This is a genomic window from Abiotrophia defectiva ATCC 49176, from assembly GCF_037041345.1.
GTDB lineage: Bacteria > Bacillota > Bacilli > Lactobacillales > Aerococcaceae > Abiotrophia.
In genome coordinates this window covers 1-230,686 of record NZ_CP146287.1, presented here as the reverse complement: position 1 = coordinate 230,686, position 230,686 = coordinate 1, and the positions used below count along the sequence as shown (strand labels likewise).

Sequence of the window (230,686 nt, the reverse complement as noted above, 5' to 3'; positions counted from 1 at the left end):
AGGACAGTCCTGTTATTTGATTTTTTTCTAACACATTTAACTCATCATTCAATCGTGACAAGTGCATTTGTGCTAACTCAATACGTCCAACTTTATCCGCAACATCAATTTTCATCATTGAATTACTATTGCTAATGTTATAGTAATAAGCATTTGGAGTTGCTTCGGTACGACATTGTTTTAATTCGCTAAGTACTAAGGTATTAAATAAAGTATCTTCACCTAGAGAGACATCTTGACAAGATTCTAATCTCCCAAGAATTTTCTTGACTAAGCTAGCCTTATAAAGTTTATTCCAGCGAGAAACGAAAATTCGATTTGAGATTTTAGTTTTCTCGACATCCATTACGAATTCCCGTAGATCGCTTGCTTTCCAAGTAAAAGTTTTTTCTAAGTAATAAGGACTATGCTTGCCTGATTGGTCAAAATAAAAACCCATCGCTACCATATCATCTTCATCTGACATGATATGTAAAAAATTCTCAATGTAGTGTCTACCAATAAAATCATCTGGATCTACAAAAGCAATGAAATCTCCACTAGCATGACGAATCCCTGTTATAATTGCACCTGCCAACCCTCTGTTTTCTTGGCTAACGACTTTAAGGCGGGAATCTTTAGCACTGTATTGCTCAATAATTGCTAAACTAGTATCTGTCGAGCCATCGTTGACGACAACCACTTCAATCTCTTGGTAGGTTTGTGCTAAGATGCTAGACAACGACCTATGTAAATAGTGTTCCTGATTATAAACAGGTACGATAATCGACACTAGCTTCATCTTACTTACTTCCTTTACCATGGTTTTATTGTTCTAATTATGTTCATAAATGAAGGTACTCTAAGATACATCAACACTTTAATCCACAGATAGTGACTCAGGGGGGAAATCTTATGCAATTTATCTAAAAATTGCACCATCGCTGGTTTCAACTGAGGAAACTTCAATTTACGCAGTACTCTCCAGTCCCCTTTTTTGGCAAATCCAATAGTGTTCTCTCCATGGATACGATATTCAATCAGTGGGATATTAACAAAAAATAAGCGTCCTAACTTAGCAGCAATTAGAAGAAGCTGATGATCATGATAGACACCAAAATCTTTAATTTGGCCATATATTTGTTGCACTTCTTTGGTGATGCAATAAGTTGCCCCCTGAAGAATATTACCTAACACTAAGTAATCAAAATCTACGGGTATTAGTACATCCTTATTCCCTTTAATTTTAGTGAAAAATCGATTTCTAACATAGTTCCCTTCTTCGGATAAAGGCATTCCATCGGCATCTATGAGCTTGAAATCTGAACAGAGAGCCAATGCCCGGTTTTCTTGCATATACCCAAGCATTTTTTCTACTTTGTTGAAGTGCCAACGGTCATCTTGATCGGCAAGGAAAATATAATCTCCCTTGCAAGCCATTATTGCTTGATAAAAATTCCGAATATAACCTTGATTAGTAGAATTTACTGTTAAGTTAATACGTCTATCTTGATAAGACTTAATAATTTCAACCGTCTCGTCAGTAGAGCAATCATCCATAATCACAATCTCATCCACAGGTACACTCTGGTTCAATATGGAATCAAGTTGTTCCTTAATATAACGTGCACCGTTATAGGTTGTCATCGCAACTGATATCATTTCATCACTCCTTAAGTCATGTACTTTTTGTACATTCCCAAACACAAGACTAGACTTCTACTTACGTTTTTCACTCTCTTGCCCCAATCGATATGGTGCTTGCTAATCTGCTTGATTGCATAGATACCTCCCCTATCAAGGATAGTCTCTACAGTCTTTAGTAATTTCATTTGTCCATCAGCTAAAGGCAGAAGTTTCATGCGTTCTAATGTTGCTCTCGTTTGACGATAGGTTAAAGCATGATCTTTCGCCAACTCTTCTAAGGCAGTCAATCGCTTTAAAATTCTCTTAAGCTTAAAATCATAAGCATGTTGGCTCGTTACATTTGTTCCATAACGTCGATAACTCATCATTGGTCTCGGTAGGTAGTAAACTTGACCTAATAGAGCAGCAAACTTCGTATAGTAATTATCGTGTGATACATATTTAGCTTCTGGCTCTTCCGGTGACAAGGGCAGAGCCAATTCAAATAAGCAACGATTGAAGAAGCTATTGCATCCATGTACCTTATGAGCGAAGAAGGTTGAGATAGCATTAGTATAGGCAATGCCTAAATTAGCCTCAAGACTGTTAGATGTTACCTGTCCATCACCATCAATAATTCTCATATCCCCATAAACAAGCAGCGGTTCGTTTAATCCCTTGTCTGAACAAAAGTCCATATAAACTTCTAACTTATCTTTATCCCACACATCGTCTTGGTCAGCAAACATATAATAATCATAAGCCTTGAGTTGCTTGCAATAAGCTACTAGCCCCCAAAAATTAGGATACGCGCCATGATAGTCGGTCTGGTTCTGAACAACTTGAATACGAGCATCTTTTTCTGCATAGGCATTAAGAATAGCTAAAGTTTGATCACTTGAACCATCATCTCTTACCACTAATTGCCAATTACTATAACTTTGTTGGCAAATACTCTCTATCTGCTGAATCAAAAATTCTTCCCCGTTATAAGTTGTCATCATGATAAGAATAGTCGGATTAGCGATTGCCATCAATATAGCTCCTTCAATTGGTTAATGGTATGTTCTAGGCCAACTTGCGGACTTAAAAGACATCTCCAACCTAAATCCATTAGTTTCTGACCGTCTAAAGTCGAATTCTGCATAGGGTTAGCTACTTTACAATCAAGGTTATTAGGTAACTCAAATACTAACTCAACACCCGTCTTTTGAGTAATTAAGCTTGTAAATTCCCTAATAGACAAATTAGCATCACTATGCGCAATATTATAAGCTTCATTGGCGTGACCATTTATAAGCACTGTCAACATAGCAGCGGAACAATCCAAGGCATGGCAATAAGACCGTAGTTGACTTCCATCGCTCTTCATCACAATATCCTTTCCTTTCAAAGCTTCAAAGATGAAAGATGACGAGATACGAGCATCATTAGGTCGCGCACTCGGACCGTATATATAGCCAGGGCGAACAATGTTTATTTCTAACCCATATTGCTGTCCGTAAGAAATACACAAAGTTTCTGTCGCACGCTTAGAAGAGGCATAGGAAGAACGCACATTCAGTAAATCCACAAAACCATAGTCATCCTCAGCAATCGCTCGATTTCCTTTTACTTGACCGTATACCTCACTCGATGAGACATAGAGAAGACGCTTGGTTCCTACTTCTCTCGCAAATTCTAAGAGTTGGTGCATGCCCTCAAAGTTAGCCAACATGGTATCAACAGGAGCTTCTACATAGAGTCTAGGATTAGCATTACTAGCAGCGTGAATAATATAATCTACCGGTTCATGAAAACCTAGTGTTTGAGTAGCATCATATGAGACGAAATTAACCATAGAATGATCTAAATAATGGCCAAATCGTCGCTTAAGCGTGGCTTCATGTCGCCCAGCCAAATAAAGAGTCATGCCAAAATCATCCTGCTCATTTAAATAGAGAAGATGATCTACTAGGGCAGAAGCAATCAAACCACTTGCCCCTGTAATTAATAGCGTCTTGCTCTTAAGTAGCTCTAGATTAGCAATTCCTTTTAATGTCAGAGCTAAATCTTCGCGATAAGATATATTATCCAATAAAATCATGGGTTATCCTTTCAGCCAGTCATCGGCTTTTGACTTAAGTAAGGCTTTGAAAATCTCTAAATCCTCCAGGGTAGTAATCTTTAAGTTTTTCTCAGACCCTAATGAAAAATAAGTCGGATTCCCAAACAATTGCATGAGTTGACAAGAAGCCGCCACCTCAGAAATCCCTTTCTCTAAGGCTTGATTGTGTAAATCCAAAATAGCATCTAAGTCATAGACATGTGGTGTCTGTGTCCGTCTTAAAACATCCCGGTTAAGAGATTCAGTAGACTGTGTTCCCTCTACTGATTCGAGAACAAAAACAACTTCTGTACATGGAATAGCAGCAACGGCATTACCATATTCTTTATAGGTTACTAGCGCATCGCTTATTATCTCATTACTTACAAGCGGACGGTTACCGTCATGAATTACTACAGTAACTGCTTGATTCGGACGTTGCTTTTTAATCTCATTCAATCCATTGTAGATTGATAACTGCCCAGAAGCTCCTCCGTTGACTATGTACTTGAGCTTTGTAATATTAAACTGACGAGCATAGGAGCGTAGCATCTCCTCCCAACCTTTAAGGATGACCACACAAATCTCATCAATCTCAGGATGATATTGGAATTTCTCTAGTGTATGAATGATGATTGGCTTGTTATCTACATGAATAAATTGCTTAGGTATATCTTGCTTGATACGGCTCCCTACACCAGAGGCCGTTAATAAGGCGATATTCATCACTTTACTCCTTTAATCGTGATATTTTAATTCTAAGAATAAATGCTTTTCTCTCTGATTAACCGGGGGTAGTTCCAAGTAATTTTCGCCATAAAAAAGGCGCAGATAAGCCTCTGCCCAAATTGGCACCTTGAAGCTCGTATCTTCAAAAGCTTGATCTTTAAACACACACATGTTTTCGCGTAGATAAATTTCCCCAGTAAAATGTTTGCGTCCTGTTGGGATGGCTACATACTTACTCTTGTCATTTCGACACCAGGCATTAACTTTAGTAGCCCATTTTATCCAATATTGATTCGGAATGAGCTTGAAGAAACGCCCCACAGCTAGCTTAAGTCCCGAGTAATTAAGTGGCCGGCCTTCTAATTCGAAAATTTCCTTAGGCAATTCCTGCATTTGAATTTCTCTGATAGATGATAAGGCAAAAGATAGTGCCAAACTCATGTATTTTTGAATAAAACGTAAGACGGGATTATTAAAGGTATTTTCTATGATATAGAGATCTATCGAAATTCCACAGTCTTCTGAATTCCAATCATATTTTCGCCGCGCTACAGTATGCTTTTTCCGGATTTGCGTTACAAGCAAGCCTAACTCAGGGTGCATAGTTGGAGTCTGTAAGTAGTACTTGTCTCCCAGAGCTTGATCAAAAACGTCAAGCAACTTGTCATAGCTTGCTCGTGGAATGTTCAGGTCGATATCGTCATCCCAAGGGATGAAACCCTGATGTCGGATAGCACCTAGAATACTCCCTCCACTTAAGGAATACTCAATCCCGTAATTCTCAAAAGCCTCTGCCACATCCTTACCGATCTTAAGCAATTCTGCCTGATACCGTTGCAGTTGCTGGTCGTCTAGAATAATAATATCCTCTTTACGAAACTGATACTGACTCATACTTATTGTCCTCTCAATAATAGGCTTTCATAACGATCCACAATATAATCCCAGGTAAAACTTGTTGTCACTCGTTGTTTGGCCTTATCAGCTAGCTGATTAATGTCTTCTGGAGACAATTCTTCTGCTTCTTGAATGACCTCTTGTAAGTTATCTTTTGGCCAGTATAAAGCACCTTCTTCAGCTACTTCACGGTTAAACCCAACATCTAACAATAAGTTTAGATGGGTCGAACCGAGCGCCTCTAATAGAGATGGATTTGTACCGCCTACTTCATGGCCGTGGAAATAGGCAAAAGCTTGTTCTCGAATATACTTTAATAATTCCTGATCATAAACCGTACCAACAAATTTAACGCGTGGGTCTCGGTCAAACCCTGTTTGAGCCTTTAGTTGCTCATAAAACTTATTAGTTTCAACATTAGTAATTAACACAAAGTCTTTTTTAGACCTTGACTGCATAAAACCACGTAGCATCGCTTCGTAGTTGTTCTCTGGAACAAAACGTCCCACTACTAAGTAGTAGTTCTTTTCTTTAATTCCTTTAGCTTGGTACCAGTCTCTCACCTGTTGATCGTGTTCCTTTAATTGTGATGGCGTCAGATCAGTACCATAAGCAATGTAGGTGGTTTTTGGGTGAAATGCTTGGTAGTCTTTCTCAATATAGGACTGGATATTCAAACTATCACATACCAATAAATCCGCATGTTTAACCATCAGTTTTTCCGAAAATTTCCAATATTTGCGGACCGGCAAGCTCCATTTCTTTCTTAGCCATTCATGGCCATCAGGATTTACATAGAGCAAGCCACCGAGAGCATGAATTTTCTTTTTTAGTCTTCCAATAAAAGGTCCGATTCTGCAAGCTAGGACATAAAAAACAGGTCGCTCATAACCTTTATTTTTGGCTATTTTAATAGCCATCTCCAAGGCCTTGACATCATAATAGATAGCTCGAGCCGGTCCAATATTTGGGACTTTAACATTAAAACAATGGGCATCATTATGTTCAAATTCTGCTGCATCAATGTCTGATTTCTGAGAATTTTCTTCCATACAGGCCACGTGGTATATGAGCTCTTTACTCTTTCTATTTTCAGTCAGTTTTTCCACAAAAGTCTCGAAACCACCATATTTGGCTGGGATTCCTTTTGACCCGATAATAAATACATGTTGTTCAGCAGCCATTATTCTGTCCCCCCATTTACACACTAAGAAAGAGATTCACCCTCTCTTTGAGAATCTGAATCCCTTCCCGGATAGCGCTGATTATTTGGTTTTGTTTAGATAAAATCATAGGGATTCACTCTCCCTCTTAAATACCGAACACAATAGCCAACCTATCCTAGCTTACTTACTCTGCCTTCTTACCATAGTTGCCATAGTTCCCATAAGAACCATAGGCACCATAGTGACTAGCCTTAAGGTCTACCTTGTTGAGGACGACCCCTAAGAATTTAGCTCCAGTATGTTCTAGGAGTTCCTGAATCTTCTTCACGGCACGACGTTTAATAGCGCCAGCTTCAACTACCAAGATGCTAGCATCACACTGATGGGCCACAATAGAGGCATCTGTAACCAAGCCCAATGGTGGCGTATCAACAATCACATAGTCGTAGTGATGACGGCAGACATCGATTAACTCTTGGAAGGACTCGCCTTGCAAGAGAGCCGTTGGGTTAGGTGGCACTGGGCCAGATAGAATCATGTGTAGGTTAGGTTCTGTGGTCCCGAAGACAATTTCCTTAACGGTAGCATCTCCTGCCAAGTAGTGGGTCAAGCCCACCACCTTGGAGCGGATTTTCATCCGGCCGACGAAGACAGAGTTACGGGTATCCGCATCAATCAAGAGGGTGCGTTTGCCTAGCGCAGCCAGGGAAGCTGCAATGTTCATAGCAACCGTGGACTTACCTTCGTTGTCCTTGGTAGAGGTTACCGCGATGACCTTGAGGTCCTTACCAGAGAAGAGGATGTTAGTCCGGATGGCGTTGTAATATTCTTCGGTTTCTGGGGAAATGAGTTTTTTATTTAATTTTGGTTCAACTTGTTCCATAGGATGCACGCCTTTCTACTTGTGGTTGGCTTGAGGGACAACCCCCAAGAGCACGAGGCCTAAGCCGTCTTCCACGTCTTCCGCATAACGCACGCGGTCGTCTAAGAGTTCTCGCACAACAATATATCCTGCTGATAAGAGGAAGCCGAGGGCTGCCGCTAAGAGGGTGTTACGACGAGTTTTTGGTGAAGATTTAATGTTGGTTGGTTTGGCTTCTTCCAAGGTAGTCACATCGTTCACCTTGGTGACGCGTTTAATTTGTTCAGAAGCCACTTCACGGACACGGTTAGCCAGGTTGCTGGCCTTTTGTGGGTCACGGTCAGAGACTGAGATGGATAGAATCCGCGTATCGCGAGGAGAGTCTACCTTAACCACACGTTTGAGTTGGCTAGGTGTCATGCTGAGGTTCTCAGAGTTGATGACTTCTGACATAACGGTGTCAGATAGGATGATTTCCTTATAGTCCTTAACCAGGAAGTTCCCTAACTGCAAGTCTTGAGTGGTGACGGCCTTGTCTTCGGTCTGGTTAACCACGTAGACGCGGGTAGTCGATTCGAAGGTTGGTCGAATGACTACTAGGTTAACTAATAAGGTCGCAACTGCTAGCACAACCGTAACAAAGACAATAATAAACTTAGCCGCCCAGAGCTTGCGCAAGAGGGCCATTGGATCAATTTCAACAAATTCTTGGTTTTTAGTTTCCATGGGGGTGTGAACTTCCTTTTCCTATTATTTTTTCAGGCTTGCTGACAAAGAGTTGGTGGGCATAGTCGGCTCCATATTTTTTGGCTACAAAGGCATAGGCTTCAGCCATATGATAAGGACGGCTTTCTACGTGATGAGCATCACTGGCAATGATGTCGATTAAGTCGGCATCTAAGAGTTGGCGTGCTCGCTTCTTGAGCACCTTGTAACGGTCAAAGAGCCCCATTGGCAAGAGACTAGCCGCATTAACCTGGATGAGACAGCCTAGTCTTCTCATTTCTTGCACTCGTTCCGGATGCTTGTGGAAGGCGTCGTAACGCTCAATGTGCGCAATAACCACATCATAAGCCAAGCCTTGAATGGCTCGAATGGCACGTACAATTTCCCGGTAAGGGAGCCCATAATCGAATTCCACCAAGACATAATCACTGCCGGCTAGAGTCAAGATTTGCCCCTGCTCCAACCGGTCCAGCATACTATTAGAATAGAAGACTTCTGTTCCTAAATGCACAGTCAGATCTGGCGCTACTTCTCGGGCAATGGTTTGAAGGTCCTGGAAATGCTTGTCAATAGTGGAGCGACTAGCCTCGAAGCGCCCTTTGCGTTGGTGAGGTGTCGCGATGAGGGTCTTAATACCTTGGCCATAAGCTTGACGCAAAAGTGCCCGCGTCTCATCCAAGGACTGAGCCCCGTCATCCACGCCATAGAGCACATGGGAATGTATATCTATCATGCTTATGCCACCTTATCCTCTCACTCAATATCACTGGCGCCCTTGGGTGCCAAATTTGTCCAACCTATTGTAACATAGCCGCTATTAAAAGTATATAGACCTGTAAAAGTTAATCGGTTTCTTCTATACATTTTGCTCAATTATGTTAAAACTGAAAGTTAATTCGCTAATTGCTCTCCCTTATACTTCTACTAAAAGAGTTGATAAATTAGCGATTCAGCCACTTTCAATTAGTATAAGAACTTCTTCTAGCTTCTATAAGCTAGCTTTAAATTTTTTTGTCTCCTCTGATATTAATCCTCTATATAATCAGATTCTGATGACGACTTTTGTGTCACCACCACGCTCTTAACTAAGTTGCTTGTACTAAGGCCTAGCAGTCAACATACAAATTACCTAGTCGACTCTAGCTCCCGGAAGTTCCCTTGTTAAGCTAGCACACAAACAAAGCAAAAGGCAGGGGATAGACCCCTACCTTTTAAGTTTACTTTATGCTATTGTGCCTCGCGTTCTTTCTTCAAGCCTAAGCCGACCATGAGGCTACCTAAGCCGGCCATGACCGCTGCCCAGAGACTGAGTGGGGCTTGGCTCTCACCGGTTGCAGGCAGTTGGCCTGCTGGTGCTTGAGCGACATCGCCACCAAAACCACCAAAACCGGCACGCGCCACAGACAGAGGATCAATTCGGTCTGGCGCTTGATTTTCTTGATCAGGGGCAGGCTGAGGCGCTTGATCTGGCTTGGCCTTGATCCGCAAGATCGTCGCCGTTAATGGTTGCAAGGTGACCGATTCTGCATCATAGGCTACCCCTACTAGATCCGTCAAGGCCTGGGTCCCGGCACGAGCCCCGTCCACCAAGGCTTCTGCCTTATCCAAACCAGGGAAGCGGTCAGGGTTGAAGCGTAGCTTGCGAACCTTATTATCTGCATTGACTACCACCACATAGCGGTCGCCATTAGAGTCCACCGCCTGATAGGCAATGACATTATCGTTATCCGCAATATCTGGCGACGTCATCATGGTCACTTGGTCGGCGATTTCCTTAGCCGTTCCTTTGCGGAAAGCATCGGTAGACTTACGTAAGGCAATCAAGCCGCGAGTGTAGGCTAGCGTGGCTTGGTTGTGAGGATATCGGCCATCTTCGGCAACCTTACTCCAGTCAAAGCGGTTAATGATATCGGAAGAATCATAGGAATCGTGAACAAAGTATGGATAGTCGAATGGTTTGCCCTGCTCATCGACTAAGAGATGGGTCTTATAAGGCGCCTTGTCGTCATCCACCTTATTCTTGTAGGCAGGGTCCAACAATTGCTTGGTCCGCCCCATTTCCTGACCGGAATGGATAAATGGTGTCCCTTGGGAAGTCAGAATCATGAGGTTACCCAAACGAATGCGTTGATGAATCTCAGCCGCATGGGTCTTAGGGTCCTTCTTAATGGATTGAGCGATAATATCATGCAAGGTCAAGTTGTCGTGAGCAGCAATGTATTGAATCACATCACCCGGTGCATCCGCAATAAAGTTACTTGGATTGGCAATAATATTATTGAAGATTTGGTAGACATTGCGTGGCGCACCCGTTAAGAAGCGCGGTTGCCCTTCAGATGGGTAGCCGGACTTGAGCTCGTTACAAATCTCATCGGAGAAGACCGCTACACCGTCAGTCGACCGCATCCAATCTTGGTCGGCCGCTTGAACAGGATCCCCTTCGTCCCCGACAAAGGTCCGCCAACCTTCCCCAAGCATGAAGACCTTAGGATTGAGGGCGCTGGCTGCCCGGTAAGCTTGGGCAATGGCTTCAGCATCATGGTCCCCCATCATGTCGAAACGGAAGCCGTCCACCTTGAAGGTGTCGGTCCAGTATTTAATGGAATCCACCAGGACCCGACGCGCCATCTTATGGGTAGTCCCTAGACGCCCGCCACCGAAGCTTTCACGCGGACTACCATCAGCATTCATGAAATGGTAGTAACCTGGCTCAATGTCTTCAAAGATATGGGTCTTAGCCGTGTGGTTGTAGACCACGTCCATGATAACCCCCATGCCTTGGTCATGGATAGCCTTGATTAATTGTTTGAATTCTTCAATGCGGGCTTGTGGCTTGCTTGGGTCGCTAGCATACATACCGCTGAGACTGAAGTAGGATTGCGGGTCATAGCCCCAGTTGTAGTTATTGTTTTGGGTGCTTGGTTGGAGCTCACGCTGAGCACGAGCACTCTCATTAGCAAAGTAGTAACTCATGACTGGCAAGAGTTGGATATGGGTCACACCCAGTTGTTTGAGATAGCTGAGACGTTCCGCAAAGGCTGAGAAGGTCCCAAATGGCGACTTGAGCTGACCTTCTAACTTAGGATCAGAAGTGAAGTCGCGGACATGGGCTTCATAGATGACCGCATCTTCACGTTTCTTAAAGCCAGGAATATTAGCATAGGATAATTTTGGTCCAATCTTATTTGGATCCACGATGGCAGCCTTGGCTACTTTTTCCTTGGCAGTGGCTTGGTCCCATTTGGCTAAGGACTTAGCATAAGGGTCTAAGATCAGAACCGACTGACCGCCACGCTCCACTTGGTAGTGGTAGAAGTAACCGTCCAGATTCTTGGCTGGCGTGTTTTTGCCATCCAAGGTCACCGTCCACAGGCCCGTGCTAGCGTCCTTAGTCAAAGGCACGCGCGCTACCACTTGGTCCGGATTATCCTTGTCATAGAGGACAGCGGTCACGGCGTCCGCGCTTGGCGCCCAGAGACGCATCAGAGCAGAACCGTCTGCCTGTAAGGTAGAGCCTAACTCGCCCTGATAATTATAGAGAGAGTCCGTTAGCTTCCAACCGGTCTGGCTATTGACGGTCTCGTCATGATAGGTCAGCTTAAGCGGCGTCCGGCTGACATCCTCTTCAGTTGTCAGAATCAGACGCTTGTTAGCTGCGTCGACTTCAATCTTAGTGACTTTGACCGGCTGACCGGTATTCGTGCTAACCGCCAAATCTTGTTGGACTTTGGCTAGGTCCAACTGATCCACTGCCGTAAAGTTGGCTAAGACTTGGTGCGGCGCCGTCACTTCGGCACGGGTAATACGTTCAGATAAGGTCTTAAATGGCGTCGTGTAGACCGTGTCTTCCTCATCATGCAGGTAGACTTGCTCATGGTTGGCGCGGTCGCTGAAGCTCATGTCTTTGGTTTGTTTTGAAGTTGCTTTGTTCACGAGTAAGAAATGAATGTCCTTTCCAAGTTCTGTAATAGGTAAGTCTAAGTAGCGACCAAAAGGCCCGCTCTGATTGAATTCTAGGGCGCCCTTAGGCCAGTCGCTAGAGGGGTGCTCCACATCCTTACCCCAGACCCAGAGACCCCAGTTGTCATACTGGCCGTCAGCCCGGTGATAGTGGACGCGCAGGCGATTCTTGTTGGCTGGAATTGGCTCTTCCACGCTAGCTTGGTAGTTTTCGTCCAACCAGGCTTGTTTCATTTGCGGGTTGGTGATGGCCAGGCTTAGGTCCTCGGTAAACTTCTTACTGCCATCGTTGACGTTGTTGAGCAAGTAGTTGATGGCGGTCGCCTGCGGTGTCACCGGCACATCTAGGTAGTAACCATAGGCCGTCTTCTTGTCTTCCGAGAAGCGCATCGCCCCAGTCGGCCAATTGTTGGACGGCGCTTGGACCCCGTTACCCCATACCCAGGCGCCAATCTCGCTAATATTATCGCTTGGCAACTTAGCAAAATGCATACGGAAATGCCCCGCCGGAATCTCCGGCGCTTGGTTGGCTGGCGCCACCTGCGGCGCCGCTGCCGGGGTAGCAGTAGGGCTGGCGCCTGACTCAGGGGTAACAGCTGGGGTGGCAGTGTCGGCTGGGGTGGCGCTGTCAGTTGGCTTGGTGCTGTCCGCTGGGTTAGTGCCATCACTTGGCTTGGTGCTGCCATTTGGGCTGCTGTCGGCCGGGCTGGCATCACTTGCTTGAGCGCCCTCCGCCGCCTGGCTGGCATCAGCTGGTTTCTTGCCGTCAGCTTGGCCGGCTGAAGTGTCTTGGTCAGCTGGCTTGGCGCCATCAGCCTGCCCAGCGTCTGCTTGACCCGCTGGCGCTGGTGTCACCTGGTTGCCTGCGTCAGCCGCTAACTGGCTGCTAGATGCCTCTTCATTAGCCTGACTAGCCGCTAAGACTTGAGCACTGCCCGGCAGGAAGTATAGGGTAGTTGCTACTAGGACAGAAGCCACTCCCACACTGAGTTTCTTAATGCCATAACGCTCTTGGCGTCGGACTTGAGTTGATCGCATATCTTTCATAGTTCAGATATCCCTTCTATATTATAATGCGCTTTCATTATTTTATTATAGCACGCTCTCCCCTTCTTTGCTCCTAGCCTAGGTCATTTTGTTAACGCTAACAAACTTTCTTTCAGCCAAAGAGGACTCCGCCAGTCCATTGTTCTGCCTATCAATGGACTGGCCTCACAAAAAACACCCCTAAACGCCCTTTTTGATAGAAAAAGCTCGCAGCTAGTCCATCGTTCCTCCTATCAATGGACTGGCTCATGCCTCCCTCCTGATTCGGGCCATTTTGATAGGTTCCTAGCCGAGCCAGTGGTCCACTCTCCAAAGTGGTCCACTCTCAAAAGTGGGCCACTAGCTCAGGGATTCTGCCTTGTATGTCACCTTTCCCCCATACCAAAAAGCCCCTGTCCTCAGGACAGGGGCTATACCATCTAAGCTTCTGGCGCTAGGTGGGATTTGATGACCATGAGTTCGCTATCTTCGACGGCTTCCAGGGAGTGTACTTCGTGAGGAGCCATGCGAATGATAACGCCGGGATAGATTTCGGCTGTCTCCTTCTCATCAGAGAAAAGGATTCGCCCTTTGACTGGGACGACGACCACCGTATAAGGGACGTGGTGCTGACCAATAGCTTGCCCGGCAGGTAGGACCAGGTGGGTGACTGTCTGGCTAGGTGTCTCCACCAAATGCTCAAAACGCTCAATGTCTGTGCGACCGTGATAAACTTTCATACTTCAAACTCCTCTCTAATTCATAATTCTATTATAGCACAGTTCCTATCGATAAAAGCCATTAAACAGCTTGCCCCAACATTATCTCTATGCAAAAACCGCACCCCTTGCATCGTGGCAAGCAGGTGCGGTTCATGTCAATGCTTAATTTTGTCCAGCAGCTTATTCTCCCTCACTTGTAAAAATAAGCCTACCCCAGCCCAAGAGTCCCTAATCTCTCGAGCCAAGCCTCCTCAAGCGCAGAGCCCTCGCTCTGCACGCGCACCTGATACTGATGACAAAAATCTAGCATCTCCTTGTATATATGACGATCCGTTGAAAAAACGCCTTAAGCGTCTTAGTAGCCCTATCTATAAATAGCAACTACCTGACCATGGATGGGTGAAAATCCATTCAGCCATCGAATCCTTGACTTGAGGCACTTGAGCAAGCCTCTTCGTCATCCCTCTTACTTAGAAGGAAATCCTATGAAACTATATATTCGACAAGGAATCAGTACCCCCATACTCGACTTCCTTGTTGAGGAGTTTTATCAGGTTGCAAAGGCATTATAGCATGTCTTAAGTCGCTTGAAAAGAGTATAGACTCATTTTTTGTAGAATTATGCACTTTTTTTGATAATCGACGATTTCACTAAAGTTTTGGATATTTTTTTCGGAACAAATTAGGACAGAATTATCAGTCATATAATCCACCTATATTACTTGTAAAATAAAGATTATCATATTTTCGAACCACCGCTCTAGTCAGGCTAACATACTTAACAATATTGAAAATCTCTTTTCACCATTCAATATTCGAAATTTGTATATATACACAGACATTTGTATAGACTTTAATCCGATTTGTCGCGAAGTTTCACTCACGGCTCTCAATCGTGTCCGAACGCAAAAAAGAGACCTGGCTACCGCCCGGCCCCTTTGTCTTCAAGTTTGTCTTTAACGCCCGCTACCATGCTACGACCAAAGCCCTTAATATGAGCTAGAAGGCCTAATAGACTGTCCCAATAAGTATCATCACCGCGCACCGCCAACATGACGGTCTCGCTCCCCATGTAAGCAGCCAGGAAAATCAAGAGGCTATAAACCAGATTGAGGACTTGCACACCTGTTCCTACCTCATGCTGCCAGTAACCCCAGACTTCTTGAACGGCATAAAGAGCTAGGATCAAAAGCAAATACCAAACTGCCTTCTGCCATTCAGGCGTGAAACGTGATTTGCGGCGCAACAAAAGATAGCCCGCTACACCCGTTAAGATAATATTTACAGTCACTAGTAAGAAGTTCAGCATCTTACTCCCTCCTCGCATCATATCTTTCTCTACTTCTAGTATAGAAAGTTTAGGCTTCCTAGGCAAGGAAAACTTTGGGCCAAGGCCAAAAATCAGTCTCTAGACCGAGCTTTTGTCCAGTTTAAAACTACTTGTAGTTTTTTTCATAATCTCCCCCTATTTTGATGCGTGCTAGTTGCCTTTTTATGCAAAATTGCTATAATGATGATAGTATACTTGCGCACAAGGAGCAACAACATGAAACAGGCAAAACTCTTCGCCCATATTATTCTTATTCTATTAGCTATCGGGACAGTAGATGTCCTAGCCAACTTCAGTGGCTTAGATCTCTTGAACCATCTCGATTCCTGGGTAGGTCGGCGCCCCGATCATATTTCGGCGCCTAATGACTCTAGCCGCGAGTCGTCTAAGGACTCCTCCTCTAGCGATAACTCCAAAGAATCCTCTGAATCCAAATCGGAAAGTTCCTCCTCTAGCTCTTCGTCTTCCTCTAGTTCGTCCTCATCTGAGTCTTCATCATCCAGTCAATCCTCCGAATCCCGGCCAGGAACCCAAGACAACGATGACCAAGACGCCCCAACCAGTCCAAATACCCGTCAAAATGACGACTACACAGCGCCAGCCACACCGACTACCCCAGCGCCAAGCCCAGACCCAGTCACTCCGCCAACACCGGCGGATCCAGTGGTCGAACCCCAACCAGACCCAACACCTGACCCAGCCCCACCAGCCGATGGTGGCGGCGGCGTTGATGGTGCGGGGGAATAAGGTTATAAAAACAGCCCAATCCATTTGATTGGGCTGTTTTGTTGTCTTTATAATTCTTGAGCGAAAGTGATTTGGTTATTATCTGGGTCCAGAACATCGAAGACATAGACGACTTCGTAGTCAACTAGCTCGCCTGTCTCAATATGATGCTGCTCTAAGACTTGCTTACACTCTTTGGCATCTTCTACGCCTAGGATTAAGCTTGAACTTGTCACTTCTTCCGCTTGCGAAAGTTGCAACCATGTCCCTGGGCTGAGTTCATACTCTGCCACGCCTTCCATAGGCAGACTATCAGGCTCACCTAACCATTGCTTATACCAGTTAATTGACTGCTCAATATCCTTTACCAAAAAGACTGTCACAGCACTCTTGATTTGAACCAATTTCATCTTGCTTGCTCCTCCTTATCCGTCTTGGCTTAATTCCTCACCTAATTTTTAGCCTTCTCCTTATAGTCTTTGACAGCTTTCTGGTAGAATTCTAAATCTCTCATGACTAGAATATTGAAGCGGAGATTCTTGCTCTCCTTATCGCCAAAAGTTCTGATTGCCACGCCGACCTTATCATTCTGGATGAGAACAAAACTGTCTTTTCCTACTTGAGGATCAGCCAACAGTTTCTTAAGCTCGCTCGTCTCTTCAAGCTTGAGCACTTTTAGGTAGGCAAGTAAGGCTTCCTTAGTTCCTAAGGTTAGGCTATAGCCAAGCGTCTTGCCATCCGGACTCGCAATAATACCTTCCTGATCTTCGCTAATCTTATAGTACTTGACAGATCTACCGTCTTCTAATGTCTTCTCTTCGGCACCTTGGAGATGTGTGTTCTTAATTAAGTCCATATAATTCTTATAAGAAGCTTCCGCATCATCGTTAATCAAGCTCTCTACCTTAGTAAAGTGGTCAGTATATAAGTTAACTAGCAAATCTAAGTTTTGACTTGCTTGCTCTGGGTCAGCTGGCTGACTCACCTTTACAAAAAAGGCTAAATCACGATAAATCCGGATACCAAACCGACCTTCGTAGGCAAATACTTGGACGATTGCCTTCTTATTCTTAAGGATTAGAACCTGACCTTGGAAGTTGTCAGGATTTGCCAACATCGACTCTAACTCACTGGTTGGCTCAAGCCCTAAAGCTGCTAAATAGCCTTTAATAGCCTCGGCAGGAAGTTGATCAAAAGCATACCCAAGTGTTTGCCCCGTGGTGCTACCAAAAAAGGCAGCCTTATTATCCTCATTATCTCCTGTTCGATATAACAGATAGCCAACCTGAGATGACCAGGTTTCTTTTTTAGCCGGAATGCGCTCCGTGGCCTTGATAAAGTCCATGTATTGATTATAAGACTTCTCCACATCCTCGGTGATTAAGCCCTCTACTTGCGTAAAGTAATCCTTGTATTCCTCAGCTGTTTGAGGCCCTGACTCCGCGCTGACAAGGCTAGGCATCATGAGCATGAGGGCGAATATGGCGAGTAGTAGTTTTTTCATTGGGTCACTTCCTTTGTGAGGCTTCTTTTTCTATTATAGCACGAAAATACTAGGAACGAATAACCTACTTTTCACAGGCACTTTCGAATAGCCTGCGCCAGCCCCTCAGGATTTTCCCAAGCCATTGAGTGGCCTGCATTCGGCACTACTTCAATTTTCACACCCTGCTCTTGCAACTTCTCAAAATCAGGGTCAGGTAGTGTTTGTTCGCCGAAAATAAAATACTTTGGAAAGTCAAATTGATACAAGAGCTGTCTCCAAGAGACTTGACCACCTTGAACCGCATTTCGAGATATTTCGAATGCCGCCTTTGGCAGCCAATTTCTTAAAGTTGCGAGCCAAGTTGTATAACCTGCTTGTTGGTAGTAGACCAGCTTCTTGGCGAATTCCTGCTCCAAGTTGGTCTGATCCAGACTCGCAATATCAAAACTGGCTGCCCCATCTGAACTTGGGTCTAGATTCGATTCAGTCAGTATCAGCTTCTTGACGCGCTTGCTAATCAAATTACATAATTCGATAGCGACAGCGCCGCCTAGACTATGGCCGAAAACAATCACTTGATCTAGCTTCAAATCTTCCACAAACTCACTTAAATATTGAGCATGAGCCCTAACACTATATTCAAAACCCAAGGGCTTATCGCTGTAACCCGCGCCCAACAAATCAATCAGAATGATTCGCTGGCTAGTCCCCAGCATGGCGGCTACCTCAATATAGTCAAAAGAACTGGCACAGCCTAAACCATGTATGAATAGAAGCGGTGTCCCCTTGCCATAAAAATTATGGTAACGAATGGTGTATTCAGTCTCCCTAATTCTGTACTCTCTCATTTCTAGTTCCCCCATTCTAAATGATGTATGACTTGACACTAAAGCCTCCCATCAAAATGATAGAAGGCTTTTTGTATCATTCAGTTAAATTACTTTGCTTGCGATTATACCCGCTCAATATGAGACTTGAAATATTTCTCTTGAAATCTAACAGCTTCTTCAATTTCTTCCACTGTATATTTTGTTCCTATTGGAGCGACAACCCATTTTTCTTCAACGTCATCGTCCCTTTTGATAACTGCAATTAATTCTCCCTCATATTCATCTACTGCTTTATCAACGCCAAGTACATACACATCTTGTTCTTCTCCATCAGGAGCGATTATTCCTTCAACATAACCATAATTGATTGGATAAATATGTTCCGGATAATCAGGGTGAGAACTCCCTAGTGGACGATCTATTTTAACTTTTATAACTTTGCCAATCATATTATCTCCTCCACAAATTCAGGTTTGTCACCCACTATTTCCACAAAAACCTCCCACCAAAATGATGGAAGGATTTCTTAAAATTCACCTAAATTCCACAACTTCCTTTTGAACCTACTTTTGGGGCTTTTTAGTATCAAAATAGTATCACTAAAGCAGTATTCACGCTTTCAAATCTCTAAAACAAAGTATTTTCAAACGCTTCATAACAGTAACATATTTGCTTCTGTTACTCCCATTCAATGGTCGCTGGTGGTTTACTTGTAATATCATAGACCACGCGGTTAACATGGGCTACTTCGTTAACAATACGGGCGCTGATGACTTGCAGCACTTCCCACGGTAGGCGGGCGAAATCGCTGGTCATCCCGTCGATAGAGGTGACGGCACGAATCCCAACGGTATAGTCGTAGGTCCGGCCATCCCCCATAACCCCAACAGACTTGAAGCCTGGGAGTACGGTGAAGTATTGCCATACGTCACGGTCTAGGCCATGGTTGGCAATCTCTTCGCGCAGAATGGCATCTGATTCACGGACGATTTCGAGTTTTTCTTCGGTGATTTCACCGATAACCCGAATACCGAGACCTGGGCCTGGGAATGGTTGGCGCCATACTAGGCTGTCTGGCATTCCGAGCGCTGTCCCCAAGGCACGTACTTCGTCCTTGAAGAGGGTGTTGAGAGGCTCAATCAACTCGAACTGCATGTCTTCTGGCAGACCACCCACGTTGTGGTGAGACTTGATGGTCTCTGCTGTCTTGGTCCCAGACTCGATAATGTCGGTGTAAAGGGTCCCTTGGGCTAGGAAGTCTACCCCTTCCAACTTAGCTGCTTCGTCATCGAAGACATAGACGAATTCGTTGCCGATGATTTTACGTTTTTGTTCAGGGTCGCTCACGCCAGCTAACTTGGACAAGAAGCGATCCTTGGCGTTAACCCGAATGATGTTAAGACCGAATTTACCAGCTAGGCTATCCATAACTTGGTCGCCCTCGCCTTTACGCAAGAGGCCGTGATCGACGAAGATACAGGTTAATTGGTCGCCAATGGCTTTCTGCAAGAGCACCCCTACGACGCTGGAGTCTACCCCACCGGACAAGCCAAGCAAGACCTTGCGGTCACCGACTTGTTGACGAATTTTGGCTACTTCAATTTCGATGAAGTCTTCCATGGACCAGTCGCCTTTGGCCCCACAGATATTGAAAGTGAAGTTGCGGAGCAAGTCATTCCCGTGCTCAGAGTGACGCACTTCTGGGTGGAACTGGACGCCGTAGATTTGACGGGCTGGGTTCTCGAAGGCCGCCACCGGGCAGTGATCGTTAGACGCCGTCACGCTGAATCCTTCAGGCACTTGCACGATTAAGTCACCATGGCTCATCCAAACCTTCTCATGGCTATCCAAGCCAGCAAAGAGGCCTGTTTCACGTTGATGAACATCTAACATGGAGCGACCATATTCACGCTTGTTAGCAGATTCGACTTTACCGCCCAAGAGATGGGTGGTCAACTGCATGCCATAGCAAATCCCTAAGATTGGAATCCCTAATTCGAAGATGGCAGGGTCAATGGTGAAGGCACCCTCAGCATAGACGCTATGTGGTCCCCCTGAGAAGATAATCCCCTTGACATTGCCTTCGGCTTGAATGTCGGCAGCACTGGTATCATTGGGTAATAATTCACTGAAGACTCCAAATTCCCGAATGCGGCGGGTAATCAACTGGTTATACTGACTCCCAAAATCCAACACAATAATTTTCTCTAACGATGCCTGTGTTTTCATGCTTTGCTCCTTTACTTCATCTTATTATTGCCTATTGTATCAAAACCCTGTCCCGATGTCATTAAATGTCGATGAGAGTTAGAATGTCTAGCCTCAACCCTATATATAACAAAAAAAGGAGGGTTGCCCCTCCTCGGTGATGCGGCCAAGAAGACTCGAACTTCCACGGGGATACCCCCACTGCCCCCTCAAGACAGCGCGTCTGCCATTCCGCCATGACCGCAAAATCACTACTCGACTATTATAGCATCCTGGACTAAGCATGGCAAGCAATTTTTTTCATAATTTTATTGCTGGTCTCCTTGCCCTAAATAGAAAAGAGGCCGAGACAAAAGTCTCAACCTCTCTTATCTAAACTAGGCTTGATCTTCAGTGCGTTTGGTTGCAACGAGGCCTAATCCGGCTAGTAAGGATAGGGCAGCTGCGCTGAAGAGTAAGGTTTGATCACTTTCACCAGTAGCTGGCAATTGTCCCTTGCCCTCACTTGGAGTTACTTGAGCAGCCTGAGCCACCAATGGTCCGCCAGCTTGTTGACTTGGATTGGCTGGTTGACTTGGGATGGATGGCTGACTTGGAGGCGTTGGTTGACTTGGAGTTTCCTGACGCTTACCGAAACTTACCGCATAGAGCGAGAAGTGGTTAACCGTCAAGGCCACGCGTCCATCATCCATCATCTCAAAAGGCACTTCATTGACGATTTCCTTGGTGTCGCTGGTCAAGTAGTAAGCCTTAGTCACAGCCTTATCCACTGGGAAGATGACCTTAGCATCACCTTTGACAGGGACTTCCTTGCCGTCCTTGTTGAGGAAGCTGATTTCATAGGCTTGATGTTCGTCTTCGCCTAGGGCTGCCAACTTCTCTTTGAGCGGCACTACAGATACTGCCACGATGCTTGGATCCAAGTGTTTGGTTGGAATCTTAACCGAAACGCGGGTATCGCCGTCATTATCCTCGAAAGTCGCTTCGGTCTTGTCCGCATTGAGGGTCACCTTAACCCCTTGGGTCTCATAGAGTGGCAACTTGGTGCCTGGTTGACTTGGCTGATCCGGCTGACCTGGCTGACCTGGTTGACTCGGTTGACCTGGCTGGCCTGGTTGGCCTGGCTGACTTGGCTGGCCTGGTTGGCCTGGCTGACTTGGCTGGCCTGGTTGACCTGGTTGATCCGGCTGACCTGGTTGACCTGGCTGGCCTGGTTGACCTGGCTGACTTGGTTGACTTGGCTCGGGCGCCTTGATTTGCTTGAGGTAATCAACTAGACGATCCAAGGCCGCCTTAGTTATCAGATTATCTTGGCTCAAGCCTTGATAATATGCTTCTACAGCAGTGGCTGCTTGACGAGCTGCCTCACTATCAATGCCTTTAACGCGTGCAAGTTCCGCTTGATAAGCTGTCATATCCAATGGCGTATCCACTACTTCTGGCAAGACAAAGCGCAATTCAGCCGCTGATTGGAAGGCTCCGCCATCCCCATAGGATTCCGTCCCAGTAATGGTAGCTTTCTTAATCTTGATTGGTTTATCGAACGGAATAACCTTGGTTGTGGCATCATTTGCCCAACCGTCAAATTCAAAACGGTGTTCCTTACCCGTCTCGTCTACCAAGACCAGGTTCCCTTTTTTGAGGCGACCGTTAGCACCATCTTGACGTGGGACATACTCAAATCGAGTCACTTCCAGTGGTTGCTTAAAGGTTACCGTCCCAGACTCGCCGATAGCACGTCGATCCCATGGTGTATGCCATAATGTCCCCGTATCCCCGTCAAAGGCATACCAGAACTCTTCCCCTTCGTGGGCTGGTGCTTCCACTGATTCGATATCATCCCATCCTGGGCTAGTCCGTTTGACTTGTAAAGCTTCCTTAGCAGCTTGCACGGCAGCTACCAGTTTGTTTGCATCTTCAACACTAATGTCATCTTCTGCTTCGGTCAAGGCTAAAACGGCATTCTTGTAGGCTTCTAGGCTAGCAGGAGTGTAGTTGCCATTGGCCACCGGCGTATTTTCCTTGTAGGCTTCATCCACAATTAACTTACCGGTTAAGTTTACTTCTTCAATCTGAAGATTATCCATCATGAAGTCCTTATAACCGCGGAAATCCACGGCGCTACCGGTCTCACCCTTATTATCGGAGGCTTTGTTGGTAGAATAGATCCCGATCCAAGTATTGCCAGAATCAGAGGCTTGTACAATAAAGCTAGCCTTACCTGGCTTATCGGATCCTTCCCAGGTATTACGCAAAGCATGCATCTTAAGCTTGCTGCGACGAGTATATTCGCCATCCCCTTCAACAAAAGCATAAGCATCATGAGACCCTGCTTCATAGTCGAAGGTGACACGATAGGTCTTGCCAGCCTCGAAGCGGAAGTTTTGTGGAATAGTTTGATAGACAAGTCGATCCCGTCCAGTTAACCCATTAGTCTTGAGGGACCAGTTACCCTCAATAACATCGTTAATTTTCTTGCCGTTCCAGCCCCGTTGGGTATATGGATCGTGGCGCTCTGACAAGTGAGTACGGTTATCAGAAACACCCTCTACGTTCCCCACAACAAATGGGAAAATTCCCTGTGGTACTTCTTCAAAATCTTGTTTGAAGGTGCCCGGAGTCGTATTATGACCACCACTATACATATTGGACTGATTCTCGAAGATTCGAATTTCATCGAAGTAGGTAGCATCCTGATCAGCATCACGACCTAAGGTCAGAGTCACATTGCTGACATCGGATCCTGTTGTAAAGAAGACATACATATTTTGGAAGTAACTGCTATTGTCCACCGTCGCATTCTTAGCTGAGGTGTTATGGGCATGTGCTTGGACGTAGTTCTTAGCAATAGATTTATAGGTATAGTTACTGATGGTCTGATTACCGGATTTAATGGCGATATCCGCCTTAGCATTACTACGGTTATCCACCCCGACATAGACGGCATAACGGGTGTTTGGCTTCAAGTCAGTTAATTTCTGAGTTAAGGTCACACGTTCCTTGTTGCCTGCAATACGTAGCATTTCATTAGCGCCTTGGGACTTAACGATTTGAGCATTTTGGCTATCCCCTGTCTTGGTCCAGTGATCTAAGGTGCCACTGTTGAAACCTTGGTCATAGAGATGCATGCCTTCACTCCAGGTCATAGTACGTTTGCCTTGAGCTACCTTGTAGAGAACATAAGGTTGATTAGCGAGCGCATCAATGGTGATGCGACCTTGGCTATCAACGGCTAGTTCTACTTGTTCCTGTTTACCTTGGTCGGTCAACTTGTAGAGATAGACCTTGTCGCCACGCCATGCTTCTGGTAGGGTCCAGGTAGTTTGCCCAGCTGTCTTGGAGAAGAAGTACATTTTCTCTTTGTCACCGGTCAAGGCTTTACCGTTAGCATCCCAGTTCCATGGGGTCAGGTAGGCACCGGCATTTTCAATCACACGACCGTTGAGGGTGACCGTACGTTGACGGTAGCCGGCTTCATTTGGATCGTTAGATAGACGCTTGATGACGATTTGGTCACCGGCTTCATTAGCCAAATGCACTTCTATTTCTGGAACCCAATTGTAGGTTTGACCATTATCTGTCATTTGGACAGGGTGGCCGTTGACCCATTTGGTTACCTTGTAGTGTTGGAAGAATTTGGTCATGACATCGTGTTCGAAGAGGTTGGTAATATAACCTTCATAGTCGCTCCGGCCTTGCCAACCCTCGAAGTCCTTCATGTCGTAACCACCCAGGAGTGGATAGTTGGCTGCCCCGCCATACCGTGGATAATCCCCTACCCAGGCATCTTTCTGGTGGTTGCGGATGAAACGAGCAATATTGGAGTTAATCCCCTTGTTGGTATAACCACCATAGGTTAGGTCAGCTGCCCAGTGTTGGAAGGTGGAATCATATTCGCCCCCGTGGCCCCACTCAATGGTGAAGCGCCAACCTTGGCTGTTGATTTCCTTAGCAATCACGTGGGTAGCCCAAGCACCGTTGTCCCCGGACTGGCCATTACCCCATACGTCTAGGTAAATAAAGTCGAGGCCTTCACCCAAGGTTTCTTTGAGGTCTTTCCACCGTTTGAGACGGTTATGAGCTAAATCGTAAGCCGCATCAATGTTAATCCCTTGGTCTAGCCAGTTCCAACCATAGCTATAAGTCCCGTCTTCGCGTTTGCGCAAGATTGCTTCGCTAAAGTATTTAGATTCTGGATAAGTTTCAGAAGCATTGACGTGAATCCCTAATTTTGCCCCGTATTGCTTGGATTTTTCAATCAGGGTCTTGAAGTCTTTGACGCCCCCAATACGACGGCCAATATCGGCATAGTTGAGGTGGCCAGAGTCGTGCCCTTCACTCCCGTACCCCTTAAGCAAGACAGATTGGCCTAGGCCATCCGTATGCAGATTGACCTTCTTAATCCCGTCTAGGGTCATGAGGAATGGGTTTTGCGCATGAGAACCGAAGTTCATAGCAATCCGGTAAGCTACCAGGTCCGGAACATTTTCGGCCCCTTTAGGGTTGTTCATTATATTTCGATAGGCGATGGCCCCATCCTGCCAGTCTACTTGTTTGTCCTTATTAAGGTCTTGGGCAAAGACCACCTTGCTACTTGGCAATTCGAGGGTATATTCAGGATAAACCAGTTTGCCATAGGCCCGTTGATAATAATAAGGCGAGCTTTGAATCCCAATATAGTTAACGCCTGCTACGCGTTGCTTGAAGGCGGTCAGACGCGTAAAGTCCTCAGAGCCACCGCCGTAGCTAAATTGAGAGTTGCTCCAAACCCCGGCTGCGACTTTATCAGAAGAGACAAAGCCATACATAAAGCCATAGGCGAAATCATCCATCTTACCTGGCACTAAGTCCACATGGCTATCACCTGCCCGGTGGGTATTATTGGACATCCAAGAACCATCGAACTTAGCTCCAGTTTGATTAGATCCGACAGAAACTAGGGTGTTACCTGGGAATTCAATCGTCGAAATCAATTTACGAGGATTGTCGATTTCTTTGCCCATGGTCACCAAGTTCTTGTTTTCCACCTTGGTCACATCAAAGTGCAGTTCATTGCCCACCACCTTGAGTTGCACAGTAATAACCGCATCGATAAAGGCTTCAGGATTCTTAACCGTCAGCGTGTACTCGGCAGTCGCTTGGTCCACCTTGCGATAAGACACTTGAGGCTTAACATCAGTCCCGTTAATGCTGAGCTTATCTAGTTTTTGTACTTGCCCGGTCATGGTATGGCCGCCGAATTGATAGTGCTTGATGCGTGGGAAGAGGGTATCAATTTCAGCATCTAAGACGTCTGAGCGAATGTGGTCGTAGACGACATCTTGGTCGTTTGCTGCTAGGCCTGGATCTACTGCTCCATTATCTGGTTGACTTGGCTTGAGGTTAGACTGGTCGTCTGCCTGCACAGCCACACTAGTCCGTTCATTGCCCCAAGTTGCCGCCTTGAGGTAAATCTTATTATGTCCTTCTAAGGCCGTCTTCACTTCTTCAGGTACTAGCAAGGTATCAAAGAGGCTCTTCCCATTGTTAGTGGCATTGAGCTGGCCATCCTTCTTGTATGTGATGGAGAGATTGTTGACCTCTCCTGCTTTAGGGGCTGCTACCCGGCCTTTTTGATACCAGGTGCTAGCCTTAGGCGATTTATATTCCCAGAACCAACCATCGCGGTCGTAGCCGACGAAGATATGGTTGGCAGGGTCCTTATACTTGAGAAAAACCCCGAAGCGGGATTGTTTTTCTGTTGATAGGTCCTTGAAGGTCAAGTTAACACTGGCATTGCCATCCTGATCCACTTCCAGTCCCTTTTTCTCAAAGAGGGCAGGGTTCTGGCCGTTATCATTCTGAGCAGTAGAAGCCAGTTTATTATAACGTACGCCACCTTCTTCCACGACTTCAACGGTCCCCTTACGGCTACCGGTCGCAGTCCAGTCTGGTGCTACTGCCTTGTCTTCAGTCGCCGCAGGACTCGGATTAGGGCTTGCCTCCTCAGTGGCAGCAGGACTCGGATTAGGGCTTGCCTCCTTAGTGGCAGCAGGACTTGGGGTCTCTGTCGCTGCTGGGGTAGCTGTTGCTGTAGGGGTAGCTTCCGCACTTGCAGCTGGCTCAACCACATCAACGGCTCCCGCCGGAACAGGCTCTACCTCACTGGTGGCTGGGGTGTCGGAGACAGCTTCTTGGGCCGATACACTTGGGCTTTGGCCTAAGAGAAAGGCCCCGATAATGACGGAGCAAGTCCCAACACTGAGCTTACGAATGGAAAAACGACACTTCTTATCAAACAAGTTCTGAATCGAATTTCGCATGATAATCCTCCTTATAAAATATAATAGTTTCTTACCTCTCTATTATATTGTATCCCCTTACAAAATGAATTATAAATTCTTGCTGAATCATTTAGCTTTCTTGCGATATTTGTCTTTTAATTACGTTCCTTATGGCGGTAAAGCTTGTTGTCTAGCAATCCCCATAATTCCTTAAATTTCTCTGTCTATACAGACTTCGGGCACAAAAAAGAGGCTGATTAATCAGCCTCTTGAAGATTAATGATGTCTGCGTGCTAAGTCTTGGAAAGGCAAGCCCCGGTCTTGGGCCCAGTTACGCAAGTCTCCTGTCAGAATCAAGTCAGTAGCCTGAAGTTCTTGCCAGTCACGCGCACCTAGAAGCAGATAGAGTTGGCGCAATTGCTCTTGCCAAGCTCTGACCCCTTCAATGGTCGCTTCAAGTCCCTTATTTTCCAGATAGTGCAGGAAGTAACCGGCTAGGCCTACAGCTCTAGCCCCCATGGCGAGGGATTTGATAATATCAACGGGTTGATGAATACCGCCACTAGCCAAAATCTCCAACTCGACAGGTGCTACTCGTGCTTCTAGGAGCGACTCTGCCGTCGTCTGGCCATATTGGTAGAGGGCTTGGAATTGAGGCGTCTCGTGCCGTTGATCTTCGATCTGGATGAAATTAGTTCCACCTCGACCGCTGACGTCCACTGTCTTCACGCCTACTTCAGCCAAGCATCTTAAGGTTTGTTGACTCATACCGAATCCTACTTCCTTAATAATAACTGGGCAATCCAGGCCATTAACTAAGCGCTCAATTTGCTTTAACCATTGGCTGAAGTCGCGGTCCCCCTCGGGCATGACCACTTCTTGGGGCCGGTTGAGGTGGATTTGCAAGGCATTAGCCCCCATAGCCTCCAAGACACGCTGAGCCGACTCTAGGCTGTGATGGGCCCCCAGATTAGCTAGGATAAATCCATCTGGATTGACCCGGCGCATCACTTGATAGCTAGTCGCCACTGTCGGATCCTTGACCATGGCACTAGCCGAACCAGCCGCTAGCGCTAGCCCCGTCTCCCGCGCCACGATAGCGAGTTGCTCATTGTATTGGCCGGTTAACTTGGAACCACCCGTCATGGCATTGATGTAAAAAGGAAAGGCATGAGTATGCCCTGCCCACTGAGTAGTCAGGTCAATCTCATCTTGAGACAGGAGCGCCAAGGGATGGTGGACAAAGCGTAGTTGATCGAAGCAACTAGCAGTTTGAACCCCAGCCTGTTGGGCCAAGGCTAAGTGAAGATGGTCGGCCTTACGATGGGCCACTAAGTTTTCTTCTTGCATTAATTTCCTGCCTCCTCAGAGGGCCTTTGAGGCGCCCCTATCTCTAGTTCGACTAAGGTGATGCCGGCTGCCTGCCAAGCTGCCGCCAACTCTTTCTTGAGTCCTTGGCCTTGGCCGACCGCAATCCCGCAGTCTCCCCCTCCAGCCCCCGAGGATTTGGCCTCGAATTGATAGGCTTGAGCAATAGTCACCAGCTCTCGTAAGGCTGGTGTCTCAATAGAGAGGGTATTGTGTTTTTCAATTTGTCGTAGTAAATGTCGGTAGTCAGCCAGGCGCGATTGGATGGCTAAGCTATCGCCAGTCTCAAAAGCCTCCTTGATTGCTTGGACCGTCTCCTTGGCCGAGCTTAGAAAGGCCTGATAGGCGGTACCGGACCGGTCCTGCCACTGGTCAATTAAGTTGTCGGTAGAAGCTGGCACGCCAGTCCATCCTACTAAGACCTCTAAATCCGCTGGCGCAAACACAGGCTGGATGACCAGGCTAGGCCAGTCTTGACTCAGCAGGGATAAGATAGAAGGATTTGCTAGGGCTTCTTGTAGCCAAACCCGATCCGGGGCCACATAGTAGAGCCAACCGCCATAGGCATTGACCGCTAAATCAGCCAGACTCCCCTTAGAACCTAGGCGCATCATGGCCATAGCAGCCAACTTATAGTGCATGAGCGGCGACTTAGCCACCAAGCCATAGAAAGCCAACAAAGCTTGAATAACCGCTACCGTCACTGCCCCACTAGAGCCAAAGCCGTATTTACGACCATTGTCTGCTAGCAGCTGACTGTCTATACTTAGGCGATAGTCTTGTAAAGGGCGCCCCACTTCCTCTACTAAGTCTTCCACTATTTGCATAGCGGCTAGAACATAGCGCCACTGAGCCGAATCGGCCTCATAGAGATTTGCCCGCTCATAGTGCCAATCTTCCAAGCCTGGTAGATTAGATTGCAGTAAACCCCGACCGGGCCAGGGACTGATGCCCACTTGGCAATGCAAATACTGGCTAACTGCGAAGAGAAGAGCCGGTTGGTCTGGGGCCAAAACAGCATACTCGCCCGCCAGAAAGAGCTTGCCGGGTGCCCAGCCCTGATTAGTCCCAAAATTCAGTTCAGGTGCCAAATCAAAAAGCTCTAAAAGCTGGTCCATTGCTTCCATGGGCTGCCTCCTTCTTAGTCATTAATTGGATAAGGTGCGGGGCCAGGGTAGGCCACCGCCAATTGCTTGGAATCAAATTCGGTCATAAAACGATCGCGAATAGTCTCTGCTTGACTTGCTGGACAGAGAACCTTGACATTAGGCCCAGCGTCCATGGTGAAATAGGCGGTGAATCCTTCTTGCCGTAGTTGTCGCACCAAGTCCATGGCCTTGAGCGAATCCGCCTCCCAATAGCTAAAGCTTGGGTTGGCCGCAATCATGGTCGCATGCATCTTCATGGCATTGTGTTCAGCAATTTGGCCTACACTGGCTAAGTCATGGGCTAGTATGGCAGGTTGAATAGCAGCTAAATCCTTGGCGACTTCATCAGGCCACAAGGCATAAAAAGGCGATGTCTCCATGGTCAGGGCCATGCCTTGGCGGCTAGAAATCTTCTTGGTTCCTTTGTTGACCATAACGACTAGCATGGCCAAATCCCAGTCAGCTGCCTCAAAAGGTTCAGCATAAGAAGAGTCGCTGTCCTCTCCCTGGCCCGCATGCCAAATAACGAAGCCACCAAAGAGACTACGGCTAGCAGAACCTGAACCCTGACGGGCTAAAATGGATAGTTGACGTTGGGATAAATCCAAACCTAAGGCGGCATTGGTTGCACAGGCCAAGGCTGCGTAGGCAGAGGCCGATGAAGCCAAGCCAGCTGCCGTCGGCACATGATTGGTGCTGGTCACCAGGGCCCGGCAATCGGTCTGGGCAAGCGCCCGAAAATGGTCTAGGAAGGCCGAGACTTTGGCTACTTGGCTAGCTTCTTGCTCCCGACCATCGAGAATAAAACGGTCATGGGCTAGCTGGGCATCAAAAGTCACTTGGGTATCGGTGTAGAAGGCATCTAAGGTCAGTGACAGCGAACTTGTCACTGGTAAGAAGAGGGCCTGGTCGCGTTTGCCCCAATACTTAATCAGGGCGATATTGGTATGGGCGCGATAGGTCGCGCTCCCTTTTAGCTCAATCATAGGGCTCCTCCTCCTTTTAAATGGCCATGGTCCAGGTGCGGCCGGCGCCTGCCTGACGCATGGCCTGGCTGATGGCCTCGGCCTGCTGGGCCTGGCTGGCTAGGGCAATGACACAGCCGCCCAAGCCCCCACCCGTTAACTTAGCACCTAAAGCGCCAGCTAACCAGGCGGATTTGACAATATTATCCAGCTCAGGGGTCGAAACCTTGAGCTGGTTGAGATAATAGTGGTTGTATGTCATTAGACGACCCAAGGCCACCAAATCTCCTTGGCGGATGGCCTGTTGGGCTTGAATGGTGCATTCCCCAATAGCTGCCATGGTCTTCATGACCTGGTCAGGTCGGTCTTGCGCTAGCTGAGCTACTTGAGCGACAGCAAGCTTGGTTTGGCCTGCCTGGCCACTATCGGCAATCACCAGATAGCCTCCTAAGTTCATTTGGAAGGCTTGTGGTGTTAGGCCCTTACGATAGAGGGCGGGCTGTGTGGTCGAGGTCATCAAGGTATCCAGGCCACTTGGCGCACCGTGAGCCAAGACTTCAGCCTTGTTGACCATGTAGTGCAGCACTTCCTGATTCAGACTGACCCCATAGTAATCGGCCAAAGCTCGAACCAAGGCAACCGCCACAGCGGCTGACGACCCCATGCCTCTTTCCTGAGGTATGTCGCTATCAATACGGATATGGATGGCCGAGTCCTGATTTTTAGGCGCGCAATGCTCCTGAGCCAAACCAATAGCAGCCTGAACATTTTGCAACTCTTGTGGCGCATCTGCCAAAGGCCCCTTGTAGTAGCGGCAGGACAGGTAGTCTGCCTGGTGTTGGGTGGGTGTTACCCGGACACGGATGGCCACAGCCGGTACCGGCAAGGCAATGGCTGGGTAATCGTAGACAACGGCATGCTCCCCCATAAGGATGACTTTACCGTGGGCTGCCCCCATACCTACTGGGCTGTCCGATACTTGGCTTTTTATATTTAATTCTTTATGTTGATTTTCTAGCATTTTTTTAGGCACAAAAAGGTCCCCTTTACGAGTCAATTCGTCATGTTCTATTGTAGCGCATCCCAGGAAAAAGTGGGATTTTTAGGGAAAGTTTTAAGCAATCTTAAACTTTCTTAGATTCTGTGGTAAAATAAGCCTAAGCATCCCCGTCAGGAGGTATCTCATGTCATTGGAAATGTTCACGCGCTACGCACCCCAAGAGTGGCAAAAGCTCCACCAAGAGGGCCAACCTATACCCCAGGTCCATGAATTGGCTCGACTGGTCTCACTTAATGACCGCCTGTCTCAGGCAGACGTGTCCACCATCTATGCCCCTATGATTCATTATTTGGATATGATGATGACCTATCAACAAGCCTATCAGTCCGCCAAATATCAATTTCTGCAGGGCCAAAACCATCCCTCGCTCCAATCCCACCAGCCTTTTGTCATTGGGATTTCAGGGAGTGTCGCGGTCGGCAAGAGTACGACGGCCCGGGTCTTACATGAGCTACTGAGCCGGACCTATCCAGAGCGTAAAGTCGCCCTGATGACAACTGACGGCTTTCTCTATCCTAACGCTGAATTAATTCGACGTGGCATCCTAGGCCGCAAGGGTTTCCCAGATTCCTATGATATGCCTCGCCTCCTAGACTTCATGCAGCGTATTAAGACGCGTAAAGAGCCAGTTAGCTACCCTGTTTATTCCCACCAGGTCTATGATGTCTTAGTCGGCCAAGAAGCCGTTATGGAAGATCCCGACATCCTGATTGTGGAAGGTATTAATGTCTTGCAACTGCCACAGAACCAGAAACTATATGTCAGTGACTTCTTCGATGTCTCGATCTATATCGACGCTAATCCTGTCCATATTCAACGTTGGTACATGGAACGTTTCGAGCTCTTGCTGGACTTGGCCAAACAAGATCCTCATAACTACTACTTCGAGCTGTCCCAAAAACCACGCGAACAAGCCCGGCAGTATGCTAACGAGGCTTGGCAGACCATTAACCTAGTTAACTTGATTCAAAATATCGCCCCTACCCGTGAACGGGCGGACCTTATTCTGCATAAGGCCTCCAACCATTTGGTAGATAGTATTTATGTCCGGAATTACTAGAACTTCAACTAAACAAAAAAGTCGCCACAAGTTAAACTTATGGCGACTTTTTATTTAAGTAATAGAGTTAGAAATCTGCCGGCAACTTAGGCACAATCCCTAAGCCCTTGGTGCCATCACCCGTATGGGTACCAATGACAGGACCAATATTGGTATAGCTAAGGGGCATACCAGGATAAGCATCCTTCATCATTTCATCTAATACCTTCAAATCTTCTGGTGCACCCGCTTGGCCAATGCCAACATGCACACCCTGAGGGTAGCGTGTTTGCCATTCTGCCACTAGCTCCACCATGCGACGGTAAACCTTCTTGGTCGTGCGGATTTTCTCAGAAACGGCAATCTTACCTTCTTCAAAATGTAGCAGGGGACGAATCTGTAAGATATTACCCAAGATGGCGCTGGAAGCCGACAGGCGGCCACCCTTAACCAAGTTATTGAGATCTCCTACCATGAGATAGACATCCGAATGACGAGCTGACCATTCTAGGCGACGCCCCACTTCCTCTGCTGACAAACCTTGGTCAATCCAGCCTAAGGTTTCCTTGACTAAGATTTCCATGACCATGCAGGATGAGCCAGAGTCTACCGCATAAGCGTCTAATTTATCCTCATACTCGCTCAAGAGCATATGGGCAGTTTGATAGGTTCCGCTGATTTCACTGGAGAGGTGAATAGCATAAACCGTATCATAGCCAGTAGCCACTAATTGGTCCAAGAGGGCCAAGTAATCCCCTGGTTGGGGCTGAGAAGTTGTCGGTAATTGGCTTTCAGACTTGAGGCGGGTGTAAAATTCATTTAATAATTGCAGGTCAGAAGTATCCTTCATAACTAAGCCATCACTGAAATTAACCGACAAGGCAACTTGATAGACGTCTGGATGTTGGGCTAAGGCCTCTGATAAGTAGGCAGTAGAGTCAACAATCACAGCTGCTTTCATCAACATTCCTCCTTAATTCAAAAATACGCTCCAGAGGGATTATATCAAATATCGCGCCAAATGTCTTGCTATGTGGTAGAATAATGTGGAAAGGAGGCGCCCCAATGAACTATCTGACCATTGATCAAGCCAGTGTCCACGAAATCGAAATCAAGAAGTCCCGCTTCCTCTGCTATCTCTACCCTCTACAGGATGCAGCCGACTTTCCACCAATCCTTGCCGCCTTGCGTAAGGAACATTACAAGGCTGCGCATCATTGTAGCGCCTATATTATTGGCCCTGATTCCCTGACCCAGAAAATGAGTGATGATGGAGAACCTGCAGGCACAGCCGGGGTTCCCATGCTGGAAGTGCTTAAACAACGTCAGTTGACTAATCTGGCCGCCGTGGTAGTCCGCTACTTTGGCGGGATTAAGCTAGGAGCTGGGGGCCTCATTCGTGCCTATTCCAGTGCAGTCAGTGAAGCCTTGAATCAGGCTACGATTGTCGCTAATGTCAACCAGTTGCTAATTGCTTTAGAGCTGGGCTATAACCAGGTCGATTCCTTCCAGTATTTTTTGGACCATAGTGACTTGGATGTCACGGTTATGGACACCGAGTATGCCGGCCAAGTCACCTATACTTTGGCTATCTATCAAGACCAAGCTGCGACCCTAGAAGCCCAACTACGCGACCGTTTCAATGGCCAAATAGGCTGGCTAGAACTAGGCGAGGAAACCGTCAATGTCCCCGTTAAACAAGCAGCCGACCAAGACTAAGATATATACAAAAGACCCGAGACAAGTGTCTCGGGTCTTTGTTTTCTCTAAAATTTTTCGAAGAAGCTCTGCAACCAGTTAACAAAGGCACCTTGCTTGAGATTGTCAGGCAAGACCTGGTTCACAACCGCCACATGCTGTTCAAAAGAGCGGTTCATAATTTTCTGGATTTCTCTCAGGCGCATATCGCGTCCTTGGCATTCTGCCGTGGCAATCTGCTTGAGGACCTCGATATAACTGTAGGCCAGACTCAAAGTCAAACCAGAAGCAATGGCCCCCGTCACAGCGCCACCCGTTACTGTCCCTAAACCAGGCAGAATCTTGAAGACAGATGATACCAAGAGTTTACCCACCAAAGTCGTGCCACCGGTCCCACCTAAACCCATGACCAGGCTAATTAACTGAGATTTCTCTAACGACACCCCGAAGATGGCCGATAGATGGGCCAACATGGTAATTTGCATGGGAACTAGGAGCGTCGCGTCAGCTACCGGAATTGGCACAAAACCAACCCCAAATGCAGTCGTCACATAGGTTTGAGCCCAACGCCTAGCCTCTTTGACCTTTCTTGCCAAATCGACCTGTTGGGCGTTGATAAAAGCCCGGTGAACTGACTCCGGCACTAAATTTAGACTCAATTCCAGGAGCTCATTCAAACCATGAGGCGGAACTAGGGCCTGTTTAGGCAGGCTATAAGCCTTGGCCAGAATGGGCACAATCCCCTTAACTGGCAGCGCCATTGCCTGTAACTGATTAAGAAATTCCTGGTTACCTGGATCCAGTTGTTGGGTCAAGACCAGAATAACCGGCACATACTGGGCCAAGGTCTTGATGATTTCGATTTCCATGGCTTCAATTCTAGCCATGGTCGAATTCAAGCAGTAGTAGACCACGTGAATTTTATCGCGCGGGTCGCCTTGACGTTTTTCAATCAGGAGATCCGACAAACTAGCTAAGACCTCCCGCTGGGATTCAGCTGTCAACTCCAGCCCTTTGGTATCATAGAGGGTCAGAGGCACGCCTTCCTTGGTAATGCGCACTAGCTGTTGAGTAATGGGTAGCCCGGCGCCTGTGCTTGCCAGATTTTCCCGGAAAAGGGCATTAATGAGCGTGGATTTACCACTCCCAGTTTTACCCGCTACTAGGACATTGAGGGGCTGCATCTTGTCAACTTCAGTCTGGGTTTTATTAAGTAACTCATCCACCAGCTGGGTGTTGACCCGACGCTTGAAAAGTTGATTTAGTTGGCGCATAGGCCACCTCCTGGACTGACATTAGTCGTTGTTGCGACTAGATAGAATAATCAAACGGAGCAACTGTAAGGCTGTAGCACTGGCTGCCGCCACATAGGTTAAGGCTGCTGCATTAAGCACCTTGCGGGCAGCCGGCATTTCTTCTGGGGCCAAAAGTTGGTTTTGTTCCAAAATTTTAAGTGCCCGCGCACTCGCATCGAATTCCACTGGCAGGGTCACCACTTGGAAGACTAGGACTAGGGAGAAGAGAATAATCCCGAATTGGACCAAGCCCATCATTTGGAAAATAAAGCCGGCAATAATAACTGGCATGGCCGCTGCTGAACCAATTTGGGTCACAGGCACTAAGGCATTACGCAAACGGAGCGGGAAGTAGTTCTCAGCGTCTTGAACTGCGTGACCACATTCGTGAGCAGCAACCGCAACGGCTGCAACCGAAGTTTCCATATCGGTCGCATCAGACAGCCGCAAGACCTTGTGACGGGAGTCATAGTGGTCAGTCAAATCACCTGAAACATGTTCGACTTGAACATTGTTAATTAGAGTTTGTTGCAGAATAGCTTGCGCCACTTGGCGACCAGTCGTGCCCTTGCTAGTTTCCCATTCACTGTATTTACTGAAGGTAGATTTTACTTTCCATTGGGCATAACCAGCAAAAGCCATCCCGATAATGATCAAGAAGTAAGTTGGGTCAAATAAATATCTCATGGATATCCCTCCATTATTTTCAAGTTATACCTTATTATATCAAGTTTAACGACCCTTGGCATCTTTTAGGCTGAGCCCTTTGGGAAAACTTAAGAAATCTACCATCCACCAAGTCATGACAAATGTCACATCATGTCATGACAGGCGCTACTACTAGCCTCCGATTTCTTGGCCTATAATAAAACCATCAACAGCAAGGAGGGAACTATTATGAGTCTCATTAATGTAAAAGGTGCCGGCAAGACAATCAAGGGCCGCCCCATCTTACAAGATATCAACTTCTCGATTGAGGCTGGCGAATGCATCGCCCTCATTGGTCCTAACGGGGCCGGCAAGACTACTTTGATTGAACTCTTACTTCATGACAAAATCCTCAGCCAAGGGAGCATCACCATTAAAGGTCTAGCAGTGGGTAACCGCAAACTCAAGAGCACTATCGGCCTCCTACCTCAAACTAACGAACTCCCTAAAAACCTCAAGGTCAAGGAATTAATCAGCTTCTTCCAATCCATCTATGACTACCCTTTGACGCAGGAAGAAATCCAAGATATTTTGCGTTTCAGTCCAAGCCAATACAATCAGATGACCCAATCCTTATCCGGTGGTCAACGCCGCCTGCTAAGCTTCGCCTTAACCTTGATTGGACGTCCTTCCGTTCTCATACTAGACGAACCAACAGCTGCCATGGATACTTCGACACGCCAACAGTTCTGGGAAATTATCCATCGGATCAAAGAAACCGGGACCACCATTCTCTACTCTTCCCACTACATTGAAGAAGTCGAACACACAGCCGAACGTATTCTAGTGCTCCACCAAGGCAAGCTCATTCGTGACACAACACCACACCGTATGCGGTCAGAAGAATTAACCCAGTTCTTTACCGTCCCTGTGCGCTTCCAAGAAGTATTGGCTAAGCGCCAAGACATTATGGAACTGACTGAAAACAGTGATAACCTGACCTTCCATACTAAGAATGGTGCTGAAGTCTGGGCTGCCCTTAGTCAAGCAGGTTGCGCCTTCAGTGAATTAGAAGTCGCTCGCCGCACCTTACTCAATAGCATTTTCGAAACTACCCGAGACGACCAAGAAAGCGAGGTAAAATAAAATGAAAAACTTACGCGCCCTCATCAAGGTAGAGACCTACTTTACATTACGCAATTGGCAGAGTTTAGTCATGGCCATCGGCATGCCCTTGGCTTTCTACCTCCTCTTCTCTGGTATCTATCAAGCGGAGATGCCTTATAGCTACAGAGTCTTCATGATGATTTCCATGACGGCCTCTTCTCTTCTAAGCTTCAACGTTTTCGCCCTACCCTATAATTTAACTGCAGATAAGCATAACAATTGGCGACGTTTTCTTCACCATTCACCGGTGTCTGTGGTACAATATTACTTAGTAAAAGCCTTACGCTTTGTCTTGCTCTATTCCCTCGCCATCGGCGTGGTCTTCAGCTTTGGTGGCTTAGTTCGTCAAATTACCCTACCGGCTGGTGACTATTTCATGGTCATTCTTATTCTCTTGGTCGGGATGATTCCATTCTCATTTATTGGGGCTCTCATTTCCTACTTGCCAAGCGAAGAAACCATCTCCATGGTTGGGAACATCGCCTTTATGGCTATGTCACTCTTAGGTGGCCTCTGGATGCCTCTGATGTTTTTCCCTCAATGGATGCAAAACCTAGCCAAATGGATTCCTAGCTACCACCTAATGCAAATCATCCAAAACTGGTATACTAACCGAATCTGGGCATGGGATTCTATTTTCGCACTGGTAGCCTATGGAATCTGCTTCTTAATCCTGATTGCCTTAGTGCAACGTAAAGTTGAAGTAAAATAAGTCCTTTAGAAGGAGGGACTATCATGTTCCAACGCCTGAAAATTGCGATGAAACAGACTCACATCATGTTCTATATCAGTCTGGTCTTCATTCTATTCCCCGTTATTGAATCCATCAATCAGTCCCCCATTAATTGGGGGCTTTTGGGCTTTACCTTTATCTTTTTAGTTTCCTATCTCTCCCTCTTATGGAGCCAAGACCAACGAATTGTCACCTTGAGTTGGATTTATGCGGCAGGCTATATCTCTTACTGTGCCCTTTCCCTCAATCCTAACTTTATTTGGTTTCTCTTTTATTTGGGCAATGTCATGGCTTATTGTTTTCCTCGTTCTTCCCTCTTGTCCTGGCGTTGGTTAAGTATTTATGGTATTGCCCTAGGAATCTATCTCTATCACACTTGGCGGGGCTTGGATTCCATTGAGTTATTCTATCTGGGCCTGCTAATTGGCTTCATCATCCTCTTTTCCATCGGCCAGCGCTTTGGTCGCTTGCGAGAGCTCATGCAGGAAAGAGAAGAAGCTAAAAATAAGCAAATCAACTTACTTTTAGCTGAAAATGAACGTCATCGAATCCGGCGTGACCTCCACGATAACCTAGGCCATCTCTTCGCCACCTTAGCTGTTAAGAGTGAATTAGCCACTAGCCTGATGGCACGTCAAAAATATGAGGCTGCCCAAGAACACGTCAAGGATATTCACAACCTGACTCAGGAAGCTATGCACCAAGTGCGAGCTATCATCAACGACTTAGATCACCACGACTTGGCTAACGAACTCATCCGGCTGCAAGAAATGTTAGAAATATCTGGCATCCAGGTGGTCATTGACAACCAACTAGGTACCCTGTCCTTGACTCAGGACCAATCCTCCACCCTAGCCTTGAGTTTGCTAGAAGCCTGCAACAACATCATCAAGCACGCCCAAGCCAAGCATGTGCTAATCCGTCTCTGGCGGAACGACAATTTCCTCTACGCCTTTGTAGAAGACGACGGACAAGGTTTTGGCCCCGTGCAGGAAGGTGAACTCCACACCATCTTGGACCGCCTGCAAATTCAAGGCGGACAGCTCAACATCCTCAGTCGTCGCCAACCTACCCAAGTCCAACTTAAAATGCCCTACGAGAAAGGATAGGTGATTCCATGCGCCTCTTAATTGCAGAAGACCAAGCCATGCTTCGAGATGCCCTCTGTCAACTCCTAGAGCTAGAAGACCAAGTAGAAAGCGTCCACCCAGCCAAAAATGGCCAGGAAGCCATGGAGATTATAGGTAGCCAGACCATCGATATCGCCCTCTTAGACATTGAAATGCCCTACGCCAGTGGCTTAGATGTGCTAGAATGGTCTAAGGCCCATCACCCTGAGGTTAAGGTCCTCATCTTCACCACCTTCAAGCGTCCCGGCTACTTCGAGCGCGCCCTCAAAGCCGATGTCGATGCCTTCGTCCTCAAGGAGCGACCTGTCCATGCCCTCATGGAAACCCTGGAAAACATCCTAGCGGGTAAGAAAGAATATGCGCCTGAGCTCGTTGATCGCCTTTTCACTCATCACAACCCCTTGACCCCACAAGAGCGCCAGCTCATGGCAGGCGTTAGAGAGGGGCTCTCCAACAAGGAGTTAGCCCAGGAGCTCCATCTATCAGAAGGTACCGTCCGCAACTACATGTCTACCGTTCTGCAAAAACTAAGCGCTAAAAACCGGGCGGATGCCATCCGTATCTGCCAAGAAAATGGTTGGTATTAAAAATTTCGCCAAAGAAAAAAGACTGAGAAGTTGATGCTTCTCAGTCTTTTACTTTGTCTTAGTCTTCTAAGTCCACGTTGTGGTAAACGCGTTGAACGTCGTCATTGTCTTCTAAGACTTCAATCAAACGCTCGAATCTAGCTAAGTCGTCACCTGTTAAGGTCACTTCGTTTTGTGGCAAGAGGTCTAATTCTGCCACTTCAAACTCGCTAATCCCCATGGACTCCAAAGCTGATTGAATGGCATGGAAGTCGTTAGGTTCGCCGTAAACGACAACAGACTCACCTTCTTGCGTTACTTCACGGACATCTACATCAGCTTCTAATAAGCCCATCATGATTTCGTCAGCATCTTGGCCAGCGATAACGAAAACAGCTGTCGCGTCGAAGAGGTAGCTAACAGACCCGCTGACACCCATGTTCCCGCCGTTCTTACCATAGGCCGCCCGCACATCACTGGCAGTCCGGTTTACGTTGTTAGTCAAGGCATCCACGATAATCATGGAACCGTTTGGCCCGAAACCTTCGTAGCGGAGCTCTTGGAAGCTTTCATCACCGCCACCTTTGGCTTTTTCGATAGCGCGGTCAATGACATGCTTAGGCACATTATAGGTCTTAGCACGGTCAATGACAAATTTCAATTTTTGGTTACTATGGGGATCTGGATCGCCTTGTTTAGCTGCTACGTAAATTTCAATCCCGAATTTTGCGTAGACCTTACTGTTATTGGCGTCCAACTTGGCTTTTTTTTCTTTGATGTTGGCCCATTTACGTCCCATTCTTTCACATCACTTTCTCTTAAGATATTACTATTATAAGGCTAAGCCCCCGCTATGGCAAGGTCTGACACTCATTTGCCTTGCCAGTGGGCAAGTAGGCTTTTAGTAGCCCCCGACCTTGCGAATGACTTTATAAACCTGGTTGGAAACCCAACGTCCTACTCTCGTATTCGCTGTCGTTAAGCGGCCAAAGAAAGCATAACGCAAGACTTTGAAGGCCTCAGGGTTACGTTCTTGTAGGAAGTTCCAAAGGTCTTGGCGCTTAGCTATCGCTTCTGGTGTCCCAATACGATTGAGCAAGGCGCTAGAAATGCTAGTGACAATCTCCAAATGTTTAAGCAAATACTGGCGAATGCTAGGGTGTAGCGGCTGACTAAAGTCAACTGCTTCAATTAAAATTCGGTTAACTTTGAGTTGCTGGTCAATCCGCCCCATCATAACTCGTTCATTGACCGACTGGTCATCGCGGCCAATCAGATAACGATAGAAGTCGACATCCAGATAATAGAGGCGCTGAACATGCTGAATCGGTTGATAGACAAAGACATTATCTACATAGAAGGTGTGTTCTGGCAAGATAAGACCACAATCTCTCAACAGTTGGGTCCGATATATCAATGAATGCATCATGAGATACTCGCCTACTGAGAAAGGCTTGACTTCATCCCAGCCAAAGAACTGATTAATAGGCAAATTACGCTCGTAGCGAACCGTTCGCTTGGCGCCTTCCTCTCCCTGCTCATAAACATAATTGGTCAAGAGAACATCCACCTGGGTATTCTCTGCTTCAAAGCGCTCAAGGGTTGCCATAACCGCCGCCAAAGCCGACTCATCCACCCAGTCATCAGAGTCCACTACCTTGAAATATTGGCCAGTCGCATGGGCTAGACCAGTATTGACAGCCCCACCATGCCCCTTGTTAGCCTGATGAATAGCCTTGACCTGGTCTGGATAGCGACGCTGATAGTCTTGAGCAATGGTCAAGGTTTCATCCTTAGAGCCATCATCAATGACCAAGATTTCAATCTGGTCGCCTGCCGGCAAGAGGGACTCAATAGCCCGTCCCATATAATCTGCGGAATTATATGAGGGGATTGCCACAGTTAGTAATTTCATTAAATATTCTACCTTTCTAGTCGAAACATTGAAGTCAATGGCTCCTAGCCTTGGGCAGGCTTCTTGAAGAGGCGCTTGAGGCCAATACGGCCTTTTTTCTTATCTAAGACAGTGACTTCAACTTCCAAGATATCCCCCACAGCTACCGCTTCTGAAGGATGCTTGATGAATTTCTTGGATAGTTTGGAAATATGAATCAGGCCATCTTGCTTGACCCCGATATCCACAAAGGCACCGAAGTCGACCACGTTGCGGACCACGCCTTGTAGTTGCATCCCAACTTCGAGATCGTCTAAGGACATGACATCTTCACGTAAAATCGGTGCTGGACCAGCATCCCGGATATCGTGTAGGGGATGCTTGAGGCCCTCAATAATATCTACAATGGTTGCCTGGCCTACTTCTAGCTCCTGAGCAAGTTGGGCTGGCCTAAGGGCACCTAAGGCCTCCACAGCATGATCAGAGCCAATCGCGTCTAGAGCTATACCTGCACGATCCAGAATCATACGCGCTACCGCGTAACTCTCTGGGTGAATGCCGGTCTGATCAAGTGGATTCTTACCTCCGACAATCCGGAGGAAGCCAATGGCTTGCTCATAGGTTTTAGGGCCTAGGCGCTTAACATCCTTAATTTGACGGCGGTCTTCAAAGCGACCTAACTCGTCACGAAGACTAATCAAGTTCTTGGCCGTAGTCGCGGTCAAACCAGACACGTGTTGCAAGAGGGAAACACTGGCTGTATTCACATCCACACCTACTCGGTTAACAGTGGTATTGACCACAAAGTCTAGTTCCTCGGTCAATTGCTTTTGAGCCACATCGTGCTGATACTGACCCACACCAATGGACTTAGGATCAATCTTAATCAATTCAGCCAAAGGGTCTTGCAGACGGCGAGCAATGGAAACCGCGCTCCGCTCTTCTACCTGATAATCCGGAAATTCTTGACGGGCTAGTTCACTAGCTGAATAGACAGAAGCCCCCGCCTCATTAACAATCATATATTTAACCGGTTGGTCCAAGGTCTTGATGACTTGAGCTACGAACTGCTCAGATTCCCGACTGGCGGTCCCATTCCCAATAGCAATGACTTCGACCCCGTGTGCTTTAATCAAATCTGCCAATTGGCCACTAGCCGCTTGACGTTGGCGTTCACCTGCTGGTTTATGAGGGTAAATAACCCCTTTATCCAAGACCTTACCGGTTTGGTTAACGACCGCTAGCTTACAGCCCGTACGGTAGGCAGGGTCTAAGCCCAGCACTGTCCGCCCCTTAAGAGGTGGCGTCAAGAGCAAATGCTTGAGGTTGTCCCCAAAGACTTGGATGGCTTGCTTATCTGCCCGCTCAGTCGCTTCATTGCGAAGTTCCCGCTCAATGGCTGGAAAGATGAAACGTTTGTATGCATCTCGAATAGCCGCCTGCCCTAAGACACGCTTAGCTTCTGGAAGATTCTCAGATAAGACATGACGCTCCAAATAATTGAAAATCGGCGCCTCATCCACCTCAATAGACACGCTGATAACCTCTTCCTTCTCAGCTCGGTTGAGGGCTAAGGTCCGGTGTGCAGGTAGGTCACTAAGTTTATTTTCGAAGTCATAGTACATAGCGTAGACTTGGTTAGGATCCGCCTCTTCCTTCTTGAGCTTGGTCTTGAGGATGGCATTATAACGCATGTATTTGCGGATAAATTCGCGGTAGGCAGCATTGTCTGACACCCATTGGGCCAGAATTTCATGGGCACCCGCTAGGGCAGCTGCCACATCCGAAACTTCTTCGTTAAGATAGCCAGCAGCAGTCTCTTCGACGTCCCCTGCCTGCTCATTCAACAACCATTGAGCCAAAGGTTCCAAGCCTTGTTCAATAGCCACCATGGCCTTAGTCCGACGCTTCTGCTTATAAGGTCGATAGAGATCTTCCACTTGTTGCAAGGTGCTAGCCGCTTCGATTTGCCCAGCTAATTCTGGAGTCAGTTTTTCTTGCTCATCAATCAGACGCTTAACTTCTTCCTTACGCTCGGCCAATTGCGTGACATAGCGATAGCGGGTCTCAATCTCATGGATTTGGACTTCATCTAGGGCTCCTGTTTTTTCCTTACGATAGCGCGCAATAAAAGGAATGGTGTTGCCTTCGGCCAAGAGCTCTAAGACGACACTGACCTTATCAACCGGCAACTTAAGTTCCTTAGCTACCTCTTGTACTTCATGTGTTAATGTTACTGTCATGATTTAATCGTCCACCTTTGGTGCGTCCGAAGGAACGCAGAATGTTTCGAGAAGGGTCTCGTGATTGATTCGGACAGCCAATAGATGGCCACCGTATACTGCACCGCCATCAATGCCAATCAAATCACCCTCACGATGCCAAACATGATGAGTCTGGCCATCGTCATTGAGCCGACCAATCGGGGTATGGCCGAAGATAATTGGCCGCCCAGTCTTATTAGGCAGCGTATGGAAGGGTTCGCGAATCCAGACAAAATCGCGACGCGAAGAATCTTGCCACTGGTCGACTTCCGGATTAACCCCAGCATGTGCAATGATGAAGTTGCCAAATTCTGTATAGAGGGGCAGGCCCTCCAACCAGGCTTGCAGCCACGGCTGAGTCTCCTTCAAGCAGTCAGACAGCAACTGGCCCGATTGGTCTTCTAGCCTACTAGGCGTCGTCTCTAAAAATTCTGAGATGGTGGTCAAACCACCGTTACGCTTATAGCGACCAAAGTAGTTTTCTGGGTCCGTCAAGGTCTCCAATAACATATCCTCATGGTTACCACAGAGACAGATAGCGCCATGACTGGCTTGAAGCTCCCTTACTTTTTCAACCGTGGCCTTCGAATTCGGTCCTCGATCAATCAAGTCTCCCACAAAGATTAGTTGTTGATCTTCTGGGCGCCAATGGGTCAATAGTTCTTCCAAAAGATGGTACATACCATGGATATCCCCAATAACAAATGCTTCCTGCTTAGTCAAGGCTATCGACTCCTTCTCATTCAATCCTCTTCATTATAGCATAAAAGCCTTTAAAACACGATATCTAGCCCTAAAGCTCCTCGTTTATCAGACATTTTGTTACGAATTCTACACATTTTCATTCCGCCTATCCTTGCAGTGTTCAAAAACACGAACATTTAATTTTTTTTGAAGACAAATCCTCTTAGAACTAGTTCTATCTGCCACTGTCTATGCTATACTCAATTCTGTTCTATTAATCCAAACATTAGGAGGCTATTATTTTGGAACGTTTTTTCAAATTACGTGACCATGGAACGACCGTGGTAACTGAATTTATTGCAGGGATTACGACCTTCCTTGCCATGGCATATATTGTCTTTGTCAACCCGTCAATTCTGTCTCAAACCGGTATGCCTAGCCAGGCTGTCTTTCTAGCTACACTTTTTGCGGCAGCTAGCTCGACACTGGTAATGGGACTTTTCGCTAATGTCCCATACGCTTTGGCTCCAGGTATGGGCCTTAATGCCTTTTTCACCTTCACCGTCTGCTTCGGTCTAGGTTTCACTTGGCAAGAAGCCTTAGCCATGGTTTTCCTGTGCGGTATCTTCAACATCCTGATTACCGTCACTAAAATCCGCAAGCTCTTGATTGTTTCCATCCCAGAATCCCTACAACATGCTATTTCTGCTGGGATTGGGGTCTTCATCGCCTACATCGGGGTGAAGAATGCAGGCTTCTTAAACTTTACAGCCTCTGGTTCTAGCATTCTTTCCGTTAATGGCGGTCCAGCTAGCGCTACCCAATATGCTGGCGGGGTTACCAATGTCGTAGCTGATTCCGGTATCGTTCCAGCCTTGGTCAACTTCACTCAGCCATCTGCAATTCTCGCTTTGATTGGCTTAGCTATCACCATTATCCTCATGGTCCGTCAAGTCAAAGGTGCCCTTCTCTTAGGGATTGTCATCACTACCGCCTTAGCCTTTCCAATGGGCCTAATTGACCTATCAAGTGCCAACCTAGCACAAAATTCTCTTGGCAATGCCTTTGGGGAACTTGGCCAAACTTTCTTAGTCATCTTCCGTCCAGAAGGTCTTCCGGCCCTCTTCGCAGACTGGAGTCGCCTTCCTTTAGTGCTGATGACCATCTTCGCCTTCAGTCTTTCTGATGTCTTCGACACCATCGGGACCTTCGTCGGAACTGGTCGCCGGACTGGCATCTTCTCCGCTGAAGACGAATTAGCCCTACAAAACAGCTCGGGTTTCAGCTCCAAAATGGACAAGGCCCTCTTTGGAGATTCAATCGGGACTCTGATTGGCGCCCTCTTCGGGACATCTAACACCACCACCTATGTGGAATCTGCCGCAGGGATTGGCGTTGGGGGCCGAACTGGTCTTACTTCTGTCGTCACTGCCTTGCTATTCCTAGCAACCATGTTTATTGCACCTTTTGTCAGCCTAGTTCCATCTGTGGCAACTGCACCAGCCCTCATCATTGTCGGTGTTCTCATGATGGCCTCCTTCAGTGACCTCAACTGGACTGATTTCGCCGAAGCAGTGCCTGCCTTCTTCTCTTCCATTTTCATGGGCTTCTCCTACTCTATCTCTTACGGGATTGCAGCTGGTTTTATTACCTACGCTATCGTGAAAGTAACACAAGGCAAGGCCAAGGAAATCCACGCCCTCTTGTGGGTCTCCATCGCACTCTTCGTCCTTAACTTCATCATTCTAGCTGTTATCTAATGACATCTAATCACTAGCAGAGACTCTGTCTCTGCTTTTTTTGCTATAAAAAAACTGAGACCTATGGTCTCAGTTGCTTATGCTTATTGTAACCAGTTAAAGTGCTGGTAATGGTTATTGATTTGCTCCCAATCTTCAGGGCCAAAATGAGCAAGGGCCTCTTTCATCAAAGTGGCTAAATCAGTCTTCGACAAGGTCTTCATTTGGTCGCTTGAAAACATATGATAGTCGCCCCCGCCGCAGGCACGGTATTGGGTTAGAGCTAGGGTATAAGTGGCGTCTAAGTCCAACTCTTGCCCCTTACGTTCATCCACGATACTTACCACACGTTGCCCTACCGGCTGAGTCAAATCTACTGTGGTCATCAAGCCACTGAAGACATCAAAGTTATAATGCTTAGGCTTAGGCGCAATGTAACTTGGATTAATGGACTTACGCCCATCCTGATCCAGCACCAGATAGTTGAGATCGAACTCCAAGGCATCCTTGATTGTCTGACCACTTACCTCAACAGTCGCAATTAAATTATAGTAGGGATAGCTAGCCAGCAGAATTTCATTGGTAATAGGCCCATGGAAATCTTTAAAGGCCTCATTAACTAAGGCAATGGCGCTAAAATCGGCGCCTGTTTCCCGCAATTGCAATTGGTTAAGGAACTCAATATAAGGATGCCCGTAGATACGCGCTTCAAAAGCATCCTGAGTAACAGATAAAAGAGGTGCCTCTCCTAGGACTTGATTCAACCAAGCCGCCCCTTGGCTAAGCTCTGGTTCCATGACCTCGCGCACAGCCTGGCTTGGACTCGTTTGGCTGGTTTCGTGCAAGCTCGCTTGGCCAGAAATAACCCCATGGTCTTGATCCAAGTCTAAAGTCACTTCCGCTACATACTGGCCAGCAAAGCCTGGTTGCACTACCCAAGTCTGTCCTACTTGTTGGCAAATCACACGGTGTTGGTGCCCTGTTAAAAGCACATCTAGGCCTGGAATCCCTTGCAGCATCTCAGCCCCGCGGTTTTCGCCCGTTAAAGCTTCAAGGGGTTCAAAACTATTCAAATCCCGTTCAAAACCACCATGATAAGCCAAGATTAAGACGTCCACCTGAGGTCTGATTTGCTCAGCATATTTCTTGGCCACTTGATAGGCATCGAGGAAGGCTAGCCCTTCATAATGCGCTGGTAACTCCCAATGGGGAATATACTCGGTTGTCACCCCAATAATCCCAATCCGGATGCCTTCACGTTCGGTAATGACATAAGGTTGGCCGAGTGCTGGTTGACCCGTTTCCTGCCAGACAATGTTGGCACACAAAATCGGTGCCTCTAGCTGATTCAAAATATTATCACGATAGTCTTGGCCGAAATTGAACTCATGATTACCAATTACTTGATAATCGTATCCGATTTTATTCATAGCCCGAGCAAAAACACTACCATCGCCCGCTTCCTGCTTGCAGTAAGTGGCGAAGGAAGAACCTTGTATAAAGTCTCCTAAATCAATGGTTAAGACAGGATGATTAGCTTTTTCTTTCAATTTTTCAATCGTTGCTGCTGTGTTGAGCAATGAGCGCTCAGCATTTTCTGGTGCTTTGAGCCAGAAACCATGTGTATCACTGGTCATCAAGATGGATAATTGCTGCATAGTACGCCTCCTTAGTCTTAGCCTTCCTATTATACAGCATCCCGCCAAGCCTCTCAAGTAGCCTAATAAAGTCAAAATAAAAAAGGAAAAGACCAAGAGGTCTCCAGCCCCTCAAGGTCTTTTCCCAAGTCAGTCAAGAAAACGAGCGATGCCTTACCCCCACGTAAGGTCGCACCATTTTCCGGCAGTGCACTCCTTGCATTGCCTAAGTCTATCATACATCACTTGATTGGCAATGAAAAGGCTTATAGGCGGTCTGTAGATGAAGCTTAACACTTCTGACATCTGCCCTTTATTTGATTGCAAATATTACGCTCTTGTAACATTTGCCTAGACCAATCCTAGGCAAGAGCTTCTATTTGATCTAATAAATGATCGACGTAGCCGATTGCTGAACGTAAGGCGCCAGCATCCGCCATAGATACACCAGCATGTTCTGCTAAGGCTAACGGTCCCATGGTGCCTCCAGCTTTAAGAACTTCTAGCCACTTATCAATAGTGGTTTGGTCGCCTGCTGCAATTTTCTGCCCTACAGCCGTCCCAATGGTTAACCCTGCTGAGTAGGTGTAAGGATAGAGGGCCATGAAGTAGTGCGGCTGACGCATCCAAGTCAATTCGGCACCTGGATTAATTTCCAGGGCATCGCCCCAGAATTCCTTAAGGGTTTCTAAGAAGAATTGGTTAAGACTGTCGGTATTGAGGAATTCATCACGGTCTACCGCTTCTAGCACCTTACGTTGGAAGTGTGCTTCCAAGAGGTGGGTGACCATGTTGTGGAAGTAGGTCCGAGCAATAAACTCAGCAATCAAGGTCCGTTTTTGCGCGGCTTCTAAAGGTTGGCTGAGCAAATATTGACACATAATCACTTCATTAGCCGTTGAAGGCGCCTCGATAAAGTAAAGGCTGGCTTCTGGTGTAATAGGCGATACATGCTGGTTGGTTAACTGGAAGTGCCCCGCATGCCCCAATTCATGAGCCAGAACAAGCACTTCGCTGAGTAAGCCTGTCCAGTTGAGCAGAATATAGGATGGACCATCGGCTACCGTCGCACAGAAGCCGCCGGTTGATTTAGTCTGGTTCATTGGATAGTCAATCCAACGCTCATCGAAGGCACGACGCACAATTTCTTGATAGTCAGGGCCAAGGACCTTGAAGGTATCTTCTACCATGGCACGGGATGCCTCTATGCTGATGGTCTCAGCAGGCTCCTTAGAGAATGGCATCTTAATATCTGCCAAAGACACTTTGTCCAAGCCCTGTTCAGCTGCTAGTAAGCGCGCATAACGACGCATCACCGGCGCAAACTCTGACATAATGACATCAATTTGGCGATTATAGGCTTCACGACTCACATCTTGTTTAAAGAGTTCGTAATCAATGATTGAGTCAAAACCTCGCAACTTAGCTTCCTTCTTGCTCGTTTGCACATAGTTGAGGTAGTTGGCTGCTGCCGTGTGTTGATAGCGCGCCAAGCCATCGTGGAAAGACTTCCATGAAGCATGACGCAATTCATAGTCGCTAGCCCCTTCGTAGTCTCCCTCGAATTTGACGAAACTATTTGGATAGGTCTTACCCGCCACTTGGAAATCGCCGAAGGTCAAGTCCTGGAACTTGAGGGTTCCATAGAGAGAATATTGGTTGTAGAGCGAGCTCTGGAAACTAGATAAGAGCTCTTCAACCTCCTTAGAAAGGACGCTAGGCTTTAAGCGCAAGACTTCATTGAGATAGCCAGCATAGCGCTTGCCCTTGTCAGATTGACTAAACTCTCTCAGGTAGGCTTCATCCAAGGCTGATAACTCTGGTGCTAGAAAGGCAAGCTTAGCCCCGACTAATTCGAAGAGTTGATCCAACCCCACTGCATTGGCTTCATTCTGAGCATCTAGTTTGTCGGTCTCATAGGCTAGTGAACCATAATGAGAGACCCAGGAAATAGCCACTTGAATAGCCTCGTAGTCGGCTAAGGCCTTTTCTAATTGTTGCGCTTGGCCCAGAGTGCCCGCATAGTTAGCTTCAAATTCCGTCACCTGTTTCTTCAAGCCCTCCACGGCCGCTTCATAGGCCGCCTGGTCTTGATACAAGAGACTTAAATCCCAGGTCTCTGCTAATGGCAGTTCCTGTCTTAAAGGTAATGACATCTTACTTTCCTCCTTGTTCTGCACGTAATTCAGTGATAAAGCGTTCAATGCGTTCGAAAGCTTGCTTCAATTCTTCGATCGAGTAGGCATAAGATACCCGTACGAAGCCTTCGCCTGACTGACCGAAGGCAGAGCCCGGCACAACCGCCACCTTGTGCTCCCGAATCAGACGGGTAGCAAACTCTTCTGAACTTAAGCCAAATTGACTAATATTCGGGAAGATGTAGAAGGCGCCAAAAGGCTCAAAGCATGGAATGCCTAAGCGTTCGAGCTCCGCCATCAAATAACGTCGACGTTGATTATAGCTGTCACGCATCATTTCCACATCGCTAGCCCCATTCTTAAGAGCCATGGTACCGGCATACTGACTCATAGTTGGCGCAGCCATAATAGCAAACTGGTGAATTTTCACCATCTGAGCCAGAATTTCTTCTGGTCCACAGCAATAGCCCAGGCGCCAACCGGTCATGGCATAAGCCTTAGAGAAACCATTGATATAGATAGTCCGTTCAACCATACCTGGCAAATCAATGAGCGAATAGTGCTTCTTGCCGGTATAAGAAAGTTCACTATAAATTTCATCTGTAATAACCAAGAGATCATGGCGCACAATGACCTCAGCGATGGCTTCTAAGTCTTCTTTGGTCATAACCGCACCGGTTGGGTTATTGGGGAAGGATAAAATTAAGGCCTTGGACTTAGGCGTAATCGCCGCTTCTAACTCTTCCGCCGTCAGCCGAAAATCATTGGCTTCCTTAAGTGGAATAGGCACCGGAACGCCATCCGCCAGGGTAATACATGGCAAATATGAAACATAGCAAGGTTCATGATAAATCACTTCATCTCCAGGTTCTAGACAGGCTCGCAAGGCTAGGTCGATGGCCTCTGACCCCCCGATTGTGACTAAAACCTGAGTGGCAGGATTGTATTGAACCGCATGATTGCGCGCGATGTAATTAGAAATCTCGGTTCGTAATTCCATCAGCCCACGGTTAGCTGTATAGAAAGTCCGACCTTTCTGAAGGGTGTAAATCCCCTCTTCACGCACATGCCAAGGGGTATCAAAATCGGGTTCCCCCACCCCTAGCGAAATAACATCTTCAATTTCATTGGCGATATCGAAAAATTTTCGGATACCAGAAGGTTGGATAGATTGCACCTTCTGGTTGATAAAACGATGACTCATGGAGTAACCACCATCCGTTTGTGTTTGTCATCTTTTACGAACATGGTGCCGTGGTCTTTGTATTTCGTTAAGATAATATGAGTTGCTGTTGACTGAACTTCTTCAATCACAGACAAACGGCTAGAAACAAAGAGGGCAATTTCCTTCATGGGTGCCTTCTTAAGCTCGACTAGGAAGTCAAAGCCCCCAGACATAAGGTAGAGGGAGTCTACTTCTGGGAAGAGATAAATTTTTTCTGCAATACGGTCAAAGCCTTGCCCACGTTGAGGGTTGACCTTCAATTCGATAATGGCAGAAACACTTTGATCATCGGTTTTATCCCAGTTAATTAGGGTATGATAACCGACAATAATACGGTCGGCTTCAAGTTCTGCAATGGTTTTGATTACTTCTTCTTCACTATAACCTAGACGAACAGCTAATTCAGCTGGTGAAATTCTACTGTTACTTTCTAATACTTTTAAAATCGCTTGGCGTTGATTCATGGTGAAACCTCCTACTAGACTTGTGGCCAGTCTCTGCTGACGCACCTTATTCCTATTATAGCACAAAGCAAGGCTAAGGCGAAAGACTGGAGGTCAGCGCCAAGCAAGTCGAATCTGCGCTAGAATAAAAAAAGCCGAGCGACCTCTTAAGGCTACTCAGCAAGTCATATTCAGAGAATCAATCCCCAACTTTGATTCGGTCGGTAAGATCTCCTGATTGACTGAAGTCAATCGGATAATCTAAGCTAGGCTGCGGCATCTGGTAGCCCAGATAGGTCACAGCAAAGTCCTTAAGCCGGGCGCCCACTTCACGGAATTCACGCTTGAATCGGGTGGATTCTGTCTCTTCAGCCGCAAATCCGACGGCTTCTAGGCCCAGGCCACGCGCCAACATAAGAGCACGGGATAAATGATAGCCTTGGGTAACGATAATCACTCGGTTCTGACCCAGAACATGTTTGAGCCGATAAAGGCTATCATAAGTCGAGTAGCCCGCATGATCTAAATAAATCCGTTCACTGGCTACCCCATGCTGAACTAGATAGTCCTTCATGACTGCCACTTCATTATAATATTGATTGGTGTGGTCACCACTCATAATGAGAGCCTTATTTGGAAATGTTTGGGCTAGCGCAAGGGCCGAATTTAGCCTCCCTGCCAGGACCTTACTTGGCTCCTTATTGTCGATAATTCCAGCCCCTAGCACCAAAATAGGCACCTGGTCACTAGCCCAATCAGAGGCTTGAATCTGTTGAGGAGTCTTGGTTTGGAATTGGGCGCTAACAATCACCCAAAGATTAATGGCTAGGATTAGCAAGAGCCCTAAGCATGCTAGGCCAATGATTGCTTTAAAAATTGATAGAATCATTCTCACGCGCCTCCCTCCTTCTCAAATGTCTCAGCTTTTATAGTATAACAGTATCCTGAAGAGAAGTCTAAAATTGTCAGTCCTGTTGCGAAATTTAACTCAGCTGTTATCCGTTTGTCACGGACTCTGCCACTTATCTATGGTAGACTATAGAAGATTACCCCGAGGGCTCCAGTCCCCACCTATCAAATATCCCATAGAAAGAGGAAACCCCATGAAATTACGCCATATCTTTTTATTTTTGCTGGCCATTGTCTTAGGTGCCGGCGCCACGATTCTCTATCTCAAACTCCAAGAACCTGCGCGCAAGAACAATCAGACTCAAGAATCTAGTTCTAGCCAGTTAATCAGCCAATCTTCTTCTAGTAAGCCTGAATCTAGCAGTAGCGCCTCTTCCTCTTCGGAGCCACCACAGTCTTTCCTGAATGAAAGTATTCCAGAAGACGCTAGCTACAAGAAGACGGTCTTGCCTGCCGAAATGGACGGTAACGAACTCAACAAGAAAATCAACGAATTCTACCAAGCCAACTACTCAGCAGAAGAGAAGGCTGCTAGCCAACAAGCACTTAGCCAACAAGAATTAGCAGATTTGCAAAACTACTTGGATCAAGCCGGCAATGTCAGCGGTTTGGAAACTAAGGTCGACCAAATCGCGGTTAAGTTAGGCAACCAAACCAGTTACGTCGTTCGTTTAGTTGTGCCAATGACTCGCCAAGAAGCCAACAGTCGCGTCAAGGACAGCGATATCGAACTCATGAACCAAGCCTTGTCCTATGTCGGCAATCGCCTAGTCTTGGTAGCCTACTATGATCAAGCTAAGCAAGCGGTGGTGCCTGTCAGCCTATCTAACAGCTCCCGCCCCGCTCTCTTCTACTACAACGTACAACCTTAAAGTAAATCGAAGGCCACCTATCACTTAGGATAGGTGGCTTTATTTACTTGGGAAAGGCTAATTTTCAGCTGAGTCTCGAACCGTGTCAATGCCTAAAACTACTGCCAAAACTAATACCGGATGAATAGTCTCATCATAGATTTCAATCTCGAAGGTATCGGACCAGGTCATAATCTTGCTCCGAATGGTCGCGATAATTTCTCCATCTACATCATAAAGACTACAGCCCTTAAGCCAAGAAATACCATCCACTGTCCAACCTAGACCTTGAATCGATAAACGGGTACTTAAGATACTGAAGCGCTCTTGAATGGTCGCCACTGCTTGGCCGCCAATACTAATCGTTAGCCGTTGAAAGAAGAGCCGCCACATGGCCTGAGTCACTGTCGCCAACTCGGTGCCGCTCTTAGCATCTAGGATGGTCATCTTGCGACGAAGCCAGGGCATACGGCCTCGAACTTGATAGACTACATTCCCTGCTTCATCATAAATCTCAAAGTTTTGGCGAATAGACATAAAATGTTGTTCCATATAGAATTTCATCATATTTTCTCCTTACTTGTGATAGGCATGCCCCTTCATAATCCGAAAAGCCCGATAAATCTGCTCGACTAGGACTAGGCGCATGAGTTGATGAGGCAAGGTAATTCGCCCAAAGCTGACCCGCCACTGAGCTTTTTGCTTGAGTCGCTCCGCTAGGCCTAGGGAACCACCGATAATAAAGCTTACCTTACTTTGCCCATGTAGGGCCATGCGATCCAAACGCTGGGCTAAATCTTCAGAAGAGATGAGATCTCCTTCAATGGCGAGGACAATGACCTGACGGCCAGCATCTAATCGAGCCTCTATGCGGTCTGCTTCCTTATCTAAAACTTGTTCGATTTCGAGGGGGGACATTTTCTCTGCGGTCGCTTCATCGGCCACTTCAACGATAGAAAGGTTGGCATAGGCGCCAAGTCGCTTGGTGTATTCAGCAATCCCTTGTTTGAGATATTTCTCCTTGAGTTTGCCGACACAGATAATTTCAATTTGCATCCTGATTCCTCCTACCATTATCATAGCATTTTTTGATGATTTTTTGTATGATAATAAGGAATTGAATTAGAATCGAGGTTCTCGCTATGCAAGATCTATTCTCTCCGAGCAAATGGACCGCAACCCAGAAGCTAACTGTTAGCTTTCTAGTGGTTATTTTGACCGGGAGCTTTCTCCTCTGGTTGCCTATTTCCAACCAGCCAGGAACACATCAATCTTATTTAGACCATCTTTTCACCGCCGTCTCTATGGTTTGTGTGACGGGTTTGACCGTCCTATCCATTAAGGACACCTATACGGTCTTTGGCCAAATTGTCGGTATTGTCCTGATGCAGATTGGGGGCTTAGGGCTCATCACCCTGATTTCTGTCAGTCTCTTCTACCTGAAGCGACGCATTTCACTCAAGGACCAAACTACCTTGCAGATGGCCCTTAACCGTAATACCAACGACAATTACAAGGACTTTCTCTTTAATGCCTATCGCTTCACCTTCGCAGTAGAAGCCATTGGTGCCCTAGTTCTGATGACGGACTTCATCCCACGCTACGGTTGGGCAAAAGGCGCCTTCAATGCAGTCTTTGTCGCAGTTTCTGCTTTCTGTAATGCTGGTTTTGACAACTTAGGTAGCAATAGTCTCCAAGACTTCGTCCTCAATCCGACAGTTAACTTTACGGTTGCCCTACTCATTATTGCGGGAGGGATTGGTTTCACCGTCTGGGCCGAGCTGAGCGAAAGGCTGAATCACTACTTCCATTCTCGTCCGCGACTCTTACGTTTGAGTTTCCGCCGCTTGAGTTCCCACTCCCGCCTGGCACTGATTGCGACTGCTGCCTTGCTTTTAGGTGGGGCCCTTATTACCTGGTTATCAGAGCTAAGACATGGCTCAACCATCGGGAACTATAATATCTTCCAGCAGTGGATGATTTCTTTCTTCCAGTCCACCGCCTTCCGTACGGCAGGCTTCTCGACTTTGAACTATGAAGCGACCCATCCCTTCACTAACCTAGTTTATATGATTCTCATGCTGATTGGGGGAGCACCTGGCGGTACAGCCGGTGGGATTAAGGTTACCACGGCTGCCATCATGTTCTTACTCTTCCGTTCCGAGCTCAAGGGCCACACTGAAGTAACTTTCCATAAACGGGTTATTCCAGCCAGTGCCGTTAAGCAGGCTATGACCATCATTCTCTTTTTCTTCACGGTCTTAATGATTGGCTATTCGCTCTTACTCTTGGAGCATCCAGATTTGAATCCTTACCATCTCCTCTTCGAGGCCATTTCTGCTATGGCCACTGTGGGTTCTTCAGCAGGGATTACCTCGCAACTTACAACTTGGGGACGCATCATTATTATGGGGATGATGTTCTTGGGCCGGGTAGGTCCCTTTACCGTCTTTCTCAGCTTGCTCCAACGTGACCGCAAAGAAATTCACTATGCCGATACTGATGTATTAATCGGCTAATCAGAAAGGATCTGTACACTTATGAAACCAAAACTTAATACTCGGATTATTGGCGTCTTAGGTCTGGGGGTCTTTGGCCGTACCGTCGCTAAAGAACTTAGCAAATACGATGTAGACGTTATCGCCATTGACAACCGACAAGCCAATGTCCAAGACGTGGCAGACTATGTTACTAAGGCGGCTGTCGGCGACATTACCGATTACGACTTCTTGAAAAATATCGGTGTTAAGGAATGCGACATTGTCATTATCGCGACCGGTACTAACTTGGAAAGCTCTGTACTAGCGGCTATGCACTGTAAAAAACTAGGTGTCCCTCGAATCGTGGGTAAGGCTCGTAGCTTAACCTTTGAAGAGGTCCTCTATGAAGTGGGCGTCCATGTAGTGGTCTCTCCTGAACGTGACTCCGGTGTACGTTTAGCATCTAAGATTCTCCGTAATAAGATTGACGAAGTGCTACGTCTAGACGATGATACCTCGATTGTCGAATTTACGGCGCCTGACGCATGGGTCGGTAAGACTGTCTTAGAATTAGACTTACGACGCAAGTATGAACTCAACCTAATTGGTATGCGGGAAGAAAAAGGCGAGAAGTTGAATTCTTCTATTGCCATCAACCACCCGATTGAAGCCAACACCATTTTGGTCGCGATGGCTAATTCTCATGTTTTCGAGAAATATGACTATTTAGGTTACTTTAATGACTAAACTTACTATCAGAAAAAGCCATGGTTTGAAACCATGGCTTTTTTGCTAGTGCATTAAATTTAGAAACGGCGACGACGCATGAGGATGAGGCCAATCGCTGCAATGACTAGTAGAGCACCCACTAACAAGAATGGTAGGCGGTCCACCTCACCAGTGTTTGGCAGGCCCTTCTTATTTTCTCTTTTGCTTTCTTTCTTGACCTCTACCTTACTACTTGAGCTTTGACTTTCTTTTGATTCAGATTTAGACTCAGAAGGCTTAGATTCGCTAGGTTTTGAAGACTCGTTGAGCTTAGATTCACTTAGCTTAGAAACTGAGGATTGAGAAGACTCAGCTGGTTTGGATTCAGCTGGCTTAGAGGCTGTGGATTGAGAAGATTCAGCTGGTTTAGATTCAGTTGGCTTAGATTCTGAAGCTTGTGATGTCTCAACTGGCTTGGATTCACTTGGCTTAGATTCTGAAGCTTGTGATGTCTCAACTGGCTTGGATTCACTTGGCTTAGATTCTGAAGCTTGTGACGTCTCTGCTGGCTTGGATTCACTTGGCTTAGATTCTGAAGCTTGCGAGCTCTCTGCTGGCTTTTGTTCAGGCTTAGGTGCTGGCAATGAAATAACAGGTAGCACTTGTTTATCCGCTTCATCTTCCAGAGGCAACTGCGCTAAGTAGCTATCGAATTTTTTCTTGAGCGCCGCAAAATTTTGAATGGTTTGACTAGCATCATATACGCTAGCGGTCACCAAACCTTCAGACGTTTCGCGTTCTTTGGCTGGTTTATATTCCTTAACACCCGCCATACCATCTTTTTCAAGACCTTGTTCTACTAGCCACTTATGAGCCGCAGAGACAGCTTGATCACGATTACCCTCTACCAAGAAGTAGAAAACAAGCCCTTCTGTATTATCTTGGGCATTAACTAGAACATAGCGCACAATACTGTGTTCCTTAGCTTGCGCTACTTGGCTGGCCTCCGCCTCATTATTTGATGCAGTGGCTTGTGCTGCAACTGGATAGCTACCCAAAACACTGGCAACTAAACCCAAAACTAAGATTCCTTTCGACCACTTTTTCATGGTGAATCGCTTCCTTTCCTTTTGTTACACTTATTGTAACTCTGTTACAGAAAGATTACAAGTGAATCTTTGTTTTTTATTATTTATTTCCCGAATAATTCATAAATTCGCAACATTCCGCTTATTACCGGTCCAAATCGACAACGCAGATTATTACGTAGATGTTACAAAAATAAAAAGAGCCCCTGTTTTCACAGGAGCTCCAAGCTTCAATTTAACCTTGGGTCAAACGTTTGCGGATGTAACTAGAGCTATACTCGACAATCAAGATAAAAGCAATTAGACCAATTAATATGGCACCCACTTCATCCCATTTGTAGCCGTTAATCGCAAAAGTCAATGGTGCCCCAATCCCGCCGGCGCCAACAACCCCTAGAATCGTAGCGTCACGTAGGTTCATATCGAAACGGAAAATCAGGGTAGAGATCAAACTAGACCAAAGTTGCGGAATAATCCCGCAGCGAATTTTCTGGAAGGTAGAACACCCCGCCGCATCAAGCGCCTCAAGTATTGAATCATCTAAATCATCAATGGTTTCTGAGAAGAGCTTAGAAATCATCCCAATCGAAGTAACTGATAGGGTCATGACCCCAGCGAAAGCACCCGGACCGGTTACGCGGATAAACATGAGCCCGTAAACAAAACTTGGGATGGTCCGAACTGCCATTACGAAGAGGCGTGTAATGACGGTAATGGGCATTGGCATGACCTTACCTGAAGCGAGAAAAGCCAAAGGAATAGAGAATACAGCCCCTACAATGGTTCCCATGAAAGCAATAGCTGCCGTTTCTAGGAGCAAGTGGAGTACGCCGCTCTCACCTAAACCAAGTAAGGTTTCCAAGTTAGGGTGGAAAATCCCGCTAATAATATTGAAGGCAATGGTCGGGCCCTTTTCAGAAATATCAATAGAGCCCAAAGCTGACCAGGACCAAACAATGAGAATTACTAAACCAAGCACCCATAAGGCCTTGAAATACTTATCTGAGGTACGTGATTCATACATTTCATTAATTTTATTAATCATGATCCGAACCTCCTAAGTTAGTTTAGAGCGCAAGTAGCGACTGGTATACTCGATAATCAGGACTGTCACATAGAGGGCAACTAAAATCATGCCTAAATTCGTGTACTCACGCCAAGCAATCTTCTCATTCAAGATGACCCCAATCCCACCAGCACCAACCCATCCCAGAATGGCTGCGTGACGGACATTCCCTTCAAAAGTATAAAGGGAAGAAGCAAGATAGGAAGGTAAGACTTGTGGCAAAATGGCGCCTAGAAAACTATAAACCCGGTTAGCACCTAGGGCTTCCATGGCTTCAAAAGGTTTCATATCAACCGTTTCAATCATTTCATAGAGTTGCTTAGCCATAAAGGAGAAGGTGAAGATGGCAATGGCCACCGTCCCAGCAAAAGTCCCAATCCCAAAGACCAGAGTCAAAACACTGGCGTAAATCAATGTCGGCACTGTCCGAATCAAACTAAGAACTAATTTCATAGAGCCAGTAATCCACCGGTTAACAACCATGTTATAGGAAGCAACCACAGCGGCTGGAATGGCCAGTAAGGCGCCAATGACAGAGCCTAAGATAGACATTTTAATGGTATCTAATAGCGGTCCCTGAACAGAAGCCCAGTAATCCCAATTAGGCGGATACATCCGTCCTAAAATAACAAAGAACTGATTTCCTCGCTTGAGTAAGGTGGACATTTTGAAGCCAGTAAGTTCTATAGAATAATAGAAAGCTAGGACAACCAAGATGAGATAAAGCCAGGTTAGAGAACGTTTCTTGCTGACGGTTTTACCATTGGGTAGGGTTCGGGTTCGTGGTCCCCACATACGATGCCAGAATGCATTCATCATCATGTCCCCCTATTCAATCGCTTGGCCCTTGTAAATCACATCCAAGATTTCAGGTGTGACTTGGTCAGAAGGTCCGTCATAGACAACTTCCCCATCACGAATACCAATGATACGATCACAGTATTCCAAGGCTAATTCCACATGGTGAATATTGAGTAAAATCGAAATCTTATCATCGCGATTAATAGCTTGGAAATCTTCCATTACGGCTTTGGCTGTAACAGGGTCTAGAGCTGCGACCGGCTCATCGGCTAGAATAATCTCTGGGTTCTGCGCCAGCGTGCGTGCTAGGGCCACCCGTTGTTGTTGGCCCCCGGAAAGTTGGTCTACTCGAGTGTAGGCTTTTTCTAAGATTCCCACGCGGTCCAAGGCGGTCAGCGCTCGAATTTCTTCTTCCTTCTTATAGTAACCAATGAGAACCCGCCAAAAAGGAATATCTGGCACAAAGGCATTCATCACATTGCTGATAACAGACGCCCGGGTTACTAGGTTAAAAGACTGGAAGATCATGCCAATTTTTCGGCGAAAACGGCGTAGGCTTTGACCTTTTAATTGGCTAACATTAGTCCCATTGACCGTTAACTCCCCTTCGCTAATAGGATGCATGCAGTTAATGGTACGAATTAGGGTAGACTTCCCTGCACCTGACAAACCGATAATCCCAACAAACTCTCCTTGTTCTATGGTCAAGTTGACATTCTTCAGAGCCGTCACCCCATTGGGATAGCGCTTGGAGACCTTCTTGAACTCTATCATGTGTAATCCTCTCTTCTCATTATAATGGCAGACAAGACGCAATCCTTAGAGATACTCCTGTCTGTGCTCTCTTATCACAAAAAGAGCAGAGCCTCACCGAGACTCTGCCGTCTTGAGCGTCATGCGGACTAGTTGCCCTTAATTAATTTTTGCGCTTCGCGCTCTTTGTTGTAGTCTTCGTCTTTGGCTTCTTTATAACCGGTGTGGTTGTAAATCTTGATGACTTTCTTACCTTCCTCGGTCTTAGCAATATCCATCAAAGCTTTCTTGATTGCTTCGTTCAATTCAGGTGAAACAGTTGTGGAAGTCTTGCTAGCAGATACTGTGTCATTGACGATGTCTGGCGTTACGCCGATAACGTTAGTTGCTTCCCAGATAGGTGCTGAAGCGCCCATCTCTTTTTGCCACTTGTCAACGTTGTCGCGACGTAAGTCAGCATAACCAACAACAATATCCACTTGTTCAGCAGCCAAACGTGTCATGGCATTGGTGTAAGAATCAGATTGTACCACGTTAGCTAAATCGGTAATCTTCTTACCAAAGTTTTCTTTGAGCCAGAGGGTTGGGTAAATGTAACCAGATGCTGATGAAGATGAGAGAACAGTCCATTTAGCAGAGTTGAGGTCGTCCCAAGTTAACTTTTCACCCTTGTTGACTTTCTCAGCTAATTCCTTACCTTTGGCAGATGGGCCAGCTAAAACCAAGCCTTTGTAGAAAGTTACTTGCTCATCAGTAGGTTCAGTTGCTTTCTTGTCATTCCAGTCTTTTGGCTCAGCAGAGTTTTTGTTAAGCCCTTGACGAGTAGCAGTTAAGAGAACTTCCACATCATCAGAAAAGAGTACATAAGTCCCTGAAGGGATAAAACCATAGTCAAGAGTCCCTGATGCTAATCCTTCCCCTACAGCTTCAAAGTTAGTCCCTACTGTGATTTCCACGTTCTCAACTTCAAAACCATTTTTAGCAAGTTCGTCTTTCAATAATTTCTTGAGCGGTTCAGTCGATGTTACGATTTCGTCTGGGTTACGTGACGGCACGAAACCAATCTTGATGGTATCGATTTTTTCTGCTGCTTTAGCAGTAAACGGTGCAATTAATCCGGCCACAAAGGTCGCAATTAAGGTGAAGATGGCAAAAAGCTTCAGGCTTTTTTTCATTTTAAGGATCCCTCCAACAAAAAATAATAGATTCTACCCAAATTATAACACCCCCTTATCTTCCGGCAAGAAATAAATTATCAAAACTGTCTTTTTGCTGGTTTTATTTTTCAAACGTTCGTGTTTTTCGACCATTGCCTCAGCACTCAAAAAAGCCCACGCCTCCTTGCCGGAGGTGTGGGCTATCATTATTGGCTACTAACGTTGGCCTGGGAATGGTAGGCGTGGAGTTTGGCCTTCTTGGCCATTCTCTTGCTCTTGTCCTTGACCTTGTTGGCCTTGTTGATATTGTTGGAGATTATTGTTGCTTTGCCGCTCAGGTTGGGCACCAAGCGTTACTTGAACTTTGGTTTCTTTTCCTTCTCTGAGGACGGTTAACTCTACTTTGTCACCTACATTATAGGCATAGAGCTCCCGACGTAACTCCAAGATATTCTTGATTTCCTTATCGCCAATCTTGGTGATAACGTCATATTTCTTGAGGCCTGCCGTTTCAGCTGGTGAGCCTTTGACCGTATCGGTTACCACTACCCCATCCGTTTGGTCGGACTTGAGTTTGAGAATTTCGGTCTTAGACCGGCTAGTGATGTTAGCTAAGTCATTTTGGCTAATTCCAATGAAAGGCCGGGTAACTTTGCCGTCTTTTTCTAGCTGTGCAATGACGCGTTGCACTTCCTTAGACGGAATGGCGAACCCCATCCCTTCGACGTCTACATTCGAGAACTTGCTAGAGTTAATACCTACTAGGTCGCCATCCTTATTGAGTAGCGCACCACCGGAGTTACCTGGGTTGATTGCTGCTGAAGTTTGAATGAGCGTGGTCTCAATATCGGCTTGGCCGTCCTTGTTGAGGTCCATTGGCACAATCCGTGATTGACCAGAAATAATCCCTTGGGTCACAGAGTTAGAGAACTTGCTACCTAGAGGCGAGCCAATGGCGATGGCGATGCTCCCCACCTTAGTTGCGTCAGAGTCAGCAAACTTAATGGCTGATTTAACATTCTTGGACGAAATCTTGACAACAGCTAAGTCGGACACGGCATCACGGCCAACCAATTCCCCATCTTCTGTGGTCCCATCAGCTAATTTGACTTTAAGGGAATCAGCATTTTCCACCACGTGGTTATTGGTTACCAAATAGGCTGTATCACCGTCAATCTTATAGATGACGCCACTACCTTCACCCGCTAATTTTTGGGAGGCACTTGGGTCTTCCAAGTCCACTTGGTTTTCACCTCCCGTGCCATAGCCATATAAATTATTTTGTTGGCTTTCTTTCTGGTAGTTTTGGATCGACACGACAGAGTCTTTAGCCTTCTCAACAGCCTTCATAATGGTCTCTTCAAATTCACTGGCTGTTCCTTGAGCTTGGACTGTATCCGTTTGATTCTGAGAAGCCGTCGGTGTTACGACATTTTGCAAGGCCAAGCCACTTAAGATAAGCGCGCCCCCTGTTAAAGAACCTACGACTAATTTAATGATTTTTCTGCTTTTCATTGAACTTCCTCTTTTCTCTCCTATGAGTTTATTGTTTTTCTTGATGTTTCTATCCTAGCACCGACATGTGAAAAGAATTTGAAAATTATATTACAAAGCAGTTATTTAATTGGTAAAGAATCCAGATTTCAAGCCCCATTTCACAGCAATTTCATTCATATTTTGATTGCTAGACCCCGCTAGCTTCTACATAGGCTTATTCAAAGAAACAAAAAAGACCAGGAGCAAGCTCCCAGTCTAATCTTGATGACTATCATTCATGAATCTTCCCACATTTTGGACAACGTCCTCGCATGCGATTAGCTAAATCAATGAATTTGCAAACCAATTGGCTATCCAAAGAATAGATCACATGCTTACCTTCCTTCTCTGAGCGAATAATCCCATGCTTCCGTAAAGTAATCAGATGGTGAGAAGTTGTCGCTACGGTGGCATCAATTAAGCGTGAGATTTCATAGACGCAGAGGCGTTCATAGACCGTCAAAACATGCATAATTTTCACTCGGTTGAGATCACCCAAAACCTTGAATAAGGCTGCCTGTGCAGCCAGTTGATCTGGATCCATGACTTCCTTGAGTCGCTCACATTCCGTACTAATCACTTGTTCTTCTAGACATTCATATTCTGCCATGTCTTCCCTCCTTATAGGCCATGCATCATCATGACAGCCACACAGTTATTAATAATATGGACACAGATGGCATATTCAAGCCGCCTGGTTTTCAAATAAGTTAGTCCTAAGATTAAGCCCATGCCAGCGTAGAGGCCCCATTCTAAAGCATTAGCTGGTTGATGTAGGAGACCAAAAATGACACTGGATATCCCCAGACCTAGCCAAGGTAGCTGGGGCAATAGATACTTCATCACTAAGCCCCTGAAGAGAATTTCTTCGACAATAGGTCCCAGTATGGCCAAGGCCAAAAAGGTTAAGAGGAAAGGGGCACCCTGTGTCGATACTTGCAAGGCCGCCTGATTCTGCGTAGTCTCAAAGGCTGGGTTGTAAGCAATCAGGACTTGGTCATAAATTGTCAGGTAGCAATACATAATCCCGTAAATAGCAAAACCTCCGACTAGGAGCTTCCATTTATTGAGTGTCCAATCAAAGAGCTTAAAGCCCCAAATAGAGACCCCTAGGATTAAAACCACTAAAGCTATGGCCTCCAGAATGACAAAAGCCCAAGGATGTATATAGACCAAGTCACTTAAATCGGCACCTACTAAGTCATAGGAGTCGATTCCTGATTGAGCCAGACCATACTGTATCAATCCCCACTCGGCCAAAATTTGGCTGACCAGATAGGCACCAATCAGCAAAAGCACCTTCCACCAGCTGCCCTTAACAGGATCTTGCCAGGCTTGGTTCATTCTTTGCCACATGCGCCTTCATCTCCTCTTGCTTAGTTAATCAATTTTTCCAGTTGGATAAGGCCTTGGAACCAGTCCGCACCTAAGATTTCATTGAATTGTGCTTGACTTAAGACTGCATCCCCTGTCGGTTCCGTCAGTGACGCAGCTTTCAAATCTAAATGGTACTCCAAGGCTACCTTACCTTGAATCAGACCAACTGAGATTTTCTTATTGGCATAATCCAAGCTGATGGTCCCATCGTAATCATCGGAGAACAAATCAAAGGTCTCTTTAAGTCTTGGAAAGTCAGCTTGATGCTTCTTCATAATAGCCGTCCACTGCTTGCCAGCCTCATCCGATAATTCATAGCTTAACACTTGGCCGTCTTTCTTACTTGGTTGGGGTTGGCTCGCTAGCCAATCCGTCAGGACCACTTGATAGAAGGCCTGCCAATCTTGACTGATTTGATAGCTCGTTTGGGCCTGTTCCGTAGAATCTAAGGCTACAAATTTATCCTTGAGTGCAGTGGTCTTGCTTTCATCCAGATGAGCTAATTTATCTAGGGCCGTATCCTTAACAGCCTCCGCTTGACTATTAGCCACTTGCTTGGCAAAGCCCATCAAATCTTCAACTGCCTGCCAAACAGCCGTCACCTTGCCCTCTGATAGCTTCATCATGGCAGTAAAAGGTAGGGCGTGCGAATCTGTTTGATGCAAGTAACGCATGTCACCAGAATTGATGGTAACCAAGGTTTTCCCCTTAGGTTGGCCATTATCACGGCCATCGATTAAGGCCACATTCATGACTACACGCGCTTGGTCGTGATAGAGAGCGGTTAGGATTGTTTCTGGCTGGTCTATTTTAATCTCTGGTAAGTCTTTATTGGGATCCTCTTGCTGACTAGAGGACTCACTAGAGTTGGAACTTTCGCTCGTCGGCTGACTCGATTCTTCTGAGCCAAACTGGGTCACAGGCGATAAATCTTGGCGTTCTTGCGCACCAATCCGGGAAAGGGACTGTGGCACCACTAAGACTTGGTTGGCTAAGATTAGGGCAAGGGCACATTTTTTAAGTGATAATTTCATAGGCTTTGACTCCTTTATTGTGGGGAAAGAGTAGCGTTAGCGTTGGTTTAAATAGGCTTTGACATCTGGTCCGACAAAGACCTGTCCTTGATCCGTCAACAGAATCGGGCGCTTGACTAACATGCCGTCGGTCGCCAGAAGCTCGAATTGCTGGTCCAAGCTTAAGTCATCCCAACGGTCTTTAAGGCCCATGCCACGGTAGAGCTGTCCGCTAGTATTGACTAGCTTCTTGGTCGAGTTGAGACCAGCCTGCTGGTACCATGTTTTTAGCTCTTGAGCGCTAGGATAATCCACATTAATCTCGCGATAGTGATAAGTAAGGCCTTGGGCCTCAAGTAGTCGCTCTACCTCCCGGCAGGTCGAACATTTTTTTAGACCGATTAACTCCATGCTTTTCCTCCTAGCTCTACTTGGTTAAGTAACATTCAAGTAGGTATTTGATATTCTTTACCTCCTCATTCTACCACAAAAACCTAAGAAAAACTAAGGATATTCGCTAGACACAAAAAGACACCCCTTCCTCACGGAGAGGAGAGGATGTCTGGTATTTGCTCGCTTAATCTAAGACAGACAAGCGCTTAGTCCACGGTGTTGCGGTGCGCGCTAAGACTTGGTTAAGAGCTTCAATATTGGCCTTACCTTGGGATTCTAGCCAGTCACGGCAAGCTTGGTCACCTTCTGAGGCGAAGATTGGCACAGCATCCTTCCAAGTTGCACGGCCACAGAGTACCCCATTGAATTCTGCACCTGCTTCTTTGGCGAAGTCCAGGGTTTCTTGGAAGAGTTGCGCAGAGACACCTGCACTGAGGTAGATGTATGGCAGATGGGTTACCTCGCTTTGTTCTTTAAAGAGTTTGAGAGCTTCTTGACGGCTATAGACTACTTGCCCCTCCGCAAAACCTTCCACAAATTTCATATTAACAGGCACTTCTACCTTCAAGACATCAACATGGTAACGTTTGTGGGAGAAAATCTTCATGGCTTCCAACACTTTATGAGGTTTTACTTTAGCAAATTCCGCCCCTTTCTCATCATTGAGGGTCGCATCATAGGAGACAATTTCTAAGAAGAAAGGAATATCTTCCGCCTCACACTCAGATCCGATTCGTTCAACGAAGGCGTGTTTGCGTTCATTAATCGCTTCATCTTCATCCACATCATAGTAGAGCAGGAACTTAACCGCATCTGCCCCTTGTTCTTTGAGGCGGTAAGCAGACCACTCAGGCAACAAGTCTGGCAAACGACCAGGTTCAGAGGCATCATAGCCTGTTTCTTCATAGGCTAAGAGCAAGCCCGCGGCGATTGAACGACGTGCAGCCGCAGGTAAGCCATACTCTGGATCTAAGAGAATAGACGATGCGTATGGTGTCAATTCTTCGGAAATGGCAATCTTAAAGTCTTCAACAGCGCGTTGCACATCTTCAACGCCACCACCTGAAGCAATCATCTTACGCAAGGAACCACGTTGGTCAATGGCTAAGGCTGAGATAACCCCAGATTCAGTCGATAGTTCTTGTAATTTTTGGTATTTGGCTTTTGATACTTGTCTCATCATTGTTCTCTCCTTTTATGAGGCTTGTTTTAGGCTTGGTAACGGAGCTCGCCGTCTAAATAAGTCGCTTCTAATTCTAATTGATCGCTAACTACGATGAAGTCAGCTTCATACCCAGGGGCAATACGGCCACAGACCGAATCAATGCCAACCGATTGCGCAGGTGTTAGAGAGGCCATGCGCAGGGCTTCTGCGGGGCTTACTAGACCCCAATCCACAACATTTTTAACCCCTTGTTTGAGCTCTAAGATAGAGCCCGCCAAGTTGCCGGTGTCCTTGAGACGGGCAGTCCCATCTTTGACCACTACTTCAAATTCCCCTAGGCGAGACTGGCCCTCACCCATACCGCCAGCCCGCATACAGTCTGTAATCAAGACGGTTTCCTGAGGGCCTCTCGCACGTGTTACCACTCGCGCAGCCGCTGGATGAACATGGTGGCCATCGCAAATCATTTCAGCAAAGACCTTGTCTAGGCTCAGGGCCGCCCCTACCATACCTGGGTTGCGGTGGTGAAGCCCGCTCATCCCATTGTAGATGTGAACGAAAATATTAGCCCCTGCCTCAACGGCCGCTGCTGCTTCTTCATAGGTTGCGTCGGAATGAGCCAAGGCCGTATAGACGCCTTTGGACTTGGCAAATTCAATGAATTCCTTAACGCCCTTGCGTTCTGGGGCAATGGCAATTTTATTGACCAAGCCTTGAGATAGTTCATGCCATTTGGCTAGTTTTTCAACGGATGGGTCGCTCATGTATTTAGGGTTTTGGGCCCCTTTGTATTTTTCAGTGAAGAAAGGACCTTCTAGGAAAATCCCACGAATCTTAGCCCCGGTCACCTCTTGATAGTGATTCCCGATAGTTTCGCAGACATCATTCAACAATTGAGCAGAAGAGGTCAAAGTGGTTGGCAACCAAGAGGTCACCCCACAGGATAGGAGGCCTTCGGAAATCACCTTAATGCCCTCAAAGTCATTATCCATGACATCATGAGACTTGTAACCATGAATGTGGGTGTCCACTAAACCTGGGGCGACAATGGAGTTACTATAATCTTTGATTGGAGCATCTTGTGGCTCTTCCATCAGGATGGGACCAAACTTCCCGTCTTCAATGGTCAAGTAGGCCTTGTCAATGACTTGGTCATCGAGCACAATTTGCTTAGCGTAAACATAGTATTTCATACGATTCTTCCTTTCTTATCTAGGCGTAAGGATGAATGGTAACACCCTTAACGACACGATTGACCGTGCCACTTGGTGATGGCGTGTCTGGTTTGTTGTGAACATGAACAGACGCCAACAGAGCCAAGACCTGACCGACTACTAAATATGGGAAGGCCAGATAGGCATCGGGTAATTGACTGTGAACCGAATCGAAATCAAAGACCTCTACCCCAGGCGCAGCCTCGGTTCCTACTTGAATGGCTACAACGGCTTGGGCAATCTGATCACCGGCCAATTCAGCCAGGATATCCTGGTCATAGAGACGGGTGTAGGCTTGGTTGGAAACAAAGACTAGCGCCAAGGCCTCAGAGTTAACAAAAGATTTAGGACCGTGACGGAAGCCCATGCTGGAATCATAGACGGTTGCCAATTGACCAGCCGTTAACTCTAGGATTTTCAATTGGGTTTCACGACCCAGGCCTTCAAAGCTACCCGAACCCAGATAGATGACCCGCTGTGGATTCTTAGCAATCAAAGCCTGAAGTTGACCTTCGCGAGCCAAGACTGTCTCGGCCATCTTGGCAATCTGGTCGACATAAGCCGCCTTATCGGCATCAGAGGCAGGATCAAAGACTAGCAAGGCGGTGAGCATCATGCAAGAAAAACTCCCTGTCATGGCAAAACCTGCATCATTGGAGCGACTTGGTTGCAAGAGCACTAGGTTGTGGTCATCCCCTTGCGCGGCTTTAGCTAAATGGCCTTCTGGCGCACAGGTAATGGTTAATTGATAAAAATCCTTGACCAAGGACTGGCCTAATTGTACGGCCGCCACACTCTCTGGCGAGTTACCACTACGGGCAAAGGACACCAAAAGGGTTGGCAAATCTGCCTGGAAGACGGTCGCCGGATTGGAGACAATGGTCGTCGTCGGCTCGTGACGGAAGTTAAGTCGAGACACGTCGTTAACTTGACGTAAATAATTTGTAATGGCTTGTCCAACATAAGCAGATGACCCTGCTCCTGTAAAAATCACTTCTAGGCGCCCATAAGATTCTAACAAGGCACCTATAAAGCCCTTAATTTCTTCCTGACGGTCAAGATACAATTGATAGGTCTCGCGCCAGATAGATGGTTGTTGCTTGATCTCTCGCGTTGTAATTTCAGCACCTAGTGCCTCTAACGCGGCTTTGTCTAATTCAAACATGGCCTAACTCCTCTACTGATTTTTCATTATATTTATATTCTACTCTGTAAGGGCTTTTCTTTCAATATGCGTTTCGACCAAAATTAAACTGAAACTTGTCTTAAGTAACAAAAATAAAAATTTTTGTCTGTACATGAAGCGCTACCATGTTTTTTGTGGTACACTAAGGGTAGATTAATTTATTGCAATTTTTGGAGGTATTATTCCATGGAAATACTTGTTTATGATCAGTTCGATGCGGCATCCGATAAGGCCTTTGACTTTTTCGTCCAGGCGCTGGCAACTGGTCCCAAAACCTTTGGCTTAGCAACTGGTTCGACTCCCGAAGCGCTCTACCAACGCTTAGTAGAGTCCGATTTAGATTTTAGTCAATCAGTTTCTGTCAACTTGGATGAATACTATGGCTTGTCTAGCGACCATCCAAAGAGCTATCACTACTTTATGCACCAACATCTCTTCCAGCACAAGCCTTTCAAACATTCCTATCTGCCTGACGGGGACCAAACTGATAGCGACTATGAAATCCAACGCTATAATCAAGTCCTAGCAGATAATCCCATTGATTTACAAATCTTGGGGATTGGCTCTAACGGTCACATTGGCTTTAATGAGCCTGGGGCGCCATTCGATGGCTTAACCCAGCTAGTCGATTTGACTCCATCCACTATTGAGGCTAACAAACGTTTCTTCGATCGTGTCGAAGACGTGCCGACTCAAGCCTACAGTATGGGGATTGCTTCCATCATGGCCGCTAAGAAAATCATCCTCATGGCATACGGCGACAAGAAAGCTGATGCTATTTACGGACTGGTTGAAGGGCCTGTGACCCCTGACCTGCCAGCCAGCATCCTCCAGCGTCACCCTGATGTGACCCTCCTCTTGGACAAGGCGGCTGCAGCTAAACTTCATCTTTAAGAGAATTTCCCATTATATCATATATGATATAATGGGATTTTTTATTAGGCTTAAAATCAGAGCAAGAGGGCTAGACTTCAGTGTCTAGCCCCCTCTCTAAAGTTCCCCTATTTAAAAGATCTCAATATCCTGGGCGGGCATCACCAGGAAGCCAGCCCCAATAATTCCGTTATCTCCCCCCAGGTCTGTGACCCGAATGTGAGGCAGAATATGCATTTGTTCTTTGTGGGCATAACGCTCTAGGACCGCCTTAATCCGCTCCACATAGAATGGATTCTTGACTGCCACGCTACCGCCAATGACAATTTCTTTAGGATCTAGGAGGCAGATCATAGCGAAGAGTCCAATAGCCACCCCCATGGCACTTTGGTCTACTAATTCATTGGCAATTTGTTCCCCTTTGAGGGCACGAGCGAAGACTTGGGCCACCGTAATCCGATCATCCAGATAGAGGGCGCGTGCCATGGCCTCAATCCCAGGGCCAGCGCAGACACTTTCCAAAGGACGAAGGCCAGTAGAGGAGGGCACTGGCAAGAAACCAATTTCACCTGAGAAGCCATCACCGCGAATAATCTGATGGTTGACGATATTAGTGCAGGCGATCCCGGTTGAGACCGTCAAATAGCCGAACACATCCAGCGGCCCCATGCCAGCCAATCGATACTCCGCATAGGCAGCCGCCTTGACGTCATTCTCAATGGCGATTGGCACTTGGGCGTAGCGGTTCGCCAGGCGCGCTACCACCGGAAACTTCTCCCAAGGGATATTATTTTGGAAGATAGCTACCCCGTTTAGGCTATCCACCTTACCTGGTATACCTAAGCCGATACCGGTCAAATCCGATACATCCACCCCCGCCTCTGCTAGGCAGGCGTCAATGACACCCACTACGCATTCTAACATGGCCTCACTGGAAGAGGTATCGCTGGGCACTTGAACACGGTGAGTGATACGTCCCTGCTCGTCAATGATAGCCGCTGCTACCTTGGTTCCGCCGATATCCACACCCATTGCTTTTCTCATTTTCCTTCCTCCTCTCCTTTGGTAGAGCCATCCAGCCTTTAGTCGCGTTTAGGATGGTTAAAGTCGTAGTTATAGTCAAAGAGCACCGCTAGCAAACCAGCCAAAGCTAAGAGCATGCCCAAGAGATTTTCTCGGCTAACCGTGGTTTGAAGGTGAATGATAAAGCCAACGCAGACCAAGGCAACCAGAAGACGAATGAGAACACGAATTTTATGTGACATCTAAATCTCCTCCCATCGAATTTCGCTCGCAGCCAAGGAAACTTCTTTGCTAATTCCTTGACCATCATAGACAGTCGTGACTTGTGGCTCAGCGGTATTATTGACAACTGCATACTTGCCCTTAGCTGGGTAGGCATGAACCTCAACAGCTGGGTTGCTACTATGCCATTTATTAAAGTCAGCTTCCCTATGGGCAGCGTAGTAAAGAGCCCGCATGAGTAAACGCGTATTGTCAATGCTGTAAGGTAAGCCAGCTAGGTAGACCCCGCGGCCTTGACCATAATCGTGTGCCGCCATATGAACTTCGCCATTGCTGTATTCTAAAATTTCTGTCTCTTCACTTAGGGCATAGAGGTTATGCATGGACTCCCCGAAATCTGGCACCTGACCAGTCACTAAATCTGCCGTAATAAAGTGACTGCCTTGGGCTTGAGTGAAGTATTTGTCAGTCGATAGGGAGAAGCCTAACTCCTTATCCACCCCGAAAATTTCAGCTAATTGGAAGAAACGACCATTTTGGAGATGGGCACTTGGCTCACCAACGCCCACCAAACCGCCACCTTGGTAGACGAAGCGACGAATGGCACTTAACAATTCTGGACGTGCCCAATGTTGACCACCACTAAAGGCGGTTCCGGCATCGCCTGCGTTAATTAAGACGTCCACATCTGCCGGCACACCGTCAGCAATCACCTGGTCAAAACTCAAGAAGACTACCTCAACCGCCGCACCGCTGAGGGCTTCTAGAATCCCCAGATAGGAGTAGATTTGCTTATAGTGCAAGGCATGCGCCACCATGTGCGTTTGCCAGGTCCGAAGTGCCCCCCAAGCATTGAGAATCCCTACTTTTAGCCCCACATAAGGCTTGGTGTCTTTGACAATGGCGTAGATATCTCGGAATTCATCCGCCACTTCTTCGATATAGGAAACAAATTTAGGGAATTTATAGGCGAGACTGAGATAACCCCCATAACCAATCCGGTCAACGGGCTTACGCATAATGGCCCGGCGTGCTGTTAGCCAATTCTCGTTGGCTTCAATGGTCGGATCATTTCCTTCATAGAAAGTATCTGGGAAGAAGTATGGCAGGAAGCGACCTTCGGTATATTTAACATGTGGAATATCGGCAATCATTCGCAAGGTTGCCCCGCCGCCGACTGACCCAACTACTGCGTCCAAGCCAATATCCTTGAAATAAGGGCCATAAGGTTCGGTCCCAATCCAGTTATCGCCTAGGAACATCATGGCTTCCTTGCCAGCTTCATGGACAATATCCACTAACTTCTTGGCTTCTTGGGCCACAAAATGACTTTGGAAATCGACATAGTCTAAGTAAGCCTTAGAAGGCACGCGGAAAGCCGTATTATAGTAACCTTGGTCAACAAAGTCTTCCGGTCTCAGACGATAACCTTTGGCTTCTTGGAAGGCTAGGATGGCTGCTGGTGATACAGAAGCTCCATAGCCAAACCAGTCGACAAATTTCTCTTTGGCCTTGTCATTGAAGACCAGGGTGAAATGGTAGAAGAAGGTGGTAAAGCGGACCACATCCGACTTAGGATTCTCTTGGCACCAACGTCTGAGGTAGTCTGACACGAAGCGGTTGGAATGTGGCTGACGCACATCAAAAGGAATATCATGAGCCACTGAGTCTCCCCAATTATTGGTGATATGGTTATACATTTGAGTTGGGTCCCAAATCTTATAAACTAAGAAGGAAACCGTATATTCATGGAAGGGCTCAGTCCCTTCCACAATCACTAGGTCCTGCTCTTGATCCACCTGCCACTGGCTGCTTGGGACTACTTGGCCAGTGGTGCGGTTAATGACTTCCCACCACTCCTTAGGATCATGATGATAGTCAGGTACTACTTGTTCCCGATAGTAGCCCTGCATGAAATCAATGGCTAAGCTTTCTTTGCTTGCGGTATGGAAGGGTGACATCAAATAGAGTTGTTGGCACTCTTCCATATGGTCTTTGATAAAATCATTATGATTTCGAGCTACAAAATAGGTTGTATAGATAGAAGCATCTAAATCTTTGACTGCCTCTTCTAATTTGGTCCCATCGGAATCGCGGATGGCATCAGCCCCCCAGCGATCTAATAATTCTTGAGTTTGCGCAAGGAAATTGCGCTCACTTGGTAAAGTAAGTCTGCCTTTTGATTTGGCCATTTACTACATCTCCTTCATCTAAGTCTCACTATCAAGGCTTGTCTTATTCCTTGGAACCGCCCGCTGTCATCCCTTCGGTCAGACGCTTCTGAACGAAAATATAGAGGATGAGGGTTGGCAACATGACCATGACCATGCCGGCGTAGAGTTGACCGTATTGTTGTGCCGCATTTTGCGCTGCCATTAAGTTCATCAAACCCACTGGCAGGGTTCGTAACTCTTGTTTATTCATCAGGGTAAAGGAAATGATATATTCATTCCAGAAGCCTAGGAAGTTAAAGAGAATAACCGTGATAATACTTGGTTTAGCCATAGGAATCATAATCCGCATCATGGTTGTAAAATGATTGGCCCCATCGATCGAAGCTGCTTCTTCAAAAGTTGACGGTAAGGTCATAAAGTAGCTAGATAAGAGATAGATGGTAAATGGCAGAGAAGTTGCCGCATAGACCAAGGCTAAGATGAAACGATTGTTTAAGAGTTCCGGCATCATGGCAAAGCCTTTTTTGGCATCGACCAACATCAAGAAGATGGGTACTACAATGTAGTTAACGTTGATGAAGAGCCCACCCTTAAAGAGTTGACGTAAAAGGCCACGGCCTGGGAATTCAAAACGCGCTAGAACATAAGCAGCTGGCAAGGCCAAGGCTAAGAGAAGCGCCAAAGCCATAGCAGTTACAATCACCGAGTTGAAGACATAAGCCCCCATACTAGCCCGATTCCAAGCATCGACAAAGTTCTGCCAGTAGAGCCCCATCGGCAAGGACCAAGGCGAACGGTAGAATTCTGAATTTTCCTTAAGTGAGGCCAGAAAGACCCAGCCCACTGGCACAATAATCGAAATAGCCAGGAGCGACAGCACTAAGTAGATAAAAATCTTGTATAAACGATTCGTTGAACGACTCATTTGACTGGCTCCTTTCTAGTATTCAAGAATGTCCCGCTTGGTTACGGCACTAACGACCGCTGACAAGACGAAGGAGAAGATGAAGATGACAACCCCAATGGCCATCCCGTAGCCATAGGATGAGTTGGTATAGGCTTGCCCATACATGTAGGATAAGACTACCGAGGAGGCCCCGTTTGGCCCTTCACTGGTCATGGTTTGAACCAAGAGGAAGCTGAGGTTGATGGTAGAAATAATGAAGAAGGTCAAGGTGGTGCGAATGTTGTTCCAGACTAGTGGCAGAGTCACGGCGAAGAACTGCTTCACCTTACCCGCCCCATCTAAATCTGCTGCTTCATAGAAGGAAGTTGGGATATTGGCCATTGATGCCATGTACATGACCATGTAATAACCAATAGCCTGCCATACTAAAGCACCAATCAAGGCATAGAGCACCAACTGCTTGTCCCCCAACCAGAGAATCGGTGGAGCCTGCTCCCCTCTGAAGATTGCCAAGAAAGAATTTAACATCCCGTTGTTAGGGTCATAGATGGCGGAGAAAATCCCGGAAATAACAACGATGGATAAGATATTTGGAATATAGAAAATTACCCGGAAGAAGTTTTGCCCCTTAATTTTCTCTGTCGATAGAATCGAAGCGAAGAGAATGGCAATGGCTAGGGTAATAATGGTCACCAGCACAATTAAGACAATGGTATTTTGGAAGGCCCGGATAAATTTGGTGTCGTTAAACAACTTAACGAAGTTATCGAAATAAACGAAAGTCTTTTTAGCTGAGAATCCACCCCACTTGTAGAGAGACATGCGAAAGACTTGAAATGTCGGATACAACATGAAGAGGGCGAACAAGAGGGTCGCAGGTATCACGCAAATCAAGGCAAAGCGGGTTTTGGATGCTTTTGAATTCATGATAAGTACTCCTTTCTAAATCGCCGTGCTGGCGTCTCTTATAAGTATGACCCTGGCTCATAAGAGGCATCAACACGTGCGTTATCAATAAAAGTCCCACTCCCACCAAGGCGGAAGTGGGCACTATGTCAATGCTTAAGCTAGCATTAGTGGCTGATGCTGTCGTGGAATTGTTTCATTACTTCTACGACGTTAGATTGCCAATCTTTTACGCTGAGGTCACCAGATACTACAGAGTTGAATGCTTCGTAAAGTGTTGCCTTGAGGTCTACCCCTTCGATAGCTTCAGCAGATACGAAACCACCTAAACCTGGTAATACGCCTTCGTCATAGACTTTATAGAAGACTTGTTTTTCAGCAGGTAACTTGCTGATCAAACCTTTAACTGGTTGAACAGCCCCGTGTTTAGCGAAGATTTCAGCTGCCTTGTCAGAGTAGAGGAAGGCAATGAATTCTTTGGCTGCTTTTTGTTGTTTAGCTTCTTTTGGAATCCAGATATGTTCCAAGAAGGTATAAGCGTATTGTTTGCCGCCTTCTTTGAGGGTTGGCACAGCTGCCATGCCCCATTCGAAGCCGTCAGCACGTGGTGCATCTTTCATTTCGTCCACTACCCAGCTACCGTTTGGCATGAAGAGGGCTTTGTTGTCTAGGACTGCTTGTTGGTTCTTAGTGAAGCCGTCTTTATTTGCATTGGCTACAGTAGTTGCTTCAGTGTTCTTAGCTAACTCACCTAAAGTTTCGAATACCTTGGTTAAATCAGCGCCAGACCAAACTTCTGGATCGTAGTTCATGGCTTTGTTGAAGAGTTCTGCCCCACCAGCGGAGTAGATAACGCTAGAGAAGAAGGTGTCTAAATAGCCAGCCGTTGGATAGGTGAAGAGGGCAATGTTTTCTTTCTTAGCTTCTTCAGCTAATTTCCACATTTGATCCCAAGTCTTAGGTACTTCCCAGCCTTTTGCTTTGAAGAGCGCCTTGTTATAGAAGAGACCTGTTGGAGAGTAGAACATTGGCATTAAGTAAGTCTTGCCATCGTTATAAGGGTTAGTTGAAGTAGAATCAGTGAAGCCTGGTAAGAGTTTTTCCTTAACTGTCTTATCTTCGCCTGGGACCTTCATATCCAAGACATCAGTCAAGTCAGCTAAAGCCTTATCCTTGATTAAGGTCTCTGGCAAAGCTTTCTTACGGCTTTGTGCTAAGAGCACAACGTCTGGATAGTCACCAGATTGGAGACGTGGGGTGATCGCATCTTCGAGTTCTTTTTCCATGGTCAACTTGATGTCGACATTTGGATTGACTTGCTTATAGGCTTCAATGATTTCTGGCCATAACTTGGTCCCATAAGCTGTTTCGATGGCTGCGAAGTCTAAGGTCACCTTTTCTTCAGCTGACACATTGGCAACTCCGAAGAAACTTGGCAAAGCACAAGCTAAAGCAGCTGCTGATACTAAAGCTTTTTTCATGTAAAACACTCCTTATAAAATTTTATTGGATCTTACACTCTTATCATACCATAGGTGCAACCGTTTTACTTGCAGATTCTTGTTGTAAACTTGCAGATTCTTGCGGATTGTTGTATAATGTAACTAGATAAATGATAGCGTTTTAATAACTTTAAGGAGTGTCCCCACATGTATATTCGCTATACCATCACCCATCAACCTGAGGAAGTCAGTCAAAATCATTTCCAGGTTCTATCAGTTAATATTGTCTCCTACGATGCTAACTGGCATTCCACTATGCATCATCACAATTTCGCCGAAATTTTCTATTGTTTGGACGGATCTGGTTATCTGCTGACTGAATTCGGGCGGACCCCCATCCACAAACACTCTCTCCTACTGGTCAACCCCTTCATCGAGCATACGGAGCATACCTCCCTTATCTACCCGCTCAAGTATCTAGTAATAGGAATCAAGGGGCCAGAGATTATCCTACCCTCTCACGCTACAGATAATGGTCTATTTAGCTTCGAAGATAGCAACCATCAGTTCTATCGTCTTATCCGTGAAGTGATGACAGAATGTGAGTTAAACCAGCCTTACTCTAGCCAAATCATCGACCATTTAATTAATTCCTTGATTCTTAGACTTAATAATGTGGCTAATAGCCAGCTAGCCATGGCACGGGAGACGCCTTTATCTGCCAGTGTCAGCTTAGCTAAGCACTACATCGATAACCATTTCTCCAAGAATATTAATCTTGAGCAATTAGAAGAGCGAGCCCATGTTTCTCGCTTCCACTTATCCCACCAATTTAAGGAAGAACTCGGCCTCTCACCTATTAACTATCTCAATCAAGTCCGCCTGACACAAGCGCAAGAACTCCTACTGACTACCAATTATACTGTACTGCAAATTACTGAGATGGTCGGCTTTAACTCAGTTTCCTACTTCTCTAATAAATTCCACGAGGCAGTTGGCATGACACCGCGCGCCTATCGTAACCTCCATGCCTCAAGCCTGATCCAAACAGGCAGTCTCAAAGAATCGTATCGATTACCCGATAATTTGGCGAGAAAAAATTAGCACAGTTTCTTTATGAAAAACCACTGGCTCTCACGTCAGTGGTTTTGTTGTTAAATCAGTGAATTTTTATGAAAATATGCCATATCTTATTAGTCAATATCGCTACTTTTTACACTAAGTCTAAACAAGTAGCAAGTCTATGATAACAACAGTTGTTGCGCTTTCTCGGTTTTTATGGTATAATATAGTTATCAAAATCACAAAGAGGTGTTTTTTATGGTAAAAGCGAGTAAGGAACGTTGCGAAAACTTAGTTGCTCTGTTGGACGGTTACTCCAAAAAAGGCGGTCACCATCTTAACATCAACGTATTTGACCGGGATACTTTAATGGATGCTATGGAACATCCAGAAAACTACCCTCAATTGACTATTCGTGTGTCTGGTTATGCTGTTAACTTCAACAAATTGACCCGCGAACAACAATTGGACGTTATCAACCGTACAATGCACGAAGGCATGTAATCTTGCCTTTAGCCCTGGCGCTTGCTAGGGCTCTTTTATTGGCTCTATCAACCCAATATACAAAAAGAACCTTGAAGATTACTTCAAGGTTCTTTTTGACTCATGCTTTCCTATCATTTCTGATGGAAGAATACCGGCGGCCGGGGTCGAACCGGCACGCCCTCGCGGGCACTGGATTTTGAGTCCAGCGCGTCTGCCAATTCCGCCACGCCGGCATGATAATATATGAGGTTTAAGGCGGTAACCGGATTTGAACCGGTGAATGAGGGTTTTGCAGACCCTTGCCTTACCACTTGGCTATACCGCCATTTATGAATAAAAAAAACTGGGGTAGCTGGATTCGAACCAACGAATGACGGAGTCAAAGTCCGTTGCCTTACCGCTTGGCTATACCCCAATGATAATATAAAATAGGCGAACGAGGGGAATCGAACCCCCGAATGTCGGTGCCACAAACCGATGCGTTAACCACTTCGCCACGATCGCCATAATAGCACAACAGGGACAGTAGGAATCGAACCCACACTAACGGTTTTGGAGACCGTTGTTCTACCGTTAAACTATGTCCCTAAAAAGGAGGGCATGTTCTTCCCTACTATAATTAATGGAGGGAGGCAGATTCGAACTGCCGAACCCTAAGGAGCGGATTTACAGTCCGCCGCGTTTAGCCACTTCGCTATCCCTCCAATGGCTTGGGACGGAATCGAACCGCCGACACTTTGAGCTTCAATCAAATGCTCTACCAACTGAGCTACCAAGCCAATACGGTCCCGACGGGATTTGAACCCGCGATCTCCTGCGTGACAGGCAGGCATGTTAACCCCTACACCACGGAACCATTTTGGAAATGGAGGTTAACGGGATCGAACCGCTGACCCTCTGCTTGTAAGGCAGATGCTCTCCCAGCTGAGCTAAACCTCCAGGTTATTTAATTAATATTTAAATTAATTATGATCCGTACGGGATTCGAACCCGTGTTACCGCCGTGAAAGGGCGGTGTCTTAACCACTTGACCAACGGACCATATTAACGGAGAGTATGGGATTCGAACCCATGAGACAGTGTTACCCGCCTACACGATTTCCAATCGTGCTCCTTCGGCCAGCTCGGACAACTCTCCAGCTAACCAACTCCGCAAGTAGGGCTCGAACCTACGACATCATGATTAACAGTCATGCGCTCTGCCAGCTGAGCTATTGCGGAATCAAGACAACCTCACCCAGCATGGCAACGACCTACTCTCACAGGACCAAAGGTCCAACTACCATCGGCGCTAAGAAGCTTAACTGCTGTGTTCGGAATGGGAACAGGTGTGTCCTTCTTGCCATTATCACCACACTTGGGTGTTGTCTTATTTGAGTGCTTGCACACTCAAAACTGAATAACCTCAAACCTAACCTCAAATCTTGTGGTTAAGACCTCGACCGATTAGTACTAGTCCGCTCCATGGATCACTCCACTTCCACTTCTAGCCTATCTACCTGATCGTCTCTCAGGGGTCTTACTTCTTTCGAATGGGAAATCTCATCTTGAAGCTGGCTTCACGCTTAGATGCTTTCAGCGCTTATCCATCCCGCACATAGCTACCCAGCGATGCCCTTGGCAGAACAACTGGTACACCAGCGGTGCGTCCATCCCGGTCCTCTCGTACTAAGGATAGCTCTTCTCAAATTTCCTACGCCCGCGACGGATAGGGACCGAACTGTCTCACGACGTTCTGAACCCAGCTCGCGTACCGCTTTAATGGGCGAACAGCCCAACCCTTGGGACCGACTTCAGCCCCAGGATGCGATGAGCCGACATCGAGGTGCCAAACCTCCCCGTCGATGTGAACTCTTGGGGGAGATAAGCCTGTTATCCCCAGGGTAGCTTTTATCCGTTGAGCGATGGCCCTTCCATACGGTACCACCGGATCACTAAGCCCGACTTTCGTCCCTGCTCGACTTGTAGGTCTCGCAGTCAAGCTCCCTTCTGCCTTTACACTCTACGAATGATTTCCAACCATTCTGAGGGAACCTTTGGGCGCCTCCGTTACTCTTTAGGAGGCGACCGCCCCAGTCAAACTGCCCACCTGACACTGTCTCCCGTGCTGTTACACGTGGGTTAGAGGGTCCGCATCACAAGGGTAGTATCCCACCAGCGCCTCCGTGTAGACTGGCGTCCACACTTCTTCAGCTCCTACCTATCCTGTACATGCCATACAAACACTCAATATCAAGCTACAGTAAAGCTCCATGGGGTCTTTCCGTCCTGTCGCGGGTAACCTGCATCTTCACAGGTACTATAATTTCACCGAGTCTCTCGTTGAGACAGTGCCCAGATCGTTACGCCTTTCGTGCGGGTCGGAACTTACCCGACAAGGAATTTCGCTACCTTAGGACCGTTATAGTTACGGCCGCCGTTTACTGGGGCTTCAATTCGTACCTTCGGATTGCTCCTAAGCACTCCTCTTAACCTTCCAGCACCGGGCAGGCGTCAGCCCCTATACGTCATCTTTCGATTTTGCAGAGACCTGTGTTTTTGATAAACAGTCGCCTGGGCCTATTCACTGCGGCTGACATTTCTGTCAGCACCCCTTCTCCCGAAGTTACGGGGTCATTTTGCCGAGTTCCTTAACGAGAGTTCTCTCGCTCACCTTAGTGTTCTCCACTTGACTACCTGTGTCGGTTTGCGGTACGGGTTGTTAACAACTCACTAGAAGCTTTTCTCGGCAGTTTGATTAGCCACCTTCGCTACTTAAATTTCGCTCCAGGTCACACGTCACAGTTATAGGTATAAGCATTTGACTCATACCACCACTTCGTGCTTCTACAGACACTTCCATCCGTCTGCGTGGCGTCGCCTCCTGCGTCCCTCCATCGCTCAAACATTGTTAACAAGTACAGGAATCTCTACCTGTTGTCCATCGCCTACGCCTATCGGCCTCGGCTTAGGTCCCGACTAACCCTGGGCGGACGAGCCTTCCCCAGGAAACCTTAGTCTATCGGTGGACGGGATTCTCACCCGTCTTTCGCTACTCATACCGGCATTCTCACTTCTAAGCGCTCCAACACTCCTTTCGGTATGCCTTCACCGCCCTTAGAACGCTCTCCTACCACTCAATTTAAAATTGAATCCACAGCTTCGGTGTACTGTTTAGCCCCGGTACATTTTCGGCGCGGAGTCACTCGACTAGTGAGCTATTACGCACTCTTTGAATGGTGGCTGCTTCTAAGCCAACATCCTAGTTGTCTATGCAACTCCACATCCTTTTCCACTTAACAGTTACTTTGGGACCTTAGCTGGTGGTCTGGGCTGTTTCCCTTTCGACTACGGATCTTATCACTCGCAGTCTGACTCCCAGAGATGAGTCCTTGGCATTCGGAGTTTATCTGGATTCGGTAAAGCGTGAGCCCCCCTAGTCCAAACAGTGCTCTACCTCCATGACTCTTACTCTGAGGCTAGCCCTAAAGCTATTTCGGAGAGAACCAGCTATCTCCAAGTTCGATTGGAATTTCTCCGCTACCCACACGTCATCCAAACACTTTTCAACGTGTCCTGGTTCGGTCCTCCAGTGCGTCTTACCGCACCTTCAACCTGCACATGGGTAGGTCACTTGGTTTCGGGTCGACGACACCTGACTTTCGCCCTATTCAGACTCGCTTTCGCTACGGCTCCGTTTCTTCAACTTAACCTCGCCAACTATCGTCACTCGCCGGTCCATTCTACAAAAGGTACGCCATCACCCCTTAACGGGCTCTGACTACTTGTAAGCACACGGTTTCAGGTACTCTTTCACTCCCCTCCCGGGGTGCTTTTCACCTTTCCCTCACGGTACTGGTTCACTATCGGTCACTAGGGAGTATTTAGCCTTGCCAGATGGTCCTGGCGGATTCCGACGGAATTCCACGTGTTCCGCCGTACTCAGGATACTCTTAGGTACAAATCAGTTTTCGTATACGGGGCTCTCACCCTCTTTGGCGCTGTTTCCCACCAGCTTCTACTAACTCATTTGAGTCCACGTTAGAGTCCTACAACCCCAGTGTGCATGCACACTGGTTTGGGCTCTTCCCGTTTCGCTCGCCGCTACTCAGGGAATCGATTTTTCTTTCTCTTCCTGCAGGTACTTAGATGTTTCAGTTCTCTGCGTCTACCTCACCCGTAGGTGTGACTAGCCATTACGCTAGCCGGGTTCCCCCATTCGGATATCTCTGGATCTTAGCTCACTTACAGCTCCCCAAAGCATTTCGTCGTTCGTCACGTCCTTCTTCGGCTCCTAGTGCCAAGGCATTCACCGTGCGCCCTTTGTTTCTTAACCACGATCATACTTGATGCATGATACTTTCGCGCTATTTTTTCTTACTCTGTAATTTCTTACAGACTCGGTCAATTCTCGGTTCATTATTTTAGAAATAATGTGTTTTATCATCCATCCTGTCGGATGATAAAACGGTTTGTTTGGTTATTCAGTTTTCAATGTGCAAGTTCGCTTACCAAAAATGATAAGCTATGGAGAATAGCGGGATCGAACCGCTGACCTCCTGCGTGCAAAGCAGGCGCTCTCCCAGCTGAGCTAATCCCCCGTAGCTGGATATTTAATTGTATCCAATGGGCCTAAATGGACTCGAACCATCGACCTCACCCTTATCAGGGGTGCGCTCTAACCAGCTGAGCTATAGGCCCGGATTATTTAAACCCTTTTGAGTTTGCTATAATAGCACACTCAAAACTAAACAAAGACGCAAGCTCCGTGAGGTTCCGTTACTCCTTAGAAAGGAGGTGATCCAGCCGCACCTTCCGATACGGCTACCTTGTTACGACTTCACCCCAATCATCTATCCCACCTTCGACGGCTCCCTCCTAAAAGGTTAGGCCACCGGCTTCGGGTGTTACAAACTCTCGTGGTGTGACGGGCGGTGTGTACAAGACCCGGGAACGTATTCACCGCGGCGTGCTGATCCGCGATTACTAGCGATTCCGGCTTCATGTAGTCGAGTTGCAGACTACAATCCGAACTGAGAATGGCTTTTAGAGATTCGCTTACCCTCGCGAGTTCGCTGCTCGTTGTACCATCCATTGTAGCACGTGTGTAGCCCAGGTCATAAGGGGCATGATGATTTGACGTCATCCCCACCTTCCTCCGGTTTGTCACCGGCAGTCTAACTAGAGTCCCCATCTTAATGCTGGCAACTAGTTATAGGGGTTGCGCTCGTTGCGGGACTTAACCCAACATCTCACGACACGAGCTGACGACAACCATGCACCACCTGTCACCGACGTTCCGAAGAAAAACTCTATCTCTAGAGCGGTCGTCGGGATGTCAAGACCTGGTAAGGTTCTTCGCGTTGCTTCGAATTAAACCACATGCTCCACCGCTTGTGCGGGTCCCCGTCAATTCCTTTGAGTTTCAGCCTTGCGGCCGTACTCCCCAGGCGGAGTGCTTATTGCGTTAACTCCAGCACTGAAGGGTGGAACCCCTCCAACACTTAGCACTCATCGTTTACGGCGTGGACTACCAGGGTATCTAATCCTGTTTGCTCCCCACGCTTTCGAGCCTCAGCGTCAGTTACAGACCAGAGAGCCGCCTTCGCCACTGGTGTTCCTCCATATATCTACGCATTTCACCGCTACACATGGAATTCCGCTCTCCTCTTCTGCACTCAAGTCTCCCAGTTTCCAATGACCCTCCACGGTTGAGCCGTGGGCTTTCACATCAGACTTAAAAGACCGCCTACACTCCCTTTACGCCCAATAAATCCGGACAACGCTCGCCACCTACGTATTACCGCGGCTGCTGGCACGTAGTTAGCCGTGGCTTTCTGGTTAGATACCGTCACACGCATAACAGTTACTCTATGCGCTGTTCTTCTCTAACAACAGAGCTTTACGATCCGAAGACCTTCTTCACTCACGCGGCGTTGCTCCGTCAGACTTGCGTCCATTGCGGAAGATTCCCTACTGCTGCCTCCCGTAGGAGTTTGGGCCGTGTCTCAGTCCCAATGTGGCCGATCACCCTCTCAGGTCGGCTATGCATCATCGCCTTGGTAGGCCGTTACCCTACCAACTAGCTAATGCACCGCGGGTCCATCTCTTAGCGATAGCTTGCGCCACCTTTCCTCACTGGATCATGTGATCCTATGTCCTATGCGGTATTAGCAGTCGTTTCCGACTGTTATCCCCCACTATGAGGTAGGTTACCCACGTGTTACTCACCCGTTCGCCACTCACCTTGACTTAGTGCAAGCACCTAGTCGCGGTTCGTTCGACTTGCATGTATTAGGCACGCCGCCAGCGTTCGTCCTGAGCCAGGATCAAACTCTCATGAAAATAATTTCATAAGTCTACTTGACTCATTTCTTTACTAGCTTGTTTTTTACCCAGCTTGTCTGCTGCCGAATTGTTGGTTGTTCATCAAGTTTTCCTCGATGACCCTCACATTCTTGGTGTGTCTTTGTTTAGTTTTCAATGTGCTTGTCGTCACCACGTGACAACTTCTATATATTAGCACAAGCCTCACTTCCTGTCAACAACTTTTCAGAAGTTTTTTCGAAGTTTTTTTGCTTGGCCGTTGTCTCAGCGACAACTTCTATATATTAGCACCATCTTCTCCTCATGTCAAAGCTTTTTCGAATGCTTTTGACGATTTTTAGAAAATGGTTCGTGTGTTCCTAAGAACATAATGTAATATACCATGACTAAGCCCACTAAGTCAACACTTTCTAGCCACTTTTCAGTCCTTTTTTTGGCCAAAAGAAAAACACTATATATAGGTTGTATAGCCAAGTGGCCTCCCCTATATATAGTGCCAATTCTAGCCGAAGATTAAGCTCAGAATTTCTTCTGCTGTTACTCGTCCAAAATATTTATTGAAGTCTAAGTTCTCAAAGACTTGGTTGACAGCCTCGCGCTCGAAGCGAGCGCCTACTAGCGAGGCTTCTACATCGCTAATATCTCCTAGGCCAAAGAAGTCGCCATAGATTTTAACTTCCTTAATAAACCCTTGCTCCACATTGAAGCGGAAATCGACAAAGCCAAATGGGAACTTCTGACTCATTTGGATAGCGAAAGCTGGTGATTGTCCATAGTTCCATTCCCAATTACCAAAGCGTTCAGCTTGAATCTCTCGGACTTTGCCCCAATCCGCTTCAGTCAACTTAAATTCTTTGACTTGGTCGCGACTTTCCACGCCAAATATTTCAAGCAAGAGTAAATCACGGAACTCCTCGGTAGTGAGTTTTTGATATTCCGGTGACACATAAGGTTTAATATTAGTCACGCGGCTTCGCACCGATTTAATTCCCTTGGATTCGAATTTTTCCTTGCGAGGTTTAAGAGCTTTTGTGACCTCTTCTAGGTCTGCATCAAACAAGATGGTCCCATGGGCAGTCATACGGCCATTCTTTGCATACATGGCATTACCTGAAAACTTCTTATCCTCAATCAGCAGATCATTTCGCCCTTTGAGCTCCGCTCCTTTTGCTCCCATTTTATGCAAAGCTTCAATTACCGGTTGCGTGAAGCTAGCGAAATCTCGGAAGGAGCCGTCATCGTCTTTAATGAAGCAAAATGAAAAGTTCCCTCGATCGTGGTAGACAGCCCCACCGCCGGACATACGGCGAACCACTCGAATTCCTTTTTCTTCTACGTAGGCTTGGTTTACTTCTTCAATGGTGTTTTGGTTTCTTCCTACTATAATAGAAGGATCATTGATGTAGAAGAGCAAGATTGGCTCATCGACCAATCGGTTTTCCACCAAATAAGTTTCCAAGGCAATATTCAAACTTGCATCATAGTTGTTGCCATTATCAACAAAATACATTTTATAGTCTCCCTCTTAAAGTGATAAAGTCAGTCCCGGCTGACAATGAACTAAGTTAATGTCGGCACTCAGGTCCGTCGCTATTTGTTGGAGGATGAGTGTTTGATCCGCATGAGGCGCCATATGACTAGCGACCAGGGTTCGCACATGAGCCTGATTGGCCAATTGCGCGACTTCACTAGCCGTCATATGAATCTCGTTTCGCCCCCGTTCGTTAGTAAAGGCTGAATCAGCAATTAATGCATGGGCACCCTGACTGAAGTCGATTAGCTCTGGGCACCAGCCAGTATCAGCCGTAAAGACTAAGACTTGCCCTGTCTCCATCTCTTCCACACGCATAGCATAGCAAACAAGTGGATGAACCGTCTGGCAAAAACTTACGCGGAAAGGCCCACATTCTAAGACACTATCCGCCCCATAACTCATCAATTGGCTGGTCTTGTCCTCAATAGCCAATGGCGGAAATACCGATTGATCATGCAAATAAATAGGCACTGGCGCACGTTTAGCACCTGAAGGTTTCAACATTAATAAATGCTGGATAGTACCTAGATCCGCCACATGATCAGCATGGTCATGGGAAACAATGACAGCATTAAGCTCTAGTACATCTAGATAATTTTCTAAGGCACGTGCAGCACCACTCCCTGCATCAAGCAAAATATGATAGGACCGGTCCTGACTTGAAACCACAAAAGCAGTTGTGCCATTGTCTCCCATTGGGTAACCTCCGGCACATCCTAAACAATGAATATGCATATGTCCTGCCCCCCTAGGCATTAGCCACAATATCGGCAACCGTCTGACAGTTGAGGCGTTTGAGCAAGGCGGTCATCAGCGCCACTGTATGTTTGAAGTCATCTTCGTGAATAATCGAAGTATGGGAATGTAAATAGCGAACCGGAATGGTAATAGCAATGGATGGCACGCCATCAAGACTTTGGTGCTGTGCCCCAGCATCCGTTCCGCCACCCTTTATGCTGGTGAATTGGAATGGAATGCCTTCTTCTTCCGCCACATCAATCACAAAGTCACGCAGGCCTTTGTGAGGAATCATAGACGCATCATAAATTAAAACTTGAGGCCCTTTGCCTAATTCACTGTCTGCTTCTTTAGTCGTCATACCTGGTGTATCACCCGCAGTCCCTGTATCTAATGCAAAACTAATAGCAGGATTCAGTTTGTGGGTCGCGCCCTTAGCGCCACGCAAACCAACTTCTTCCTGAACATTCGCCCCGATAAAGAGCTGGCTAGCGTGACCTTGGCTGGCTGCATATTTTAATACTTCAATCGCAACTGCAACGCCGATGCGGTTATCCCAAGCTTTCCCTAAGAGGAAAGGGCCGCCATTGAGACGACGATATTCGATATACGGCGTAATCATGTCCCCCGGACGAATACCCCACTCTAGCACTTCTTCCTTAGAAGTCGCTCCTAAATCGACAAAGACATCCGCTATATCGACCGCCACCTTGCGTGCTTCCGCAGGTAGAACATGTGGAGGCTTAGAGCCCGTCACACCATGGTAGGTTTTGCCGTCTCGTGTCGTAACGGTCACTTGCTGGGCCAAAACTACCTGGCTCCACCAACCACCGATCGGCACAAACTTTAGGAAGCCCTTATCCGTAATCTGACTAACCATAAACCCCACTTCATCAAAGTGAGCAGCCATCATAATCCGCGGACCGCTGGCATCCCCAATATGCTCCGCAAATAAGCCACCAAGACCATCTTGAACGTAGCCTTGCGCATAAGGTGCCGTTTCTTCTTTGAAAAGTTGGCGAACCGCACCTTCATTACCCGCAATCCCATTGACTTCACTCAAGGCACGCAACAAAGTTTCATTGATTTCCATCCTATTCCTTCTTTCTACTATATAATATGTATCGCACTTCCTATTTTAGTACTCTGCCCTAGCGACTTCAAGCAGGATTGCTCGCCTAGCTAGAATCGAATAGTAAATTCTATTTCAGTCTCTGAACGCATGCCGACTTTTAAATGCCAACCATTGCGTTCTGCTACCGCTTGGGCTAAGGACAAGCCCATCCCACTTCCTCCTTGGTCACGTTGGCGCCCTTGGTCTGGCCGGTAGAAACGCTCGAATAAGCGTTCTGCCTGCTCTTGACTCATTTTATGACAATGATTGGTCACATACAAGCTCTTGTCAGCTTGTCGCCAACCAATCTCAATCTCTGTCCCTGCCAGATGATACTGAAGGGCATTTTCAAGTAGAACCTGGCTGACCTGTTGAAAAGAGGCCCTGTCGATAGTCAACAGAATGCTATCAGGCAAATTCAAGGAAACCTGCGCCTGGTTTGCTTCAAGCAAGCCCTCAAGATCATCCAACGCTTGTTTTAACAAGACGACTAAATCCAGAGACTCTGGATTTAGCGCGACTCGGCCTTCGTCATAGCGAGCTAATTTCAGCATCTGCTCCACTAAGGCATTTAAGCGTTGGATTTGCCTGCGATTACTTTGGGTCCATTCATTCTTGCATCCTGTCAATTCCAAGACATCGTTATTGGTAGCCAGAACCGCTAAAGGGGTCTTAATCTCGTGGCTAGCATTACTAATAAATTCCTGTTGGCGTTTAATATTGTTAATCAAAGGCCGAATGGCTTTATTAGAAAAGTATCGAAGTAGACCATAGACGATGAGTAAGGTCAAAACCAAAATAACCAGCGAAATCATGGCCAAGCGAGTCACCGCTTGAAGTTGGCGACCAGCATCTACAAAGAGCCATTCCTTTTCTCCTTGCGAATTCGTCCGCTGATAGTAGCGGAGGACGCCAATCCAGCCCCGGTTTTTAGAAGATTTCAATAGTGGGCTGAGCATATTCGCCAAAGTTCCCTGGTCATAATCATCCATGCGGTCTAATTGGCTAGTCACTAACTTACCATCGGCATCGGTTTTAGCGTAGATATAACGAGCCGTGTGATAATTCGGTTCCTGATAGCTCTGCCAGAGTCTAGCCCAATCAAAGCCTTGATTCTTCGGCAGAGGTGGTCTTTCCTGATTGTCCTGATGCTGATTCTGGCTCTGGTCTATTAGGTGACTTGCTTCGCCATCTAGCTCTTGAACCGTCTGCCAATAGTTGAGCCCATTCAAACCCAGGAGCAGGCACAAGAGCACAGCCGTAAAAGATAGCATGGCAATCTGAACAAAACGGCCTTGCATCTCTTTAATCATGCGCCACCTCCAGCTGGTAACCCAGGCCTCGCGAGGCCTTAATCGTCACTTTAGAACTCAGCTGTTGTAATTTTTTGCGTAAGGACGAAATATTGACCCAGACCACATTAATCTCCGCGTCGGAGTCTAAGCCCCAGATTCTTTCCATAATTAAATCGGAAGACAAAACCTGTTGTTGGTTCAACAAGAGCATCTCCATCAGTTGAAACTCTCGCTTATTTAAGGCGAGTTCAGTCGCCCCTACCGCTAGACAGGCCCGTTGCCGGTAGAGGGTTAAATCACCATAACGCAAATCATTCTCTACCAAGTTGGCCGGGCGTCGCAACATAGACCGAATACGGGCTAGAAGTTCCTGCATATCAAAGGGTTTAGTTAAATAATCATCCGCCCCTAAGTCAAGCCCTTGCACCTTGTCTTCAATTTGGTTTTTGGCCGTTAAAAGCAAGGTTGGCACTTGAGACCCCTCGCTCCGTAAAGCCGTTAGGACTTCGAAGCCCGATTTCTTAGGCATCATGACATCTAATATCAGGCCATCATACTCCATAGAGCGTGCGTACAAGAGGGCTTCTTCTCCATCCGCTACATGATCCACATCATAATGATGATGCTTGAGAATAGCCTGGATTCCCTTAGCTAAATCTAATTCATCTTCTGCTAGTAACAATCTCATCTTTCTTGCCCTCCTTATGCTAGTCTCATTGTATCACATTTGCCTCGTCAGTCGCTATTTGCAAGCGTTTAGCAAGGCGGCACACAGCAATCATGTTATAATAAGGAAGGAAATCAAGCATCCATCTATTTTACTAACTACTTTCCAAGGAGTGTCCGCTATGTTTTTATCTGATTCACTACTCGATTCTATCCATCAACGCGCAGACCATTACGACCGAAGCAACGAATTTCCTGAGCTAGACTATCAAGCTCTCAAAGAAGCTGGCTACTACAAGGCCTTTGTACCCAAAGAATTTGGCGGGCACGGTCTCACACTTCAAGAAATCGCTCAGGAACAAACCCGCCTAGCCAAGGCAGCACCTGGTACTGCCCTAGGCATTAATATGCACCAGATCATTGTAGGCTTGGGCCGTCATCTAGTAGCTCATGACCAAACTGCAGGTCAACAAATCCTAAAAGACGCGGCTGAAGGTCACCTCCTAGCCTTCGGCATCTCGGAACCTTCCAATGACCGCGTCCTCTTCGGCTCTATTTGCCAGGCTCAACCCCAATCAGATGGAGGCTATCTTTTCTACGGCGACAAGGTCTTCCTGTCGATGATTAAGGCCTGCAGCCGTTTCGTGACCTTTGCGACCGATTCCAGCCAAGAACAAGCCCTATCCGTCTTTGCCTATGCCCACAAACAAGATAATCAATTAGAGATTCACGAAAACTGGGATACGCTCGGTATGCGTGCCACTCAATCACACAGCGTGACGCTCAAGGGTCTGCAAGTAAGACCTGAACAAATCTTGGCCAAACTGGCTCCTGGTCCAAGTTTAGATCCCACCGTTTTCGGTATTTTCGCTTATTTCGAGATTCTACTCTCAGCTACCTATTTAGGTATTGGCCAACGAGCCCTCGAACTGGGACTAGAAACAGTCAAAAAGCGTTATTCCGTCAGCAACCAGACAACTTACGACCAGGACAAGAACATCCGTTGGCGCTTGGCTGAAGCCGCTATCCAACTGGATGCCATCCCACCTCAACTCAATCATTTCTGCCAGGCTTTAGATCAAGATCAACCTTATGACTTGAGCTGGTTACCTCGCCTGTCTGCCCTTAAAAACCGTTCCGTAGAAGCCTCTAAAATAGCAGTCGAAGAGGTGATTCGAGCTTGTGGCGGCCAAGCCTACTTCAGCCACAACGAATTATCCCGTCTCTATCGCGACGTCTTGGCTGGCCTCTTCCAACCTTCCGATCAAGAATCACTCCACGAAGCTTGGGCTAGCATGCTTTTGGGCCCTATCAAGTCATAGCACTAGACAACTTTGCATGCCTATCCATTCTGTATTATAATATGACTAGGATTTACTATTGGAGGTAATGAAATGAAAAAAACTTTACGCATTTTCCTATGCAGCTTATCGTTAACGGCCCTCTTAGCAGGACCTTCAATCGCTTTGGCAGAATCTTCAAGCAGCGAGTCAAGCGCTAGTAGCCAAGAAAGTACCGCTAGCTCAGAATCTAGCACAGACTTCAAGGCGGTAACGGAGGCTATCAAGACTGCAGCTTCTGCTAAAGAAGCCAGCGTAACTTACACAAACTCAACCCCTATTACCTTAGGCAAGGCTCCTGTTACGGAAACCATCCATGCCTACAGCTTAATCTCCCTCAAAGATTTTTCCAAGGACTTAGAGATTCCTTTTGGTGGCAATACCCAAACTGGCGCTGTTCTTGTACTTGATGTCTCCCTTAAGAATGACTCAGATAAAGATGCTTACATTACCGGCGGTTTCTCTGGCTCCATTGTAGGCTATAACAGAGCAGTGAGCCACAACAACAACCTAGTAGATGAGACAAAAGACCTAACCAAGGCTGTTGTAGACGCCAAGCAAGTACTTAAGGCTAAAACTGAGCTTCGCGGCTTCGTTGTCCTAACAATTGGTGGCGACGCCCTCAAACAATTAAACAAAAATGGCGCGTTATCATTCGATACCCTCGTTGTATTAGCTAATCAAGGGGACAAAATTACGGATGCTATTGTACCTACGGCATCTACTATTCTGCCAACGTCTAAAGAAGGGGAAGAAAAACGCTCAGCGGCTAGCAAATTCTACCCTGACAAACTGACTGCTGAAAACTGGGGAACTAAGACCCTCATTAGCTCAAGTACTGATAAGCAAAACGTTAACTTTGAAGGCTATGATGTGACTTTGAACGGCTACCAATTGGTTGACTTCAAGCCTAATGAGGATCAAGCTAGCCGTTTCGAAAAACTTAAAGGTGGTGTGGTAGTCTTAACTGCTGAAATTACCGTTAAGAACAACGGTAAAGTTGCCTTGAACGCACGTCAGACCGCTGGTAACTTAGTTTTCAATGACCAACTAAAATTAATGCACGAAGGCATGGTTGAAGTTGAGCCGGCCAAAGATAAGGAAGTAGTAGAACCTGGCCAAGAGTATACTTACCACTTAGCATTCGTCTACAGCAAGGATGACTATGATCTCTACAAAGATCGCTCACTTACTTTGAACGTCAACCTCTATGACAAAGACTTTAAGTCCTTAACTAAATCCGGCGATATTACCTTCCAACTTAAAAAATAAGCTTAAAACTAGAAAGCCACAGGTCTGATGACTTGTGGCTTTTTATATAGGGCCCTATGCTATCCCCAAAAATTGTGTTAAACTGATAGAAAGCGTTACCTATTTTATGTCCTCAGGAGGGACTTGCATGACCACCCGACGAAAACTTGTATTTGTAGATGACGAGACTTTTGTGCTCCAGTCCATTGTCAACCTAATGGATTGGACTTCTTTGGGCTATGAACTAGTAGGCACTGCCAGCAATGGCCAAGAAGCCCTAGCCATTATCGAAGAAACTTGTCCCGATGTTGTCATTACCGACATTTGCATGCCACTCATGGACGGCTTTGAATTGAGTCAAGCCATCTACGAATTTGATCCCACTATCAAGATTATCTTTATCAGTGGCCACGACAAATTCGACTATGCTCAGAATGCTATTCGTCTAAATATTCAAGAATATCTACTGAAACCTATCACTCCTACAGATATCCAAGCCGCTCTATCCCGTGTTAGCCAGAACCTAGACGCTCAGCGCCAGCGTGCTCTGGATATGCAGGAAATGACACGGGAGTATATGACAACCATTGAGGCCTCACGTCGGAGTTTGCTTATTAGCCTTGTAACCGAGCCTTTATCCCTGGAAGATACCTCTTACTGGCAAAACCGTATTAATCTCTATCAATTAGAAATTCCCGGCCCTCATTATACCGTCATTAGCCTCTGTCCACGCCAGTCTTCTAGCCCTATCCACGCCATCAGCCCGGATATGCGAGACATTCTCTTTGCCGAAGAGCTTAGTTGGGTCTCCTATCGCAAGACCGTCCTAGAGGTCTGTCATAAATATTTGCCGGCCGAAGCCTTCCCTTTTGCTGGTAAGTTAATCATCATCCTTAGCCATGATAAGCCCGATATCTCAGCTAGCCTCGACCTTTTGCTGCAAGATATCCAGCAAACCTTCCTGAAAAATTATCGGCGCACCCTCTACCTGGGTATTAGTCAAGCATCCTCACACTTGATGGACTTAAAGCGCCTCTACCATCAGGCGCTTCAGGCTTATGATTACTGCCAATCGGCGCCAAATACTGCCCTATGTTACTATGGTGACTTCAGCGTTGAGATGGAATCAAACCTAGACTACGATGCAACCCCTGATCAACGTCTCTTGTCTTTGATCAAGATTGCTTCCTACCCTGAATTTGAGGATTACATTGTGAGCTTAATTAACCAAAGTCATCTCCAATCCTCTACTCCTTCGGCCGACTATCTCTTTTTCCTAGAATTAACTTCACGGGTTATTCGCATCAGTCAAAACCTCACTGGCATCCAAAACTCACCGCTGATTGAGTCCTTTATGTCTCAAATGGTAGTAGCAAACCAAGCGTCAGTAGCGGATTTAATGCAAACCTTCCTGGCTCACAGCAAAAAGTTACTACTCTTAATCCAGAGCGAACGCCAAACTCTCAAAGAATCTTTAACCCAGCAAGGCTTGCGTTTAATGCAACAACATTATCAAGATCCACTTTTTACAGGCAAACGTTTGGCTCAGTTAATGCATGTCAGCCCTAACTATCTCAGCTCTCTATTCACTCGCGAGACAGGACAATCCTTCAAGGAACACTTGATTCAAATTCGTATGAATAAGGCTAAAGAGCTCTTACTAACTAGCTCAGCCAAGGTCCAAGAAGTAGCCTTAGCCGTCGGCTATACCGACACTCACTACTTCTCCTATAGTACTAAGCGCTACTTTGGCCTATCGCCGCGCCAAATTCGTGAGGCCGCCCAAGAAGGGAGCCCCTCACTATGACCCCTACCAAGCGACAACCCTTGCACCGAGTGATTTATTTAACTTGTTTCCTCTTGTCGACTTCTATTCTAGGCATTAGTCTCTGGGGCCATTATCAAATTGCGCGCGATCTCCTGATTAAGCAGACCATGACCCTAACTGAGCAGCATGTAGCTCGCTCGACAGAAGCCTTAGAAACTATGATCGCGACAATGGATGTTGCCAACGAGGCAATCATCCGCCGCATCACACTCGAAAGTCTTACACCTCAAGCTTTGCATGATTTGCTTGATTCTAGCGTCACCCTTAACCGAGATATCCAATCTATCGCAGTGCTAGATGAACAGGGCCAAGTACTAGATTTTGCACCTAGCCGTTTTCAACTTAAAACCAATAGCCAACATCCGGTTTTATCTCCCGATTGGTATCAAAAAGAAGCACAGCACGATCAGACGCTCTATTCTAAACCTCATATTCAACACCTTTTCCAGGGAGAGTTTCCTTGGGTTATCTCTAATACTATCCCCTTCAACCATCAAGGCAAGCGATGCCTTCTACTTATTGATTATAAAATCAAAACCTTCCAGCGTTTCTTTGAGACTGGAGGGATTGGCAAGCAAGGCTACACTTACTTGATAGATGACCAACAAGAACTCATCTACCATCCCCACCAAGCCCTGATGACCGCTGAACTCAAGCGGGAAACTATTCCAGATTTAGGAACTGAGCCCACAAAGGTCCAATTAGATAAGGATAACCATGTCGTATTAGCCAGTCAGGTTATGGCCGGTACCCATTGGCGCGTTGTCGGAAAGACCTACCTACAAGAAGTGTTGGCTAGTGGTCTGTCACGAATTCTACAGACCTCGCTTATTCTCTTCTTAGCCTTGACCTTCTTAATTAACGTTCTGGCCTACTTACTAGCTCGTTTTATTGCCCGTCCTATTCGTCGCCTTGCGCTCCATATGCAAGACTTTCAGGATCTTCCGACTGGTCACTATGAGACGTCTGGTTACGATGAGGCCAATGAGCTCTATCAGGCCTACCACCAACTGCTAAACCAAGTGGACCAACTCATGGAGCAAATTAAACTTGAAGAAGCCGCTTTACGCAAAAGTGAGCGAAATGTCTTAGAAGCCCAAATCCAACCTCATTTTCTCTATAATACTTTAGAGTCCATCCTGTGGATGATAGAAAGTCAAAATACTAGAGATGCTTCGCATATGGTGACCGCTTTAGGTCGTCTGCTTCGCATTACCTTAAGTAAGGGTAAGGAGTACATCCCCTTGGAACGTGAATTTGAGCATGTCACGAACTATCTAGAAATTCAGCAAATTCGCTATAATCAGCAATTCACTTATCAGCTCAAGCTGCCAGAGCAAGTTCGCTCATACCCTACTATCAAACTAATCCTACAACCTATTGTAGAGAATGCCATTATACATGGCTTGGCCAACCTCTATGAACCCGGCTTGCTAACAATTGAAGCTAAGCAGACAGAAAAAGGTATTCTAATCCAAATTAAAGACAACGGCCAAGGCATGAGTGTGGAGCGTTTGGAAGAACTACGCCGAGAGATAAAACAGCCATCTGATGTAGCGGGCATTGGCTTGCGCAATGTCCATGAGCGCTTGCAGATTTATTTTGGGCCAGAATACGGGCTAACAATTGATAGCCAAGAAGACCAAGGAACCTGCGTCAGCCTCTCGATTCCTTGCTTAGATTGGGAGGACTTGCCATCATGAGAAAACTTTCTACTATATTATTAGGACTTATCCTAGTCAGTTTAGCTAGCCTTTTAGCATTGAGCCTTTGGCTTGGTCAACCTACTCAGACCATTACACATCGCATCTTGTTTGCTAGCAGTAAAGCCTTGAGCCAGCCCTACAACCAACAACTTTTGGCAGGGCTCAAAGCCTCAATCAATCCATCTGACGACATAGAGATTCAGACCCTAGCTTTACCAGAAAATGTTGATGAACAAGTGGCCCTCTTAAGCCAGCAAAAACTCCTAACAGGCGATCAGGTGATACTTCACTCTACCTATAGCCTTGAGTTAACATCTCAATTGGAAAACTGGCTTAAGCAAGGGGTTAAAGTGGCCTTAATCGATAGCCCAAAAGTCCAACTATCCCAAGCAAGCCAACTTGGTTGGGCGCCTCTGGAGCAAGGCCAGGCCTTAGCACAAGCATTGAAAGCCAATAGTGGGACAGAGACCCCTCTCATTTTAGCCTATCAGGCACACAACCAAGAAAGCATCGAGCGCCTAAAAGGAGCTCAGGACGTCCTAGATCAGTCTGGCCAAGCCTACCAGTCACTTGCTTTAGAAGGCGACAAACTCGAAAATCAACAGGCTATGCTTCGTGCCGTTGAAGCCTTAGCTTCCAAACCGGCTGTCGTCTTACTCGATCAAGTCTCTATACAAGAGCTGGCCCATTACTTGCATCAAAGTTTAGCTATTCCTGACATCTACAGCATCGGCTATCAACCTCAGGTATTTAGCGCTATCGAAGCAGGGGACATCCGCCGTAATCTCACACCCAACCCCTATGCTTTAGGCTATGCAGCAGGGCAAACTGGTCAAAATCAGCCTGATAAGGCTAGTGATGTAACCGCTAAGCTTACCTATCAATGGATTGAGGCGCAAGACCTCTTCAATCCCCAATTTGCCAGTTGGCTCTTCCCTTTGGAATAAAATACTGCTTGCAGTAAGCAACATATACAAAAGAGAGTTGGTCCTTGCCAACTCTCTTCTATTATATATAGTAAGAAAAAAGCTGGGATACAAATCCCAGCTTTTAATATACTTCTTATTAACGTACACGCACTGCAAATTGTGGTGTGAAGTTTTGGATGTTGTTGTAGCCTAATGGAGTACCTGGTTGAGAAGCATGAATGAAGTTCCCGCCACCAGTTGCAATCGCTACGTGGTAAGTTGAACCTGCGTCACCCCAGAAGTAGAGGTCACCCGCTTGTGCTTCTGATACAGAGATACGAGTCCCTGCAGATTCTTGTGGTACTGTCCAGCTACCTACATCGATACCATATGCTTCTTTGAAGACATATTGTACGAAACCTGAGCAGTCAAAACCACTTGGGCTCTTACCGCCCCATACATAAGGAGTCCCTACGTATTTAGCAGCTGTTGATAAAACATCGCCGTAAGTTGAAGCTGCTGGAGCTGCTGCTGCTGGTTCTTCTTCAGTAGTAGCTGCTGGAGCTTCTGGTTCTTCCTCAGCTGCTGGTGCTTCTTGAGCAGGTTGTGGAACTGGTGTTGTTGACTCTTCTTGAGTTGAAGGAGTTTCTGCAACAGTTGACTCTTCAGCTGCTGGAGTTTCAGATGCAGGAGCTTCAGGCGCTTGACTTTCAGTTGCTTCTGCTTGGCTAGTTGCTTCAACTTCTGTAGTTGGTGCAGCTGGTTTTGCTTCTTCAGCTGCTGGTGCTGGTTGCTCAGCTAATTGAGATTCACGAGTTGCTTGCTCTTGAGCCGCTTGTTCTTGGGCAGCTGCTTCTGCTTGTGCTTGTTGTTGTGCTAAAGCTTGTGCTTGAGCTTCTGCGGCAGCTTGTTCAGCCGCTGCTTGTTGTGCTGCTGCAATCTCTGCTTGACGCTGTTGGTAAGCAGCCTTTTCAGCAATTAAAGCTTCACGAGCATTTTGTGCTAATGATAAGTCAGAAGTCAATTGGTTGTATACTGCTTCGTTGTTAGCTTGCTCTTCAGTCAAAGCACCTTTAAGTGCTTCTAATTGTACATGCTTAGCAACGTTGTCTGCTTTAGTCGTTTCTACTGCAGATTTCTTAGTTTCAACAGCTTCTTTATCAGCCTTTTGTTGGCCTAAAAGTGTTTTGTTAGCTGAAACCATCTTCTTCACAACGTCTACACGACCAACAAAGTCGCTAACAGATTTAGAAGAAGCTACAACGTTAACGTAGTTTTCTGCCCCACCTGTTGCTTGAACAGCACGAGCTTGATCTGCCAAGAGGCTTTCGCGTTTGCCAATTGCTACTTCTAAGTCTTTGATTTCTGCTTGTAAGCTTGCAATTGCTGCGTCATTTTCTTGGATATTCCCTTGAAGAGTAGTTGCTTGCGTTTGAACTTCTTGCAACTTAGCATAAGAACTTGCTAATTGTGCGTAAAGTTGTGCTTGAGCAGCCGATAAGTTTTCGATTTGGCTTTCACTTTGCCCGATTAATGAATCGTAGTCTTGTGCGAAAGCAGCCACAGGTGCAGCTACGCTCCCTAATACGACGGCTGAAGTTAATAACGTTTTGAATAATCTCTTGTTCATAAGCGATTTGACTCCTTTTAGTCTCGTAATTTGTATATCACGCTTGTGTTGGACACAGGTTTTGGTTTATCTTTTTATGACATGCTTACATGATACCACAAGTTTTGGCTAAGGTGCGGTTTTTCGACGATTCGTATAGCATCTGTAACATAGCTGTAATTTTACATGAGTTTTCACTGTTTTTTGACTCTTTTTTGCCACAATAGACTGACGAATAGGCCAAGTCTTCTGAATTCTACAGGTGACGAAAATGGCTTGCCAGGCCGATTTCCGCTTTTGTCTAGACCTTTGAAGCGGATTAACTATCCCAAAAGATAGTCTTGCAGATGGTGCCATAAAGATTATTCCCATATAAGTTACTATGTTGATTCAATATTTATACTATACCTTGAGGCTCCCAGCGTCGTTTTCGACCTCTAAAAAATCATGAGGAGAACCCAACTACATAGCCCACAAACCACACTCACTCACACAAAAAAAGCAGGCCAAAGTCCTGCTTCTCACATCTTAATCTTGATAGGTAACGAGTGTGTAATTTTTCTTACCCCGGCGTACGACTACGTACTTACCACCAATGGCATCTTGAGGCGTAATCACAGCTTCCACATCGGTTACCTTGGTGCCATTCAAGGTAATCGCGCCATTAGAAATAAATTCTCTGGCTTCACGACGAGATTTAACAATACCAGTATCTACTAACCAAACAGCTAGGTTAGCTTCCTCTCTTGAGGCGCTAGCTTGCGGCATATTTCTAAAACCTTGCTCGATTTCATGAACCGTGAGCGAACCCACCTCGCCTGTAAATAAAGCTTCTGTAATCCGAATGGCTTCATCTAGAGCCTCTTGCCCGTGAACAAAGCGCGTCACTTCTTCAGCCAAACGCTTGTGGGCAACCCGCAAGTGAGGCTGAGTCTCAATTTCGACAGCCAAGGCATCAATCTCTTTATGAGATAAGAAGGTAAAGTACTTAAGGAATTTAACCACATCACCATCTTGTTGATTGAGCCAGAATTGGTAGAACTCAAATGGCGTTGTTTTTTCTGGATCCAACCAAACTGCCCCACCTGCTGTTTTACCAAACTTAGTGCCATCAGATTTGAGCATAAGCGGAATGGTCAGCCCATAGACTTCAGTCTCATGGCCTTCAGTCCGACGAATAAAATCCAATCCGGCCGTAATGTTGCCCCATTGATCGGCGCCGCCAATTTGTAATTGAACATCGTATTCTTTATACAGATGGGCAAAGTCAATGGATTGAAGAATCTGGTAGCTAAACTCAGTAAAGGAAATCCCTACCTCTAGTCGAGACGCGACAACATCCTTAGCCAACATATTATTAATGTTGAAATGTTTACCATAGTCACGCAAGAAATCTAAGAGCGAGATCTGGCTAAGCCAGTCGTAGTTATTTACAATCCGAAAACCACTCGCTTGAACATCCCCTTTTAGGAAGAGGCGGTTCATCTGGTCTGCTAATTTACGCGCGTTTTCCTTTACCACATCCATGGTTTGCAAGGTGCGCTCGCTATTACGCCCACTTGGGTCGCCAATTGAGCCCGTTCCGCCCCCAATTAGCACTACTGGTTTATGGCCAGCCAACTGGAATCGTTTAAGAATCATAAAGGGAATTAAATGTCCAATGTGCATGGAATCCCCTGTTGGGTCGACGCCACAATATAAGCCAATCGCCTTCTTATTTACTAGTTCTTCTAAGCCTTGAGCGTTAGTCTGCTGATTGATGGCACCACGCCATGTTAAATCATCTAAAATTGACATCTTCTTTCCTCCTTATGTATTTTCTATCTTCCTATTATAACGCGATTATAAGTCTGAATCAATCTAGCAATAGCGTAAATTTTCGAACCTTATGCGTAAATTATTCTATGTAAGCGTTTCGCCATTGGAGGTAGAATAGATTCAAATCCTATAAGGTGGTGACATTATGACACAAATCGCAGAGTACCTATTGGATATTGAAGATATCGTCAAGGAGTTTCCAGGGGTCAAAGCCTTGGACGGTGCACGACTTAAAGTTCGCCCTGGTACCATTCACGCCCTCATGGGGGAAAACGGTGCTGGTAAATCAACTATGATGAAATGTCTCTTCGGTATCTATATCGAGGACTCCGGTAGTATCAAACTCAATGGCCAACCCGTACGCTTTAACAACCCAAAACAAGCGTTGGAACAAGGCGTCTCCATGGTCCATCAGGAACTGAATCAGGTTCTTAAACGTAGCGTCATGGAAAATATCTGGTTGGGCCGCTTCCCAAAAACCAAACTTGGCCTGATTGACGAGCATAAGATGTACCAAGATACCAAGGCCATCTTCCAGCAACTCAACTTGGATATTGATCCACGGACTATCATTGGTAAACTCTCCGTCTCCCAACGTCAGATGATTGAGATTGCCAAGGCAGTCAGCTACGATGCCAAGGTAATTATCCTAGACGAGCCAACTTCCTCTCTAACGGAGCAAGAAGTTCAGCACCTCTTCCGCATTATGAACCAACTCAAGGATCAAGGTTGTGGCTTGGTTTATATCTCCCATAAGATGGAAGAAATTTTAGCCATTTCTGATGAAGTGACCATTATGCGAGACGGCCAATGGATTGCGACAGAAGCAGCTAAAGACTTAACCATGGAACGTATCATTCAACTCATGGTAGGGCGGGATATCGGCCATCGCTTCCCACCTCGCAACAATCATCCTGGCCAGGTAACCTTAGAGGTGCGCAATTTGACCGCTAAATATCAACCAAGCATTCAAGACGTATCCTTAACTGTTCACGAAGGCGAAGTTTTGGGGATTGCTGGTTTAGTGGGTTCTCGTCGGACTGAACTAATTGAATGTATCTTCGGGATTGCAACCCTAGCCAGTGGCGAGATTTACAAGAATGGTAAGTTAATTCATAATAACAACTCCCGCGACGCTATCAAAAATGGCTTTGCCTTAGTGACAGAAGAACGCCGGGCAACTGGGATTTTCCCAATCGCGGACATTCGTTTTAACACGGTTATCTCTAACATGCGCCACTATCGCGGTAAGTTAGGTCTGATTCGCAATGCTTCCATGGGTAGCGATACCCAACGCATGATTGATGCCATGGCCATCAAGACCCCAAGTCAACGAACACAAATCCGCTCCTTATCAGGTGGTAACCAGCAGAAGGTGATTATTGGCCGTTGGCTACTAACCGATGCGGATATCTATCTCTTCGACGAACCAACACGAGGGATTGACGTCGGAGCCAAGTACGAAATCTACCAAATAATTTTAGACTTGGCTAAGAAGGGCAAGACCGTTATCGTTGTCTCCAGTGAAATGACCGAGTTGCTCGGTATCACTGACCGCATTGCAGTCATGTCTAATGGTCGCTTGGCTGGCGTCGAAAAGACCGAATCACTCACCCAAGAAGAAATTCTTCGCTTGAGTGCACTCTATCTCTAAGGAGGATGTCTCTATGGAACTAAGTAAAAAACTACGCTTCACCAATAAAACACCGCGCGAGCTATTATTAGACTTTTCTCTTTATATTGTGCTTGCTGCTTTAATCGCCATCATTATTTCGATGGATACTTCTTTCGTTTCACCAAAAAACTTCATTAACATCTTGGCTCAAGCCTCCACTCGGATCATTATGGCCTGCGGGGCTGCCGGGCTTATCATCTTAGGCGGGACAGACTTGTCTGCCGGCCGCGTCTTGGGTTTAACTTCCCTGATTGCTGCCTCCCTCCTTCAATCAACTACCTACGCTTCGCGTATGTATCCCGATTTACCTCAATTACCACTCTGGTTGCCACTCATTATCGTTATTGTAGTCGGCGGGATCTTCGGTTTGATTAACGGTTTTGGGGTAGCTGTTCTTAAAGTCCACGCCTTCATTATTACCTTAGGGACTCAATTAGTAGCTTACGGGATTGCCTTGATTTATCAACAACAACAAGCAGGAGGCGCACAACCGATTGCTAACTTTGACGACCGCTACCGTAATTTAGTTAACGGCACCGTCAACTTTACCAAAGATATTCAAATCCCTTATGTAGTCTTCTACGCCATTGTCGTCTGCGTGATTATGTGGATTATCTGGAATAAAACCCAACTTGGTAAGAACATGTATGCTATCGGGGGCAACATCGAAGCAGCTGAAGTTTCCGGGGTTAATATCGTTAAGAATATCCTCATCATTTTCCTGATTTCAGGGATTCTCTACGGCTTAGCTGGCTATCTGGAAGCTGCTCGGGTAGGGTCTACTACCTCTAACACCGGTCTTAACTACGACCTCGATGCCATCTCTGCTTCCGTTATCGGGGGTGTCTCCTTCTCCGGTGGGATTGGGACCATTCCTGGGGTTATTATCGGGGCTATCATTCTCCAATTCATCAACTACGGTTTGGCTTATGTAGGTGTTAACCCTAACTACCAATACATCATCAAGGGCTTGATCATTATCTTGGCGGTAGCAATCGACGTACGTAAATACATCAAGCGCAAATAAGACCGTAAATTTTCTAACCTGGAGTGTAAAAAAATCAATGTAATCGTTTTACACGCCGTGTTATACTCAATTCAACAAAATAAAATCCTTAAAGGAGTCGATCTTTATGAAAAAAGTCATTACATGGTGCGCCATCTTCTGCCTATTCTGCTTAGCGCTAGTTCCTAGCCTCAGCCCTAAAGTTCAAGCCGAAGATAAGAACATCAAAATTGGGGTAGCTTTCTACAAATACGATGACGCTTATATGTCTTCTGTACGTGTAGCGCTTGAAAAAATCGCCAAAGAGCATTCCAACGTTGAACTCATCGTCAATGACTCTCAAAACGACCAAGCTAAACAAAACGACCAAATCGATGTCATGATTCAAAAGGGCGTGGATGTCCTCTTGATTAACGTGGTGGACACTGGGGCAGCAGAAGCAGTCGTTCAAAAAGCTAAAGACGCGAATATTCCGCTCGTGCTCTTCAACCGTGAACCAGCGACTGACGTTGTTAAAGCATACGACAAAGCTCGTTTCGTTGGGACAACCGCTAAAGAAGCTGGGATTATCCAAGGTAAGATGATTGCGGAACTATGGAAATCTGACAAGAAATATGACCGCAATGGTAACGGCAAATTAGATTACGTTATGTTAATCGGTGACCCAGAAAACCCAGAAGCAATCGCTCGTACAAAATATGCTGTTGATACTTTAACCGAAGCTAAGATTGAAGTGAACAAATTAGGCGACCAAGTTGCTAACTGGGATCCAGACAAAGCAAAAACTGCAACTGACGCTTGGTTAGCTAAAGACGCCGACAACATCGACGTCATTATCTCTAATAACGACTCAATGGCTTCTGGTGCTATTGCTGCTCTCCAAGGCGCCGGCTTCAACACTGATGCTAAAGCTGACAAGAAGATTCCTGTATTTGGGGTAGATGCGACTGAAGAAGCAGTAGACCTCATTGCTCGCGGCATTATGACTGGTACTGTAAAACAAGATGCTGAAGGGATGGCTAAAGCTGTCTTCGCACTCTCTTACAATGCAGGTCAAGGCAAAGACTTCTTAGACGGCACTGACTACAAGTACGACGACACTCAAGTCGCTGTACGTATTCCTTACCAAGCCTTCAACGGCCAATAGGCTATTATCGAAGGGTATCTCCTTTAGGCAAGTTCCTCTGGGGCTTGCCTTGCTTTATCAAAACTAGGAGGCACGCAATGACCACCCAAGAGTCCACCGAAAACAAGCCTGAGGTAGGCAAAACTTCACCCAGACGCACCAATCTATATGAGGGCATTCATCTATCCGAGCGCACCCTCAATATCATCATCGGCATGATTATCGGGTTGTTGGCTCTAACCCTCTACTTCGCCTTACCTCGTTAAGGCAGACAAAAAATAGGCTGAGACAAAAGTCTCAGCCTATTTTTTTATCTACATACAAGGACTAAGCTTCGACTACCGTCTCTTGGCTAGCCTTGCGCGCTAATTCTTTAGCTTCACGTTCTTCCACCTGATCTACAAAATCACGTAGAAGTTGCTTCACAACAGTTGGATCTTCAGTCTCATTGACTGCCACCTTAACCTTAGAAGAACGCGGAATACCTTTAAGATAGTAATGGGCTTGGGTCCGAAATTCTCGCGTTGCAGTTCGATCACCCTTGAGGTCTACCAAGCGTTCTAGATGGTCGATGGCCGTATCAATTTTCTGTCTCGCCGTCATAGCCGGCAAGAGTTCACCGGTCTCAACATAGTGGACCATCTGCTGGACAACCCATGGATTGCCCAGTGCTGCACGCCCCACCATGACACCATCTACACCCGTCGTATCAAGCAAGTATTTGAGTTCTTCAGGCGTTCTAACATCCCCATTCCCAACAAAAGGAATGGTTTTGAGTTCTTTCTTAACTTGCGCCAAAATATCCCAGTTGGCCTTGCCTTCATACATCTGTACCCGGGTTCGGCCGTGCATGGCCACCATGGAAGCACCTGCGCGTTCAGCTGCTAAGGCATTTTCAATGGCGTAAAGATGTTCATCATCCCAACCAGTCCGCATTTTTACTGTGACTGGCTTCTGAACAGCATCCACTACTGCTGCCACCATTTCATAAACCTTGTTCGGGTCTAAGAGCCAACGCGCCCCTGCTTCTGCCTTAATGACCTTGTTGACAGGACAACCCATATTAATATCAATAATGGCACACTCAGTATTTTCAGCAACATATTTAGCTGCCTCTACCAAAGTTTCTTTATTACCTCCCATTATTTGAATGCTGAGAGGATACTCATTTGGCTCAATGTGTAGCATGCTCAAGGTCTTGTCATTACGGAACTGAATCCCCTTGTCACTAATCATCTCGCAAACAACTAGGCCCGCACCAAATTGTTTTACAATGGTCCGAAAGGCTGCATTTGATACTCCCGCCATGGGTGCTACCACTACCGGGTTTGGAATCTCAATTTCTCTAATTTTGAACAAGCTATACCTCCTCTGCGTCTGCTTCTTGCCCTGCAGCTTCACCTGCTGCGATGATGGCCTCTAATTCTTGAACACTATAGTCATAGTGGTTCTCACAATAATGGCAGACTACTTCAGCGCCCCCATCTTCATCAATCATAGCTTGGATTTCCTTACGACCTAAGGACTGAATACCGTGTCCATAGGCTTCCTTAGAGCAACCGCAATAGAAAGAGACATCTTTCTTAGAAAGGACTTCAGAATTACCATGCCCAACTAAGAGATCCAATAGAGCCTCTAAGCTTGGTTGTGACTCCAAGAGATCGGAGAAACGGCCTAAATCCGCAATGCGTTTTTCAATGAAGTCAATGGTTTCATCAGTGGCCCCAGGCATCACTTGAATCATAAAACCACCCGATTTAGCCACTGACTCATCCGGATTAACCAAGACAGAGAGTCCAATACAAGAAGCCGTTTGTTCAGACACAGCCATATAATAGGTGAAATCTTCTGCCAATTCCCCGCTCACCAGTGGCACTTGCCCTGCGAAAAGCTCCTTATTACCTAAGAGTTTGCGTACAGCCATATTGCCCGGCATACCCACTGCACCAGCAACGTCTAACTTGCCAATGGCATTGAGTTCTAAGGCCACCTGCGGATTAGATACAAAGCCACGTACATGACCGTAGGCATCTCCTTCCGCAATAATCCGGCCTACTGGTCCCGTTCCGAGAATTTCTACTCGCAAACGTTCGTCTCCCTTAGAATTAGCTGCTAGTAAAAGGGTCCCCACCAGGGTCCGACCTAAGACAGCTGTTGCAGTATGCCAAGTTTTGTGCCGATTGACTGCTTCTTGGACAACCCCAGTAGCATCCAAAACCAAAACCCGCAATTGGCCATCGAATGCCAAGGCTGTTAATAATTGATCTGACATGTTTGCTTCCTCCATCTCCCAATGGGAGTCATTATATTCCGTTTCTAAGTATATCAGACCCCACCAGTTTAGCAAGTCTTTGGCCTAGTGCTAATAGGCAAAAAAATCAGACCTCATGGGTCTGATTTTCCTTATTAGGCTTGATGATGTTCAGACGGCACTTGGTCATCTGCAATGATACGGTCGCCAGCTTCTAGCGCTTCTTCTACACGTGAAGGAGTCGCTTTTTGATCTTGACTCTCGGCCGAAGTAGGAGTGTCTGTTTCTTCAGACTTTGCTACTTGCTCAGGCATCTTCCCAGTCTTGAAGAGAGACTCGATTTGCGCCGCTTCTAAGGTCTCAACTTCAAGCAGTTTCTCTGCAATCAAGTTGAGTTGCTCGCGGTGCTCGTTGATAATGCGGTGTGCCTCTTCGTGAGCTTGGTTCAATAATTGACGCACTTCGTTGTCAATCTCATAGGCTACCTGATCAGAATAAGCAGGTTTCTGGCCATAGTCACGACCAACGAAGACGGTATGGTTGCCTTCGTATTGAACAGGTCCTAAGCGGTCTGACATCCCATATTCAGTGACCATACTACGCGCAATCTTAGTCGCTTGTTGGAAGTCATTGCTAGCCCCAGTAGATTGAGTGTTGAAGACAATCTCTTCAGCAGCACGACCACCCAGGAGCCCTACCATTTGATCGTAGAGTTCCTTACGGGTCACAATATAAGCATCTTCACGAGGTAACATGACCGCATAACCACCTGCACGTCCGCGTGGCACGATGGTCACCTTATGAACGACACGTGCGTCACTTAAGACCATGCCAATGATGGTATGGCCCGCCTCGTGGTAAGCCACGGTACGGCGTTGTTGTTCAGAAATCACACGATCCTTCTTAGCTGGCCCCGCAATCACCCGGTCATGGGCTTCTGCGATGTCCGCTTGGGTAATCGCCTTATGGTCAAAACGTGCTGCTACTAAAGCTGCTTCGTTCAGTAAGTTTTCCAACTCAGCACCTGAGAAGCCAGGCGTTTGTTGTGCCACAACCTTAAGGTCAACTTCTGTTTCTAATTTCTTGTTACGGGCATGGACTTGAAGAATCTGTTCCCGCCCCTTAACATCCGGATTACCCACTAGAATCTGACGGTCAAAACGACCTGGACGCAAGAGGGCTGGGTCTAGGACATCCGAACGGTTAGTCGCCGCAATGACGATGACCCCTTCATTCCCTTCGAAACCATCCATCTCAACCAGTAATTGGTTAAGGGTTTGTTCTCGTTCATCGTGTCCGCCCCCAAGACCTGCGCCCCGTTGACGACCTACGGCATCAATTTCATCAATGAAGATAATAGCTGGGGCATTCTTCTTAGCGTTCTCGAAGAGATCCCGTACCCGGCTGGCCCCGACCCCGACGAACATCTCGACGAATTCAGAACCTGACATGGTGAAGAAGGGAACCCCCGCTTCACCGGCTACTGCCTTGGCTAAGAGAGTTTTACCCGTCCCTGGAGGGCCCTCCAGTAAGACACCTGCTGGGATACGCGCCCCTAACTTGGTGAAACGTTTAGGATCCTTAAGGAATTCTACTACTTCTACCAGTTCTTGCTTTTCTTCTTCAGCACCCGCTACATCACTGAAGCGGACTTTGACTTTCTGCTTGGAAATATCCTTGGAGCGTGACTTACCAAAGTTCATGGCCCCCCGCATACCGCCACCGCCAGCGCCACTCTGGAACATGTTGTAGAGGAAGAAGCCCATCATACCCATTAAGAGTAGCATTGGCAGGATATTGGCCCACAGTACCATATTGGATTCGGCCAAGGTCTTCATCTTGACCCCTTGTTGGGTCGCTGTTTCCGTCAATAACTTAAGCGTGCTATCGTTGCCTAGCACTCGGCTGGTGAATTGAGTGGCAGTCTCACTTCCGCCTTGGAAGAGGGCCACAAAGTTGGTTTGTTCTGAGCGTGTTGTCCCGGTCTTGTATTTACCTTTGACATTATAAACACCGGAACCAATCTGGACATCCATCTCGGCAATCTTGCCGTCCGCAATCTCTGTCATTAACTCACTCTGAGTGAGTTCTTTGACTTGGCCGCCCCCTAGAGCCCCTGACAGGGCATGGAAGAGCATAAAGAGCATGGCTAATGCCATCATAGATGTCAGAATGTTCCGCGTCGAATTACGATTTGGGTTTTGCATAGATGCTGTTCGACTCCTTTGTCTTGATCATTCTGTTCATTCTTGTATTTTATCATATTTTGCCATAGGGTCCTAATGGAAGGTCCCTGTAAGGCTGGGCTTTACCAATATTTAAGGTTTGTTTTCGCCAAAAGACCCTAGATCACAGTCTAGGGTCTGGCACATGGCCTATTTGCTTTCGTAGACGGCAGGTGATAAGACACCGATATAAGGAAGGTTACGGTACTCTTGTTTATAGTCCAAGCCATATCCCACTACGAATTCATTGGGAATATCTAAGCCCACATAATCTGCTTCCATATTGTTGACACGTCGCTCTTTCTTATCCAAGAGGGTACATACCTTAACAGAATTAGCCTTACGATAGTGGAGCAGGTCCACAATGTACTTAAGGGTTTGCCCGGTATCGATGATATCTTCCACAATCAGAATATCCTTACCTTCGACACGAGTATCTAAGTCTTTGACAATCTTGACTTCACCCGATGACTGTAAGGCTTCACCATAACTCGATACGTCCATGAAATCAATGGTCAAGTAGCAATCCATAGCACGAATAATGTCAGCCATAAAAATTGCTGCCCCTCGTAAAATCCCAACGACCACTACTTCTTTATCTTTGTAGTCTTCCGTTAAGGTTTTGCCTAGACGGGCCACTGCTTCTGCAATTTCTTCTTGGGTTACTAGTACTTTTAAAATGTCTTTCTCTAACATTGAGCTTTCTCTCCTTTTGTCTAGTGTCTTACTGCCGTGTCTTCCGATAAAGGAATATATGAGTTATTTTATCAGTTTGTGGCCCGCGAGACAATGGGGAATTGCTAACTGGCCCCAACCATACGATTTCATCTTTTTCATCTACAAGAACTTTGATTTGATTTCGCTCATCGCTAGGCAACTTAAGGTCCATGAGGATTCTGCCAACTTTCTTATGATAGACTTGACCTAATTCGTCGCTTATTGCAACTTGGTCACCGTCTTGTCTCTGTCTTAGCTGGAAATTGAGTGGCGCCGTCTCCTGGGCCTGACTTAAATGTAGGCCTGCCCAACCTTCAGCCGCTTCACGCATTTCCGGTGATACCTGATGAGCTGCAAAAATCCCCGCTTCTGCACCACCATCTAGGGCATACCAGTGGTTGAGTCGACTTAAGATTAAACGTTGACCAAAATAAGCTTTTGGCCCCGCCTCTTCTGGTAGGATTTGGACGTAATCATAGCGTTTGACTGCTACCCAACCATGTCCTAACTGCAAACGTTGATTGGGGTCACGACGGTTACGCATCATCTGTTGCAATTGACCTACTAAATCGCGATTATAAGCGGGCACATCTTCGATTAGGCGTTCTTCAAAGAAAATCCGCAGGTACATATTGAATTTTGCCTCTGGCAAAGCCAGAAAGGCTGGAATATAAAGCAACCAATAATGATTAGTCGAATACATGAGTAGCTGAGGCTCAAGATTCAGATAATCCGCATACTGGACGGTGTAGGAATCTTGAATCTGTTGCTGAATGGTCAAAAGATTTTGTAGTAACTGAGGATTCTCCTGCATCAGTTGTGGAATATAGGTATGACGGAATCGATTGCGTACAAAGTGATCCATGTAGTTAGAAGCATCTTCAAAATAAGTCACATTAAACTTCTCGGCATAGGCCTCTAGTTCCGCCTTGGTCACCCCAATAAAGGGCCTCATTATGGTTGGCATGACAGTATGACCACTTGGGTCACTCATCAGGCGCTGATAACAGCCCCGAATACCTTGCAAGCCACGAATGGAGGTGCCACGTGTCATCCGCATTAAGAAGGTCTCAGCCACATCATTAAGATGATGGGCGGTCATCAAAACATCTGCTTCAGTTGTCCGAATCACTTCTGCGAAAAATTGATAACGGGCGTCACGCGCCTGAGCTTCCACATTAGTGGCAGCCGGTTCGCCCCACTCCGTCGCAAAATAAATACAGCCATACTCTGCCACAATTTCCTTAATAGCAACGGCCTCGTTGTCTGATTCTGGCCGCAACTTGTGATTGAAATGGGCGACGACCAACTGCAGGTGATTATATTGACGTAACTGATTCAATTCATTCATCAATCTGAGCATGACCATAGAATCAACCCCGCCGGATACGGCCAGCACCACTGTCTTGGCCTCTAGCCAGGCTGGCCATGACTCCAACTGAGCCTTAACTTCCCGCATTAATTTTTCCATCTAGATTCTCCTTTAGATACAAAAAGCAGCCTAAAAGGCTGCTCTTATATCCTGTATTAGCGCACGACAAGAAAACTATCGCGCGTTAGCAAGACATCCCTAGCTACGTCGGCCACCACGGCCGCCGCGTTTGCCTTCGGTGTTACGTCTTAATGAGGACAGACGATCTTCACTGTCCTTTAGGAAGTTACTCATTAATTGATCAAAATCATCCAACTTACGGCTGTTATTATTTCCCGCATTGTTGAAGTTAGGGCGATTCCCGCCCTCTTCTTGACGACTCTTGAAGCGTGGGGCACGTTGGCTATGTGGTGCAGCACCTTCTTGGCGTTCACGTTTAGGCCGAGCGGGTGCCTCTGCAGGTCGATCACTGGCTTTACGAATTGACAGGCTAATTTTACCGTCGTCAGCGATAGACAGAACCTTCACTGCGACTTCTTGGCCGACTGTTAAGACGGAACTAATCTCCTTAACATAGCCGTCTGAAACCTCACTAATGTGAACTAAACCTGTTTTATTATCTGGCAAGCTAATAAAAGCCCCAAAGTGTGTGATCCCTGTGACTTTCCCTGTGATTTTTTGCCCTACTTCGATTGACATACGATGTCTTATCCTCCCTTAAGTTCTTTCATCCTTATATTCTATTCAGTAACTCTCATCCCTTAAGGATGCTTGGTGTCTTCCTGATGCGAAGATCCTAACTCGAAAATAATCTCACCTGGCTTGGTGTAGTAATAATCACGTCGCGCCACATCCTCTAGATAGGCTGGATCCTTCATTTGCTGAGTTGCTTGGAAAACTTCACGGTTCTCTTTAACGGCTTGCTCCTGGTCCGCCTTGGCCTCTTGATGGGCTTGCTCGGCAGTCACTTGATCCTGATAAGCCCGCCATAATGGAATCCCTGCGAAGGCAAGAGCTCCAATCAGAATGACATGAAAGATCAGGCGTCGTCCGTGAGAGTGCGGATGTTTTGTCTGACGGGGTGAGGAAGTCTGAACAGATTCCTGTGGATCTAATTTATAATTCATTCTTTTCACCTCCATGATAAACCTAGTTTGAGTATATCAATATTCGCGCCTAATTTCCATTCAAACTTGTCGTTTTTCCAAGTTTTTTTGCGAGCTTGGCTCGAGGTAGCATAGCTGAGCCCCTAGCCAAGCCCTATTTTAAGCTAGAAACTCGTCTACTTGACGAACTTCATTATTAAGGCGCTCTTCACCCAAAATTTCGTAGAGATTACTTGCTTCTTCTTTCTTGGTGTTTTCTTTGAGGTCGGTCACTCGTACAGTTAATAGTCGGTTACCAAAGCGAATCACCAACTCATCGCCTACCTTCACAGCAGAGCTAGATTTAGCTACTTGGCCATTCAAGGTAATACGACCTTGGTCCGCCACTTCTTTGGCAATGGTCCGACGCTTAATCAAACGGGAAACCTTTAAATACTTATCTAATCTCATCTTACTTCTCCTTATTCTTACTAGTGTCGTCTAACAAAAGACTGGCTACCTGACGAGCTAATTGCTTAAGGGCTCCTAGCCAAACATAGGATGGCTGTTCTAGGATATCCAAGCTAATCACCTGGCGCGAGCCCTCTTGAGACACGGTGGATTTCTGGGAAATGCCAGCCAAGGCTTCAAAAAGTTTGGCGCCTCGTAATTGTTCTGAGGCCACCTGGTTGAAGCTGACCTTGACATGACGTGGAGTCTGCTGAATTTTAACAATGCCAGCTTCGAGCCCATAATGTTTAATCAAGGCAATCTCCAATAAATCCGCCACTTCATCCGGAAATTCACCATAGCGGTCAATCAACTGATCTTGCAGATTACGATAGGCCTCTTCTGAATCGATTTGTTGAATTTGCTTATAGACCGAAATCTTTTGCCGTTCATCGGCAATATAGCTGGCTGGAATATAGGCGTCGATTAAGAGATGCCATTCAATCTGGTTGCTAGCTTGACTTGCTATCTGTCCAACCTTCTTGCCCCGCTTAATGTCAACAGCTTCTTTGAGCATTTGGGAATAGAGGTCAAAACCGACTGAATCAATAAAGCCAGATTGTTGCTTCCCCAGCAGATTACCTGCTCCTCGAATAGATAGGTCGCGCATGGCAATCTTAAAGCCTGATCCCAACTCTGTAAATTCGCGGACGGCCTGCAATCTTTTCTCACTGACCTCACTGAGTGACTTAAATGGCTCATACATCAAATAAGCATAGGCCACGCGATTGGTTCGCCCTACCCGACCACGTAATTGGTAGAGCGTGGATAAACCCATATGGTCCGCATCTTCTACAAAAAGGGTATTAACATTAGGAATATCAACCCCTGTTTCAATAATGGTGGTAGTCACCAGGACATCGTAAGCCCCTTGGATAAAGTCCACTAGCACCGTCTCTAGTTCCACCTCCGACATCTGACCGTGGGCATAAGCTACCCTAGCCTCTGGTACCAAGGCCTGGATTTCCATGGCTCGACGCTCAATAGTCGCCACCCGATTATAGAGATAGAAGACCTGACCTTCTCGAGCTAATTCGCGCTCAATACCTGACTTAATCGCTCCATCATTGCGCTCCATGACATAGGTCTGAACAGGGAAACGGTTATTGGGTGGCGTCTCAATCAAGGACAAGTCCCGAACACCTATCATCGACATATGCAAGGTACGGGGAATTGGCGTCGCCGTCAAAGTCAAGACATCAACCTGTGACTTGAGTTGCTTAAGCCGCTCCTTGTGCTTGACCCCAAAACGTTGCTCCTCATCGACAATCAATAGGCCTAGGTCTTGAAACTGGACATCTTTTGAGACTAAGCGATGAGTCCCGACCACAATATTCACTGCCCCCGTTAGCAAGTCATCAATGGTCTGGTCTTGTTGCTTTTTAGATACAAAGCGACTCATCAGCCGAATTTCAAAAGGATAATCAGCAAAACGCTGAACCAAAGAATTATAGTGTTGCTGAGCTAAAATCGTAGTAGGAACTAGGAAGGCCACTTGCTTGCCGTCCATGACCGCCTTGAAAATGGCCCGCATGGCTACTTCGGTCTTGCCGTAACCTACGTCACCGACTAGCAGACGGTCCATTGGCTTGCTTTTTTCCATATCTGCCTTGATTTCCATTGCGGACCGGAGTTGGTCCTCTGTTTCTACATAAGCAAAAGCCGACTCGAACTCACTCTGCTCTGGTGTATCAGGCCCAAAAGCATACCCAACTTCTCGTTCTCGCTTAGCGTAGAGGGCGATTAATTCATCCGCAATGTCTTCTATTTTAGCCGCTACCTTGCGCTTAGTCTTAGCCCACTCAGTGCCCCCTAGCTTGTTAAGCTTAGGTGTCTTGGCTTCTGAGGCGACGTACTTTTGTAACAGATGAATTTGGTCGACCGGAATCAGAATGCGTGAGTCATCTTGATACACAACCGACAATAGATCCTTATGAATACCATTCATTTCGATGGTGTCCATACCACGGAATTGCCCAATCCCATGGTGAACGTGAACTACATAGTCACCGACTTCTAATTCTGAGTAACTCTTAATCCGTTCAGCATTTGTTTGCTTAGTACGAGATTGACGAGCCTGACGTTTTTTCAATTTATTGAAGAGTTCTTTTTCAGTTACCACTACCCACTTCAAGACCGGCAGTTCAAAACCATTTGACAGGGCGCCCACTCCGATATTAACAACTTTATCTTGGGCTCGGTCTTCTGTCACTACGCTAGGACCGATTTGAAATTCCTCGAAAAACGCTTCAACCTTCCGCGCTTGTTCCAAACTCCCTACAGCCACTTGAATGGTATAGCCTTGTTTCAACCAGTGATCCATCTCCGTTTTGACGAGAGGCATTTGGTTAAAGAAAGGGTTGAGGGTGCGATACTGGAAGGAATGCACTGCTCCTAAAGACTGATGTCCCAACCCTCGATGCATGACCGACAGATAGAGCAAGGCACCTGAGTAAGCTCGCACACAAGACTGAAAATCTGCTTTAACAGCCAATCCAGGTATCAGCAGACCTTTCTGAGTTTCCTGCTCAATCCAAAACTGATCTTCCTCAACCAGATGAAGGGCCTGTTGCTGTAGCTTATCAAATTCTGATAGAACTAAAAGTCCTTGCTCTCCTAAATAATCAAGGATCGTCACCACTTGGTCATCCTGAGCCAAGCTCAGATAGGCATGCGGATACTTAAGAGGCTCGCCATGGCGCAACTGATCCAACTGATTGCTGAGACCCGCTTCCATGACCTCTCTTAATTCTTGATCCTTCACTTTCTTCAGGGCGCGCGCCTTCATATCCTCTAAACGTGGCAAGAGGGCTTGTTGTGCTTCTAGGCCAAATAAGACATCTTGAGCTGGCAGGATTTGGACAGAGTCTAGATTTTCAATCGAGGACTGGGTCTCAGCATTAAAGGCCCGAATAGAATCCAGCTCGGTATCAAAGAAATCCAAACGAATCGGATATTCGGCGGATACTGGGAAGAAGTCAATGATACTCCCGCGTACGCTAAACTCACCCGGTTGTTCTACCAAGCTAGCCCGATGATAACCCCAAGCGGTCAAGACACTTTCTAGCTGGCGTCGTTCCCAGTTATCTCCAAGTTCAAGAGTATGTTGAGCTTGACGCCATTGATTAGGGTGAGTCAATTGTTTTCGTAAACCGGCTACATTAGTAACTACAATACAGGGCTCGCCGTGAGTTAGTTGGTTAAGGATCTGAATCCGGTCCCGCATCTGATCCTCCGAAGCAAAGGCAAATTCAATGGCCAGAGCCTCCTCCACTACAAAAGCCTGTACGGACACCTGGGGCAGAAGCTGTGTTAAATCATCTACTAACTGTCCCAACTTGCTAGCAATGGGCTCTACAATCAAGAGTGGCCGAGGGCGAGCTTGGAAAAGCTGAGCCAGCATGACGGCACGGGCACTATCATCAATTCCAGTCACTAACTGGGGTAAGCTGCCCGCCCCTATTTGATTAATGGCCTTTATTGCCGACTGAAAAGCATCTTGCGCAAATTCCATGTTTTTCCTACTTTCTCTCTAGTAAAACTGGCTCAGAGATTTGAGTCAGCTAACGCCACAAGAGGCTGCAACGTCTACCCACCCCTGGGAGAGTCGCAACCTATCTTAAGGCTTATGGTATCTTTTAGTTATATTGGTTCATTAATTGGACGAAAGTCTCGCCCTTAGCCCAGGCCCTCAACAAGTCGGTTGTCTGGTCAATTTTCTGTTCTATTAAAGCGCGGTCATCTGTATCGAAACGTTGTAGAACATGGTCCACAACCTTGCGTCCATATTGAGGTCGGCCAATGCCAATCTTGACCCGCTTGAAATCTTGGGTCCCTAGCATTTCGATAATGCTCTTCACCCCATTGTGGCCACCCGCACTACCTGACTGGCGTAGACGCAACTTACCAGGCTCCAAATCCAAGTCATCATAAACCACCACAAGCTCGTCAGGGCTAATATTATAATAGGACATAAGAGGCAAGACAGCTTCACCCGATAGGTTCATAAAGGTATAGGGTTTGACCAAGAGCACCTTTTCGTCTCCCACTCGCCAAATAGTATAATCGGCACGAAATTTTTGGTCGGTCAATTTCAAACCTTCTTGACGCGCCAAAGCATCAATGACATCAAAACCCACATTATGGCGCGTCCCCTGATACTTATCACCAGGGTTCCCTAATCCAACGATTAACTTCATCCTGCTCCCTCCTCTGCATTTTCTATTATAACACATGTTTGGAGCATGTCACTAACAGAAAGATTCACGAGGCGAACTGTATTATTCGCCACAATAAACTGTACTACTCAAAAAATTTCCTCTTCACATTTTTGAAAAGAGTGGTATAATATAGCCAAGTGATAGAAAGGAGATATTCACTATGAAACAACCAAAGAACAAGATTATTTTAGTCGGTGATGGCGCAGTCGGATCTAGCTTTGCTTTCTCTCTCGTTAACCAAAACATCGGCCGTGAACTCGGCATCATTGATATCAACAAGGACAAGACAGTCGGGGATGCTTTAGACCTCTCTCACGCCTTAGCCTTCACTTCACCTAAGGAAATTTACTCTGCTGAATACAGCGACTGCGGTGACGCAGATATCGTCGTATTAACAGCTGGCGCAGCACAAAAACCAGGTGAAACTCGCTTGGATCTCGTTCATAAAAACTTAAGCATCTACAAATCAGTTATTAAACAAATCGTAGACTCTGGTTTTAACGGCATTTTCTTGGTTGCTGCCAACCCAGTGGATATCTTAACTTATGCAACCTGGAAGTTCTCCGGTTTCCCTAAAGAGCGCGTTATCGGTTCTGGGACTACCTTAGACACCGCTCGTTTCCGTCAAGAAATCGCACAACTTATCGGTGTTGATGCGCGTAACGTCCACGGTTACATCTTAGGTGAACACGGGGATACTGAATTCCCTGTTTGGTCTCACGCTAACGTGGGTGGCTTGACTATCTATGAATGGGTCAAAAACCACCCAGACACTGACGAGCAAGCCTTAGTTGAAATGTTCTTCAAGGTTCGTGACGCAGCTTACGAAATCATCTCTAAAAAAGGCGCAACCTACTACGGGATTGCTGTTACCTTGGCTCGTATCTGCCGTGCTATCTTAGACGATGAAAAGGCAATCTTCCCTCTCTCTGTCTACTTAGACGGTGAGTATGGTCAATCAGACCTCTACATCGGGGCGCCAGCTATCTTGGGTCGCGAAGGGGTTGTTTCTGTCATTGAAATCCCACTTAACGACTCTGAGTTGGACAAGATGAATGCTTCTGCAAGCACCCTCAAAGCAGTGACTGCCGATGGTTTTGCTCGCTTAGAAGAAAACTAATCTCCCTATCAAATCGATTATCTGCACCTGGCTCTTCGCCAGGTGCTTTTTTAGGCTTAATGAAGCCATAAAAAAAGAAGCCAAGACCGCAGTCTTGGCTGTTTGAGCTTATTTTTTGTTTTGGTTACGTAAGGTCAAGCTCAAGAGGAAGGCCCCTAAGAAGCTGGCACCAACCCAAATCGCTAAATAGAGCAATGGATTCGTTACACCACCCGCTAACATAGCGAAGACCCCGCCGTGTGGCACCTTGCTGACGATACCAAAGAGCATGCTTAAGGCACCCGCTACACCGGCAGAAACTGCCAATGGAGGAATAACCTTCAATGGGTTGGCTGCAGCAAATGGAATAGCCCCTTCCGTGATGAAGGCTGCACCCATGACATAGTTAACTAGAGCTGAGTTACGTTCTTCTTCTGGCCAGAGGTTTTTGTTGAGGGTTGCTGCCAAGGCAATCGCCAACGGTGGCACCATCCCACCAACCATAACGGCTGCCATAACGTTTGAACCTGCGCCTGCTGATTGTGTCACTAAGGCAGTCCCTGTAACGTAAGCGGCCTTGTTAATTGGACCACCCATATCAATTGACATCATGGCACCGACTAAGAAACCTAAGACTAAGGCTGAACCTGTGCTCATACCGTTGAGGAAGTCTTGCAATCCTTGCATAACAGCCCCCATTGGGCCGTTCACAACGAAGAGCATGAGGAAGGACATAATCAGGACCCCAAAAACTGGGAAGAGGAAGATTGGTTTCAAACCTTCAAGTGATTTTGGTAGCCAAGCAAAGGCTAGACGGAGGACATAGATAATCCCACCAGCCAAGAAGCCGGCTACTAAGGCGCCTAAGAAACCTGACGGAATGCTTTTCTCAAAGAGACCTACCGCTCCAAAGTCAGACAAGACAGATGGATTAGCTAAAATCCCACCCATAAAACCAACAACCAAACCAGGACGGTCAGCAATTGAATGACCGATAAAACCAGCTAACATTGGCAACATCATAGCAAAAGCTAGTTTACCTGTTACAAAGAGGAATTGCGCTATTTGATTATAGCTAGCATCTTCAGGGTTAAAGGAATTAATCCCCCAGAAGAAGGACAAGGCAATTAAAATCCCACCAGATACCACAAACGGCAACATATGAGAAACCCCGTTCATTAAGTGCTTGTAGAATTGACGACCAATGGATTCTTTACCGACTTCAAGATCTGCGGCGCCAGCACCTTCTGCTGCGTGGTAGATTGGCGCCTCTGCTTTTGCCGCTTTAGCTACTAATTCATCAGCTTTGTGGATACCATCTGCTACTTTAGTGACAATGACTGGTTTGCCATCAAAGCGCGCCATTTCAACTTGCTTATCCGCTGCTACGATAATGGCTGTCGCCTTTTTGATGTCGTCAGCAGTCAAACGGTTGCCGACACCGGCCTGCCCGTTGGTTTCAACTTTAATCTTGATACCTGCGGCTTTCCCGGCTTGTTTGAGCTTTTCTTCTGCCATAAAAGTATGGGCAATCCCAGTTGGGCAAGCTGTTACGGCCAAGACATAGACATCTTCTTGCACAGGACTTACTGGCTCAGCCGCAGGAGCTTGGGCTGTTTCTTCTGCTTCAGCTGCGGTAAAAACTGCCACTACTTCTTCAGGGGTTTTTGCGGCTGCTAAAGCTGCTTTAGTTGCTGGTTGCATGAGGACAGAAGATAATTTAGCTAAGGCTTGCAAGTGCTCGCCACCACCACCTGCAGGTGCTGCAATCATGAAGACAAATTTGGCAGCTTGGCCATCAAAGCTCTCCCAGTCAATCCCTGCGTCACTACGCCCAAAGACGATAGCTGCTGATTTGATTGATTCATGTTGGGCATGAGGAATGGCAATCTCGTCACCAACACCCGTTGTTGATTGGGCTTCGCGGGCTTCTAAAGCAGCTACGTAAGCGTCAACGTCGGAGACGCCACCTGCTTGGTGGAAGCGCTCTGCCAAATACTTAAGCGTTGATGGCTTATCTGTTGTACTCAATTGGAGGTCCATAGCCTCTTTAACAAATAATTCTGATAATTTCACTTTCTATTTCTCCTTTGAATTTCCTAGGCTAATGCGCGACAACATGAATTTGATTTACTAGGTCATCAATCAATTGACGTTCAGCTATCCAAACCGAATAGGCTGTCGCACTCCCGGTAGCAGCACCACGTTTTAGAGATTGAGCAAAATCGCCTGTCTCCAAGTAGGTGGCCACAAAACCTGCCAACATAGAATCGCCTGCCCCGACTGAGTTAACCACTCTTCCCTTAGGGATATCTGAGCTAAAGACTTGGCCATCCTCAGTTAGAAGTAAGGCGCCCTCACCACCGCGAGATACAATAATGTGACGTGCTCCTAATTCCTGAAGTTTCTTGGCATAATGGATTATTTCTGCCTCATCCTTCAAGCTAACCCCAAAAATCTCACCTAATTCATGATGATTAGGCTTGATGACAAAAGGTCGATAAGGCAAGCATTCGGTTAAGAGTTGCTTGTTGGTATCCAGCACAAATTTTGCGCCCCGCTCTTGGCAGAGTTTGGCGATAGCAATATAGGCCTTGACGTCAAGTCCAGGAGCCGCATTCCCTGCTAAGAAGACCACATCATCTGAGCTTAAGTCTCGCTCAAAAATTGCCAATAATTCCGCAAACTTTTCCGGACTCACTTGGGGGCCTGCAGCATTGATTTCTGTCTCTTCTTGAGACTTGACTTTGACATTAACCCGCGTAATGCCATCCACTTCAACAAAAAGTGGTTTGACACCTTCTTGAATGAGGGTGTCTTTGATATATTGACCGGTAAATCCACCTACGAATCCAGTCGCGTAGTTGACATGCCCTAAGCGCTGTAAGACAAGGGATGCGTTGATTCCCTTACCTCCGGCAACATAGGCCTCTCCCTTGGATCGATTCAACTCTCCTAGCTGACATTGGTCAACCTGGATGACGAGATCGACGGCAGGGTTAAAGGTAATCGTATAAATCACGAAATTTAACACTCCTTCACTGTCGTGACTTGCACAAGAGGTGCCCGTTGCCCCTCTGTTAAGGCATGAGTGATAAGAATCGCCTCTTCCAAATTGGCGACATGACAGAAACTGACCCGTCCCATCTTGGAAGCATCCGCCAAAACATAGACTTGGTTGGCCTGCTGCATGGCTTGTTGCTTAAGGGCTGCCTCCTCCTGGTCTGGCGTCGTATAGCCCCATTCCGCATCCACCCCGTTCATGCCCATAAAAACATGGTCAAAACGATAGCGTGCTAATTGAGCCTGAGCTTGCGCTCCAATTATGGCCCGCGTCTTGGGCTTAACTTGGCCACCTAACAAGATGACGGACTCGCCATAGTCACACAGCAAGTCAGCTTGACTGAGTCCATTGGTAACCACCGTCACACCCTGCCCAACCAAATGCGGTATCATAGCCAAGGTCGTGGTACCTGCGTCTAGGTAGATGACCTGGCCTGCTGTCACCTGTGCGGCTGCTGTCTCAGCAATAAGGGCCTTGTCACTACTGTTCCGCCCTAGCTTTTCCTTATAGCTAGATTCGCGATCCAAATGATAGACGCGTTTGGCACCGCCACGAACTCGCACCAGGCGTCCTGCTTCTTCCAACTGAGATAAATCCCGCCGTATAGTGGACTCTGATACTGATAGCTTGGCCATCAAATCTTGTAGGCTGACAACATGCGCTTGCTCTAGTTCTGATAGAATTAGTTGATGTCGCATTTGAGTTAACACTCTTATCACCTCACACCCAGATTATACACCGCTTTCGGTCACCTTTCAAGCGTTTTCTGTCATTTTCAATCATAAACCGGTCATTTTCATTCAAATGCAAATTTGCCGGCACCTCAATTTGGTATAATTTTTTGCTTTCAGAAAACACTCTTGCTCTCTCCCAAAACTTTAGAAAGATTTGAGATTTGCTTGAGAGATATTTGAAATTCACTTGATAAGCTATAGATAAGAAATAAGCAAAGGAGTAAGATCATGGAAGATATCTTAGTCATTCAAAATCTTAGTAAGCATTACGGCGACCAAGTGGCTTTGGACTCGCTCAGCCTCAAGCTAAAGAAAGGAGAAATCTATGGCCTAATCGGTCAAAACGGAGCGGGTAAAAGCACCTTAATCAAATTAATTACCCAAATAATCGCACCAAGTCAAGGCACCGTCTCCATTTTGGGCTCACGCACCCCTAAAGAGTGGACTAGTTCCCTCCACCATGTAGGTTCTGTCATTGAAACACCTGTGGCACACCAGCATCTATCTGCCTACGACAATCTCCGTTTTTACTGCCTGGATCGTGGCATCAAAAAACCGGACAATCTGATTAAGGAGACCTTGGACTATGTCGGCTTAAGTCAAACTGGTGCCAAAAAATTTCGGGATTTCTCTCTGGGAATGAAACAACGTCTGGGTATCGCCATCGCTATCCTGTCTCGACCTGATTTGCTAATCTTAGATGAACCAATCAATGGTCTCGATCCTGTCGGCATTCAAGAATTTCGTGAGATGGTCCTCCGCCTTAACCGTGAATTAGGCATGACCCTGATTATTTCAAGCCATATCTTGTCAGAATTATATTTGGTGGCTAGTCGCTTTGGCTTCATTCATCAAGGACGGCTCATCCAAGAGCTTTCCAAGGATGACTTCGACCGCGAAAGTGGCGACTATATTATCCTCCAGTCCCAAAAGACTCAAATGGCTAAGGACTTCGTTCAAAAACAGCTAGGCTTTAGACTTAAACCGAGCCATCAGACCGACCAATTGCAGTTAATCGGCAAAGCAGAGGATATACCAGAACTGGCTAAGGCCTTGGTTTTAGCTGACATTCCAATCAGTGCGCTCTACTACGCTCATAAAGATTTAGAGCGATACTTTACCGATTTAATTCAAGTTCAAGGAGGAAAACAGTTTGCTTAATAGTATCAAAGCCGATTATTATCGTCTAGTCCGCTCCGTCGGATTTTGGGGCATCCAAGTCTTCTGTGTCCTGGGTATTCTGCTAGCCATTTTTACTTCGCGAGTTACTACTTCTAGTTCTGGCTTCTTCTTCGCCATGGATGCCGTGTCTTATAACATAGGCCTACTTTTTATCGCCTGCAATGTGGTGACCACCCTACTCTTAGGAGTCGACCTTAACAACAAACTCTACCATAATAATCTGACTACCGGTAAAACCCGTGGCCAGTATTACCTAGCTAAGTCTCTGACCATTGCTAGTCTTATTCTCTTACAATTTTTCCTTCTCTACGCAGCAGGTTACGTCATCGAATTCTTACGGTCAGGGGGCCAGATGGGGAGTCTACCAGCAGATTTTTGGCCTAAGTTTCTGATTACCTTCCTGATTCAGTGTCTTTGTACCTATGCTTGGTTCTGCGTTACCAGCTTCGTCCTCTTCCTGACCCGCAACTACAGTATGGTCTTTATTGTCTACTTTACCGTTTTTATTTTCTTGAAAATCCCTGGCGAATTGATTGACCCAAATAATGATTGGTTTAAGGCCATTGTCATGGAATTTGTCTATGAGAGTACAGCTAGCTTTAGTATGACTAGCAAAACCGCTATATTCGCCTTTGCCTTAAGTCTCATCTTCACTCTCGCCGGCATCTATACCTTCAAGCGCCGCGACCTCTAAATCTTATCTTCATAAAAAAGTCCCCCTATGTCATCAGACACAGGGGGACTTTTTTGGACTACAGAAAAAGGGCCTCCGGAGAGACCCTTTTGGAAAGGCATATTAAGCTTAGAATTAAGCTAAGACTTTAGATACCACACCGGCACCTACAGTACGGCCACCTTCACGAATAGAGAACTTAGTCCCTTCTTCGATCGCGATTGGGTGGATCAATTCAACAACCATTTGTACGTTGTCGCCTGGCATAACCATTTCAGTACCTTCTGGTAAAGTAACAACACCAGTTACGTCAGTTGTACGGAAGTAGAATTGTGGACGGTAGTTAGAGAAGAATGGAGTGTGACGACCACCTTCTTCTTTAGACAATACGTACACTTCAGCTTCGAACTTAGTGTGTGGAGTGATTGAACCTGGTTTAGATAATACTTGACCACGTTGGATTTGGTCACGAGTTACACCACGTAACAAGGTACCAACGTTGTCCCCAGCTTCAGCGTAATCCAATAACTTACGGAACATTTCAACACCGGTAACGGTAGTCTTAGAAGTTTCTTCTTCGATACCAACGATTTCAACTTCGTCACCAACGCGAACTTGACCACGTTCAACACGACCAGTTGCAACAGTACCACGACCAGTGATAGAGAATACGTCTTCGACTGGCATCATGAATGGCTTGTCAGTGTCACGTTCTGGTTCTGGAATGTAAGCATCAACTTGTTCCATCAATTCTAAAACTTTAGCTTCGTAGTTAGCGTCGCCTTCTAAAGCTTTCAAAGCTGAACCAGCGATAACTGGAGTGTCGTCGCCTGGGAAGTCGTATTCAGACAAGAGGTCACGAACTTCCATTTCAACTAATTCGAGCAATTCTTCGTCGTCAACCATGTCAACTTTGTTCAAGAATACTACGATGTAAGGAACACCAACTTGACGAGACAAGAGGATGTGTTCACGAGTTTGTGGCATTGGGCCGTCAGCAGCAGATACAACGAGGATCGCGCCGTCCATTTGAGCAGCACCAGTGATCATGTTTTTAACGTAGTCCGCGTGACCTGGGCAGTCAACGTGAGCGTAGTGACGGTTAGCTGTTTCGTACTCGATGTGAGAAGTGTTGATTGTGATCCCACGTTCTTTTTCTTCTGGAGCGTTATCGATTTGGTCGTATGAACGAGCTTCACCGAAACCTTGTTTAGCTAATACAGTTGCGATTGCAGCTGATAAGGTAGTTTTACCATGGTCAACGTGACCAATTGTACCAATGTTTACGTGTGGTTTAGAACGGTCAAATTTTTGTTTTGCCATTTTAATTTCTGCCTCCTAAAAATAGTTGAGTTTGTTTTATAGATTTCAATTAAATCTATCAGTAGTATTATACCTAGAAATGGGGCAAAATTCAAGATTTTGCACCATTTTCTAGGCTTTGAGAATAACGCTTATTCGTTATTCCAAGCAAGTCCTATCAGATTAGTCTTCTGACTTGCCGCCGTATTTCTTGATGATTTCTTCTGCGATTGACTTCGGCACATCTTCATAGTGGTCGAAGGTCATAGAGAAGGTACCACGCCCTTGAGTTGCAGAACGCAAGGTAGTTGCGTAACCGAACATTTCAGACAATGGAATCATACCTTTAACGATTTGAGCGTTACCGCGCACTTCAGAACCTTCAACGCGACCGCGACGAGAGTTCACGTGACCCATAACGTCCCCGAAGTATTCTTCAGGTACAGTGATTTCAACTGCCATCATAGGTTCCAAGATGCTTGGGTTAGCTTTCTTAGCAGCTGCACGGAGTGCTAAGGACGCCGCTACCTTAAAGGCAGTTTCAGAAGAGTCGACATCGTGGTAAGAACCATCGTAAAGCTTAGCTTTGATGTCTACCATTGGGAAGCCTGCGAGGACACCATTTTCCATAGCGTCTTTCAAACCAGCTTCAACCGCTGGGATGTATTCACGAGGAACCACACCACCGACGATTGCGTTTTCGAATTCGAAACCAGCACCTTCTTCGTTTGGTGTAAATTCGATCCATACGTGACCGTATTGACCTTTACCACCAGACTGGCGAACGAACTTACCTTCTGCTTGAGTTGCAGCACGGAAGGTTTCACGGTAAGAAACTTGTGGTGCACCCACGTTAGCTTCTACCTTGAATTCACGACGCATACGGTCAACGATGATATCCAAGTGTAACTCACCCATACCTGCGATAACTGTTTCGCCAGTTTCTTGGTTAGTGTAAGCACGGAAGGTTGGGTCTTCTTCAGCCAATTTTTGTAAGGCTACACCCATCTTATCTTGGTCAGCTTTTGATTTAGGCTCAATCGCTACTTCGATAACTGGTTCTGGGAATTCCATAGACTCGAGGATTACTTCATTCTTCTCGTCACAGAGAGTGTCCCCAGTAGTAGTGTCTTTCAAACCAACAGCTGCTGCGATATCCCCAGAGAATACTTCAGGAATTTCTTGACGGTGGTTGGCGTGCATTTGTAAGATACGGCCGACACGTTCACGTTTGCCTTTAGTAGCGTTTTGAACGTAAGAACCGGATTGTAAAGTACCAGAGTAAACACGGAAGAAGGTTAAACGACCTACGAATGGGTCAGTCATAACTTTGAAGGCCAAAGCAGAGAATGGCTCTTCATCGCTTGCATGACGTTCTACTTCAGCGTCAGTATCAGGGTCAATCCCTTTGATAGCTGGAACGTCTAATGGAGATGGAAGGTAGTCGATAACCCCATCCAACATTAATTGAACCCCTTTGTTCTTGAAGGCAGAACCACAGAATACTGGGTAGAAGTCCGCTGCAACAGTTGCTTTACGGATTGCTGCTTTCAAGGTAGGTACGTCGATTTCTTCGCCTTCCAAGTAAGCCATCATGAGTTCTTCGTCAGTTTCAGCAACTGCTTCAACTAACTTAGTACGCCATTCTTCAGCTAAATCTTGTAAGTCACCTGGGATTTCGATTTCTTCAATGTCAGTCCCTAAGTCGTTAGTGTAGTTGTAGGCTTTCATTTCCACTAAGTCAATGATACCTGAGAACTCATCTTCAGCACCAATTGGTAATTGAACTGGATGAGCGTTTGCTTGTAAGCGTTCGTGCAAGGTTCTTACAGAGTATAAGAAGTCCGCACCAATCTTGTCCATCTTGTTGATGAAGACCAAGCGAGGAACACCGTAAGTGGTAGCTTGACGCCATACGGTTTCAGTTTGAGGTTCTACCCCAGACTGAGCATCCAATAAGGCAACGGCACCATCAAGAACCCGGAGAGAACGTTCTACTTCGACAGTGAAGTCCACGTGCCCTGGTGTGTCGATGATGTTAATCCGGTGGTTAGCCCATTGCGCAGTAGTTGCGGCAGAGGTGATGGTAATCCCACGTTCTTGTTCTTGCTCCATCCAGTCCATTTGGGAAGCCCCTTCGTGGGTTTCACCAATTTTGTGGATACGGCCGGTATAGTACAAGACACGTTCAGTCGTGGTGGTTTTACCAGCATCGATGTGGGCCATGATACCAATATTACGAGTTTTCTCTAGCGAAAATTCTCTTTTTGCCATCTTTTTGTTTTACCCCTTTTCAGTTGTTTTGAGAGTGTGCATAGTAGTCAAAAACCACTAGCTTATAACAGCTAGTGATATGACTGAAAATCTTACCAACGGTAATGAGCGAATGCTTTGTTGGCTTCTGCCATTTTATGCATGTCTTCGCGTTTCTTAACTGATGCACCAGTGTTGTTAGCTGCATCCATGATTTCACGCGCTAAACGTAATTCCATGGTCTTTTCACCACGTAAGCGAGAGTAGCTTACCAACCAACGGATGGCTAAGGTGTAACGACGTTCTGGACGTACTTCAACTGGTACTTGGTAGTTAGAACCCCCTACACGGCGAGCTTTAACTTCTAATAATGGCATGATGTTTTCGATTGCTTGTTCGAAAACTTCCATTGGGTCTTGACCGGTTTGTTCGCGCACGATATCGAAAGCAGCATATAAGATAGTAGCAGCTTTACCGCGTTTACCATCGAGCATTAAACGGTTAATTGTGCGAGTAACTAATTTTGAATTGTAGAGTGGATCTGGCAAAACTTCGCGTTTTGCGATTGCACCTTTACGAGGCATTCAAAATCCTCCTTTCTGAATGTTTAATGATGAGGCTCTTAGCCTTTAGGACGTTTGGTACCGTATTTAGAACGGCCTTGTTTACGATCGTTAACACCAGCAGTGTCAAGCGCACCACGAACGATGTGGTAACGTACCCCTGGTAAGTCTTTTACACGACCACCGCGGATTAAAACAACGCTGTGTTCTTGTAAGTTGTGACCGATCCCTGGGATGTAAGCTGTCACTTCCATCAAGTTAGACAAACGTACACGGGCATATTTACGTAAAGCTGAGTTAGGTTTCTTCGGTGTCATGGTACCCACACGAGTACATACCCCACGTTTTTGTGGAGAGTTGTTGTCCGTTTGGGTCTTCTTGAAACTGTTGTACCCTTTGTTTAATGCAGGTGAGTTTGACTTAACGACTTTGGTTTTACGAGGTTTATTAACTAATTGGTTAATAGTTGGCATCCAAGCTCCTCCTCCCTTTGCTTTAATCTAGTCCACACATCCAAGTGTGCCATTTTTATGGAAAAATAATAATGTTGCTTCTATACCAGTCAGCACGACTGAATTTCAGGAATCTCGTATAAAAACACCTCTACTAATGTACCAATAAAATTCTCTTTCGTCAAGGGGGTATGGAGACTTTTTTGCGATTGGCTCGAATTTTTGAGCAGTTCTGTTAGCAGTTCTGTTAAAAGTAAAAGGCCCTACTAGAGAGCAGGGCTTCTTATGTCCTTATTTCTTAACTAAGCGATAGCTTTCCGCTAACAAACTGGTCAGCTGATTCCAATCCGTCTGTGCATCTAGCAGAACACTAAACCAATGTTTCTTGTTCATATGATAGGCAGGGAAATAGCGGCAATTATCGATGCGCTCAAGAATTTGGTCGGGCTGGCCCTTAAGATTAAGCACCAGCACCTGGTCAGACCGCGAACTCGTTTTATCTAGCCGACAATAGTCGACCGGCAAAAAGATACCAAATAGCTTATCGACCGTCGGCAGCTTGAAGCCTATTATTTCCGGATGGCGCTTAAAGGGATGGGCTGGTGCCAGCCCGTAAGTCGCCTTCACATGCTCCACCAATCGCTCTACTAGCGGATTGTCTTGAATCTGCTGGCCTAAAATCCGATTGAGAATATCATCCACTTGCTGGCGTAGGGCTGTTACCAGCGCCCCACTGGCACTGGCTACCTCAAACAAGGTGTAGGGTTCCTCCATGGCCAAATCATAGACCACCAGTTCTAGCTCCTGGTCTGACATAGTCATTCGAAGCTCAAATTCCCCTTCGGCCAAGACATGGCGCGCCTGGCCATTTTCAAAACCCCATTCTGCTAGTGTGGCCTGGCTCAAAGGCTGACCTAGTTTTATCTTCATTTGTCAACCTCCTCTCTCAATGCTAACAACTTGCTGGCAACTGCCTGCCAACGTTCCCAGTCGCCCGGCACAAGTTTGGCCTGCCATTGCTCCAACTGGTCTGGCGCAAGCCAAACCCAGGCCTGATTTTCCTCTGGGTCCAAAACAAGGGCGGGCGCCAGATCCGCTAAAACAACTCCGTAAATATCTAGCCACCAATTATCATAGCGATAGTCTTCCAACCAGACCAAGTCATGGGGCGACACCTTAATCCCTGTCTCCTCCCACAACTCGCGACAAGCAGCAAGTTCCGAGCTTTCGCCTGCCAAAACTGAGCCATTGGCGCCAAATTCCCAATAATCAGGATAATGGGCCTTACCATGACTACGCTGGGTCAGTAGAATCTGACCCTTTGCATCCATTACCAAAACGCGCGCCACCAGATGATAATGACCTGGTGGGATGAGGGCTTCTTGCCCCCTCAAATGTCTGATGCCAGTCAATTGCTTATTGACATCGACTAGTTCCCATACTTCTGGCATCCGACTAGTCCTTATCGGCATTGACCGCATCATACTGCGAGTCACGTTGGAACTTAGCTACTACATAAGAGCATTCTGCCTTAATCTTTTTGCCTTCAGCCTTCATAGCCGCTACTAAGGTGTCCAAGAGTTCTTGGGCGACACCCTGGCCACGCAAACTATCGTCCACAAAAGTATGGTCGGCAATGACTACCTTGGGATCTTCTGTCGGCCGATAAGTAATCTCAGCCACGACCTCTCCTGCTGCATTATAGCCTTCAAATCCTCTTTCTGTTCTTACAAATTCCATTCTTTCTCCTCCTTATTTTTCCCAATATATCATATATGATATATTGGTCTTTTTCTGTCTGGATTTTTCGAGCCAGTAAATCAGCCTAAGCTCGCCTCTGGCAAGCGATAAACTACCTGGAACTCTTCGAAAACCAGTTCCTGTTCAGGGGTAAAAACCTGATTGACTAAGCGAAATTCTGCTTCAAAGAAAGACCAATGGGCCTGGCGCCAATATTCTAGGCTAAGGTCGCCCTCTCCTTCTTTTCTAGCCCAAGCTTCGGTCACTTCTTCATAGGGCATGGTGACCACCCCCGTGGTCTGAATGACACATTGAGCCTGGTTACGGCTATTCAGAATCACGCTATAGCTTCCAACTTCCGGCAGGGGCTCATCCTCTACCTCATAGAGCAATTTGGCTGAGCAGGTGGCCGTCTTCTTGCCCGCCATGACCAGCTGAGCCAAGGGGTCCGCAATGACACTGCCCGGTCCACCGAAACTAAAAGCCTCATAGGGCGTATCCTTTGCCAGCCCCTGACGCCTACAAAAATCCTGCCACATGACTTCACTGCGCATCTCGCTCGCCTCCCGACCTTTTTCTTTTATTATAGCATCTTTTGCCAAATTCGCCTCTCACAAAAACTGAAGACTCTTTAATTAGTGCTGATTTCTTCACTTTTGGCCCCTACATAAAAAAGACTGGAAAATCAATTCCAGTCTCCTCAAATCTTATGAATGGTGGCGCATAGTTGGGAAGAGGAGGACGTCGCGGATAGCAGTAGCGCCCGTGAAGAGCATTACCAGACGGTCAATCCCTAAGCCCCAACCACCAGTTGGAGGCATCCCATATTCCAGCGCTTCAATGAACTCATCATCCATTGGTTGAGCTTCATCGTTCCCTTTGTTCTTTTCTTCCATTTGCGCTTCAAAACGCTGACGTTGATCAATTGGATCGCTCAACTCTGTGAAGGCGTTGGCGTATTCCTTACCTACAATGAAGAGCTCGAAACGGTCAGTGAAGCGTGGGTCTTCTTCGTTCTTACGTGCCAATGGTGATACTTCCACTGGGTGGCCGTAAACGAAGGTTGGTTGGATACACTTATCTTCACAGTGCTCTTCGAAGAAGGCATTGATGACATGCCCCACAGTAGTATCGTGGTCGTTGAGTTCTACACCATGCTCCTTAGCCAAAGCTTTGGCTTGGTCGAAGTCCATGGCTTGCCAGAAGTCCACACCTGTAACTTCTTTAATCAAGTCTACCATATGGCGACGAGCCCAAGGTTGACCTAACTCAATAGTGTGACCGTGATACTCCAAGCTAGTCTTGTTGAGGACACGCTCAGCTACCTTCTTCAGCATGCCTTCAATCAAGTCCATGACATCTGTATAAACTTGGTAAGCCGTATAACATTCGATAGTGGTAAATTCTGGGTTGTGGGTGGTATCAATCCCTTCATTACGGAAGATCCGCCCTAACTCATAAACCTTCTCAATCCCACCAACTACCAAGCGTTTGAGGTGCAACTCAGTCGCGATGCGGAGATAGAGCTCCATATCCAAGGCATTGTGGTGGGTTACGAATGGACGAGCGGTTGCCCCACCCGCGATGGTATGCAGAACTGGTGTTTCAACTTCCAAGTAACCTTGGTCGTCTAAGAAACGGCGGATTTCGCGCACAATCTTAGAACGCAAGATAAAGCGTTCGCGGCTTTCTTCGTTACTAATAAGGTCCAAGTAACGTTGGCGGTAACGTTGCTCTACATTGGTTAAGCCATGGTATTTATCTGGCAGAGGACGTAAGGCCTTGGTTAGGGGATGGAATTCTTGGGCGAAGACCGAAAGCTCACCTGTATTGGTCTTGAAGACATAGCCGACAACGCCGACAATGTCGCCCAAGTCTGCGGCCTTAAACCATTGGTAACTATCTTCACCTACTGAATCTTGGCGGACGTAAATTTGAATCTTGCCATCCATGTCTAAGAGATGGGCAAAACCAGCCTTACCCTTACCACGTTTGGAGACCATACGGCCTGCCACACGAACAGGGATTTTCTTTTCTTCTAAAGCTTCTTTGTCAACCTCACTGTATTCGTGCAAGATTTGGGCAGATAAATGGTCCCGGCTAAAGCCCGCCGCAAAAGGGTTTACGCCCGCTTCTGCCATTTGGGCCATTTTCTCACGACGAACCAAAAGCTGGTCGTTAAGTTCAGCCTGGACATCTTGATGTTGTTCAGTCATTTAATTTCCTCCTAATGCTGTCTTGACGGCTCTTATCAAAAAAGCCCATACGTCTTTATTGTACCTGAAAAAAGCCTAAATGTCATGACTTTTTCACCTAAGCAGACAAAAATAGCAGTAGACAAGCAAACCACCTAGCTTGCGGACCAATACGGGGGCATCCGATTGGCCTAGCAAGCTAGGTGGGCGTAAGAGAATAAGCCAATTAGTGAGTCTCTTCCAAGACATGGAGGGTCAGCCGGTCAAACTGGTGGGTATCATAACCAAATCGTACTAAGACCTGTTTGATTTGTTGATTAGCATCCAGGCAGAAATGACGGACTGACTGCTTGTCCAGCGAAATCACCTTCTGCATCCATTGCTGTTGGGATTGGCTGAGAACTGAGCGGGCGCCTTCATAGCGAGACCAGTCGCCAATATCGTTGGGCAAGTGGCCTTTTTCTAGGCACCAGAGGGCCGACAAAATATTGCGCATCATCAAGATGCATTGCATGCAGTAGTTAATCTCGCCTCGCATCATACCTCTGCATAAGGTATTGAGGTGGGCGTAGTACTTGGTCAAATAGTGGTCAATCATGGCCTGATTGACTGACAATTCCAAGGCCAAGGAAGATTGTCGCATCGGTTCAATCATGCCTTCCGGGTCCCAAATGACTTGAATTTGTTTGAACCAGATGCTTGGCTCAAGTTCTGAAGCATAATAGGCCAGCACTTTCAACTTGATAAAATGCTCAAAGTAAAAGGAGGCATTGACGTCATTTAGCTCTTCAATAAAGAGTAAATCAGGTGACCATGTCGCCAACCATTCATAGACCTGGCGCTTGGCTTTTTTGTCGATGACAATAAGACGGAGATCGATATCTGAGTAGGGATCGTCCTGACCTTGAAGCGTGTGGCCAGCTAGAAAAAAACCTCTTACCCAGGACTCCTGCTCCAAATCTCGACAAAGGGTACTTAGGAAAACAGCGCGTTGTTGAATCAGCTCTTTTGTTACCATGTGAGCACCTCCCTTTGCCTCTATTATAGCATATCACTAGCAAAATAACACTGACATAATCGAAAATTAGGCCATTTTTCTGTCTGATCGTCCGTATAATATCGGGTATTTTTGGAACTTTTAGAGAATCGGTTCCACTATCTTTCGGACAATATCCTATCTCTAAAACTCGATTTCCTAGGGAAAATTCAGGCCCTTTCCAATACAAAAATAGGCTGGGAATCTTCCCAGCCTATTGGCTTAGCACTTGAAGGTCTAGGCCTTAGCAGGTGCTTGATTTTCTAATTCAATGTCTTCGTCTTCCGCCTCGACAACAGGTGGTTGAATGTTGGTTTCCAACTTACGGTAACGGGTCATCCCGGTCCCGGCTGGAATCAACTTACCAATTGTAACGTTCTCCTTAAGACCAAGGAGAGCGTCTTTCTTACCGCGGATAGCAGCATCAGTCAAGACACGAGTTGTCTCTTGGAAGGATGCAGCAGAGATGAAGGACTTAGTTTCCAAGGCAGCCTTGGTAATCCCCATGAGGACTGGACGAGCTGTCGCTGGCACTTCACCGGCTTGAATAGCGTTAGTGTTAGCCTTGGCGAAGTCTGAGATATCCAGTAAGGCACCTGGCAAGATGTCAGTTGAAGCAGGGTCCATAACGCGAACCTTACGCAACATTTGACGAACCATTACTTCGACGTGTTTGTCGCCGATTTCTACCCCTTGACCACGGTATACTGCTTGAACCTCGCGGAGCAAGTAGTTTTCTACGGTCAAGACATCGGTTACGCGGAGTAATTCCTTAGGATCGATTGAACCTTCAGTTAAGGCTTGACCACGTTCTACGCTGTCGCCTTCCGCAACCTTGAGACGGGAAGTGTAAGGCACATTGTAAGTACGGGTATCCGTCACGCCCTTAACTGTGATGTCACGGCTACGGTCGGATTCTTTCTCAACAATTGATTCAATAATCCCGGCCACTTCAGTAATCGTTGCTTGCCCTTTTGGATGACGAGCTTCGAAGATTTCTTGAATACGTGGCAAACCTTGGGTGATATCGCCACCACCCGCAACCCCACCGGTGTGGAAGGTACGCATGGTCAGCTGGGTACCAGGTTCCCCGATGGATTGAGCGGCAATGGTACCCACTGCTTCGCCGACTTCCACTTCAGAACCAGTCGCTAAGTTGCGACCATAACACTTCTTACATACCCCGTGGTTGGTATCACAGGTGAAGACTGAACGAATGGTTACTTCTTCAATCCCTGCTGCCACGATGGCATCTGCCATGTCTTCCGTAATAATGTGGTTAGCTTCTACTAATACTTGGCCTGTTTCTGGGTGACGAACCGTTTTACGTGCGTAACGCCCAATCAAACGTTCTTCCAGAGATTCAATGACGGAATTACCATCCATAATGGCACGAACCGTCATACCACGGTCGGTACCACAGTCGTCTTCACGGATGATGACATCTTGCGCCACGTCAACCAAACGACGAGTTAAGTAACCAGAGTCGGCGGTCTTCAAGGCCGTATCGGTCATCCCTTTACGCGCCCCGTGGGTCGAGATAAACATTTCCAAGACAGACAAACCTTCACGGAAGTTAGAGGTGATAGGCAATTCAATGATTCGACCAGATGGCGCCGCCATGTTCCCCCGCATCCCAGCTAACTGGGTAAAGTTAGAGATGTTACCACGGGCCCCGGAGTCAGACATCATCGCGATCGGGTTCAAGCGTGGCAAGGACTTACGCAATTCTTCTTGAATTTGATCCTTAGCTTGTTCCCATGTCCGAATAACGGATTCGTAACGCTCGTCGTCTGTAATCAAACCACGACGGTATTGCTTGGTAATGTTGTCAACACGGCTGTGGGCTTTCTCTAAGATTTCACCCTTAGATTCCAGACGTAATACGTCGGCCGCCCCTACAGTAATCCCGGCACGAGTTGAGAACTTGTAACCCAAGTTCTTCATGCGGTCCAACATAACAGAAGTTTCGGTAATCTTGAAACGTTTGAAGACTTGCGCGATAATGCGCCCTAAGTCTTTCTTCTTAAATGGTGGGACTAAGTCCATCGCCGCAATCGCTTCTGGTACATTTACCCCAGCTTCTAAGAAGTACTTATCTGGTGTCTTCTCAGTTAAGTTCTCGTGTGAAGGCTCATTGAGGTAAGGGAACTCTGGTGGCATGATTTCGTTGAAGAGCAATTTCCCAACGGTCGTTACCATGAGACGTTCCTTTTGCCAATCAGTGAATGGCTTACCAACTAAAGCCTTAGCAGGAATCGCAATCCGAGTGTGGAGGTGAACGTAGCCGTTTTGGTAAGCAATCTCTGCCTCAGAGACGTCACTTACAACCAAACCTTCACCAATACGCCCTGCCTCTTCCAAGGTCAGGTAGTAGTTCCCCAAGACCATGTCCTGAGATGGCGTAACAACAGGCTTACCATCTTTAGGGTTCAAGATGTTTTGTGCCGCTAACATGAGCAAGCGCGCTTCAGCTTGAGCTTCTTCAGACAATGGGACGTGAACGGCCATTTGGTCACCGTCAAAGTCGGCGTTGTAGGCTTCACAGACCAGTGGGTGCAAGCGAATTGCCCGACCTTCAACCAAGGTTGGTTCGAAGGCTTGGATCCCCAAACGGTGGAGCGTAGGTGCCCGGTTGAGAAGAACTGGGTGTTCCTTGATAACTTCTTCAATTACTGGCCAGATGGCAGTATCTTGTGTTTCGATCATGCGCTTAGCATTCTTAATGTTGCCAGCAATACCACGTTCCACCAATTCTTTCATAACGAAAGGCTTGAAGAGTTCGATGGCCATTTCTTTTGGCAACCCACATTGGTACATCTTAAGGTTTGGCCCCACGACAATTACCGAACGACCAGAGTAGTCGACCCGTTTCCCTAAAAGGTTTTGACGGAAACGACCTTGTTTCCCTTTCAACATGTGAGAGAGGGACTTGAGCGCGCGGTTACCTGGACCTGTTACGGCACGGCCACGACGACCGTTATCGATTAAGGCATCGACCGCTTCTTGTAACATACGTTTTTCGTTTTGAACGATAATGTTTGGTGCGCCCAAGTCCAAGAGACGTTTGAGACGGTTGTTACGGTTGATTACTCGACGATAGAGATCGTTCAAGTCACTTGTTGCAAACCGGCCACCTTCTAATTGGACCATAGGACGAATATCTGGTGGAATAACCGGCAGCACATCCAAGACCATCCATGATGGCTTGTTGCCTGATAAACGGAAGGCATCTAAGATGTCCAAGCGACGAATCGCTCGCATCCGTTTTTGACCTGTAGCGGTCTTGAGCACTTCCTTTAATTCCGCACATTCTGCTTCTAAATCAACAGCATCCAACAATTCCTTGATGGCTTCTGCCCCCATTTTGGCATAGAAACGGTCACCGTATTCGCGTTTTTTCTCACGGTATTCCATCTCAGTCAAGAGAGACTTGCGTTCTAATGGGGTGTCACCGCTGTCGATTACAACATATGAAGCGAAGTAGATAACTTCTTCCAAGAGTCGTGGGCTCATGTCCAAGACCAAGCCCATCCGGCTTGGGATTCCTTTGAAGTACCATACGTGAGTGACAGGCGCTGCCAACTCAATATGCCCCATCCGTTCGCGACGGACTTTGGCACGCGTTACTTCGACGCCACAACGGTCGCAGACCCGACCCTTATAGCGAATTCGTTTGAGCTTTCCACAGCTACATTCCCAGTCCTTAGTTGGACCAAAGATGCGCTCGCAGAATAAGCCGTCTTTTTCTGGTTTTAGCGTCCGGTAGTTGATAGTTTCAGGTTTTTTGACCTCACCATAGGACCAACTCCGAATTTTTTCTGGAGACGCTAGGCCAATTTGCATCGCTTCAAAATTATTTACATCGATCAAAGGGCTGACCTCCTCTTTCTTTTGTATTGTTCTGTTAGGATTGCCAGCCTAGCCTAGACTTGCTAGGCTAGGGGCTCCTAAAACTTAGTCTAATGAATCGAGTTCGTCTTCAACCGCTGAATCGATCAAGTCTTCCGCGATTGCCTGTTCGTCAAGGTTAATCTCAGTCTTTGGTTCTTCACCTTCATCTTCGGCTTCTGCTGCATGATGGTGGGCCATTTGATCAGCCTTATAGCGGTCGAGGGCATTGAAGTTGATTACTTCATCCTCATCGTCGTCATCGCGTAATTCGATTTCTTGATCATGTTCATCTAAAACTTTGAGATCTAAACCTAAGGCTTGCAATTCCTTAACAAGGACGCGGAAGGATTCCGGCACACCAGGACGTGGAATTGGTTGACCTTTGACGATGGCTTCGTAGGTTTTCACCCGGCCGACTACGTCGTCAGACTTGTAGGTTAAGATTTCTTGCAGGGTATAAGCGGCACCATAAGCTTCCAAGGCCCAAACTTCCATCTCCCCGAAACGTTGCCCACCAAATTGAGCTTTACCACCCAATGGTTGTTGGGTAACCAGAGAGTATGGACCTGTTGAACGAGCATGCAACTTGTCGTCGACCATGTGGGCCAACTTAATCATGTACATAACCCCAACAGAGACTTTACGGTCAAATGGTTCACCGGTTCGACCATCATATAAGATAGTCTTAGCGTCAGCCTCTAAGCCAGCTTCCTTAACTGTTTCCCAGACATCTTCTTCGCTAGCACCGTCAAAGACAGGTGTTGCAATCTTGATGCCCATTTCGCGAGCAGCCATCCCCAAGTGTAACTCTAGGACTTGCCCGATGTTCATACGGGATGGAACCCCTAACGGGTTCAACATGATATCAACTGGGGTACCATCTGGTAAGAATGGCATATCTTCTTCCGGCATGATAAGGGAGACAACCCCTTTGTTACCGTGACGACCGGCCATCTTATCCCCTTCGTTAATTTTACGTTTTTGTACGATGTAGACGCGGACCAGCTTGTTGACACCTGGTGCCAATTCGTCGCCAGCTTCGCGGGTAAAGATTTTAACGTCGTGGACAATCCCGCCCCCGCCGTGTGGCACACGCAAGGAAGTATCACGTACTTCACGCGCCTTCTCACCGAAGATAGCGTGGAGCAAGCGTTCTTCCGCGGACAACTCAGTTACACCTTTTGGCGTTACCTTACCAACCAGGATATCGCCGTCTTTTACTTCCGCCCCGATACAGATAATCCCGTCTTTGTCCAAGTACTTGAGGGCATCTTCGGAAACGTTTGGAATTTCGCGAGTAATTTCTTCAGGCCCTAACTTGGTGTCACGGGACTCTGATTCGTATTCTTCAATGTGGATAGAGGTATATACATCGTCTTTGACTAGACGCTCAGACATGATAACCGCGTCCTCATAGTTATACCCTTCCCAAGTCATGAAGGCTACCAATGGGTTCTGACCGAGGGCCATTTCCCCATTTTGCATAGATGGACCATCTGCTAAGATTTCCAAAGCATCAACTTGGTCGCCTAATTCTACGATTGGGCGTTGGTTGTAGCAGGTCCCTGCGTTAGAACGCGCAAACTTAGTTAGACGGTATTCGTCAACTTCACCTTCTGGTGTACGTACGCGAACCTTGTTAGCATCGACATAAACCACTTCACCGGCGCGTTTACATAGGAGCGCAGCCCCTGAGTCGTGCGCTGCCTTATATTCCATCCCAGTCCCAATCAGTGGGGATTGCGGATTAATAAGTGGCACAGCTTGACGTTGCATGTTGGCACCCATCAAGGCCCGGTTGGAGTCGTCGTTTTCCAAGAACGGAATGCTAGCAGTCGCGACAGCGACAACTTGTTTTGGTGACACGTCCATGTAGTCTACTTGGTCAACGTTAACCTCAATGTTTTGTGAACGGAAACGCGCCATAACTAGGTCTTTCGCGAAGGTTCCGTCCTCATTGAGTTTAGAGTTGGCTTGGGCTACTACATACAAGTCTTCCTCGTCCGCTGCTAGGTAGTCAATTTCGGTCGTGACACGGTGTGGCGTAACCGATTTGTCCACTTTACGGTAAGGCGTCTCAATAAAACCATACTTGTTAATCTTCGCATAAGAAGACAAGCTGTTAATCAACCCGATGTTAGGACCTTCTGGCGTCTCGATTGGACACATACGACCGTAGTGAGAGTAGTGAACGTCCCGCACTTCATAGCCGGCACGGTCCCGCGTCAAACCACCAGGCCCTAAGGCTGATAGACGACGTTTGTGGGTCAATTCCCCGAGTGGGTTAACTTGGTCCATGAATTGTGACAACTGGGAGGAACCGAAGAATTCCTTAATAGCCGCTACCACTGGACGAATGTTAATTAATTGTTGTGGCGTGATGGTCGCAACGTCTTGGAGCGACATACGCTCACGCACTACCCGTTCCATCCGGGATAGCCCGATACGGAATTGGTTTTGCAATAATTCACCGACTGAACGAATACGGCGGTTAGCCAAGTGGTCGATATCGTCTGTAACACCAATTCCTTGGTCTAAGTAGAGATAGTAGTTCATTGACGCAATAATGTCAGCTGGCGTCAAGCACTTAATCTTCTCAATATTCCCGTTGCCGATTAAGTTAATCACTTGCTCTGGGTTCTTAGGTGAGTAAACCTTAACAATTTGTAAATCGATTGGTTGAGCTACCACACTATCTTCAGAAGGATAGAGGGTCACCTTATTCAAGCCAGACTCTAAATGAGGGATCAAAGCTTGAACGCGTTCTTGATCCAAGACCGTTCCTTCTTCAAAGAGCACTTCGCCTGTTTCTGGGTTAACCAAGGTTTCTGCCAAGGTCAAGCCAATCAAACGGTTCTTGAGGTGGAGTTTCTTGTTAATCTTGTATCGACCTACAGGTGCTAAGTCATAGCGACGTGGGTCGAAGAAACGTGCAACCAAGAGGTTACGTGAGCTTTCTGCGGTCTTAGGTTCACCTGGACGGAGACGCTCGTAAATGTCCTTCAAGGCTTCTTCCGTACGAGAATCTTGAATATTTTTGTGAACATCCTTCTCGATAGTTAAGTCTAAGAGCTCAGATTGGCCGAAGATATCATAAATCTCGTCATCTGAACCAAAACCTAAGGCACGCATCAAGACAGTCAATGGAATCTTCCGGGTCCGGTCAATGCGGACATAGGCAATCCCTTTAGCATCTGATTCAAATTCCAACCAAGCCCCACGGTTAGGAATAACCGTAGAAGTATAGCTGTGGCGGCCTTTCTTGTCCATACGGTCGTGGAAATAGACACCTGGAGAACGTACCAACTGAGAAACGATAACCCGTTCCGCCCCGTTGATAATGAAGGTCCCCATTTCGGTCATGATTGGGAAGTCCCCGAAGAAGACTTCTTGTTCTTTGACTTCACCTGTCTCTTTGTTGAACAGGCGCAAGGTTACATAGATTGGTTTTGAGTAGTTAGCGTCATGGCTACGAGCTTCTTCTAAGCTATACTTAGCTTCCTTGAACTCATAGTCTACAAAATGAAGTTCCAAGTTCTCCGAATGATCGACAATCGGCGAAATGTCCTCGAACATCACTTTTAGCCCTTCATCCAAGAACCATTTGTAGGAATCCGTTTGGATTTCAATCAAGTTCGGCAACTCTAAGACTTCGTCGATACGCGCATAGCTTCGACGCTCAGCTTTTTTACCGTATTTCACGATATGACTCAAGCGATTCACCCCTATAATATAATCTAAGAACACCACTTTACATTAAGGTTACAATTATTAATAATTGTTAACAAATGACATTTTTCGGTCTTTGAAGCGCAAAAAAAAGACAACAGAACAACTCTTTGGAGTGACGTTACATGTTGTTTAGGCCTCAAATACCGGCTTGGACAAGATTTCAAGCCGCATTTACTTTCTAAAGTGCATACTCTTGCATCTGAATATTATACGGATTTCAAGTCCTTTTGTCAAGGGGGACTAGCCTCTTAAACCCAAGCATCGAGCCCTCTGCAGAGCAAAGGGCTCGGTGATTGTTTATCTACTAAACTTAGTCAATCTCACGTAATTTACCCCTGAAATCATCTAAGCTCTTATAGCCCTTTGCTTCCATAATAGCCTCCAGCTCAGCGAGCAGACGCTCAAAGATGCCTACGCCTTCTTGGTGAAGGGCCGTCCCTACCTGAACTAAACTAGCCCCACAAAGAATATGTTCAAAAACATCCAGACCGGTTCTGACACCCCCGGTGCCAATAATCTTAATAGTTGGATTGAGACGTTGATGGAAGGCCCGTACGTTAGCCAAAGCGGTTGGTTTGATATAATCTCCGCCTAGACCCCCGAAACCTCCCTTGGGTTTTATCACTACTTGCTCCTTGTCGACATCAATATAGAGACCATTCCCAATTGAGTTGACGCAGTTAACATAGGTCAGCGGGAAACGATTAAGGATAGCTGCCATCTGGTCAAAATGGGCAATATCGAAGTAAGGCGGCAACTTAAGCCCTAGCGGTTTAGTGAAGAAAGAAAAGACTTCTGTTAAGAGTCGCTCTGTCAATTCAAAGTCATAGGCGATTTGAGGCTTGCCTGGGACATTAGGACATGACAAGTTGAATTCTGTCACCCCTTGATAGGCGCTAGCCTCTATAGTACGCAGGTTCTCAACAATCTCATCGTAGCTTAGACCTACTACCGACAAGAATTGTAGGGGTTGTTGATCCTGGCGCGCTAAGCAATAGTCTAGGTAATAAGCTAATCCTTCATTGGGTAAACCCATAGAGTTAATGCTGCCCAGAGGCACATCCACATAACGAGGTTGGGGATTGCCTGCACGATAATCTCGTGTTGCTGTTTTGGTTACGAAGGCTCCAGCCGCACTTTGCGCTAACTCATCCATCTCGGCCACCGTCATACAGTGAACCCCCGATGCATTCATGAGGGGATTAGCTAAGTTTTTCCCTAAGAAGCTTGTCTCGACAGTCATTTGGCCACCATCTCTTTCTAAAATTTTACCTATTATAGCATAAGTCCAAGACTAACAGAATGCCTAAGGCGAAAATTGTTAACTTTTCTCAACAGAACGTTCGCATCTCTGGTTGCCACGAAAAAACAGGCAGCCAAAGCCGCCTGTCCGCTATTCAGGGCGTTCCTCAGACAAATGCGTCAGAGAGTCTGTGATGATGTGTTTAACGTGGTCGTCGTCCAAACTATAATAGACATACTTACCTTGTTTACTAGCCTTAACCAACTTCATTAACTTCAAAAGTTTAAGTTGGTGGGAGACCCCCGAAAGAGTTAAGCCAGTCGCCTCAGCTAATTCATTCACATTGGCTTCTTGCTTCATTAAATGTAGCAAGAGTTTGAGTCTGGAAGGGTCCGCTACTGCTTTAAAAAATTGTGCTAGTTCTTCAATTACTTGCTCGTCATACATTTATTCATTCACCTCGTGAGGATAAGGGTACTAGGAGTCGTAGCCCATTCAATATAACCAGCAGTGTGGAACCTTCATGTCCCACTACACTGAGGGCGATATTGGAAATTTGGCTGACATTCATTAGTACTAAGGCTAACACAACTAACATGGAAAAGCCAATATTCTGCCAGATAATCCGGTCATGCTTCTTGGCAAGGCGATGCAGATAAGACAGAGACTGAAGTTGATCTCGAACGAGAATCACATCCGCCGTTTCCATGGCTACATCCGTCCCTTGCCCCATCGCAATCCCTAAACTAGCACTAGCTAAGGCAGGTGCATCATTGACGCCATCTCCCACCATAGCAACAATCCCATGTTCATTCATTAAGCTTCGGATTTCGACGGCCTTTTGGTCAGGCATGACTTGGGCTTGAACAGATTGGATTCCTAGTTGCTGGCCAATAGCCTGCCCCGTTAACTCGGAATCCCCTGTTAACATGACGGTTTTAACACCGACTTGCTTAAAGTAGTCCAAGGTTTGGCGGGCGTCATCTTTGGCAATATCCATTAGGGCCATCGCCCCTATGACTTCTTGGTTTTGAGCCAAATAGACTACCGTCTTGCCCTGTCCTTCCCATTCTCGACATTGCCGATCGTAGTCTGGCTCCACCGCTTCAAAGGCAGTCGGCTTAGCCACCTGATAGCTGTGACCTTGATAATCAGCATAGAGACCCTGCCCCATTTTATTGCTTACCTCTATATCTAGAACAGGCAAACTAGCATAATGAGACACAATGGCCTGCGCTAGAGGATGATTAGCTTGACGCTCCATGGACACCCAGACAGCCAATAGTTTCTCAGCTTCAGCCGATAAGATGGTGTCCGTCACCTGAGGTCTACCCTGGGTTAGAGTCCCCGTCTTGTCAAAAGCGATGGCTCCAAGTCCCGAGACTTGATTGAGGTAGCTTCCACCCTTGACCAGCACCCCTTGTTTAGCCAGATTCGATAAAGCTGATAAGGTAGCCGGAATGGCACTGGCTGCTAAAGCACAAGGCGAAAGGGCAATGAGCATAATCAATGTTCGATAGGCTACTTCATGTAATGAAAGCGAAGTCCCTAACGCCATCACAAGCGCATATAAAGCCGTGAAGAGGAGTGCCCCCTTAACATAGAGCGGCTCCAAACGCTGAATTCGGGTCGCAACCGGACTTTGTTTAGCCTGCGCCTCCCTGACTAAACCAAGGATTTTGGCAAAAGTAGTTTGATCTGCCAACCTTGTTACTTGCATGACAAAGCTGCTATTACCATTGAGGGTAGCGGCATAGACTGAATCCCCTACGCTTTTTTCTTGCGGCATACTCTCACCATTAATCATGGCTTCATTAACGACCGCCTGACCACTCACAATTTTGCCATCAATGGGGATTTGGTCGCCATTCAATACTTGCACTCGGTTACCAACCATTAAGTCTTGCACTGCCACAATCGTCACGCTTCCATCTTCCGCCAAAAGGCGCGCTTCTTGCGGCTGCATACCCAAGAGACTGGTCATTTCCTTCTTAGATTTAGCTTCTGCATAGTCCTCCAGAAAATGAGCACCAGCAAATATCAAAATTAGCAAGGCTGCTTCTTGGAATTGCCCAATAAGCATAGCACCCATAGCCGCCAGCCCCATTAGCAAGTGAGTATTCGGACAAAAACGGCGCGCTTTGTAACTAGCCTGCCAAGTCTCTAACAAACCTTCACTTAGGACATGATAGCCAGACAGGATTACCGTCAAGCTATAGAGCACATTAGCCAGTAGGGAACCTTGCCCTAGAAGAAGCCCTGTGATGAAAGCAAGGAGACCAAGCATATAGGCAAAAACGGTCCAACTAAATGCATGAACACGGTCATGAGCATGGTCATGGTGCTGATGCTGATGCGAATGTGCATGAGAATTGTGATGATGAGAGCACATTTCAACCCCTCCTCCATATCGTTTGAACAATTATTCAACTGCTTGTGATTTTATTATACGATATCTAGTAGAAAAGTCAAGCCCTTCTAGTTAACCATCGACCAATCAACATAAAATCATGCCCAGCATCACTCTATTCCCACTAACATCATATACAAAAAGCCGGGACTAGATGTCCCGGCTGCCATAAATAAGCTTAACGTTCTTGATAGGCTTTAGCAATCTGTGCCCCTAATTTGGCGTTATTATAAACCAATTGAATATTGGTATTTAAGCTAGCTCCTTCTGTTAACTCTACAATCTTAGCTAATAGGAATGGCGTGCTATCTTTGCCTCGAATCCCCTTTTCATCTGCTTCTTTAACCGCCGCATCGATAATGGCATCAATTTTTTCATGTGGAATTTCGTGCTCAGCAGGAATTGGATTCGTCACCAAAATCCCACCCTTAAGGCCAAGCGCTTCAGAGTAGTCCATCATGGCCGCAATTTCTTCTGGCTTGTCTGCGCGACTGTTGAGCTTGTATTCTGAAGTCCGTGTGTAGAAGGCAGGTAGGTAATCCGTTTGGTAGCCCACTACAGGCACCCCTTTGGTTTCCAAATATTCCAAAGTTCTTGGCAAATCCAAGATAGCTTTGGCGCCCGCGCAAACAACCGTCACTGGTGTTTGACCTAATTCGTCTAAGTCAGCAGAAATATCCATGGTTTCTTCTACGCCACGGTGCACACCGCCAATTCCGCCGGTTACAAAGACCTTGATGCCCGCTAAATGCGCTCCAATCATGGTCGTTGCGACTGTCGTAGCCCCTAAGATGCCCTTTGCGAAGACTTCTGCCAAGTCACGGCGAGATACCTTAGCAACCGGCTTCTCGCTAGCCAAACGTTCTAAATCAGCTTCTTCTAAACCAATCTTAAACTGACCATCCATGATGGCGATTGTTGCTGGCACGGCGCCATTATCGCGAATAATTTGTTCTACTGTTTTAGCCATTTGAACGTTTTGTGGATATGGCATCCCGTGAGAAATGATAGTAGATTCTAAAGCGACAACAGGTAAGTTGTGATCTAAAGCGTGTTGTACTTCTTTACTAATAGATAATAAGTTTTTCATCTTAGGCTAAACCTCTTTCTTTTAATGTCTGATAGTCACTCTCCAACTGGCTAGCAGAGAGATTGAGTCGAACGGTTTGCTTGACTTGAACCGTATGATAGGAATTGGCCATCCCATAATAAATAGATGTCTTAGCATCATGCCCTGTCAACTGGCCATAGAGAAGGCCAGCAGAGAAGGCATCACCTGCCCCCGTTACATCTACTACATTTTGCGCTAGGAGAGGCTGGACTTCCTGGCGGATGCCATCCTGATGTCCATAGAAACTACTACGTGTCCCTCTGGTCATGACCACTTGCAAGACACCAGTTGCCAACCAGGCATCCACTAAGTCTGAAGCAGGCAAATTGCCAAAGCGACTGATGGATTCATCCTCATTGACAACGAGCCAACTAACGCCACTCAAATCTTCTGGCAAATGGCTCATCTTGGGCCCACTGACCGGGATAATGGCAAGCGGAATTGATTCAGCTTTTGCAAGTTGAATCAAATAAGTCACGGTTGCTAAAGGCAAGTTCAAATCCAGAATCAGGTAATCTGCTAGTTTAAGCCTTGGAGCAAATTGACTAATCCAATCTAAATCCATCTGGTCGGCAATCGCCATATCGGCTAGCGCCAATTGCATATCCCCGGACTCATCCAAGATAGCACTGTAGGTTGACGTTGCCACCTCTGGGATTTGCGTTACTTGGCTCATATCCACATAGGCCTGAGTCTGTTGCTTAATCCAGTCGTAATCCTGATCAAGTCCCGCTACGGATAGCAATTGAACCGATTGACCGAGTCGCCCTAAATTCTCAGCTACATTGCGGACTACGCCTCCCACACTGAGAGTTGAGGTGACAGGGTTACTAGTACCGAACTGGATTGCGCCGGTTAGACGAAATTTACGGTCGATATTCATCCCACCGATGCAATAAATTCGCCGCGCCTCATTCAAAATATAAGCTCGTCCGCGAAGCTGATGTTTCTGGGTCAAGGCCGAGATTAAACTGGCTACCGTTGACCGACTAATTCCCATCAATGTCGCCAATTCTTGCTGGGTGCGGAAAGGGTCTTCCTCAATCAAGGCAAGCACCTTGGCTTCATTAGGCGTTAACATAGGCACCGCCCTTCTAGACTGTTGTCTCTAAAATAACTTTTGTCTATATGGTACTCTTTTTGCCCTTAAAAAGCAAGGGAGACTATTATATTTCATCCAAACTACAAAAAACAGCAGCCTTAGCTGCCGTTTTCTGCTTTCTATTCGTTGGCAAAAATAGATTGACGGAAGTCATTCGAAGCCTTGAATAGTTCAAGATAGATTTCCTTCTTCAAGTTATAGACATCATTCCGTATATTACCCGTCTGACGAGCTGATAGCACTCTGTCAACAGCTTCCTTCATCAGCGCTTCAATATCCGCCAAGCTAGTCACTTGACGATTGCGTACTGTAACAGGACGAAGCGTTGCCCCATTAGCTACCTTATCCAGACGCTCCTTGAACATAGCCTTCTTAAAGGCATTAAGATCTTGGAAGTCGCCGTTAGAAATCTTCTGGATAATATAGTTATCATTTAGGGTCTGGCCATCCGTTCTAGCTTGGCGTTCTAATTGGTTGGAAGCATAAGGGATAAAACCATCTTTATAACCCTTATAACCCATCAGTTCCCAAGCCATTCGTTTGAACCACCAACCGCCTGGTGAGCCTTTATCATTTTGGCCTGTCCCGTACATTGGATGGAACATATTAACTCGTTCATAAGAGTTGCGATCCGTCTCAAAACCATTACGGAAGTAGCGTTTTGGCGCTAAGCTACGATCAATGAAGTCATCAATCGACTGGATATTAAAGTTTGTCCACTCTTCATCACTAATCTCTACTACCTTATTATTGACATGGTTAGGCCCATTCGGCACATTAATGAAGCGGTTGAACCATTGTTTCATGGCATCTGGACCCTTTTCTAAGACTGCTTTGGCTTCAGCATAGTCTAGCAAGTAGAGGATATCGAAGAGTCGGTGGACATATTGACCCCAGTCATCTGCAGACTGGAAGCGTGATGGTGTCGCGTTATAGAGACGGTTCGTCTTATCGCTCCAGTCAAAGGAGGTATTAAGCCCAATATGATCATACTCTGGTCCCTCAGGTGACTGCAAGAGCCCTTGAGCATATTCTTCCCAGACTTCCTCCGGACGCCAGCTGTTTCCACCAAGATAGACTGATTTTTCCATATTATGGACTAGCTCATGGGTATAGTGGGACGTTCCAACGTAGTCGGATAAAATATCTGTGAAGACAAAATACACACCATTGCTAGTGTCAGCATATGCTCCAGCTCCATTGTTTTCATAGAAACGATCGATTCGACCAAAGAATTCCTTAATACCCATAGATGGATATTTAACTGGCCGATTGGAGGTGTCATTGCCTAACCTATCATACCAACCACCGTTCTTGCCATTAGCATAACCATCCCAGATTAGCATAGCATTTTTACGAGCCATGCGCTCTTTGACAGTTGGTAAGGCTACACGATACCAGGTATCAACGTGCATTTGCTGACGATCAGCTAAAGTCTTAACGCGTTTGTCAAACTCTTCTGGCGCTAGGTAAGGACGACGATCTGTCGACCCCAGGGTTAGCGATAAAACATTGGATACTAAGAAAATTCGACTCTTCTTAAGGTTGAGTAAAGGCAAGATGTAATCACGATAATCCGGCACAGATAGACGATCGTAGACCTTATAAGGAGATTTATTTAGCCCTTCTTCAAGAGACGGACGTTCCTCCATGGTAACATTAGCCTTAGTTGCATCTCGGAACCATTCGTATTGATCAAACTTGGTCCATAACTCGCGGAAATAAGTTAGATAATCAAGAACCGTTGGTAATTTGCTGTCAGCACTTAAGATTCTGCTGTATGTCTTGGCGCTATTCTTAGAACGCAAGGTTTGAACACCCTGACTTCCAATACTAATCAGCTTATCAATAATGCTCTTTTGATTACCGAAGAAGTCTGACTGATAGGTGGCAATCTCCCCTAGGTTATGTTCTCCAAAATTAATACGGTAGTGGTCTTGGAGATAAGCCAAACCCAAGAGCAGGGCCCCTCGATTATCCTTGAGTTTCTGGATCAAAGCAGCACGCGCCTGCTCATTATCTCCTAGGTAGTTGGCCTCCTGACGAATAATCTTCACCAAGTCATTGGCTAACGTATCTTGGAAGGCACCAAAGGTCGCATTGAAGAAGAGTGTCTCAATCTGATAGGCACGTTGTTCACGACGATAGACTTCTAAATCTTCTACAATTTCATCCTCAGTCGCTGGTCGGCCAAGTTTGTTCTCTAAGACGGTGCGACGGTCATTTTTGACTCTGGCACTTACATCTGTGTAGAGACTATTGACACCTGCGGCTTGCCAAACAGCGTCAGATGATAAACCTGTCTCTTTCATGATATCTAGGACTGCATTCATAATATCATCTACTGATTTCAACACTTGGTTAGGTGTATAGATGAGACCTGAATCCTCTAGTTGATACTCAACTACGCCTGTTTGTTTGAACTCAGATTTCGCACCTAAGGCCAAGTATTGCACTGATTTATCAGCAAAGTGCAACATAATCCGGTCCATTGCTTGGTTGTAGTCCGTCACAAAAGCATTACCTTGCATTGGCGTAACCGCCAAGAGCACCTGAGTCGCCAACTTGCTGTCTGGCGCCACTAAGTTCCCATACTTAACAATTTGCTCCTTATTATAAAATGGCAGGAGTTTCTCCATGTTGGCATAGGCCTGAGCACGATCAGCTTGATAATTAGCCAAACGACTATAATCGGTTGCTTGTTGGTTGATTTGATCGACATAAGAGCTCGCAGGAGTATCCGTCAGGACCCCACCGGCCGCCTCTAGTTGACTAGCTAATTTGTCCACATCAGCCTGACTAGCCTTAACAGGGTTAAAGCCTGGTTCTTCCACACCGGTTACACGTTCGGTCATCTTCCAAGCCACTTGATCATTACGGATATAGCCTTCTGAAATAGCCCCATTATCCCCGTAGACACGGTAGCCGTTAGTGACTGCCACGTCTGAAATAATGTTTTCTAAACGCCCATTCATCCAGGTAGAGCCAACAACCCCACCTACTTGTCCCCCGCTTCGACCCTGAACGGTAGAGCCTGTATTAGTAAGGCTTCCTTTAACAAGGACATTCTTGACTATTGCCTTACCTTGGCTGGACACAACCCGACCAAAGGCGACACCCGCACGAGCACTTTGCGCGTTTAGATTTACGTTCAGCTTGGCATCGACATATGCGTTAGTAACACTGGATTGTTCAAGTAGGCCGACTAAACCACCCACTTCTTGGGCCTGGTTAGGCTGGCCACTCTGGCTAATCTCACCTTGGAATCGAACATTCTCAAGCCTGCTACCACCTACAACCGTATGAACAATACCTGCTACATTGGTCGTCCCTGACACGCGCCCAGAAACTGCCACATCACTGATTATCGAATTAGTCGCCCGCTTGGCTAGCGCAGCCATAGAATTACCTGATTCAATGGCCACTTGTTTAAGGTCTAAATGCTTGATAGTCGCTTGGTTTAACTGATCAAAGAGTGGTGCAACCAAATTATAGATAGCATGTTGCGCGCCGTCTGCAGTCTGGCCGGATAGAGTCCCAGTGAAGGTTCCCACAAAGTAGGCGGTCGCGTCGGCTGCTAAGCTGACCTCGGACGCTGATAGGTTGGCACCCAGTATGTAGTCTCCAGCTGGGTTTTGGCGTATAGCTTCAAGCAAGCTCTTAAAGCTATAATGCACATTCCCATCCGCTGGACGTTCTTGACCAACTAGGAATTGATAGCCTTGGTGATAGTCACTTGAGCCGCCTTGATTTTGTACTAGCTCAGGAGCCTGGGTAGTCACTTGATAATAAGACTGACCCTCATGACTAACTGTCTCAATAGAAGCAACTGGCAAATAGACATCCTTGAAGCGGTCAGACTGTACTTTAACATAATAATTATTTAAATCAGATGGAACCTGACTCAAACTAGCCACCAACTGATGACTACCGTCAGCTTGTCGATGGAAGAGCTGCACACCCTTGATTTGTTTGAGCTCAATCTTCTTCAAATCTAACTCTATTGCTTGATCCTCTAACTGATCTTTCGACTGAGCACCTTGCTGGTTCTCATAATCCATCACAGTATGGAGACGATAAGACACATGATAATCCAACCCATCAATATTTGCGGTCAAATTTTGGATTGGGACTGTCTTAACTAGACGATCCCCCTGGAAGACTTGTACCTTGCCTCCCCGGTAAAGTTGGTTAGGGTCTTCTAGCTGATAACGCACGGTGACGACCCGAAATAAATCAGATGCAGGTGCTTCAACGTTAACAGCTGTATATTTAGGTTCTACCTGCTCCAATTGCGCTAAGGCCTCTCGAAGGGCTTGAGTCGCTTGGTCAACCGCTTCTTGGCTGCTATCGTCATCTTCTAAAACGGACTGAGTAGCTTTGAGCTGGTCAGCAACTTTCTGGAAGCTAGCTGGCGTATAACGATTGGCGACAACTTCTTGTGCTGCCTCAACCTGTTGGCCAAGTGTCTCTTTATTCGCGCGGTCCATTAAGAGAGCTTGCGCTTGGTCTTTCAGCGCTTGAGCGGCTTCCACAGCCTCGATTGCGGAGGCTACTTCTTCTGGTGTGGCATCTTGATTAGCTATCAAAGCTTGAGCATTAGCTTTTGCTTCATCAATAGTAGCTTGATGCCCAGCAAGTGCCTGGCTGAAATTATTCACACTGCGTGTTGTTTTACCTGTCGTGTCAACTGGTAGATTCAACTGTGCCAGAGCTCGTTGTAAATCCGCTTTGTCCACAAGATCCAAAATGCCCGCTTCTGCTAATTCTAGCTGTTGGAAAGACTTGTTGACTTTTTCCGTACTTGCCAAAACCTCTTCTGGAGTAGCGTTAAGATCTTTTAATAGTTGAGCGGCTTCTTGGCTCAATTGCAAGGCAAGGTCTTTTGTTGCTTGGTAAGTTTGAACGGTCTTTGGTCGTTTCTGATCTGTCACAACTGGTTTTTGAATCGCTTGTTCCAGATTATTTTTTGCTTTCTCTAAGGCGGACTTATCTGCTTGTTGCCGTAGCAAAGCTTTAGCTTGATCAAGTTTAGCCTGCACTTCATTTACTGCTACCAAGGCCTTATCCACTTGTTCCTGCTTAACATCTGGGTCCGCTAAGATAGCTTGCGCTTGAGCACGAGCAGCTTCTAGACTGTCTCTCAATAAATCTAGCGCATGTTGGTAATCCGCAATACTTTTCGGTGTCTTCTGGTCTGTATCAACAGGCGCATCTAGTAAAGTCACAGCTGCTGCTAGCGCCTGTGTATCTGCCTTAGATTGGAGAGCCTTGACGGCAGCTTCCAAGGATTTGGCTTGGTTCTCTACTGACCGAGTCATCGCGTCTACATCAACATCTGTTGCTTCAGAATCCTTCACTACTGACTGAGCATTCTGGAGTGTTGCTTGTATTTTGCGAATTTCATCAGCCAAGGCCTGTTGGCTACTTGGCGTCTTATCGCTTAAGTCAAGAGCTTTGGCTGTTTTTACTTGCTCTGCCAATGCTGCCATAGCAGTTTTTAATGGCGATTTGTCTGCCTGACTTACTAAAACGTCAGACAAGTTCTTAGTACGATTAACTAACTCTTGCGCTTCTTGAGCCAAGCTATCAATTGTTGACTGATCTGCAGCTTCAGGTGCAGCCTTTATTTCTTTTACCTTATTGACAAGCGTTGTAAGACGGGATTTCAGTTTATAGAATTCCTCCTTGAAAGAGGCAATTGAACTAGGGGTTTTTCCTTCCGTGACAGCCACTTCTAGGTCATCCACTTGAGCTTCTGCCAACTCCAAAGTCAAATTTAAGACTCTATACTCAAAAGGCTTCGGAGGATTAGATGTTGGAGCCGGGTTGACACTAGGTTCCTCTGCTGGTGGCGTTGGTACTGGTGTCACACTGGTGCTCGGTTCCAACGCTGGTGGCGTTGGCACTGGTGTCACACTGGTGCTCGGTTCCAACGCTGGTGGCGTTGGTACTGGTGTCACACTGGTGCTCGGTTCCAACGCTGGTGGCGTTGGCGCTGGTGTCACGCTAGTGCTCGGTTCCAACGCTGGTGGCGTTGGTACTGGTGTCACATTGGCGCTCGGTTCCTCTGCTGGTGGCGTCGGCGCTAGTGTCGCGTTGGTGCTCGGTTTCTCTGCTGGTGGCGTTGGCGCTGGTGTCGCGTTGGTGCTCGGTTTCTCCGCTGGAACCGTGCTAGTGTTTTGCTTTTCAGGTTTGGTCGCTGACACCGGTGTCACGTTGGCGCTCGATTCCTCTGGTTGCAGTGTCGGCGTACTATCGGCACTTGGTGTCTCAAATTGCACTGACACCAGAGGACTTTCACTACTTACTCGCGTGGATGTTCCACTGGAGGATTCTGAAGAAGCTACTGACTCGAGGTTGCTCGTTGCACTAATTGCACTATTACTAGAAACATTAGGTCCCACTTGCTCTAGCTCACTGGCAGGAAAATACCCTACATAGTCATAACCTTCAATACTTAACTTTGGATCAGGTAATGCTTGCCCCACAGGTGTTTGAAAGCTTTGATTAAACTGTTCTAGTAGACGCGTCTCAACCGCCTGTAAACTTGGGGCCAGCAAAACCTGTCCCGTCATGGTTATAACCATCAGACTAGTCAAAGCCTTCTTCTTATCACGAACTAAGCCAACGGCAAACACAAGCAGCGCCGCACCTGCTGCTAGACCTAATAGGGTTGATGATTCGCCTGTGACTGGCAAATGATTTTTCCCTGTATTTGCCTGATAAACAAAATAGTAGACTTGATCTGCCTCAGCAATTTGGCTAGGGGTTCCTGCTTTAATGGCTTGGCGTTGTTCCAAAGATAATTCTTCAATGGATACATACCGATACTGAGTGGACACTTGTTTGGTTACCTGTTGAGAACTTGTAACTGTCGTGGCAGTCTGTGCCTGAACGACAGGTGCCGCTACCGCTGACACAAAAAAACTTCCTATTACAACGGAAGCAATCCCAACAGAAAATTTCCGGACGGAAAAACGTTGGACTGTATTAAGGCTACTAGAGCTCTTAGATTTCTTCATTGAGCTTTTCCCTTTCTTAGTAAATTATTATTCGCTAGTGTATTTTACCACAAAAAAATTAATAAATATATGGTTAAACTAGATTTTCTCATATTTTATTGATAAATCAATTTATTCCATCGTTTCCAAGAATAACTGAACAGTCTAATTAAAGCCCCACATGGCATAACCAACTAATAACATCGAGGTTTCATCATTTTATAATTCCTTAATATCTCGATTCATACTTTCATCAAACAACCTGCTTACGCAAAAAGAGTGTTGATAGCCAGAACTATCAACACTCTTTTTTATGCTACTATCTCAAACAATTAGCTTATCTATCGAGATTACGGTTGCGCTTCTTTAGACTCTAAGTTATCCAAAATATACTGTAAGCCTTGAGATCGAGTTTCAACTGCCTGAGTCATTGCTTCAACATCTTTCTCGGTTGCTTCTGAGTCCTGCATCACTGATCGTGCATTCTGTAAAGTTGCTTGAGTCTTAATCACTTCATCCATTAAGCCCAAATTTCTCGCTTTATTAAGTTTTGCGATTAAGGACGACATCGCTGCTTGCAAAGCCGATTTATCCACTTGAGCTACTAAAAGACTGGCTAGATTCTCAGAATTGTTGACTAATTCCTGAACTTGTTGGGTGAGCGCATCAATATCTGCTTGCTCTGCCGCACCAGCTTTCCCCTTGAGGACTTGAGCTTGATTAGTGAGTGCTGTCAAACTTTCCTTAGCTTTAGCAAGTTCACTCTCAAAAGTTGCAACAGAGCTAGGGGTCTTATCATTCTTAGGTGTTGCTTCTATGTTAGCAAGCTGAGCCTGAGCAGCCTGCAATGAGGCATCTAAAGCTTTATAATCTAGCGTTTTTGATGGAGTTGGGGCTGGTTGCTGAGCCTTTAGCTTATACGTTAAATCTTCTATTAGGGCTTCAACTGCTTTCACCATTGCCGCTACATCTTTCTCAGTAGCATCTTGATCTTTAACCACTGAACGCGCATTTTGCAAAGTCGCTTGGGACTTAATCACTTCATCAATTAACCCTACGTTTTTAGCTTCTTTAACCAATTCTGCTAAAGCCGTCATCACCGTTTGTAATGGCGTCTTGTCTGCTTGAGCAATTAGGTTATCGGATAATTTAGATGTCTTATCAGCTAAGTTCTGAACTTGCTTAGTTAAATCGTTAATCGCTACTTGCTCAGTATTTTTAGGATTATCTTTGAGCTCTTGCGCTCTGCTAATCAGTGTGTCTAAATCCTTCTTAGCATTTGCTAATTCTTCCTCAAAAGCTTTCACTGACTTTGGAGTCTTATCGCTAAGTTTAACAGCCTCTAGATTAGCCACTTGCTTATTCGCTGCCTGTAAAGCAGCGTCTAAGTCTTTGAAATCTAGCGTTTTAGGTGGCTCTGGTGCTGGTGTTACACTTGAATTGGATTCTTCAGCAGATGCCTTTGATTCAGAAGTTTCACTTGCACTTGATTCCGCTGAAGACACTTTTGATTCAGATGTTTCACTTGCGCTTGATTCCGCTGAAGAAGCTTTTGATTCAGATGTTTCGCTTGCGCTTGATTCCGCTGAAGAAGCTTTTGATTCAGATGATTGACTTGCGCTTGATTCCTCTGAAGAGGCTTTCGATTCAGAGGATTGACTTGCGCTTGATTCCGCTGAAGAAGCCTTAGATTCAGTTGATTCACTAATCGCACCATCTACAGAAGCATTAGGTGCTACTTGCGCCAGCTCCTGAGCGGCAAAATACCCTACATATTCATATCCTTCTATCTGAACTTGAGGATTTGGCAAGGCTTGTCCCACTGGCGTTTGGAAACTTTGATTGAATTGTTCTAGCAATCGCGCTTGAGCTGCTTGTGAATCCGGCACCAATGCTACCTGTCCTGCTAAGGTCACAAGCATTAAGCTGGTCAGTGCTTTCTTCTTATCACGAACCAAGCCAACTGCAAATACAATCAAGGTCGCGCCTGCTGCAAGCCCCAACAAGGTGGATCCTTCACCAGTAACTGGTAATTGACGAGCACCTTGTTTTGCTTGATAGACAAAATAATAAACTTGATCCGCTTGGGCAATTTGACTAGGAGTGCCTGATTTGATTGCTTGACGTTGCGCCCAAGTTAACTCTTCAATCGCAAGGTATTGATATTGTGTCGTGACTTGTTTTGCCACTGAATGAGTGTTAGATGCTGGTGTAGTGGCCTGTGCATTCACAGCGGGACTAATCAATGCTGATGCAAAGAAACTCCCCACTACAACAGATGCAATACCAGCCGAAAATTTCCGGATGGAAAAGCGTTGAATTTGTTTAAGGCTGCTGGAATCCTTAAGTTTTTTCATTGTGTATTCCCTCTCTTTGATTATAATTTGTCGGTCATTTGTGTATTTTACCACACTATTTAGCAGAAAGATATACTAAAATTTGTTTTTCCCTATTATTCTCAAATCAGAAAGTAAAAGACTAGTTATAAAGAGCGTTCGACTAATCTTTAAGGCTCTAACTATAGTGTCATGCTCCATTAAGAATTAACACTATACCTATGTCATCATCTTGTAATAATAGTGGTTTTGATGCTCGATTTTTATTCATATATACAAATCACAAAAAAGCCATTTTGATGAATCAATCAAAATGGCTTCTGTAAAATTTACTATTTTGTCTTTTGGCTTTTCAAAATCCAATAACCCTTATCTCGGGTCACTAACTCAACATTCCCAAAGACTTCTTCCATAAAAGTTTCCATAGAAGGAGCGCCTTGTTTTTTCTGAATTACGAGCCATAATTCACCGCCAGGTCTTAAATTAGCCTGAGCTGAGCGTACGAATTGTTGGATGACCTGCTTACCGGCCCGAATAGGTGGGTTGGTCACCACAAAATCCGGTGCTTGACTAGCTTGCCATTGGCCTGCGTCAGCCAGTTGGTAGGCTGTATTCTCTACTCGATTGAGCTGGCTATTGGCCTGCGCCAACTGGTAGGCACGTTCATTAATCTCGACACCTGTCACTTGAGCTTGAGGATATAATTTCGCTAAAGCAATTGTGACCGGACCGTAGCCACTCCCCAGTTCTACTATTTGATAAGTTCCTGCAGGAACTGAATCTGCGAAAGCTTCCACTAACACCTTGGAACCATAGTCCATGCGCTGTTTAGAAAAGACGCCATTATCGGTCTGAAAGCTCAAAGTTAGGCCTGCCACACCATCTTGAATCTGGTATAAAGAATGCTGACTGGTGGGACTAGATTTAAAGTATTGTTCACTCATTATCTGCTGACACACTCCTCTATTTAAGCTGGATGGGAACTAATTAAGGTCAGCTTCCCTTCCAAACAAATTTCTGTAACACCGTGCGGCAAAATAAAGGAACTTGCCAAATCTAAGTCATAAGCGACACCGTCCAACCATAGTCGGCCTTGCCCTGCAATGACGGTTGCCAAGGTATAGGCATTATCCAGGCTTAAAGTAAGGCTATCCACGACTTCCCACTTGCTCACAGTGAAAAATTCATTTTCTAGGTACTGGATAACTTGGCTGTCACCAACTTGCTGAGTCTTGACTTGCAAGTGACGCTCTGGATCTGGATAGAAAGTGACATCCGCCGCCTGCTTAAGATGCAAATCACGGGGATTGCCTTGGGTATCACGACGATCATAGTCGTAGACACGATAAGTGGTATCAGAGCTCTGTTGTGTTTCCAGAATGACCACCCCTGCACCAATCGCATGAATGGTCCCTGCCGGCACATCAAAGAAGTCGCCCGCCTTAACTGGCACCTCCACTAAGAGGTCTGACCAACGCCCTGCCGCTACTAATTCTTCGAATTCTTGTCGCGATTGAGCCTTATGCCCATAAACAATCTTAGCTCCTGGCTCCGCAGAAATGACATACCAACATTCCGTCTTCCCAAGCTCCCCTTCATGTTCAAGTCCATAGGCATCATCAGGATGGACCTGCACAGAAAGCTCGGCTGCTGCATCTAGGATTTTAATTAAGAGAGGAAAGACAGTTTGACTAGGATTCCCAAATAATTCTGGATGCTCTCGATAGAGCTGATCTAGGCCCAGTCCTGCATATTCGGCAGGACTAATGACGGTCGACACCCCATTAGGGTGGGCACTAATACACCAAGCTTCCCCTACCGTGTCGCTAGGACCTTTGAGGCCAAATTCTAGTTCAAGTTTACGGCCACCCCATATCTTATCTTGTAACACAGGCTTTAAGAAAATCGGTTGTGTCATCTCGATCATCCTTTCTAAGCTAAATTTTCTCGCTTCTATCATACCATTTTTTGACGATTTCGTGGTACACTATTTATACGAGAATTATGACGAATTATGGAGGTTGCCGATGATTAAACTCTTTGCATCCGATATGGATGGGACCTTACTGAACCCAAACCATGTCATTAGCGACACTACCGCCCAAGCCATTCGAGACCTTCAAGCTCAATCGGATATTGAGTTTCTGATTGCTACCGGACGAGATTATCGGTCTGCTAAGTGGCTCCTAGATCAGCATCAACTGACCGCTCGCATCATTGCCGTCAATGGCGCTGCAACTTATGACGTTAAAGGAAATTTGGAGGATGTCTTCGCCCTTGATTTGGCCGATACCCAGACCCTTATCGAACGATTTGCTGTGCCTGAAACTCAGACTTTGGTGTCGCTCAAGTCTCTGAACGGTTATTATGTCAATGACCTGTCCCTCTATCGGCGACGCATGGAAGCTTTCCTAAATCGCGCCAAGGAAGCTGCTAGCGATGATAGTCTGGCCCAGATTGAACTCCACTTCAAGGAGCTTCAACCCCTTGAGGATTATCGCCCTGACTTGGATCCACCACTTAAGCTTATGCTGATTGACCGGCGCCCTGAAGTCTTAGAGTCTGCCCACCATTTCCTCAAGGACTTTGCCATTGACCTGACTTCTTCTGGCCCAGATAATTTAGAAATTACCAGTCTCAAGGCCCAAAAGGGCTTAGCAATTGAAGCCTACTGCCAGCACCATGGGTTCACTAAGCATCAAGTCCTAACCATTGGCGATTCGGCCAACGACCGCTCTATGCTAGCCATGTTCCCTAATAGTTATGCCATGGCTAACGCTAGTCAAGCCATTAAAGACTTAGCAAGCTATGAGGCCCCTAGCAATGCAGAAGACGGGGTAGCCCATACTATTTATCAACTTTTATCTAAGTTAGGATAACTTATAACTAAGTGTCCTAAAAATTTAGCTAGCTAAGATGGACTAGCAAGTGAAGCCTATATTTTCATATTATCCTACTATAATAAATAAAGCGAAAGGACTAAGGCGCTGCTTAAGCGGCACTCAGTTCTTTCGCTTTTGTCTATTTTCGAGGCAAATTCTTTATTTACCTAGAAATCATTGCTGCATTCTCCTGTTTCCAGATAGTCCTTGAGGTTATTAAAGCTGGTTTCCACCATGTTCTCTACTGCCTCATCGGTGTAGCTCCCCATGTGAGGGGTTAATAAGACCTTAGGATAGAGGTCAACCAATTTCTTAACCGCAGAATCGCTAATGTCTTGACCACGCAGGTCCTTGAAGAAGAATTGGCTCTCGTTCTCTAAGACATCTAAGCCTGCCCCAGCCAAATGGCCAGATTCGATGGCTTCAATGATGGCATCCACATCCTGCAACTCACCGCGCGCAGTGTTGACCAGAATGGCCCCTGGCTTCATCTTGCTGATGAATTCCTTGGTGATGACCTTGCCATTAGCTGGAATGTAAGGTGCGTGAATGGAAATCACGTCTGACTTAGCTAAGAGCTCATCCAGCTCTACTTGGGTGCAGATATGATCTACTCCTTCTTTTGGAAAGGCGTCGTAAGCTAAGACATTCGCGCCCAAGCCCTTGAAGAGCGTTGCGGTCGTCAAGCCAATCCGGCCAATCCCAACCACACCAACAGTACAGTTACGGATTTCCTTAGAAAACATTTGCTCGTGGACACGAAAATCTTGCTGACTAGTTAAGTGAGTTGTATAGGCGACATTCCGCAAGAGGGTCATGGCCAAGGTCAAAGCTAATTCGGCAATCGCATTAGGTGAGTAAAAAGGGACGTGTGCTAACTTGAAGCCCAATTGCCTAGCATAGGCAAGATCGATATGGTCGACACCTACTGTCCGCGTCAGGACATATTCTACTCCTAATTTTTTGTAGATATCTAAGACCTCCTTTGTAGCCCAGCAGTTACCACGCAAAATAACGGCCTGACAACCTTGAGCTAACCAAGCCTCTTCCGGACCCTTTAGGTAGTTGGGCACACAAACTAATTCATAACCAAACTTTTGATTGGCTAGGTCAAACACGGGTCTCTCGACATCACGAACACCATATGCTAGTACTTTCATTATTACTTTTGCTCCTTGCGCTTACTTCTTGAACGAAGTGGGGGATTTAATATTCCTATTTTAGCACAATGGAAAGCCGATGTTGATTAATTTTCATGAAAATGGATAATTTTGTTTCGTAAATGTTCGTAATCTCCTTGCCAAGACAAAAAACGCTCAAGGCCGGCCCTTTAGAAGGCTGGCTTGAGCGTTCATTTTTTATTAATTAGTCAGCTTGTTCATCCGCTTGCTTGGCTTGCTCTTTGCGCAACTTATTGCGCTTGCGGAGGCCTTGGAAGAAGGTCTTGAGCTTGTCGCTACACTGGGCTTCCAAAACTCCTCTAATCACTTGCGGTTGATGGTTGAAGCGGCTGTCTTCCAAGAGATTCATGAGGCTGCCGGCGCAGCCACCCTTGGGGTCACTAGCCCCGTAGACCACCTGATCCACCCGTGATAAGACTAGGGCGCCCGCACACATAGGGCAAGGTTCCAAGGTCACATAGAGGGTACAGCCCTCTAAGCGCCAGGCGCCTAGGGCTTGGTTGGCGGCTTCAATGGCCAGGAGTTCGGCGTGGGCCGTAGCCTGGTGGTTGACCTCCCGCAGATTGTAGGCTGAAGCCAGGAGGACGCCATCCTTAACTAAGAGGGCGCCAATGGGCACTTCGCCTAGGGCTTGGGCCTGGTCGGCCAGTTCTAGGGCCTGCTGCATCCAATATTCGTGCTGGGCCAAGTCGGTGGGCGCCAGTTGGCTTGCATCCATCATGGCCTCACCCCTTATGTTCCAGAGCCAGGTAGCTGACAATCAGATCCGTCAGATGTTGCAGGTTAAGCCCTGTCTCCTTGGTGTATTTGCTGAGGCGATAGGTCAAGGTATTACGATGAATATAGAGTTCATCGGCTGCCTGACTCAGGTTGCCCTGATGTTCAAAGAGGGCTCGCACCGTCGCCGCATAGTCTGGGTTGTGCTTGAGGACATCGTGCAGTCGATCCATAAAGGCATACTGCTTGGTCACTTCGCGCCCTACTAGGCGTAAGAGGACTGAGGTCAAGGGCACAATCTCTGGCTCCATAATCTGAGACAGAATACTGTGAACCAGACGCCGCTCATCTTGGAAATGGGCCACATAATCCTGATCCAACTTGGCTACTAGGCCGACGCAGCCCCGGGTCACCGTCTCAAAGTCAATGTCCAAGGTCTTAATAATGTCCACCAAGGCGCCAACGTGTTCCATACCCCGAAGGCAGACTAGCCAGCGATTGGCTTCATCCGGAATGACCACTTCAATGGCTTCCAGAGAATCTTCCAGGGTCTGCTGCCACAAGACAGGGTCGAAGGTCTCTGACTTGGCCTGCATAATCAAATAGATACAGACCAGACTGCCCCGCATTTGGCCTTCCAGTGGCTGACCTTCTAGGAGAAAGGCCCGCCAGGCCTGTTGATGTGGCGCTAAATCCACGACCGGCACCTGGGGGGTGGCCTTGGCCAAGCTCATCATAAGCAAGAGTTCTTCTTCCTTGCTAGTCAGGTCAGCCTGAGGAATGGCTAGGCCTTGATCCCCCAATTGGACAATCAGATAGCCGGGCAGCACCGCATCCGGTGCGACTGCTTGGGCCTGGGGATAGAGTCTTTGCAGTTGTTCAAACATGGGCTAGCTCCTGTCTTAGATTATTTAGGCTTTGGCTTTGGGCTTAGCTTTGGCCTTGCTTGAGCCAGCCTCATGGTCCTTGGCGGCAATATTGATCTTACCGGACCGGCCGCCAATGGTCACCGAGTCCCCGGTGACAATGCTGCCGCTAAGCAACAACTCACTGAGTTGGTCCTCAATTTGTTTTTGAATCGCGCGACGAATTGGACGCGCCCCGTATTCTGGGTCGAAGCCGGCTTCGGCGATAATGTCCACCGCGGTGTCGGTCACCCGAGCCTTGATGGCCAGTTCGCCTAGGCGCTTGATAATATCCTTAGTATGGAGCTTCACGATTTGGCGAATTTCTTCCTTAGTTAAGGAGTGGAAGACCACCGTTTCGTCAATCCGGTTGAGTAATTCCGGACGGAAAGAACGCTTGAGCTCTTCACGAATACGTTTTTCCATGGCCAGGTGGTCAGCGGTAAACTGCTTAGCCCCAAAACCGACGGATTTCTCATCCCGCAGGGCGGTTGCCCCTAGGTTAGAAGTCATGATAATGATGGTGTTGCGGAAATCGACTTGGCGGCCCTTGGAGTCAGTCAAATGTCCGTCGTCAAAGACTTGGAGCAGGATGTTAAAGACATCTGGGTGGGCCTTCTCGATTTCGTCCAGGAGAATGACAGAGTAAGGTTTTTGGCGCACCTTCTCGGTCAACTGGCCGCTTTCTTCATGGCCTACATAGCCTGGAGGCGAACCAATCAGGCGAGACACGGTGTGTTTCTCCATGTACTCGGACATGTCGACCCGAATCATATTGTCTTGGGAACCAAACATGGCTTGGGCCAAGGCCTTGGCCAATTCGGTCTTACCAACCCCGGTTGGTCCCAAGAAGAGGAAGGAACCAATTGGACGGCCTGGCGCCTTGAGGCCAGAACGAGCCCGGCGAATAGCGCGTGACACAGCGGACACGGCTTCCTCTTGGCCAATAACTCGTTGATGAAGCTCCCGCTCTAGGTTAACCAGACGTTGGCTTTCCTTCATGGCCATTTGGGTCACTGGGATGCCAGTTGACAGGGCCACGACTTGAGCCACTTGTTCTTCATCTACGACTAAATGTACTGGCTGGCCGGCCTGAGCCTGGGCTTTCTTGCGAGCCCGGGCTAGGCGTTTTTCCAGTTTTTGTTCGGCTTCGCGAAGGCTAGCTGCCTCTGGGAAGTTGCGGGCTAGCACGGCTTCTTCCTTATCTGACTGCAACTTGGCCATTTCCTTCTCGAGGGCGAAAAGGGGATCATGAGAGACGGCTTCTTCAATCCGAACCTTAGCGGCCGCTTCATCGATTAAATCGATGGCCTTATCAGGCAAGGAGCGTGACGTAATGTAGCGGACACTAAGTTTGACCGCCGCCTCAATGGCTTGGTCAGTAATGGTCACGACGTGGTGAACTTCATACTGGGTCTTGAGCCCTTGCAGAATCTGGATGGTTTCTTCAGGGGTTGGCTCGTCCACTTGCACCTTAGAGAAACGACGTTCCAAGGCCGCGTCTTTTTCAATGTATTTCTGGTATTCACTCAGGGTCGTCGCCCCAATGACTTGGATTTCACCCCGTGCCAGGGCTGGCTTGAGGATGTTGGCTGCATCAATAGCCCCTTCAGAGCCACCGGCCCCAATCAGGGTATGGAGCTCATCAATGAAGAGAATAACTTGGCCGTCGGCCATGACCTCTTCCACAATGCGCTTCATGCGCTCTTCGAACTCCCCCCGGTACTTGGTCCCAGCCACCAGGCTCCCCATATCTAACATCATGAGGCGTTTCTTGGCAATATCGGCCGGCACGTCGCCTGACACGATGTGTTGGGCTAGGCCTTCTGCCAAGGCCGTCTTACCTACCCCAGGGTCCCCGACTAGGACAGGGTTATTCTTCTTACGACGGCTGATGATTTGCAGCATGCGTTGGACTTCCTTCTCGCGGCCCACCACTGGGTCCATCTGGCCTTGCTTGGCCATTTGAGTCAGGTTGCGGGCAAAGGAGTCCAAGGTTGGCGTCTTGCTTGGCGCAGTCTCGCTGGCTTTCTGGGTCCGCGCTTGAGGCTTGCTTTGGCCTATTGGCATCTTATCAATGCCGATAGCTTGGTAGACGGCTTTTTTAAGGGCGTCTAAGTCGACGTCTAGATTGCGTAAGATTAAGGTCGCCAGGATTTCTTGTGGCAGCATGGCTAATAGGAGGTGCTCAGTCCCAATTTGGCGTGCGCCCAAGCGCTTAGCTGTATTGGAGGCATCCATGATATTTTTCTTGGCGCGCGGCGAATAAGGTAGGGTGACTTCCCCCCGCGGCATAGGCGCCTCTACATCGCCGTGGATGGCCCGCAACTCGTTGAGAATTAGTTCCGGGGTCACGCCAAATTCACGGAGAATGACGCCGGCAATCCCACGTTCTTCGCGGGCTAGACCAATCAAGATATGCTCGGTCCCAATAGCTGAATGGCGCAATTGGTAGGTAGCCTCAGCCGCCATGATCATGACTTGATGGGCGCTCTCGGTAAATAGTTCTTCAAACATCGCGTCTTCACTCCTTTTCTTAATAGCTGTATTTGAGTTGTTGCAAAAAGGTCTTGAGCAATTGGGCGCGAGCCGCCTGTTCCTGCTCACTGATTTGATGAAGGACGGATTTTTCAATCACGGACAGGATTAAGGTCCCCTCGCGGTTGGTAATCAGGCCCTTGCCAATCAAATTCTCAATCATATGAATGCCGTTGCGTTGGCTAATCTTATCGCCCACTAATTCTATCAGCTGATCAATCAGGGCTGCCTCGTCGGCCAATTCAATCTTGAGAATGCGGATATAGCCACCACCACCCCGCTTACTTTCGACCAGGTAGCCGTGCTCCTGGGTAAAGCGGGTCTTAATGACATAGTTAATTTGTGACGGGACACAGTCGAAGTGCTCCGCGATGTCACTACGTTTGATTTCGACATGCTCTTGGTGCTTGAGGAATTCCTTCAGGTAGGCCTCAATGATGTCGGTCATATTGCGGCTTGACATGTTACCCCTCCTTACATTGACTTTCTTTGACTATTGTACACCAAATCAGACCTTTTGCCAACCTAATTGCTTGACCTAGGGCTAAAGAAAAAGGAGCCTGAGGCCCCTTTTATATAAATGATTATATATTTGCTTTTTCATAAGTGGCCGGGGCCAAATCCCGGTCTGACAGGCTTTTTCCGGCAAAAGACGAACGTTTCCGGCTTATTTTTGACTTTTTCTGTTCGCGACTCCCAAAAAGCCAGAATTTTTGCCCTCTCAAACCCTATTTAATAGTGTAACTATTAAATAGGCTTAAGCCTCTTGGGACAGGTAGGCCACCAAGGCATCCAAGTCGCTACCCAGCTGCTGATCCAGCAGCTGGTGACGGGCCAAGGCCTCATAACCATCCCGGCCTCGTCCTAAGAAGTCGTTGGTCACCAGCTGATAAGTGGCCTCAGGGTCCAGTCCCTTGACTGCCTCTTCAAGCTCTAAGGGCTGGCCTTGACTGTCAATCATACGAGGATAGTGGCCGGATTCCAGCGCCTCCTTGAGGTCGGCCCCCGTCACTTCCAGGACCCAGAGCTGGCAGCCAAAGGGCAGAATGGCCAGGGCCTCCTCATAGGTCACCGGCCCCTGATCCAGACTGGCGCGGACGCCTCGCCCATTAATGAGGCTAAAGTCCACTTGCCAGCCCTTAGCCCGAGCAGCTGCCGCATAGGCCCGGCAGACCAATTGGCTGAGATTGGTATGGCCCTGACTCAGGGCCTCCCGACTGCCATCCAGGGCCTGGCGACTTTGGCCAATGACTTGGCTAATTCGCGCCTGGGCCTGGCTTTGCCAGATTTTGAGTTCCTTGGCTACCGGACGGGCAACCTTGGCATAATGACTTAAATCATGTAGTTGGTAGTGGCCTAGCTGGTGGCTGCCATCCGGATGGAGCCAGAGACTGAGTTCGCCCAGCAGACGACCATAGTAGCCAGCCTGCACCACCAAGGTCTGGCCTACTAGGGCGGGTTGCTCTGTCACCGTATGGGTATGGCCTCCGATGATGGCGGCAAAGTCTGGCACTTCTTGGGCCAAAGCCAGGTCCGTCTCATAACCCAGATGGCTTAAGAGAACAAAGTGGCTTGCCCCAGCCTGACGGGCCAAGGCCAGATTCCGTTCTAAGGCCAGACGAGGCTCTTCAAAGCCAATCAGCTCCCCTGGCGAAGAATTATCCAAGGTTTCCAGGGTTGTGGCTGCTAGGATAGCCAGTCGGACACCGTCCGCCAGGTCATAGAGGCGGTAAGGCGCCACTTGTTGCGCCGCCAAATCAGCCAAAGCCGGCTCCCGGCTAAAGTCCAGGTTACTGGACACAAAGGGCACCCTAGCTTGGGCCAGATAGGAGGCCAAAAAGCTAGGTCCCATATCAAATTCATGGTTGCCAAAAGTGACCGCATCATAACCCAACTGGTTCAAGAGGGCAATTTCCGCCTGGCCGGCGAAGAGCTGGAAGTAAGGGCCACCCACAAAGAGGTCCCCAGCCCCCAGCAACAAGCTGGCTTGATACTGTGCTCGCAGGCCTTTAATCAGATGGGCGCGCTGGCTAAATAAATCCAGATAGGAATGGGTGTCATTGGTATGGAGTATGCCGAGTTTTACAGCTTGCATGAATCAATCGCTTCTTTCTGCCTAGGCCTGCTCTTGTTGGGCGGCCTGGCGTTTGAGTAAGGTCTCGAAGAGGAGGGTTCCGGCCAGGTTGAGCATGAGCCGGGACCGAATCTTCTTGCGCGCCTTAGGCGCATCATAAATCTGAATCAGTTGATCACTGAGTTTGGCCAAAGGATGATGGGTCAGGCTGGTAATGGCCACAATATGGGTCCCCTTTTGGCGAGCCTTAAGCAAGGTCTCATTGACCGTCTTGTTGGCCCCGCCTAGGGAGAAGACCACGATGACATCTTCTTTGGTGGCAATATCAGGAATGCGTTCAATACTATACTGTTCGAAGAAGTCATTGGCCCAGACATCAATGAGCTTGAGCTTACGGTTAAAGTCAGACATGGGCATATAGCTAGACCCAATCCCCACGCAGAAGACCCGACGCGCCGCCAAGACCCGATCGGCCACCGACTCGAAATCGGCCTGGGCTAATAGGGCCATGGTCCGTTGGAACTCGTCCGTCAATTGGGCCTTCATCAAGTCAAAGTGACTGGCCTCCAGATGATGGGACTCCTGATTGGACTCCTTACTACGGCGCAGGTCATACTTGAGTTCATTGAAGGTAGCATAGCCTAACTTCTTGCCTGCCCGCACAATAGTCGAAGCTGATAAATGCAGGGCCGCCCCAATAGACTTAAGGGTCTGGGCCTCGATATTGTCCTGCTTCATGAGATAGTCGATGACTTCCTGTTCATAGACCGATAATTCTTCATAGTGAGCCTTTAGATTGACGAAAAACATGTCATCCCTCCTGATCCCCTAAGGGTTTACATTTCTATTGTACCACAGCGGGGAGCCACCACAAAATTTAGAGGTAATTTTACCTCTTGGAGTCAATTTTATCTTCCTTGGGAACTTTTTAGCACATTTTACTAAAGCGTTTGCTTTTTTGCTAGAATAGACTTATCAAATTATGAAGGAGCGACTAGCAATGAGTCAAAAAAACAAATTTGTTTATGCCTTTGAGCAGTTTGGCCGATCCTTCCTCTTACCTGTTTCGGTCTTGCCAGGGGCCGGGATTATTAAGGGGATTGGGACTGCCTTTTCTAACTCAGATACCTTGAAGATGTTCCCTGTTCTTCAGAACCAAATCTTCCAATTCATTATGAAATTCTTTATTACTTTAGGGGACACAGCCTTCAACAACCTACCTATTATCTTCGCTGTCGGCGTCGCCGTTGGTTTAGCCAAACGCGAAAAAGGTTCTGCTGCCCTATCTGGGGTACTCGGTTTTATCGTCTTACACTCCGTCCTCAACTTCCTCCTAGTCCAAAGCCATCGCTTGGTGGACACCAGCAAGTTATCCAGCGCTGAAGCTAAACTAGCTATGGCTAATGCCATGCAGACTAAGGTCATGGGGATTCAAACCCTGGACCTCAGCGTCTTCGGGGGGATTATCGTCGGGGTCGTGGTCTTCTTCGTTCACCGTTGGGCGGTTAAGAAACAATTACCTGCCCTAATCGGCTTCTTCAGTGGCCCACGTTTCGTACCGATTGTAACCATCGTTGCCATGGCCTTTGTCTCTGTTATCCTCTTCTTTATCTGGCCACCAATCCAACAAGGGATTTCGATTTTGTCCGTCTTCATCCTCAAATCTGGTCCGCTAGGTACCTTCCTCTACGGGCTAGTTGAACGGGCACTCCTACCATTTGGTCTCCACCACGGGCTTAACTGGCCAGTACGCACCACTGAATTAGGTGGGACCTGGACCATCAATGGCGAACGCGTTGTAGGTACCATCAATGCCTACCTAGCTTCCCTTGCGGATCCTAACATCACTTCAATCGACCCATCCATTACCCGTTTCAACGGCGGGAAGTTCGTTTACTTCATGTTTGGTTTATCTGGGGCTGCCTACGCTATGTACAAGACAGCCGATCCTAAGAAACGTAAAGTCGTAGGTTCTCTGCTCTTCGCAGCTGCTGGTACTGCCTTCTTAACCGGGATTACCGAACCAATTGAATTTACCTTCCTCTTCGTTGCCCCAATCCTCTATGTTGCCCACGCCTTCATGGCGGGTGCTGCCTTATTGGTAATGCACCTCTTAGGTGCTGGGGTGGCAACCCCAACCGGTCACGGTTTTATCAACTTAATCATCTATGGCGTCCTACAAGGGCCTAAGACCCACTGGTGGTTAGTCTTCATCGTCGGCGTACCTTGCTTCATCCTATACTACTATGTCTTCCGCTTGCTCATCCTTAAATTCAACTTGAAGACACCAGGTCGTGAAGATAGCGATGAAGTCAAACTTTCAAGCAAGAAAGAAGCGCGCGAAAAACTGGGTGTTACCATTAACCAAGTCGGCCAAGACAACAGTAACAATGACTTACACCCTGAAGACCAAGCCCTGCTAAACTCAGGCACTGCCATGAAGACCATTCCTGACAGTCCCGAAGGTATCTATCAACAAGCCCTGGGCTTGATTGCCGCTCACGGTGGCCCTGACAACATTGAAGAAGTCAACGCCTGCATCACCCGCCTGCGGATTAATGTCAAAGACAAAACCCAAGTAGATAAAGACACCATCGTTCACCAACTAGGTGCCCTAGGCTTCGCCGAAAACGACATGCAAATGCAATCCATCTATGGGGCCCACGCCAATGTCTTGAAAATGGAGATCCAAGACATCCTCGGCATGGAGGAATAAGTCATGCGTAACCTCTTTGTGACAGACTTAGATGGTACCTTCGTCAAGGATTCTGTCACGGTCAATGCAGCTGATTTGGCGGCCTACCATACCGCCAAAGAGCTGGGCGACTTCTCCATCGCCACTGGCCGCTCCCTGGCAGAGATCCAGTACATTGTCCAAGGCAATGACCTCGATGTCACGCATATGATTGGCTTCAATGGGGCAGTTGTTACTCGCTATGCCCAACTCCTGGCCGAGCATCACTTACCTGAAGACGTTACCCCCAAGCTACTGGCTTATTTCAAGGAGCACAAGTTAATCTTTGATGCCCTAGACGGTCAACGTCGCATTGGTAACTTCGACCACGAGCATAAGCAACGGCTCTGGAATATGCCTTTGATTTGCTTGCCAGATCCTTATCCGGCCTTAGAAGGTCATCGCCTCTACAAGGTCAATGTCCGCCCAAGTGCTGAGACCGCCGACTTCTACCTAGCTGACCTGCAAGCCAAGTTTCCTCAACTGGCTACCTATAAATCAGGCTCTACGCGGCTAGAAGTAACGGCCCAAGGGGTCTCCAAGGCCTCCGGCTTAGCCATCATCCGGTCTGACTATGACCGCCTGGTAGTCTTTGGCGACTCAGGCAATGACAGCGACATGTTCGCAGTGGCTGACATCTCCTATTGTATGGATCATGCCCCAGTCGAGGTTCAAGCCCAAGCCACGCATGTGGTAGCTAGCTTCGCTGACGCCATGGCCCATTTCCAAGCACACTATCTATAAAGCCTTAACACCCGCCTCACTTCCTTCACTTCCGCGGGTATAAGAAAACGGCAGCTAGCCCTTACTGGGTTGGCTGCCTTTTTTGCTCTCCCTATCTATCAATCTATCTATTGATAGATAGGGTCTGAAGCCCCCTTTTTTACGTGCTGATTTAGTCACAACTTTTCAACTACTCCTCTATTTCCTGGCCCGACCCAACAAAAAAAGAGGACGGGAATGACTCCCATCCTCTCTAGCTTATTGTAAGTCCAAGGATACTTCCACTGTCTGCACAGGCACATCATAGTAAGGATCTTCCCGGCGGCCTAGGTAATCCTTGGCTTGTTGTGGGAAGAGGGCATACATGAGCACATCCTCGTCAGACTTAGCGTAGTCCTTAATTTCTTCCCGCAATTCTGATAATTGCGGCTCAATCAAGTCAGCAGGTCTTACCGTTACGACTTCTGCGTCCCCAATGATGGTTTGCTTGACTTCTGGATCAATCTTGGCTGGCGCTTGACCATAGTGTCCTAAGACATAGTCCTTGATTTCCTTAGGCACCATCTTGTAGCGTTGACCAGAGATAACGTTCATCACCGCCTGGGTCCCTACCATTTGTGATAATGGCGTTACCAGTGGTGGATAACCTAAATCAGCCCGCACTTTTGGTACTTCAGCTAACACTTGATCGTACTTGTCAGCCAAACCTTGTTCAGTTAATTGGCTGAGTAAGTTGGATAACATACCGCCAGGCACTTGATAAATCAAGGTCTTAGGTTCGGTGTCCTTAACCTTAGGATTGAGAATACCTTCAGCCCGGAACTTGTCGCGGATACCATTGAAGTAAGCCGCTACCGCTTCTACTTCTTTCATATCCACGCCTGTCTTGAAGCCTAAGTCTTCTAAGGCTAAGACCATAGATTCTGTCGCTGGCTGGCTAGTCCCGCCAGAGAAGGATGACAAGGCTGTGTCGATAATGTCGGCCCCGGCTTCTGCTACCTTGAGGTAGGTCATCTCAGAAATCCCGCTAGTTGCATGGGTGTGGACTTCCAAAGGTAAATCTACCTTATCCTTGATACGGCTAACCAATTCATAACCCGCTTGCGGTGTTAGCACCCCTGCCATATCCTTGATACAGATAGAATCTGCCCCGAATTTGGCCATGCGTCCTACCAAGTCCACATAGTAGTCTAGGGTGTGGACTGGACTAGTGGTGTAGGAGATAGCTGTTTGAGCCAAGCCCCCTGCTTCCTTGGTTGCTTCAATCGAAGTCTGTAGGTTGCGCACATCGTTCAAGGCATCGAAGATACGGATAATATCAATCCCATTTTCGACTGATTTTTGCACGAAGAGCTTCACTACATCGTCCGCATAGTTACGGTAACCTAGCAGGTTTTGACCCCGCAAGAGCATTTGTAACTTGGTGTTTTTGACCGCTGCGCGAATTTGACGCAGACGTTCCCAAGGATCTTCATTTAAGAAGCGGATGCAAGAGTCAAAGGTCGCACCGCCCCATACTTCTAGGGCATGGAAGCCCGCTTGATCCAGGGTTTTCAAAATTGGCAACATATCTTCCGTTGTCATACGAGTGGCAATTTGGCTTTGTTGGCCATCCCGTAAAACTGTTTCAGTGATACGAATTAATTTGCTCATAGTTTATTCCTTTCCTTAAGGGGATTCAGTCTGGGCCCCATAGTGGGCGACGGCCTGACTGATATAGGCCTGCATATCCGCCACTGAGTGCTGGCGTGAGCGAGCGCACTGCTTGGCGTCTGCTTGGCAGAGGAAGCACTGGCGTGGGGCCAGGCCTAACTGCCGGCGACTGATGGGGCAGGGTCTACCTTCCACCAGTTCCAGCACATCCAAGTCCAGTAGGCGGCCTAAGGGGTGCTGCCCTTCAAAGGCCACTAAATGGCGCTTAACTAGCTCAGCCTCCTGGCTAACCACCCAATAGGCCTCTAACCCTGTCACGGCCTCCAGCACATCCTGGTAGAGGACCGCCTCTTGGGCCAAATGGTCACTGACTAGCTGGGCTAGCTGGCGACCTATTTTAGCTAGACCCTCAGAGATTTTGACAGGTCCCGGCGTATTGAGGGTCATGGAAACCAAGACTGCCGGCGCATACCTTTCTAGCAAATGCGCCTGGCGTTGGCTCCGCGCCTCGCGGGCTGATAGAACCTGGCCCAAATGGACCTCAGGTCCATCAAAGAGTCCCTTAGACATTGCGCACCACGTCGATGACGCTACCGTCACGATATTCGATGACCGCTACGACCTTGTCCCCGTATTGAATCGGTTCTGGGTTGCCCACAATGCTGTAGGCTTTTTCTTTGAGTTCTTGGATGGTGTATTGAGGCACCTTGAGAGACTTGAAGTGCTCAACTAAGTCTGGGCGATTAGGGTTAACCGCAATCCCAATCTCAGTGACGACCACGTCCACACTAGTCCCTGGCGTTACAACCGTATTAACAGTGTCTACGAATGTTGGAATGCGTCCACGTACTAATGGTGAAATCACCATGGACATCTTAGAAGCAAAGGCGGTGTCACTGTGACCACCTGAAGCCCCACGGATAACCCCATCCGAACCGGTCATGACATTAACGTTGAAGTCAGTATCGACTTCCAAAGCAGACAAGATGGCGACATCCAAACGGTTAACCATGGCCCCTTTGGACAATGGGTTAGCATACATGCTAGCGTCGATTTCATAGTGATCCGCATTGCGCCCTAAGGACACTGCAGATGGGTGGTCAAAGTCTTGTACGTCGATGACTTTCTCAACGAGCCCTTCTTCCAAAAGTTCAACCATGGCATTGGTAATCCCACCTAGCACGAAGCTGGCTTTAATGCCGTCTTTAATCATTTGTTCGCGGATAAAGCGGGTTGCTGCCAGAGAGGCACCACCTGTACCAGTCTGGAAGGAGAAGCCTTCCTTATAGTAAGGAGAACCGGTAATCACCTTAGAAGCATATTCTGCAATCAAGAGCTCTTTAGGGTTCTTGGTGAAGCGAGTTGCCCCCTTAGCAATCCCTTGAGGGTCCCCAATGGCATCTACTACGACCACATAGTCTACGTCTGTTTGTGGAATGGAAATTGGGGTGTTTGGATATGGCACCAAGGAGTCAGTGATGACCACTACTTGGTCGGCATATTTAGCATCAATCATGGCATAACCTAGGGAGCCACAAGTTGCTTTCCCTTTGGTCCCGTTGACGTTCCCATATTCGTCAGAACTTGGGGCGCCTAAGAAGGCTACGTCAATGTGGATGTCGCCAGCCGTAATGGCACGGGCACGTCCCCCGTGGGAACGAATCACCACTGGATTCTTCATAATACCAGAAGAAATGGCAGCCCCTAACTTGTCACGCAGACCACTAGAGGTAATGTTGGTGATAACCCCATTTTTGATGTGGTCGATAAGGGGTTCATGTACGTTGGCAATTGAAGAAGGTGCGATGGAGAGATTTTTGATCCCCATTTTGGCAATTTCTTCCATGACCATGTTGATGACATAGTCCCCTTCACGGAAATGGTGGTGGAAGGAAATGGTCATGCCGTCTTTGAGGCCGGTCTTTTCAATGGCTTCGCGAAGGCTGCCCAAGAGTTTTTCTTGGCGTGGTTCAACGGGCTTTACCTTACGGCTTGAAGCTTCATAAGGTTTAATCCGTGCCAGCTCTCCTTCATAGACGCCGTATTGATCGGCGATTGCTTGTGGAATTTCACGTCCTGCTTTGTTGACTACCATCTTAAATTTCCTCCTCGCTAATGAGTCCCGCTGCTTTGGCTAGGGCAATGACCCGCTCAGCGCGTTCCACGATTGGCTTGTCGACCATTTTCCCTTTGACTGAGATGACGCCAGAGCCTTTAGCTTCAGCTTCACGAATCGCCCAGATAATTTCCTTAGATTGTTGGATTTCCTTCTCAGTTGGGGCATATACTTCATTAACCACTGGAATTTGGCGTGGGTTGATGACCGATTTACCATCGAAACCTAATTGCTTGATGCGGGTGACTTCCTCACGGAAGCCGTCCATGTTGTCTACGTTAGAGTAGACGGTGTCGATTGCGGCAATCCCTGCGGCACGCGCTGCATGTAGAATCATGCTACGAGCGAAGAAGAGTTCTTGGCCATCAGGGTAACGGCGAGTCTTCATGTTGGTCACATAGTCTTCCGCCCCTAAGGCAATCCCAATCAGACGGTCAGATGCCTTAGCAATCTCACGAGCATTTAGTACCCCTTCAGCTGATTCGATGGCGGCCATCATCTTAGTACGACCGACTGGAATATTATTTTCCTGCTCAACACGGGTAATAATAGCATCGACATCCACGATATCTTGGGCGTTTTCGGTTTTAGGCAGACGTACCACGTCAACCCCAGCCAAGACTACCGCTTCGATATCTAGGGCACCGGTAGTGTCCAGCCCGTTAATCCGTACGACGGTTTCGACATTGCTGTAGTCAAAGGTTTTGAGGGCGAAGTGCACCAAGGTGCGGGCAGAGTCTTTTTCCTTGAGGGAGACTGCATCTTCTAGGTCAAACATAATAGAGTCAGCCCCGTATAGTGGCGCATCGCGTAGCATGGCAGCATTAGCACCAGGGACAAACATCATTGTTCTTCTTAAGCGTTCCATGAGTCAATCTCCTTCCAGTTATATTCTGATAAGTCAGCTGCACGATGGGCCACCGTAATGGTCCGAGCTTGGATGGTGCAATCTAAGGCACCCTTGTCAACTGCTACTACTTGGGCTGACTGAATGCCTAGGCGGGTCAAGGTGTCTTCAATGACACGACGAATTTGCGCCCCAAATTGCTTTTCGACTGAACTTTCTAATTGAATGTCAATGCGTCCAGCATCACTCGGATTCAAGGTAATCATAATGTCGCTTGATTCCAAGGTGCCAACAACTGCACTTTTTTTAATTTCCATCTTTATTCCACCTTTTCTCTCTGGGCGTCTTGGCCCAGTAAGTCTTGTGACTGTATGTAATGATAGGTTGACTGTGGGACTAGGTTGACCCAGTCAGCTAGCTTCCCTGCTTGAATCGCTGCCCGTACGCGGGTCGCACTGATAACCTGGCCGTCCTTTTCTAGACGGGGGATAATCTTTAGGTCTAGGTCCTGACCGAAGGCTTGGGCCAAGGCCTGATTGTAGACTTGGGTGACCGGCGATAGGGGTTCTTCCCCTACAAAGCGAACGGCAATCTCTAAACTAGGCGCAATGAACTGCTTGAAGACTTGCGCATCAAGTTCTGCCTGGACCTGAGCCACTGCCAAATCCGCCCTTTCCTTAAGAAAGTAGGAGGGGAAGGTAGCCTGCGAGACCATATAATCACGGCTAGGCAGGACCGTAACATTGGCCAAATCTGCCACCCCGGCTTGGACCATTTTGAAGCGATTTTGCGCGCTAAAATAGGACCGATCTTCGGATACCACGAAGATATAGAGGTGGTCACAGGCGGACAAAGCCTGTTCTACCAGATAGCGATGGCCTAGGGTAAAGGGATTGGCGTTCATGACGATGGCCCCATTTTGGGAACTGTCCACCTTATGCTGAGTCAAATAGCTCAGATAGTCCTGAAAGGACGGAAAGCCCTGCTCCATAAAGAGCAAGGCTTCGGTTTGCGCCAGAAGCCGAAAGCCCAAGGCCTTAAAGTAAGGAAGATTCTTTGGTTTAGTATAGACGAAGCGATTGGTCAAGCCTTCCTGGTCCAAACGTTCCAAGAGGGCCATGACCACTTGCGTCAACAAGTTCTCTGACTGATAGGCGGCGCAAACCACCAAGCACTTGAGAATCTTGCCGTCCAAGGACCCAGTCGCTGCCAAGCGTGCCCCATCATAAATGCCGATTGTATAATCGACCGTTTCCTGGTCACTCAGATTAGCTGCCTGCATTAAGGTCTGCCAATCTTTCAAGGCTTGTGGGTCACGATCCAACCAGAGGCGTCTGGTCACGTAGCCGTCCATTTTGTCTTAGTCCTTTTCGACTGGGAAGTACTTGATGAGGAGTTCAGATGCCCCGTATAAGATACCGAGAACTAAGAAGACCCCACCCATCCCAATCAGCATGAGTTCAAAAGCTTGTCGTAAGTTATCTAAATTCATAAGTGTTACCTCGCAATCTTAGTGGATGAAGTAAGACAACAAGAGCCCGCCGGCAATAACGGAGGCAATTTGCCCAGAAACGTTAGCCCCTACAGCATACATCAAGATGAAGTTTTGAGGGTCTTCTTCGGTTGCCATCTTTTGAATGACACGGCTTGACATTGGGAAGGCAGAAATACCAGCCGCCCCAATCATTGGGTTGATCTTGTCCTTGCGGAAGAGGTTCAAGATTTTGGCGAAGATAACGCCCCCAATAGAGTCCATGATGAAGGCTACCAAACCAAACAAGATAATCATTAAGGTTTGGACATTCAAGAAGAGGCCAGCTTGCATCTTAACCGAAATGGTAATCCCTAAGAGGATTGACACAATGTTAACCAATTCGTTTTGAGCGGTTGCGGATAAGCTATCTAAGACACCACACTCACGTAATAAGTTCCCAAACATGAGGAAACCTACCAATGGTAAGGCGATTGGCGCGATAAAACCAGCCACGATGGTAATCACAATTGGGAAGAGGATTTTAGTCATCTTAGATACGCCTTCAGCATGGTAAGTCATGCGGATCTTGCGTTCTTCCTTGGTTGTTACTAACTTAATAGCAACTGGTTGAATAATTGGCACCAAAGCCATGTAGGAGTAGGCTGCAACCGTGATGGCCCCTAAAAGATGAGGTGCCAATTGGTTGGCTACGAAGATAGAAGTAGGACCGTCAGCCGCACCGATAATCCCGATAGAAGCTGCTTCACGAATGTCAAAGCCCGCTAATACTGCGACTACGACTACGAAGAAGATCCCGAATTGAGCTGCCGCACCGAAGAGCAACATGAAAGGATTTTGAAGTAATGGCCCGAAGTCAATCATAGCTCCAATCCCAATGAAGATAAGTAGAGGGAAAAGTTCAGTCTCAATCCCGGCGCGGAAGAGGATGTCTAAAACCCCATGTTGGGTTACGTTACCGACGGTTTGGTCTAAGACCCCTGAACCTGGGAAGTTAACCAGAATCGTCCCTAAGCCCATTGGTACCAGCAAGGTTGGTTCGTATTCCTTCTTAATCCCCAGATACATGAGCAGGCCACCAATGACCATCATGAAAACTTGACCACTACTAATGGTCGTAATACCTTGAATTAATGTTTCCACTGTCTGTCTCCTTTACTGACTATATTAGTTGATGGTGATGAGGGCATCGCCTGGGTTTACTACTTGACCGTTAGCCACATGAATCCCTGATACCACCCCTGCTTTAGATGCTACAATTTCATTTTCCATCTTCATGGCTTCTAAGATCATTAATGGTTGGTTCTCAGCCACTGTGTCCCCAACGTTAACTAAGATGCGGAGAATAGTCCCTGGCATTGGGGATGGCATGGCATCTGCTCCGGCTGGTGCTACAGAAACTGGGGCAGCTGGCGCTGGGCTTGCTTCTGCTGCAGGTTCGCTAGCTGGTGCAGCTGGGGCTGGAGCAGGAGCTACTGGTGCTGGCGCAACTGGAGCAACCGGCGCTACGGCCCCAATTTCTTCCATTTCTACCAAGTACTCTTTGCCGTCAACTTTGATTTTGAATTTGCGTAACATATTGTATAATTCCTCCTAAATAAATCCATAAACCTTATGTGCGTTTTTGATAAATGTGCTTGACCGCCCATTGGCTGTCAGGGGCGTCCCCAGCCGCAATGGCTGACGCAATCACCGATACAGTCGTCGCTTCGGGGTTGCGTTTTAAGACGCGCTTGACCACGAATTGACTGTCGGGATAATTGGCCGCTGCTAGAGCAGAAGCAATCACGCTGACTTCTAGCGCCTCTTCTGAGTCGGCCGCCACATAGGCTGCTACTGGCTCCCATTCTGCCTCAAAAGCAGCTTGCTGAGCTTGAGCTTGTTCTTGGCTCTCTGCTTCTTCAGCGCGGCGTCGGCCGCCAAATAATCGTCTGAGTAGTTCCATTTCTTCACTCCCTTCCAGATTAATCTACTACTTGTATTATACCCTAAACTAGCGCTTACACTAGTCAAATACTGTTCTTTTTGTGTTCTATTAGGCCAAGATTTTGATTTAGTCTTCCTATTAAGCAAGGCGTCTTTTTTGGCTATACAAATTTTCTGAGCCCTTGTTTTTTAAGTGTTCTTTTTAGCTAAAGCCCTTTCTTTTTGTCTAAACATTCGCTATGATACAGGCATAAAGTAAACGCGTTCATTTCATGGAATGGACGTGTCGGGTCAAGGTCAGAAGGTTTTAGCGACTTTTGGCTCATACCCATGCTATTATTATTTTAATTTCAGAAAGGAAGATATGATGTTACTCACAGTCTTTGCTTATGCAATGATGGTTGTCTTCATGTATGTCATCATGAAGAAGAAAATGTCACCATTCACTGCCTTAGTACTCATTCCGCTTGCTTTTGCGCTGGTAGCAGTCTTAACTGGCGTGGTCCAAGATGTCAACATCGGGACACTCGTTCGCGAAGGTCTCTTTGGCAACAACTCCAAGGATAAACTCACTGCAATGAAAGGGACGGCTGAAACCGGGGTTATGCTCCTCTTCGCCATCCTCTACTTCTCCCTCATGTTAGATTCCGGTCTCTTCGACCCAATTACTAACAAAATGATTCGCTACGCTAAAGGCGATCCAATGAAAGTCCTCGTGGCTACTGCTATTGTTGCGGCTGCTGTTTCCATGAACGGTGACGGAACAACCACTACCTTGATTTGCTGCTCGGCCTTCGTGCCAATTTACAAGAAACTCGACATGAAACTCATGAACTTGGGTGTCTTAGTTATCTTGCAAAACACCATCATGAACCTCTTGCCATGGGGTGGCCCAACCGCTCGTGCCATGTCCGTCTTGGGCGTTGAAGCCGACATCTTGGGTTATTTAGCGCCAGGGATGGTTCTCTCCATTCTCTACGTTATCTTCTTCGTTGCCCGTGGTATGGGTAAAAAAGAACGTGCTCGTTTAGGTGTCAAAGAGTTAACTGAAGCTGAGCTTGATGAATTGACTACTATTTCTGACCCTGAAGTCTTGGCTATTCGCCGTCCTCAAAACTTCTGGATTAATGCCGTTATGACCATCGTCCTAATTGGTTGGTTAGTAGCTGGCTCCTTCATCAAAGCCATCGAAGTCAAGCCTGTGGTCCTCTTCTTAATCGGGACCGGCTTAGCCATGATGATTAACTACCCAGACCTCAAGACTCAATCCAAACGTATTGGTGAGAACGCTGGGGATGCGGTACAAGTGGTCCTCCTCGTCTTCGGGGCAGGGGTCTTCATGGGTCTCTTCCAAGGAACGGGTATGGCTAAGGCCTTGACCGACAGCATCGTCCACATCATTCCACAACAATTAGCAGGCTTCTGGAGCTTGATTATTGCCCTCATCTCCGTACCAGGGACCTTCTTCTTAACCAACGATGGTTTCTACTACGGGGTGCTGATTCCATTCGCAGAAATTGGTCGTCAATATCACTTCACCGATATGCAAATGGCCTTGGCTTCTCTCATGGGGCAAGCCTTCCACCTCTTGAGCCCACTGGTTGCCTTCATCTACCTCTTGCTCCGCTTAACTGGCTTGGACATGGGCGAATGGCAACGTGAATCTGCTAAGTACGCCGCAGTGGTCTTCGTTATCTTCGTGGTCACTATCGTCTTGATGGGCCACATGCCACTCTACTTAGCACAATAATACCTAAGACAAAAGAGCTAGGACTAAGTCCTAGCTCTTTTTTTGTGTCCCTATCAAATTGTGCTAACTTATGCACGTAAATTTCCTAACTCAGACCCTATCTATCAATAGATAGATTGATAGATAGGGTAGCAAAGCAAGATTGCTTGGTTAGAGTTGGGAAGTTGGCTGCTCCCAGAATTCTGGTACCTGAGCCAAGATCTCATCAGCTGTCTTCAAGCTAGCTTCTTCAATGCTCACGCCCGTCTTCTTAAGATAGTAGCGTACCAAGTGATAGCCACAGCTATAGCCTGCTGCATAGGGCAGACCGACAGGGCGCCCCCCTTGCACTTGGGTCAATTCATCCCCGTAGAGATAAGGAGCGGCCCCATAGAGGTTAGAGATATCAAGATTAGCCTTAATTTTGGGCTTGATTAGACTGTCTAAGGTCGCCAAATCGGTCTTGGTCACCCATGGGCCTAGATAGTCGGGCCCATAGAGTTTTAGCACGAAGTTCTCAGCCAAGCCTTCTGCCACCATAAGCTCCTTCAGGGCCCCTTGTTGCCAATCCACAAATTGGTAGCGCACATTATGGTTACATTCATGGGCCAAGGCCGCTGGCAAACGTCGCAAGGTCTCCTGGCTTGGTACCAAGGACAAGAAGATGTAGCCCGGAATCCCGCCTTCACCCAGATAATTATCATTGAGTCGCATAACAGGACTCTCCGCCTTGCCTAGCAAGATCGCTAAGACATATTCTTTGCATGGTGGGTGGATTCCTGCCTGTTCGAAACTGTCAATAGCCAGATGGAAAGCTTTTTCTAGCTCCTGATAAACTGAATCGTCTAGTGCATCAATATCCGCACTATGCTCAGACCTTAGGTTAAAGGGCGTTAGATTGGCCAAGCTCAAAATCTGCAGGGCATCCGCCCCCTGTCCAGCTTCTATACTTAAACCCTGGCGGGCAAATTTCCCCCGAAAAGGCGCTAAAACTTCCTTCCTGAATAAGGCTTCGCCCTGCTCTGGGGATAAGGTCAAGACTTGTCGATAGACTTGATCTGTACGAATGATCTTTAAGTTCATCCTAATTCCTCCTTTTTCTCTATTAGTCTACACCTTAACCTTACGTTAGGGTCAAGCCCTATGTTATACTAAATACTAGATTTTACTAAAAAGGAGGAGCAGGCATGATTTATCGGGTCAAAGAAGCTGCTCAGTTAGCTGGAGTTTCCCCTCGAACACTCCACCACTATGATGCCATTGGCCTCTTACCAGCTAAGAAAGAGGCCAATGGCTACCGCTATTACCAAGAAGATTTGGAGCGTCTCCAGCTCATCCTCTACTATAAATACTTAGGTCTCTCACTAGAGGACATTGGCAAGTTGCTAGAGGCTAATAGCACTAATTTCCTCCAACTTCTGGAGCAACAGCTGACTCAACTACAATCAGAGCGCCAACGTTTAGACACCTTAATAGAAACCTTAACGGCTAGCATCCAAGCTAAAAAAGCAGGCCAGTCCCTATCACCACAAGCGCAATTTCGCGGTTTTAGCTATCCAGATATGCTGCCCTATGTTAGCCAAGCGCGACAAGATTACGGCCTAGACGTCATGATTGAGGCTGAGAAGCGCCAAGAGGGGCAGAAAATAGAGGTCGCCGAGAAATTCAATGCGGTCTTTCGCCAATGGGCTCAGCATTTTGAGGCCGGACTTTCAATCGAGTCGGAGCCTATCCAAAGCTTATGTCAAGAACTCTACCGTCTCCTCAATACCTATGCCTTTGACTGCTCCCTGACCGTCTTCGGCTACATTGGGCAAAACTATCAAGACAATCCTGATTTTCGCCACAATCTCAATCGCTTTGCTCCCGATTTAGCAGCATTCGTCAGTCAAGCTATCCAATATTTTGTCCGCCACGCTAAATCCTAAGGGCCCTAACAAGGCCTTGGCTTGGCTAAAACCTCTATTTTTAGGTATAATGGACATGATGACATCAAAAAGAAAAGGAGAATCCCTATGTCTGCGATTATCGAGGCGGTCAAACGCAACTTAGATATTACTCAGAATAAACCCCTCAAAATCTCGCTCTACGAAGCCTTTCGTAAGACGATTATCTTGGGCCAAATCCCAGCTGGAACGCGGATCAATGAGAAGGAATTCTCTACTGCTCTCAATATTAGTCGAACGCCCATCCGCTATGCCTTAACAGAATTAACCAAGGAGCTCTTAGTGGAGCATATTCCTAAGATTGGCATTATTGTCAAAGGTATTAGCATCAAGGACGCCCTAGAAATCTACGATATCCGCAAGGCCCTAGACACCTTAGCTACCATTAAGGCTATGACCTTGATGACACCCGAGGACTTCCAAGAACTTCAAGCTATCCTAGAAGAGTGCGAGCAACTCAACCAGGCCGACCGCGTAGACGATGTCTTGGCTAACTTCACCAAATTCAATGACTTCATCTATGCCAAGAGCCAGATGACCCGCCTGCGGGACATCGTCTCTGAACTACGGACCTATGTTATTTATTTCCGCGACTTGTCCATTCGATCCTCCCAACGCCGGAGCGCAGCCCTAGAAGAACACTGGCTGATTTACCGCGGGATGTGCAACCACGATATTGATCAGATTACCCTCATTACTCACGAGCATCTGGATCGGTCCCTGCGTTTCATCCTCAAGCAAATGGAGAAACTGCACATTGACTAATAAGACGCTCTCTTGTGATTATCTGGCAGACCTAGCCTGCCAGGCCTTGGCTTTCGAAGTTCAACTAGCGCCTAAGCCTGGCCTAGTAGACCCTTGGTCCAATGGGGCACATGACGATATGACGCCACAAACCTTCGCTGCTAGTATTGAGGCCTTACGACCTTATTTTAAAGGCTATGTCCAATTAGGCCAAACACATGCGGGGTCGCCTGATCAGCTCTTCCAAGCCCTACGTCAGCTAGGGCAAGAAGCCGAAGCCGCCATGTTAGCAGCCACCGCTGGTGTCAACACCCATAAAGGGGCCAATTTTTCCTTCGCCCTCCTATTAGGTGCCTTGGGAGCCTGCCATGGCGACTTAGGCGCTAGTTGGGCTTTAATTGAGGCCATGACCCAGCACCTCGTGACTCAGGATTTTGCCCATTTGGCCCAAAAAACCTCCCTCTCTTATGGCGAACGCCTTTACTTGGAACATGGTATTACCGGGGTCCGGGGCGAAGCAGCAGCAGGCTATCCGGTCTTACGCCAAGGCTTGCTCTCCTTTGTCAGTCAGCGCCAAGGTCTGGACCAGCGCCAGCTTTGGTTGCAGGCTTTAGTCTATTTAATGGCTACTGTCCAAGATGGCAACCTACTCCACCGGGGTGGACTGACCGCCTTAGCCCAGATTCAAGGCGAAATGAGTCTACTCTTAGACCAGCTGCCTGACTTATCCTTGGCCCAACTTGAAGAGCGGCTCACAGCCTATGACCAAGTCCTCATCGAACGCCATCTCAGCCCCGGCGGCAGTGCCGATTTCCTGGCTCTAGGCTACTTCTGTACATTGATTACCCAAACTTAATCCCGGCTTGCTAAGTAACTTGGCAAGCTTTTTTATTTGGCTTAGCGACTGATCCAGGTCTCTGGCTTGCAGAATCCGAACGTTTGTCATATTATCTAACATAAGAGGTCAGGATGCAGTTGACCCCTCATTTGACTTTCCCTATAATCATAAATGATAAAAGAAGGTGACAACTATGGCAGCCAAAGAATTCCGCAAATCTCTCGCCGTATTTCCCATTGGAACCGTCATGACCCTAACAGGCTTGACCGCCCGGCAAATTCGGCATTACGAAGATTTCGGGCTGGTAGTGCCGGGCAGAAGCTCAACCAATCGCCGCCTCTACTCCCTCAACGATGTAGATCGGCTCTTGGAAATTAGTGACCTGCTCGAGGAAGGCATGACCCTAAAGGGCATCAAACGTCGCTTCGAGTCAGAAGCCGAGCGCCCTCATATGGGGCACCCTACTACCAGTCAACCCCTGACTGACCAAGATGTCCGTCGGATTTTATGGGATGAGTTAGACATCCAAGGTCGATTTCGCTAAGTCTGGCTAGACTGACTAGCCTACTATCAAAAGGAGGATTTCCATGCCAACCACTCAATGGACCAAAGAAAGTATCTTACTAGACGCCAAAGAACGCAATGTTCGTTATGTCCGCCTCATGTTCACCGATATTACTGGGACTATCAAAAACGTCGAAGTGCCTGTCTCCCAATTAGAAAAGGCCTTAGACAACAAAATGATGTTCGACGGTTCTTCAATTGAAGGCTTCGTCCGGATTGAAGAGAGCGACATGTATTTGGTACCTGACTACAACACTTGGCTAGTCTTCAACTGGAAGGAAGGTGCCGGTGACACCAAGATTGCCCGCTTAATCTGTGACGTCAACAGCGTGGATGGCTTACCTTTCCAAGGTGACCCTCGTAGCAACCTCAAGCGTATTCTAAAGCGCATGGAAAACCTTGGCTTCACTTCCTTCAACATTGGGCCAGAGCCAGAATTCTTCCTCTTCAAACTAGATGAAAAAGGCCAACCTACCATGCAACTCAACGACAACGGCGGCTACTTTGACTTGGCGCCTAACGACTTGGCCGAGAACTGCCGTCGTGACATCGTCTTGGAACTAGAAGCTCTAGGCTTTGAAATTGAAGCCAGCCACCACGAAGTAGGGCCTGGCCAACACGAAATCGACTGGAAGTATGCAGACGCCCTCCGTTCTGCCGACAATATCCAAACCTTCAAACTCATCGTCAAATCCGTGGCCCGTCGCCACAACCTGCACGCGACCTTCATGCCTAAGCCTATCTTCGGCATTGCCGGGAGCGGGATGCACTGTAACATGTCCCTCTTTAATGAATCAGGTAATGCCTTCTACGATCCGGATACAGAAGACCAACTCTCCCAAACCGCCCTCTACTTTATCGGTGGCTTGCTCAAGTATGCCCGTGCCTACACCGCTATCTGTAACCCACTGGTTAACTCCTACAAGCGGCTGGTGCCTGGTTACGAAGCCCCTGTCTACGTAGCTTGGTCTGGTCAAAACCGTTCGCCTCTTATCCGGATTCCGGCAGCTCGAGGTAACTCTACTCGGATTGAAGCGCGGAGTGTAGACCCAGCGGCTAACCCTTACTTGGCTCTGTCTGTCCTCTTGGCAGCCGGCCTCAAGGGGATTGAAGATAAGATTATGCCCCCTTCAGCAGTTGACCGTAATATCTACACCATGACCCGTGAAGAGCGCCTAACGGAAGGGGTAGAGGATCTACCAGGTTCCTTGCGCGCAGCCCTCAAAGAACTCAAGAAGGAACCTGTTATTCTAGAAGCCTTGGGTGACCACATCGCACAAAACTTCATCGCTGAGAAGACAGCCGAATACTTCGCTTATCAAAAGCAAGTCACCCAATGGGAACTAGAGCAATACTTCAAAAACTACTAAGCAATAAGTCAGAGGCTGGTGTAACACCCAGCCTCTCTTTATTAAGTCTCTGTAACAGGCAACCAGATTAGGTGCTTTATGTTCCAGGTTTTGATACAATAACTAAGGATTGTATCGGAGAAATTCTTTGATTTCTTGCCAGAAAATTCATATTTATCATATATTTCTCTGTTATACTTCCCTTATGATTGATTACTTAACCAAAGGAGCTGGCCCTATGCGCAAACGTCGTAAAAATACGATTGCCGTTGTTACCTTCTTCTTGCTCTTGATTTGCGGGACGGCGATTGTCGTTTTCCTCAAGGAAAATACGCATCAGGCATCAAAATTAAATAACCAAGTGGCTGGCCAAGAACATATTGCTCAGGTCCAAAGTAGCCAAGTGACCTCTAGCACACCTGAGTCATCTAGTGAGTCAGAATCGGCGCCTTTCAACACGGTTCCACTGCAACTATCGGATGATTCCCTAGTTCACAGCCTATCCAAGGACGAGCTCTCTGAAGTCTTGCAAGATATCCAAAAACAAGACTATCAGAACGACTTACTTAATGCCCAGTCTGACATCGTGGCTGCCATCAACAAGCACCGCCAAAATATCAGCGAGCTAGGCTATCTCTTCCTGCCGCAAAAACCAGCCGAAGTTAGCCAGTTGCAGAACGTCAAACAACTGGACATTCCGCTCTATCTGCAGAAAGACCCTAAATGGCGGACCCTCCAATACGGTACAGATACTACTCGCCAATTAGGTGAGAATGGCTGTGCAATCCTATCCTTGGCTATGATTCATGCCTACTATAATCCGCAAGCTACGGTGACACCGCAGACCATTTTGGATTGGAGCAAGGACCATTACTATGTCCACAACCAAGGAACTTCTTGGAATATTTTCTATGACTTCGCTCAATCCTTCAATTATCAGTTCACCAATTTCGGTAATAACTTTGAAGAAGCCATGCAGGCTGTCAACCAAGGGCAAGCGATTGTCGCGACGGTTAAACCAGGCCTCTTCACTGAAACTGGCCACATCCTTGTCATTCGTGGCTACCAAGATGGCCAAGTCTATGTCAATGACCCTAATGATGACCCAAGCAAAATGTTCAGCATTAAAGCTATTCCAGCCCAAACCATGATGGAAGAAGGGGTCAACTATTGGGCCTTATCCAAATAAGCATCATTTCAGGAGCTAAGGCTCCTGATTTTTTGGCATTATCTCGCGGAGGAAAATTCTATGCAAACTAGCGACAGACAAAACCAGCAACTTAAAATTGCCGCCCGTGGGGCATTAGTCGGCATTATCGTCTACCTGATTATTTCTAGCCTCAAATTGGGCGCCGCTTATTTCTTCCACTCAGCTTCTCTCAGAGCCGATGGTCTTAACAACTTAACGGACATCATCTCATCGATTTTGATTTTTATTGGCCTTCGAATTGCCCGCAAACCAGCAGATGAGGATCATTATTTTGGTCACTCCAAATTTGAACCCTTGGCCAGTTTCGCCACTTCTCTGATTATGTTCACTGTCGGACTTGAAGTTATCAAAACTTCAGCAAAACGCTTTATCGCTCAGGATTATCCCAGCCCTGATCTCCAAGCACTCTGGGTGGGGCTGGCTACCAGTGTCATTTTACTCGTCACCCAGCGCTACATCCATCATTTAGCCCAACAAACTCAGAGCATGGGGCTCAAGGCCAGTGCCAAGGACCTCTTCAGTGACTTCTTAACGACACTGGCCACCATGGTGGCCATTGCCGCATCTAGCCTAGGACTAGCCTGGCTGGATATCCTGACGGCTCTTGTAATTGGTGGCATTATCCTCCACACCGCCTATACTATTTTCAAAGATTCGACCTTTGAATTATCAGATGGTTTTGACCAAGAGGAACTAGAAGCCTATCGCGCAATCGTCCTCAAACACCCTCAAATCCGCGCTGTGTCGCAGATTCGCGCTCGTCTCTGTGGCCAGTATGTCCACGTGGATATCACCGTTTTAATTGATGGTCATCTTTCAGTTATTCAATCTCATCACATAACAGAGGAAATCGAACAGATTTTAGCGTATAATTATAATGTGTATGATGTCGATGTCCATGTCGAACCATATTTCCAAACCAATCTCAATCAGTAAAGGGGTATGTTTATGTCATCAGTTGTTGTTGTAGGCACTCAATGGGGCGATGAAGGTAAAGGGAAAATTACCGACTTCCTAAGCGAGAATGCCGAAGTCATCGCACGCTACCAAGGTGGCGACAATGCCGGTCACACCATTCAGTTTGGCGGCAAAACCTTCAAGTTACACCTCATTCCCTCCGGGATTTTCTCCCCTGACAAAATCAGCGTCATTGGCAATGGCGTCGTCGTTAACCCTAAGTCTATCGTGGAAGAACTTGCCTACCTACATGGCGAAGGTGTCTCAACCGATAATCTTCGTATCTCCTCACGTGCCCATGTTATCTTGCCTTACCATATTGTCTTGGACAAGCTCCAAGAAGCCTCTAAAGGCGATAACAAGATTGGGACTACTAACAAAGGGATTGGCCCAGCCTATATGGATAAATCTGCTCGGGTTGGGATTCGGATTGCCGACTTATTAGACCGTGAAATCTTTGAAGAACGCCTACGGACTAACTTGGCAGAGAAGAACCTCTTTATTGAACGCGTTTATGGCGCTGAACCCCTCCGGTTTGAAGATATTTTTGAAGAGTACTATCAATACGGTCAGGAGATTAAACAATACGTGACTGACACCTCCGTTATCTTGAACGATGCCTTAGATCAAGGCAAGCGTGTCCTCTTCGAAGGAGCTCAAGGGGTCATGTTGGACATCGACCAAGGGACTTATCCTTTCGTTACTTCCTCTAACCCCGTCTCTGGTGGGGTCACCATCGGAAGTGGGGTTGGCCCAACTCGCATCAATCGTGTTGTCGGCGTCTGCAAGGCCTATACCTCTCGTGTCGGCGATGGCCCATTCCCTACTGAACTCTTCGATGAAATTGGCCACCAAATCCGCGAAGTGGGTCGTGAATACGGGACAACTACCGGTCGCCCTCGTCGGGTGGGTTGGTTTGACTCTGTTGTCATGCGTCATTCCCGTCGGGTATCCGGTATTACCAACCTCTCCCTTAACTCCATCGACGTTCTGACCGGCCTCGAAACCATTAAGATTTGTACGGCTTACAAGACACCAGATGACCAAGTGATTGAGTACTATCCAGCTAGCCTCAAGTTGCTCAAATCTTGCACGCCTGTCTATGAAGAATTACCAGGTTGGACTGAAGACATTACGTCTTGTCGTCGTTTGGAAGACCTGCCTTTGAATGCCCAAAACTATGTCCGTCGTATTAGCGAATTAGTGGGGGCTAAAATTGCCACCTTGTCCGTAGGTCCAGACCGCGAACAAACCATGATCTTAGAAAGCGTATGGCGCAGCTAATATATGAAAACTCCCCCGTCTATCATCAGATAGACGGGGGAGTTTATGTTTAAGATTCCTTTTGTGGCGCAAAGTGCTGGGCTATAGCTTCCTTGTAAGCTGCTAACCAATCTGCCATAGTCTGACGCGTCAAGGGGCAATCGAAAGCCTCATAGCCATGATAGGCACCCGGATAGACGCGGTACTCGGCCGCTACACCCGCAGCTTGCAGTCGCTCCATATAGTCGAGGGTTTCATCCAAGAAGGGATCTAAATCTCCCACATGTGTATAGGCAGGTGGCATACCACTTAAGTCTAATGCCCGATAGGGTGCCGCGTAGATGGGCACCTCCTCAGATCCATAGAGGTCTCCTAGATAGAGCTGCCAGCCCGCTTGATTCTTGATTTCGTTCCAAATCATTTCCCGATTGCCCTTCATGGACTCTGTCGATAGACGGTCATCAATCATTGGATAAATAGGCATGTGGAAGGCCACTTGCACCTGATTTTGATCTCTAGCATAGAGAACCGTAGCAATGGTAAGACCGCCACCAGCACTAGGACCTCCCACAAAGAGTTGGTCAGGATTGACGCCTAGATGTTCCGCTTCTTCCTTGAGCCAAACCAAGCTAGCGTAGGCATCTTCTAAGGCTGCCGGATAGGGCTCCTGAGCGGACAGCCGATAATCAGGAGCTACGACCACCGTATTGGTCTCTAGCACGAATTGCCGGATGAAGGGTAATTCCATGCGCGGATGCCCCAGGGCATAGCCACCTCCATGAAGCCATAGTAAGCCTACCGCTTGGGGTCGTGGCTGCTTAGAGCGATAGATAAGGGCACTTAAACCCGGATTCTGACTACTGGGAATCTTCACTTCTTCGATGACGAGGTCCGGATCTTGAGGCAAGGGCACTCGGAAGGTCGTAAGGCCTGTCTCATTATAAGCCTTCAGGTCCTCCGGTTTTTTGAAGTCGACTAAGATATCCGTCATCCACCCTCGAAAGCGTAAATCCGAATTGACCTGAGGGTAGCGCCAAGCTAGATAGTGGCGAATTCCTGGCAATCCCAGTTGATGACGTCCCCCTAGCAGGGGCACTAGCTTTTTCATAAGATTCATGAGAAAGACTCTCCTTATTTTATCCTTCATAATGGGAAGCATGACTTGCCCGTCTTCCCCTCTCAAGTTCATTATAGGTCCAGCTCGCCCTATTTTCAACTAGCTAGGCAGGAATTGACCCCGGACCAGACATTTGCTAGACTTAGATTATCGAAGATGAGGAGGTCACATGATGTCGACACAAGATGAAATTTTGGCAGTTTTACTAGAACAAGATGGTCAGCCCATTTCTGGCCAAGCCTTGGCGGATCAATTAGGCTTATCTCGGACAGCAGTCTGGAAGGCTGTCGAAGGCTTGCGTCAGCAAGGCTACCAAATTGCCAGTCTAAGCAAGAAGGGCTATCTGCTAGAGAGGGTCAGCCATGCCCTTGATGCCCAGCAAATCAAACGTGGCTTAGATACACTCTTTGAATCGCTGCATGTGGCCATTTATGACAGTGTCACCTCAACCAATGACCTAGCCAAACAATTCGCCATACAATCACCTGGCCAAGCTGGCCTCTTCATCGCCCGTAAACAAACCCAAGGACGAGGCCGCTCAGGTCGCCATTTCCATTCCGATATTGCCTCAGGTCTCTATCTATCTGTCGTCTTCCAACCCCAAGTAACAGATTTAGAAGAAGTACCCCAATACACCCTGCTAGCTGCCAGTGCCATGGTTGCCGCTCTGGAAGCAGCCAGTGGACAAAGGCTGCGTATCAAATGGGTTAATGACCTCTTCTGTCGTGGTCGTAAAATTGGCGGAATCCTGACAGAAGCGACGACCGATATTGAAAGTCGTAGCCTATCCTCGATTATTATTGGCATCGGCCTCAACTTAAGTGGCGACTTCAGCCAAGCGGAAGCCTCAACTCAGTCTGTTGCAGGAACCCTCTTTGGACAGGAAATGCCGGCCGACTTCAATCCCAACCAAGTCATTCATGACTACCTTAAGCAATTAGCCTACTATATCCGTACCCTCTCTGACAAAACCTACCTAGCACACTACGAAGAACACCTACTGGGCGTAGGTCGCCAAGTTAGCTACCAACAAGCAGGCCAAGAATACACTGGTATCATTCAAGGAATCACCGACCAGGGCCACCTCTTGGTTCAAGACCCTCACGGTCAAATTCGTACCCTCTTCAGCCAAGAGGTTCATTTTTCTAGTCAACAATTTGCTGATGACCTCGACTAAAGTAAAATCCCGCATCATAAGATGCGGGATTTTTTTAATCATTTAGATTACCACATTGGAATCTTAGAGTTTTTGCTTAACTCTTCAATCTTTTTAGCGATTTCGTCTGATTGGAAGATTTCTACGACTTTCTTGTAGAGTTTGTTGTCTTTTTCAGACTCTTTAACGGCGATGATGTTCTTGTACTCATCTTTCAATTTTGCCTTGTCAGTTGCGTCAACGAAGAGAGCGTCTTTAACGGTTAAGTTAGCATCTGCTGCGTAGTTCCCATTGATAACCGCTGCATCCACGTCTTTCAAGCTACGTGCTGTTTGAGAAGCGTCCACTTCTTCGAACTTGATGTTCTTTTCATTCTTGGTTACGTCGCTAACGCTAGCTAAAATACCTTTAGCATCGTCTACTTCAATCAAGCCAGCTAATTCTAAGGTCAAGAGGGCACGACCTTGGTTAGTCACATCGTTAGGAATAGCGATTTTTGCCCCATCTTTAGCTTTTAACTCATCCAAAGATTTTACTTTTTCAGAGTAAATACCTTGAGGTTCTACGTAAGTGAAGCCGATGTTCACAACTTTCCCCTTGTTAGCCTTGTTCCATTCTTCCAAGAAGATAATGTGTTGGAAGGCGTTGAGGTCTAATGAACCGTCTTCTACTGCTGCGTTTGGTAAGTTGTAATCTGAGAAGTTGGTAATTTCGATTTCGATACCTTCATCTTTTTTCGCTTTTTCTGCTACAGCTTGCCAGAGTTCCTTGTCAGCTTCACCGACAACCCCAACCTTTACTTTTTGGCCTTCAAATTCTTTGGCCGCTTGTGCAGTTGGGAAGCTAGCCCCAAACACTAAACCTGCTGCGAGGGCTAAAGCCCCTAATTTTTTAACAAACTTTTTCATATTGCATGACTCCTTTATTAATTATTATATGTTTGTGTCAACGATTGATGCTGGGCCTTAATGGCCGCTAATTTTTCCGGATCCGATAGAAGCGCTAAGGCCGTATTAGCCAGCAAGTTGGCTGCCACCGCTATGGAAGCATAACCCTTAGGGCTACCTGCTGCGGCTTTAAACTCCTCGGAATGGCCTGGAATTGGGCTGTCACTAATGGAAACCGTAGGTTGAATGGTAGGCACGACTTGAGAGACATTGCCGACATCAGAAGAACCTAGCGAATTACGCTCGCTTCTTTCGATTTCGGACTCATCAATGCCATAGTCAGCGACTTCTTGGAAGAAGAGTTGGTCGAAGAGTGGCGTTGGTACCACATCGTCCACCCAGTTCTGAAAGAGACCAAACTTGTAGTCGCATCCCGTTGCTAGCGCCGCTCCTTTAACAATGTTTTCTACCTTTTGGTAGACACTTTCCAAGGTCTTGCGCTCAGCGGCTCTGAGGTAGAAGCGACCTGATGCATATTCCGGAATGACATTGGCAGCCTGCCCGCCATTGGTGATAATACCGTGAATATTGACATCCTTGGTCAGATTTAAGCGTAAGGCATTAATGGAATTGAAGACTTGAATCAAAGCCTCCAAGGCGTTAATACCTGCTTCCGGTGCCCCCGCTGCATGTGAAGCCCGGCCAAAAAACTCAATATCAACTGGCGCATTAGCCAAGAGCCGTAAGGTCGGCGCGAATTTGTGGGCTGGGTGAGCACAAAGGGCGGCATCGACATCCTGGAAGAAGCCAGCCTTGACATAGGAACCTTTGGCAGAGCCGTTCTCTCCACCTTCTTCTCCAGGTGTTCCGTATACTCGGATTTCACCACCTAGGTCATCGATGACGGCTTTTAGGGCTACGGCCGCTAAAAGTGAGTAATTACCGAAGAGGTTATGCCCACAAGCATGGCCAATACCTGGCAAGGCATCGTACTCGGCTAGGAAGGCCAAGACAGGACCTGGCTTGCTTGCCCGGTAGACCCCGACAAAGCCAGTTTCATGACCTGCAATGTTCTGGGTGACTTCGAATCCTTCTTGTCGCAATTGCTCAGCCAGTAAATCAGAAGCAAAGTATTCTGTATTGCAGACCTCAGGTCGCTCATAAATGGCCTTAGCATGGTCTTGGTAAGTGGCTAATTTTTCCGCCACAACTGCGCGAATTCTATCTTTGTAGGCCTGAATCATTGGCCCACCTCCTTTTATTTCAAGGCTTATTTAGTACCGAAAGTTTCCCAAGCTGGTAAGAGTGAACCTTTAGAAACTTCTTCGATAACTTTCTTGGTATCTTCTGTTTGGTAAGCTTCTACAATTTTCTTGTAAGTTGCATTTTCTGCGTCTTTCTTACGTGCCACGATAATGTTCACGTAAGGTTTTGAGCTTTTATCAACTGGCTCTAAGTAGATGGCATCTTTGGATGGTGTGTAACCTGCGTCAACTGCTACCCCTGAGTTGATGATGGAAGCCGTCACGTCATCTAAAGCACGAGCAGTTTGGGAAGCATCTAACTCTTGAATCTTAAGGTTAAGCTTGTTTTCTTTGATGTCAGAAACAGTTGGTTTGTAACCTTTTGCTTCGTCTACTTTGATTAAGCCTGCTGTTTGCAAGAGGCGTAAGGCACGACCACCGTTTGTTGGGTCAGAAGGAATCGCCACTGTGTCGCCTTCTTTCAAGTCTTTAATATCCTTGATTTTCTTAGAGTAAACCCCTAATGGCGCGTTAACAGTATTCCCGATAGAAACTAATTCTTGATCCTTATGCTCTTGTAGGTAGCTATCTAAGAAAATTTGGTGTTGGAAAGCGTTGAGGTCAATTGAGCCGTCAGCCAAAGCCGCGTTTGGTTGGCTGTATTCTGTGAACTTAACATATTCAAGCTCGATGCCGTCTTTGGCCAAGCGTTCTTTAACGTTGTCCCAAACTCGGGTGTCGTCACCGACTAAACCAAGTTTAACTTTTTCTGCTGCTTGTGCAGAAGTGACAGGTGCTAGGGCGCTAATCCCTAAGCTAACTGGGGTGATAATTGCAGCAAGTGTTTTAATCCATTTTTTCATTGAGTGTTCCTCCTAAAATTGTAAGTTGATTAGTGGGTGACGCGCTTTTCAATGCGTCGAGCAATAAATTGAGTGATGAAGACCAAGATTAAAATCAAGATGGTCGACATCAAGGTGACATCTGTCTGGAATCGGTTATAACCACGAGAGATAGCTAGGTTCCCTAGACCACCACCACCGACAGCACCTGCCATGGCGGTTAAACCAATCACGCTGATTAAGGTGAGGGCTGACGCGCGGACGATACCTGGCAAACCTTCTTTGAGATAAACGCGGAAGATAATGCCCCATGGGCTGGTCCCCATGGCTTGAGCGGCTTCCACAACCCCAGGATTGACTTCTAAGAGGGCGTTTTCGACCTGACGAGCGAAGAAGGGAATAACCCCTGCAATCAGTGGCACCAAGGCCGCCTTGGAACCAATTGTCGTACCCGCTAAGAAGCGCGTAGTTGTCGCTAAGAGGGCGACTAAGATAATAAAGGGAATGGACCGGAAAATATTGACCAGTTGATCTAAGATTCGGTAGAACCAACGATTTTCCAGAATGCCTCCGTCATGGGTAACTACTAAAATCACACCCAGCAAAATCCCGAAGATACCAGACCAGAGAGCCGTCCAGAAGGTCATATAAAGGGTTTGTTGCGTGGCTTCTAAAAAGTCCTTAGGAATTTTAGCCACGTTTGGCATGATGGGCTCCAAACTAGCCCAAGCTTGGTTACTCCAAGTGCCAAGCTTATCTAAAAACTCTGCTAACCATGTTGCCATTAGTCTTTTGCACCTCCCTTATAGTCTTTGGCGCTGTGTGGACGCTTGAGGAACTTAAGGTTGACACCTTGTTCTTTGATGTAAGCTACGGCAGCTTCCTTATCAGCTTCTGCCCCTGCCAAGGTGACAATCAAATTCCCAATTGGCGTATTATCAATAATCTCGACATTACCATGCAAGATGTTGGCGGTGACATTGAAGAGACTGTAGAGTGTCACAATCAATGGTTCATCGGTTTCGTCGCCTAAGTAGGACAATTCTACTAACCATTCATCATCCTTAAGTTGAGAGAACTTAGGCTGGCTGAGAATGGTAGCTAAGGCCTGGTCTACATGGGTCGCGGTCCGAATGAAGTCGCGGGTTAGCGCTTGGGCTGGTTGGCTGAAGATTGGCACAACTGATCCGGCTTCAATGACTTCCCCATTTTCCATCACGGCTACCTTGTTACAGATTTCCTTGACTACTTGCATCTCGTGAGTGATCAAGACAATGGTCAAGCCTAGTTTTTGGTTCAATTCCTTGAGCAAGTCCAAAATCTGCAAGGTTGTTTTTGGGTCGAGAGCACTGGTTGCTTCATCACAGAGTAGAATCTTAGGGTTGCTAGCTAAGGCCCGCGCAATCGCCACCCGCTGCTTTTGCCCGCCAGATAATTGGCTTGGATAAGCTTCTGCCTTGTCAGCAATCCCTACTAGTTCAAGTAACTCTAGAACTTTTTGCCGACGTTCCTTGCGAACTTGAGGCCAGAACTTGAAAGGTGCGGTCAACTTCTCGCCGGCCTTTCCAGACCATTTCCAAAAGGCCAAGGCCTGACCGACATGCTGGCCAAACTGGCGGAAATTGTCACCATCATACTGGAGTGGGAAAGCCACGTTATTGAAGACTGTCCGACTGTGCATGAGGTTGAAGTGTTGGAAGATCATGCCGATTTTCTTACGTTCCTCACGCAAACGTCGACCGGACAGACCCTGAAGTGCTATCTTACCAACGGTCACTTGCCCACCTGTTGGGCGTTGCAAGAGGTTGATGACCCGGACCAGGGTGGATTTCCCGGCACCAGAGTAGCCGACGATTCCGTAAATATCGCCTTCTTCGATTGTCAAATCAACGTCTTTGACTGCTTGGACCTGGCGGTCCTTCTGTCTAAATGTGACAGAGATATTCTTTAATTCTATCACCTATAATTCCTCCTTATTTCAAGGCTCGTGGGTGGGTTAGAAAAAACCCCCAAGGCGGCCTAGAGCCTACCTTGAGGGCGTCATGACGCGTTACCACCTCTTGTTCAGGCAATACTCACATATTGCCCCTTAGCGAGTATCCTGATTTGATACTCTTTGCTTTTAACGGTCGCACCGAGACTTGAATCAGCTTAAGCCATTCAAAATCTTCGCTCCATAGCCATTTTCATGTCGTTGCCATGCTTCGTTCCACCACCCGAAGCTCTCTGTAAAGGCGAGGCGACCTTACTTACTATTTCATCGCATTATCTTATCTTAAAAAAAATAGCCCTCTCTACTAACTCTTGTTAGTAAAAGGACGATGTGATCGTGTTACCACCTTTTATTCGGAAGCCTAAGCTTCCCTCTACCCAGCTGGCCTTACAGCGTAACTGGTATTCCTGGTAACGGGGGAATGACCCGAACACACCTACCTATCGGCGTATTTATCTCCCAGACCATCTTCATAACCTATTCGATAGTACCTTTCACCTGCCGGTACCTCTCTTGAATCGCTAGTTTTACTACTCTTCTGTTCAACGATATTTCAGATATGCCTCTACTATACCCAGATTCCCGCTAAAAGTCAAGCCTTTTATGATAAAATTCTGATGAAGAGGTGAGTTCTTCTCATTTTTACATGGACTTTTTCCACCATGCTCTAGATTATGTCGGTCTATGTATGATAAACTAGTAGATAGAAGTTAAGGAAGAAAGGGAAGTGCTCATCAGATGTCAACGCCACAAGTCAACCAAGGCCTGCTCGCCATTAAGCCGAGCCCTATCCGTAGTTTTAACGATCAAATCAGCAAAATCGAAGGCTTAATCCCCCTCACCATCGGGGAGCCAGACTTTCCAACACCCGATTTCATTAAGGAAGCCGCCATTGAGGCTATCCGCAAAGACCTGAACGGCTATACCCATTCGCGTGGTCTCTTAGCCTTGCGCCAAGCTATCAGCGAGTTTCTAGAGCGTCACTATGAACTCCACTACAGTCCCGAAGAAGAAATCATCGTAACCGTGGGAGCGACTGAAGCTTTATTTGCCAGTCTGGTTGGCTTACTTAACCCTGGCCAAAAAGTCATTGTGCCTGCACCTAACTATGTTATCTACGAAACGCAAGTTCGTCTTGCTGGGGCAGAACTCATTCGTCACGATGTCAGCCATAGTCACTTCAAGCTGGAGGCAGACGAACTCAAGGCTCAATTAGAAAGCCATCCTGAGATTAAGATTCTGCTCTTGAACCATCCTTGCAACCCTACCGGCGTTACCTATAGTCGAGAGGAGTTGGGGGCTCTAGCCAATGTAGCCCGCAAATATGACCTCATGATTGTTTCTGATGAAATTTATAGCGAACTTACCTATTCTGATAAACATGTTTCCATGGCGGAACTGGCTCCTGAGCGTACCATCCTAATTAACGGGACCTCTAAATTCTATGCCATGACTGGTTGGCGTTCTTGCTTTATCGCTGGACCTAAGGACTATCTGAGCCAAATCTTCAAGGTCCATCAAGCAACTGTCAATACACCACCTTCCGTCTCACAATATGGGTCTATTGCTGCCTATCACTCAGGTGATGATAGTATTCATGAGATGCGTCAAGCCTATGACCAACGCCGCCAATTCCTGATTGGCCGTTTCCGCGAGATTGGCTACCAAACCTTGCTTCCAGAAGGCGCCTTTTACCTCTTCGTTAAAGTACCCGACTGGTTCCAAGGTGATGACTTCGCCTTCTGTCTGGCCTTGGCTCAAGAAGCTAAGGTGGGGGCAGTCCCTGGCCAGTCTTTTGGACCTGGCGGATCAGGTTACTTCCGTCTCAGCTATGCTGCCAGCCTAGAAAAATTGGCAGAAGCCATGAATCGAATTCAAGCCTTTACCCAAGAAAAGACTAAATAATCTTAAGGAGGAGCTTTTATGCCATTTATCCACGTTGAACTATTAGAAGGTCGTAGCCCTCAAGCCAAAGAAGCCATGGCCAAAGAAATTATTGAGGTCGTGTCCAAACATAGTGGGGCGCCTACCGAACGCATTCACGTTGTCTTTCAAGACATGAAGAAAGAAAACTATTTCCACAATCCTAAATAGACAGGTAGACTGGCTGAGGTAATTCCTCAGCCTTTACCATTAGCCAATTGAAGGAGGCACTAAGATGAAGAAGAATCTTGTAATTATTGGGGGCGGGATAGTCGGCGCGACAGCGGCCTATTATGCCCTCAAAGAAGGTCACACTGTCACCCTTTATGAAGATGGCACCGGCCAAGCAACCAAGGCGGCCGCAGGCATTATCTGCCCCTGGTTCACTTTACGCCGTAACAAACCTTGGTATTATCTGGTTTCTCAAGGGGCTGAGTTTTATCGGCGATTCATGGCGGATTTGACTGAAGATGGCTTAAATACCGATCCAATCTTCCAAGAGGTTGGCGCTTTACTAGTACGTAAAGATGAAAGCTCTCTAAGACGTGACCAGGAACGAGCACAAGAACGCCGACCCGCTTCACCTTCTATTGGAGAGGTTACCAGTTTGTCCGCTCAAGAAGCCATGGATAAATTTCCACTCCTAGGGACCCCTTATCCAGCAAGTTTTGTCTCTGGTGGGGCGCGACTGGATGGTGCGGCCTTGATTCAAGAACTTCATAGTTTGATTCCAAAACTAGGTGGTAAGTTGATTCATGGACAAGCCAAGCTTATGGATGATGGTGATCAGCATGTTAGCGTCATAGGACCAGATAAGGAAACAAAGACCTATGATGCTATTCTGTTAGCCTGTGGTGCTTGGTTACCTCACATTTTAGAGCCTCTTGGTTATGATGTTGCCATTAGCCCGCAAAAGGGACAACTCTTTAGCATCTATCAACCTGAATGGGAGGGAAATGCTTGGCCGGTTGTCATGCCGCCCGGTAAATTTGATATCATCCCTTTCCAAAATGGCGAGCTCGTCATTGGCGCGACGCATGAGAATGACCGGGGCTATGATTTGACCGTTGAAGACCAGCGATTGGCTGAACTTCAAGAACGTGCCAGCAGTCTCCTGCCTTTCTTATCGGACCAAGTGGCTTATCATAGGGTTAAAGTAGGCATACGTGCCTATACGCCAGATTATGCTGTTTTAGTAGGCCCAGTCCCAGAACTTGAATCTGTTTGGGCTGTCAGTGGCCTAGGCTCCTCTGGCTTAACGAGCGGCCCTTTCCTTGGTTATCAGTGGGTCAAGCATGTCAGCCAAGGCCATAGTGACTTGGATCAAAGCCTATATCCAATTGAGTCCTACATTAAAAAAGTCTAAGAATTGGCCCTTTTTGACTACACAAATTAGTCTAAACATGTTATGATTAGTAGATGAAAGGAGGGGAATTTCGAATGAAAAAAATCTTTGAAGAATTCCGTGGCTTTATTGCCAAAGACAATATCGTAACTTTAGCCGTTGCTGTGATCTTGGGGGGTGCCTTCTCAAGTATCGTAACTAGCTTGGTAAATGATATCTTCATGCCAATCATTGTTGCTGTAACTGGTCAAGCTACTGTATCTGGCATCTCATTACGCATTGGGAATACTTACCTAGGTGTAGGTAACTTCTTACAAGCTGTTATTAACTTCGTTATCATTGGTTTCTTGTTATTCTTGACTTTAAAGGCTTTAGGGAAGGCTCAAGGTAAAGACTTGATCAACCCACCTGCGCCACCTGCAGGTCCAAGCGAGAAAGACTTATTACAAGACATCTTAAACGAATTGAAGAAAGAAAAATAAGACTTTCGCTTAGAGCTGTCTCGCAAGAGATGGCTCTTTTTTGTATTGCCCGATATATCATATATGATATATCGGGCAAATAAAAAAGAAGTATCATCAGATACTTCTTGATAAGCCACTTGCCGGGCTTGAACCGGCGACCTCATCCTTACCATGGATGCGCTCTACCTGCTGAGCTAAAGCGGCAATATATAATTTTACTCCGCAAGTAGGGCTCGAACCTACGACATCATGATTAACAGTCATGCGCTCTGCCAGCTGAGCTATTGCGGAATCAAGACAACCTCACCCAGCATGGCAACGACCTACTCTCACAGGACCAAAGGTCCAACTACCATCGGCGCTAAGAAGCTTAACTGCTGTGTTCGGAATGGGAACAGGTGTGTCCTTCTTGCCATTATCACCACACTTGGGTGTTGTCTTATATGAGTGCTTGCACACTCAAAACTGAATAACCTCAAACCTAACCTCAAATCTTGTGGTTAAGACCTCGACCGATTAGTACTAGTCCGCTCCATAGATCACTCCACTTCCACTTCTAGCCTATCTACCTGATCGTCTCTCAGGGGTCTTACTTCTTTCGAATGGGAAATCTCATCTTGAAGCTGGCTTCACGCTTAGATGCTTTCAGCGCTTATCCATCCCGCACATAGCTACCCAGCGATGCCCTTGGCAGAACAACTGGTACACCAGCGGTGCGTCCATCCCGGTCCTCTCGTACTAAGGATAGCTCTTCTCAAATTTCCTACGCCCGCGACGGATAGGGACCGAACTGTCTCACGACGTTCTGAACCCAGCTCGCGTACCGCTTTAATGGGCGAACAGCCCAACCCTTGGGACCGACTTCAGCCCCAGGATGCGATGAGCCGACATCGAGGTGCCAAACCTCCCCGTCGATGTGAACTCTTGGGGGAGATAAGCCTGTTATCCCCAGGGTAGCTTTTATCCGTTGAGCGATGGCCCTTCCATACGGTACCACCGGATCACTAAGCCCGACTTTCGTCCCTGCTCGACTTGTAGGTCTCGCAGTCAAGCTCCCTTCTGCCTTTACACTCTACGAATGATTTCCAACCATTCTGAGGGAACCTTTGGGCGCCTCCGTTACTCTTTAGGAGGCGACCGCCCCAGTCAAACTGCCCACCTGACACTGTCTCCCGTGCTGTTACACGTGGGTTAGAGGGTCCGCATCACAAGGGTAGTATCCCACCAGCGCCTCCGTGTAGACTGGCGTCCACACTTCTTCAGCTCCTACCTATCCTGTACATGCCATACAAACACTCAATATCAAGCTACAGTAAAGCTCCATGGGGTCTTTCCGTCCTGTCGCGGGTAACCTGCATCTTCACAGGTACTATAATTTCACCGAGTCTCTCGTTGAGACAGTGCCCAGATCGTTACGCCTTTCGTGCGGGTCGGAACTTACCCGACAAGGAATTTCGCTACCTTAGGACCGTTATAGTTACGGCCGCCGTTTACTGGGGCTTCAATTCGTACCTTCGGATTGCTCCTAAGCACTCCTCTTAACCTTCCAGCACCGGGCAGGCGTCAGCCCCTATACGTCATCTTTCGATTTTGCAGAGACCTGTGTTTTTGATAAACAGTCGCCTGGGCCTATTCACTGCGGCTGACATTTCTGTCAGCACCCCTTCTCCCGAAGTTACGGGGTCATTTTGCCGAGTTCCTTAACGAGAGTTCTCTCGCTCACCTTAGTGTTCTCCACTTGACTACCTGTGTCGGTTTGCGGTACGGGTTGTTAACAACTCACTAGAAGCTTTTCTCGGCAGTTTGATTAGCCACCTTCGCTACTTAAATTTCGCTCCAGGTCACACGTCACAGTTATAGGCATAAGCATTTGACTCATACCACCACTTCGTGCTTCTACAGACACTTCCATCCGTCTGCGTGGCGTCGCCTCCTGCGTCCCTCCATCGCTCAAACATTGTTAACAAGTACAGGAATCTCTACCTGTTGTCCATCGCCTACGCCTATCGGCCTCGGCTTAGGTCCCGACTAACCCTGGGCGGACGAGCCTTCCCCAGGAAACCTTAGTCTATCGGTGGACGGGATTCTCACCCGTCTTTCGCTACTCATACCGGCATTCTCACTTCTAAGCGCTCCAACACTCCTTTCGGTATGCCTTCACCGCCCTTAGAACGCTCTCCTACCACTCAATTTAAAAATTGAATCCACAGCTTCGGTGTACTGTTTAGCCCCGGTACATTTTCGGCGCGGAGTCACTCGACTAGTGAGCTATTACGCACTCTTTGAATGGTGGCTGCTTCTAAGCCAACATCCTAGTTGTCTATGCAACTCCACATCCTTTTCCACTTAACAGTTACTTTGGGACCTTAGCTGGTGGTCTGGGCTGTTTCCCTTTCGACTACGGATCTTATCACTCGCAGTCTGACTCCCAGAGATGAGTCCTTGGCATTCGGAGTTTATCTGGATTCGGTAAAGCGTGAGCCCCCCTAGTCCAAACAGTGCTCTACCTCCATGACTCTTACTCTGAGGCTAGCCCTAAAGCTATTTCGGAGAGAACCAGCTATCTCCAAGTTCGATTGGAATTTCTCCGCTACCCACACGTCATCCAAACACTTTTCAACGTGTCCTGGTTCGGTCCTCCAGTGCGTCTTACCGCACCTTCAACCTGCACATGGGTAGGTCACTTGGTTTCGGGTCGACGACACCTGACTTTCGCCCTATTCAGACTCGCTTTCGCTACGGCTCCGTTTCTTCAACTTAACCTCGCCAACTATCGTCACTCGCCGGTCCATTCTACAAAAGGTACGCCATCACCCCTTAACGGGCTCTGACTACTTGTAAGCACACGGTTTCAGGTACTCTTTCACTCCCCTCCCGGGGTGCTTTTCACCTTTCCCTCACGGTACTGGTTCACTATCGGTCACTAGGGAGTATTTAGCCTTGCCAGATGGTCCTGGCGGATTCCGACGGAATTCCACGTGTTCCGCCGTACTCAGGATACTCTTAGGTACAAATCAGTTTTCGTATACGGGGCTCTCACCCTCTTTGGCGCTGTTTCCCACCAGCTTCTACTAACTCATTTGAGTCCACGTTAGAGTCCTACAACCCCAGTGTGCATGCACACTGGTTTGGGCTCTTCCCGTTTCGCTCGCCGCTACTCAGGGAATCGATTTTTCTTTCTCTTCCTGCAGGTACTTAGATGTTTCAGTTCTCTGCGTCTACCTCACCCTTAGGTGTGACTAGCCATTACGCTAGCCGGGTTCCCCCATTCGGATATCTCTGGATCTTAGCTCACTTACAGCTCCCCAAAGCATTTCGTCGTTCGTCACGTCCTTCTTCGGCTCCTAGTGCCAAGGCATTCACCGTGCGCCCTTTGTTTCTTAACCACGATCATACTTGATGCATGATACTTTCGCGCTATTTTTTTCTTACTCTGTAATTTCTTACAGACTCGGTCAATTCTCGGTTCATTATTTTAGAAATAATGTGTTTTACCATCCATCCTGTCGGATGATAAAACGGTTTGTTTGGTTATTCAGTTTTCAATGTGCAAGTTTTGAGTGTGAGCACACTCAAAACTAAACAAAGACGCAAGCTCCGTGAGGTTCCGTTACTCCTTAGAAAGGAGGTGATCCAGCCGCACCTTCCGATACGGCTACCTTGTTACGACTTCACCCCAATCATCTATCCCACCTTCGACGGCTCCCTCCTAAAAGGTTAGGCCACCGGCTTCGGGTGTTACAAACTCTCGTGGTGTGACGGGCGGTGTGTACAAGACCCGGGAACGTATTCACCGCGGCGTGCTGATCCGCGATTACTAGCGATTCCGGCTTCATGTAGTCGAGTTGCAGACTACAATCCGAACTGAGAATGGCTTTTAGAGATTCGCTTACCCTCGCGAGTTCGCTGCTCGTTGTACCATCCATTGTAGCACGTGTGTAGCCCAGGTCATAAGGGGCATGATGATTTGACGTCATCCCCACCTTCCTCCGGTTTGTCACCGGCAGTCTAACTAGAGTCCCCATCTTAATGCTGGCAACTAGTTATAGGGGTTGCGCTCGTTGCGGGACTTAACCCAACATCTCACGACACGAGCTGACGACAACCATGCACCACCTGTCACCGACGTTCCGAAGAAAAACTCTATCTCTAGAGCGGTCGTCGGGATGTCAAGACCTGGTAAGGTTCTTCGCGTTGCTTCGAATTAAACCACATGCTCCACCGCTTGTGCGGGTCCCCGTCAATTCCTTTGAGTTTCAGCCTTGCGGCCGTACTCCCCAGGCGGAGTGCTTATTGCGTTAACTCCAGCACTGAAGGGTGGAACCCCTCCAACACTTAGCACTCATCGTTTACGGCGTGGACTACCAGGGTATCTAATCCTGTTTGCTCCCCACGCTTTCGAGCCTCAGCGTCAGTTACAGACCAGAGAGCCGCCTTCGCCACTGGTGTTCCTCCATATATCTACGCATTTCACCGCTACACATGGAATTCCGCTCTCCTCTTCTGCACTCAAGTCTCCCAGTTTCCAATGACCCTCCACGGTTGAGCCGTGGGCTTTCACATCAGACTTAAAAGACCGCCTACACTCCCTTTACGCCCAATAAATCCGGACAACGCTCGCCACCTACGTATTACCGCGGCTGCTGGCACGTAGTTAGCCGTGGCTTTCTGGTTAGATACCGTCACACGCATAACAGTTACTCTATGCGCTGTTCTTCTCTAACAACAGAGCTTTACGATCCGAAGACCTTCTTCACTCACGCGGCGTTGCTCCGTCAGACTTGCGTCCATTGCGGAAGATTCCCTACTGCTGCCTCCCGTAGGAGTTTGGGCCGTGTCTCAGTCCCAATGTGGCCGATCACCCTCTCAGGTCGGCTATGCATCATCGCCTTGGTAGGCCGTTACCCTACCAACTAGCTAATGCACCGCGGGTCCATCTCTTAGCGATAGCTTGCGCCACCTTTCCTCACTGGATCATGTGATCCTATGTCCTATGCGGTATTAGCAGTCGTTTCCGACTGTTATCCCCCACTATGAGGTAGGTTACCCACGTGTTACTCACCCGTTCGCCACTCACCTTGACTTAGTGCAAGCACCTAGTCGCGGTTCGTTCGACTTGCATGTATTAGGCACGCCGCCAGCGTTCGTCCTGAGCCAGGATCAAACTCTCATGAAAATAATTTCATAAGTCTACTTGACTCATTTCTTTACTAGCTTGTTTTTTACCCAGCTTGTCTGCTGCCGAATTGTTGGTTGTTCATCAAGTTTTCCTCGATGACCCTCACATTCTTGGTGTGTCTTTGTTTAGTTTTCAATGTGCTTGTTGTCACCACGTGACAACTTCTATATATTAGCATGAATCCTTCTCTTCGTCAATACTTTTCCTACATTTTTTTCACCTTTTATTAACTTTTTCTCCACCTACTATATCTAGTAGTTTTAATTTTTAGTCTTCCCTAAATATAGTGCTATAATTCTTTTTTTCTTAACTACTTTGCCTTTGGCTCCGTATAGCTATTTTCTACATTTTATAGCTTAAGCCATTGTGTCATTACCACAATATATTGCCTATTCAATATATTAAAGGGGAAGCCCTAAAGCTTCCCCTTCAAAATTAATTGAATAGTCTGGTAAAGAACTGCCGAATTCCTTCTGCTAGACCGCTGAAGAAACGGCCAAGCCCGCGCCAAAACTTGGCCATAAATCCTGCTTCCTTAATGTCATGGCTGAGCTTGACACTGACACGGTTGGTCTTACTTGTAGGAAGAAACTGCATAGCATGTTGCTTAATAACTGCCTGCACCTGTCCAATTGCTTGTCCACCCGCTTGCGGCGCCTGAATATTCCAACCATTGTCAATGGCTGTCACTAGGTTAGAATCTGGCTCAAAGAGATAATCAATGCGAGGCGTGGTATCAACAATAGGAATTGCGAGGTCTAAATTTTCGCCATAATAGGCCTGTACTTGCTCAGGTTCACCATCGTGAGCTAACAATTGAGTAATCTGCGTGACCGAATCTCCTGTAGAGATAACGCGTTTAAGCTGATAGGTCCCATATACATAATCTAACAGTTTCTTACTATCATGATAGCTTTGAGCTGACTCGCTATTTCCTAGTGTGAGAACAATAACGCGAAAATTATCGCGCGCCATGGTCTGGACCGTTCCATAGCCATCGTGAGCTGTCGAGGCACTTAGTAGCCCATCAACTTGGTCATATTCATAGGCTTGGCCGGCTAACATTTGGTTGCTGTTATGCATCTCAAACTGATCATCAGTCCCTTGGCGGAAGAGCTTAGCAGCTATTTTGGTATTGTCTAAGAGTTCAGGATGGCGACTGACTAATTGGTAGCTTATAGCTGCTAGAATGATAGCATTGAGCTTATTCTGCTGCTTGCTTGCCACACCTTCTTCTTGTTCTACAAGGCCCGTTAGATTAACAAGCTCAGGAACTAGGGCCTGCCACTCTCCTCGGTCAACCTCATCAATCTTATCTGAATCCACTAGTATGGATTGAACCTTGGCTTGCATTAAGTCTTGGAAAGCTTCTTTGCTACCTGCTGTGTGCTCAGCTAGGGCTAGGAGAGCCCCGTTAGCAGAGCCAATTTCAACCGCCTCTAAAAGTTCGGCGACAGAGTAATCTAAGTCTTGTCGTAACGGTACATTGGACAATTCATAATTCTGACTCAGGGCATAAGCCTCATTAGATAGAGTCACACGATCATCCAAATGAATGCTCTCTTGGTCTAGCGCATCATAGATGATTAGCAAACTAAGCAGCTTGGTCAAATTTCCTACTTCTAGTAGTGCCATTGGATTCTTCTGATATAAAATTTGTCCACTAGCAGCATCTACCGCAATCGCAGACTGAGCGTTGAGATTGGGCTCTGTCCCAACTGCTTGGATAGCCGTTGTGGCTAAAGCCTGTAGTCCTAGCCATAGACCTAAAAAGGCTAGGAAGAAATTACTTTTTTTCATAGTACACCTTATTATTGGGGGGATTTTTGGGGGATTTCAATAGTAAAAATTGTTTCTTTTCCTTCTACCGTGGCATAAACACGGCCATGATGAAGTTCGACGATATTACGGACGATTGCTAATCCTAAGCCTGTTCCAGGTTGGTTAGCGCTACGTGACTGATCAGCCCGATAGCTTCTTTGGAAAATATCTTCTAACTCGCTCTTATCAAGCGGTTGACCATCATTCTTAACTTTAAAGTAGATATAGTCTTCTTCTTGATAGGCTAATAACTCAATATAATGTGCGCCAGCACCATATTTAAGTGCATTGGATAAAAGGTTATGGAAAACTCGCGCCATCTTATCGACATCAAAGCTAGCAAGCAAGTTCTGCGGCCGGATATCCAAGCGTAGCTCAATGGCTTTTTCTCTGGCGTTAAGTTCGAAGTCAGCCACTAACTGTTCCATGAAACGTAGTACCTGAACCTGAACTGGTCTGATTTCCGTCGTCGTCTGACGAGTAGCTGTATAAGTAAAGAGGTCCTGAACCAAGCTCTGCATCTGCTGGGCCTTCCGATAGGCAACGTGGGCATAACGGGCTAGTTCTTCCTGACTATGATATTGTTGGTTCTCAATCAAACCTAGGTAACCTATGACAGAAGTCAAAGGCGTACGGATATCATGTCCGATATTAGTAATAAGCTCATCCTTCGACTTTTCAATCTTCCGTTCTTCTTCAATGGCCTTGACCGTGCTATCTACCAAATGATTGATTGAGCTGACAACTTCATCCATCTCACCTAAGTCTGTCTGAGGAATACGAATCTCATAGTGGCCTTGCGCAATATATTTAAGATAGTCCAGAATGTGGGCTAACTTCATTTGATTAATGCGTCGCTTGACCCGCCAATTGGTGACAAGGATAGCAACCACACAGGAGGCAAGAGAAAAAATATAGACGGAGACAATAATTTGTTGGCGTGTTAAGCCTAGCATATGGCGTAGCGTAGTATCTAGGCCAAAGAAGTTTAATTTATAATCAATGGCTTGGCGATAGATCAAGAGAGCGCTGAGATAGAGTAAGAAGATTAAACTCATGGTAATAATGGCTTCTACGATGAGTTCGCTCCGCTCGCTTCGCGTCAAGCTCATGCTGAGTGGTTGAGGCGATTTTTTATCCTTATCCTTCAATCTTATAACCTACTCCCCATACGGTCTGAATGACACGTTCACCTTCTGTGGCCACTTCAATCTTATCCCGCAAATGGCTGACATGGACCATAACCGTCTTGGCTGACACAATACTTTCTTGGTTCCAAACGGCTTCAAATATTTCTTCGGCACTAAAGACTTGGTTGGGATGGCTAGCCAAAAGATATAGAATACCAAATTCTAAAGCCGTCAACTGAATGTCCTTATCCGTTAAGGTCTTTACTTCGTGGGAAGCGCGTCGAATAATTAAAGGGCCAATCTCGATTACATCCGGCTCTGCCACTTCCTTCTGGTAGGTGGACTGGCGACGCAAGATGGATTTGACCCGCGCAATAATTTCTAATGGGTTGAATGGCTTAGTAACATAATCATCAGCCCCACTGGTCAGTCCTTGAATTTTGTCTTGATCTGAACTTTTGGCGCTCAACATTAAGACGGGCGTCTCATAGTTTGCAGCGCGCAACTTATCTAGGACCTGCATTCCATCAACTTTTGGCATCATAATATCCAAAATGATTAGGCCAATTTCATGGTCCACATCGTTTTTAATGTAACTTAAGGCTTGATGGCCGTTATAGGCCTTAATTACGTCGTAACCTTCATTATGAAGATAAATATTGAGTAATTCAACAATTTCGCGATCGTCATCTGCTACCAAAATTCGCATCTTGCTGTCCTCACTTTCTTATCAAGTCTCCTTCATTATACATCAAACCAGATGCCCTGTGTCTTAAGTTTTATTAAAAGTTATAGACAAAGAAAAGATGCCCCTAGAGGCATCTCATTTAAAATCTTTAGCTACGAGAGTAGTTAGGTGATTCCTTGGTGATTTGAACGTCGTGTGGGTGAGACTCAATCAAGCCTGCACCACTCATGCGGATAAATTGCGCATCTTCACGTAGGGATTGGAGATTTGGTGTTCCACAGTATCCCATCCCTGAGCGAAGGCCCCCAATCATTTGGAAGACAATATCCGCCACGCTTCCCTTGTAGGCAACGCGACCTTCAATCCCTTCAGGTACACGTTTGTTGGCTTCGTTGGTGGCTTGGAAGTAACGGTCGCTTGAACCTTTTTCCATTGAAGCTAAGCTACCCATACCACGATAAACCTTGAAACGACGGCCTTGGTAGATTTCAAATTCACCTGGTGACTCGTCCGTACCAGCCAACATGCTCCCTAGCATGACCGCATGGCCGCCAGCGGCAAGGGCTTTAACGATATCCCCTGAATATTTAATCCCACCATCTGCAATAATAGCCTTGCCGTATTCTTTGGCAGCTGTCGCACAGTCATAAATAGCAGTTAATTGAGGCACACCGACACCGGCTACAACCCGGGTAGTACAGATAGAACCTGGTCCAATCCCGACTTTAACGACATCTACCCCTACTTCAAAGAGGTCCCGAGTGGCTTGAGCAGTTGCCACGTTACCAGCGATTATGGTGACATCTGGGAAGGTCTCACGAATTTCCTTAATCTTACGGATAACCCCAGCACTGTGGCCATGGGCAGTATCAATGACCAAAGCATCTACTTGCTCAGCAATGAGGGCACTTGCGCGATCGAAAGTATCACTGGTAATCCCTACAGCCGCCGCAACTAAAAGGCGACCGTGTTGATCCTTGGCAGAGTTAGGGAATTGAATGACTTTCTCAATATCTTTAATGGTGATTAAGCCGGATAGTCGACCTGATTCGTCGACAATTGGTAATTTTTCAATCCGGTGTTGATGAAGAATCTTTTCTGCCTCTTCTAGGGTCGTCCCAACCGGAGCAGTTACCAATTTTTCATGCGTCATGTATTCCACAATCTTATGGCTATAATCTGGAATGAAACGGAGGTCACGGTTGGTAATAATCCCGACTAACTTACGGCTTTCAAGGCTCTCTACAATCGGTACCCCACTAATCCGATAACGGCTCATTAATTCTTCCGCATCCTCAATCGTATTGTCAGGTGTTAAATAGAAAGGATCGATGATGACGCCATTTTCTGAACGTTTTACCTTACGAACTTCTTCAGCCTGTTCTTGAATGGACATGTTTTTATGGATGACACCCAGTCCACCTTGACGGGCCATAGCGATTGCCATGGTCGAATCCGTCACAGTATCCATGCTGGCACTAATAATTGGAATATTCAATTTTAGATTAGGCGCTAACTCAACTCTTAAATCCACATCATTTGGCAATACCTCGCTGCGCGCTGGCACCAGCAAGACATCGTCAAATGTGTATCCTTCACGTACAAATTTTGTTTCCCAACCTGACATTCTATTTCCTCCTTTGACTTCTCAGCAACAGTTATTTTTAATAAAATACCACTTTCGCCCCTTAGGAGCAAGCCTAAAGGCTCATTCTTTTTAAATTCTAATCTTGTTGCTTTACTTTAATCTCCTAGATCTTGCATACTAAAAAACCGACTCAGTTTACGACTGAATCGGTCTTTCAATTTTGTTAGAAAAGGCCACCCTTGATATTCCACCGCTTTTTGAGATAGAAGCGCAAGAGGAAGGTCAAGCCCCCTATAATGAAGTAGATATCATATGGAAAGACTGGATTGATAGCCGTTGGGAAGATGACGCTCGAGATGCTGACAGCAACAATCCACCCTAGCATAGCCAGAGAAGACACAGAGAAGTATTTAAAGTAGCCGCGCTTGCCTTTAGGCGCATCCATGTCTGGTAGCACCTTGGACACAATCAGCATGGCAATCCCTGCCACTAAGTAGTTAACGATTAAGGTGATTAAGCCCATATTGTTAATGGTTGCTTCACTATTTTGCCCTTGTCGCATAAGTGAGAAGCCCGTAATCAAAGTAAAGACAGATCCTAATAGTAAGCCACCATCGAGGGCAATCTTCCAATCGGCTGAGCGCTCGCCTTCTTCATCGCTAGGAAACCGCTGTTCTAAGATAACAGCCGTACATTCAGTCGGCGTGCCATATAATTGACGGGCAGTCTGCCCGGTCTGTTGACCCTCTTCCAAGGTTTCGCACATTTCTTGGTAGATTTGTTGTCGAATAGACTCGGTTAGATTAGCAGCTGCTAAGTTTCTATCCAGGGTCAACATATATTGTTGGTTGCGTTTGGTTAAACGGCCAAAAATTTCTGACTCTGTTAAGCTGGCAGAAGCCTCCTCAACTGCAACCTCTGCTTCCGTCTCTACTTGCTCTGTTTGTTTAATTTCTTCAGTCATGATTTTTCCTCCTATAGGCTATACGTTAAAGCGGAACAGCATAATGTCGCCGTCTTGTACAACGTATTCTTTACCTTCTGAACGTACACGACCTGCTTCTTTGGCGGCCTGCATACTTTGGTAAGTGACTAAATCTTGATAAGAAACCGTCTCAGCTCGGATAAAGCCACGTTCAAAGTCAGAGTGAATAATCCCAGCTGCTTGTGGCGCCTTCATACCTTGTTTGAAGGTCCAAGCTCGAACTTCTTGTTCCCCAGCCGTAAAGTAAGTGGCTAGTCCTAAGAGGCTATAGACATGTTGGATAAGACGGTCCAAACCAGATTCTTGCAAACCGAAGTCTTCCAAGAAGACAGCCTTCTCTTCATCATCCAATTCAGCAATTTCTTCTTCCAAACGCGCACAAATTGGTACGACATCTGCACCTTGGCTAGCCGCTAGCTCGCGCACCTGAGCTAAATATGGGTTATCCGAAGGATCCACCACTTCATCTTCACCAATATTGGCAACGTAAAGCATCTTTTTGCGTGTCAAGAGGAAGAGGTTGCGTACATAAGGTAGTTGTTCATCGTAGAAGTCAACAGAGTTAGCCAGTTGATTGTCTTCTAGCGCAGCTTTTAACTTTTCTAGAACCTCTAATTCCGCTACTGCATCTTTATCTTTAGATTTAGCTAGTTTGGCTACACGTCCAATACGCTTATCGATGGTTTCCAAATCGGCCAGAATTAATTCTAGGTTAATAGTCTCAATATCTGAAAGTGGGTCTACCTTACCTGAAACGTGCGTAATATTGCCATCGGCAAAACAACGGACCACGTGACAAATGGCGTCAACTTGGCGAATATGGCTTAAGAACTTGTTACCCAGCCCCTCACCACGGCTTGCACCTTTTACAATCCCGGCAATATCGGTAAACTCGATTGCAGTTGGCACCGTCTTTTTAGGTTTAACTAGTTTGGTAATTTCAATCAGTCGTTGATCAGGAACTTCAACAATCCCGACGTTTGGATCGATGGTAGCGAAGGGATAATTAGCCGCTTCGACACCTGCTTTTGTAATTGCATTAAATAGGGTAGATTTCCCAACGTTAGGAAGACCTACAATACCGGCTGTTAATGCCAATGTCATTCACTCTTTCTTTAGCTAGATTTTTTCGGGCGCTTTTTCTTTGATTTTCTTAAGTCGTTTTTCAAAGTCACGCCGGGTTAAGGTCACAATATGTCCGCAGTGACAGCATTTGATTCGGATGTCCATGCCCATACGGATAATCTGCCAACGGTTAGTTTGGCATGCATGAGGCTTTTTCATCTCGATAATGTCATGAAGATCATAGTCTTTTTGCATATAGTTCCCTCCTAGGCTTGAATTTGTAGCAAATCTAGGATACGCATGAGGTCAGATTCATCCATATATTCAATCTCAATCTTACCCTTGTCACCCCGCTGTTGAATCAAGGCCATGGTGCCAAAACGTTCTTGCAGTTTTTGCTCGCAAGCTAAGATATAAGATGGCTTTTTGTCTGCTTTCTTGGTCTTTTTGATTTGTTTGGCTTGGGACTTCTCATTGAGTTGTTGTACCAAGTCTTCTAACTGACGGACTGTTAGTTGTTCCTTGATGACACGTTGTGCTAGGGTCACCAACTGCTTCTTATCCTTAAGTGACAGCAGGGTTCTTGCTTGGCCCATAGATAGTGCTTCTTTTTGAACCAATTTCTTCACTTCATCTGGTAAAGTTAAGAGTCGTAGATAATTGGCAATATAAGGCCGGCTCTTCCCCATACGTTCAGCGACTTCTGCCTGGGTCAAATTCAACTTGTTCATGAGCATGTCGTAGGCTTCCGCCTCTTCCAGTGGACTCAAGTCCTCCCGTTGCAAGTTTTCCAAAACGGCAATCTCAATCATAACCCGTTCATCAAGTTGACGGACAATGGCCGGAATGGTGGTGAGCCCCGCTAGACGACTAGCTCTAACCCGACGTTCGCCGGCTACTAGTTCATAGCCTTTGATGGCTGACTTACGGACGATGATAGGTTGGAAGACGCCATTATTCCGAATGGAGTCGGCCAATTCATTGAGGGCCTCTTCATTAAAATGTTTACGCGGTTGATGTGGATTAGGACGAATAGCCTCTAAGCTGATTTCTTCAACTTGTTCAAACTCAGATGGCGTTTCTTCTAAAGGGGTAAATAAGGCATCCATGCCCCGACCCAAACCACTTCGTTTTTGCTTAGGTTTTGGTTTATTAGCCATTTGCAGCCACCTCCTTGGCTAAGTCCATATACATTTCAGCTCCACGAGATTTTGGATCATAGTCAATGACTGACTGACCATAGGATGGCGCTTCAGAGAGTCGGACATTACGTGTAATGATTGTCTGATAGACTTTTTCTTGGAAATATTTACGCACTTCTTCAACCACTTCATAACCCAAATTGGTTCGAGCATCCAACATGGTCAAGAGTACGCCTTCAATCCGAAAGTTCTTATTATAGGTACGTTGAACCAAGCGAATAGTGTTCAAGAGTTGGCTCAAACCTTCTAAGGCATAGTATTCGCACTGTACTGGAATCAAGATGGTATCACTCGCTGTAAATGCATTGAGCGATAACTGGCCGAGTGATGGTGGACAATCTACTAAAATATAATCGTAGTCAGCCTTGATAGGTTCAATAGCCTGTTTTAATCTTGATTCGCGGTGGTCTGCTGTTGCAAGTTCAATTTCCGCCCCTGCTAATTGTAGGGTAGATGGTAAAATCCAGAGATTCTCGCGAGAAGTAGGCAAGATAGCTCCCGCTGCTTCAATTTGATCGACTAGGACTTCGTAGACGCTTTGCTTAACGTCAGCCCGTTCAATCCCTAAACCACTGGTTGCATTCCCCTGTGAGTCCATATCAATAATCAGGACTTTCTTGCCTTGGAAAGCCAGGGCAGCTCCCAAGTTGACGGTAGTCGTTGTTTTACCAACGCCACCCTTCTGATTTCCGATTGCAATCATTCTTCCCATAGCTTACCTCCTAGGCTTTTATTGGATTCTTCGCAGGTTTACCTGCCTTACGCGGATACTTATTAGGCGTCTCTTTTGTTTTTTGAATCAGAATATAACGGCGGTCTGCTGACTCAAATGGCAACTGGTCTTCCGTTACCTTGATTAGCTTGGCACCTAGAACACGAATGGCTGCCCCTGCTTCTTCTAGCTCCTGGTCTGACTTCTGTGCTTTCAATGCCAAGAACTGGCCTCCAATCTTAACTAAAGGAAGGCAGTATTCTGCTAGAACATTAAGGCTTGCGACCGCCCGAGCTGTTACTAAGTCAAACTGACCTCGATAGACAGGATTTTGTCCTACATCTTCAGCACGTCCATGGACACAGGATACCCCTTCTAAGTCAAGTTCTTGAGCCAAATGTTCAATGAAGGTTAGACGCTTCTGGAGTGAGTCGACGATCGTCACTTGCAATTCCGGATGAGCGATTTTTAATGGGATACTTGGAAATCCTGCGCCAGCCCCAACATCACAGAGTTGAAGGGCGTAATTATCCAAGGGCATATTCCATAGAGCCATTAAGCAGTCATAAAAATGCTTGAGGTAGACTTCTTCACGTTGGGTAATGGCCGTTAAATTCATTTTCTCATTCCACTCAACCAAGAGTTGAAAATAGCGCTCAAATTGGGCAATTTGCTGGTCATTCAGCACTAGTCCATGTGCGGCGCATTGGGCAATAAATGTCTCTGGATTCATGGATGAGAGCCTTCTTTCTTGTGAATAATCCGTGAAACAAAAAAGTTTCACAACCACTATTTACTTTACCGTATATCCGAAAAAATAGCAACTGATAGCTGCCCATTTTTGTCTCTAATTAGGTCGAATGTTTCACGTGAAACAATAAAGGGACTGACCTAGTCAGTCCCTTTAAGATGTAAACTTAGCCTTCTACAACATGAACGTTAAGTTTGGCGGTCACGTCATGATGTAACTTAGCTGCTACATGGTGGTAGCCTAAGGAAGCTAAGTTTTGTTCTAGCTGAATCTTGCGTTTATCAATACTGAGGTTATACTGTTTTTTAAGTTCTTCAGCGATTTGTTTCGATGGGATGGTCCCAAAGAGACGACCATCTGCGCCTGACTTTGCTTTAATTACAATCACAGTTTTTTCATCTTCGAGTTTTTCTTTAAGGTCTTTTGCTTGAGCCAATTCTTCAGCCTCTAAGCGTGCCTTAGCTTTATTTTCAGCATTTAATTGATTAACTGCAGCATTATCAGCAAGTTTAGCTAAGCCATTCTTGATTAAGAAGTTACGGCCATAGCCCTCCGATACTTCAATCAATTGACCCTTTTTTCCTTGTTTTTTTACGTCTTGTAGTAAGATTACTTTCATCAACTTTCCTCCTTATTACGTTGAATGGTCTCTACTAAGTCTTGATAGACTTGATCAAGACTTGATTCCTTTATTTGAGTTGCAGCAGTAGTCAAATGACCACCCCCACCCATTTCTTCCATCAAGGTCTGGACATTAAGCCCACCCATGGAACGGGCACTGATCCCGATTGTTTGATCAGGGCGCTCAAATATAACAAAAGAAGCTTCTACTTTTTTAAGTGTTAGCATGACATCCGCTGCTTGAGAGGCTGTCACATTGTCATAAACTTTTCCCTCTTGAGCCTTAGCCACAATAATATCTTCGCCGATATAATGTGCTTGAGCTATAATCTCGTTACGCTCTAACAATCGCTTAAGATCTTCCTTAAGCAGCTGCTGAATTAAGTGTTCATTAGCACCACGAGACTTAAGATAACTTGCTGCATCAAAAGTTCTCGACCCTGTGCGACTGGCAAAGTTATTAGTGTCCACAATAATACCAGCTAAGAGAGCTGTTGCCTCTGTTTTGTTCAGTGTCTCGTGACTGTTCCGCATATAGATGAAGAATTCCGTAACTAATTCTGACGTTGATGAGGCATAAGGCTCAATGAAGGTTAGGACTGGCTTAGTAGGGAAATCTTCACTTCGGCGGTGATGATCAATGATGACCACCTCATGCTCATTCACTAGTGGTCCAGCAGCAGATAAGCTAGGTCTGTGGTGATCCACCATGACAACGAGAGTACGATTATCAACAATCTCTTGAGCTTCCTCTAAACTAATGAATAGATTGGAGGCCTCATTCTTGATTGCAGGAAATTCAAGAAGCTGAGCCACATCATCAGATAACTCCTGGCGATCAAGGATAATTCTAGCAAATTTACCCTGTTGGCTTACAATTTTATGAATTCCTAAGGCTGACGCAACAGCATCCATATCAGGATATTTATGGCCCGCAATAATCACACGGTTGGCTTGTTCGACAGAGGTCAGCAGGGCCTGATAAACCAATTTAGAACGTGTAATTGAGCGTTTTTGGTTAACGTTCAACTTACCACCATAAAAACGGGCTTGACCGTTGTGTGAGCGAACTACAGTCTGATCACCCCCACGCGCTAAAGCTAACTCTACATTAAGTTGAGCTTGATTGGCTAGTTCATCAAGCCCATAATAGGTGTCCTCTGAGTATGCAAGTCCTACACTTATCGATACAGGGATCGACTGTTTAGCTTCTGTTTCTTTTATGCTTTCTAGCGTTTTGAATTTATCCTTCTCCAACACATCTAGGGCTGCTTGATTAGCTAATATTAAAAACCGATCATCTTCTAAACGTTTGAGATAAAGGTTGAATTGATTAGCCCATTCTCGCAAACCATTTAATAGTTTAGCATCAAAGAGCGAAGTCTCACTGTCATCCATGGACTGTACTAATTCATCGTATTCGTCAATAAGCAAGTAGCCAAAGACTATACGATCATACGCTCTTTGAGCTACCATCTTATGTTCAGGCGTTTGATCAATAAAGTAAATCGCCTGATAGGACGGTTGATGTAGATAACGGTAATACTTTTGATTTATCTCAATAGTTTGCCATTGTTTTTCTGGATTTTTTTGGTTTATAATTTCTCCTAAACCTGGATGTAACTTAGCAAGTGGCTGTCCCAGAAGTTGTAGATTCCCATAATGATGCTGAAACTCTGGGTTAACCCAGGCTACCTCGTGCTTATTATTGTAGATAAGCACCGCAATAGGAGCACGATACAAGGCATCTTCTTGCGCTAAGTGCAAGGTTGGTGCCACACTAGAGTACTGCTGTTCTAAATATTGCATGTAACCTTCAAAATGATTAAATCCAATCAGTATAAATAAGAACATTAACACTAGCATCAGAAGTGCTATCCAGGGCATATAAGCAAGCGTTGCTAGAATAATAGAGAGATAAAAGACGGTAAAAAACAATACTGGCCACTTCATTGAAGAGCGGTCCAACAGTTTTATAAACTGCCTTATTCTATCTTTTTTCACTGTCCACCTCCTAGTAGTTTTATTCTCCTCTATTTTACCACATTTATTCTAGTTTCTCTAGTTGGCGAGGAATGTTTCACGTGAAACAAAAAAGACTAGAACCGAAGTTCTAGTCAGTAAAATTAGTCTTGTACAGTAAATGGTAAAAGACCCATAATCCGTGCACGTTTAATAGCAACGGTTAAAGCACGTTGGTGCTTCGCGCAAGTCCCAGTTACACGACGTGGTAAGATTTTCCCTTTTTCAGAAATGAAACGTTTGAGTAAATCTACGTCTTTGTAGTCAGGATGATCGATATGGTTTGCGCAGAAGAAACATACTTTTCTACGACGGCGACGGCCGCCACGGCGTTGTTGTTGTTCAGCCATATGTCATACTCCTTATTAATTCTTAGAATGGTAAATCATCTTCAGAAATATCAATTGGGTGACCTTCATCCATGAATGGAGAAGTGCTTGATGAAGAAAATGATTGATTATAGTTATTTTGATTCATTTGTGGCTGTGATTGGTATCCGCCTCCACCACCTGCACCATAAACACCTGCTTGGTGATCAGTGTTTGGACTAGAGACAGGGCGTTGTTCAGTCACAGAACGAGATTCTAGCAAATCGAAGTTGTTAACAACCACTTCGGTTACATATACTCGTTGGCCTTGTTGATTATCATATGAACGTGTTTGAAGACGTCCATCAATAGCAATCAAGGAGCCTTTACGCGTGAAGTTAGCTAAGTTTTCAGCTGCCTTCCGCCAAATCACACACGAAATGAAGTCCGCTTCACGTTCACCTTGTTGGTTAGTAAAATTACGGTTAACCGCAATGGTAAAAGAACCGACTGCAGTGCCAGATGAGGTAAAACGTAATTCAACATCACGGGTTAAACGTCCGACTAATTGTACAGTATTCATGTTGGTTCCTCCCTCAAGATGTTTCACGTGAAACAATTAAGCTTCGACTTTGACGATCATGTGACGTAAGATATCACGGTTGATTTTCGCAAGACGGTCGAATTCGTTAATGCCTTGTGCGTTTTCAGCGACAACATTCACGATATGGTAAATACCTTCTTTGTAGTCGTTGATTTCGTAAGCAAAACGTTTTTTCGCCCAGTCTTTCGATTCAACAACTTCAGTACCGTTCTCAGTTAAGATTGAATCGAAACGCTCGACCAATTCTTTCTTAGCATCATCTGTTAAATCAGGACGGATGATGTACAAGATTTCGTATTTAGTTGCTTGACTCATTGACTGCACCTCCTTTTGGACTATTGGCTCATAAAGAGCAAGGAGAGTATGGAAATAGTCACATACTCACATCTATTAATTATACGCGAGCCTAGCAAGAATTGCAAGCAATAATCAGAAGAATCTCCCATAAGTCTATTAACAAAAATATCCCCCAAAAAGGGGGATGGAGTTACTTAGCATTCCTGACGACACAACTTATAGCAAAAGTTCCCAATGATGGCCATGGCGATGGCACGCTGCAAGTATGGATTTCCTAAAATGGACAACCAAAGGCTGGTGCTTGATCCTATCGTGACTTCTATCAAAAGACTTAAGAGAAGGACAACAAGTAAAACCATATTGATTAGCCGATTAGGACGAGTACATGACATAAGAGTTTCCCCCTATTCTTTTTCTAATCCATTGTGACGATAGAGTAGAACGAAAACCAAACTAAGACCTAATAACCAAGCTAAAGCTACTAAGACTTCTCTCAGAGGCAAGCTAGCATCAGCAAAGTTACGCGCCCAACTGAAGAAGAAGTTAGTGTATAGATAGGGCGCAACCTTAGCCAAAGGTTCACTAAACATGGAATAGAAAGGAACTAAGATTAAAATCATCAAAGGGAAAATACTGTAGGCTGTAGCCTCAGATGAATTTTTAGCGAAAATTCCTGAAATAAAGCCAATAATAGATCCAGAAACAATGGTTGATAGGCTGACAATCCCATACTTAAGAAGAGATAAATCAGTAAAGCTCATACCTGATAAAGGAATCAAGAGGTAGCTGAGTAACATTAAGAGAACAACCGTTGGCAGTAGGGTAGCAATGAGAAATTCTAAGCTGGTTACCGTTGAAGTCATCAAGACCCGCAAGGTTTTCTTTTCCTTTTCCTCAACTAAGCTCATCATGCCAGTCATGGCACTTCCCATCCCTGCGATAAAGATGAAACCCATGGAAATAATCATGATACTACGTACATTTCCTTGAGCAAATTCATCCGTTCGAGGTAAGATAAAATTCATAGCAACCGGCATAATCATACCCATTAACAAAATAGGTAAAATCTGCATATTAACAACGATTTGGTAAATTTTGAATTTTGAAATAGTCCAGATTTTGTGTAAGTTCATCATAGTAATTCTCTCCCTGTCTTAGCAATAAATACTTCTTCTAACGTTGGTTCATTGGAATGGATGGTTTCGACTAAGTCTTGGCTTAACCATTCATTCAGTTGCGCAATCCCTGCCGGATCCTGATTAATAACTACCTGACTCTTGTCTTTTAAGCCTACTTCTAACTTGCGTTCTCGCTTAAAGTTTAAGCAAGTATTTCTTGGCGTATCGAGCGAAACAATCTTCCCATCATTGAGGAGAGCCACTCGATCACAGAGTTTAGTCGCTTCTTCCATATTATGTGTTGTGAGGAAGATGGTGGTCCCTTCAGCTTGCACTTCCTTCAGTAACTTATGAATGGCTTGAGCAGTTGCTGGATCCAAACCGGAAGTTGGTTCATCTAGGAAGAGCACCTTAGGCGAATGGAGAAGGGCACGGGCCAATACTAGACGCTGACGCATCCCTTTCGATAAACGGCGGGCAAGTTTCTTCTTATCTTGAGCCAATCCAACGCGTTCAAGTAAGAAGTCAATCCGCTTCTTATCAACCTTAAGTAGATCGGCGAAAAACTTCATATTATGATAGACAGAAACATTTTCGTAGAGACCTGAGTTATCCGTGACGATTCCGACTTCCTGATAGATATCTTGAGTCAGAGCATCAGTTGCTATTCCTAATAATTTAGTTTCACCTGAGCTAGCGAGTAGTTGACCAGTTAAGATTTTAATGGTGGTTGTTTTACCTGCACCTGATGGTCCTAAAAATCCAAAAATTTCTCCAGATTCAACTGAAAAATCTAAATGATTGAGCGCGGTTTGATTTTTAAATTGTTTGACGAGGTCGCGTACCTCGATAACAGATGTGTGTGACATGTGACTGCCTCCTTCTGGTATTTGCTTTGATGACTATAGTCTACACCGACTTTTGACTTTTGACGTAAAAAATCGCCCAAACGTACGGCCAAAAAGTCAAAAAGAGGCCCACTCGGCCCAAGTGTGGAAAAAACGGGCTGAGTGGTACCTCATAAATGGCTATAATTCAATTAATTGTCGCAAAGAGTCCAATCGACTACGCGACAGAGGTAAGAGTGTTTCTTTAGGCTTCTTGAGAATCAAAGTATAAGAATTCTTAGAATAGGACACCAATTCGTTAATTCGCTGGAGATTAACCAGGTAAGATCGATGACATCTGAAGAAGCCAAAGTGCTTCAACTTATCTTCTAAGTCAGACAAGGTCATGGCAGTCGGATAAGAATCACCATTAACTTGAACAGTCGATACGCTATTAATGCTTTCAATATAATCTATTTCATTTGGATTAAAGTAAACAGTCTTATCACTAAGTTTGCAGGCAACCTTAAAGACGCGGTTGAGCTCAGTCGCCGTTAATTCTTCTGCTTCCTTACCTTCTGAATCCGATTCTTCCTCTGAGACATCTACCAATTCTAATCCATTTTGAACCTGGTAACGATAGGTCACGATATTAAGGAGAACTAATTCTTCTAGCGAGGTAGCCGTAATCAAGAGGGTTAGGGAGAGAGACTTGATATAATCCAAAGCCTTAAGATATAGACCTACACCGTCATGACTTAATAGCGAAATGGGGCTTTCTAGGTAGAGCAAATCTGGTTGCTTAAGAGTAGCTCGTAGCAACTGCAAGCGATGACGCTGATCAGACGTCAAATCCTTGATACGATAATTTACTAAATCCGATAAGGCGAAGGCCTCATAGAGCTCAGATAAGCTGCCAGCATAGCCAGTCAAACGACTAAAAAGAGTGACAGCTACTTTAACTGTCTGACCTTCATAGACTCCATCATCTAAACGACAGCTTGCCATCGACTTAAAACTACGGTTGATTTGACCACTAGTTGGTCGCTCACGCTCCACCAAAAGCTCATAGAATATTTGCCGTTCATCTTGCGTGAACTTAATTCCTAGATGCTGCCTTGCTTCAATACTAAAATTCAAATCCTTGAGTAACATGCCATTCTGCGACTGCTTCATCACATCTTGCCATTCACATAACTTCATGGCCTCATCCTCCTTTTATAGATAGAGTCGATTCCGTTTTTGTCGATAAGAAATTGTCAAAACAATCAGACTAGCTAGTAGCCACACGCCATAAACCAACAAATCTATCCCCAAACCACCATAATCTAAATGAAGTAACCAGGCATTGGCACGTCCAGTATAAAAATAAGGCATCAATCCTGCTAAATGGTCATTCATTCTACTAAATAAAGGAATAAAGGCTATGGCTAACATGGGGACTATACTTGCAGCATTTGCTGTTGCAGACCGATCAAAGATTAAACCAAAAATCAATCCCAAGATACTAGAAATTAGAAAGCACATACCAAAATGGAAAATCATGCCAAAAATAGAGCCTAAATACTGATAATCTAGGTTCATTAAAGGCAAGCTTATCATTACTGTCACCCACATAGTAATCTGTGTCATAATTACTAGGGACAGTAAATAAACCCAAGGCCTAACATGACTATCTAATAAAATACGTAAAGTTTTATGCTCCTTATCCTCAGTTAAATTCAACATAGCAAGCGTAATAGGAGACACGCTACCTAAAAAGGAAAAAAACATAATCATAACAAAGCCTTGTCGTTCTATAGAACTCACATCGTTTGGAAGAATAAAATTCATTATTACTGGATATAAAATCGTTATATATATCATAGGTGATATTTTGACAGACGCAAAACTCTGCTTAAATTTTACTCCAACCAGAGTCCAGACTTGTTGCCAAGTTTTCATGGGATAATCCCCCTCTCTCAAAACCTTTCTCTAAGTCTTAATCTTATCCCTTCTTAACTATCATGTCAAATTATGCTAAGACAACAAAAGAAGTTGGCTCCCAATAAAGGGACCCAACTTCTTGATTGAACTTCTTATTCTTCTTCAGAATCCGAGTCATCCTTGGCTTCTTCGGTATCTACTTCCGTTTCAGCCAGTTCTTGAGTTTCTTCACCTGTCTTCATGATCTTGGTAATAGAACTTACCTTAGCTCCATCATCTAGACGAATCATTTTGACCCCAAGGGTAGCGCGTGAAGTGACAGAGATGCTAGCAATATTGAAGCGGATTACAACCCCTTGATCTGTCATGACCATGAGGTCCTCATCGCCTTCAGTCGCTACGATACCAGCAAGCTGACCAGATTTAGCAGAAATATTAGAGGTCTTAATCCCTTTACCGCCTCGGTTCTTAACAGCATACTCGCTAGCTGGGGTTTGCTTACCATAACCACGCTCGGTTACAACTAAGACATTAGATTCAGGGTTTAAGACGGCCGCCCCAACAACATAGTCACCCTCACGCAGTTTCATCCCACGTACACCAGTCGCTGTCCGGCCCATGATACGGGCATCTGTTTCTGCGAAAGTCATAGCATAACCATTGTGGCTACCGATAATAATGTTTTGCTGACCGTTTGTGACTAAGACGTTGATTAATTCATCGTCTTCGCGCATGTTGAGAGCAATCAAGCCATTATTGCGGATGTTGGCGTAGGCGTTAACGTCAGAACGCTTCACAATCCCATTCTTGGTTACAAAGAAGAGGTATTGATCTTCTTCACTTGGATGAAGGGCAATGATTTCCTTAACGTATTCTTCCTTCTCGATATTGAGGAGGTTGACCACTGGAATCCCCTTGGCAGTCCGACCATATTCAGGAATATCATAACCTTTACTTTGGTAGACTTTCCCTTTATTAGTGAAGAAGAGTAGGCTGTCGTGAGTCGAGCAAGAAACAAGGGTCTGGATATTATCATTATCACTCATACCCATACCTTTGACCCCACGGCCACCACGGTTTTGGACTTGGAATTCATCCTGGGTCATACGTTTGATGTAACCATTAGAGGTCAAAGCAATCAAGACATCTTCTTCCTCAATCAAGTCTTCATCTTCGATGCTGGTTAATTCGCCAACACGCAATTCCGTCCGACGCTCACCTGGAAAGCGATTCTTGATATCTGCCAATTCGTCTTCAATAATAGCCATAATGTTGGCCTCTGAACTCAAAATTTCAGTTAAGCGACGAATTAATTCCATCAAATCGTTATATTCTGCTTCAATCTTCTCACGTTCCAAACCAGTCAAGCGAGCTAGACGCATGTCTAGGATTGCTTGGGCCTGAATTGGCGAGAATTCAAAACGTTCAATTAACTGAGCCTTGGCCACTTCTGTATCGTGAGAGCCACGAATAATGGCAATAATCTCATCAATGAAGTCTAACGCCTTACGCAAACCTTCTAAGATGTGAGCCCGGTCTTCGGCTTTGCGTTTTTCAAACTCAGTCCGACGACGAATAACTTCGATTTGGTACTCCAAATACTTGGTCAAGATTTCCTTGAGGCTCATAATCTTTGGAACACCTTTGTCAATGGCTAACATATTGAAGCCAAACGTAACTTGAAGGGCAGTGTATTTATAGAGATTGTTGAGCACGACATTGGCACTGGTGTCGCGTCGTACTTCTACAACAATCCGCATACCTTCACGACCAGATTCATCGGCCACATAGGTAATCCCTTCAATTTTCTTCTCCCGAGCTAATTCGGCAATCCGCTCTACTAACTTAGCCTTGTTGACCCCATAGGGAATCTCGGTCACAACAATTCGTTCCTTGTCATGGGCCATTTGCTCGATTTCGACGCGGCTTCGAACAATAATCTTGCCTTTACCAGTTTGATAGGCCTTTCGGATACCTGATTTACCCATGACAATCCCACCTGTTGGGAAGTCAGGACCAGGTAAAGCTTCCATCAGCTCATTAACTGACACCTCTGGATTTTTCATCAAGAGACTGAGGGCATCAATGGTTTCACCTAAGTTATGAGGCGGAATATTAGTTGCCATCCCGACCGCAATCCCGGCTGCCCCGTTGACTAAGACGTTAGGGAAACGAGAGGGGAGGGTTACAGGTTCTTTTTCTTCTTGAGAATAGTTGTCCTTGAAATCAACGGTATCCTTATTGATATCCTTGAGCATTTCCATGGCAATCTTAGACATACGCGCCTCAGTATACCGCATTGCCGCTGCCCCGTCGCCATCGACAGAACCAAAGTTACCATGGCCATCGACTAGTAGTTCCCGATAACTAAAAGGTTGGGCCATCCGGACCATGGCTTCATAAATCGCCGAGTCCCCGTGTGGGTGATATTTACCCATAACGTCCCCGACGATACGAGCCGATTTCTTATAAGGTTTATCCGGAGTAACTCCCATTTCATTCATCCCGTAGAGAATACGGCGGTGAACCGGCTTAAGTCCGTCACGTACATCAGGCAAGGCCCGAGAAACAATGACGCTCATGGCATAATCTAAGAAGGAAGTCCGCATCTCGTTAGAGAGATTGACGACCTCATAATTATGCCGTGTATGATCAAAGCTTTCACTCATACTATTAGTTCCTTTCTCCTTGTCGCAGCCTGCTAGATATCAAGGTTTTCGACATAGACAGCATTATCTTCAATAAAGGCCCGCCGTGGTTCTACATCGTCACCCATCAACATTTCCAGGACGGCTTCCGCTTCAATAGCATCTTCCACCGTCACCTGTAACATACGGCGATTTTCTGGATTCATGGTTGTTTCCCATAATTGGTCTTCGTTCATTTCCCCAAGACCCTTATAGCGCTGAATAGTGTAGCGCGCGTTAGGATTTTCTTCTTGCCACTCCTTGAGTTCCGCATCAGTATCTAGGTAAATAGCACGCTTACCTTGTTTAACTTGATAGAGCGGTGGTTTAGCAATATAAACATAACCTGCATCTAAAAGTGGACGCATATAGCGATAAATCAAGGTCAGGAGTAGGGTTCTGATGTGAGCCCCATCGACGTCCGCATCGGTCATAAGAATAAGCTTATGATAACGAGCTTTAGCTACATCGAATTCTCCCCCGAATCCAGTCCCCATAGCAGTAAAGAGGGAACGAATTTCTTCGTTATTAAGGATTTTATCCATGGACGCTTTTTCAACGTTAAGGATTTTACCACGAATAGGCAAAATGGCTTGGTACATACGCGAACGACCCTGCTTGGCTGAACCGCCGGCTGAGTCCCCCTCGACGATAAATAATTCGCAGAGTTCAGCTTCACGGCTAGAACAGTCAGCTAATTTACCAGGTAGGTTACTAATTTCCATGACTGACTTACGTCTTGTCATTTCCCGTGCACGCTTAGCCGCCATACGAGCCTTAGCCGCTAAAATCCCTTTATCGACAATAATGCGTGCCACTTTAGGATTTTCCATCAGGTAAACATCAAACCCATTGGAGAAGAGTCGGTCTGTGATGGCCCGTACTTCGGAGTTGCCTAATTTTGTCTTAGTTTGTCCCTCAAATTGAGGATCTGGGTGTTTAATAGAGAGAACCAAGGTTAAGCCTTCACGGACATCTTCACCTGTTAGGTTCTCGTCATTCTCCTTGATTAAGTTCATCTTACGTGCATAATCATTGATAACCCGCGTTAAACCAGTCTTAAAGCCGGCTTCATGAGACCCACCCTCATGGGTGTGAATATTGTTGGCAAAGGACAGAATGGTTGTATGATAACTATCCGTATACTGCATGGAAATTTCGACTTGGATATCATCGACTTCGCCTTCAATGTAAATTGGTTCTTCAAAAATTGGCGTCTTATGTTGATTAAGATGTTGTACATAGCTCTTAATCCCACCTTCATAGTGGAAGCTATCTTTTTCTTCTTGATCCAGACGCTTATCTTCAATGGTAATCCGCAAACCCTTGTTAAGAAAGGCTAACTCGCGAATCCGTTTCTTCAAACGATCATATTCAAAGACAGTTGTTTCAGTAAAGATAGCAGGGTCTGGTAAAAAGTTGACCTTGGTCCCTGTTTCTGTAGCTTGACCGATAACTTCGAGGTCGCCTTCAACGGCTCCACGATGGTAACGTTGTTGATAGAGTTTCCCGTCACGCGAAACTTGAACGGTTAATTCAGTAGACAAGGCGTTTACGACAGATGCCCCCACACCGTGGAGACCCCCCGATACCTTATAACCGCCACCGCCAAATTTACCACCAGCATGGAGTACCGTAAAGACTGTTTCAACCGCTGGACGGCCTGTTTGAGGTTGAATATCAACAGGAATCCCCCGCCCATTATCTTGAACGGTAATACTATTATTGGCTTCAATGGTTACTTCGATATGATCACAATAACCAGCCAAGGCTTCGTCGATTGAGTTATCCACAATTTCCCAAACTAAGTGGTGTAAACCGACAATCGAGGTAGACCCGATATACATACCGGGACGCTTGCGGACGGCTTCTAAACCTTCTAAGACCTGAATCTGACCCGCATCATACTGTTGGGGTGCTTGCATTTGTTCCGTCATAGTGTTCTCCTTTACTGATGTTACCTGCTGAGATATAGAAAATCTCGGCATGAGGCAACTGATGTAGTTTAAGGCCCTTAATCGTCGCAGTCGTCAGGATGGTTTGGACCTTATCTTTAATATAAGACATCAAAATATGTTGGCGATCGTCATCTAGCTCTGATAAGACATCATCTAAGAGTAGAACGGGATATTCGCCTCGTGCTTGTTTAATAAGCTCAATTTCAGCCAGTTTTAAACTCAAGACAATGGTACGTTGCTGACCCTGAGATCCGAAGAATTGGGCTTTTTTATCATTTACATAGGTCATAAAATCATCGCGGTGAGGCCCAAACAAGGTCGTTCCTTGATTACGCTCACGACTGGCATAAGTGCTAGCTTGATCGAGGAGTTGCTTGATTCTTTCCTCTAAGGTTAAAGGCTGATAAACTTGGCTACCATTGACATATTCAAGATGTAACTGGTCACGACCATTGGATAGATTCTGATGGATAGGACTAGCGATTTGCCCTAATTTTTCAAGAAATTCCATGCGATATTGAATCAAATGAGCACCTTCTTGGCATAGTTGCTCAGTCAAAATTTCAAAGAAGACTTGATCGAATTTCTTGCCTCGTCCCTCCTGCTTGAGGTAGCTATTGCGCTGTTTAAGCAAACGCTGGTAGGTTAAGAGGTGATTAAGATAAATGGGATTGGCCTGACCTAACTCGATATCTAGGAAACGACGCCGTAAATTAGGTGCCCCCTTGATTAGTTGCATATCTTCTGGCGCAAATAGCACCGTATTGAATTGCCCCACAAAATGGCTAAGCTTCGATTGATCTAAATAATTAACCTGAGCTACCTTGCCTTTTTTGGTCAAGGTTAAAGCCAGGGGAATTTCATAGTTCTTGGTTTCAATAACCGCTTCAATCCGCGCCTGTTCTTGGTCCCACTCAATCATTTCGCTATCATGATTCGTTCGGTGACTTTTAGCCAAGGACAAGAGAAAAATCGATTCTAAGAGGTTAGTCTTGCCCTGGGCATTTTCACCTGTCAGAATAGTTAAACCCGGTCCTAGGCAAAGCTCAATCCCTTGGTAATTACGAAAATGGCTTAACTTTAAGGTCTTAAGCTTCATCTGCAACCATCAAGGCATCAAAATCCAAAGCCGGAATGGTGACCTGATCCCCTGGATAGAGCTTACGCCCTCGGCGTGTTTCCTGCTCCTGATTCACCAAGACCTTTTCTTCTGACAGAAACCATTTGGCTTGGCCACCTGTTGTAATGATGCCTTCATTTTTCAATACCTGTCCTAGGGTAATGAAATCTGACTCAATGCTTATTTCTTGTCTTGCCATTTTATCACCTTAACCTATCTTGATTTTAGACCTTTACCCTCTAATTATACTCTTTTTTTTCGATTTAAGCAATTTTTCTGGTAAATAAGCCCTATAGTTAGCTAAATAAAAAAACGCCTAAAAAGGCGCTTTTTTTTAGTTTTAGATTTTTAAGCGTGGTGAGTACGGATTGGCGTTAAGAGTTGGATCAAGTCATTATGACCTTCTTCAACTTTATCTTCGCGGAGCAATAATGGCCGTTCACCTGAGATAAAGCCTAATTTAATGGTGGTATCACCGAAGGATTTAACAGCATCACGCATGTAATCAGGGTTGAAGGCAATTGTTAAGTCGTCCCCTTCCAAGCTATCATAGCTTAACTCTTCGGTAGACTGACCAATTGAAATACCTTGTACTAGAAGCGCCACACTGCCTTGACTCATTTTGAGTTGAACCACATTAGACTTAGCCACATGAACTAAGAGCGCTGCCCGCTCCAAAGCCTGGCTGAAGGATTGGGTGTTGACGGTTAATTCTGTATTGTAAGTAGTTGGAATTAAGCGGCTAGTATCTGGGAAAGTTCCCTCTAGTAAACGAGAGTAAATGACTAGATTATCAAAATGGAAAACTAGTTGCTGAGCCATAACATAGAAAGTCACGTTAGTTTCGTCATCTAAGATACGAGTCAACTCAATCACTGTTTTTTTAGGAATGGTAATATTCAGTCCCTTGAGACTTGGATTGAGATCCTTAATTGGAATATCGCGTTTACTCAAACGATGACTATCAGTTGCGACCCCAGTCAAGTAACCATCATGGAAAGAAAGATTCAAACCAGTTAAAATTGGACGGTTTTCTTGGTTAGAGGCAGAGAAGATAGTTTGGTTGATTAACTTCTTAAATAGTAGACCTGGTAAGGTGACAGGCTTATCTTCATCTGTTTCCGGTAAGACAGGGTATTGGCTACTGTCGACCCCTTGGATAGTAAAGACCGCTTTACCTGATGTTAATTGAACATTATAGTGGTCTTGAACTTCAATCTCTACCTGATTAGTTGGTAGCTTTCGCACAATATCAATGAAGAGGCGTGCTGATAAGACAATACTACCTGGTGTGGTAACTTGAAGTTGGGCTGCCTCTTGGCTTGTTTCAATGACACTTTCAATGGAAATGCTAGCGTCACTACCAGTTAAAATCAGACGATCTGATTTTAGTTCTAACTTCATCCCAGTTAAGACAGGAATAGCTGCTTTACCTGGAATAGCCCGTGCTACATGGTTGAGTTGATTAATGAAGTAATCACGGTTAATCGAAAAATGCATGGTGGTCGACTCCTTTTATTCATAAATATAATAAGATAAATATATATAGTCTTCTTCATCATAAGGCTTGTGGATTCTGTGGAAGACTGTTTTGAGTGGGAAGATAAAGGGATTTTTACATGTGGAAAACCCTGTGCATAATTATCCACAAGTGTTTAGACTTATCAACAAGCTTACTGACCTAGTTTTTGTTTGAGCTCATTGAGCTCCTGTTTGAGTCGAGCATTATGTTGTAATTCGTCATTGATTTTCTCATAGGCATGGATAATGGTGGTGTGATTACGCTTGCCGAAGGCTTCACCAATTTTAGGGAAGGAGACATCCGTTAATTCACGACAGAGATACATGGCAACTTGACGGGGATGAACGATTTCCTTAGTTCGTTTCTTACCCTTTAATTCATCTATTTCGACATTATAGTAGCGTCCAACCTGGGTGACAATCTCATCAATGGATAGCTTATCGCCCATAGTTGGAGTTCCATTGAGGAGACTAGATAGGGCTTCGGCCGCTAAATTAGTGGTAATCTCACGGTTGTGGATAGTCGCATAGGCTGTGACCCGCGTCAAGGCACCTTCTAGTTCCCGAATATTGGTATTCACATGGCTGGCGATATATTGCAGGGTATCGGCCGAGAATTCATTACTTGCTTTCTTACGTAAGATGGCAATCCGCGTTTCGAAGTCTGGTGGCGTAATATCAATCTGTAAGCCCCAAGCAAAGCGACTAATCAGTCGATCTTCTAAGCCACTTAAGGAACTTGGCAGACGGTCACAGGTCATCACAATCTGTTTGCCGTGATTATAGAGTTCATTAAAGGTATGGAAGAATTCTTCGCGCGTCTTGTTTTTATTACTTAAAAACTGAATATCATCAATCAAGAGCACATCAATCTTCCGGTACATATGGCGGAATTCTTCGATTGTATTTTTCTCTAAAGCGGTTATAAAGTCATTAGTAAAGGATTCAGTCGTGGCATACTTAATCTTAGCATGCGGTTGGCGGCTAAGGATTTCGTTCCCAATAGCCTGCATGAGGTGGGTTTTACCTAGCCCTACGCCCCCATAAATCAGGTAAGGATTGTAAGTCTCTCCCGGCGCGTCACAGACGGTCAAGGCTGCTGCATGGGCCATTTTATTGGCCTCCCCGATGACAAAATTAGAGAAGGTATAGTTAGGATTTAATTGGGAGCGACTGTATGAACTCGGTTCATTGGGTTCCATCTCCAAGGGAGAAATATGAACTGGCGTCTGGACTACTGGAGTATTTACTTGCTGCTTAGAAGGTGACACCACATATTTGGCTTGGTACTGACGACCAAAGGTAGATAAGGAAAAATCTACTACGACATTCTTAAGCTTCCCCTGTTCCCAGAAGTTCCGAATAAGACTATTGGGAACGCGCAGTTTAAAGGAGTTTTCTGTTAATTCCATGATGTCAGCACTAGAAACGAAAGCTTCAAAAGTCTTTTCGTCTAAACCACCATAGTGGCGTATATATTCTAGGAGTTCTTGCCAAAAGAGCTCTTTCTCTTCCAT

General features: G+C 46.5%; 188 protein-coding genes, 17 tRNA genes, 6 rRNA genes, 2 pseudogenes and 2 other annotated features (1 of these 215 cut by a window edge). Of the genes and pseudogenes, 43 read left to right on the top strand and 170 right to left on the bottom strand.

Features of this window, described 5'->3' with window-relative positions:
• From V7R82_RS01060 to V7R82_RS01000, 13 genes are all read right to left on the bottom strand, one after another.
• Nucleotides 1–781, bottom strand: partial view of a capsular polysaccharide synthesis protein gene (locus V7R82_RS01060; RefSeq protein WP_338542914.1) — the beginning only. 1,205 nt of this gene lie to the left of the window's left edge; the window shows 781 of its 1,986 coding nt (coding positions 1–781); it begins with the start codon at nt 779–781; its stop codon lies off the left edge, out of view.
• A 14-nt stretch (nt 782–795) separates the two neighbouring features.
• Entirely contained in the window at nt 796–1,641 is an 846-nt protein-coding gene (locus tag V7R82_RS01055; protein ID WP_291431491.1) for a glycosyltransferase family 2 protein, read from the bottom strand.
• An 11-nt stretch (nt 1,642–1,652) separates the two neighbouring features.
• Complete coding sequence (locus tag V7R82_RS01050; protein ID WP_291431489.1) at nt 1,653–2,639, bottom strand: glycosyltransferase family 2 protein; 987 nt, start codon at nt 2,637–2,639, stop codon at nt 1,653–1,655.
• A complete protein-coding gene (locus V7R82_RS01045; RefSeq protein WP_291431487.1) occupies nt 2,639–3,691 on the bottom strand; it encodes an NAD-dependent epimerase/dehydratase family protein in 1,053 nt (350 codons plus the stop codon). Before V7R82_RS01045 ends, V7R82_RS01050 begins: the two co-directional genes overlap by 1 nt.
• Nucleotides 3,692–3,694: 3 nt before the next feature.
• Nucleotides 3,695–4,417 (bottom strand): IspD/TarI family cytidylyltransferase, encoded by a 723-nt coding sequence (locus V7R82_RS01040; RefSeq protein ID WP_291431485.1) that lies wholly within the window; start codon nt 4,415–4,417, stop codon nt 3,695–3,697.
• 12 nt (nt 4,418–4,429) lie between these two features.
• Nucleotides 4,430–5,314 carry a LicD family protein gene (locus V7R82_RS01035; RefSeq protein WP_291431483.1) on the bottom strand — a complete coding sequence of 295 codons (885 nt, stop codon included), beginning with the start codon at nt 5,312–5,314 and terminating at the stop codon, nt 4,430–4,432.
• A 2-nt stretch (nt 5,315–5,316) separates the two neighbouring features.
• The gene (cps2T, locus tag V7R82_RS01030) at nt 5,317–6,501 is read right to left on the bottom strand and encodes a beta 1-4 rhamnosyltransferase Cps2T (RefSeq protein WP_314063279.1); all 1,185 of its coding nucleotides are present in this window, start codon (nt 6,499–6,501) and stop codon (nt 5,317–5,319) included.
• Between the two features lie 166 nt (nt 6,502–6,667).
• Nucleotides 6,668–7,366: a tyrosine-protein kinase gene (locus V7R82_RS01025; RefSeq protein WP_338542909.1), complete on the bottom strand. Its 699-nt coding sequence runs from the start codon at nt 7,364–7,366 to the stop codon at nt 6,668–6,670.
• 15 nt (nt 7,367–7,381) lie between these two features.
• On the bottom strand, nt 7,382–8,071 hold the full coding sequence (locus V7R82_RS01020; RefSeq protein ID WP_291428932.1) for a Wzz/FepE/Etk N-terminal domain-containing protein: 690 nt from the start codon (nt 8,069–8,071) through the stop codon (nt 7,382–7,384).
• The gene (locus V7R82_RS01015; protein ID WP_338542906.1) at nt 8,061–8,804 is read right to left on the bottom strand and encodes a CpsB/CapC family capsule biosynthesis tyrosine phosphatase; all 744 of its coding nucleotides are present in this window, start codon (nt 8,802–8,804) and stop codon (nt 8,061–8,063) included. Before V7R82_RS01015 ends, V7R82_RS01020 begins: the two co-directional genes overlap by 11 nt.
• A 494-nt stretch (nt 8,805–9,298) precedes the next feature.
• On the bottom strand, nt 9,299–13,078 hold the full coding sequence (locus V7R82_RS01010; protein WP_338542904.1) for a pullulanase: 3,780 nt from the start codon (nt 13,076–13,078) through the stop codon (nt 9,299–9,301).
• A 419-nt stretch (nt 13,079–13,497) separates the two neighbouring features.
• Nucleotides 13,498–13,797, bottom strand: a complete 300-nt coding sequence (locus tag V7R82_RS01005) for a cupin (RefSeq protein ID WP_268443667.1) — start codon at nt 13,795–13,797, stop codon at nt 13,498–13,500.
• Nucleotides 13,798–14,701: 904 nt separating this feature from the next.
• The gene (locus V7R82_RS01000; protein WP_070755193.1) at nt 14,702–15,088 is read right to left on the bottom strand and encodes a hypothetical protein; all 387 of its coding nucleotides are present in this window, start codon (nt 15,086–15,088) and stop codon (nt 14,702–14,704) included.
• 237 nt (nt 15,089–15,325) lie between these two features.
• Here V7R82_RS01000 and V7R82_RS00995 point away from each other — a divergent pair, with 237 nt between their 5' ends.
• The gene (locus tag V7R82_RS00995) at nt 15,326–15,856 is read left to right on the top strand and encodes a hypothetical protein (RefSeq protein ID WP_338542901.1); all 531 of its coding nucleotides are present in this window, start codon (nt 15,326–15,328) and stop codon (nt 15,854–15,856) included.
• A gap of 47 nt (nt 15,857–15,903) precedes the next feature.
• On the opposite strand, the gene V7R82_RS00990 is transcribed toward V7R82_RS00995, so the two are convergent.
• The 11 genes from V7R82_RS00990 to mvk all read right to left on the bottom strand — a co-directional run bounded on the left by V7R82_RS00990 (nt 15,904) and on the right by mvk (nt 31,136).
• Nucleotides 15,904–16,245, bottom strand: a complete 342-nt coding sequence (locus tag V7R82_RS00990; protein ID WP_314394014.1) for a VOC family protein — start codon at nt 16,243–16,245, stop codon at nt 15,904–15,906.
• A 41-nt stretch (nt 16,246–16,286) separates the two neighbouring features.
• Entirely contained in the window at nt 16,287–17,339 is a 1,053-nt protein-coding gene (locus tag V7R82_RS00985) for a hypothetical protein (RefSeq protein WP_338542897.1), read from the bottom strand.
• Nucleotides 17,340–17,410: 71 nt separating this feature from the next.
• Complete coding sequence (locus V7R82_RS00980) at nt 17,411–18,169, bottom strand: alpha/beta fold hydrolase (RefSeq protein ID WP_291429277.1); 759 nt, start codon at nt 18,167–18,169, stop codon at nt 17,411–17,413.
• Nucleotides 18,170–18,273: 104 nt separating this feature from the next.
• Nucleotides 18,274–18,600: an inorganic diphosphatase gene (locus V7R82_RS00975; RefSeq protein WP_291429275.1), complete on the bottom strand. Its 327-nt coding sequence runs from the start codon at nt 18,598–18,600 to the stop codon at nt 18,274–18,276.
• A gap of 229 nt (nt 18,601–18,829) precedes the next feature.
• Nucleotides 18,830–20,380: a glutamine-hydrolyzing GMP synthase gene (gene guaA / locus V7R82_RS00970; protein ID WP_338542895.1), complete on the bottom strand. Its 1,551-nt coding sequence runs from the start codon at nt 20,378–20,380 to the stop codon at nt 18,830–18,832.
• Between the two features lie 140 nt (nt 20,381–20,520).
• A tRNA-Leu gene (locus V7R82_RS00965) sits at nt 20,521–20,603 on the bottom strand.
• Nucleotides 20,604–20,736: 133 nt separating this feature from the next.
• Nucleotides 20,737–26,661, bottom strand: coding sequence for an endo-alpha-N-acetylgalactosaminidase family protein (locus V7R82_RS00960; RefSeq protein WP_338542893.1), 5,925 nt, complete (start codon nt 26,659–26,661; stop codon nt 20,737–20,739).
• A 237-nt stretch (nt 26,662–26,898) separates the two neighbouring features.
• The gene (gene fni / locus V7R82_RS00955) at nt 26,899–27,972 is read right to left on the bottom strand and encodes a type 2 isopentenyl-diphosphate Delta-isomerase (RefSeq protein WP_338542891.1); all 1,074 of its coding nucleotides are present in this window, start codon (nt 27,970–27,972) and stop codon (nt 26,899–26,901) included.
• Nucleotides 27,972–29,117, bottom strand: coding sequence for a phosphomevalonate kinase (locus V7R82_RS00950; RefSeq protein ID WP_338542890.1), 1,146 nt, complete (start codon nt 29,115–29,117; stop codon nt 27,972–27,974). The genes fni and V7R82_RS00950 overlap by 1 nt, the downstream gene beginning before the upstream one ends.
• Nucleotides 29,118–29,131: 14 nt before the next feature.
• Nucleotides 29,132–30,124: a diphosphomevalonate decarboxylase gene (gene mvaD, locus V7R82_RS00945; protein ID WP_338542889.1), complete on the bottom strand. Its 993-nt coding sequence runs from the start codon at nt 30,122–30,124 to the stop codon at nt 29,132–29,134.
• A 16-nt stretch (nt 30,125–30,140) separates the two neighbouring features.
• Complete coding sequence (mvk, locus tag V7R82_RS00940; RefSeq protein ID WP_338542888.1) at nt 30,141–31,136, bottom strand: mevalonate kinase; 996 nt, start codon at nt 31,134–31,136, stop codon at nt 30,141–30,143.
• Nucleotides 31,137–31,287: 151 nt separating this feature from the next.
• Here mvk and coaA point away from each other — a divergent pair, with 151 nt between their 5' ends.
• Entirely contained in the window at nt 31,288–32,223 is a 936-nt protein-coding gene (gene coaA / locus V7R82_RS00935; protein WP_338542886.1) for a type I pantothenate kinase, read from the top strand.
• Nucleotides 32,224–32,290: 67 nt separating this feature from the next.
• On the opposite strand, the gene V7R82_RS00930 is transcribed toward coaA, so the two are convergent.
• Nucleotides 32,291–33,163, bottom strand: a complete 873-nt coding sequence (locus V7R82_RS00930) for a DegV family protein (protein WP_338542885.1) — start codon at nt 33,161–33,163, stop codon at nt 32,291–32,293.
• Nucleotides 33,164–33,267: 104 nt separating this feature from the next.
• Here V7R82_RS00930 and V7R82_RS00925 point away from each other — a divergent pair, with 104 nt between their 5' ends.
• Complete coding sequence (locus V7R82_RS00925) at nt 33,268–33,921, top strand: YigZ family protein (RefSeq protein WP_338542884.1); 654 nt, start codon at nt 33,268–33,270, stop codon at nt 33,919–33,921.
• Between the two features lie 47 nt (nt 33,922–33,968).
• Here the strand turns inward: V7R82_RS00925 and V7R82_RS00920 are convergent, their stop codons facing one another.
• Together V7R82_RS00920 and V7R82_RS00915 are read right to left on the bottom strand one after the other, a co-directional pair.
• Nucleotides 33,969–35,174, bottom strand: coding sequence for a YcjF family protein (locus tag V7R82_RS00920; RefSeq protein ID WP_338542882.1), 1,206 nt, complete (start codon nt 35,172–35,174; stop codon nt 33,969–33,971).
• A 21-nt stretch (nt 35,175–35,195) separates the two neighbouring features.
• Complete coding sequence (locus tag V7R82_RS00915) at nt 35,196–35,882, bottom strand: zinc metallopeptidase (RefSeq protein WP_023392224.1); 687 nt, start codon at nt 35,880–35,882, stop codon at nt 35,196–35,198.
• Between the two features lie 210 nt (nt 35,883–36,092).
• On the opposite strand from V7R82_RS00915, the gene V7R82_RS00910 reads away from it, so the two are divergent.
• Genes V7R82_RS00910 through V7R82_RS00895 form a run of 4 tightly spaced genes read left to right on the top strand, consistent with a single transcriptional unit; the run spans nt 36,093 to nt 39,460 of the window.
• The gene (locus tag V7R82_RS00910; protein ID WP_291430904.1) at nt 36,093–36,989 is read left to right on the top strand and encodes an ABC transporter ATP-binding protein; all 897 of its coding nucleotides are present in this window, start codon (nt 36,093–36,095) and stop codon (nt 36,987–36,989) included.
• 1 nt (nt 36,990) lies between these two features.
• Nucleotides 36,991–37,722 carry an ABC transporter permease gene (locus V7R82_RS00905; RefSeq protein ID WP_291453650.1) on the top strand — a complete coding sequence of 244 codons (732 nt, stop codon included), beginning with the start codon at nt 36,991–36,993 and terminating at the stop codon, nt 37,720–37,722.
• Nucleotides 37,723–37,745: 23 nt separating this feature from the next.
• On the top strand, nt 37,746–38,852 hold the full coding sequence (locus V7R82_RS00900; protein WP_338542879.1) for a sensor histidine kinase: 1,107 nt from the start codon (nt 37,746–37,748) through the stop codon (nt 38,850–38,852).
• A gap of 8 nt (nt 38,853–38,860) precedes the next feature.
• Complete coding sequence (locus V7R82_RS00895) at nt 38,861–39,460, top strand: response regulator transcription factor (protein WP_314329971.1); 600 nt, start codon at nt 38,861–38,863, stop codon at nt 39,458–39,460.
• A 58-nt stretch (nt 39,461–39,518) separates the two neighbouring features.
• Here V7R82_RS00895 and V7R82_RS00890 read toward each other — a convergent pair whose 3' ends face one another.
• From V7R82_RS00890 to V7R82_RS00875, 4 genes are all read right to left on the bottom strand, one after another.
• A complete protein-coding gene (locus tag V7R82_RS00890) occupies nt 39,519–40,238 on the bottom strand; it encodes a YebC/PmpR family DNA-binding transcriptional regulator (protein WP_268443606.1) in 720 nt (239 codons plus the stop codon).
• A gap of 102 nt (nt 40,239–40,340) precedes the next feature.
• Entirely contained in the window at nt 40,341–41,354 is a 1,014-nt protein-coding gene (locus V7R82_RS00885; protein WP_314693568.1) for a glycosyltransferase family A protein, read from the bottom strand.
• 44 nt (nt 41,355–41,398) lie between these two features.
• A complete protein-coding gene (locus tag V7R82_RS00880; protein WP_338542876.1) occupies nt 41,399–43,576 on the bottom strand; it encodes a Tex family protein in 2,178 nt (725 codons plus the stop codon).
• A gap of 3 nt (nt 43,577–43,579) precedes the next feature.
• The gene (locus V7R82_RS00875) at nt 43,580–44,320 is read right to left on the bottom strand and encodes a metallophosphoesterase (RefSeq protein ID WP_311465931.1); all 741 of its coding nucleotides are present in this window, start codon (nt 44,318–44,320) and stop codon (nt 43,580–43,582) included.
• 263 nt (nt 44,321–44,583) lie between these two features.
• Between V7R82_RS00875 and V7R82_RS00870 the strand changes: the two genes are divergently transcribed.
• A complete protein-coding gene (locus tag V7R82_RS00870) occupies nt 44,584–46,041 on the top strand; it encodes an NCS2 family permease (RefSeq protein ID WP_291427700.1) in 1,458 nt (485 codons plus the stop codon).
• A gap of 83 nt (nt 46,042–46,124) precedes the next feature.
• On the opposite strand, the gene V7R82_RS00865 is transcribed toward V7R82_RS00870, so the two are convergent.
• From V7R82_RS00865 to V7R82_RS00845, 5 genes are all read right to left on the bottom strand, one after another.
• Nucleotides 46,125–47,678, bottom strand: a complete 1,554-nt coding sequence (locus tag V7R82_RS00865) for a bifunctional UDP-sugar hydrolase/5'-nucleotidase (protein WP_338542874.1) — start codon at nt 47,676–47,678, stop codon at nt 46,125–46,127.
• Nucleotides 47,679–48,019: 341 nt separating this feature from the next.
• The gene (gene pepF / locus V7R82_RS00860; RefSeq protein WP_338542873.1) at nt 48,020–49,813 is read right to left on the bottom strand and encodes an oligoendopeptidase F; all 1,794 of its coding nucleotides are present in this window, start codon (nt 49,811–49,813) and stop codon (nt 48,020–48,022) included.
• A gap of 1 nt (nt 49,814) precedes the next feature.
• Nucleotides 49,815–50,999 (bottom strand): pyridoxal phosphate-dependent aminotransferase, encoded by a 1,185-nt coding sequence (locus V7R82_RS00855; RefSeq protein WP_291427697.1) that lies wholly within the window; start codon nt 50,997–50,999, stop codon nt 49,815–49,817.
• On the bottom strand, nt 50,996–51,484 hold the full coding sequence (locus V7R82_RS00850; RefSeq protein ID WP_023392238.1) for an Lrp/AsnC family transcriptional regulator: 489 nt from the start codon (nt 51,482–51,484) through the stop codon (nt 50,996–50,998). The genes V7R82_RS00855 and V7R82_RS00850 overlap by 4 nt, the downstream gene beginning before the upstream one ends.
• A 178-nt stretch (nt 51,485–51,662) precedes the next feature.
• The gene (locus tag V7R82_RS00845) at nt 51,663–52,352 is read right to left on the bottom strand and encodes a SanA/YdcF family protein (RefSeq protein ID WP_338542872.1); all 690 of its coding nucleotides are present in this window, start codon (nt 52,350–52,352) and stop codon (nt 51,663–51,665) included.
• Nucleotides 52,353–52,566: 214 nt separating this feature from the next.
• On the opposite strand from V7R82_RS00845, the gene V7R82_RS00840 reads away from it, so the two are divergent.
• Entirely contained in the window at nt 52,567–53,244 is a 678-nt protein-coding gene (locus V7R82_RS00840; RefSeq protein ID WP_070755169.1) for a hypothetical protein, read from the top strand.
• Nucleotides 53,245–53,301: 57 nt separating this feature from the next.
• Here the strand turns inward: V7R82_RS00840 and V7R82_RS00835 are convergent, their stop codons facing one another.
• Both V7R82_RS00835 and rlmH read right to left on the bottom strand, forming a co-directional pair.
• Complete coding sequence (locus tag V7R82_RS00835) at nt 53,302–53,787, bottom strand: LURP-one-related/scramblase family protein (protein ID WP_338542871.1); 486 nt, start codon at nt 53,785–53,787, stop codon at nt 53,302–53,304.
• 12 nt (nt 53,788–53,799) lie between these two features.
• Complete coding sequence (gene rlmH / locus V7R82_RS00830; RefSeq protein ID WP_070755167.1) at nt 53,800–54,279, bottom strand: 23S rRNA (pseudouridine(1915)-N(3))-methyltransferase RlmH; 480 nt, start codon at nt 54,277–54,279, stop codon at nt 53,800–53,802.
• An 86-nt stretch (nt 54,280–54,365) separates the two neighbouring features.
• Here rlmH and V7R82_RS00825 point away from each other — a divergent pair, with 86 nt between their 5' ends.
• Both V7R82_RS00825 and V7R82_RS00820 read left to right on the top strand, forming a co-directional pair.
• Nucleotides 54,366–55,742 (top strand): TrkH family potassium uptake protein, encoded by a 1,377-nt coding sequence (locus tag V7R82_RS00825; protein ID WP_338542870.1) that lies wholly within the window; start codon nt 54,366–54,368, stop codon nt 55,740–55,742.
• 21 nt (nt 55,743–55,763) lie between these two features.
• Nucleotides 55,764–56,450, top strand: coding sequence for a potassium channel family protein (locus tag V7R82_RS00820; protein WP_023392244.1), 687 nt, complete (start codon nt 55,764–55,766; stop codon nt 56,448–56,450).
• A 59-nt stretch (nt 56,451–56,509) separates the two neighbouring features.
• Here V7R82_RS00820 and V7R82_RS00815 read toward each other — a convergent pair whose 3' ends face one another.
• The 13 genes from V7R82_RS00815 to V7R82_RS00755 all read right to left on the bottom strand — a co-directional run bounded on the left by V7R82_RS00815 (nt 56,510) and on the right by V7R82_RS00755 (nt 69,139).
• The gene (locus tag V7R82_RS00815) at nt 56,510–57,520 is read right to left on the bottom strand and encodes an LPXTG cell wall anchor domain-containing protein (protein ID WP_311465926.1); all 1,011 of its coding nucleotides are present in this window, start codon (nt 57,518–57,520) and stop codon (nt 56,510–56,512) included.
• A gap of 214 nt (nt 57,521–57,734) precedes the next feature.
• A complete protein-coding gene (gene phnE, locus V7R82_RS00810) occupies nt 57,735–58,544 on the bottom strand; it encodes a phosphonate ABC transporter, permease protein PhnE (RefSeq protein WP_070755164.1) in 810 nt (269 codons plus the stop codon).
• A gap of 12 nt (nt 58,545–58,556) precedes the next feature.
• Entirely contained in the window at nt 58,557–59,381 is an 825-nt protein-coding gene (gene phnE, locus V7R82_RS00805) for a phosphonate ABC transporter, permease protein PhnE (protein ID WP_070755163.1), read from the bottom strand.
• A gap of 12 nt (nt 59,382–59,393) precedes the next feature.
• The gene (gene phnC / locus V7R82_RS00800) at nt 59,394–60,140 is read right to left on the bottom strand and encodes a phosphonate ABC transporter ATP-binding protein (protein ID WP_338542869.1); all 747 of its coding nucleotides are present in this window, start codon (nt 60,138–60,140) and stop codon (nt 59,394–59,396) included.
• Between the two features lie 128 nt (nt 60,141–60,268).
• Complete coding sequence (locus V7R82_RS00795) at nt 60,269–61,294, bottom strand: phosphate/phosphite/phosphonate ABC transporter substrate-binding protein (protein WP_070755161.1); 1,026 nt, start codon at nt 61,292–61,294, stop codon at nt 60,269–60,271.
• 198 nt (nt 61,295–61,492) lie between these two features.
• On the bottom strand, nt 61,493–62,791 hold the full coding sequence (locus tag V7R82_RS00790) for a S1C family serine protease (RefSeq protein ID WP_338542868.1): 1,299 nt from the start codon (nt 62,789–62,791) through the stop codon (nt 61,493–61,495).
• A gap of 253 nt (nt 62,792–63,044) precedes the next feature.
• Nucleotides 63,045–63,422 (bottom strand): ArsR/SmtB family transcription factor, encoded by a 378-nt coding sequence (locus V7R82_RS00785; RefSeq protein WP_291427692.1) that lies wholly within the window; start codon nt 63,420–63,422, stop codon nt 63,045–63,047.
• A gap of 11 nt (nt 63,423–63,433) precedes the next feature.
• On the bottom strand, nt 63,434–64,168 hold the full coding sequence (locus tag V7R82_RS00780; protein WP_070755158.1) for a CPBP family intramembrane glutamic endopeptidase: 735 nt from the start codon (nt 64,166–64,168) through the stop codon (nt 63,434–63,436).
• A gap of 20 nt (nt 64,169–64,188) precedes the next feature.
• Entirely contained in the window at nt 64,189–65,223 is a 1,035-nt protein-coding gene (locus V7R82_RS00775) for a hypothetical protein (protein WP_291432218.1), read from the bottom strand.
• Between the two features lie 36 nt (nt 65,224–65,259).
• Nucleotides 65,260–65,613, bottom strand: coding sequence for a Spx/MgsR family RNA polymerase-binding regulatory protein (locus tag V7R82_RS00770; protein ID WP_291427690.1), 354 nt, complete (start codon nt 65,611–65,613; stop codon nt 65,260–65,262).
• 166 nt (nt 65,614–65,779) lie between these two features.
• Nucleotides 65,780–66,775, bottom strand: coding sequence for a tagatose-bisphosphate aldolase (gene lacD / locus V7R82_RS00765; protein ID WP_291453626.1), 996 nt, complete (start codon nt 66,773–66,775; stop codon nt 65,780–65,782).
• Nucleotides 66,776–66,804: 29 nt separating this feature from the next.
• Complete coding sequence (gene nagA, locus V7R82_RS00760) at nt 66,805–67,953, bottom strand: N-acetylglucosamine-6-phosphate deacetylase (protein WP_314211515.1); 1,149 nt, start codon at nt 67,951–67,953, stop codon at nt 66,805–66,807.
• Between the two features lie 19 nt (nt 67,954–67,972).
• Nucleotides 67,973–69,139: an SIS domain-containing protein gene (locus V7R82_RS00755; RefSeq protein ID WP_314211514.1), complete on the bottom strand. Its 1,167-nt coding sequence runs from the start codon at nt 69,137–69,139 to the stop codon at nt 67,973–67,975.
• Between the two features lie 207 nt (nt 69,140–69,346).
• On the opposite strand from V7R82_RS00755, the gene V7R82_RS00750 reads away from it, so the two are divergent.
• Nucleotides 69,347–70,054: a glucosamine-6-phosphate deaminase gene (locus tag V7R82_RS00750; protein ID WP_070755152.1), complete on the top strand. Its 708-nt coding sequence runs from the start codon at nt 69,347–69,349 to the stop codon at nt 70,052–70,054.
• Nucleotides 70,055–70,165: 111 nt separating this feature from the next.
• Here V7R82_RS00750 and V7R82_RS00745 read toward each other — a convergent pair whose 3' ends face one another.
• From V7R82_RS00745 to V7R82_RS00720, 6 genes are all read right to left on the bottom strand, one after another.
• Nucleotides 70,166–71,077, bottom strand: a complete 912-nt coding sequence (locus V7R82_RS00745) for an ROK family protein (RefSeq protein WP_306486352.1) — start codon at nt 71,075–71,077, stop codon at nt 70,166–70,168.
• A gap of 38 nt (nt 71,078–71,115) precedes the next feature.
• Entirely contained in the window at nt 71,116–71,298 is a 183-nt protein-coding gene (locus tag V7R82_RS00740; protein ID WP_070755150.1) for a DUF6903 family protein, read from the bottom strand.
• On the bottom strand, nt 71,299–73,470 hold the full coding sequence (gene gnpA, locus V7R82_RS00735) for a 1,3-beta-galactosyl-N-acetylhexosamine phosphorylase (protein WP_314211513.1): 2,172 nt from the start codon (nt 73,468–73,470) through the stop codon (nt 71,299–71,301).
• A gap of 43 nt (nt 73,471–73,513) precedes the next feature.
• Complete coding sequence (locus V7R82_RS00730) at nt 73,514–74,377, bottom strand: carbohydrate ABC transporter permease (protein ID WP_291427684.1); 864 nt, start codon at nt 74,375–74,377, stop codon at nt 73,514–73,516.
• 15 nt (nt 74,378–74,392) lie between these two features.
• Nucleotides 74,393–75,286: a carbohydrate ABC transporter permease gene (locus V7R82_RS00725; protein ID WP_291427683.1), complete on the bottom strand. Its 894-nt coding sequence runs from the start codon at nt 75,284–75,286 to the stop codon at nt 74,393–74,395.
• Between the two features lie 146 nt (nt 75,287–75,432).
• Entirely contained in the window at nt 75,433–76,746 is a 1,314-nt protein-coding gene (locus V7R82_RS00720) for a carbohydrate ABC transporter substrate-binding protein (RefSeq protein ID WP_070755146.1), read from the bottom strand.
• Between the two features lie 168 nt (nt 76,747–76,914).
• Between V7R82_RS00720 and V7R82_RS00715 the strand changes: the two genes are divergently transcribed.
• Nucleotides 76,915–77,811 (top strand): helix-turn-helix transcriptional regulator, encoded by an 897-nt coding sequence (locus V7R82_RS00715; RefSeq protein WP_070755145.1) that lies wholly within the window; start codon nt 76,915–76,917, stop codon nt 77,809–77,811.
• A gap of 243 nt (nt 77,812–78,054) precedes the next feature.
• Nucleotides 78,055–78,273, top strand: a pseudogene (locus tag V7R82_RS00710) (glycine radical domain-containing protein); the annotation flags it as partial.
• A 131-nt stretch (nt 78,274–78,404) separates the two neighbouring features.
• Here the strand turns inward: V7R82_RS00710 and V7R82_RS00705 are convergent.
• From V7R82_RS00705 to V7R82_RS00600, 22 genes are all read right to left on the bottom strand, one after another.
• Nucleotides 78,405–78,488 (bottom strand) — tRNA-Leu (locus V7R82_RS00705).
• A gap of 20 nt (nt 78,489–78,508) precedes the next feature.
• Nucleotides 78,509–78,580, bottom strand: a tRNA-Cys gene (locus V7R82_RS00700).
• Between the two features lie 18 nt (nt 78,581–78,598).
• Nucleotides 78,599–78,670: transfer RNA gene (locus tag V7R82_RS00695), tRNA-Gln, on the bottom strand.
• Nucleotides 78,671–78,686: 16 nt separating this feature from the next.
• Nucleotides 78,687–78,759: transfer RNA gene (locus V7R82_RS00690), tRNA-His, on the bottom strand.
• Nucleotides 78,760–78,772: 13 nt separating this feature from the next.
• A tRNA-Trp gene (locus tag V7R82_RS00685) sits at nt 78,773–78,843 on the bottom strand.
• Between the two features lie 35 nt (nt 78,844–78,878).
• A tRNA-Tyr gene (locus V7R82_RS00680) sits at nt 78,879–78,959 on the bottom strand.
• A gap of 2 nt (nt 78,960–78,961) precedes the next feature.
• Nucleotides 78,962–79,034: transfer RNA gene (locus V7R82_RS00675), tRNA-Phe, on the bottom strand.
• A 4-nt stretch (nt 79,035–79,038) separates the two neighbouring features.
• Nucleotides 79,039–79,111: transfer RNA gene (locus V7R82_RS00670), tRNA-Asp, on the bottom strand.
• 10 nt (nt 79,112–79,121) lie between these two features.
• Nucleotides 79,122–79,194 (bottom strand) — tRNA-Val (locus V7R82_RS00665).
• A gap of 30 nt (nt 79,195–79,224) precedes the next feature.
• Nucleotides 79,225–79,296: transfer RNA gene (locus tag V7R82_RS00660), tRNA-Glu, on the bottom strand.
• Nucleotides 79,297–79,303: 7 nt separating this feature from the next.
• Nucleotides 79,304–79,393 (bottom strand) — tRNA-Ser (locus V7R82_RS00655).
• Nucleotides 79,394–79,403: 10 nt separating this feature from the next.
• Nucleotides 79,404–79,476, bottom strand: a tRNA-Asn gene (locus V7R82_RS00650).
• A gap of 19 nt (nt 79,477–79,495) precedes the next feature.
• A 5S ribosomal RNA gene (gene rrf / locus V7R82_RS00645) occupies nt 79,496–79,611 on the bottom strand.
• Nucleotides 79,612–79,681: 70 nt separating this feature from the next.
• Nucleotides 79,682–82,570: ribosomal RNA gene (locus V7R82_RS00640) — 23S ribosomal RNA — on the bottom strand.
• A gap of 192 nt (nt 82,571–82,762) precedes the next feature.
• Nucleotides 82,763–82,835: transfer RNA gene (locus tag V7R82_RS00635), tRNA-Ala, on the bottom strand.
• Between the two features lie 26 nt (nt 82,836–82,861).
• Nucleotides 82,862–82,935 (bottom strand) — tRNA-Ile (locus tag V7R82_RS00630).
• An 89-nt stretch (nt 82,936–83,024) separates the two neighbouring features.
• Nucleotides 83,025–84,579: ribosomal RNA gene (locus V7R82_RS00625) — 16S ribosomal RNA — on the bottom strand.
• The 16S, 23S and 5S rRNA genes sit together here with 14 tRNA genes alongside, the layout of an rRNA operon.
• Before the next feature lie 484 nt (nt 84,580–85,063).
• Complete coding sequence (locus tag V7R82_RS00620; RefSeq protein WP_338542861.1) at nt 85,064–86,071, bottom strand: lipoate--protein ligase; 1,008 nt, start codon at nt 86,069–86,071, stop codon at nt 85,064–85,066.
• A 15-nt stretch (nt 86,072–86,086) separates the two neighbouring features.
• The gene (locus tag V7R82_RS00615) at nt 86,087–86,830 is read right to left on the bottom strand and encodes an MBL fold metallo-hydrolase (RefSeq protein WP_338542859.1); all 744 of its coding nucleotides are present in this window, start codon (nt 86,828–86,830) and stop codon (nt 86,087–86,089) included.
• A gap of 13 nt (nt 86,831–86,843) precedes the next feature.
• Complete coding sequence (locus V7R82_RS00610; protein ID WP_338542857.1) at nt 86,844–87,926, bottom strand: M42 family metallopeptidase; 1,083 nt, start codon at nt 87,924–87,926, stop codon at nt 86,844–86,846.
• An 89-nt stretch (nt 87,927–88,015) separates the two neighbouring features.
• A complete protein-coding gene (locus tag V7R82_RS00605; RefSeq protein ID WP_338542856.1) occupies nt 88,016–89,260 on the bottom strand; it encodes a HAMP domain-containing sensor histidine kinase in 1,245 nt (414 codons plus the stop codon).
• Nucleotides 89,253–89,930, bottom strand: a complete 678-nt coding sequence (locus V7R82_RS00600; protein WP_338542855.1) for a response regulator transcription factor — start codon at nt 89,928–89,930, stop codon at nt 89,253–89,255. Before V7R82_RS00600 ends, V7R82_RS00605 begins: the two co-directional genes overlap by 8 nt.
• Before the next feature lie 160 nt (nt 89,931–90,090).
• On the opposite strand from V7R82_RS00600, the gene V7R82_RS00595 reads away from it, so the two are divergent.
• The 5 genes from V7R82_RS00595 (at nt 90,091) to V7R82_RS00575 (ending at nt 96,980) form a co-directional block, all read left to right on the top strand.
• The gene (locus V7R82_RS00595) at nt 90,091–91,230 is read left to right on the top strand and encodes an acyl-CoA dehydrogenase family protein (RefSeq protein ID WP_338542853.1); all 1,140 of its coding nucleotides are present in this window, start codon (nt 90,091–90,093) and stop codon (nt 91,228–91,230) included.
• Nucleotides 91,231–91,302: 72 nt separating this feature from the next.
• Nucleotides 91,303–92,520: a hypothetical protein gene (locus V7R82_RS00590; RefSeq protein WP_338542851.1), complete on the top strand. Its 1,218-nt coding sequence runs from the start codon at nt 91,303–91,305 to the stop codon at nt 92,518–92,520.
• Nucleotides 92,521–92,647: 127 nt separating this feature from the next.
• A complete protein-coding gene (locus tag V7R82_RS00585; protein ID WP_338542849.1) occupies nt 92,648–94,306 on the top strand; it encodes a response regulator transcription factor in 1,659 nt (552 codons plus the stop codon).
• Complete coding sequence (locus V7R82_RS00580; protein ID WP_338542848.1) at nt 94,303–96,030, top strand: sensor histidine kinase; 1,728 nt, start codon at nt 94,303–94,305, stop codon at nt 96,028–96,030. Before V7R82_RS00585 ends, V7R82_RS00580 begins: the two co-directional genes overlap by 4 nt.
• Nucleotides 96,027–96,980 (top strand): substrate-binding domain-containing protein, encoded by a 954-nt coding sequence (locus tag V7R82_RS00575; RefSeq protein WP_338542846.1) that lies wholly within the window; start codon nt 96,027–96,029, stop codon nt 96,978–96,980. Before V7R82_RS00580 ends, V7R82_RS00575 begins: the two co-directional genes overlap by 4 nt.
• 118 nt (nt 96,981–97,098) lie before the next feature.
• Here V7R82_RS00575 and V7R82_RS00570 read toward each other — a convergent pair whose 3' ends face one another.
• Both V7R82_RS00570 and tyrS read right to left on the bottom strand, forming a co-directional pair.
• On the bottom strand, nt 97,099–98,571 hold the full coding sequence (locus V7R82_RS00570) for a PcsB-like coiled-coil domain-containing protein (protein WP_338542844.1): 1,473 nt from the start codon (nt 98,569–98,571) through the stop codon (nt 97,099–97,101).
• 507 nt (nt 98,572–99,078) lie between these two features.
• Complete coding sequence (gene tyrS, locus V7R82_RS00565) at nt 99,079–100,347, bottom strand: tyrosine--tRNA ligase (protein WP_338542843.1); 1,269 nt, start codon at nt 100,345–100,347, stop codon at nt 99,079–99,081.
• Between the two features lie 166 nt (nt 100,348–100,513).
• Between tyrS and V7R82_RS00560 the strand changes: the two genes are divergently transcribed.
• The 4 genes from V7R82_RS00560 (at nt 100,514) to V7R82_RS00545 (ending at nt 104,441) form a co-directional block, all read left to right on the top strand.
• Entirely contained in the window at nt 100,514–102,022 is a 1,509-nt protein-coding gene (locus tag V7R82_RS00560; protein ID WP_023392473.1) for an ATP-binding cassette domain-containing protein, read from the top strand.
• A gap of 13 nt (nt 102,023–102,035) precedes the next feature.
• Complete coding sequence (gene mglC / locus V7R82_RS00555; RefSeq protein WP_070756632.1) at nt 102,036–103,070, top strand: galactose/methyl galactoside ABC transporter permease MglC; 1,035 nt, start codon at nt 102,036–102,038, stop codon at nt 103,068–103,070.
• A gap of 106 nt (nt 103,071–103,176) precedes the next feature.
• A complete protein-coding gene (locus V7R82_RS00550) occupies nt 103,177–104,196 on the top strand; it encodes a galactose ABC transporter substrate-binding protein (protein WP_023392475.1) in 1,020 nt (339 codons plus the stop codon).
• 77 nt (nt 104,197–104,273) lie between these two features.
• Nucleotides 104,274–104,441, top strand: coding sequence for a hypothetical protein (locus V7R82_RS00545; protein WP_180363304.1), 168 nt, complete (start codon nt 104,274–104,276; stop codon nt 104,439–104,441).
• Between the two features lie 61 nt (nt 104,442–104,502).
• Here the strand turns inward: V7R82_RS00545 and dusB are convergent, their stop codons facing one another.
• From dusB to pth, 10 genes are all read right to left on the bottom strand, one after another.
• On the bottom strand, nt 104,503–105,534 hold the full coding sequence (dusB, locus tag V7R82_RS00540; RefSeq protein ID WP_338542838.1) for a tRNA dihydrouridine synthase DusB: 1,032 nt from the start codon (nt 105,532–105,534) through the stop codon (nt 104,503–104,505).
• 1 nt (nt 105,535) lies between these two features.
• A complete protein-coding gene (gene hslO / locus V7R82_RS00535; protein WP_338542836.1) occupies nt 105,536–106,447 on the bottom strand; it encodes an Hsp33 family molecular chaperone HslO in 912 nt (303 codons plus the stop codon).
• 134 nt (nt 106,448–106,581) lie between these two features.
• A complete protein-coding gene (gene ftsH, locus V7R82_RS00530; protein WP_314237127.1) occupies nt 106,582–108,633 on the bottom strand; it encodes an ATP-dependent zinc metalloprotease FtsH in 2,052 nt (683 codons plus the stop codon).
• A gap of 168 nt (nt 108,634–108,801) precedes the next feature.
• Nucleotides 108,802–109,347 carry a hypoxanthine phosphoribosyltransferase gene (gene hpt, locus V7R82_RS00525; RefSeq protein ID WP_070756641.1) on the bottom strand — a complete coding sequence of 182 codons (546 nt, stop codon included), beginning with the start codon at nt 109,345–109,347 and terminating at the stop codon, nt 108,802–108,804.
• Nucleotides 109,348–109,375: 28 nt separating this feature from the next.
• A complete protein-coding gene (gene tilS / locus V7R82_RS00520) occupies nt 109,376–110,839 on the bottom strand; it encodes a tRNA lysidine(34) synthetase TilS (RefSeq protein WP_338542832.1) in 1,464 nt (487 codons plus the stop codon).
• Between the two features lie 99 nt (nt 110,840–110,938).
• Nucleotides 110,939–111,439 (bottom strand): S1 domain-containing RNA-binding protein, encoded by a 501-nt coding sequence (locus V7R82_RS00515; protein ID WP_338542830.1) that lies wholly within the window; start codon nt 111,437–111,439, stop codon nt 110,939–110,941.
• A 62-nt stretch (nt 111,440–111,501) separates the two neighbouring features.
• Nucleotides 111,502–111,867 (bottom strand): FtsB family cell division protein, encoded by a 366-nt coding sequence (locus V7R82_RS00510; protein ID WP_070756648.1) that lies wholly within the window; start codon nt 111,865–111,867, stop codon nt 111,502–111,504.
• 138 nt (nt 111,868–112,005) lie between these two features.
• Complete coding sequence (locus V7R82_RS00505) at nt 112,006–112,296, bottom strand: RNA-binding S4 domain-containing protein (RefSeq protein ID WP_070756651.1); 291 nt, start codon at nt 112,294–112,296, stop codon at nt 112,006–112,008.
• 1 nt (nt 112,297) lies between these two features.
• Complete coding sequence (mfd, locus tag V7R82_RS00500; protein WP_338542825.1) at nt 112,298–115,849, bottom strand: transcription-repair coupling factor; 3,552 nt, start codon at nt 115,847–115,849, stop codon at nt 112,298–112,300.
• A 124-nt stretch (nt 115,850–115,973) separates the two neighbouring features.
• Nucleotides 115,974–116,534, bottom strand: coding sequence for an aminoacyl-tRNA hydrolase (gene pth, locus V7R82_RS00495; protein ID WP_023392486.1), 561 nt, complete (start codon nt 116,532–116,534; stop codon nt 115,974–115,976).
• A 181-nt stretch (nt 116,535–116,715) separates the two neighbouring features.
• Between pth and V7R82_RS00490 the strand changes: the two genes are divergently transcribed.
• Nucleotides 116,716–117,675, top strand: coding sequence for an L-lactate dehydrogenase (locus V7R82_RS00490; protein ID WP_023392487.1), 960 nt, complete (start codon nt 116,716–116,718; stop codon nt 117,673–117,675).
• Between the two features lie 108 nt (nt 117,676–117,783).
• Here the strand turns inward: V7R82_RS00490 and V7R82_RS00485 are convergent, their stop codons facing one another.
• From V7R82_RS00485 to V7R82_RS00475, 3 genes are read right to left on the bottom strand one after another with little or no spacing between them, the layout of a single operon-like run.
• Nucleotides 117,784–119,730, bottom strand: a complete 1,947-nt coding sequence (locus V7R82_RS00485) for a fructose-specific PTS transporter subunit EIIC (RefSeq protein WP_338542821.1) — start codon at nt 119,728–119,730, stop codon at nt 117,784–117,786.
• A 28-nt stretch (nt 119,731–119,758) separates the two neighbouring features.
• Complete coding sequence (gene pfkB / locus V7R82_RS00480; protein ID WP_291427537.1) at nt 119,759–120,676, bottom strand: 1-phosphofructokinase; 918 nt, start codon at nt 120,674–120,676, stop codon at nt 119,759–119,761.
• Between the two features lie 5 nt (nt 120,677–120,681).
• Complete coding sequence (locus V7R82_RS00475; RefSeq protein WP_338542818.1) at nt 120,682–121,416, bottom strand: DeoR/GlpR family DNA-binding transcription regulator; 735 nt, start codon at nt 121,414–121,416, stop codon at nt 120,682–120,684.
• A gap of 264 nt (nt 121,417–121,680) precedes the next feature.
• Here V7R82_RS00475 and V7R82_RS00470 point away from each other — a divergent pair, with 264 nt between their 5' ends.
• A complete protein-coding gene (locus V7R82_RS00470) occupies nt 121,681–122,613 on the top strand; it encodes an ABC transporter ATP-binding protein (protein ID WP_338542816.1) in 933 nt (310 codons plus the stop codon).
• Nucleotides 122,606–123,328: a lantibiotic ABC transporter permease gene (locus V7R82_RS00465; protein WP_338542814.1), complete on the top strand. Its 723-nt coding sequence runs from the start codon at nt 122,606–122,608 to the stop codon at nt 123,326–123,328. Before V7R82_RS00470 ends, V7R82_RS00465 begins: the two co-directional genes overlap by 8 nt.
• Nucleotides 123,329–123,442: 114 nt before the next feature.
• Here the strand turns inward: V7R82_RS00465 and tuf are convergent, their stop codons facing one another.
• The 22 genes and pseudogenes from tuf to V7R82_RS00360 all read right to left on the bottom strand — a co-directional run bounded on the left by tuf (nt 123,443) and on the right by V7R82_RS00360 (nt 157,598).
• Nucleotides 123,443–124,630, bottom strand: a complete 1,188-nt coding sequence (gene tuf / locus V7R82_RS00460) for an elongation factor Tu (protein ID WP_070756672.1) — start codon at nt 124,628–124,630, stop codon at nt 123,443–123,445.
• A gap of 162 nt (nt 124,631–124,792) precedes the next feature.
• Nucleotides 124,793–126,883 carry an elongation factor G gene (gene fusA / locus V7R82_RS00455; protein WP_070756675.1) on the bottom strand — a complete coding sequence of 697 codons (2,091 nt, stop codon included), beginning with the start codon at nt 126,881–126,883 and terminating at the stop codon, nt 124,793–124,795.
• Between the two features lie 92 nt (nt 126,884–126,975).
• On the bottom strand, nt 126,976–127,446 hold the full coding sequence (gene rpsG / locus V7R82_RS00450) for a 30S ribosomal protein S7 (protein ID WP_023392495.1): 471 nt from the start codon (nt 127,444–127,446) through the stop codon (nt 126,976–126,978).
• A gap of 38 nt (nt 127,447–127,484) precedes the next feature.
• A complete protein-coding gene (rpsL, locus tag V7R82_RS00445) occupies nt 127,485–127,898 on the bottom strand; it encodes a 30S ribosomal protein S12 (RefSeq protein ID WP_070756678.1) in 414 nt (137 codons plus the stop codon).
• 270 nt (nt 127,899–128,168) lie between these two features.
• Nucleotides 128,169–128,807, bottom strand: coding sequence for an MmcQ/YjbR family DNA-binding protein (locus tag V7R82_RS00440; protein WP_338542810.1), 639 nt, complete (start codon nt 128,805–128,807; stop codon nt 128,169–128,171).
• The gene (locus tag V7R82_RS00435) at nt 128,804–129,328 is read right to left on the bottom strand and encodes an NUDIX hydrolase (protein ID WP_338542808.1); all 525 of its coding nucleotides are present in this window, start codon (nt 129,326–129,328) and stop codon (nt 128,804–128,806) included. The genes V7R82_RS00440 and V7R82_RS00435 overlap by 4 nt, the downstream gene beginning before the upstream one ends.
• 4 nt (nt 129,329–129,332) lie before the next feature.
• A complete protein-coding gene (locus tag V7R82_RS00430) occupies nt 129,333–129,617 on the bottom strand; it encodes a GNAT family N-acetyltransferase (RefSeq protein ID WP_291427531.1) in 285 nt (94 codons plus the stop codon).
• 80 nt (nt 129,618–129,697) lie between these two features.
• A complete protein-coding gene (locus V7R82_RS00425) occupies nt 129,698–130,171 on the bottom strand; it encodes an ASCH domain-containing protein (protein ID WP_291427530.1) in 474 nt (157 codons plus the stop codon).
• Between the two features lie 153 nt (nt 130,172–130,324).
• Nucleotides 130,325–131,833, bottom strand: coding sequence for a lysine--tRNA ligase (gene lysS, locus V7R82_RS00420; protein ID WP_338542804.1), 1,509 nt, complete (start codon nt 131,831–131,833; stop codon nt 130,325–130,327).
• 205 nt (nt 131,834–132,038) lie between these two features.
• Nucleotides 132,039–132,830, bottom strand: a complete 792-nt coding sequence (locus tag V7R82_RS00415) for a hypothetical protein (protein ID WP_338542802.1) — start codon at nt 132,828–132,830, stop codon at nt 132,039–132,041.
• A gap of 255 nt (nt 132,831–133,085) precedes the next feature.
• A complete protein-coding gene (rpoC, locus tag V7R82_RS00410) occupies nt 133,086–136,721 on the bottom strand; it encodes a DNA-directed RNA polymerase subunit beta' (RefSeq protein WP_070756701.1) in 3,636 nt (1,211 codons plus the stop codon).
• 84 nt (nt 136,722–136,805) lie between these two features.
• On the bottom strand, nt 136,806–140,456 hold the full coding sequence (gene rpoB / locus V7R82_RS00405; RefSeq protein WP_422388383.1) for a DNA-directed RNA polymerase subunit beta: 3,651 nt from the start codon (nt 140,454–140,456) through the stop codon (nt 136,806–136,808).
• Nucleotides 140,457–140,784: 328 nt separating this feature from the next.
• On the bottom strand, nt 140,785–141,717 hold the full coding sequence (locus V7R82_RS00400) for a dihydroorotate oxidase (protein WP_338542797.1): 933 nt from the start codon (nt 141,715–141,717) through the stop codon (nt 140,785–140,787).
• Nucleotides 141,718–141,867: 150 nt separating this feature from the next.
• Nucleotides 141,868–142,164 carry an ArsR/SmtB family transcription factor gene (locus V7R82_RS00395; protein ID WP_306486524.1) on the bottom strand — a complete coding sequence of 99 codons (297 nt, stop codon included), beginning with the start codon at nt 142,162–142,164 and terminating at the stop codon, nt 141,868–141,870.
• A 4-nt stretch (nt 142,165–142,168) separates the two neighbouring features.
• Nucleotides 142,169–144,109 (bottom strand): heavy metal translocating P-type ATPase, encoded by a 1,941-nt coding sequence (locus V7R82_RS00390; protein ID WP_338542793.1) that lies wholly within the window; start codon nt 144,107–144,109, stop codon nt 142,169–142,171.
• Between the two features lie 196 nt (nt 144,110–144,305).
• Nucleotides 144,306–145,217, bottom strand: a complete 912-nt coding sequence (locus V7R82_RS00385; RefSeq protein WP_338542791.1) for a pseudouridine-5'-phosphate glycosidase — start codon at nt 145,215–145,217, stop codon at nt 144,306–144,308.
• Between the two features lies 1 nt (nt 145,218).
• Nucleotides 145,219–146,319 (bottom strand): PfkB family carbohydrate kinase, encoded by a 1,101-nt coding sequence (locus V7R82_RS00380; RefSeq protein WP_338542789.1) that lies wholly within the window; start codon nt 146,317–146,319, stop codon nt 145,219–145,221.
• A gap of 140 nt (nt 146,320–146,459) precedes the next feature.
• A complete protein-coding gene (locus V7R82_RS00375) occupies nt 146,460–153,263 on the bottom strand; it encodes a ZmpA/ZmpB/ZmpC family metallo-endopeptidase (protein ID WP_338542787.1) in 6,804 nt (2,267 codons plus the stop codon).
• Between the two features lie 15 nt (nt 153,264–153,278).
• Nucleotides 153,279–153,365 (bottom strand): annotated as a pseudogene (locus V7R82_RS09610) (YSIRK-type signal peptide-containing protein); the annotation flags it as partial.
• A gap of 329 nt (nt 153,366–153,694) precedes the next feature.
• The gene (locus tag V7R82_RS00370) at nt 153,695–155,701 is read right to left on the bottom strand and encodes a YSIRK-type signal peptide-containing protein (RefSeq protein WP_338542785.1); all 2,007 of its coding nucleotides are present in this window, start codon (nt 155,699–155,701) and stop codon (nt 153,695–153,697) included.
• A gap of 311 nt (nt 155,702–156,012) precedes the next feature.
• Nucleotides 156,013–156,624, bottom strand: coding sequence for a class I SAM-dependent methyltransferase (locus V7R82_RS00365; RefSeq protein ID WP_338542783.1), 612 nt, complete (start codon nt 156,622–156,624; stop codon nt 156,013–156,015).
• Nucleotides 156,625–156,647: 23 nt separating this feature from the next.
• A complete protein-coding gene (locus V7R82_RS00360) occupies nt 156,648–157,598 on the bottom strand; it encodes a type I phosphomannose isomerase catalytic subunit (protein WP_314065188.1) in 951 nt (316 codons plus the stop codon).
• A 109-nt stretch (nt 157,599–157,707) separates the two neighbouring features.
• Here V7R82_RS00360 and V7R82_RS00355 point away from each other — a divergent pair, with 109 nt between their 5' ends.
• Nucleotides 157,708–158,559, top strand: a complete 852-nt coding sequence (locus tag V7R82_RS00355) for an HAD family hydrolase (RefSeq protein WP_311466200.1) — start codon at nt 157,708–157,710, stop codon at nt 158,557–158,559.
• Nucleotides 158,560–158,729: 170 nt separating this feature from the next.
• On the opposite strand, the gene V7R82_RS00350 is transcribed toward V7R82_RS00355, so the two are convergent.
• The 7 genes from V7R82_RS00350 to V7R82_RS00320 all read right to left on the bottom strand — a co-directional run bounded on the left by V7R82_RS00350 (nt 158,730) and on the right by V7R82_RS00320 (nt 166,787).
• Nucleotides 158,730–159,722: a 2-hydroxyacid dehydrogenase gene (locus V7R82_RS00350; RefSeq protein ID WP_314065185.1), complete on the bottom strand. Its 993-nt coding sequence runs from the start codon at nt 159,720–159,722 to the stop codon at nt 158,730–158,732.
• 205 nt (nt 159,723–159,927) lie between these two features.
• Nucleotides 159,928–160,464: a tRNA adenosine(34) deaminase TadA gene (gene tadA / locus V7R82_RS00345; protein ID WP_252477769.1), complete on the bottom strand. Its 537-nt coding sequence runs from the start codon at nt 160,462–160,464 to the stop codon at nt 159,928–159,930.
• Nucleotides 160,465–160,468: 4 nt separating this feature from the next.
• Nucleotides 160,469–161,347, bottom strand: coding sequence for a PucR family transcriptional regulator (locus tag V7R82_RS00340; protein ID WP_023391540.1), 879 nt, complete (start codon nt 161,345–161,347; stop codon nt 160,469–160,471).
• Between the two features lie 24 nt (nt 161,348–161,371).
• Nucleotides 161,372–163,882 (bottom strand): ATP-dependent Clp protease ATP-binding subunit, encoded by a 2,511-nt coding sequence (locus V7R82_RS00335; protein ID WP_338542775.1) that lies wholly within the window; start codon nt 163,880–163,882, stop codon nt 161,372–161,374.
• Between the two features lie 19 nt (nt 163,883–163,901).
• Entirely contained in the window at nt 163,902–164,366 is a 465-nt protein-coding gene (locus tag V7R82_RS00330; RefSeq protein ID WP_035364070.1) for a CtsR family transcriptional regulator, read from the bottom strand.
• Between the two features lie 294 nt (nt 164,367–164,660).
• The gene (locus tag V7R82_RS00325) at nt 164,661–165,998 is read right to left on the bottom strand and encodes a bifunctional UDP-sugar hydrolase/5'-nucleotidase (protein ID WP_338542772.1); all 1,338 of its coding nucleotides are present in this window, start codon (nt 165,996–165,998) and stop codon (nt 164,661–164,663) included.
• 21 nt (nt 165,999–166,019) lie between these two features.
• Nucleotides 166,020–166,787 carry a MurR/RpiR family transcriptional regulator gene (locus V7R82_RS00320; RefSeq protein WP_291453775.1) on the bottom strand — a complete coding sequence of 256 codons (768 nt, stop codon included), beginning with the start codon at nt 166,785–166,787 and terminating at the stop codon, nt 166,020–166,022.
• 190 nt (nt 166,788–166,977) lie between these two features.
• On the opposite strand from V7R82_RS00320, the gene V7R82_RS00315 reads away from it, so the two are divergent.
• A complete protein-coding gene (locus V7R82_RS00315; protein WP_338542769.1) occupies nt 166,978–168,693 on the top strand; it encodes a PTS transporter subunit EIIC in 1,716 nt (571 codons plus the stop codon).
• Between the two features lie 3 nt (nt 168,694–168,696).
• Nucleotides 168,697–169,455 carry an HAD-IIB family hydrolase gene (locus V7R82_RS00310; protein WP_338542767.1) on the top strand — a complete coding sequence of 253 codons (759 nt, stop codon included), beginning with the start codon at nt 168,697–168,699 and terminating at the stop codon, nt 169,453–169,455.
• 237 nt (nt 169,456–169,692) lie between these two features.
• Here V7R82_RS00310 and V7R82_RS00305 read toward each other — a convergent pair whose 3' ends face one another.
• From V7R82_RS00305 to V7R82_RS00260, 10 genes are read right to left on the bottom strand one after another with little or no spacing between them, the layout of a single operon-like run.
• The gene (locus tag V7R82_RS00305; protein ID WP_338542765.1) at nt 169,693–171,087 is read right to left on the bottom strand and encodes an oxaloacetate decarboxylase subunit alpha; all 1,395 of its coding nucleotides are present in this window, start codon (nt 171,085–171,087) and stop codon (nt 169,693–169,695) included.
• A 15-nt stretch (nt 171,088–171,102) separates the two neighbouring features.
• Nucleotides 171,103–171,657: a citrate lyase holo-[acyl-carrier protein] synthase gene (citX, locus tag V7R82_RS00300; protein ID WP_338542763.1), complete on the bottom strand. Its 555-nt coding sequence runs from the start codon at nt 171,655–171,657 to the stop codon at nt 171,103–171,105.
• A complete protein-coding gene (citF, locus tag V7R82_RS00295; RefSeq protein ID WP_338542761.1) occupies nt 171,650–173,182 on the bottom strand; it encodes a citrate lyase subunit alpha in 1,533 nt (510 codons plus the stop codon). The genes citX and citF overlap by 8 nt, the downstream gene beginning before the upstream one ends.
• 1 nt (nt 173,183) lies before the next feature.
• Complete coding sequence (citE, locus tag V7R82_RS00290) at nt 173,184–174,071, bottom strand: citrate (pro-3S)-lyase subunit beta (protein WP_291428105.1); 888 nt, start codon at nt 174,069–174,071, stop codon at nt 173,184–173,186.
• On the bottom strand, nt 174,059–174,367 hold the full coding sequence (gene citD, locus V7R82_RS00285) for a citrate lyase acyl carrier protein (protein WP_070756744.1): 309 nt from the start codon (nt 174,365–174,367) through the stop codon (nt 174,059–174,061). Before citD ends, citE begins: the two co-directional genes overlap by 13 nt.
• 2 nt (nt 174,368–174,369) lie before the next feature.
• On the bottom strand, nt 174,370–175,404 hold the full coding sequence (gene citC, locus V7R82_RS00280; protein ID WP_314692675.1) for a [citrate (pro-3S)-lyase] ligase: 1,035 nt from the start codon (nt 175,402–175,404) through the stop codon (nt 174,370–174,372).
• A 6-nt stretch (nt 175,405–175,410) separates the two neighbouring features.
• Entirely contained in the window at nt 175,411–175,542 is a 132-nt protein-coding gene (locus V7R82_RS00275; RefSeq protein ID WP_298078484.1) for an OadG-related small transporter subunit, read from the bottom strand.
• A gap of 18 nt (nt 175,543–175,560) precedes the next feature.
• Complete coding sequence (locus tag V7R82_RS00270) at nt 175,561–176,685, bottom strand: sodium ion-translocating decarboxylase subunit beta (RefSeq protein WP_035364076.1); 1,125 nt, start codon at nt 176,683–176,685, stop codon at nt 175,561–175,563.
• Between the two features lie 24 nt (nt 176,686–176,709).
• A complete protein-coding gene (locus V7R82_RS00265; RefSeq protein ID WP_338542755.1) occupies nt 176,710–177,120 on the bottom strand; it encodes an acetyl-CoA carboxylase biotin carboxyl carrier protein subunit in 411 nt (136 codons plus the stop codon).
• Between the two features lie 34 nt (nt 177,121–177,154).
• Nucleotides 177,155–177,487, bottom strand: coding sequence for a hypothetical protein (locus V7R82_RS00260; protein ID WP_338542753.1), 333 nt, complete (start codon nt 177,485–177,487; stop codon nt 177,155–177,157).
• A 348-nt stretch (nt 177,488–177,835) separates the two neighbouring features.
• Between V7R82_RS00260 and V7R82_RS00255 the strand changes: the two genes are divergently transcribed.
• On the top strand, nt 177,836–179,218 hold the full coding sequence (locus tag V7R82_RS00255) for a CitMHS family transporter (RefSeq protein WP_291430628.1): 1,383 nt from the start codon (nt 177,836–177,838) through the stop codon (nt 179,216–179,218).
• Nucleotides 179,219–179,368: 150 nt separating this feature from the next.
• Here the strand turns inward: V7R82_RS00255 and V7R82_RS00250 are convergent, their stop codons facing one another.
• Nucleotides 179,369–180,280: a DUF2268 domain-containing protein gene (locus tag V7R82_RS00250; protein WP_338542751.1), complete on the bottom strand. Its 912-nt coding sequence runs from the start codon at nt 180,278–180,280 to the stop codon at nt 179,369–179,371.
• A gap of 104 nt (nt 180,281–180,384) precedes the next feature.
• Between V7R82_RS00250 and V7R82_RS00245 the strand changes: the two genes are divergently transcribed.
• The 8 genes from V7R82_RS00245 (at nt 180,385) to V7R82_RS00210 (ending at nt 188,089) form a co-directional block, all read left to right on the top strand.
• Nucleotides 180,385–181,125 carry a MerR family transcriptional regulator gene (locus tag V7R82_RS00245; protein ID WP_338542750.1) on the top strand — a complete coding sequence of 247 codons (741 nt, stop codon included), beginning with the start codon at nt 180,385–180,387 and terminating at the stop codon, nt 181,123–181,125.
• A gap of 87 nt (nt 181,126–181,212) precedes the next feature.
• Nucleotides 181,213–181,908 carry a GntR family transcriptional regulator gene (locus V7R82_RS00240; RefSeq protein WP_291430633.1) on the top strand — a complete coding sequence of 232 codons (696 nt, stop codon included), beginning with the start codon at nt 181,213–181,215 and terminating at the stop codon, nt 181,906–181,908.
• Entirely contained in the window at nt 181,901–182,743 is an 843-nt protein-coding gene (gene citG / locus V7R82_RS00235) for a triphosphoribosyl-dephospho-CoA synthase CitG (protein WP_315271228.1), read from the top strand. Before V7R82_RS00240 ends, citG begins: the two co-directional genes overlap by 8 nt.
• 175 nt (nt 182,744–182,918) lie before the next feature.
• Complete coding sequence (locus V7R82_RS00230; RefSeq protein WP_023391563.1) at nt 182,919–183,269, top strand: MerR family transcriptional regulator; 351 nt, start codon at nt 182,919–182,921, stop codon at nt 183,267–183,269.
• A 43-nt stretch (nt 183,270–183,312) separates the two neighbouring features.
• Nucleotides 183,313–184,659 carry a type I glutamate--ammonia ligase gene (glnA, locus tag V7R82_RS00225; protein ID WP_070756758.1) on the top strand — a complete coding sequence of 449 codons (1,347 nt, stop codon included), beginning with the start codon at nt 183,313–183,315 and terminating at the stop codon, nt 184,657–184,659.
• A 217-nt stretch (nt 184,660–184,876) separates the two neighbouring features.
• On the top strand, nt 184,877–185,827 hold the full coding sequence (locus tag V7R82_RS00220) for a C39 family peptidase (RefSeq protein WP_338542745.1): 951 nt from the start codon (nt 184,877–184,879) through the stop codon (nt 185,825–185,827).
• Between the two features lie 60 nt (nt 185,828–185,887).
• Nucleotides 185,888–186,784, top strand: coding sequence for a cation diffusion facilitator family transporter (locus tag V7R82_RS00215; protein ID WP_338542743.1), 897 nt, complete (start codon nt 185,888–185,890; stop codon nt 186,782–186,784).
• Between the two features lie 12 nt (nt 186,785–186,796).
• Entirely contained in the window at nt 186,797–188,089 is a 1,293-nt protein-coding gene (locus V7R82_RS00210; protein WP_338542741.1) for an adenylosuccinate synthase, read from the top strand.
• A 49-nt stretch (nt 188,090–188,138) separates the two neighbouring features.
• Here the strand turns inward: V7R82_RS00210 and V7R82_RS00205 are convergent, their stop codons facing one another.
• Entirely contained in the window at nt 188,139–189,185 is a 1,047-nt protein-coding gene (locus tag V7R82_RS00205) for an alpha/beta hydrolase (RefSeq protein WP_338542739.1), read from the bottom strand.
• A gap of 172 nt (nt 189,186–189,357) precedes the next feature.
• Between V7R82_RS00205 and V7R82_RS00200 the strand changes: the two genes are divergently transcribed.
• Nucleotides 189,358–190,362, top strand: a complete 1,005-nt coding sequence (locus V7R82_RS00200) for a biotin--[acetyl-CoA-carboxylase] ligase (protein WP_338542737.1) — start codon at nt 189,358–189,360, stop codon at nt 190,360–190,362.
• A gap of 47 nt (nt 190,363–190,409) precedes the next feature.
• On the opposite strand, the gene V7R82_RS00195 is transcribed toward V7R82_RS00200, so the two are convergent.
• From V7R82_RS00195 to V7R82_RS00175, 5 genes are all read right to left on the bottom strand, one after another.
• Nucleotides 190,410–191,249, bottom strand: coding sequence for a MetQ/NlpA family ABC transporter substrate-binding protein (locus tag V7R82_RS00195; RefSeq protein WP_070756768.1), 840 nt, complete (start codon nt 191,247–191,249; stop codon nt 190,410–190,412).
• 17 nt (nt 191,250–191,266) lie between these two features.
• A complete protein-coding gene (locus V7R82_RS00190; RefSeq protein WP_338542736.1) occupies nt 191,267–192,472 on the bottom strand; it encodes a M20 family metallopeptidase in 1,206 nt (401 codons plus the stop codon).
• A 26-nt stretch (nt 192,473–192,498) separates the two neighbouring features.
• A complete protein-coding gene (locus V7R82_RS00185; protein WP_023391572.1) occupies nt 192,499–193,335 on the bottom strand; it encodes a MetQ/NlpA family ABC transporter substrate-binding protein in 837 nt (278 codons plus the stop codon).
• 29 nt (nt 193,336–193,364) lie between these two features.
• Complete coding sequence (locus V7R82_RS00180; RefSeq protein ID WP_268442554.1) at nt 193,365–194,021, bottom strand: methionine ABC transporter permease; 657 nt, start codon at nt 194,019–194,021, stop codon at nt 193,365–193,367.
• A gap of 77 nt (nt 194,022–194,098) precedes the next feature.
• Nucleotides 194,099–195,274, bottom strand: a complete 1,176-nt coding sequence (locus tag V7R82_RS00175; RefSeq protein WP_338542735.1) for a methionine ABC transporter ATP-binding protein — start codon at nt 195,272–195,274, stop codon at nt 194,099–194,101.
• A 70-nt stretch (nt 195,275–195,344) separates the two neighbouring features.
• Nucleotides 195,345–195,584, bottom strand: a binding site (T-box leader).
• A gap of 41 nt (nt 195,585–195,625) precedes the next feature.
• Nucleotides 195,626–195,862: a binding site (T-box leader), on the bottom strand.
• Between the two features lie 183 nt (nt 195,863–196,045).
• On the opposite strand from V7R82_RS00175, the gene V7R82_RS00170 reads away from it, so the two are divergent.
• The 4 genes from V7R82_RS00170 (at nt 196,046) to mscL (ending at nt 199,057) form a co-directional block, all read left to right on the top strand.
• A complete protein-coding gene (locus tag V7R82_RS00170; protein ID WP_311466239.1) occupies nt 196,046–197,212 on the top strand; it encodes an aminotransferase class I/II-fold pyridoxal phosphate-dependent enzyme in 1,167 nt (388 codons plus the stop codon).
• An 18-nt stretch (nt 197,213–197,230) separates the two neighbouring features.
• Nucleotides 197,231–197,401, top strand: coding sequence for a 2-hydroxymuconate tautomerase (locus V7R82_RS00165; RefSeq protein ID WP_070756776.1), 171 nt, complete (start codon nt 197,231–197,233; stop codon nt 197,399–197,401).
• 64 nt (nt 197,402–197,465) lie between these two features.
• Complete coding sequence (locus tag V7R82_RS00160) at nt 197,466–198,596, top strand: FAD-dependent oxidoreductase (protein WP_338542732.1); 1,131 nt, start codon at nt 197,466–197,468, stop codon at nt 198,594–198,596.
• Between the two features lie 74 nt (nt 198,597–198,670).
• Nucleotides 198,671–199,057 (top strand): large conductance mechanosensitive channel protein MscL, encoded by a 387-nt coding sequence (gene mscL, locus V7R82_RS00155; protein WP_291428145.1) that lies wholly within the window; start codon nt 198,671–198,673, stop codon nt 199,055–199,057.
• Between the two features lie 113 nt (nt 199,058–199,170).
• Here mscL and V7R82_RS00150 read toward each other — a convergent pair.
• The 30 genes from V7R82_RS00150 to dnaA all read right to left on the bottom strand — a co-directional run bounded on the left by V7R82_RS00150 (nt 199,171) and on the right by dnaA (nt 230,686).
• Nucleotides 199,171–199,243, bottom strand: a tRNA-Thr gene (locus V7R82_RS00150).
• Between the two features lie 14 nt (nt 199,244–199,257).
• Nucleotides 199,258–199,330, bottom strand: a tRNA-Asn gene (locus tag V7R82_RS00145).
• 19 nt (nt 199,331–199,349) lie between these two features.
• Nucleotides 199,350–199,465 (bottom strand): 5S ribosomal RNA (rrf, locus tag V7R82_RS00140).
• 70 nt (nt 199,466–199,535) lie between these two features.
• Nucleotides 199,536–202,425: ribosomal RNA gene (locus V7R82_RS00135) — 23S ribosomal RNA — on the bottom strand.
• A 235-nt stretch (nt 202,426–202,660) separates the two neighbouring features.
• A 16S ribosomal RNA gene (locus tag V7R82_RS00130) occupies nt 202,661–204,215 on the bottom strand.
• A 438-nt stretch (nt 204,216–204,653) separates the two neighbouring features.
• A complete protein-coding gene (locus V7R82_RS00125; RefSeq protein ID WP_338542730.1) occupies nt 204,654–206,018 on the bottom strand; it encodes a hypothetical protein in 1,365 nt (454 codons plus the stop codon).
• A gap of 11 nt (nt 206,019–206,029) precedes the next feature.
• Complete coding sequence (locus V7R82_RS00120) at nt 206,030–207,190, bottom strand: HAMP domain-containing sensor histidine kinase (RefSeq protein ID WP_338542729.1); 1,161 nt, start codon at nt 207,188–207,190, stop codon at nt 206,030–206,032.
• Entirely contained in the window at nt 207,180–207,878 is a 699-nt protein-coding gene (locus V7R82_RS00115) for a response regulator transcription factor (protein ID WP_338542728.1), read from the bottom strand. The genes V7R82_RS00120 and V7R82_RS00115 overlap by 11 nt, the downstream gene beginning before the upstream one ends.
• Nucleotides 207,879–208,005: 127 nt before the next feature.
• Nucleotides 208,006–209,484: an IMP dehydrogenase gene (gene guaB / locus V7R82_RS00110; protein ID WP_070756483.1), complete on the bottom strand. Its 1,479-nt coding sequence runs from the start codon at nt 209,482–209,484 to the stop codon at nt 208,006–208,008.
• 184 nt (nt 209,485–209,668) lie between these two features.
• Entirely contained in the window at nt 209,669–210,409 is a 741-nt protein-coding gene (locus V7R82_RS00105; protein WP_338542727.1) for a DUF1129 domain-containing protein, read from the bottom strand.
• An 18-nt stretch (nt 210,410–210,427) separates the two neighbouring features.
• Nucleotides 210,428–211,528, bottom strand: coding sequence for a redox-regulated ATPase YchF (gene ychF / locus V7R82_RS00100; protein ID WP_070756487.1), 1,101 nt, complete (start codon nt 211,526–211,528; stop codon nt 210,428–210,430).
• A 21-nt stretch (nt 211,529–211,549) separates the two neighbouring features.
• The gene (locus V7R82_RS00095; RefSeq protein ID WP_023392593.1) at nt 211,550–211,750 is read right to left on the bottom strand and encodes a DUF951 domain-containing protein; all 201 of its coding nucleotides are present in this window, start codon (nt 211,748–211,750) and stop codon (nt 211,550–211,552) included.
• Between the two features lie 11 nt (nt 211,751–211,761).
• Nucleotides 211,762–212,655 carry a ParB/RepB/Spo0J family partition protein gene (locus V7R82_RS00090; protein WP_291429417.1) on the bottom strand — a complete coding sequence of 298 codons (894 nt, stop codon included), beginning with the start codon at nt 212,653–212,655 and terminating at the stop codon, nt 211,762–211,764.
• The gene (locus V7R82_RS00085; RefSeq protein WP_023392591.1) at nt 212,648–213,409 is read right to left on the bottom strand and encodes a ParA family protein; all 762 of its coding nucleotides are present in this window, start codon (nt 213,407–213,409) and stop codon (nt 212,648–212,650) included. The genes V7R82_RS00090 and V7R82_RS00085 overlap by 8 nt, the downstream gene beginning before the upstream one ends.
• 10 nt (nt 213,410–213,419) lie before the next feature.
• Nucleotides 213,420–214,142 carry a 16S rRNA (guanine(527)-N(7))-methyltransferase RsmG gene (gene rsmG, locus V7R82_RS00080; protein ID WP_314692545.1) on the bottom strand — a complete coding sequence of 241 codons (723 nt, stop codon included), beginning with the start codon at nt 214,140–214,142 and terminating at the stop codon, nt 213,420–213,422.
• A 184-nt stretch (nt 214,143–214,326) separates the two neighbouring features.
• The gene (gene rplI, locus V7R82_RS00075; RefSeq protein WP_314692543.1) at nt 214,327–214,779 is read right to left on the bottom strand and encodes a 50S ribosomal protein L9; all 453 of its coding nucleotides are present in this window, start codon (nt 214,777–214,779) and stop codon (nt 214,327–214,329) included.
• Nucleotides 214,779–216,590 (bottom strand): DHH family phosphoesterase, encoded by a 1,812-nt coding sequence (locus tag V7R82_RS00070; RefSeq protein WP_314692541.1) that lies wholly within the window; start codon nt 216,588–216,590, stop codon nt 214,779–214,781. The genes rplI and V7R82_RS00070 overlap by 1 nt, the downstream gene beginning before the upstream one ends.
• A gap of 317 nt (nt 216,591–216,907) precedes the next feature.
• Entirely contained in the window at nt 216,908–217,153 is a 246-nt protein-coding gene (gene rpsR / locus V7R82_RS00065) for a 30S ribosomal protein S18 (protein ID WP_023392587.1), read from the bottom strand.
• 22 nt (nt 217,154–217,175) lie between these two features.
• The gene (ssb, locus tag V7R82_RS00060; RefSeq protein ID WP_314692539.1) at nt 217,176–217,694 is read right to left on the bottom strand and encodes a single-stranded DNA-binding protein; all 519 of its coding nucleotides are present in this window, start codon (nt 217,692–217,694) and stop codon (nt 217,176–217,178) included.
• 36 nt (nt 217,695–217,730) lie between these two features.
• The gene (rpsF, locus tag V7R82_RS00055; RefSeq protein ID WP_023392585.1) at nt 217,731–218,030 is read right to left on the bottom strand and encodes a 30S ribosomal protein S6; all 300 of its coding nucleotides are present in this window, start codon (nt 218,028–218,030) and stop codon (nt 217,731–217,733) included.
• Between the two features lie 386 nt (nt 218,031–218,416).
• Nucleotides 218,417–219,148: an ABC transporter permease gene (locus V7R82_RS00050; RefSeq protein ID WP_070756476.1), complete on the bottom strand. Its 732-nt coding sequence runs from the start codon at nt 219,146–219,148 to the stop codon at nt 218,417–218,419.
• Nucleotides 219,145–219,999, bottom strand: a complete 855-nt coding sequence (locus V7R82_RS00045) for an ABC transporter ATP-binding protein (RefSeq protein ID WP_070756475.1) — start codon at nt 219,997–219,999, stop codon at nt 219,145–219,147. Before V7R82_RS00045 ends, V7R82_RS00050 begins: the two co-directional genes overlap by 4 nt.
• Nucleotides 220,000–220,158: 159 nt before the next feature.
• Nucleotides 220,159–221,160, bottom strand: a complete 1,002-nt coding sequence (locus V7R82_RS00040) for a LytTR family DNA-binding domain-containing protein (RefSeq protein ID WP_311468042.1) — start codon at nt 221,158–221,160, stop codon at nt 220,159–220,161.
• Between the two features lie 15 nt (nt 221,161–221,175).
• The gene (locus V7R82_RS00035) at nt 221,176–221,901 is read right to left on the bottom strand and encodes an ABC transporter permease (protein ID WP_291430485.1); all 726 of its coding nucleotides are present in this window, start codon (nt 221,899–221,901) and stop codon (nt 221,176–221,178) included.
• A gap of 134 nt (nt 221,902–222,035) precedes the next feature.
• Nucleotides 222,036–224,552: a DNA gyrase subunit A gene (gene gyrA / locus V7R82_RS00030; RefSeq protein ID WP_306486136.1), complete on the bottom strand. Its 2,517-nt coding sequence runs from the start codon at nt 224,550–224,552 to the stop codon at nt 222,036–222,038.
• A 32-nt stretch (nt 224,553–224,584) separates the two neighbouring features.
• A complete protein-coding gene (gyrB, locus tag V7R82_RS00025) occupies nt 224,585–226,507 on the bottom strand; it encodes a DNA topoisomerase (ATP-hydrolyzing) subunit B (protein ID WP_314255541.1) in 1,923 nt (640 codons plus the stop codon).
• Nucleotides 226,473–227,627 carry a DNA replication/repair protein RecF gene (gene recF, locus V7R82_RS00020; protein ID WP_338542719.1) on the bottom strand — a complete coding sequence of 385 codons (1,155 nt, stop codon included), beginning with the start codon at nt 227,625–227,627 and terminating at the stop codon, nt 226,473–226,475. Before recF ends, gyrB begins: the two co-directional genes overlap by 35 nt.
• Nucleotides 227,617–227,847 carry a S4 domain-containing protein YaaA gene (yaaA, locus tag V7R82_RS00015; protein WP_314692534.1) on the bottom strand — a complete coding sequence of 77 codons (231 nt, stop codon included), beginning with the start codon at nt 227,845–227,847 and terminating at the stop codon, nt 227,617–227,619. Before yaaA ends, recF begins: the two co-directional genes overlap by 11 nt.
• Before the next feature lie 149 nt (nt 227,848–227,996).
• Nucleotides 227,997–229,148, bottom strand: a complete 1,152-nt coding sequence (dnaN, locus tag V7R82_RS00010) for a DNA polymerase III subunit beta (RefSeq protein ID WP_314063618.1) — start codon at nt 229,146–229,148, stop codon at nt 227,997–227,999.
• A 173-nt stretch (nt 229,149–229,321) separates the two neighbouring features.
• Nucleotides 229,322–230,686, bottom strand: a complete 1,365-nt coding sequence (dnaA, locus tag V7R82_RS00005) for a chromosomal replication initiator protein DnaA (RefSeq protein WP_338542715.1) — start codon at nt 230,684–230,686, stop codon at nt 229,322–229,324.

Coding starts and splice junctions, on each gene's coding strand:
- V7R82_RS01055 (WP_291431491.1), bottom strand. CDS start 1,641: ATGATATCAGTTGCGATGACAACCTATAACGGTGCACGTTATATTAAG.
- V7R82_RS01050 (WP_291431489.1), bottom strand. CDS start 2,639: ATGGCAATCGCTAATCCGACTATTCTTATCATGATGACAACTTATAAC.
- V7R82_RS01045 (WP_291431487.1), bottom strand. CDS start 3,691: ATGATTTTATTGGATAATATATCTTATCGCGAAGATTTAGCTCTGACA.
- V7R82_RS01040 (WP_291431485.1), bottom strand. CDS start 4,417: ATGAATATCGCCTTATTAACGGCCTCTGGTGTAGGGAGCCGTATCAAG.
- V7R82_RS01035 (WP_291431483.1), bottom strand. CDS start 5,314: ATGAGTCAGTATCAGTTTCGTAAAGAGGATATTATTATTCTAGACGAC.
- cps2T (WP_314063279.1), bottom strand. CDS start 6,501: ATGGCTGCTGAACAACATGTATTTATTATCGGGTCAAAAGGAATCCCA.
- V7R82_RS01025 (WP_338542909.1), bottom strand. CDS start 7,366: ATGGAACAAGTTGAACCAAAATTAAATAAAAAACTCATTTCCCCAGAA.
- V7R82_RS01020 (WP_291428932.1), bottom strand. CDS start 8,071: ATGGAAACTAAAAACCAAGAATTTGTTGAAATTGATCCAATGGCCCTC.
- V7R82_RS01015 (WP_338542906.1), bottom strand. CDS start 8,804: ATGATAGATATACATTCCCATGTGCTCTATGGCGTGGATGACGGGGCT.
- V7R82_RS01010 (WP_338542904.1), bottom strand. CDS start 13,078: ATGAAAGATATGCGATCAACTCAAGTCCGACGCCAAGAGCGTTATGGC.
- V7R82_RS01005 (WP_268443667.1), bottom strand. CDS start 13,797: ATGAAAGTTTATCACGGTCGCACAGACATTGAGCGTTTTGAGCATTTG.
- V7R82_RS01000 (WP_070755193.1), bottom strand. CDS start 15,088: ATGCTGAACTTCTTACTAGTGACTGTAAATATTATCTTAACGGGTGTA.
- V7R82_RS00995 (WP_338542901.1), top strand. CDS start 15,326: ATGAAACAGGCAAAACTCTTCGCCCATATTATTCTTATTCTATTAGCT.
- V7R82_RS00990 (WP_314394014.1), bottom strand. CDS start 16,245: ATGAAATTGGTTCAAATCAAGAGTGCTGTGACAGTCTTTTTGGTAAAG.
- V7R82_RS00985 (WP_338542897.1), bottom strand. CDS start 17,339: ATGAAAAAACTACTACTCGCCATATTCGCCCTCATGCTCATGATGCCT.
- V7R82_RS00980 (WP_291429277.1), bottom strand. CDS start 18,169: ATGAGAGAGTACAGAATTAGGGAGACTGAATACACCATTCGTTACCAT.
- V7R82_RS00975 (WP_291429275.1), bottom strand. CDS start 18,600: ATGATTGGCAAAGTTATAAAAGTTAAAATAGATCGTCCACTAGGGAGT.
- guaA (WP_338542895.1), bottom strand. CDS start 20,380: ATGAAAACACAGGCATCGTTAGAGAAAATTATTGTGTTGGATTTTGGG.
- V7R82_RS00960 (WP_338542893.1), bottom strand. CDS start 26,661: ATGCGAAATTCGATTCAGAACTTGTTTGATAAGAAGTGTCGTTTTTCC.
- fni (WP_338542891.1), bottom strand. CDS start 27,972: ATGCAAGAAGAAAACTTAGTGGCCCATCGTAAGGCCGACCATCTTCAC.
- V7R82_RS00950 (WP_338542890.1), bottom strand. CDS start 29,117: ATGGAAGCAATGGACCAGCTTTTAGAGCTTTTTGATTTGGCACCTGAA.
- mvaD (WP_338542889.1), bottom strand. CDS start 30,124: ATGATTGAGCTAAAAGGGAGCGCGACCTATCGCGCCCATACCAATATC.
- coaA (WP_338542886.1), top strand. CDS start 31,288: ATGTCATTGGAAATGTTCACGCGCTACGCACCCCAAGAGTGGCAAAAG.
- V7R82_RS00930 (WP_338542885.1), bottom strand. CDS start 33,163: ATGAAAGCAGCTGTGATTGTTGACTCTACTGCCTACTTATCAGAGGCC.
- V7R82_RS00925 (WP_338542884.1), top strand. CDS start 33,268: ATGAACTATCTGACCATTGATCAAGCCAGTGTCCACGAAATCGAAATC.
- V7R82_RS00920 (WP_338542882.1), bottom strand. CDS start 35,174: ATGCGCCAACTAAATCAACTTTTCAAGCGTCGGGTCAACACCCAGCTG.
- V7R82_RS00915 (WP_023392224.1), bottom strand. CDS start 35,882: ATGAGATATTTATTTGACCCAACTTACTTCTTGATCATTATCGGGATG.
- V7R82_RS00910 (WP_291430904.1), top strand. CDS start 36,093: ATGAGTCTCATTAATGTAAAAGGTGCCGGCAAGACAATCAAGGGCCGC.
- V7R82_RS00905 (WP_291453650.1), top strand. CDS start 36,991: ATGAAAAACTTACGCGCCCTCATCAAGGTAGAGACCTACTTTACATTA.
- V7R82_RS00900 (WP_338542879.1), top strand. CDS start 37,746: ATGTTCCAACGCCTGAAAATTGCGATGAAACAGACTCACATCATGTTC.
- V7R82_RS00895 (WP_314329971.1), top strand. CDS start 38,861: ATGCGCCTCTTAATTGCAGAAGACCAAGCCATGCTTCGAGATGCCCTC.
- V7R82_RS00890 (WP_268443606.1), bottom strand. CDS start 40,238: ATGGGACGTAAATGGGCCAACATCAAAGAAAAAAAAGCCAAGTTGGAC.
- V7R82_RS00885 (WP_314693568.1), bottom strand. CDS start 41,354: ATGAAATTACTAACTGTGGCAATCCCCTCATATAATTCCGCAGATTAT.
- V7R82_RS00880 (WP_338542876.1), bottom strand. CDS start 43,576: ATGACAGTAACATTAACACATGAAGTACAAGAGGTAGCTAAGGAACTT.
- V7R82_RS00865 (WP_338542874.1), bottom strand. CDS start 47,678: ATGCAGCAATTATCCATCTTGATGACCAGTGATACACATGGTTTCTGG.
- pepF (WP_338542873.1), bottom strand. CDS start 49,813: ATGTCATTACCTTTAAGACAGGAACTGCCATTAGCAGAGACCTGGGAT.
- V7R82_RS00855 (WP_291427697.1), bottom strand. CDS start 50,999: ATGAGTCATCGTTTTATCAACCAGAAGGTGCAATCTATCCAACCTTCT.
- V7R82_RS00850 (WP_023392238.1), bottom strand. CDS start 51,484: ATGAATCAACGCCAAGCGATTTTAAAAGTATTAGAAAGTAACAGTAGA.
- V7R82_RS00845 (WP_338542872.1), bottom strand. CDS start 52,352: ATGATTCTATCAATTTTTAAAGCAATCATTGGCCTAGCATGCTTAGGG.
- V7R82_RS00840 (WP_070755169.1), top strand. CDS start 52,567: ATGAAATTACGCCATATCTTTTTATTTTTGCTGGCCATTGTCTTAGGT.
- V7R82_RS00835 (WP_338542871.1), bottom strand. CDS start 53,787: ATGAAATTCTATATGGAACAACATTTTATGTCTATTCGCCAAAACTTT.
- rlmH (WP_070755167.1), bottom strand. CDS start 54,279: ATGCAAATTGAAATTATCTGTGTCGGCAAACTCAAGGAGAAATATCTC.
- V7R82_RS00825 (WP_338542870.1), top strand. CDS start 54,366: ATGCAAGATCTATTCTCTCCGAGCAAATGGACCGCAACCCAGAAGCTA.
- V7R82_RS00820 (WP_023392244.1), top strand. CDS start 55,764: ATGAAACCAAAACTTAATACTCGGATTATTGGCGTCTTAGGTCTGGGG.
- V7R82_RS00815 (WP_311465926.1), bottom strand. CDS start 57,520: ATGAAAAAGTGGTCGAAAGGAATCTTAGTTTTGGGTTTAGTTGCCAGT.
- phnE (WP_070755164.1), bottom strand. CDS start 58,544: ATGATTAATAAAATTAATGAAATGTATGAATCACGTACCTCAGATAAG.
- phnE (WP_070755163.1), bottom strand. CDS start 59,381: ATGAATGCATTCTGGCATCGTATGTGGGGACCACGAACCCGAACCCTA.
- phnC (WP_338542869.1), bottom strand. CDS start 60,140: ATGATAGAGTTCAAGAAGGTCTCCAAGCGCTATCCCAATGGGGTGACG.
- V7R82_RS00795 (WP_070755161.1), bottom strand. CDS start 61,294: ATGAAAAAAAGCCTGAAGCTTTTTGCCATCTTCACCTTAATTGCGACC.
- V7R82_RS00790 (WP_338542868.1), bottom strand. CDS start 62,791: ATGAAAAGCAGAAAAATCATTAAATTAGTCGTAGGTTCTTTAACAGGG.
- V7R82_RS00785 (WP_291427692.1), bottom strand. CDS start 63,422: ATGGCAGAATATGAATGTCTAGAAGAACAAGTGATTAGTACGGAATGT.
- V7R82_RS00780 (WP_070755158.1), bottom strand. CDS start 64,168: ATGTGGCAAAGAATGAACCAAGCCTGGCAAGATCCTGTTAAGGGCAGC.
- V7R82_RS00775 (WP_291432218.1), bottom strand. CDS start 65,223: ATGAAATTATCACTTAAAAAATGTGCCCTTGCCCTAATCTTAGCCAAC.
- V7R82_RS00770 (WP_291427690.1), bottom strand. CDS start 65,613: ATGGAGTTAATCGGTCTAAAAAAATGTTCGACCTGCCGGGAGGTAGAG.
- lacD (WP_291453626.1), bottom strand. CDS start 66,775: ATGAGACAAGTATCAAAAGCCAAATACCAAAAATTACAAGAACTATCG.
- nagA (WP_314211515.1), bottom strand. CDS start 67,953: ATGAAATACTATGTTTACGCTAAGCAAATTGTGCTCGATGACCAAGTC.
- V7R82_RS00755 (WP_314211514.1), bottom strand. CDS start 69,139: ATGTTTGAATTAGACAAAGCCGCGTTAGAGGCACTAGGTGCTGAAATT.
- V7R82_RS00750 (WP_070755152.1), top strand. CDS start 69,347: ATGGAAATACTTGTTTATGATCAGTTCGATGCGGCATCCGATAAGGCC.
- V7R82_RS00745 (WP_306486352.1), bottom strand. CDS start 71,077: ATGAGAAAAGCAATGGGTGTGGATATCGGCGGAACCAAGGTAGCAGCG.
- V7R82_RS00740 (WP_070755150.1), bottom strand. CDS start 71,298: ATGTCACATAAAATTCGTGTTCTCATTCGTCTTCTGGTTGCCTTGGTC.
- gnpA (WP_314211513.1), bottom strand. CDS start 73,470: ATGGCCAAATCAAAAGGCAGACTTACTTTACCAAGTGAGCGCAATTTC.
- V7R82_RS00730 (WP_291427684.1), bottom strand. CDS start 74,377: ATGAGTCGTTCAACGAATCGTTTATACAAGATTTTTATCTACTTAGTG.
- V7R82_RS00725 (WP_291427683.1), bottom strand. CDS start 75,286: ATGAATTCAAAAGCATCCAAAACCCGCTTTGCCTTGATTTGCGTGATA.
- V7R82_RS00720 (WP_070755146.1), bottom strand. CDS start 76,746: ATGAAAAAAGCTTTAGTATCAGCAGCTGCTTTAGCTTGTGCTTTGCCA.
- V7R82_RS00715 (WP_070755145.1), top strand. CDS start 76,915: ATGTATATTCGCTATACCATCACCCATCAACCTGAGGAAGTCAGTCAA.
- V7R82_RS00620 (WP_338542861.1), bottom strand. CDS start 86,071: ATGTATTTTGTTGATAATGGCAACAACTATGATGCAAGTTTGAATATT.
- V7R82_RS00615 (WP_338542859.1), bottom strand. CDS start 86,830: ATGCATATTCATTGTTTAGGATGTGCCGGAGGTTACCCAATGGGAGAC.
- V7R82_RS00610 (WP_338542857.1), bottom strand. CDS start 87,926: ATGGAAATCAATGAAACTTTGTTGCGTGCCTTGAGTGAAGTCAATGGG.
- V7R82_RS00605 (WP_338542856.1), bottom strand. CDS start 89,260: ATGATTAAAGAGATGCAAGGCCGTTTTGTTCAGATTGCCATGCTATCT.
- V7R82_RS00600 (WP_338542855.1), bottom strand. CDS start 89,930: ATGAGATTGTTACTAGCAGAAGATGAATTAGATTTAGCTAAGGGAATC.
- V7R82_RS00595 (WP_338542853.1), top strand. CDS start 90,091: ATGTTTTTATCTGATTCACTACTCGATTCTATCCATCAACGCGCAGAC.
- V7R82_RS00590 (WP_338542851.1), top strand. CDS start 91,303: ATGAAAAAAACTTTACGCATTTTCCTATGCAGCTTATCGTTAACGGCC.
- V7R82_RS00585 (WP_338542849.1), top strand. CDS start 92,648: ATGACCACCCGACGAAAACTTGTATTTGTAGATGACGAGACTTTTGTG.
- V7R82_RS00580 (WP_338542848.1), top strand. CDS start 94,303: ATGACCCCTACCAAGCGACAACCCTTGCACCGAGTGATTTATTTAACT.
- V7R82_RS00575 (WP_338542846.1), top strand. CDS start 96,027: ATGAGAAAACTTTCTACTATATTATTAGGACTTATCCTAGTCAGTTTA.
- V7R82_RS00570 (WP_338542844.1), bottom strand. CDS start 98,571: ATGAACAAGAGATTATTCAAAACGTTATTAACTTCAGCCGTCGTATTA.
- tyrS (WP_338542843.1), bottom strand. CDS start 100,347: ATGTCAATTTTAGATGATTTAACATGGCGTGGTGCCATCAATCAGCAG.
- V7R82_RS00560 (WP_023392473.1), top strand. CDS start 100,514: ATGACACAAATCGCAGAGTACCTATTGGATATTGAAGATATCGTCAAG.
- mglC (WP_070756632.1), top strand. CDS start 102,036: ATGGAACTAAGTAAAAAACTACGCTTCACCAATAAAACACCGCGCGAG.
- V7R82_RS00550 (WP_023392475.1), top strand. CDS start 103,177: ATGAAAAAAGTCATTACATGGTGCGCCATCTTCTGCCTATTCTGCTTA.
- V7R82_RS00545 (WP_180363304.1), top strand. CDS start 104,274: ATGACCACCCAAGAGTCCACCGAAAACAAGCCTGAGGTAGGCAAAACT.
- hslO (WP_338542836.1), bottom strand. CDS start 106,447: ATGTCAGATCAATTATTAACAGCCTTGGCATTCGATGGCCAATTGCGG.
- ftsH (WP_314237127.1), bottom strand. CDS start 108,633: ATGCAAAACCCAAATCGTAATTCGACGCGGAACATTCTGACATCTATG.
- hpt (WP_070756641.1), bottom strand. CDS start 109,347: ATGTTAGAGAAAGACATTTTAAAAGTACTAGTAACCCAAGAAGAAATT.
- tilS (WP_338542832.1), bottom strand. CDS start 110,839: ATGGAAAAATTAATGCGGGAAGTTAAGGCTCAGTTGGAGTCATGGCCA.
- V7R82_RS00515 (WP_338542830.1), bottom strand. CDS start 111,439: ATGTCAATCGAAGTAGGGCAAAAAATCACAGGGAAAGTCACAGGGATC.
- V7R82_RS00510 (WP_070756648.1), bottom strand. CDS start 111,867: ATGAATTATAAATTAGATCCACAGGAATCTGTTCAGACTTCCTCACCC.
- V7R82_RS00505 (WP_070756651.1), bottom strand. CDS start 112,296: ATGAGATTAGATAAGTATTTAAAGGTTTCCCGTTTGATTAAGCGTCGG.
- mfd (WP_338542825.1), bottom strand. CDS start 115,849: ATGGAATTTGCGCAAGATGCTTTTCAGTCGGCAATAAAGGCCATTAAT.
- pth (WP_023392486.1), bottom strand. CDS start 116,534: ATGAAGTTAATCGTTGGATTAGGGAACCCTGGTGATAAGTATCAGGGG.
- V7R82_RS00490 (WP_023392487.1), top strand. CDS start 116,716: ATGAAACAACCAAAGAACAAGATTATTTTAGTCGGTGATGGCGCAGTC.
- V7R82_RS00475 (WP_338542818.1), bottom strand. CDS start 121,416: ATGCGACATCAACTAATTCTATCAGAACTAGAGCAAGCGCATGTTGTC.
- V7R82_RS00470 (WP_338542816.1), top strand. CDS start 121,681: ATGGAAGATATCTTAGTCATTCAAAATCTTAGTAAGCATTACGGCGAC.
- tuf (WP_070756672.1), bottom strand. CDS start 124,630: ATGGCAAAACAAAAATTTGACCGTTCTAAACCACACGTAAACATTGGT.
- fusA (WP_070756675.1), bottom strand. CDS start 126,883: ATGGCAAAAAGAGAATTTTCGCTAGAGAAAACTCGTAATATTGGTATC.
- rpsG (WP_023392495.1), bottom strand. CDS start 127,446: ATGCCTCGTAAAGGTGCAATCGCAAAACGCGAAGTTTTGCCAGATCCA.
- rpsL (WP_070756678.1), bottom strand. CDS start 127,898: ATGCCAACTATTAACCAATTAGTTAATAAACCTCGTAAAACCAAAGTC.
- V7R82_RS00440 (WP_338542810.1), bottom strand. CDS start 128,807: ATGAAGATAAAACTAGGTCAGCCTTTGAGCCAGGCCACACTAGCAGAA.
- V7R82_RS00435 (WP_338542808.1), bottom strand. CDS start 129,328: ATGCCAGAAGTATGGGAACTAGTCGATGTCAATAAGCAATTGACTGGC.
- V7R82_RS00430 (WP_291427531.1), bottom strand. CDS start 129,617: ATGGAATTTGTAAGAACAGAAAGAGGATTTGAAGGCTATAATGCAGCA.
- V7R82_RS00425 (WP_291427530.1), bottom strand. CDS start 130,171: ATGCGCAGTGAAGTCATGTGGCAGGATTTTTGTAGGCGTCAGGGGCTG.
- lysS (WP_338542804.1), bottom strand. CDS start 131,833: ATGACTGAACAACATCAAGATGTCCAGGCTGAACTTAACGACCAGCTT.
- V7R82_RS00415 (WP_338542802.1), bottom strand. CDS start 132,830: ATGGTAACAAAAGAGCTGATTCAACAACGCGCTGTTTTCCTAAGTACC.
- V7R82_RS00400 (WP_338542797.1), bottom strand. CDS start 141,717: ATGACTGTCGAGACAAGCTTCTTAGGGAAAAACTTAGCTAATCCCCTC.
- V7R82_RS00395 (WP_306486524.1), bottom strand. CDS start 142,164: ATGTATGACGAGCAAGTAATTGAAGAACTAGCACAATTTTTTAAAGCA.
- V7R82_RS00390 (WP_338542793.1), bottom strand. CDS start 144,109: ATGTGCTCTCATCATCACAATTCTCATGCACATTCGCATCAGCATCAG.
- V7R82_RS00385 (WP_338542791.1), bottom strand. CDS start 145,217: ATGAAAAACTTATTATCTATTAGTAAAGAAGTACAACACGCTTTAGAT.
- V7R82_RS00380 (WP_338542789.1), bottom strand. CDS start 146,319: ATGTTAACGCCTAATGAAGCCAAGGTGCTTGCCTTGATTGAGGAAGAC.
- V7R82_RS00370 (WP_338542785.1), bottom strand. CDS start 155,701: ATGAAAAAACTTAAGGATTCCAGCAGCCTTAAACAAATTCAACGCTTT.
- V7R82_RS00365 (WP_338542783.1), bottom strand. CDS start 156,624: ATGAGTGAACAATACTTTAAATCTAGTCCCACCAGTCAGCATTCTTTA.
- V7R82_RS00360 (WP_314065188.1), bottom strand. CDS start 157,598: ATGACACAACCGATTTTCTTAAAGCCTGTGTTACAAGATAAGATATGG.
- V7R82_RS00355 (WP_311466200.1), top strand. CDS start 157,708: ATGATTAAACTCTTTGCATCCGATATGGATGGGACCTTACTGAACCCA.
- V7R82_RS00350 (WP_314065185.1), bottom strand. CDS start 159,722: ATGAAAGTACTAGCATATGGTGTTCGTGATGTCGAGAGACCCGTGTTT.
- tadA (WP_252477769.1), bottom strand. CDS start 160,464: ATGATGGATGCAAGCCAACTGGCGCCCACCGACTTGGCCCAGCACGAA.
- V7R82_RS00340 (WP_023391540.1), bottom strand. CDS start 161,347: ATGTTTGAACAACTGCAAAGACTCTATCCCCAGGCCCAAGCAGTCGCA.
- V7R82_RS00335 (WP_338542775.1), bottom strand. CDS start 163,882: ATGTTTGAAGAACTATTTACCGAGAGCGCCCATCAAGTCATGATCATG.
- V7R82_RS00330 (WP_035364070.1), bottom strand. CDS start 164,366: ATGTCAAGCCGCAATATGACCGACATCATTGAGGCCTACCTGAAGGAA.
- V7R82_RS00325 (WP_338542772.1), bottom strand. CDS start 165,998: ATGCAAGCTGTAAAACTCGGCATACTCCATACCAATGACACCCATTCC.
- V7R82_RS00320 (WP_291453775.1), bottom strand. CDS start 166,787: ATGTTTTTCGTCAATCTAAAGGCTCACTATGAAGAATTATCGGTCTAT.
- V7R82_RS00315 (WP_338542769.1), top strand. CDS start 166,978: ATGAGTCAAAAAAACAAATTTGTTTATGCCTTTGAGCAGTTTGGCCGA.
- V7R82_RS00310 (WP_338542767.1), top strand. CDS start 168,697: ATGCGTAACCTCTTTGTGACAGACTTAGATGGTACCTTCGTCAAGGAT.
- V7R82_RS00305 (WP_338542765.1), bottom strand. CDS start 171,087: ATGAGCAAATTAATTCGTATCACTGAAACAGTTTTACGGGATGGCCAA.
- citX (WP_338542763.1), bottom strand. CDS start 171,657: ATGTCTAAGGGACTCTTTGATGGACCTGAGGTCCATTTGGGCCAGGTT.
- citF (WP_338542761.1), bottom strand. CDS start 173,182: ATGGTAGTCAACAAAGCAGGACGTGAAATTCCACAAGCAATCGCCGAT.
- citE (WP_291428105.1), bottom strand. CDS start 174,071: ATGGAACGCTTAAGAAGAACAATGATGTTTGTCCCTGGTGCTAATGCT.
- citD (WP_070756744.1), bottom strand. CDS start 174,367: ATGGAAATTAAAAAAAGTGCAGTTGTTGGCACCTTGGAATCAAGCGAC.
- citC (WP_314692675.1), bottom strand. CDS start 175,404: ATGGACGGCTACGTGACCAGACGCCTCTGGTTGGATCGTGACCCACAA.
- V7R82_RS00275 (WP_298078484.1), bottom strand. CDS start 175,542: ATGAATTTAGATAACTTACGACAAGCTTTTGAACTCATGCTGATTGGG.
- V7R82_RS00265 (WP_338542755.1), bottom strand. CDS start 177,120: ATGTTACGCAAATTCAAAATCAAAGTTGACGGCAAAGAGTACTTGGTA.
- V7R82_RS00260 (WP_338542753.1), bottom strand. CDS start 177,487: ATGGAACTACTCAGACGATTATTTGGCGGCCGACGCCGCGCTGAAGAA.
- V7R82_RS00255 (WP_291430628.1), top strand. CDS start 177,836: ATGTTACTCACAGTCTTTGCTTATGCAATGATGGTTGTCTTCATGTAT.
- V7R82_RS00250 (WP_338542751.1), bottom strand. CDS start 180,280: ATGAACTTAAAGATCATTCGTACAGATCAAGTCTATCGACAAGTCTTG.
- V7R82_RS00245 (WP_338542750.1), top strand. CDS start 180,385: ATGATTTATCGGGTCAAAGAAGCTGCTCAGTTAGCTGGAGTTTCCCCT.
- V7R82_RS00240 (WP_291430633.1), top strand. CDS start 181,213: ATGTCTGCGATTATCGAGGCGGTCAAACGCAACTTAGATATTACTCAG.
- V7R82_RS00230 (WP_023391563.1), top strand. CDS start 182,919: ATGGCAGCCAAAGAATTCCGCAAATCTCTCGCCGTATTTCCCATTGGA.
- glnA (WP_070756758.1), top strand. CDS start 183,313: ATGCCAACCACTCAATGGACCAAAGAAAGTATCTTACTAGACGCCAAA.
- V7R82_RS00220 (WP_338542745.1), top strand. CDS start 184,877: ATGCGCAAACGTCGTAAAAATACGATTGCCGTTGTTACCTTCTTCTTG.
- V7R82_RS00215 (WP_338542743.1), top strand. CDS start 185,888: ATGCAAACTAGCGACAGACAAAACCAGCAACTTAAAATTGCCGCCCGT.
- V7R82_RS00210 (WP_338542741.1), top strand. CDS start 186,797: ATGTCATCAGTTGTTGTTGTAGGCACTCAATGGGGCGATGAAGGTAAA.
- V7R82_RS00205 (WP_338542739.1), bottom strand. CDS start 189,185: ATGAATCTTATGAAAAAGCTAGTGCCCCTGCTAGGGGGACGTCATCAA.
- V7R82_RS00200 (WP_338542737.1), top strand. CDS start 189,358: ATGTCGACACAAGATGAAATTTTGGCAGTTTTACTAGAACAAGATGGT.
- V7R82_RS00195 (WP_070756768.1), bottom strand. CDS start 191,249: ATGAAAAAGTTTGTTAAAAAATTAGGGGCTTTAGCCCTCGCAGCAGGT.
- V7R82_RS00190 (WP_338542736.1), bottom strand. CDS start 192,472: ATGATTCAGGCCTACAAAGATAGAATTCGCGCAGTTGTGGCGGAAAAA.
- V7R82_RS00185 (WP_023391572.1), bottom strand. CDS start 193,335: ATGAAAAAATGGATTAAAACACTTGCTGCAATTATCACCCCAGTTAGC.
- V7R82_RS00180 (WP_268442554.1), bottom strand. CDS start 194,021: ATGCCAAACGTGGCTAAAATTCCTAAGGACTTTTTAGAAGCCACGCAA.
- V7R82_RS00170 (WP_311466239.1), top strand. CDS start 196,046: ATGTCAACGCCACAAGTCAACCAAGGCCTGCTCGCCATTAAGCCGAGC.
- V7R82_RS00165 (WP_070756776.1), top strand. CDS start 197,231: ATGCCATTTATCCACGTTGAACTATTAGAAGGTCGTAGCCCTCAAGCC.
- V7R82_RS00160 (WP_338542732.1), top strand. CDS start 197,466: ATGAAGAAGAATCTTGTAATTATTGGGGGCGGGATAGTCGGCGCGACA.
- mscL (WP_291428145.1), top strand. CDS start 198,671: ATGAAAAAAATCTTTGAAGAATTCCGTGGCTTTATTGCCAAAGACAAT.
- V7R82_RS00125 (WP_338542730.1), bottom strand. CDS start 206,018: ATGAAAAAAAGTAATTTCTTCCTAGCCTTTTTAGGTCTATGGCTAGGA.
- V7R82_RS00115 (WP_338542728.1), bottom strand. CDS start 207,878: ATGCGAATTTTGGTAGCAGATGACGATCGCGAAATTGTTGAATTACTC.
- guaB (WP_070756483.1), bottom strand. CDS start 209,484: ATGTCAGGTTGGGAAACAAAATTTGTACGTGAAGGATACACATTTGAC.
- V7R82_RS00105 (WP_338542727.1), bottom strand. CDS start 210,409: ATGACTGAAGAAATTAAACAAACAGAGCAAGTAGAGACGGAAGCAGAG.
- V7R82_RS00095 (WP_023392593.1), bottom strand. CDS start 211,750: ATGCAAAAAGACTATGATCTTCATGACATTATCGAGATGAAAAAGCCT.
- V7R82_RS00090 (WP_291429417.1), bottom strand. CDS start 212,655: ATGGCTAATAAACCAAAACCTAAGCAAAAACGAAGTGGTTTGGGTCGG.
- V7R82_RS00085 (WP_023392591.1), bottom strand. CDS start 213,409: ATGGGAAGAATGATTGCAATCGGAAATCAGAAGGGTGGCGTTGGTAAA.
- rsmG (WP_314692545.1), bottom strand. CDS start 214,142: ATGAATCCAGAGACATTTATTGCCCAATGCGCCGCACATGGACTAGTG.
- rplI (WP_314692543.1), bottom strand. CDS start 214,779: ATGAAAGTAATCTTACTACAAGACGTAAAAAAACAAGGAAAAAAGGGT.
- V7R82_RS00070 (WP_314692541.1), bottom strand. CDS start 216,590: ATGCAATATTTAGAACAGCAGTACTCTAGTGTGGCACCAACCTTGCAC.
- rpsR (WP_023392587.1), bottom strand. CDS start 217,153: ATGGCTGAACAACAACAACGCCGTGGCGGCCGTCGCCGTCGTAGAAAA.
- ssb (WP_314692539.1), bottom strand. CDS start 217,694: ATGAATACTGTACAATTAGTCGGACGTTTAACCCGTGATGTTGAATTA.
- rpsF (WP_023392585.1), bottom strand. CDS start 218,030: ATGAGTCAAGCAACTAAATACGAAATCTTGTACATCATCCGTCCTGAT.
- V7R82_RS00050 (WP_070756476.1), bottom strand. CDS start 219,148: ATGATGAACTTACACAAAATCTGGACTATTTCAAAATTCAAAATTTAC.
- V7R82_RS00045 (WP_070756475.1), bottom strand. CDS start 219,999: ATGTCACACACATCTGTTATCGAGGTACGCGACCTCGTCAAACAATTT.
- V7R82_RS00040 (WP_311468042.1), bottom strand. CDS start 221,160: ATGAAGTTATGTGAATGGCAAGATGTGATGAAGCAGTCGCAGAATGGC.
- V7R82_RS00035 (WP_291430485.1), bottom strand. CDS start 221,901: ATGAAAACTTGGCAACAAGTCTGGACTCTGGTTGGAGTAAAATTTAAG.
- gyrA (WP_306486136.1), bottom strand. CDS start 224,552: ATGAGTGAAAGCTTTGATCATACACGGCATAATTATGAGGTCGTCAAT.
- gyrB (WP_314255541.1), bottom strand. CDS start 226,507: ATGACGGAACAAATGCAAGCACCCCAACAGTATGATGCGGGTCAGATT.
- recF (WP_338542719.1), bottom strand. CDS start 227,627: ATGAAGCTTAAGACCTTAAAGTTAAGCCATTTTCGTAATTACCAAGGG.
- yaaA (WP_314692534.1), bottom strand. CDS start 227,847: ATGGCAAGACAAGAAATAAGCATTGAGTCAGATTTCATTACCCTAGGA.
- dnaN (WP_314063618.1), bottom strand. CDS start 229,148: ATGCATTTTTCGATTAACCGTGATTACTTCATTAATCAACTCAACCAT.
- dnaA (WP_338542715.1), bottom strand. CDS start 230,686: ATGGAAGAGAAAGAGCTCTTTTGGCAAGAACTCCTAGAATATATACGC.